Consider the following 229,128-nt stretch of genomic DNA (forward strand, 5'->3'; position numbering starts at 1 on the left):
CAGCCAGTGGGACCACATCAAGGCCGCGGTGTCCGAGGCGATCGTGGCGAACGGGGGCACGATCACCCACCACCACGCGGTCGGCCGCGACCACCGGCCCTGGTACGACCGCCAGCGCCCCGCTCCCTTCGCCGCCGCGCTCACCGCGGCCAAGTCCGCCCTCGACCCGGCCGGCGTCCTCAATCCGGGGGTTCTGCTGCCGTAGCCACGCCACCAGCGCCTCAAATGCCGCATATGTCGTCCCGCAGGGGAAACCCGGACGGGAGTCGATGACGTACGGGGTCGTTGACGACGCGCGGAGGGAGTGCGCAGTGAGTCAGGTCAGGACGACACGTTCCTCGGATCTTCCTCAGCCGTTGCGGATGCTCGGCTCCGGGCTGCGCCGCCTGCCCGGAGCGGGGCAGGTGGGCAGGGTCGCCGACGGGGCGCTGGATCGGATCGGAGCGGTATCGCCGCGCGGACGGCGGATCGCGGTGTACACCGGAGCCGGGGTGCTCGGCGTCGCCGGCGTGGTGGAGTGGCCCTTGGCCATCACCGGCGCGGCCGTCGCCTGGCTGACCCAGCCGCGCCCGCGCCAGGGCGAGGAAGAAGGGGCGGCGCGGGACAGCGACCGTCCTACGGCGGTCCGCTCCGGCGACGTCCGTACCGGAGCCGCCGACGCGATGGCGGAGCCCGAAGGTCCCGGCCCGGGCGCCAGGCTGGCCCCCTCCCACTTCCAGCACGACCACCCGGAGGCCGGCAGGCACGATCAACCCGCCAAGGTCGGCGACCCGGCCACGACGTCGGCGCTCAGGAAGGTGGCGGAGGCCTCACACCACGACGGGCCGTAGACAGCGAGGGGCGTCGCTGACCGTGGGTCCGTCAGCCAGGGGCCGCGGCTGACGGGGGCGTCCGTCAGCCAGGGGCGTGGCTGACGTGGGCGTCCGTCCGTCAGTAGTCGTTGCGACGCCGTAGCCCGAAGGGTCGGCCGTCCGGGTCGACGAGCCGTCGATGCAGCGGGGCGTAGAGCGTCATGGCCGTACGCGAAAGGCGCGGCCGGTGGTACGTGCGCAGCCGGCCGGGGGGCCTGGGGCCGCGGCGGCCGTTGTCGTGCCAGGCGTCCAGGGCGGCGGCGCCTGCCGCGAAGGCCTCGAAGGCCTTCAGGGGGTCGCAGAGCGGGTCGGATGCGGGCGGGGTCGAGGGAGGCGTCAGGTCCAGGTGCTCGCGCGAGAGTTCCAGGCGCAGGTCCCTGGCGAAGCGGCGGGCGCCGTCCCCGAGGCCGCCGGGGTCGCGGGGCTCGCGTGGGTCCGTGGACTCGTCCAGGACGGCGCAGGTGAGTTCGGAGTCGTGGGTCCAGGAGCGGAGGTTGATGTTGTCCGATCCGACCGATGCCCACACGTCGTCGATCACGCACACCTTGGCGTGCACGTACACCGGCGTCCCGGCGTGGTTCTCCAGCCCGTACACCGCCACGCGCCCGCCTCCGGCGCGGCGCAGTCTGTCCAGGGCCGTGATCCGGCCGATCAGGTTCATGGGCAGGGTGAGCCGGCCGTCCTGTTCGGGGACGGACGGGATGACCGCGATCAGGCGCAGGCCGGGGTGGGCGGACAGTGCCTCGGCGAAGGACTCGATCACGTGCGGGGACCACAGGTACTGGTCCTCCAGATAGATCAGGGCCCGCGCCCGCCGCAGCGCCTTGCGGTAGCCGCGCGCGATGCTCCGCTCCCCGTCGGGGGCGAAGTCGTAGCCGCGCAGGAGACGGTTGGGGTAGGTGCGCAGGACCTGGAGGGTGTGGGTGCCGCAGGGCGCGGGGTCGGGTGCCTGGGGTGGGAGCCGGTCGGCATGGGTGTCCTCGCCGTGGGCCAGCTCCCGCAGCCGGACGAACGGGCTGCGGGTGAGGGGCGCGGGGTCGTTCCAGCGCTCGCGGAACCCGGCCTCGATGTCGCCGACGGCCGGTCCGCGGATCGCGAGCTGGATGTCGTGCCACGGTGGGTGCGGTCCGTAGGCGGCGGCGATGGGCAGTGACTGCGAGTCGCCGCGGTGGGTGGCGTCGTCATGGCGGTTGTGGCACAGGTCGATCCCGCCGACGAAGGCGACGTCGAGCTCGGGGCGGTCGGGGTGGCGGAGTACGACGAGTTTCTGGTGGTGCGAGCCGCCGGGCCGTACCCGCATGTCGAGCAGACATTCCCCGCCACCCGCTTCGACCGCCTCGCCGAGATGGCGGTTCTCGGCCTCGCTGAACTGGAAACGGTCCAGGTGGGAGCGCCAGAGCAGCCCCTTGACGATCACCCGGCGCGCGGCCGCCTCGCCCAGGACGCGGCCGATCTCGGTGCCGGGGCCGTCGAGGCGTTCGTCGGGGTCGCCGCGCCAGTCGGTGAACAGGAGCAGGTCTCCCGCGCGCTGCGCCCGGATCGCGCCGAGGAGTGCCGGGAAGTACGTCGAGCCATGGATGAGGGGCCGCACCAGGTTCCCGTGCGACCAGGCGGTTCGATCCGGCCGGCGGCCGTCCAGCCGGGTGGCGCCGTTGCCGCGTTCGGCCGGGGTCAGCAGCCAGTCGGTGAGTTCCACGACTCCTCCAAACAACAGTCACGGGTAACCAGTCGGCGCCGCTTCACGCCGGCCGGGCCGCACGGCCGGGATCGCCGGCGCGTTATTCGGTTGCCTGTGGGCGAGCCTGCTGGATGCAATGTCCGGCATGATCACCCAGCTGCCCCGGCCCATCCAGATCGGCGCTCTCGTTCCGCTGACTCGCCCGGGCTGGGTCCAGGCGGGCCAACACCTGCTCGCCGGACTCGAACTGGCCGTCGGCGAGGTCAATGACGCGGGCGGGATCGGCGGACGACCGCTGGAGCTGGTGGTCCGGGACACCGCCGCCGACCCGCGGAAGGCCACGGCGGCCGTGGACGAGTTGGCCCGGGCGGGCGTGGCCGCCTTGGCCGGTGAGTACCACAGCGTCGTCGCTCGGGCCGCCGCCACCAGGGCGGACGCGCTCGGTCTGCCGTATCTCTGCTCGTCGGCGGTGCTCGACACCCTCACCCCGGAGCAGCGGACGGACTGGGTGGCGCGGCTCTCCCCGCCGCAGTCCCGCGGCTGGCGGATCTACGCGGACTTCCTCCTCGCGGCGGGCCACAGCCGCATCGCCGTGGCGACCCAGCCGAGCGTCTACTGGGCCGCCGGGATCGGCATCCTGCGGGACCACCTCGCTCGACGCGGCGGCACCGTCCTCGAACTCGACACGCGGACGCTCTCCCCCACGGCCCTGTGCGACGAACTCGTCGACAACCGTGCCACAGCCCTCCTGCTCCTGGTCGGCCACCCGGAACCGGCCGTGCCGATCGTCAAGTCCGTCCGCAGCGACCCGCGCCTCGCCGAGCTCCTGCTGGGTGCCCCGGCCGGGCAACCGGAGTTCGCGGAATGGGCGACCTTGCTGGGCGACGACGGCACCGGGATCCCGTTCCTGCGCTATCTGCCCGAGCGCCTCAGCCCGCTCGGTGCCCGCGTCGAGGCAGCCCTGCGCCAACGGCTCGCGGAAGCACCGTCCTTCGTCGCCTACGAGGGCTACGACACGATCGTCGTCCTCGCCGACGTGCTGCGCTCCCACGGCACGGACCGGGCACGTATCGCCGAGTCCTGGCCGCAGATCGCCGTCGAAGGCACCCGCGGGCCAATCCGCTTCTCGCGCACGCCGGGGATCAGCGTGTGGCAGTGGGTTCGGCCGCCGGTCCAGGTCGTCGACCGGGATCCGGCGGAACCCGGACGCTTTCGCATCCTGCACACCAGACCGATCGCGCTGTAACTTCCGCCGTCAGTATTACCTTCGCCCTTACTCATTGCAACGCGGCATTGCATTCACTTGCACCGTCATTGCATCAATTTCCACCCATCTACCTGCGGCTACTCCTATCCATCGATTGACGCAATCCTGAACGCAACGTAGCTTTCGGGAAGCGTCAAACACGTCATATCGTGAGACGAAGACGAGGATGAGGAACAGCCATGGGTGAATCCGTCCACACCGTCACGACCATGCCCGCGACACGTCAGCCCGGCTGCCCCTTCGACCCGCCGGCGGAGCTGCTCGACGCCCGTCGGCACGGCCCCATCAGCCGCTACACCCACCCCGGTGGCAAGCCCGGCTGGCTGATCACCGGATACGACCTCGTCAGGTCGGTCCTCGCGGACCCGCGGTTCAGCTCACGCAAGGAGCTCATGAACGTCGTCGACTTCGAGCTTCCGCCGGCGCCGCCCGGCGAGTTCCTGCTGATGGACGACCCACAGCACCGGCGCTATCGGAGGCCGCTGATGGGCAGGTTCACGGTACGGCGCATGCGAATGCTCAGCGAGCGCATCGAGCAGATCACCGCCGACTGTCTGGACGCCATGGAGGAGACCGGCCCGCCGACGGACCTGGTGACCGCGTTCGCGAAGCCCATCCCCACCATCGTGATCTGCGAGATCCTCGGCGTGCCGTACGAGGACCGCGGCTCCTTCCAGGAACAGATCGACACGTTCATGGGCGGGGAGACGAGCGACGAGGAGCTGATAGCGGCCTACACCGCGACCCAGGAGTACCTCGCGGAACTGGTGGCCGCCAAGCGCGCGAAGCCCACCGACGACGTGCTCAGCGAACTCACCGACAGCGATCTCACCGACGAGGAGCTGAGGGGGATCAGCCTGGTCCTGCTGGCGGCCGGGTTCGACACCACCGCGAACATGCTGTCCCTCGGCACCTTCGCGCTGCTGCAGCACCCGGAGCAACTCGCCGCGCTGCGTGCCGATCCCGCACTCACCGACGGGGCCGTGGAGGAGTTGCTGCGGTACCTGAGCGTCGCCAAGACGTTCATGCGGACGGCGCTGGAGGACGTCGAGGTGGGCGGCCAGACGATCAAGGCCGGCACGACGGTCGTCCTGTCGTACCACACCGCCAACCGCGACCCCGAACGCTTCGCCGACCCCCATGTCCTCGACCTCCGCAGGCAGCACGACGGGCACCTGGCCTTCAGCCACGGCATCCACCAGTGCCTGGGTCAGCAACTGGCCCGGGTCGAGATGCGCGTCGCGTTCCGCGCGCTGGTCGACCGCTTCCCCACGCTGCGGCTGGCCGTACCGGCCGAAGAGGTCGGGCTGCGCCCGGAGACCGCGGACATCTACGGCGTGAAGAGCCTTCCCGTCACGTGGGACAAGGGGCGGTCATGACGCCGCTGCGGCTGCGTGTCGACCGTGAGCGTTGCATCGGCGCCGGAATGTGCGCGCTGACCGCCCCCGAGGTCTTCGACCAGGACCTCGAGGACGGCCACGTACTCCTGCTGCACACCGAACCGCCCCGCGCCCAAACGACGGCCGCACGGATGGCCGCCGGGGCCTGCCCGTCCGGGGCGATCACCCTGCACGAGCCGGACCCGGACGCCGGCAGCTCCTAGCTCCCCGGGACGTCCTTCACGAACACGATGCCGTCACAGGCCGTCAAGCGGGCCGGGTCCAGCGGGGAGTAGCCGAACCAGGGCGACACGCGCGGCGCGGGCGGCGTGCCGCCGAGGGCGCGGGTCAGCCGCGTGACGTCGACGACGCAGCGGTCCTCCGGGTGCGCGTACAGGAGTCCTTCGAGCGTGTCCGGCGGCGGGGTGTCCACTCCCGAACTACGAGGAGGCCGGCATCCTTCCGGCCGCCGATGGCACGCACCACGGCTACCGCACCTACACCTCGCTGCACGGCGCGGCCCTGTCCGCGTTCCTCGCCCTGCTGCCCGGCCACGGCCACCGGACGGCGACGTCGATCATGCGGGCGGTGAACCAGGGCGCGCCCGACGAGGCGTTCCGTCTCATCGACGAGAGCCACGCCCAACTCCTCGACGACCGACGCCCTCTCCAAGCCGTGGAGAGGGCCCTGGGCGACCTGGAACCCATCGCGCCGCCGCCCGAACCCCGTCCCAGGTCCGAACCCGGCGGCACGTTCATCGGTCCGTTGGCACAGCGGCTCGGAATCCGGCCCGCGACGCTGCGCAAGTGGGAGCACGCCGGGCTGGTGCACCCGCGCCGCGACCCACGGACCGGGTACCGGGTACCGCGTACCGGGTGTACGACGAGGACGCCGTACGGGACGCCCGGCTGGTCCACCAACTCAGGCGGGGCGGCTACCTCCTGGAGCAGATCTCCCCGCTGATCGCCCAAGTACGGGCGGCCGACGGCCTGGAGCCCCTGGAGACCGCGCTGCGGGACTGGCACGGCCGTCTGTCCGCCCGGGGACGGGCCATGCTGACCGGGGCCGCGGAGTTGGAGGCGTACCTTCGCGAGCGCGTCAGGAGTGACGAGCGTGAGGCGCTTGGAGGCGACCGGTGAATGCGACGCAGCAGCCGAGGCTGATCTTGTTGTGCGGGCTCCCGGGTTCCGGGAAGACCACCCTGGCCCGACGTCTGGCCGAGGCCGTGCCCGCGGTACGTCTGTGTCCGGACGAGTGGATGGCGGATCTCGGTGTCGACCTGTTCGACGAGGGCACGCGGGACCGCCTTGAGCGGCGGTTCTGGCTGCACGCCCAGGAACTTTTGAGGCTCGGACAGCCCGTGATCCTGGAGTTCGGCTTCTGGGCACGTTCCGAGCGGGACGAGAAGCGTCTCGGGGCACGCGCCCTCGGCGTTCCCGTGGAACTGCACTACCTCTCGGCGCCGGTCGACGAACTGTGCCGCCGTCTCGAAGCCCGGAGCGCGACGGGTGGAAGCGGGACGGCCCCGGTCACCCGCGAGATGCTCAAGGAGTACGCGCAGCTCTTCGAAGCCCCCACCGATGACGAACTCGGCCTCTACGACGCACCGCCGCCTCCCGGTCGACGGAAGTGACCGGACGGAACACGACACGAGTGTGACGCAGGCCATCGGAAAAGGGTGACAGGGTGTTGTCGCGGGCGCCTGTGAGCATCGGCGGCATGACGATCACTGACGAGGACTGCCTCGCCGAAACCCTGGCGTTCAACGAGCAGTTCGCGGCCGCGGCCGCAGGCCGACCGGTCCGTGAAGGGCCGCCCGACGCCGCCCTGCTGGCATCCCTGCGGCGCAACCGGCTCGGCGGCGACACCCCACCGGAACTGCTGCCGCAGGGCCAGGACCGCGTGATCGAGGGCGGGGTGAAGGTGCGGGTCTTCGTACCGGACCAAGTCGACGGCGTGTACCTGCACTTCCACGGAGGCGGCTGGGCGTTCGGCTCCGCCGACGGGCAGGACGCGAGGCTGTGGCTGCTCGCCGAGCGGACACGGCTGGCCGTGGTAAGCGTCGCCTACCGTCTCGCGCCCGAACACCCCTTCCCCGCCGGGCCCGACGACTGTGAGGCGGCAGCCCGCTGGCTGGTGCGGCACGCCGCTGACGAGTTCGGCAGCGACCGGCTGCTGATCGGCGGGGAGTCGGCCGGCGCCCACCTCGCCGTCCTGACCCTGCTGCGCCTGCGTGACCGGCACGGCATCACCGGCGCGTTCCGGGCGGCCAACCTGCTCTTCGGCCCCTACGACCTGTCCATGACGCCGAGTCAGCGATCCTTCGGCTCCAGGCGGCTGCTGAGCGACACCGACTCGCTGCGGCGTACGTACGAGCTGTTCACACCGGGTATGGGGGCCGAGCAGCGCCGTGCGCCCGAGGTCTCGCCCCTGTTCGCCGACCTCGCCGGCCTGCCACCGGCCCGGATGGTCGTCGGGGCCGAGGATCCGCTGCTGGACGACTCGCTGTTCCTGGCCGCACGGTGGCAGGCGGCCGGCGCGCCGGTACGACTCGGTGTGGTCGCCGGCGCCATGCACGGCTTCACTCTCTTCCCGCTGACCGTCACCGAGCGGGAACTGCGCCGCGAGCAGGACTTTTTGTCCACCACGGGACGGTAGCGTCACCGGCATGAACCGCACTGCCCGGCTCTACGCACTGGTGGAGGAACTGCGCGCGGCGGCGCCTCGGCCGCTGACGGTCGCGGCGCTGGCCGCGCGCTTCGAGGTGAGTACGCGTACCGTGCAGCGCGACCTCCAGACGCTGATGGAGACCGGCGTCCCGGTCCGCACCACGCCCGGACGCGGCGGGGGCTGGTCGATCGACCCGGAGATGACCCTGCCCCCGATCCACCTCACCGCCGAGGAGGCCTCGGCGCTGGCCGTCGCCCTCGCGGCGGCCGACGCTTCCATCCCGTACGCCGGCGCGGCCCGTACGGCGGCCCAGAAGGTCACGGCCGCGATGACCGGGGCCGCCTCGGCGGCGGTACGGCAACTGGCCGCGCGGATCGTCTCCCTGCCCTCGCCGGCCGACTCCGGTGTGCGCGCCGCGGTGGAACAAGCCCTCACCACTCACACGGTCCTGCGGCTGTCCTACACCGATGCGGCGGGACGCCCGAGCGACCGCGCGGTGGAACCGGCCGGACTGCTCACCGCCGACGGCCGTTGGTACCTCATCGCCTGGTGCCGTACCCGGCAGGCCGGCCGGGGCTTCCGACTGGACCGCATCACGGCAGCGACTCCGACGGCCGAGCCTGCCGAGCCCCACGACCTGACCGACCTGCTCCGCGGTTCTGCCGCGGCCGAGGCAGTGCGGCCCACCACGTTGGCCGCACTCACACCCCGGCCCCGAGGGCCCAGGGCTCCGGTCAGCCCTGCTTGACGGCGGCCAGTGCGGCGGGCGCGAGTTCACCCTGCAAGGACTCGACGACCCGAACAGACTCCGCGTCAGCCTCCCCCTGCGCGTCCGACTCCCCCTGCGCGTCCGACTTCGCCTCCGCGTCCGACTCCGCCTCCGCGTCCTTCTTCGCCTCCGCGTCCTTCTTCGCCTCCGCGACGACCATCGCGGCCATCGGACCGGCGCCCAGCGCACCCCCGGCCAGGAAACCCACGCCCATGGCGACGACCATGATCACGTTGCCGACCCACACCATGGTGTCCACCGGCAGCGTGTACGCCCCCACGACCCGCACCACGCACTCCGTGAGCAGTACGACACCCCACACCAGCGAGAACAGCCGCTCGGCCCGCCGAAACCGCGCCGAACCGGCCTGCAGTCGCGCCCAGGCGGCCTCCCGGCCCGGGTCCCCCTTCACCACCCACGGCTTCATACCGGCCGTCATCATCGGCTTGCCGAGCACCACGGAAGCGATGATCCCGATCCCGATCGTGCTGCTGACCGCGCTGTCCTTGGCGATCATCAGACGCGGGTCGCCCGCCACGAAACTGAGCAGCAGGGACACGACGTTCACGACGAGGATCAGGGCGGCCAGCCCGTTGACCTCGCGTGCCTTCAGCACACCCCACCCGGTCCGCACGGCCGGGACGACGCTGCTCAGGGCGAGCGCCATCAGCGTGCTCGTCCCGAAGCCGTTCTTCAGGACGTAGTACGCCCCGAGAGGCACCGCGACATCGATGAGCAGCGGCGCGAAGTTCCGCAGTCCCTTCCGGCGGCCCGCGGCGCTCGCCCTGGTGGTCCCTGTGGTCCGCGTGGTCCCCGTGATCCCCGTTTTCGTCGTCATGCACCCAGCTTCGCGGCCACCGCCGGGTCACCGGTAGAAACGATCGTCCGGCCCTCGGCATGACAAATGTCAGCACCGCGCCACCACTTCGGTACCTGGCCGCCCCGCCGCTCAGGCGCCCGGTGTCTCCGGGGTCTCCGGTGGCTCGGCGGGGCTCGCGGCGGGTGGGTGGAAGAGGACGGCTCGGGCGACGGGCGGGGCGAACAGGGCGGTGACGGGTGCGGAGAGGGTCAGTACGGAGCGGAAGGCGCGCCCTACGACCGGGTCGCCGGGCGCACAGTCCTGCACGCGCTGGAGATACCAGTCGGCGGCGCGGTCCGCGGGCCCGCCGGCCACCGCGTTGCCGACCGCGCCCGGCATCTTGCGGTCCGCCCCGGCGGAGATGTCCCACGCCTGCCGGGACGCGGCGAGAACTGCCCGCTGCACGCGCCGCGTCGTGGGGGTCCGGCGCTGATCGGCCAGCGCGTCGCGCAGCGCGACCGCGCTCATCGCGGCGACGGCCATACCCTGGCCGTAGATCGGGTTGAAGGTGCACAGGGCGTCGCCGGTGGCGAGGAATCCGGCCGGGGAGCTCCCGGACAGGTCGTAGCGGCGGCGGACGTTGGCGGTACGCCGGTAGCCGAACGCCGGTGAGAGCGGCTCGGCTTCCTCCAGCCACCGGTGCAGGAGCGGGTGCGGCAGCCTCTTGGTGTACGTCACGAACTCGTCGTCGTCCGTGGGCGGTTCGTCGCCGCGCAGGCCGGAGACGATGACGAGATGGCTGCCGTCCTCCAGCGGCAGCGCGCCGCCGGCGTGGACCTGGTCGGGGCTCGGGTAGACGTAGTAGCCGGCGGTGTCGCCGCCGAGGACGCCGTCGCGGCCGCGGTAGACGCGTGAGGCGTAGGCGAGGCCCGTGTCGATGGTCTCCTCGTGCGGAACCCCGGCTCCGAGCGACCGGAGCCACCGCGGCGCCTTGGTGCCGCTGCCGGAGGCGTCGACGACCAGGTCGGCCTCCAGTTCCCGCTGTTCCCCGCGGGCGTCGCCGGAGCGGTCCCGCAGGACGACGCCCCGCACGCGTGCGGCGTCACCGAGGAGCCCCACGACCTCGGTCCCCTGCACCGTACTGATCACCGGGTTGGCCAGGACCCGGCGCCGTACCAGCTCCTCCAACTGCGCGCGGGAGCCGGTGTAGATGTGGGTCGTCGCGGGCAGCCTGCGGAACCAGCGGCCGTTCTGCCACAGCACCAGGCCCGTCGGCAGGCCCACATGCGGAGCTCCCGCCGCCCGCAGCTCCGCCAGGAAGCCCGGCAGCAGCGATTCCATGGCCTTCTGCCCGCCCTCCAGCAGGACATGTGGATGCCGGCCCTGCGGTACGCCGGGCCGCGGCCCCGCCCCGTCCGGGAACCGGTCGCGTTCCACGACGGTCACCCGGTCGGCGTGCCCGGCCAGCGCGTGCGCGGCGAGCATCCCCGCCAGGCTCCCGCCCACCACGACCGCGTGCCGCCCGCCCCCGCGTCCCACGCCCCAACCACCCGTTTTTCCGGCAGAGTTCACCGAGCCGCTCCCCTGTTTCGCCACGTCGCGAGAAGCCACCAGTATTCCGGACCGCGGCACGGGTTGACCGTGTTACAGCCGTTTTGCGCCAGCCCCTGTCAGCGCGGGTCCACGTCGGCCAGCAGCATGTGGTGGTCCGAGGACGCGCTGGGTCGCACGCGGTGCTCGAGCGGGGCGAAGCCGCGCAGGAAGACGTAGTCGAACTTGGTGTGCCAGTCGGTGGTCGTCTCGCAGTCGCCGGCCTGCGAGGGGCGGCACCGGGGGTCGACGTCCGTGGCCAGCGCCCACATCTTGGACAGCTCGGGGGCGTCCGGTACGGCGTTGAAGTCGCCGAGCACGATCGCGCGGTCGTGCCGGGCTACCTCGGCGGCGAGTACGCCGACCTGGCCGGCGCGGAACGCCTCTTGCCGTCGATGGGCGAGGTGTGTGTTGAAGACCCGGACGGACCGGCCGCCGACCGTGGTGGTGACGGCCATGTACCCGCGGTCCTCGGATCCGCCCTCGGGGTACTCCACGTTGACCCGGTCCTTCATCGGTGCCGCCGAGAGGATCGCCTGGCCGAAGCCCCCCGGGTTCCACGGCGCTCCCCCGCAACGGCCCCAACTCTGCAGAACCGACCCGTACTTGACGTGGTAGACCAGCCCGTGAAGGTTCTCCAGATAGTCCCGGATCATCTCGACGTCACGCACGCACGCTTCCTGCATGCCGATGACCTGCGGCGCGTAGGCGGCGATCTCCGCCGCCCGGTCGACGTTGCTCACCTCGCAGGGGTTGCAGATGTTCCACGTCATGACCCGGTTCGGTACGACGTCACGGGCGGCCTCGACGGGCTGCGATCCGGCGGAGGAGGCACCCAGGGGTGTGCTGGGGCCGACGAGCAGCATGCAGGCCGCGATCACGGCACCCACGAGCAACCACGCGCCCCGTCCGAGCACCATCGCCTCCTCGATGCGGGCGCTGTCCCGCCCCCCACCCTGAAGTGACGATAACCCACCCGCCCCGCCCGGCCGCGGGAGTTCGGACCTCGATCGGGCCTCGGCCGGACCTCCGGGGCGGGTAAGGGGGAACGGGCATCACTGCGGCCAGGGCCTGACGTGTGCGCTGGCCGCGCCGACCGCCGCTCGCGCCGCGCGTTCGACCAGCGAGATGCCGGCTTCCATCGACCTGTTGCCGCCGCTGAGGACGGATACCAGATAGCGGTGCCCGTGCACGGTGACCTGACCGACGCTGTTGATGATCCACAGGCCGGTCGTGCTCCGCTGCAGCCAGCCGTTCTTGAGAGCCCAGCGGGAGCCACGGGATCCGGCGGCGGACACTCCCCAGTCCTGGTCGTCGGTGATCGAGCCCATCAGGTGCCCGATGTAGGCACGGGACGCCTGGTCGAGCCCCCTGGGCGGGCGAACGGAGGCCACCGGCCCCCGCGCGAAGACGGCGCGCAGCAGCTTGACCTGGTCCGTGGCCGTGGTCCGGGTGAGACCCCATCCGATGCCGGAGCCGCCCCTTGTCGACGAAAGGCCCAGCCGTTCGTTCGCCGCGCCCAGGCCCTCCGCCTTGCCGATCGCGCGCCACAGGACGTCCGTCGCGTAATTGTCGCTCGTCCGGATCATCGCCTCGGCGTACTCGCGTTCGTCGACCGTCAGCTCCCGGCCCTCGTCCTGCGCCTGGAGCAGCAGCGTCGCGAGGATGCCCACCTTGATGATGCTCGCCGTCTCGAACGTCGCGCCCGTCCCGTACGACGCGATCTCCTGGTCGGCGCTGTCGAGGTCGAGCACCGCCACCGCCAGCCGCGTGTCACCGCGCGGCAGGACCGGCCTGAGCGCCCGCGAGAGAGTCGCTCCCCGCTTCTCGCGCGGCGGCGCCGCGAGCCCGGGGGCCGGGGCACCCGCCCGTGGCGGAGGTGCCGGCGTCTTGTGGGCCGTACCGACGGCGGAACAGCCGGCGAGTGCCACCACGACCGCGGTGGCGGCACAGGAGGCGGCGCGGCCCCTCAGCGAGGGTGCGCGCAGGCCGCGCGCCGTGTGTGTCCGGTTCTGTCCGTCGAACATGGCGGGGCGGCCTCGATGTTCCTGTGGAGAGGTCGGCAGGCAATCAGAAAATATGGCATCTCGGACGCGATGGTGATGATTGCCACCGGGACAGGCGTGTCGTGACCGGGCTGATCGGTTTTCGGCCTTACCTGTGCGGGAGCGTCCGGAGGCGTCCGAACGCGGCCGACGGGCGTTGAGCGGTCCGTCAATTCTCCTGGAGGACGGAGAGGACGTTCCCGGCGGGGTCGGTGAACCACGCGATGGCCGCGGGGCCGCCGTTGCCGACCCGGACGATGCCCTTCTCGTCGTGGTCGAATCCGGAGTAGCGCTCCAGGGCCACGCCGCGTCGCTCCAGTTCGCCGACTGCGGTCTCGATGTCGTCCACGGGGAAGTTGAGGATCGTGAACGTCGCCGGGGTGTGGTTCTCCTTGGGGTAGACGAAGACCAGTGCGCCGCTGCCGAGCTTGAGGGTCAGCATCCGCATGTCACCCTGCCCGGACTCCTCCACGTCGAGGCCGAGGGTCTCACCGTAGAAGCGGCGGGCGACGTCGAGGTCGTCGACCGAGAAGCCGCTGAACGCCTGCGAGTGTCCGAGCATGCCGTGTGTCTCCTTCGCGCGGGGTGGGCCGTCCTGGCCGTACTGGCGTCTCAGGGCACACCACGCGCGCCGGGGGCCGGATGCGCGCCGCGCGGATGGCGTCCGGATGGTCGTGCGTCCTTCACCCTCACGAAGCGCCCGCCCCGACTCCGGAAAGCACCGGCACCGGCACCCACACCGGCACCGGCCCGACATGCGCGGCGGTCCGGTTCGGTGGAGTCTGGGGATCATGGAGCGTAAGCGCGGGCGGCGGGCCGACGCGGCGTCCGACGTGGAGACCGTGCTCGACGACCTCTACACCACGCCGCCGCCCGGCTTCGTGGCCCGTCGCGAGGAGCTCGCCGTCGCGGCCCGGACGGCCGGCCGGGCGGAGGACTCCCGGCGGATCCGCGCCGCCCGCCGCCCCACGCTCGCGGCCTGGGCAGCGAACCTGCTGCTGCGCTCCCAGCCGGAGGAGAGCCGACGGTTCCTGGAGTTGGGGCAGGCGCTGCGCGACGCCTATCGCACACTGGACGCCGACGGGATCAAGGAGCTGTCCGAGCAGCGCCGCAGTGTCGTCTCCGCGCTGTCCCGGCAGGCCGCCGAACTGGCCCGCGCGGCCGGGCACCGTCTGTCGGACGCGGCGCGGCAGGACGTCGAATCCACCCTGCGGGCCGTGCTCACCGACGAGGACGCGGCCGACCAGTGGGCCACGGGCCGATTGGAGGGCGCCCTCACCCCGCCCTCCGACTTCCCCTCCCCCACCGGCACGACCACGGCGCCCGGTACCCCACGCAAGTCTCCCAAGCGCACGGCGGCACCGTCACGGTCGGCGTCGGCCACGCGGGCGAAGGACGACCTGGCCGACCGACGGCGGCGCAAGCGGCAGGAGGAACTCGCCCGGGCCCGCAAGGCTGCCGCGGACGCCGAGCGGCGTCTGCGCGATCGGCGAGCGGAGCAGGCGGACGCCGACGCCTCGTCGCGGCAGGCACGCGACCGGCACGACCAGGCCCGTGAGAAGACCGCGGCTGCCGAGCGACAACTGCGGCAGGCGCGCGAGGAGCTTGAGCGTGCCGCCCGGGGGCAGCAGAAGGCCGAGGACCGTCTTCAGGCCGCCGCTGACGCCCTGGCCCGGGCAGAGCAGGCGGCGCGAGAGGCGGCCGCAGAGGTTGAACGGCTCGCTACATCAGACGGATAGGACAGGACAGGACAGGCCGGGGACGGATGGTCCGGCCCACTGCGGCCCAGCCCAGCGCAGGCCAGCGCAGGCCAGCGCAGGCCACCGAGGGAAAACCCCGTGGAGTCGATGATCGTCGCCGTGCTAGCGTCCGCACGCCGGCCGCGGGACTTCGGTGCGACTTCCGGAACCTGCCTCTGAAGCAATGATTCGCAGCTCGTGCCTCCATTCCCCGGCCGGCTTCAGTCAGGGGGACACGGGAGTGGGCGGGGGCATGGAGACGTTCGGGGATCTCATCGCGGCCGATGACGTGCTGCTGTTCGTCAATGCCGCGATCACCGCGACCGGGCAGCGTGAGTTCCACTCCGACGCCGGTGCCCAGCGGCTCTCTCTCGACTTCCTGCACGCGTACATGCTGGGCAACTACCGCGACCTCTACGCCGGTGTGCTCGCGCTCGACATCAACGACCACAACGCCGCGCTGATCATCCGCCGGCTGCTGGAGTCGGCCGCCGAGGCCAGCGTGGAGCAGCGCCGAAGCGAGGGACGTCTGATCGCCGGGCGGCTGGCCCTGCTGCCGCCGCAGCGGGTCTACGGGCTCTTCGGCGCGCTGCGCCGGGCCGGGGTGAACAACCGCCGCACCCGCGCGCTGCTGCGCGACTGGCTGTCCGCCCGGCCCGACCTGGCGTTCGACGCGGTCAAGTACCGCAGCGGCCTGAAGGCGGCGCTGCGCCATACGCATCTGACGCCCGGCGACGGCGAGATCGGCACGTTCCTGTTCGCGCCGCTCAGCCGCGCCCACTACGACACCCCGATCCTGGAGACCTGGCGACGCGCCCACTTCGAGCAGGCGGCCCTCTACGAGCTTCCGTACACCGTGGCCGAGGGCTTCGCGGCAAAGCACGGCATCCCCCGCAAGGTGTTCCTGGAACGCATCGCGCCGCGGTTGACGCGTCGGGAGACGCTGCGGTTGCAGGAGGCCGCGCATGCTCAGGGCCCCGCGGCGGCGCGGGCGTTGCGAACGGACCTGTCCCGGATGCCGCTGACACGGCTGGCCGGATACGTGCTCTCGCTGCCCGCCGAGGAGCGCGTCGAGCGGCGCGAGGAACTGAACGGCGCGCTGCGCACCGCCGCCCACCGGGTCGCCGGCGTGCACCGCGGGACCTGGGGCCGGGTGACCGCCGTACTGGACGACAGCTTCTCGTCGTACGGTTCGGGTGTGAAGCGGCGCCGGCCGCTGACGGTGGCCCTGGCCTGCCACTATCTGCTCGGTGCGCTCGCCGGGGACTATCGCGGGCTGTGGACCTCCGGGCGCGACGACGCGTTGCTGGCGCACCCGGTGGGTCCGACTCCGCTGGGTGAGCGGATCCTCGACGGGCTGGAGACGGGCCCGGACCGGCTGGTCGTCGTCTCCGACGGCTGGGACAACGCTCCGCCCGGACTCGCCGCCGAGGTCCTGCGTGTCTGGCGCACCCGTCTCGACACCGCGCGCCGCACCAGCGTCGTCCACCTCAACCCGGTCTACGACGCCGCGGACTTCGACGTCCGTCGGCTGGCCGCGAGTGTGCCGACCGCGGGCATCCGCGACGCGGAGGACCTGCCCGCGCTCGTCGAGATCGCGCAGTTCGCCGAGGGGCGGACCGGTCTGGCCGAGCTGAAGGCCTACCTCGACGCGCGTGCGGACCGGCTCACCGAGGGGAGTTCCCGATGACGTCGTACGAACCGGACACGGACCCCTCCGCGGAGCCTTCCGGGCTGCTCGCCGGGCTTCGGACACGTCCCTCGCAGGTGTGGGGAGCCGTACGGCTGGTGCCGCTGGTCCGTGCCGAACCCGTCCACGACCTGCGGCTGCATCCGCGGATCCACGACGGGCCGGGCGTGGTCGACCTGGGCCGCCGCAAAGGCACCTACGTCTCCTACATCCCGCACAGCTTCGTCGCCGAGTGGACCGGCGACGGCTCCCCCGCCGCCGCCTACGGCACCCAGCTGACCGGTGACCGGCCGGAGCAGGAGGCGGTGGCGACCGTACGGCTGCACTTCCATCGCCGTATGGCGCGTCAGGAGGCCAAGCACCGGCTGCGTTTCCTGCCGCTGCACCTGGCGTTGGAGGGCTATCTCGCGCTGCACTTCGGCGGGCCCTCCCTCGCCTGGGAGGAGTGGTCGCGGCAGGCCGTGCGCCAAGGGCTGTCCCCACGGGTCGAGGCGGCCTTCCTGGGCACCGAGGTGCCCGGGCTGGCCGACGCGTTGAACGTCTTCGAGATCCACCCCGGTCAGTGCGGGGTGCTGGTCTATCTGGCCGACGCGCTCGCCGCGGCGTTCGTGGTGCCCCACCCGGAGGACTACCGCACGCTGCACCCCACCCTGGTGCGGGACCTGTACGGCGACCTGGTGTACCACTACGCGACGCTGATGCCGCCGGTGCCGGACTTCCGGGCCCGCATCACCGGCGCCGGCGTCCGGTCGCTCGCCGACCTGCGGGCGGCCGCGGTGCGGCAGACCGCGCAGTGGGCCGACTTCCACGACACCACCATGGCGGCAGGGCTGCTCGAACAGGGCTGCACCTGGGAGGAGGTGCGGCGGATGGGGCGATTCACGCTCTCCCGTTTTCTGCCGACGTTCCGCCCCAAGCAGGACAACCACATCGGTGAGGCGATCAGCGACGAGCAGGGGCGGATCGTCTACCTCAAGACCTTCCGGCTGTCCGAGAGCCAGGTCCGCCGCGGCTATCTGCTCAGCCATCTCGCCGCCCACGACTGGCACCTGGCCGACACCGCCGCCGCACTCGGCATGGAGAAGGCCCAGTTGTGCCATCGGCTGGAGAGCGCCGGGTTCGGTCATCTGCTGCGGCCGGACATGAGAGGCCGTCAGTAGCCAGGGATTGGCCTATACCAACGTCTTGACAGGGCGTTTCCGCCGCTCCTTAAATTCATGCAGTGAAATAAGGGTCCCCGACGGTCGAGCCCCAGGGCCTGCCCCTTCCACATCACTGTCATGCACAGGTCACGATCGCAGTCCGCCAGGCACTCCCCACTCCCCCACCCTCACCCCCACCCTCTTCGACGCCGGCACCGCCAACTCCCGGACCCTCGTGGAGATCGGCCCCCAGGGCGCCTCGGCGTCCCACGCGGCGAACCCGACCTCACTGCACGACGTGTACTTCCGCGTCGGCGGGGCCGCCGTGGGCAAGGCGACGACCAGCCTCGTCGTCAACAGCGACCATGTCATCGGCGACCACATGTGGATCTGGCGCGGTGACCACGGCAGCGGCATCGGCTGGAACACCAACACGGCCGACACCGGGCTCGTCGTCAACGGCGACGACGTGACCATGTACGGCCTGTTCGTCGAGCACTACCAGAAGCACCAGACGATCTGGAACGGCAACGGCGGGCGGACGTACTTCTACCAGAACGAGATGCCCTACGACCCACCGACCCAGGCCGCCTGGATGAACGGCTCCACCCAGGGATACGCCGCCTACAAGGTCTCGGACTCCGTCACCAGCCATCAGGCGTACGGGCTGGGCAGTTACTGCTTCTTCCACGCCAACCCGTCCGTCACAGCGGAGCACGCCTTCGAGATGCCGAACAGGCCCGAGGTCCGCTTCCGGAACATGGTGACCGTCTCGCTCGGCGGCACCGGGGCCATCCGGCACGTCATCAACGACCGCGGCGGCCCCTCCAACTCGTCCACCAACGTGGCCAACCTGGTGAGCTACCCGTGAGGCGGCTCGTAGCACGCCTGTTTCCTCGTCGACGGGCTCAAGTGGCTCGGCGGAGCTGCGCGATTCCGGCTTCGAAGGTGATCGGCGGCTCGAACCCCAGGTCGCGGCGGGCGGCTTCGACGCTGAACCAGTGCGGCTGCGTCAGCTCGGCGACGAGGAAGCGGCTGAGGGCGTGGGTGCGGGTGCGTCCGGTCAGCCGCAGGAGCGTCTCGCAGGTGGCCGCGGCGGCCTGGGCCAGCGGTGTCGGCACGGTGCACCAGGTGGCTCTCAGGCCCGCCGCGCGCAGGAAGTGGGCGGTGAGGTCGCGCAGGGGGCGGGGGTCGTCCTGGGTGATGAAGTAGGCGCGGCCTCCGACCGCGGGGCCGCCCTGCCGGAGTCGCTCCAGGGCGAGCAGGTGCGCGTGGGCGGCGGTGTGCAGGTGGGTGGTGTCGACGAGGTTGGCGCCGTCACCGGGCATCACCAGCCGGCCCGCGCGCACGGCCCGCGCCAGGGCCGGTGCGAAGTGCGGGTCGCCGTGGCCCCAGATGATGTGCGGGCGCAGCGAGACGGTGGCCAGACCGGGGCCGTTGGCGGCCAGGACGAGGGCTTCGGCCCGCGCCTTGGTACGGGGGTAGGCGGCCAGGTGCCGCTCGGGGTAGGGGCAGCTTTCGTCGGCGTGGCGCAGGCCGCCGGGCTGGAAGACGACGCTGGCGGTGGACGTGTGGACCAGGGTGCCGATCCCGTGGGCGCGGCACTGGGCGATGACGTTGCGGGTGCCCCGCACATTGGTGTTCCAGTACGGCGGGAGAGGGCCGCTGACGCCGGCGAGGGCGGCGTTGTGGACGACGGCGTCGCAGCCGGCGAGCGCGCGGGAGACGGCGGACGGATCGACCAGGTCTCCCTGGTGCTGCCGGACGCCGAGGCTCTCCAGGGCGGGGCTGCGGCGACGGCTGAGGGACGACACCGTGGTGCCCCGGGCGACGAGTTGCCGGCAGATCTCCCGCCCGAGGAAGCCACTCCCGCCGGTGACCAGGACCCTCATCGGGTGGGCCCCGGCAGATGCCTGGCGGCGGAGGCGGCGAGCCGGGTGCGGTCGATCTTGGAGTTGTGGCGGATGTCGGTGGGAAAGCGCGGGTGGAAGAGCACGGTGCCGATGCGGCGGCCGTGCGGGTGGTCGCCGAGGGCGGTGCGCAGCGCGTGCAGGATGGCGTCCCTGTCCGTACCGGGCATGGGCTCCACGCAGAGCACCGGCCGCTGCTGTCCTGCGGGGCCGATGCCGAGCAGGGCGGTGCGGCGGACTCCGGGGGCGGTGTCGGCGGCGGCCTCGACGTCCTCGGTGGTGAGGGTGCAGGCCTCGCCGGTCACGAGGTGCGCCGTGCGGCCGAGGTACCAGAGGCGGCCTTGGTCGTCGAGGCGTCCCAGATCGCCGGTGCGGTGCCACAGTCTGCCGTCGGCGACCGTCTTGGCTTTGGCGGTGGCGTCGGGGCGGGCGTGGTAGGCGGGGCTGACCACGGGCCCCGCGACGGCGATCTCGCCCAGTGCGGTGGCGTCGGCGTCAAGGATGCGCGCCTCGACCCCCGGCAGGGGGCGGCCCAGACAGGTCCCGGCGTGGCCCCGGGGCGGCCGGGTGCCGAGCTCGCGCAGGTCACCGGCCGCGAGGGCGGCGACGGGCAGGCACTCGGTGGCGCCGTACACACTGAGGATCTCCGCGTCGGGGGGCAGCACCTTGGCGAGGGCGTCGGCGAGGCGTGGGCGCAGGGACGCGCCGAAGGACAGGACGCGGCGTACGGACGGCAGGGTCAGGCCGTTACGGGCGCAGTGGCCGGCGATGAGGCGCAGGACGGCCGGTGAGGCGACGACGGTGGTGGCTCCGTGCTGGAGGAGCGGGCCGACGATGTGGCCGGGGGGTGTGCGGACCGGGGCGAGATGGTTGATCCGCGGGGCGACGGTGGGCAGGCCGAGCAGCGGGCCGAGCAGGGCCATCGGCAGAAAGCAGGAGAGGAGGACGTCGTCGGGTTCCGGCCGCAGGACTGTGGCCAGCGCGGTGAGTTGCCCGGCGATGGTGGCGTGCCGGTACTCGACGCCCTTGGGGCGGCCGGTGGAGCCGGAGGTGAAGGCGATCATCGCCAGGTCCTCGTCGTGCGGTACCGGCGCGGAGGGCGGTGGGCCGCTTCCGTCGGCGACCGGCAGCGGCAGGCTCCGGCCCAGGAACCGGTCCTGGCCGGGGACGCGGCCGCCGGTGACGAGGGCGGTGTGGAGGTGGCCGCGGCCCCAGCCCAGGGTTCTGCGCCCGACGTGGGCCAGGCGTTCCCCGATGAAGACGCCGGGGCCGATCTCGTCCAGGCAGCGGCGTACCTCGGCGCGGGGCTCGATCAGGGCGGGGACGGCACCGAGGAGGGCCAACCCTTGGACGGCGACGAAGAGTTCGTAGGCGTCGCGGGTCATGATCACGGCCTTGTCGCCGCGCCGCACCCCGGCCGCCCGGAGGCTTTCGGCGGTACGGCGGCAGCCGTCCAGGAGTTGGGCGGCCGTGATGGTCTGTGATGCGCGGGCGCCGGCGCAGCGGACGAGCGCGGGGGCCTCGGGGTGTTCGCGCAGCCGGGTCAGACGGGCGTGGATGCTGTCCTGGGCGGTGGTCATCGCTGTCCTCGCAGGAAGGCGCGGATGTCGACGCCGAGTTCGTCCCCGGCGTCCTCCATCGCGAGATGGCCGGCGTCCGGGTAGCGGTGGACTACGGCGTGCGGATGGCGTCGGGTCCACTCGGCGAGGACCCGCGGGGTGAAGACCGGGTCGCGCATGCCCCAGCCGATGAACATCGGGATCCGTCCCAGGTCGTCGGAGGCGGCCGACGGTTCGAGCAGCCGCCATGCCTCGTCCGTGTCGTCGCGGGGGATGGCGCGGACGAACTCCGTGATCGCCGCGCGGTTGGCGCGGCGCCGGTGAGGCAGCAGATAGGCGCGCCGTTCGGCGGGCGGCAACGGGTGGGTGACACCGACGCGGAGCGTGGCCCGGGCGAAGGCGTTGGTGGCGTGGACGGCGGCGGCGACGGGTCGGTGGTCCCTGATCCAGCGCAGGTAGAACGGCAGGCGGTAGCCGTCCGGCCAGGGAAAGGCGATGGTGTTGAGGACCACCAGGCGGGAGACGACGCCCGGGTTGCGCAGCAGCCAGGCGAAGCCGAGCGGGCCGCCCCAGTCGTGCACGGCGAAGGTCCAGCCCCGCGCCGGGACGCCCTCCCGGTCGACCAAGTGCCGGTAGAGGGCGTCCAGATGGTCGAGTTGGGCCTGGTAGCGGCCGGCCGGGTCCGGGGGCAGGGCGAGGTGCTGGGACAGGCCGAGGCCCGGCAGATCGGGGGCCAGGCAGCGCGCGTGCGGGGCGAGCGCGGGGAGCAGTTTGCGCCAGGCGTAGCTCCAGGTGGGGTTGCCGTGCAGGAACAGCAGGGGTTCGCCCGTGCCGACGTCCAGGTAGTGCTGGCCGGTCGCGGGGACGAGGCGCCAGTGGTCGCGGGCGGGGTAGCCGGGCAGCAGCTGCCCGAGGACGGACGAGTGCGGGGCGCCGGCCGGGCGCCGGCTCTCGGCGGTCACAGGCGGACCAGCGCCAGACCGAAGCTCATGCCGCTGGCCAGGCCGAGCATCGCCACGGTGTCGCCGGGTTCGACGCGGTCGGCCTCCCGCGCCCTGACGAGTTGCAGGGGCAGGGAGGCCGCGGCGCAGTTGCCGTGCTCGGCGACGGCGGGCATGCACCGGTCCGCGGGCAGGGACAGCTTGTCGACCATCTCCTGGTACTGGGGCATGCCGATCTGGTGGAAGGCGATGAACTGGCTGGAGCGAAGCGCCTCCAACTCCCTTTCCGCCGCCTGCTGGAGGAACGTCAGGCCTTCGACCGCGGTCGTGCGCAGCAGGTTGCCGTTGAGCCGTAGGGTCACGTGCTCGTCGTCGAGCGAACGCGGGTGCATGGATCCGCCGCCGCTCACGGTGCAGGCGTTCCAGGCGGTCGAGTCCGCCGCGAAGCGAAGGGAGAGCACCCCGGGGTCGCTGTCCCCGGCGGGCCCGGCGGTGAGCAGCAGGGCGGCGCCGGCGTCGGAGACGGTGTATCCGGGCATGGCCCGCATCAGGGCCTCGTGGTCGGGGACGTGCCAGCGGGTGACCATGGAGCCGACCTCGCCGCAGGCGATCAGCACGGTCCGGTAGCGGCGCGTCGCGATGAACGCTTCGGCGACCTCCATGGCGTTGAGGACGCTGTTGCAGGCGTTCTTCACGTCGAACACCGGGCAGGTGGCGCCCAGTTTGGCGGCCACGATGTGCGAGGTCGACGGTTCGATCATGTCCAGACTGGTGGCGGCGAACAGCAGCAGATCGACCTGGTCGATGGTCGTGCCGGCGTCGTCGAGCGCCTTGCGGGCGGCCGCGACAGCGAGGTCCGAGGCGCACACGCCCTCTTCGCATGCGTGGACGCCGCGTACGCCGGTGACGTCCTCCAGCATGCCGGGCGGCGGTACGTAGGGGCTTCCTGCGGCGGCGATGCCGGCCCGGATGTCCTCCATGGTCCGGTAGCGGGGCGGCAGATGGACGGCGACGGCTGTCAAGCGGGCACGCGGGGCTTCGAGCACCGCGCCAACGTAACGGCCGGTCACGCACCGTGACCCATAATTCACTCGTTTGCCTCCCACGACCCCACCAACGGGTGAAATCGGCCTTGGCCGGTGAACCATGAGGGCAGTGTCCTCCCGCTCGAACCGGCAAGCGGGGCGACAGGGGGCGGGGCATGGGCGTGGGACGGGACGACCGGTCGGTGGCGGTGGTGGGCGTCGGCTGCCGGCTGCCGGGCGGCATCACCGACCTGGACGGGCTGTGGGCGGCTCTGCGGGACGGGCGTGACCTCGTCGGGGAGATGCCGCAGGACCGGTTTCCCAGGAACCGGTTCGTCGACCCGGGGGCGGTGCGCCCGGGCCGCAGCTACACTGCCGCCGGCGGCTTCCTCGACGACATCGCGTCCTTCGACGCCGGGTACTTCGGCATCTCGCCCAAGGAGGCCGCGCACATCGATCCGCAGCAGCGGCTGCTGCTGGAGATGGCGGCCGAGGCGCTCGACGACGCGGCCGTCCCGGCCGAGAGCCTCGCCGGGTCCGACACCTGCGTGTTCGTGGGCGTCTCCGATCCGGCCTACGGCACCATCCTGTCGATCCTGGAGGACCACACCAGCCCGCACACCATGCCGGGCACCACCCTGTCCATCACGGCGAACCGCATCTCGTACGCCTTCGACCTGCGCGGCCCCAGCATGGCGGTGGACACGGCGTGTTCCTCGTCGCTGGTGGCCCTGGACCGCGCCTGCCGCACCCTGCGGGAGGGCACGAGCCGGGTGGCGCTGGCGGGCGGTGTCAACGTGCTCGTGAACCCGTTCTCGTACGCCGGTTTCTCCTACGCGGGGATGCTGTCGCGACGCGGCCGGTGCGCGGCCTTCTCCGCCGGCGCCGACGGATTCGTGCGGGCCGAGGGCGGTGCGGTGCTGGTGCTGAAGCGGCTGGCGGACGCGGTGGCCGACGGCGACCGGATCCACGCCGTCCTGGCCGGCACCGGCAGCAACTCCGACGGGCGTACGGCCGGTATGACGCTGCCCAGTTGGGAGGCCCAGGAGGCGCTGCTGCGGGCCGTTTGCGCGGAGTCCGGGGTCGGCCCGGACGACCTCGTCTACTTCGAGGCGCACGGCACCGGCACGCCGGTCGGTGACCCGGCCGAGGCCCGGGCCATCGGCCAGGCCCTCGGCGCGCGGCGCGGCGCGGGCCCGCTGCCCGTCGGGTCGGTGAAGTCCAACCTGGGACATCTGGAGCCCGCGGCGGGCATGGCGGGGCTGCTCAAGGCGATCCTGGTGCTCCGGCACAGGGTCGCGCCCGCCTCCCTGCACGCCCTGCCGCTCAACCCGGCGATCGACTTCGACGCCCTCGGCCTCGCGCCCACCGTCACCTCCGTGGAGTTGCCCCGGTCGGAACGGGCCGCGGTGGGCGTGAACTCCTTCGGCTTCGGCGGCACCAACGCTCACGCCGTCGTCGTACCGCCGCCTGCCGTGCCCCGGCCGGAGCACCCGGGAGCGGAGCCGGTCGGCAGGCCGGTGCCGGTGGTGGTGTCCGCGCGGTCGCCCAAGGCGCTGCGGCAGTTGAGCGTGCGGATGGCGAAGCGGTTGCGGGAGGCGGCGCCGGAGGAGTTCTACAACCTGGCCCGCACCAGCACGCTGCGGCGCAGCGCCCACCCGCACCGTGCCGCCGTGCTGGCCGCCGACGCGGGGCAGGCGGCCGGCCGGCTGGAGGGTCTGTTCGCCGATTCGCCGTCCCACGGTGCCGTGATCCGCAAGGCCGAGCGGGGCGCGGTGGCGTTCGTGTACTCCGGCAACGCCTCCCAGTGGCCCGGGATGGCCGCCGACCTGATGGCGGGCGAGGTGGTCTTCCGTGCCGCCGTCGAAGCGGCCGACGCCGCGCTGTCCCCTTGTCTGGGCTGGTCGGTGGCCAAGGAGCTGGAGCGTCCCGCCGCGGCCCGCTGGGCGCGTACGGAGATCGCGCAGCCGGTGCTGTTCGCCGTCCAGGTGGGGCTCACCGCCCTGTTGGAGTCCCGGGGCGTACGGCCGTGCGCGGTCGCCGGGCACAGTGTCGGGGAGGTGGCCGCCGCGTACGCGGCCGGGGCGCTGTCCTTGGAGCAGGCCTCGCTGGTGATCGCCCAGCGGAGCCGCGCGCAGGCCCGCACGGCGGGCCGGGGCCGGATGGCCGCCGTCGGTCTGCCCGAGGACGCCGCCCGTGCGGAACTTGCCTGTTTCGGCGGCGAGTTGGAGATCGCGGGGATCAACAGCGACCGGGACGTGACGGTGGCCGGCGACCCCGACGCCCTGGCCTCCCTCGGCGCCCAACTGACGGCCCGTGGCGTCTTCTTCCGCGAGCTGGATCTGGACTACGCCTTCCACAGCCGCACCATGGATCCCATCGAGGAACCGCTGCGCGCCTGCCTCGCCGGTCTGGCACCGGTCGAGGCACGGGTGCCGTTCGTCTCCACCGTCACGGGAACCCCGTTGAGCGGCCGGGAGTTGGACGCGGCGTACTGGTGGCGCAACGTGCGCGAGCCGGTCCGCTTCGGGCCGGCCATGGAGCGACTCGCGGCCGACGGCGTCGGCATCGTCGTCGAGATCGGCCCGCACCCCGTCCTGCGTGCCTACCTGCGCCGCACCGGTCTGACGTACGTGCCGACGCTGCACCGGGACGGGGACGGGCCGCGTGAGGCGACGGCCGCGGTCGCCGCCCTGCTCGCGGCCGGTGCCGACGTGGACTGGCGGACGCACTTCCCGCACCCCGGCCGGGTCGTCGACCTGCCCGCCTACCCGTGGCAGCGCGACCGGCACTGGCACGGCACCCCGCGGGATCTCCTCCTGCACACCAGCGGCAGCGGAGCACTGGACCACCCGCTGCTCGGCGAGCGGCTGCCCGCGCCCCATCCCCTGTGGCACGGCACCGTGGAGCCGCAGCTCGTGCCCTGGCTGGGCGATCACCGGATCGACGGCAGCGTGCTGATGCCGGCCGCCGCGTATGTGGAGATGGCGGTCACCGCAGGGTCGCGGGCACTGGGCCGGCCGGTGGAGGTGCGGCATCTGGACATCGCCCGCCCGTTCGCGCTCGGGTGGCCGGATCCGGCGGGCGCCGCGCTCCAGACCGCCGTCACCCCGGCCGACGGGGCGCTGACCATCAGCACGCGGGACACCCGCGACGACGAGGTCCAGCCGGTCCTGCGCGCCCGGGTACGCACCCGGCTGGGCGCCGCCCCCGGTCCGCTGGACATCGCCGCGGTCAAGGCCCGTTGCCCCCGCACGCTGACCGGCCCGGACCACTACGCGCACTGTCATCGCATCGGGCTGGAGTGCGGTCCGGCGTTCCAGCTCCTGCACAGCCTGGACGTCGGCGACGGCGAGCTGCTGGCGTGGTACCGGCTCGACCACCCGGTCGACGGCTACACGGTCCACCCCGTGCTGCTGGACGGGCCGTTGCAGGCCACCGTCGCGCTGGCCGAGCGGCCGACCCGGGAGGACGCCGGTTATCTGCCGTCGGCCTTCGGGGCGGTACGGGTGTGGCGCACCCCGGCGCCGGAGGGCGTCGTCCATCTGCGGCGGCGCGGTCGCAGCGCCAACGAGGTCTGCTGGGACATCACGTACGCCGATCTCGACGGCACCGTCACCGCCGAGATCGACAAGTGCCGTACCCGGCGCGCCCGATTCACCGACCACGCCCCGCTGACCGTCCAGCGCACCGTTCTGCGCGCCGCCCCGCACCCGTCGGTGCCCGCCCCGCCGTCCCCGCTGCCCGCTCCGGCCGAGTCGGCTCGCGGCGCACGCGCGCGGATCGTCGCCGCCCGCGCCGAGCTGGACGACAGCGGGCACGAGCAGTTCACGGCCGCGGTGGAACGGGCCGGCGCGCACTCCTGGGCGGCGGCCCTGCGCGGCCTGCTGCCCCGCCCGAGCGGGCTGTTCACCATGCCCGACCTGGTCGACAGCGGTCTCGCGCCCCGGCACCGCAGGCTGGTGCGGCTGATGCTGCCGCTGCTGGTCGAACAGGGGCTGGCCGAGGCCCACGGGGAGGGGTGGCGGCTGACCGATGTCACGGCAGACCCCGAGGCGTCGCTGCGTTCCCTGATGGAGGATCACCCCCGTTTCGGGCCGGTGGCGTTGCTGATCAACAGCCAGCTGCGGCATCTGCCCGACGTGTTGCGTGGCGGCCTCGACCCGCGTGACCTGCTGCCCGTCGGTGAGAACTTCCTCGAACAGCACCAGGAGACCGCGCCCGCCCACCGCTTCACCCACCGGGTGGTGCAGGCGCTGCTCGACCGGATCGTCCGGGACTGGCCCGCCGACCGACCGCTGCGCGTGCTGGAGGTCGGCGCGCACGGCACGGCCCTGACCGCCGCCGCGCTGCCGATGCTGCCGGCCGACCGCACCCACTACCTCTGTACGGCCCCCGCCAACTCGTCCTTCGCCCGCGCCCGGCACCGTTTCGCCGCCTGCCGGTTCATCGAGTACCGCACGCTCGACCTGGACGCCGATCCGGCCGTGCAGGGCTTTTCGCCGGGAGGCTTCGATCTGGTCCTCGCCGGGGACTCGCTGCATGCCGCGGCCGACCTCACCGCCGCCCTGGGACACGTCCGTTCGCTCCTCGCCCCCGGCGGCCGACTGCTGGCGACCGAGCGGCATCACGATCGGCTCGACGCGCTGTTGCTGGGCGGTCTGGAGTCCTGGTGGCGGCGCGGTGACCGGACCCTGCGCCCCGCCACCCGACTGCTCCCCCGTGACGCGTGGGTGCCCCTGCTGGAGCGCTGCGGATTCACCGACCCCTGGCGGACGGGGCCCGAGGACCACTCGGTCCTGGTGGCCGCCGCGCCCCGAGTCCCGGTGCCCGCACCCGCGCTCCCCGGCACGCCGCCGGGCGCGGCGTGGCTCGTCGCCACGGAGAGCGAGGCCGAGACCCCGACCGCCCGGGAACTCGCCGCGCTGCTGGGTCCGGCCACGGTCCTGCCCTCCCCCACCGATGCGGGCGCCTGGACGGCGGCCCTGCCGACCGACGCCGCGCCGCGCATCGTGCTGCTGCTGGCCGAGCCCGAGCCGCGGCAACTGGTGGCCCAGGCCGGCCGTCGCGCGGCCCTCCTGCGCGCCCTGGCCGCCGCCTGCCGGAGTCTGCCTGCCGACCGCGCCGCCCAGGTCTGGCTGGTCACCCGCCCCACCGGTCTGTTCCCCGCGCCGGAACGTCCCGCGCACCCCGAGGACGCGGCCGTCTGGGGCACGGCCCGCACCCTGGCCAACGAACAGCCCGATCTGGACCTGCGACGCGTCTCCCTCGACCGCACGGCGGACCCGGCCGGCGACGCCCGGCGACTGGCCGTGGAGTTGCTCACGGCATGCCGCACGCCGGACAAGAGCGACAGCGCGGGCGAGGGCGGCGGTGCGGGCCCGCGCTCGGGCGGCGGCAGCGTCGAGGGCGTGGTCGAGGACGAGGTCGTCCTCACCGGGGCCGGCCGCTTCACGCCCCTGCACGTCGAGCACCCGGCCGACGAGACTCCCGCCGTCCCCCTCGACGTTCCCTTCCTGCTGGAGGCCCGTGACCCCGGCCCCGCCCGGCGCCTGGTCTGGCGGGAGACGACGGTGCCGCGGCCCGGCCCGGGGGAAGTCGTCGTCCGGTTGCGTGCCGTGGCCCTGAACTACCGCGACCCGATGCGCGCCAACGGCCTGTTGCCGCCCGAAGCGGTCGAGGACAGTCCGCTCAGCCGCGGGCTGGGCACCGACGGTGCCGGCATCGTCAGCGCCGTCGGCCCCGGCGTACGCGACCTCGCCGTCGGCGACCGGGTCTGCGGTGTGATGCCCGCGGCCCTCGCCTCCCACGGCGTCACCTACGACTTCGGCCTGCTCAAGATCCCCGACGGGATGAGCTACGCCGAGGCGGCGACCTTCCCCGTCGCGTTCCTGACGGTCCACCACGCCCTGGTCGACCAGGCGCGGATGGCGCCCGGCGAGACGGTGCTCGTGCACGGCGGCGCCGGAGCCGTCGGCCTGGCCGCGCTGCAGTGCGCCCACGCCCGCGGGGCCCACGTCATCGCCACCGCCGGGACCGAGACCAAACGGAACCTGCTGCGCAGCCTCGGGGCCCGGCACGTACTCGACTCCCGCAGCCTGGACTTCGTCCCACGTGTCCTCGAACTCACCGAAGGCCGGGGCGTCGACATCGTCGTCAACTCCCTGAGCGGTGAGGCCATCGCCCACGGCCTCGACCTGCTGCGGCCCAACGGGCGGTTCGTCGAACTCGGCAAGCGGGACATCTTCCTCGACAACACACTGCCGCTGCGCCCGTTCGACCGCAGCCTGACCTTCATCGGCTTCAACCTCGACCACGTCCTGCTGGACCCCGACCGCTGCACCCGCCTCGTCGCCGACCTCGTGGCGCACATCGACCGCGGCGAGTACCGGCCGCTGCCGCACACGGTCTATCCGGCCGCCCGGGTGGAGGAGGCCTTCCAGGTCCTGCAGCACTCCCGGCACATCGGCAAGGTGGTCCTCTCCTTCGACGGCGTCGACCATGCCGACGAGAGCCCGCTGGACGAACCCGTTCTCGTCCAGCCCTCCTCGCCCGGGCCGGCCCTGGACGGCGACGGCACCTACCTGGTGACCGGCGGCCTGAGCGGGTTCGGTGCCGCGACCGCGCTCTGGCTGGCCGACCACGGCGCCCGGCACCTGGCGTTGGTCTCCCGTCGCGGCGGGGCCGCCCCCGAGACGCCGGCTCTCCTGAACGAGCTGGCCCGGCGCGGCGTACAGGCCACCGCGTACGCGGCCGACGTCACCGACGAGTCGGCGCTGCGCCGCGTCATCGAGGCGGTCGACGCCGGCGGACACCGGCTGCGGGGCGTCGTCCATGCCGCGATGCACCTCGACGACGCGCCGCTGTCCGAGCTCACCGACGACCGGTTCGCCGCCGTCCTGGCCCCCAAGGCGCACGGCGCGGCCCAACTGGACCGCCTCACCGCGGGCCACGACCTCGATCTGTTCCTCACGTACTCCTCGATCGCCGCCGCCGTCGGCAACATCGGCCAGGCCCCGTACGCGGCCGGCAACGTCTACCTGGAGGCCCAGGCCCGCGCCCGGCGCGCTCAGGGGCGTGCGGCCACCGCCCTCGCCTGGGGGCCGATCGGCGAGACCGGGTACGTCGCCCGGCACCACATCGGCGACGCCATGGCCGAGCGGGGCTTCCAGCCCCTCACGGTGGCCGAAGCCCTCACCACCGCCGAGGGCCTGCTCCACGACGGCTCACTCCGTGACGGCCGCCCCGGCCCGGTCACCGATGTCGCGGGCATCGGCCGGTACCGCTGGACCCGCGCCCGCCGTCTGCTGCCCGCCCTGGGCGCGGCCCGCTTCGGCGACCTGGTGCCGGCCGACGCCACACCCGGCCCCGAGGGCCGTGCGGACCGCTTGCGCGAACTGGCCGCGCTCACACCCGACGAGGCCCGGACGGCCATCACCCACACCCTGACCCGGCTGCTCGCCGCCGTGCTGCACGGCGACCCCGAGGAACTGGACCCCGCGCGGCCGGTGACCGACTTCGGCCTCGACTCGCTGCTGAGCACCGAGTTCCTGGTCCGTGCCGGGGAGCACTTCGACGTCCGTCTCGCCGCCGCCGAACTGATGACCGGCGAGCGCACCCTGAACCATTTCGCGCGGCTGGTGCACAGCAGGCTGGACCTTGGCTAGGCGCCGGAATCCCACACGTCCGGGCCGCCGCCGCGCCATTCGATCAGCCCGGTCAGGCGTACGTAGTCGGGGTCCGCGCCCTCGATCCCGGCCCGGCGCAGGAACTCGGCCACGTCCAGCAGGCCGTACGCCATCCCGAGGAACTGGTCGTCGACCCGCACGCGCCGCCCGCCGTCCACGGCGGGCGGGTAGACGACGACGGGCTGCGCACTGGCCATGGCACCAGGGTGCGGGGTGGGACGCTCCCCCGCATGTGGGATGCGGCATATGTCCCTTACGGTGGCTTCGGGATGAACGGCCTTCCTGAGTCGGACCCGGGGTCCGAGCGCCGCTCCTGGGCACCGCTGCTGGCGGTGTGCGCCGGGTACTTCATGGTGATCCTGGATGTGACGGTCATCAATGTCGCCGTGCCGGTGATCGGCCGCGAACTGTCGGCGTCGCTGACCGGGATCCAGTGGATCACCGACGGCTACACCCTGGTCTTCGCCGGGTTCCTGCTGACCGGTGGCGCGCTCGGCGACCGGCTGGGCAACCGTAGGGTCTTCTGCTCGGGCGTGGCCGTCTTCACCGTGGCCTCGGCCGCGTGCGCGCTCGCGCCGAACGCGCCCTTCCTGGTGGCGGCCCGGCTCGTGGAGGGGCTCGGTGCGGCGCTGATCGTGCCCGGCTCCCTGGCCCTGCTCCAACAGGCGTACCCGGGGGCGGCCGCACGGTCGCGGGCCTTCGGGCTGTGGGGGTCGATGGCGGGCATCGCGGCCTCCGCCGGGCCGCTGCTGGGCGGGCTCCTCGTCTCCACGGTGGGCTGGCGCTGGGTGTTCCTCGTCAACCTGCCCGTCGGCGCGGTCTGCCTGGCGCTGACGCTGCGGCACGTGGCCCGCTCGCCCCGGCGCGCCGACCGGGCCCTGGACTGGCCGGCGCAGTGCGCGGTGGTGGCGGCGGTGGCGCTGCTGACCGGGGCGCTCAACGAGGCCGGACGGCGCGGCTGGTCCGATCCGGTGGTGCTCGCCGGGGCGGGCCTGGCGGTGCTGGCCGCCGTGGCGTTCGCGGTGCGCGAGCGGCTGGCCCGCTCCCCGGTGCTTCCGCTGGGCCTGCTGCGCTCACGTGCGATGAGCGGCGGGGCCGTCATCGGCCTGCTGTTCAACTTCGGTTTCTACGGCATGGTGTTCACCGCGAGTCTGACCTTCCAGCACCACCGCGGGTTCAGCGCCCTCGGTACCGGGCTCGCGCTGTTCCCGGCGGTGGCGATGACCATGTTCGCCTCCGTGCTGTCCGGGCGGCTGAGCGGCCGCACCGGCGACCGTCCGCTGGTGGTCTGCGGCATGCTCCTGGCCGCCCTGGGACTGGCCGGCTGGGCCGCCGCGGGGGCCGACTCCGGCTACGCGCTGCTGGTGGCCCCGATGATGGCCGCGGGGTTCGGAACCTCCTTCGCCCTCACCGGCTCGACCGCCACCGTGATGGGTGCCGCGCCCCCGGCGTACTCGGGGGCCGCCTCGGCCCTGTTCAACACCACCCGCCAGCTCGGCAGCGCCACCGGCGTGGCACTCGGCGGCAGCCTGCTCGCCTCGGCCACCGACTTCGACACCGGGCTGCGCACCGCCATGGCCATCGGCGCGCTCGCCTACCTGAGCGCCGCGGTCCTCGCGTGGCGGTGCGTGCCGGGCAGGTCCGAAAGGGCGTAGGGCCGCGACGCGAGGCGTTCCGGCCGCTTCGGCCTGCTGCGGGTTCCGGCCCGGCCGTCAGTCCTCGGCGACGACCCGGATGGTGCTCAGGTACTTGTCCGCCGCGTCGGGCAGGTTCATCCCGGCCCGAACGCCGGTCGCCAGGTAGCGCAGGACGGGCTCGGTGAGGAGCTCGCCGGGGAGGATGGCGGGGATGCCGGGCGGATACGGCGTGATCATCTCGCCCGCGACCCGGCCCTCGGCCTTGTCCAGAGGTACGTCCGTGTGGTTGCCGAAGTAGGCGTCGCGGGGCAGCCGGACCTGTTCCATGCGCAGGTCGGCCGGGGCGGGCACGTCGACCCGGGGTGCGTCACGCAGTTCGTCGGCGTGGTCGGCCAGGTCCCGCAGGGCGGTGAGCAGACGGTCGGTGGTCCGGTCGTCGTCGGCGTGGGTGTGCTGGGCGCTGACGCGCCGGTGGTCGAAGAGGTGCATGTCGATGTGGTGGTGCTCGCGCAGCCAGTCGGCGGCCCGGTAGCCGGTGGTGCCCAGGGCGGCGATGTCCATCACGACCGGAAGCGGGTCGAACTCGGCGGCCCGTCCGGGACCGCAGAAGTCCGCCGCGTCGTTGACGTGGAACCCGTCGATCTCCTCGATCGCGGCGCGGGTGCGCGTGGCCAGGGAGAGGGCCCGGTCCATGAGTTCGGAGCCGTGCTGGACCATCTGCCGGCGCCACGCGTCGATGCCGGCGTACAGCAGGACGTTGGGGCTGGTGGTGCCGAGCAGGTCGGCGCGCGCGGCGAGTTCGGCGGGGTCCAGGAGGTCGCCCTGGAGGTGGAAGACGGAACCCTGTTCCAGTCCGCTGCCCATCTTGTGGACGCTGGTGACACAGACATCGGCGCCCGCGTCCATGGCCCACGACGGCAGCGCGTCGTGGAAGGGCAGGTGTGCTCCCCAGGCCTCGTCGACGATCAGGGGCTTGCCGCGGCGGTGGCAGACCTCGGCGATCGCGCTCAGGTCGGCCGCCGAGCCGTACGGGGTGGGGCTGGTGACGAGGGCGCCGTCGGCATCGGGATGCTCGGTGAACGCCTTGTCGTAGGCGGCGGCCGACGGAGGATGGGCGAGGTTGCGCTCCGCGTCCCACTCCGGTTCGACCCACGCCGGCCGTACGCCGGACAGGATGAGTCCGGCGACCACGGACTTGTGGGCGTCCCGCCCGACGAGCAGGCTGTGGCCCGGGCAGGTGACCGTGAGCATGGCCGCCTTCACGGACAGGGAGCTGCCACAGGTGGAGAAGAACGTGTGTTCGGCGTGCACGGCGTCCGCCATCAGTTCTTCGGCCCGCTCCAGCACCCGGCCCCGCAACAGGCGGTCGTCCAGACCTCCGTCGGCCAGCACGTCACCGAAATAGACGGCGTCGCCGAGGACGGCCCGAGCCCTGGGGTCCGCGCCGCGCGCCTGCTTGTGACCGGGCGGGCTGAAGCCCAGCTCGTCGGCGTCGTGGTAGCGGGCGAGGGCGTCCAGTACGGGCGCTTCATCATGGTTGGGACGCATGCTTGCGGAGTTCCCAGGGTCACCGCGCGCATGCCTCGCTCCGTCGGGACGCCGGATGGGCGACGTACCCCCCGATGCAGGCCAGAACCCCCGCCGCGGCGACCGACAGCGCCACGGCCAGGCCCGCCCGCAGCAACAGGGTGCCGACGGCCGCGCCGGCGAAGACCGCGACCAGGGCGGCGACGCGGTAGGGCTGGGAGGTGTCCGGGGTGCCGCCGCCCAGCGTCGACCTCCTGATCCAGGTGACGAGTGTGCCGGTCACCAGGGTGGTGTTCAGACCCGCCCCGAGCCGCCACATCGTCGCGCTGCGCACCCCCATGGCAAGCGCCGTCAGCGCGATCACGGCATAGTGCCGCGGCGCCAGGCCGCCCCGTACCGTCTCGAGGCCGATCGCCGTCAGCGCGGCGGCCGCGAGCAGGGTGGACGCGAGGGTGGCGGAGGCCAGCAGCCACCGGCGCGGGCGGTCGGCCGTGGCGACGCCGAGCCGGCTGCCGGCCACCGCTCCGACCGCGAACCCGGCCAGTGCCGTGAGCGAACCCAGCGGCGTCAGCCCCTCACCGCCGGCGACCGCGAAACCGAGGAAGAGGATGTTGCCCGTCATGAAGGCGGTGAAGACCTGCCCGAGGCCCAGGAAGGCCACCGCGTCCACGATCCCGGTGACCGCGGTCAGGACGATCAGCGCCTTCGGCAGCGGATCGGACCGAGCCGGCACAGGCACCGGTACGGACATACGCCCTCCCTTCCTCCGGCGGTCGACGCCGCGTCCACGGTCGCGCAGGACCCGGCCGACGGCCGTCACCCGGCGCCGGAGTCCCCGACATTCGCTCAGTCGGCCCGCCCGCCGTACCGCGGCGTCGAGGAGTAAGTCGAGTTCGCGGGCCACGGCCGTCAGGGCTCGGACGTCGTTCGGCGCGGGCGATGAGGATCGCCCTTCCAAGGTGCCGATCATGAACGTGCCCAAGGCTCCGGCCCGATCCTCGGACACGCGCCTGTCCACCGGCGCCCCGGCCACCGGCCCGGTCCGGTCCGGGCGGCGAACGCGTCGGCCGCGGAGCCGGCCGTGTCGTAGCCGTCGGTCCACTGGCGCACGAACAACCGGCTCATCGCCGAGGGCGCCTCGCCCCTGGCTCGACGTCCGCCACGCCCGGGACGGCGAGACGTTCGCCCGCGGCCATGGCGGCGAGGACATGGTGGCCGTACTGCACGCACTCGAAACCCGAACCGGCACGGCTGCCTCACCGCCGTACCGCCCCGCCCCGGACGGCCCGGCCCGGCAGGTGTAATGGGTCAGGCCGGGCCGACCGGGCCGTTGCCCTGGACCGCCTTCGTGGCCTCCTCCTGGGCGGGCGCCTCCGCCTGGCGCGGTACCGACAGGGTGCGGCGCCGGGTGATCCACGCGGCGGCCGGCTCGGTGAAGCGGGCGGTGAGGGGGCCGAGGACGACGAGGATCAGGACGTAGGCGGTGGCCAGCGGGCCGAGGGACGGCTCGATGCCGGCGGTGACGGCGAGGCCGGCGATGACGATGGAGAACTCGCCGCGGGCCACCAGTGTGCCGCCGGCGCGCCAGCGGCCCTTGACGCCCACTCCGGCGCGCTTGGCGGCCCAGTAGCCGGTGGCGATCTTCGTGGCGGCCGTGACGACGGCCAGCGCGAGGGCGGGCAGGAGCACGGGCGGGATGCTCGCGGGGTCGGTGTGCAGGCCGAAGAAGACGAAGAACACCGCGGCGAACAGGTCCCGAAGCGGGGCGAGAAGGTTGTGGGCTCCCTCGGCGACCTCGCCGGACAGGGCGATACCGACCAGGAACGCGCCCACCGCGGCCGACACCTGGAGCTGCTGGGCGATCCCGGCGACCAGCAGGGTCAGGCCGAGGACCACGAGCAGCAGCTTCTCGGGGTCGTCGCTGGAGACGAAGCGGGAGATGTGGCGTCCGTAGCGCACGGCCAGCAGCAGGACGAGGCCCGCCACGCCCAGGGCGATGGCCAGGGTGAGGCTGCCCGCCGCGAGCCCGGCGCCGGCGAGCAGGGCGGTGAGGATCGGCAGGTAGACGGCCATGGAGAGGTCTTCGAGGACCAGGATGCTGAGGATGACCGGGGTTTCGCGGTTGCCGAGCCGGCCGAGATCGCCGAGGACCTTGGCGATGACGCCGGAGGAGGAGATCCAGGTGACGCCGGCCAGGACGACGGCGGCGACCGGGCCCCAGCCCAGCAGCAGGGCCATCGCGGCGCCGGGCAGGGCGTTGAGCGCGGCGTCGACGAGACCGGCCGGGTACTGCGTCTTGAGGTTGGAGACGAGGTCGCTGGCCGTGTACTCCAGGCCGAGCATGAGGAGCAGCAGGATGACGCCGATCTCGGCGCCGATCGCGACGAACTCCTCGCTGGTGCCGAGCGGGAGCAGGCCGCCCTCGCCGAAGGCGAGCCCGGCCAGCAGGTAGAGGGGTATGGGGGAGAACTTCAGTCGGCCGGCCAGTCGGCCGAGGAGGCCCAGACCGAGGATGATCGCGCCGAACTCGATCAGGAAGATCGCGGAGGAGTGCATCGCTCAGTCCCGCCCGAGTATCTCGGCGGCCGCCTCCACACCCTCGCGGGTGCCGATCACGATCAGGATGTCACCGCCGGCCAGCCGGAAGTCCGGCGTCGGCGAGGGGATCGCCTGGGCCCGCCGGAGCACCGCGACGAGCGAGGCGCCGGTCTCGGTGCGCATCCGGGTGTCGCCCAGGACCCGTCCGTTCCAGTAGGAGGCCGCGGCCAGCTCTATGCGCTCCGCCACCAGTCCCAGGTCGGTCGTGGACAGCAGGTTCGGGCTGTGGTGGGAGGGGGTCAGCGCGTCGATCAGGGAGGCGGCCTCCGGCTCCGTGAGCCGCAGCGACTGGGCGCACGCGTCCGGGTCGTCGGGCCGGTACACGTTCACCGTCCGGGTTCCGTCCCGGTGCGCGATCACCGACAGATGGCGGTGTTCCCGCGTGGTGAGGTCGTACTGGACACCGATACCCGGCAAGGGTGTGGCGCTCATCCGCGGAGCAGGCACAACCCCTCCCTCCTTGTTCATCTCGTTGCGACGGTCGTGCGGTCGCACACGGCGGAACGGACCTGTCGGACCACCGCGGCGAAGGTCATCGTGCCAGGTGCGAACGGGCCCGGAACATGGGTGTCAGCACGGATGGACGGGCCGCGCCCCGAGCGGTCAGAGTGGTGCGGGGCAGTGGGCCCCGTCCCAGGTCGGGACCCGGTGCGGGCCGGTCGGCGACGGCAGGAGACAGTGGAGGTGAGGGTCACCGGGAAGGGAACGCGATCATGACGTTGTACTGGCGGATCTTCCTTCTCAACGCGGCGGTGTTCGTCGCCGCGGTCCTGCTGCTCCTCGGTCCCGTCACCGTCTCCACCCCGGTTCTCCTCGGCGAGGCGCTGGTCCTGCTCGCCGGGCTGGTGGTGATGCTGATCGCGAACGCCCTGCTGCTGAGGATCGGCCTCGCGCCGCTGGCCCGGCTGACCCGGGCCATGGCGACCGCCGATCTGCTCAGACCTGGCAGTCGTACGACCGTCACCGGCCCCGGCGAGATCGCCGGGCTCACCACGGCCTTCAACGCCATGCTGGTGGCCCGTTCCGCCTCCAGCCGGGCGAGTTCCGGCAGGGCCCTGTCCGCGCAGGAGGCCGAGCGTCAACGTCTCGCCCAGGAACTCCACGACGAGGTGGGTCAGACCCTCACCGCCGTACTGCTCCAGCTGAAGCACACGGCCGACCACGCCCCGGACGCGGTGCGCGCCGACCTCCGTCAGGCGCAGGAGACGACCCGGGCCGGCTTGGAGGAGATCCGGCGTATCGGCCGCCGTCTGCGCCCGGGTGTCCTGGAGGAGCTCGGTCTGCACAGCGCCCTGCGCGCGCTGACGACCGAGTTCACGAACTCCCGGCTCAGTGCGACGGCCCATATCGCGCCCGGCCTGCCACCGCTCGACCCGGCCACCGAACTCGTCCTCTACCGCATCGCCCAGGAAGGGCTCACCAACACCGCGCGCCACGCCGGCGCCACACGCGTAGAGGTCCGTCTGCGCCCGCTGCCGGACTCCCGGGTGGTCCTGCTGGTCCGCGACGACGGCCAGGGCATCGGTGGCGCACCCGAGGGGGCCGGCATCAGCGGTATGCGGGAGCGGGCTCTCCTCGTCGGAGCCGACCTCACCATCGGTCAGCTCCCGCGGGGCGGCACCGAGATACGGCTGGACGTGACCGGCGGTACGGCCGGCCACCGACCCCTGGAGATCGTGCGATGACCGCACCGGCCCGCATCCTGCTCGCCGACGATCACGCGCTCGTCCGCCGCGGCGTCCGCCTCATCCTCGACGCCGAACCGGACCTGACCGTGGTGGCCGAGGCGGCCGACGGCGCGGAGGCGCTTGCCAAGGTCCGGGACAGCGACGTCGACCTGGCCATCCTCGACATCGCCATGCCCCGCCTGACCGGTTTGCAGGCCGCCCGTGAGCTCGCCCGGGTCCGTCCCGGGCTGCGCACGCTGATGCTGACGATGTACGACAACGAGCAGTTCTTCTTCGAGGCGCTCAAGTCCGGCGCCTCCGGCTACGTCCCGAAGTCCGTCGCCGACCGTGACCTGGTCGAGGCCTGCCGGGCCGCCCTGCGGGACGAGCCGTTCATCTACCCCGGCGCCGAGTCCGCCCTGATCCGTACCTACCTCGACCGCGCCCGCACCGGCGCCCGGCTGCCCGCGCGCCCCATCACCGAACGTGAGGAGGAGATCCTCAAACTCGTCGCCGAGGGCCACTCCTCCAAGGAGATCGCCCGTCTCCTGGTGATCAGCGTCAAGACGGTCGAACGGCACCGCGCCAACCTGCTCCAGAAACTGGGCCTGCGCGACCGTCTGGAACTCACCCGGTACGCCATCCGCGTCGGTCTCATCGAGCCCTAGGGCATGGCCCCAGGCGGGACACTCCGGGCGGACCTGCCCGGCGCGTGCGACCGTGGCAGTACCGCCACTGCCGTCCAGGAGGCCGCGACATGGGCGAGACGATCAACGCTGACGGTGTCGAAGTCTGGGTCGAGCGCCGGGGCAAGGGGCCCGACGTCCTGCTCATCGCGGGGCTCGGCGACCCGGCCGAGGCCTGGCAGGCGCAACTCGACGGTCTGTCGGACCGCTACCGGCTGACCGCCTTCGACAACCGCGGCGCCGGGCGTACGCGTTCACCCAAGGAGTCCGTCACCGTGGCGCGGATGGCCGACGACGCCGCCGCGCTGCTGCGTGCGCTCGACGTCCCGGCCGCCCACGTCGCCGGATTCTCGGGCGGCAGCTTCATCGCCCAGGAACTGGCGCTCCGTCACCCCGACCTCGTCCGCAGCCTCGTATTGATGAGCACGGTGGCCCGCTCGGACGCCTACTTCCGTTCCATGACGGGCTTCTGGCGCTGGATGGTCGAGAGCGCGCCGAGCGAACGCGCCCTGCTCGAGGCGTTCCTTCCTCTGCGCCCTTCGCCACCCGGGCGGCCGTGCGGTGACACCCGAGGAACCGGAAGAGACACCGACACCGGCGAGCCGCCCCGACCAGCGGGCAGGTACGTGACGCCGGATCGTCGGCCGCCAGCAACGCCGTCGGTCAGGTGTCGTACGGCGCGTCGCCGGGCGCCGGTGCGGCGGAGCCCGTGGCGGCGGTGAGGCGGCGGTAGGCCGCGCGGGCGTGGAGCAGGCGGGCCAGGGCGGTGCCCACGAGGGCGGCGACGAGCAGGCAGGTCAGCCAGAAGGTGTCGCGGTGCGCCACCCAGGTGAGGATGCCGGCGGGCGGGATGGCGAAGCCGTTGAGGAAGAGCCAGCACAGCAGGGCGGTGCCGGGGGCCGCGGTGAAGCGGGCGCACAGGCCCAGCAGGGCGGCGAGCAGGGACAGCACGGCCAGGGCGAGGCCGGGACGGTCGGTGCCGACGACGGAGTTGAGCAGCGCGACCAGCACCAGCGCCCCGCCGCATGCCGCGGCCCACACCAGCGGGGTGGCCACGGGCCGTGGGACAGGTCTGGCACCGCTGCTGACGGACACCCACTCGATCATGCTGACGTTCCCTCCCCATCTCCCCGATGCGGACGGAGACGGGACTCCGGTCCCCCGGCATCGGTGCCGTGGATCCTGGCCCGCCCATTGTCCCAGGCTTCCCGCGACCGTCTTCCCCGCGGTCAACTCCGGGCGCTCGTTAGGGTGTCACCGAACGTCGACCGAGGAAACACCCGAACCAGTCAGGGGGACAGCCGTGGGGGTCACGCGTCTGAGCCGTACGCCGTTGCCGGGCATCGGGGTCCGTTACGACCTCACGACCCGCGAGCAGCGCCGCCTGTCGGTGGTCGCCCACCGGGACGGGGCGCGGACGCTGAACGCCTACCGGCAGGACGATCCGGACGCGTGCGCGCTGTCGGTGCGGATGACCGCGGGCGAGGCCGAGGCCCTCATCGACGCCCTGATGCCGGCGCACCACAGTCCGAACCTGCTGTCCACCACCGAACTGGGCCTGGTGGCCGAGCGGATCGAGCTGTCGTCGCTGTCGCACTGGAACGGGCGGGTCCTGGGCGACACCCGGATGCGGACCGAGACCGGCGTGTCCGTGGTGGCCGCACTACGGCGCGCCGAGGCGATCCCCTCCCCCGGGCCGGACTTCCGGCTGGCCGGCGGCGACATCCTGATCGTGATCGGCACCCGCGAGGGCGTGGACGCGGCCGCCGGCATCCTCGGCCGGGAGTGACGGGCCGCCGCGGAGCGCCGGTTGCCGTCGGCGCGTGGAACGGGTGAGGCGGCGGGCCAGGGGCTCGGTCCAGCGGGCGGCGAGCGGGCCGAGGACGACCAGGATCAGGACGTAGGCCGTGGCCAGCGGACCGATGCGGGGTTCGACGCCGACGGCGAGTCCGGCGATGACGATGGAGAACTCGCCCCGCGCCACCAGGGTGCCACCGGCCCGCCAGCGTCCCTTCGCGGAGATCCCGGCGCGGCGGGCGGCCCAGTAGCCGGTGGCGATCTTCGTGAGGGTGGTGACGGTCGCCAGGGCGAGGGCGGGCAGTAGCACGGGCGGGATGGCCGCGGGGTCGGTGTGCAGGCCGAAGAAGACGAAGAACACCGCGGCGAACAGGTCCCGCAGTGGCGTGAGGAGGTTGCCGGCCCCTTCGGCGACCTCGCCGGACAGGGCGATGCCAACCAGGAACGCCCCCACCGCCGCCGACACTTGGAGCTGCTGGGCGATGCCGGCGACGAGCAGAGTGAGGCCGAAGACGACCAGCAGCAGCATCTCGGCGCTGTCCGAGGAGACGGCACGGCTGATCAGGCGCCCGTGCCGCAGCGCCACGTACAGCACGGCGCCGACCGTGCCGAGGGCGATCAGCAGGGTCACCGCGCCGCCCGCGAGGCTCACCCCGGCCAGCAGGGCGGTGAGGATCGGCAGGTAGACGGCCATGGAGAGGTCCTCCAGGACCAGCACGCCGAGCACGACAGGCGTCTCCCGGTTGCCGAGCCGGCGCAGATCGCCGAGCACCTTGGCGATGACGCCGGACGACGAGATCCAGGTGACACCGGCGAGAGCCACGGCGGCGACCGGCCCCCAGCCCAGCAACAGGGCCATGGCGGCGCCGGGGGCGGCGTTGAGGACGAAGTCGACCGCGCCGGAGGGGTATTGGGTCTTGAGGGTGTCGACCAGTTCGGAGGCGCTGTACTCCAGGCCGAGCAGGAGCAGCAGCAGGATGACGCCGATCTCGGCTCCGGTGGCGACGAACTCCTCGCTGGCCTGGAGAGGGAGGATGCCGCCGTGGCCGAAGGCGAGTCCGGCGAGCAGGTACAGGGGTATGGGCGAGAAGCCCACCCGGCCGGCGAGGCGGCCCAGCAGCCCCAGGACGAGGATGATCGCCCCGAGTTCGATGAGCATGGCAGCGGTGTTGTGCACGGGCGTCGGACCTCCGTGATCGGGTTCGGCGGCGTCTGTGCCTGGTGCGGGTGCAGGCGGCCGGGCTGGAGCTCCGGACGGGCCGTTGGGTGCTGGTGCCGGTACGCGCGCCGTCCCCGGAACCGGTCGGATTCGTGGCGCCGCCCGGCGGGACGGGTGTCGAGGTTCGTGGCCCGGAACCGAGCGCGAGGACTCGGCGGCGGCGCGATGAGGTGGCGCCCCGGCGGCAGGGCGGGGCGGGGCGCTCGTCAGCGCGCGGAGCGCCTGGCCGGGTCGGTGGCGCTGTCGGTATCAGGGACGCCGTCGCGGGCGGCGTTCTCGACGCGGACCGGGACGTCGACGTGCACAGAGACGACTCTGCTCATCCCACGCCCCCCATCACGTCGGCCGGAATTCGGCGACGGCCACCCCAACGACTGGGCGAGCCCTCGCTCAACGGAGCGTAAGGGCTTGGTAAAAGATTCTAGCGCACCCCAACAGCCGATAATCGTACGGACGTTGATTCACCGGCCGGTCGAGGGCGTCAGAGGTACGGCGGAAGACGCCGCTCCGGCCGCGCGCGATGCGGGTCGAGCAACTGCACGGCGATACCGGCGAGGACCAGGCCGGTGGCGATGAGCAGGCCGTCGGGCAGCACGACTCCGGTGATCAGTACGGCCATGGCGGTCAGGAGCATCCACCACGCCCCGGTACGGCGGTACTCACGGGGCTGCGCCGGGCGCCCGGCGCGCAGGGCCTCGGCGAACCGGGGGTCGTCACGTGCGAGCCGTGCTTCGAGAGCGACCAGACGCTCGTCGTCGGGGTGGGACATGGCTCCTCCTTCCCGGAGACCGTCACCGTCCAGGGGCGGTTGAGAGACGGTGGGCTGCTGGGGCCATGGGTGGCTTCTCCGACGCCGGGCGTCGTGCACAAGGTCGGGCAGGCTGTCGGCTTACCACGCGTCTGCCGGTCGGGGGCGCCTCGCCGCTCCCGCCCACTCCCGCCACTGCGCCCACAAGTCATCCTTCCTGGCGGCGCACCCGCACAAACGCTCGACGAAGGACCTGCACGAACCCTGCCGACGGCACCCGTGGCTCCGTCACCCAGCCGAAGACGCGCTGAACGGCGGGCGCGCACAGTACGGTCATGACGGCCACGGCGAGCAGCGTGACGGTGATCTCGCCGACGGGCTGCCGGATCCAGGCGGGCTCGTACCAGTCCCCGTACTTGGCGGCCTGGGCGACGAAACCGTGCAGCAGGAAGCCGGACAGCGTGCCGGCGCCCAGCACGGTGAACCATGTCCGGCGCCCGGGCACCCAGGCGAGGAAGCAGGCGACCAGGGTGACGGAGCAGCCGAAGGCGGCCAGGGTCATCACGGGGCCGTACCAGGCCGGCGCGGCCAGTTCCTCGGCGCTCTCGCTGTGGAAGAACCAGGCGTAGTTCATCCACGAGACCGCCCAGTACGCGACGGCGAGGGCGCAGACGACGACCGGTACGGCCAGGACGCGCGCCGCGCGGCGGCGGACCAGCCGGAAGTGCTCCGGCCGCAGCAGCAGCCCCAGCACGAAGTACGGCAGGAACTGCAGGACCCGTTGCAGACCGAGGTCGTCGCCGATGGAGGGCGAGAGCGTGGCGAGCATGGCGACGGCGAGCGCGAGCGGCAGCGGCCACCTCACGAGCCGCCAGACCGGCGACGTCAGCCGCCAGATGAACAGGGCCGCCAGGAACCAGGTCAGGTACAGCGGGTCCAGCAGGCTGATCGGCCGGTCGGGGTCCTCGCTGGTCCACCGCGTGAAGAGGGTGTACGCCACCTCGAAGACCACATAGGGAACCGCCACCCGCTTCAGCAGGCGTCCGAGCCCCCGGCGGTGCGCCTCGAAGCCGCGCGAGAAGTAGCCCGAGATCACCGCGAACAACGGCATGTGGAAGGCGTACACGAGCATGTACAGCGCGGTGACGGTCCGGCTGCCGTCCCGCAGCGGCTCCCAGGCGTGGCCCGCCGCCACCAGCAGGATCGCCAGGTACTTGGCGTTGTCGAGAAACGGGTCCCGCTGCTCGGCCCGTCTCTCACCCGCCCCCGCGGACGACAGCGGCTGCTGCTGTCGTTCCGGTGCGCGTGTGACAGTGGTTACGGGTGTGGCGTCAGCGGACATCGCCAGCACCCTAAGCACATGTCCCGGTGCCGGTTCAACCGTGCCGATGACCAACGCACACGTATGAGCCACTCCGTGCGGGGCGCGCACGGAGTGGCTCGCCGGTCACGCGGTGGCCGGAGCGGGGCCGCCGACCAGTTCCGAGAGCACGTCCTCCATCGTCACGAACCCGATCACCTTGCCGCCCTCGCCCAGCACGCCCGCGAGATGGCTGCCCTCGGCGCGCAGGGCGGTGAGGGTGTCGTCGAGCGGGGTGTCGATACGGACCCGGGTCACCGGTCGCAGGGCGCCCGCCGGGAACGGCCGATCGCGGTCGGCGACGCCGAGGGTGTCCTTGATGTGCAGATAGCCGAGCAGGGCGCCCTCCTCACCGGTGACCGGGAAACGGGAGTAGCCCGCTTCGGCGGCCACGCGCTCCAGACCGGCCGGGGTGACGGTGTGGTCGACGGTGCGCATGCGCCGCGCCGGGACGAGGATCTCGCCCACCGGCCGGGTGCCGAGCTCCAGGGCGTCCCGCAGGCGCTCGCCGTCGGCCGGGGTCAGCAGCCCGGCCTCGCCGGACTCGACGACCATGCGCGCCAGCTGGTCGTCGGTGAAGACGGCCTCCACCTCGTCCTTCGGCTCGACGCGCAACAGCTTCAGCAGGGCGTTGGCGAAGGCGTTGATGCCGAACACGAAGGGCCGCAGGGCCCGGGTGAGCGCCACCAGGGGCGGGCCGAGCAGCAGGGCGCTGGTGACCGGGGCGGCGAGGGCGATGTTCTTCGGCACCATCTCGCCGATCAGCATGTGCAGATACGTCGCGACGGCCAGCGCGATCACGAACGCGACCGGGTGCACCAGGGCGTGCGGCAGGTTGACGGCCTCGAAGCCGGGCTCCAGCAGACGCGCGATGGCCGGTTCGGCGACCGCGCCGAGGACCAGCGAGGAGACGGTGATACCGAGTTGGGCGGTGGCCATCATCGCGGACAGGTGCTCCAGGGCCCACAGGGTCATCCTCGCCCGCTTGTCGCCCTCGCGGGCGCGGGGTTCGATCTGGCTGCGGCGCACGGAGACCAGGGCGAACTCGGCGCCGACGAAGAAGGCGTTGGTCAGCAGGGTCAGGGCGCCGATGGCGAGTTGCAGGGCGGTCATCGGGCGTCCTCCGCGGGTTCGGCGGACCGTGCGGGGGCCGGTTCGGTGATGCGGACGCGGTCGGCGCGGTGGTGGTCGACGTCGAGGACGTCGAGCTGCCAGCCGTCCAGGTCGAGCAGGTCGCCCTTGGCGGGGATGCGGGCCAGGCGGGTGGCGATCAGTCCGGCGACCGTCTCGTACGGGCCGTCCGGCGCGGCCAGTCCTATCGCGGCGAGTTCGTCGAGGCGTACGCCGCCGTCCGCCTCCCACACCGCGCGTCCGTCGTGGGTCGCCGGCGCGGGTTGCAGGTCGGGGGCCTCGACGGGGTCGTGCTCGTCGCGGACCTCGCCGACCACCTCCTCCACGATGTCCTCCATCGTGGCCACGCCCGCCGTGCCGCCGTACTCGTCGATGACGACGGCCATGGTGCGGGTGGCCCGCAGGCGCTCCAGCAGCCGGTCGGCGGTGAGGCTGTCCGGGACGAGGAGGGGTTCGGTGGCCAGGTCGGTGACCGGTGTGAGGAGCCGCCGCTCGGGGTCCAGGGCGAGGACGTCGCGGATGTGGACGGTGCCGATGACCTCGTCGAGGCTGTCGCGGTAGACGGGGAAGCGGGACAGGCCGGTGGCGTGGGTGAGGTTGGCCGCGTCGGCGGCCGTCGCGTGCGCTTCGAGCGCCTTGACGTCGACCCGGGGGGTCATCACGTTCTGTGCGGTCAGCTCGCTCAGGTGCAGGGCGCGGACGAACAGCTCGGCGGAGTCGGGCTCCAGGGCGCCTTGGGCCGCCGAGTGACGGGCGAGCGCGACGAGTTCCTCGGGGCTGCGGGCGGAGTCCAGTTCCTCGGCGGGCTCCAGGCCGAAGCGGCGTACGACACGGTTCGCGGTGTTGTTCAGATGGTGGATGAACGGGCCGAAGGCGGCCGTGAAGCCGCGCTGCGGGCCCGCCACGACCTTCGCGACCGCGAGCGGCCGGGAGATCGCCCAGTTCTTCGGCACCAGCTCTCCGATCACCATCAGCACGACGGTGGAGACGACCACGCCCAGCACGGTCGCCACGGACGAGGCGGCCCCGCCCAGGCCGAGCGCCCGGAGCGGGCCGCCGAGCAGGGCCGCGAGCGACGGTTCGGCGAGCATGCCGATCACCAGGGAGGTGACGGTGATGCCGAGCTGGGCTCCGGAGAGCTGGAAGGTCAGCCGGCGCACGGCCTTCAGCGCGCCCTCGGCGCCGCGCTCGCCGGCCTCTGCGGCACGCTCCAGCTCACCACGTTCGACGGTGGTCAGCGAGAACTCGGCCGCGACGAACACGGCGCAGGCCACAGTGAGCAGGAGGGCCAGCAGGAGCAGCAGGACCTCGGTCACCGTGCCACCCCCGTTCCCTCGTGCGCGTACGGCGGGCGGGGTGTGGCACGGCTGGTACTGGGAGGCTCACCCATCGCGGGCTCGTGTCTCCTTCTCGGTCGGACGGACATCTCGGTTCGGCAGGGCCTCTCGGTTCTGGACCGCGCAGGGCGCCGGCCCTCCGGCAGGCCCGACCACCCTATGCTTCTACTCGCTTGTAGAGAACGATCCGGCGCTCCCGGTTGTTCCCACGAATACACACGTACGCACGTGAAGGAGTGAACGCCACGATGGTGTTCAAACGACTGCTCGGCTCGCTCGGTGTGGGCGGCCCCACGGTGGACACGGTCCTCGACCCGGGCCCCGTCCGCCCCGGCGGTTCGCTCACCGGTCAGGTCCGACTCAGGGGCGGCGACGCCGACTTCGACATCGAGCAGATCACCCTGGAACTGGTGGCGCGGGTCGAGGCCGAGCACGAGGAGGGCGAGAGCGAGGGCGCCGTCACCTTCGAACGGTTCACGGTCGGCGGCGCTTTACGGCTCGCCGAGGGCGAGGAGCGCTCCGTCGCGTTCAGCGTGCCGCTGCCCTGGGAGACCCCGATCACTGAGCTGTACGGCCAGCCCTTGGGAGTCGTCCTCGGTGTGCGCACCGAGCTGTCCGTGGCCGGCGCGAAGGACAAGGGTGACCTCGACCCGCTGACCGTCGGTCCCCTGCCCGTCCAGGAGGCGGTCCTGGAGGCGCTCGGGCAGCTGGACTTCGGGTTCAGGTCCGCCGACCTGGAGTACGGCCGCATCGCGGGCACCGGGCAGCAGCTGCCCTTCTACCAGGAGATCGAGATCACCCCGTCACCCCGGTACGCGCACCAGGTGAACGAGATCGAGGTGACCTTCCTCGCGAACCCGGCCGGCGTGGAGGTGGTTCTGGAGGCCGACAAGCGCGGCGGCCTCCTCTCCCCCGGCCACGACACCCTCACCCGCTTCACCGTCGGCCACCACGACTCCCGCGACTGGAACGCGGAAGTCGACGGCTGGATCAGGCAGTTGACGGAGCAGCGGGCGGCCTACGGCTCTCAGGACGCGTACGGACACGCCCATGACGACCACCACCACGAGGGGCACGGCTCCGGCCCCGGCATGGGCGGCGCCGTCGCCGCGGGCGCGGCCGGGCTCGCGGTCGGTGTCGTCGGCGGCATGGTGGCGGCCGAGGTCGTGGACGAGGTCGGGGACTTCTTCGAGGGCGAGGAGGAGGACGAGGAGGGCTGAGCCGACACCTGGTAACTTCTACAGTGCTGTAGAAGTCAACGACGTATGGAGCCCTCATGGCCCTGTGGGACCGCATCAAGGAGTCCGCATCGACGATGCAGACCCAGCTGGTGGCGAAGAAGAACGACCTCAAGAGCGGCGCCTTCCGCGACGCGAGCATGGCGATGTGCGCGCTGGTCGCCGCGGCCGACGGCACCGTCGACCCCTCCGAGCGGCAGCGCGTGGCCCAACTGATCGCCACCAACGAGGTGTTGCAGAACTTCTCCGCCGACGATCTGCGCCGCCGGTTCGAGGAGAACCTGAACCGGCTCACCACCGACTTCGACTTCGGCAAGGTGAGCGTGCTGCAGGAGATCGCCAAGGCGAAGAAGAAGCCCGCCGAGGCGCGTGCCGTGATCCAGATCGGCATCGTCATCGGCGGCGCGGACGGCGACTTCGACAAGGACGAGCAGGCGGTGGTCCGCGAGGCGTGCTACGCGCTGGACCTGCCGCCGCACGAGTTCGACCTCTGATCGGCCGCCCTCCATACTCGGCCGAGCCTGTGCCGGGCGGACGCGACTCGCGTCCGCCCTGCGCGGTGGGTCAGCGGACGTCGTCGGGGTCGAGGTCTTTGCCGAGGACCAGGGTGACCACGCCCGCCGCGGCGTCCGACGCCGGCGTGGCCCGCACGCCGGGCAACCGGGCGGCCAGCGCCTCGGCCTGCTTCTCCAGGCCTGCCGGGTACGTCACCGTCGTCCTGTCGGTGTCCTGCGGGGCGTTGCCCGTGCCGGCGACGGTGACGCCTGCCCTGCCCAGCTTCTCGGCGACCGTGGCGGCCCGGCCCGAGACCCCTGTGCCGTTGAGGACCCGGACGCGCACGGAGGAGGCGTACACAGGGCTCTCCGCGTCGGCCTCCAGCCGCTTCTTGTCGATCTCCTTGTCCTTGGCCAGGGCGGTGAACAGGTCGGTGGCCTGCGGGTACTGCCAGACGACGTTGGCCCTGTCGGTGGGCACGTCGGCCTCGCGCGGGTAGTTGGGCACGGTGAGGAAGCTCAGCCGGTCGCTCGGAATGCCCTTGAGCTCGGAGGCGAGTGCGTACAGCGGTTTGATGCCGGCCAGGTCCGGGTCCGTGGTCAGGGACTTGGTGGCGGACCCCAGGAAGCCGTACAGCGCCTTGGGGTTGGTCAGTTTGTCCTGCGCCTTCTCGGCCAGGGCGTTCATGAACTCCTGCTGGCGTCCGATGCGTCCGATGTCGGAGTTGTCGCCGACGCCGTAGCGGACCCGTACGTAGCCGAGGGCCTTCTCGCCCTCGACGGTCTGGCAGCCGGCCTCCATGTCGAGGCGGGCCTTCTTGGAGCGGATGGCCTGCTCGGGGCAGACCTCGATGCCGTCCAGGGCGTCGACCATGCCCTTGAAGCCCTGGAAGTCGACGGACATGAAGTGGTCTATGCGCAGGCCCGTGTTGGCCTCGACCGTCTTGATGGAGCAGGCGGCGGCCCCGGCGACCTCACCGCTGCTGCCGCCGAGCGCGAACGCCTCGTTGATCTTGGCGTGGTGCAGTGTGGAGTCGCTCCCGTCGCCCTTGTCGCAGGCCGGTATCTCCACCCACGAGTCACGCGGGAACGACACGACCGCGGCCCACTTCCGGTTCGCGGGGACGTGCAGCACCATCAGCGTGTCCGACTGCATGGTGTCCAGGTCCTTGCCGTACTCGGCGTTGGCGCCGTCGCGGCTGTCCGAGCCGACGACCAGGATGTTCTTCGAGCCCGGACTGAGGTTCTCGGGGCGGTCGCCGCCGATCTTGTCGTCGACGTCGGCGGACCTGATGTTGTTGTCGAGGTCGTTGTAGACCCAGGCGCCCACCCCGGCGACACCGAGGACGACCACCGAGGTCACGCCTCCACCCCAGGCCAGGATCCGCCCCCGCCGCGTCAGCCTGGTCCGCCCCGCGCCACCACTCGACGTACGTCGCCGCCGCCCTGTTCCACTCATCCGCGCCCCCTCTGTAGATGTACGTCGTAGACATGCGTCCGTCGTTGTACGGCCGAAAGGCCCCGGCCCCCTCACCATCAACAGACGACGATCTTCGCAACATCCGTTGCCCGAACCGCAGGAATTTCTCGCGCCCGCGGTCCGCGCACCCCGCGCAGCGGCTCAGAGGGGCGTCGCCGCCCGCAGGATCAGGACCATCGTCACCGCCGAGTTCGCCGACGACATCGCCGAGACCGCCGTCCCCGCCGCCGCGCACCACGCCGCCAGACCCACCGAGGTGAACAGCGACGGCCAGCGCCGTGCCGACGGAGCGGGGCCGAGCAGGGCGGCCACGCGGCGGGGTACCGGCCCGGGCGCGGCGAAACCCGCGAGCGTCGCGACCGGAGTACCCCGCGACACCAGCGCCGCCTTGCCGATCGCGCACGCCACCGCCCTTCGGCTGCCGACGGCCCGGGCGGCCTCTTCGTCGGCCCATCGCTCGGTGGTGTACGACACGGCCGTGCGCAGCGGGCGCAGGAACGGGTTGGCCCGCGCGGCCAGTTGGACGGTGAGCAGGAAGCGGTGGTGCCGCGCGGTCAGATGGGCGCGCTCGTGCGCGAACAGCGCTCGGCGTTCGGCGGGTTCGAGGCCCTCCAGCAGGGCTGTGGTCACGACCACGCGGTCCCGGCGGCCACCTGGCAGCGCGTACGCGTACGGCACCTCGTCGGGGAGCACGGCGACGCCGGTCGCCGGCAGGCCGGCCAGCGCCCGGTGGGCCCGTCGGCGCACCCGGCCGTGCCGCCACAGGGTCCGCCCGCAGGCCGCGACCACCGCGCACAGCGCCGGAATCGCCGCCTTGCCGACGACCTCGTCGAACGGCACCGCGGCCCGCACCTCGGGGTCGGACCAGCCGTCGGGCAGCGGGTTCCCGGGCAGTTGGGCGGTGCCCACCACCATCACCAGCCCCAGGCACACCGTGCTGCACAGCGCCATCACCGCGGCCACCGCGGTGAGCAGCCGCGTCGCGGTGCGGGGATGCAGGTGCTGTTCGGCAAGGCGTGCGATCGGCCATGCCGTCAACGGCAGGACGAGCGGCAGAAAGACGAAGACCCCCATGTGGTGTCAGGCTTCCCCTTCGCTCCCGGACCCATCCAGCAGCTCACGCAGCAGCCGCTCGTCGTCCGGTCCGAGGCCGGTGACAAAGCTGGCCAGGACGGCCTCCCGGTCGCTCTCGCCGTCCAGCACCTTGCGCATCCTGTGCGCCGCGAGGCCCGCCTGGTCCGAGGCGGACGTCCACGCGAAGGACCGGCCCGCGCGCTCCCGGGTCACCGCGCCCTTGGCCAGCAGACGGGTCAGGATCGTGATCACCGTCGTATAGGCGAGGTCGCCGCCGAGGCGCTCCTGCACCCAGCCGGCCGTCGCCGGGCCGTCCGCCTCCCGCAGCGCCGACAGGACCAGCCCCTCCAGCTCGCCCTGTCCCCGGCGTCCGGAACGCTGCCGGTGATCCGTCATGCCCTGTCTCCCTCCGCTGACCTGTGTGTCATGTGCGATAAATCGAGCGGTACAGAGGCTATACGCCATTCTATCTACAGTGCTGTAGATTTCAGGGTGCCACTCACCAGAAGGACAGGACCCACATGTTCGGACTGAGCGAACTCGCGATCATCCTCCTCGTCGTCATAGCCGTCCTCTGCGCGAAGAAGCTGCCCGAACTGACGCGCTCGGCGGGCAAGTCGGCGCGCATCCTCAAGGCCGAGGCCCGGGCAATGAAGGACGAGGACGATCCGGCGGAGCCCCGGGTAATTCAGGGGGAGACCGTCAACCCGGACGACCCGAAGCCCCAGGGCACTCAGCAGCACCCACAGTGACCGGCGGAGCCCGCACCCCGGACTCTCCCACCCCGCATCCACGCCGTCCGGATTCGTCTCTTTGATCACCCGTTCCGTCGTTGAGGTGAAAAAGCAGGCGGAATGGGCGAGTTCACGGCCCCAGCCCTACCGTGATCATTGTGCCTTCCGAAGTGCGTGACCAGTCGCTGACCACCGGTTTCCCACTCCCGCCACGTTCCGCACCAGGGCTGACTTCCGCGATACCCGGCAGCGGTCACCGTTCGATGTGACCACCTGTTCGCTCGCTCACGCAGGGTTACGGAATTGGGGTGTGGGGATGGTGGGGGACTCGTCCGCCGCGGACGCGTTCGCGATCGTGGGACTGGGGTGCCGGCTGCCCGGCGGGATCGTGGATCTGGCCGGGTTGTGGGAGGCGCTGGAGGCCGGGCGCGATCTGGTCGGTGAGGTCCCTGCGGACCGGTTCGAGGCCGCGCGGTTCGTCGACACGGAGATGGCGAGGCCGGGGAAGTCGTACACCGCCCGAGGCGGGTTCCTGACGGACCTCGCGGAGTTCGACGCGGACTACTTCGGGATCTCGCCGCGGGAGGCGGCGCAGATGGACCCGCAGCACCGGCTGCTGCTGGAGACCGCCGTCGAGGCGCTGGACGACGCGGGGATCGAACCCGCGACACTGGCGGGCTCCGACACCTGCGTGTTCATCGGCATCTCGGACTTCTCCTACGCCGGGCTCCAGATGTCCAAGCCCCGGCGGATGAACGCCTACTCCATGGCGGGCGGCGCCCATTCGATCGCCGCGAACCGGCTGTCGCACTTCTTCGACCTGCGCGGGCCGAGCATGGTGATCGACACCGCCTGCTCGTCGTCGCTGGTGGCCGTGGAACGCGCCTGCCGGGAACTGGCGTCGGGCGGCAGCCGGGTGGCGCTCGCGGGCGGGGTCAACGTGCTGCTCAACCCGAACGGCTTCGTCGGGTTCAGCCAGGCGTCGATGCTGTCGAAGCGGGGCCGCTGCGCGGCGTTCTCGGCGGACGCGGACGGGTTCGTCAGGGCCGAGGGCGCGGGTGTGGTCGTACTGAAGCCGCTGCCCGACGCCGTGGCCGACGGGGACCGGATCCAGGGTGTGATCGCCGCGTCCGGCAGCAACTGCGACGGGCGCACGGCCGGGCTGTCCCTGCCGAGCGCGCGGGCGCAGGAGGAACTGCTGCGGCGGGTGTACGAGCGGGCGGGGATCGCGCCCGACGAGGTGGTGTACGTGGAGGCGCACGGCACCGGCACCCAGGCGGGCGATCCGGCCGAGTGCGCCGCGCTGGGCCGGGCGCTCGGCGTGGCGCGGACGGTGGGGCCGCTGCCGATCGGCTCGGTGAAGTCCAACGTGGGTCATCTGGAGCCGGCGTCGGGCATGGCGGGGCTGTTCAAGGCCCTCGCGGTGCTGCGGTACGGCACGATCCCCGCCTCCCTGCACCTGGAGCTGCTCAACCCCGGCATCGACTTCGCCGGGCTGGGGCTGGAGCCGGTCGAGCGGGCGCGTCCGCTTGCGGCCGCGGTGGGACGGCGGTTCGTGGGCGTCAACTCCTTCGGGTTCGGCGGGGCCAACGCCCATGTCGTCGTCGGCCCGGCGCCTGCCTCCGGGCCCCGGGCCCGGGTCGAGGCGGCGGCCGAATTGCCGGTGATCGCCTCCGGTCGCACCCCGCGGGCGGCCGAGGAGGCGGCCCGGCGGCTGGCCGTCCGGCTGACGACCGCCACGTCCGAGGATCCGTCGGAGTTCTACGACATCGCGGCCACCGCCGGCCTGCGCCGGGCCAGGCACCGTCACCGCAAGGTGGCGCTGGCCTCGACGGCACGCGAAGCCGCGCGGATCCTTTCCGGCGAACAGGTGACGGGCGAGGCCACGACAGGTGAGGCGGTCGAGCGCGGCCGGGTCGCGCTGGTCTTCGCGGGCAACGGCTCGCAGTGGGCCGGGATGGCCGCCGACCTGCTGGACGATCCGGTGTTCCGGGCCGAAGTGGACGCGGTCGACGCCGCGTGGGCGCCCCGGCTCGGCTGGTCGGTCGCCGCGGCGCTGCGACGGGCCGCGGACGAGTGGGGGCTGGAGGCCACCGAGGTGGCGCAGCCGCTGCTGTTCGCGGTGCAGGCCGGGATCACGGCGGTGCTGCGGGAGCGGGGCGTGCGGTGGGCGGTCGCGCTCGGGCACAGCGTCGGGGAGGTCGCGGCCGCGTACGCCGTCGGCGCGCTGACGCTTCAGGAGGCGGCCCGGGTGGTCGTGGAGCGCGGCCGGGCCCAGGCCGTGACGGCCGGTCAGGGCCGGATGGCCGCGGTCGGGATGTCGTCGGCCGAGGCGGAGAAGGTCCTGTCGGCGTACCCGCGCCTGGTCGTGGCCGCCGTGAACAGCGGCAGGGACGTGACGCTCGCCGGTCCGGTGGACCAACTCAAGGCGCTGGGCGACGAGTTGGCGGCCCGGGAGGTGTTCTTCCGGCTGATGGACCTCGACTACGCCTTCCACAGCCCGGTCATGGAACGGGTCCGGGCCCCACTGGCCGCCGGTCTCGACGGGTTGGAGCCGCGCGGCGACACCGACGCCCTGATCTCCACGGTCACCGGTGGCCCGGTACCCGACTCCGGCCTGGACGGCGACTACTGGTGGCGCAACGTCCGCGAGCCGGTCCGGTTCGCCGCCGCCGTCCGGCACGCCCTGGACACGGGCGTCGACGTGCTGCTGGAGGTCGGCCCGCATCCCGTGCTGCGGACGTATCTGCGCCGGATCGCCACCGGACCCGACCGGATCGCCGTCCTCGCCACCCTGCGCCGCGACATGACGGGGCCGGTCGCGCTGCGCCGGTCAATCGAGGCCCTGATCGCCGCCGGGGCGGAGACGGACTGGACACGCTGGTTCCCCCGTCCCGCCCGGGTGGCGGAGCTCCCCGCGTACCCGTGGCAGCGGGAACGGCACTGGAGCGGCACCCCGCAGCAGTGGGTCATCAGCAGCGGGACGGGACGGCTGGACCACCCCCTGCTGGGCGAGCGGCTGCCGACGGCCGAGCCCGCCTGGGAGGGGCCCGTCGAACCGGCGCTGGTGCCCTGGCTGGTCGACCACAAGGTGGCCGGATCCGTGCTGTTCCCCGCGACCGGGTACGTCGAGATGGCCCTGGCCGCCGGGCGACGGGTGCTGGACGGGCCGGTGGAGCTGACCTGGCTGGAGGTGAGCCGCCCGCTGGTGGTGCCGTGGAGCAGGGCCGGGGACGTCCGCATGCAGCTCGCGTTCTCGTCCGACGACGGCAGGGTCTCCGTCACCAGCACCGAGGCCGTGGACGGCGCCGAAGCCGACGGCACCCAGCCCCGGCCGCACGCCCGGTGCCGGGTCCGTGAGCTGATCGGCCGCGCGCCCGTGCGGGTCGACGCGGCCGGGGTGCGCGCCCGCTGCACGCGCCGGGTCGACATCGAGGCCCTGTACCGCGAACTGGCCGCGAGCGGCCTGGACTACGGTCCCGCGTTCCGGCAGCTCGTGCGGCTGCACCTCGGGAAGGCGGAGGTGCTGGCCGCCTACCGCCACACCACGGACACGTCCGGCACCGCCCCGTACGTGGCGCATCCGGCGCTGCTCGACGGTGCCCTCCAGGCGTGCGTGCCGCTCGCAGCCGCCCGCGCGGACGCCGGGGAGGCCTGGCTGCCGGCCTCGATCGGAGCCGTACGCGTGTGGCGGAGCCCGTCCCCGACCGGGCTGATCCATGTCCGTGACCGCACGCGCGGCGCCGTCGAACTCCGCTTCGACATCTGCGTCACCGACCCGGACGGCAGCGTCACCGTCGAACTGGACGGGGTGCGGATGCGGCGCCTGCCCGGCCCTGCCGACCGGGCGCCGAAGCGGTACGAGACCGTGTTGCGTGCCGCGCCGCGTCTCCGTCGGCCGGCCGCGCCCTCACCACTGCCCGGCAACCAGGACCTCGCCGACGCCGTCGCGGGCAGCGTCGACGCGGCGCGGGCCGACGCGCGTTCCGTACGGTCCGGCGACTTCCTGGTCCGGCTCAAGGAGGTCACCGCCCATGTGGCCGCGGCGGCCTTCGCGGACCTGCTGCCCGCAGGAGTGGCCGAGTTCACGCCCGCCGACCTGGTGCGAGAGGGCATGCTCCCCGGACACGACCGGTCGGCGCGGGCCCTGCTCCGGCTGATGACCCGGCACGGCCTGGCCGCCCTCGGCCAGGTTGGCAACTGGCGGTTGACCGGTACGGCCAGCCCGGCGCCCCTGCTGTGCCGGCTGCCGCTGGACTTCCCGGCCGCCAGTGCCGAAGTGCAGTTGGCGGTCCGCCAGTTGACGCATCTGCCGGACGTGCTGCGCGGCGCCCAGGACGCCCTGCATCTGCTCACCGACCAGGGCTCACGCGAGGCGCTGGAGCAGTTCTACGACCTCTCGCCGACCTGCCGGGGCCGTAACGGGATCCTCGCCGCGCTCATGGCGGAGGTCGTGCGGGCCTGGCCCGAGGACCGGCCGCTGCGGATCCTGGAGATCGGCGCGGGCACGGGCGGCACCACCGCCGCCCTGCTCCCGCTGCTGCCGCCGGAACGCGCCGTCTACCACTTCACCGACGTCTCAGCGGGCTTCTTCGCCCGCGCCCGGCACCGCTTCGGCGACCACCCCTTCGTCGACTACCGCCCGCTCGACCTGAACACCGACCCCGGCGAGCAGGGCTTCCCCGACGGCGCCTACGACCTGGTCGTCGCGGCCAACTCGCTGCACACCGCGGCCGATCTGCGCGCGGCCCTGCGCCGGGTGCGAGGGCTGTTGGCGCCCGGCGGCCGGCTGTTCGCCTTCGAGACGCACGACACGGACTATCTGCTGCCGTTCTTCGGCCTGCTGGACAGCTTCTTCAGTCAGGACGACGAGGAGCGGCCGGACTCACCCTTGCTGCTCCCGGAGCAGTGGTCCGAGGTGCTGAACGCGGGCGGCCTCACGGACGTCGTCTGCCTCGGTGCCGCCATCGAGTCGGCCGACGAGACCGCCTCGGTGCTGCTCGCCTCGGCACCCGTGTACCGGACCGCCCGGCCCGTGGTGGCCGGACCCGAGGACGGCACCCGGTGGATCGTGGCCACCGAGAGCGGACCGGAGACGGAGCCGGCCGAGCACCTCGCGGCACTGCTGACCGGCGGCGGAACGCGGTCCGTGCCGGTACTGCCCGCGCGGGTCGACGCGGCGGCCTGGACCTCGGTGCTCGCCGGGGACGGTGACCCGACGGTCGTGCTCATCCTCGGTGAGTCGCCCACCGACCCCGAGCCCGTGCTCGACCAGGCCGTGCGCCGTGCGGCCGTCCTGCGCTCGCTGGCCGCCGCCTGCCGGGACCTCCCCGAGGGCAGCCGACCCGCGCTGTGGCTGGTGACCCGGCCCAGCGGCGCGCTGCCCGCCCCCGAACGGGCCGCCCAACCGCAGGACGCCGCCGTCTGGGGCATGGCCCGCACCCTGGCCAACGAAAACCCGGGCCTGCGGGTGACCCGGCTGTCGCTGGAGCGCCTCGGCGACCCCGCGGCCGACGCGCACCGGCTGGCCCTCGAACTGCTGGAATCCGTCGCCCCGTCCGCCGACGACACCGGCGCGGCGGGACGTGAGGACGAGATCGTGCTCACCTCGGGCGGCCGATTCGTCCCCCGGGAACGAGAACTCCCCTGCGGTGAGCACACCGTGCCGAGCGGGGACGAGCCCTTCGCCCTGGAGATCGGCGCTCCCGGGCTGTCGTACGAGCCGGTCTGGACGCGGACCGGGCCCCTCGCCCCCGGGGTGGGCGAAGTGGTGATCGCGGTGCGCGCCGCCGCCCTCAACTACCGGGACATCATGCAGGCGACCGGGCTGCTGCCGCCGGAGGCCACCGAAGCCGGGCCCAGCGAGAAGGGTCCCGGGTTCGAATGCGCCGGGGTCGTCACGGCCGTGGGGGAAGGCGTGCACGGTCTGGCCGTCGGCGACCGGGTGTGCGCGGTCGTGCCGGGCTGTCTGGCCTCGCACACGGTGGCGCCCGCGTCAGCCGTGGTGCGGGTGCCCGACGGTCTCGGTCTCGCGGCGGCCGCGACGCTGCCGGTGGCCTTCCTGACGGTCCACTACGCGCTGCGCGACCTGGCCCGGCTGGCGGCCGGGGAGACGGTACTGGTGCACGGCGCCGCCGGCGGGGTCGGGCTGGCGGCGATCCAGTACGCCCGCCTGGTGGGTGCCACGGTGATCGCCACCGCGGGCACCCCGGCCAAGCGCGACCTCCTGCGGGCCCTGGGCGTCGCGCACGTACTGGACTCCCGCACCCTGGACTTCGCCGGTCAGGCGCTGCGGATCACCGGCGGGCGCGGGGTCGACGTGGTCGTCAACTCGCTGGCCGGGCAGGCCATCGACCGGGGCCTGGAGATCCTGCGGCCCGGCGGCCGGTTCGTGGAGCTCGGCAAGCGGGACATCTACGCCGACAAGCCGCTGCTCATGCGGCCGTTCAGCCGTAACATCGCGTTCTTCGGCGTCGACGTCACCGCTTTGCTGAACCACGAGGCCGGACTCGTGGCCGGACGGCGGCTGCTCGCCGAGATCGCCGTGCGGGTGGCGGACGGCCGCTACCGGCCGCTGCCGCACACGGTGTTCCCGGCGGCCCGGGTCAAGGAGGCGTTCGCGCTCCTTCAGCACTCGCGGCACGTCGGGAAGGTCGTCGTCAGCCTAGACCCGAAGGACGGCCCGGTTCCCGTCCGCACCCGGCCCGAGCCGCCCGCACTCGACCCCGACGGCAGCTACCTGGTCACGGGCGGGCTCAGCGGGTTCGGCGCCGCCACCGCCCGCCGGCTCGCCGAGCGCGGGGCCCGCCGTCTCGCCCTGGTCTCCCGGCGCGGTGCCGACGGTCCCGAAGCGGCCGCCGTGCTGGCCGACCTGGCCGAACAGGGTGTGACGGCCACGCCGTACGCCGCCGATGTCACCGACGCCGACGCGATGGCCGAGGTGATCGGCCGTGTCGACGCCACCGGGCATCCGCTCGCGGGAGTCGTCCACGCGGCGATGACTCTGGACGACGCGCCGCTCACCGAACTGACCGACGAACGGATCCGGGCGGTCCTGGCCCCCAAGGTGGCCGGCGCGGTGGTCCTCGACGCGCTGACCCGGGAGCGCGACCTGGGCCTGTTCTGGCTGTACTCCTCGTTCTCCGCGTCCGTCGGGAACATCAAGCAGTCCGCCTACGTGGGCGCAAACCTGTTCGCCGAAGCGCTGGCCCGACGACGGCACGGTGCCGGGCGGCCGACGCTCGCCGTCGCGTGGGGCGCCCTCGGGGACCACGGCCACATCGTCCGCGAGGGCCTGGCGCCGGCCATGGAGGCCCTCGGGACCGCGCCGGTCGGCTCCCGCGAGGCGCTGGACGCCCTGGAGACGCTGGCGTCGTGCGATGCCCCCGTCGCCGGTGTCGGCCGCTACGACTGGTCCCGGCTGCGCACCCTGCTGCCCACCCTGGCGGCACCCCGCTTCGCGGCCCTGCTGCCCGCCGACGGTGAACTCGGCCGACACTCCCGGCAGGACCTCGTGGCCGCCCTGGCCGGACTCGCCGCGGACGAGGCGCTCCACGCCGTAAGCGCCACACTCGCCGAACTGCTGGCCCGGATCCTCCAGACCGACGTCACCCGCCTGGATCCACGACAGCCGCTGCAGGACCACGGCGTCGACTCCCTGATGGCCGCCGAACTGCTCACCAGGCTGCGGCAACGCCTCGACGTCGAGATCCCGCCCATGGAACTCCTCCAGGGCGGCATCACCCTCACCGACCTCGCCCGCCATGTGCTGCTGCGCCTCGGCGTCCGCACCACCGACACCGCCAACGGCTGAAAGAGAGGCCTGCCATGGTGACCTGTCAGAAGACCGACGGCCCGGCGACGGACCGCGCCGACGGCATGCTCAGCTTCGGCCCGCTCGTCGGCGGCGCCACCGTCCCCGACCCCACCGACTGGGTCTACGCGATCCGCGCGAGCGCGCTCATCGACGATCCCGTCGGCGCCACCTGCTACCGCAACGCGCTCAACAGCGGGCGTATGACCCCTGACGCCCACCCCGAGACGATCCTGGGGCGCTGCGCCCTCGCCGGACCCGACCACCTCGACGCGGCGCTGCGCGCCGCACGGGACGCGGCCCGCGAGTGGGGCGGCAGCCCGCAGGACCGGCGCGCGACACTCGCCGAGGCGTTCCGCGCCAGGCTGCGGGAACACGCGGACACCCTGACGGGGCTGCTGGTGGACGAAGGGCATCCGGTGCGGCTGGCCCGCACGGAGGTCGCCGACCTCCTCACCTTCTTCGGCCCGGAGACCACCCAGTGGTGTCTGCGGCAGATGGAGAGCCGGCACACGGCCGAGGGCCGGTCGGTGGTGCTGCGCCGGGTGCCGGACGGTGTGGTGTGCGTGCAGCCGCCGCAGAACACCCCGGCGCTGGGTGTCGGTGCGGCGTTCCAGTCGGTGCTGGCCGGCAACGCGCTGGTGGTGCGGCTGTCCCGGCACGCGCCGATCGCCGCCATGTACCTGCTGGAACGGATCGCCGTGCCCGCGCTCGCCGAGGTCGGCGCACCGCCGGGCGTGCTGTCGGCGCTGTGCACCGACCCCTCCCAGGCGTTGGACGCGTGGCTGGCCAGCCCCCTGGTGGACGACGTGCTGTACTTCGGCGACTCGATCCGCGGCGAGCAGTTGGAGCGGGCGTGTCTCGCCGCGGGCAAGAAGCCGGTCCTGGAACTCGGCGGCAACGACATGGTCGTGGTCTGGCGGGACGCGCCGCTCGACCGGGCCGTGGCGGCGCTGATGGAGTCGTACCACGGCAGCGGCCAGATCTGCTGCGCGCCCAACGTCGCGCTGGTCCACCCGGAGATCGCCGACGAGCTCACCGACCGGCTGACCGAGCGGGTCAGGGCACTGCGACCCGGCTTCCCGGACGACCCCGGGGTGGTGCTGGCCGCCACACCCAACACCGCGGGGTACGACGCCACCCTCGCCGACGCCCGGCGGGCGGGCGCCCGGGTGCTGGCCGGCGGACGCCATCTGGACGTCCACGGCCACGACAGCGACGTCGCCGTCTTCGCGGAGCCGGCGCTGGTCCGGGTCGACGGGCTCGGCCGGGCGCGGGAGTTGCGCTCGGTGCGGTACGAGACGTTCTTCCCGCTGCTGACGCTGGCCGTACCCCACCCCGTCGGCGACGACGCCGAACTCCTCACCGAGATGGTGTCGTTCGTCGCCACCGGTACCTACGGACTGCGCAACTCCCTGTGGACGCGTTCCGAGGAGGTCATCGACCGGTTCGTCCGGGACGTCCGCTCCTGCGGGCAGCTGCGGGTGAACGACTCGCACCTCGCGGGCGTCCCGTTCCTGTCCAACCACGGCGGGCCGGGCCTGAGCGGCGACCGGTTCGGCGAGCTCAACTACCCGATGCTGCGCACCAGCCGCCTCCAGGGTGTGTCCGTCGCCCGGTCCGCGCCGCCTGCCGAGGCGGCCGTCCCGTACGTCCCGGCGCTGCCGCGGCCGAGGGTGGAGGCCGTCCGGGAGTACCCGCCGGGCTGGCCGCCCAAGGAGTTGCCCGGTGGGCTGCCGGCGCCGTTCACCGAGGCGTTCCACCACGACCCGTACCCGACGCTGCGCTGGCTGCGTGAGCACCGTCCGGTGAGCCGGGTGATCAGCCCGGACGGTCCGGGCTGGCTGCTGACCCGCTACGACGACGTGCGCGCCGCGCACACCGATCCGCGGGTGACGTGTGACAGCAAGCGTGTCCCGGCCGGTCTGATGTGGCTGCGGCACTGGCCGTCCGAGCTGCGGGAGCGGCTGTTCGTGCATCTGCTGGAGAGCGACGACCCGCGCCACGGCGAACTGCGGGCGGTCATGCGGCCGTTCTTCACGCCCGCCCGGCAGGAACAGTGGCGCACCCGGGTGCAGCGCATCGTCGACGCCCGGATCGACCGGATCGCGGACCGGGGCCGCGGTGACCTCATGGCCGCGGTGGCCTATCCGCTGGGCGGCAACGTCCTGTTCTCCGTCCTCGGCGCCACACCGCCCCAGATGAACCATCTGCGGGCGATGATCTGGCGTACCGCCGAGTGGAACAACGACGTCCCGTATGTCGCCGCGCTCGCCCACGAGGTCGACGGTTTCGTCCGGGCGGCCGTCGCCGAGAAGCGCCGCTCCCCCGGCGACGACCTGATCTCGCTGCTGGTCCGGGCCCGTGACCAGGACGGTCTGATCAGTGAGGACGAACTGCACGGCCAGGTCATGATGATGCTCGTGGCGGGCCAGGACCCCAGCATCAACAGCGTCGGCAACAGCCTGCACGCGCTGCTCGCCCACCCCGACCAGCTCGCCGCGCTCCGTGACGACCCCACCCTCATCGGGACGGGCATGAACGAACTGCTCCGCTACGAGAGCCCGTTGCCGTTCACGAGCTGGCGGGGCACGCTCGAACCCGTCGAGTTCGGCGAGGTGACCGTCCCCGCGGACGACTCCCTGTTCCTGTGCCTCGGCGCCGCCAACCGGGACCCCGCGCGCTTCCCCGACCCCGACCGCCTCGACCTGTACCGCACCGCGCCGGGCCACCTCGCGTTCGGCCACGGTGCCCACTACTGCCTGGGCGCCCATATCGGTCGTATGACGGCCGAGGCCGCCGTCACCACCGTGCTGCGCCGACTGCCCGGCCTGCGAGCGGACGGCACGCCGCGCTGGCGGCCCAGCATGTTCGAACGCGGGCTGAGCGTCCTGCCCGTCGCCTGGGACGTACCGCGCAAGGGAGCCGTCCGGTGAAGCGCTCCGAGATCCTGGACGAACTGAAGGGGATGCTCGCCGAGTTCGGGGACGTCGACCCCGAACTGGTCGACGAGCAGACCGCGTTCGTCGCGGACCTGGGCCTCGACTCGCTCGTCCTGGTGCGGCTGACCGTCGTCGCCGAGGAGAGGTTCGGGGTGCGTGTCCCCGACGAGGTCGCCTGGGAGCTGCACACGGTCGGCTCGGTGGTCTCGTACGTCGAGGAGGCCCTGTCCGGGCGGCTCGGGGCCGGCGGTGAGTGAACTCGTCCGGTTCCTGCGCGAGAAGGCCTGGATCCTCGGCGACACCCGCTGGTACGCGCGGGTGGACAGCGTGCGCGGCGAGCTCGTCGAGGTGGAACGCCTCGGCTACGCCCAGCTCGACGCCCGTGCCCGGGCGGTGGGAGCGTGGCTGGCCGACCGTACGCCGCCGGGAGCGCGCGTCATGCTGATGTACCCGGCGGGCCTGGAGTTCCTCGCGGTCTTCCTCGGCTGTCTGTATTCCGGGCGGGTGGCGGTCCCGGCTCCCCTCCCGGACACCGACCGTCGGGCCCTGGCGCGCGCCGCGGGCATCATCCGCGACGCGGAGGTCGGCCTGGTCCTGAGCGACGCCGCCCACCAGCCCGCCCTCGCCGCCTGGCTCGCCGGTCTCGACCCGGCGCCGCCGGCCGGGTGCCTGGCCACGGACGGCGCCGGGCTGCCGGACCCGGGCACCTGGTCGCCGGCCGCGCTGGAGCTGTCGGCGACCGCCTACGTCCAGTACACCTCCGGGTCGACCAGTGAGCCGCGCGGTGTGGTCATCACCCACGGGAACCTGTTGCACAACCTGCTGTCGATCAGGGAGCTGCTCACCCCCGCACCCGTCCTGGACGAACTCCGCCTCGATCCGTCGCCGACCGGTGCCGGATGGCTGCCGCACTACCACGACATGGGTCTGGTCGGCATGCTGCTCAGCCCGCTCGCGAGCTACGGCAATCTCGTGTTCTGCTCGCCGGTGTCCTTCGTCGCCCACCCGGATCTGTGGCTGCGGATGATCAGCGGGTACCGGGCCTTCTACACGTTCGCCCCGAATTTCGGGTACGACTGGCTGCTGAGGAGCCTCAAGAACACCCGGCTCACCGACCTCGACCCGGACCTGGACCTCGACTGCCTGCGGTTCGCGCTGAACGGCGCCGAGCCGGTCCGCGCGGAGGTCCTGAACGCGGTCGCACGCCGGCTCGCCCCGGTCGGCTTCGGCCCGGACATCTGGGCGCCCTGCTACGGCCTGGCCGAGGCGACGCTGATGGTGACCGGCACGCCGTGCGGCGCGGGGCCGACCGTGGGCCGTTTCGACCGGGGCGCGCTGGAGGCCGGTCAGGCCGTGCCCGCACCGGACGGCGTGGACCTCGTCGGCTGCGGTCGGCCTGTCGGCGCCGACGTCCGGATCGTCGACCCCGACACCGCGTATCCCCTCAAGGAGGGGCACATCGGTGAGATCTGGGTGTCCGGGGACAGCGTGGCCGACGGCTACCTCGGGGATCCGCAGGCGACCACCGGGCAGTTCGCGGCGATGACGGCCGACGGCGAGGGTCCCTTTCTGCGCACCGGGGACCTCGGCTTCTTCCAGGACGGCGAACTCTTCGTCACCGGCCGCGCCAAGGACCTGATCATCGCCAACGGCCGCAACATCCACCCCCAGGACATCGAGCGCGTCGGCGAGTCGGCCGACCCCGCCACCGGCCCCTGCGCCGCCTTCACCCTCCCCGACGCGTCGGGGCACGAGCACATCGTCCTGGTCCAGGAAGTCCGCCCGCTCCACCTCGACGGCCGCACGCCCGCCGCCCTCGCCGACCTCATCAGGCGGCGTCTGGCCCAGGAACTGCGCCTTGCCGTCCAGGTCGTGGTCGTCGGTCCGATGAGCGTGCCCCGGACCACGAGCGGCAAGATCCAGCGCTCCCGGACCCGGGACGAGCTGCGCGCGAGCCGCCTCGGCGCCCTGCACTGCGATCTGCCGCCCGGCCTGGTCACAGGGTCGCGCGCAGGTGGCTGACGGTGACGAAGTGGTAGCCGCGGGCGGTCAGCGTGCGCAGGATCCGCGGGATCGCGGCGACCGAGGTGGGGTGGATGTCGTGCATCAGGACGACGTCGTTGCGCCGGGCCTTGTCGATGACGGTCCGGGCGACCTTGTCGGCGTCGCGGTACTTCCAGTCCTCGGTGTCCACGTCCCACAGCACCGGTGAGAGGCGGGTGGCGCCCCGGACGGTGGCGTTGATGGCGCCGTAGGGCGGGCGGAAGAGGGTCGGGGTCCGGCCGGTGGTGGCGGCCTCGATGGCGGCGCTGGTGCGGTTGAGCTGGGAGGCGACCTGCTCGGGGGTGAGCTTGGTGAGGTCGGGGTGGCTGTAGGAGTGGTTGCCTATCTCCATGCCCGCACGCGATGCGGCGCGGACCAGGTCGGGGTGGGCGGCGACGTTCTGGCCGACGGTGAAGAAGGTGGCGCGTGCCTTGTACCGCGCCAGGTAGGTCAGCAGGGTCGAGGTCTCCGGCATCGCCGGCCCGTCGTCGAAGGTGAGCGCGATGCACTTGGCCTTCTTGCAGTCGGTGTCGTCGTCGCCGGAGGCGGTGTGGGTGGGCACCGACGGTTCGGGGACGTGCGAGGCGCCCAGGTCCAGTGAGCTGTCGGGCCGTACGGTCTGCCGCTGGGCGCGTTGCCCGAAACCGGACAGCCAGGGGGTGACCGTGGCGCGGGGAAGGGTCACCACGTAGGCCCCGGCGGCCGGGGCACCCACCTCGCCGCGGTCGAAGGCCACGCGCAGTGCGCCTTCGGTGGTGAAGGACATGTCGTGCAGGGCCGCGGCGCGGGCGGCCGGATCGGAGAACAGGCCGTCGAGGGAGGCGGCGTCCACGCCCTCGCGTCCGTCGAGCCGGTCCTTCAGCGCGTCGACGAAGGCGTCCCGGGAGCCCTCGGCGACGAGGTCGAGGGGCGTGGCGTAGGCACCCGTCTTGCCGTCGTACCAGTACGTCCTGGTCGACAGCCCGGACGCGGCGGCGCTGTGGTCCTGCGTGGTGAGCCGTACGCCGAGGACGTCGCCGGAGGCGACCAGGAACTGGTGGCTGATGTTGAGCTCACGGCTCTCCGCGCTGCCCGCGTCGCCCTCGCACGTCCCCGCGCGGAAGTCCGCCAGGCGCCGCTCCACCTCCTTCTTCATCACGGCGGTCATGGCCTCGGCACCCGGCACGCCCGGGTAGCTCGTCGCGAAGGGGCAGGAGCTCTGCTCGCTGCTGTCGTTGACGATCTCCAGGCCCTTGATCTTCGACGGGTCGACGCTGCCGCCGGGCGAGGGCGTGGCCGATCCGGGCCGCGCGTCACCGGACGCGGTGGCCGCGCCCGAGGGGCCGGACGCTCCCGGCGAGCAGGCCGCCGTGACGGAGAGGGCGGCGAGCAGGACGAGCGAGGGGAACAGGGGGTGAGTACGCATGGGACCAGAACCTGACTGAAGGGATGTCCGGGCGCCGCCGACGGGGCTCCACGGTCGTTCTGGTCATGGATCGTGCAGGTCAGAGCCATTTTTCAGCGACCCGCCAGGCCACCCTGAACAATCCGGCCCATGCCCGATCCGCCCCTGTTCGCGGCGGTTTCAGTCGTTTTGGCCGCACAGGTTCTCGTGGGGCGCGTCAGGTACGTACGTCCGCCACTGCGCCTCGGTCAGTCCGCCACGGGTGCGGGCGCAGATCGTGCGCACGGCCTGGTCCGGGTCGGGGGAAAGAGGCTGGAGCGGTACATGCGGGCCGGCGGCGTAGACCGTGCCGCCGGTTTGAGCGAAGGCGAGGGAGCGGATCGCGTCGCCGGACGTGGGCAGGTCCCCGCCGAGCAGCTGCTGCCCCGCGGTGTCCCACAGCCGCAGCGTTCCGTCGGCGCCGCCCACGGCCAGCGTGCCGCCGTCGGCGGAGAAGGCGAGCGCGCCCACCGCCTCGGGCGGCCCCTGGGAGACCGTGCCGGAGGTGCCGGTCAGCGCACCCGTGCGGTGCCGGAGGTCGCCGTCCCACAGGGTGACGTGGCCGGTGGCGTCGCCGACGGCGAGCCGGCTGCCGTCCCGGTTGAAGGCCAGCGCGGTGACCTCGCGGCCGTCGGCGAGCGCACGCCCGGTGACCTTGCCCGACCTCGGATCGGCGTACTGGTCGTCGGAGGCCACGAGCAGGCCGCCGTCCGGCCGCACGGCCGCCGTCCCGCCGGAGAGGCCGCGCAAGGTGGCCGTCCGTCGGTGGGCGCGGGTGTCCCAGAGCTCCGTCGCGTAGCCGTCGGCGGTGGCGCGGACGGCGGCCAGGGTACGGCCGCCGGGCCCCAGCGCGAGGGCGCTGACCGGGCGGTCGGCCGCTCTGGAGATGTCGAGGACCCTACGCACCTTGTGCGTCCGTACGTCCCACACGGTGACGCGCAGCCGCCGCGAGCCGTGCGCGGACGTGGTGTCGGCGACGGCCAGCGCGCGGCCGTCCGGGCTGAAGGCCGCCAGCGGAGTGTCCGCGTCGGACATGCCCGGCAGCGGGCCGAGGGAGGCGCGGGCGAGTACCGGGCCCATGCCGGTATCGCTGCTGACGCCCGCCGTCACGCCCGTGCCCGTGCCCGTGCCCGTGCGCGTTCTCGTGGAGCGCAGCTCGAAGCGGTAGGCGCTGCCGGACCGGGTGATGGTGGCCAGGGCGGAGCCGTCGGGACCAAGGACGCTCGTGTCGGACTCGGTGGTCTGCCAGCGCGGGGTGAGGCGGTCGGTCAGGTCGAGGGTGTGGACCGTGGCGCCGTCGAGGTACCGCAGGAGGCGCCGGTCGCCTCGGTCCCAGGTGAGTCCGTCGGTGTCGGCCGCGGTCAGCTGCCGGTGGAAGACACGGGTGCCGCCGGTGGCCAGCCGCCACACGGCGAGTTCGTGGCCGTCCGCCGTGGCCAGGAACTCCCCGTCCGGGGAGAGGGCGGCGTCGGTGAAGCCCGTGTCGGCGCCGCTGGTGAACTCGCCGAGGTCGCGTCCGTCCCGTACCTCCCAGACCTGGGCCGTCGTGTCGTGGACGGCGGCCAGCCGTGTGCCGTCCGCGCTGAACCTCAGCATGCGTGTGCCGCTGTCCGCGCCGGAGCCGGTGCCGCACACGGTCTTGTCCGCCTTGTCCCACTCCCCCGGCAGTCGCCTGCCGTCGACGGTGTCCCACAGTTGGGGCGGGCCGTCGGCGGGGCAGAGGGCGAGCAGGCGCCCTTCGGGGCCGACGGCCACGGTGGTGAGCGCGCGGTCGACGTGGGTGGTGAAGAGGACCTTGCCGTCGGCCGTCCGGTGCAGCCGGACCGCGCCGGGGCCGTTCACCGGGCCGGTGAGGTAGGCGCTCGCGTCGGGCGCGCTGCCCTGGAGCGACGCGTCGCCCAGCTCGGCGGCCGGTCGGCCGCGAGGTAGGTTCCAGAGTGTCTCGGCGCCGTCCGGTCCGATGACGTCGAGGAAACGGGAGCCGGGACCCGCGGAGATCGCCTCGGTGCCGCTCGGCAGGTGGTACGTGGCGGTGACCTTGTGGTCGGCGACGTTCCGGACGGTCACCTCGGTGCCGTCGACGCTGAGCAGGGTCCGGCCGCCGTCGGTGAGGAAGCGGCGGATGTCACGTCCGGCGTCGGGGTCGGTGAAGGCGTCGCGTTCCGGCTGGACCAGGGCGGCGAGCAGGGCCGAGCGGGACTCGGTGAGCGGGGCGGTGCGCCAGGCGGCCACGCCGAGCAGTGCGGCGGTGCGGGGGTCGGTGGAGCGCAGGCTGTCGGACACGGCTGCCAGCCGGCGGGCGGCGGCCTTGGCCGCCTCCTCCTGGCCGGCCCGGTCCCGCTGCCAGGCGACGAGGCCGGCGGTCAGGGCCAGGACGAGGAGCACGGTCAGGCCTACGGTCCGGGACCGCATCCGCCGTGCGGTGCGGGCCTCGGCCTCGCGCTCGGCGTCCCGGGCCGTCAGGGACGCGGTGAGGAAGGCCCGCTCCAGCCCGGTGAGATCGTCGTCCCGCTGCCGGGCGAGCAGTTCCTCGGCCCGGGCCAGGGACGTGCCCCGGTACAGCGCGCCGGGGTCGCGCTCCAGTTCCTCCCAGACGAGTGCCGCCTCGCCGAGCCGGCGCTGTGCGCGCAGCCGGTCCCGGCCCTCCTCGCCCGAACACCGCCGCGAACCGGTGCTCGCGCACCAGCTCCAGCAGTTCGCCGACCAGTGCCTCCCGGCCGAAGAACAGATGGCTGTCGTCCGGTTCGAAACGGGCCAGGCCCCGGTACGGCGGCGTCTCGTCCGGTGCGGGCGCCCGGACCTCGGCATCGGCCTCCCGCCAGCGCCGCTCCCATGCGTCGGGGTCGGCGTCCAGTGCCTCGGCGTACGCCCGCACCACTGCCCGGGTCGGCAGCTGTTCCCCGGCTGCCGCCTGGGACAGCGCGGTCGTCGAGTAGCCCGCTCGCTCGGCCATCTCCCGGTACGGGGGCGTCCCCGCCTTCTGCCGCAGGACCCGAAGATCGTGCGCGAGCCGCTGCACGGGACCGGCGTCCGGGTCCACCGGCTTCTCACGTCGTCCCACCGGAAGAACCTTTCAACCGCTTCAGGTCACGGACCAGGCGTTCAAGCTACGTTTTCGTCTCATGCCCGCGCAATCCTGCCCCTTTCGCCCGGCTGTGAGATGACGCACGGGCACTGCCGTGGACAGCTGTGCGGACGTACTGGCGGGGCAGCCGGCCTTGAGTTCGTTCTGGACGACGGCCGCGTCGTCCTCGGTGAGGCCCATGTCGAGGCCCATCACGTACTCGCGGGGCACCTTGTTGGACAGGGCGCGGGCGAAGGCGCGCAGGATCGCCTCCTTGTCGGGGGAGGCCGGGTCGGCGACGATGCCGGCCTTCGCGCCGCCGTAGAAGAGGTCGACGCCCGCCCGCTTCCAGGTCATGACGCGGGCCAGCCGGGCGATCTCGCCGACGGAGACGGTCGGGCTCATCCGGGTGCCGCCCTTGCCGACGCCCCGGGCGGTGTTGGGGAGGGTGCGCCGGAAGATCCCCCGGGGTCCTCTGCCCAGCAGTGGCGGCAGCCCGGACTTGGGGGTGTGGTTGGGGGACGTCGCTCGCTCCAGGGCGGGGGGTGCGGCGGCGCCGAGGGCCGCCGGCGTGGTGGGGGTCACCACTTGGCCTGAAACCATCCCGGGCGGCATGCGGCGGCCGGAAGACTCAGCAGCACGACGACTTCCGCCTCTGAGGCCAAGGGGGTCTGGCCCCCCGGGCGCCGCTCACCCCTCGCGCGCACCCGGGGGCGTCCGGTCCGCGCAGGCTCGCAGGACGTCGACCAGGGCGGCCACCGTCGGCCGGTCCTCGGCGAAGGAGCGGAACACGACCACGATGTGACGTTCCATCGTCTCCTGGAGCTCCAGGACGTCGAGGCGGGACGGGCGCAGCCGCAGCATCAGGTCCGTCACGACGCTGACACCGACGCCGGACTCGACCAGGGCGAGGGTGGCGGCCGTGTCGGTCACCTCGTGGAGGACCTGTGGTTCGAAGCCGGCTCGGCGGCAGGCGGTGAGCACGGCACGGCCGTAGTAGCTGCCGACGGACGGGAGGATCCAGCCCTGTTCGCCGGCGTCGGCGAGGGAGACGCGCCGCCGCCCCGGCATCGCCCCCGCGGGCACCGCGAGCGAGAAGCGCTCCCGGAACAGTTCCCGGACACGCAGCGACGGATCGCGCGGGATGGGCACGTCCGGGTAGTCGAGGCCGAGCGCCAGGTCGACGCCGCCGCCGACTACCGCGTCGTACACCTCGTCCACGTCCATGTCCCTGCTGCGCACGGTCACGCCCGGGTGCAGCTCGCGGATCCGCCGCAGGGCCGGCGGCAGGATCTCGGCGGCGGCGGTCGCGAAGAGCCCGATCCGCAGCGTCCCGGAGATCTCGTTGCGGGTGCGCTCCAGCGCCTCGACGGCCTCGGCCTCCGTGGTGAGGATGCGCTCGGCGTGCAGGGCCAGCGTCGTCCCGGCGTCGGTGAGTTCCACCCGGCGTCCGACCCTGCGCAGCAGCTGCATGCCGGTGGCCTTCTCCAGCGCCGCGATCTGCTGGGAGACCCCGCCGGGGGTGTATCCGAGGGCCTCCGCGACGGCGGTGATCGTGCCGCGCCGGGTCAGTTCCACCAGGGCACGCAGCTGCGCGCTCGTCCAGTCCATATAGGGACTCTAAAAGGTCTCCCGCAGTAACTGTTGATGGACGTCAATGTTTGGGTTGCTGCACGATGACGCACAGATAGCTGATCGGCATCCCTGTGTACCTCTGTCCTCACAGCTGCGAGGGAGTGGCCCGTTGTCGTCCTCCGCCCACCGTGCCGTCCCGTCCTCCGCCCATGTCGTGATCATCGGTGGTGGCGTGATGGGTACGAGCATCGCGTTCCACCTCGCCGAGGCGGGGGTGCGCGACATCGTCCTCGTCGAGCGCGGTGACCTCGGCTGCGGCAGTTCCGGCAAGCCGATCGGGGGCGTGCGCGCCCAGTTCTCGGACCCGCTCAACATCGAGTTGGGCAGCCGCAGCCTCCGTGCCTACGGGGACTTCCCGCACCGGCCGGGCGCCGACATCAGGCTCGACACCGTCGGCTATCTCTTCCTGCTCGACGACGAGGAGCAGGCGACGGCCTTCGAGGCCGGCGTGGCCCTCCAGAACGGCCTGGGCGTGCCGAGCCGCATGATCGGCGCCGACGAGGCCCACCGCCTGTGTCCCTACGTCAGCACCGACGGCCTGGTGGCCGCCGTCCACTCCCCCACCGACGGACACGCCCGCCCCGGCCTGGTCGTCCAGGGATACGCCCGGGCGGCCGCACGGGCCGGCGTCGTCCTCGCCACCCACACCACCGTCACCGGCCTCGACACGGCCGGGGAACGCGTCACCGGCGTGCACACCAGCCACGGACGCATCGCCTGCACCGCCGTGATCTGTGCGGCGGGTGCCTGGTCGGCGCGGATCGGCGCCATGGCCGGCGTCGACCTCCCCGTGCGGCCCGTGCGACGGCAACTGGCTTTCACCGAACCGCTCGCACCGCCCGTGCCGCGCATCCCGTTCACCATCGACTTCTCCTCCAGCGCCTACTTCCACAACAGTGACGACGGGCTGCTGTTCGGGCTGGCCGACCCCGGTCAGGAGGACGGCTTCGACACCACCTGGACCCCTCAGTGGCTGGAGCTGTTCCGCGCCGCCGCCCGCCGCCGCGCCCCGGCGCTGGCCGACATGCGGACGGTCGGCGGCTGGGCGGGCCTGTACGAGGTCACTCCGGACCACAACGCCCTGATCGGCCGCTCGGGCGCACTGCCCGACTTCCTTTACGCCACCGGGTTCTCCGGCCACGGCTTCCTCCAGGCGCCCGCGGTCGGCGAAGTCGTACGCGATCTCTACCTGGACCGCGAGCCGTTCACCGACATCTCCCCGCTCAGCGCCGACCGGTTCCACCACGGCGCCGAGGCCCGCCCCGAAGCCCACGTGGTGTGACCCCCGTAGAAAGGCCGACGCATGTCAACGATCAGTCAGTGGCAGCTGCGGGCCGCGTTCGCAGCGCGGCTGTCGCGGATGTACGGGCAGGAGGTGCCCGCCTACACCACGCTGGTGGACGTCTCGCGCGAGGTCAACGAGGACGTCCTGCGCGAGCGGGGCGCCGACGCCGAACGCCTGGGCTCCATCGGCCGGGTGACGGCCGAGCGGCACGGGGCCATCCGCGTCGGCACCCCGCGCGAGCTCCAGCAGGTCGCCCGTGTCTTCGGCGCCCTCGGCATGCGTCCGGTCGGCTTCTACGACCTGCGGGAGGCCGCCGCGAGCGCGGTGCCCGTCGTCTCCACCGCCTTCCGCCCGGTCGACGGCGAGGAGCTGGCCCGCAACCCCTTCCGGGTGTTCACCTCCATGCTCACCCCGGCCGACCCCCGCTTCTTCGACGCCGACCTGCGCGCACGCCTGGAGGCCTTCCTCGCCGCCCGCGAGCTGTTCCCGCCGGAGCTGCTGGCCCTGGCCGACCGGGCCGAGGCCGAGCGGGAACTGCCCGAGGACGACGCCGAGCGGTTCCTCCAACTGGCCGTCGGCGCCTTCGAGTTGTCGAGCGAACCGGTCGACCGGGCGTGGTACGGGACCCTGGAGCGGATCTCCGCCGTCGCCGCGGACATCGGCGGTGTCCGCAGCACCCACATCAACCACCTCACCCCGCGCGTCCTGGACATCGACGAGCTGTACCGCCGTATGACGCGGCGGGGCATCGAGATGATCGACACCATCCAGGGCCCGCCTGCCTGGAAGGGGCCCGACGTGCTGCTGCGGCAGACCTCCTTCCGGGCGCTGGCCGAGCCGCGCGCGATGCGTCTCGCGGACGGCAGCGTCGCCAGCGGCGCGCTGCGGGTGCGCTTCGGCGAGGTCGAGGCCCGCGGCATCGCCCTCACCCGCCAGGGCCGCGCCCTCTACGACCAGCTTCTGGGCCGTGTCGACGAGCAGGCGTCCCAGGGCCCCGCCGAGGCCCGCGGGGACATCGCGCGCGCCGTGTGGGAGCGGCGCATGCCGGGCAGCGAGGAGGAACTCGCCGCGCGGGGACTGGCGTACTTCACCTACCGGCTCGTGGCCGACCGGCCCCGTGACGGGAGCGGGCCGCCCGCCACGCTCGGCGAACTGGTGGCGCAGGGCTGGGTGCGGGCCGAGCCCGTCGTCTACGAGGACTTCCTGCCCCGCTCGGCCGCCGGGATCTTCCAGTCCAACCTCAGCGGCGAGGGCACCCGCGACAACGGCCGGGAAGGCACCGCCTACGACGCGGCCTGGCTGTCCGGCGCCGTCGGACGCGAGGTGCTGGACCCGTTCGCGCTCTACGCGAAGCAGCGCGACGCGTCCCTCACGGCCGTGAGCGATCGGCTCGGCCTCGCCCCCCTCACCCCCTGACCTGACAAGGAGCATCATGACCCGCCCCGCCCTGCCCACCACCGACGAGCTGCGCGCCCGCGCCCGCACGGCCCTGGACCGCATCGGAGCCGTCGTCCCCGAGGGCGGCGACTTCCAGGCCCGCACACCCCTCACCGGCGAGGACCTGTTCGGGCTGCCGACCGCCACCGAGGCCGACACCGACGAGGCGATCACGGCCAGTCGTGCCGCCTTCCTGACCTGGCGCACCACGCCCGCCCCGCGCCGCGGTGAACTCGTGCGCCGCCTGGGCGAGTTGCTGCGCGAGCACAAGGGCGACCTCGCGGACCTCGTCACCATCGAGGCGGGCAAGATCCGCTCCGAGGCGCTCGGCGAGATCCAGGAGATGATCGACATCTGCGAGTTCGCGGTCGGTCTGTCCCGTCAGCTGTACGGCCGTACGATCGCCTCCGAACGTCCCGGCCACCGCCTCGCCGAGACCTGGCATCCGCTCGGGGTGGTCGGCGTCATCTCGGCGTTCAACTTCCCGGCCGCCGTGTGGTCGTGGAACACCGCCGTCGCCCTCGTCTGCGGCGACACCGTGATCTGGAAGCCCTCCGAGCTCACGCCGCTGATCTCCCTGGCCTGCGACCACCTGCTGGCCCGGGCCGCCGACGAGGTCGGTGCGCCGCGTGACGTGCACCGGCTCCTGCTCGGCGACCGGGCGGTGGGCGAGAAGCTGGTCGACGATCCCCGCGTGGCCCTGGTCAGCGCCACCGGTTCGACGCACATGGGCCGCGAGGTCGGCCCCCGGGTCGCCGCGCGCTTCGGCCGCAGCCTGCTGGAACTCGGCGGCAACAACGCCGCGATCGTCGCCCCGTCCGCCGATCTGGACCTCGCCGTCCAGGGCATCGTCTTCGCCGCGGCCGGCACGGCGGGCCAGCGCTGCACCACCCTGCGCCGGCTCATCGTCCACCGCGACATCGCCGACACGCTCGTCGAGCGGCTGACCGCCGCCTACGGCAAGCTGCCGATCGGCAGCCCGTTCGACGAGACGACCCTGGTCGGCCCGCTCATCTCCGCCAAGGCCCTCGACGCCATGCGGGTCGCCGTCTCCCGCGTCCAGGCCGAGGGCGGCAAGGTCCTGGCGGGCGGCAACCGGCGACTGTCCGAGGCCGCGCCTTCCGCCGCCTACGTCGAGCCGGTCCTGATCCGTGTCGAGGCACAGACCGACGTCGTACGGGAGGAGACCTTCGCGCCCATCCTGTACGTCCTCACCTACGACACCCTGGAGGAGGCCATCGCCCTGCACAACGACGTCCCCCAGGGCCTGTCCTCCAGCATTTTCACCCGCGACCAGCAGGAAGCGGAGATCTTCCTCTCGTCCGCCGGCTCCGACTGCGGCATCGCCAACGTCAACATCGGCACCTCCGGAGCCGAGATCGGCGGCGCGTTCGGCGGCGAGAAGGACACCGGCGGCGGCCGCGAGTCCGGCTCGGACGCCTGGAAGGCCTATATGCGCTCGGCCACCAACACCGTCAACTACTCCAGCGAACTCGCCCTGGCTCAGGGGGTCAGCTTCCTCTGAGCGGGCAGCCGCGCCGGCCATCGGCACGCCGCCGCACCGCACCCGCCCGGCTCATATCCAGGTGTCGAACCACATCCGGGCGTACCAGTCGGCGTACGGGATCGTCTGCCCGGTGTAGACCGGGAAGAGGTAGATGAAGTTCCAGGCGATCAGCAGCACCAGCGCGCCCGCCGGCACCGCGCCCCACATGCGGCGTTTCTCGCTCGCCCCGCGCGGCCCCAGCAGCGCGCCGAGCATCATGGCCACGGCGAGGCAGAGGTACGGCACGAAGACGACCGCGTAGAAGGAGAAGATCGTGCGGTCCTGGTACAGGAACCAGGGCAGATAGCCGGCGCCGACCGCGCACAGGACGGCGCCGGCCCGCCAGTCGCGGCGCAGGGCCCAGCGGTAGAGGAGATACAGCAGCGCGCCGCACGCCGACCACCACAGAAGCGGTGTGCCCAGCGCGAGGATGGCCTGTGAGCAGTCGGCGGTCGCGCCGCAGCCGTCCCGCCCGGCCGGCACCGACTCGTAGTCGAACAGCACGGGGCGGCCGAGGACCAGCCAACTCCAGGGGTTGGACTCGTACTTGTGGAAGGAGTGCAGCCCGACGTTGAACTGGTAGACCCCGTACTCGTAGTGCCACAGGCTGCGCAGCGGCGCCGGGATCCACGACCAGGTGCCGCCGCGGCCGTCCGCCCAGTGGCGCGCGTAGCCGTTGTCGGACAGGAACCAGCCGGTCCACGTCATCAGATAGGTGACCGCGGCGACCGGCAGGACCGACAGCACCGACCGGCCGAGGTCCTTGCGCAGTACGGCGAGATACGGGCGCCGCGCCCCCGCCACGCGACGGGCGCCTACGTCCCACAGCAGGGTCAGGACCATGAAGAAGGCGAGGAAGTACAGGCCGTTCCACTTGGTGGCGGCCGCGAGGCCGAGGAAGAGGCCGGCGGCGAGCCGCCACGGGCGCAGTCCCGTCCCGGCCCGGTCGCCGGTGAGCGCGTCCGGGCGTGCGCGGCCGTCCTCGCCGACGGGCAGGGCCGCCGCGAGCCGCGCGCGTGCGTGGTCGCGGTCGATCAGCAGGGAGCCGAACGCCGCCAGCACGAAGAACATCACCACGAGGTCGAGCAGAGCGGTACGGCTCATCACATGGTGCAGACCGTCCACCGCCATCAGCGCGCCGGCCAGGCAGCCCAGCGCCGTCGAGCGGAACAGTCGGCGGCCTGTTCGGCACAGCATCAGCACGGACAGTGTGCCGAGGACGGCCGTCATGAAGCGCCAGCCGAACGGGGTGAGGCCGAACCCCCACTCGCCGAGCGCCATCACCCACTTCCCCATCGGCGGATGCGCGACGAAGGCCCCGGTGTCGGACAGCGGGATCACCTGCGGGTCCGCGAGTATCTGCGGGTCGGCGATCTTACGGTCCGGCCAGGTGCCCTCGTAGCCCAACCGCAGCAGGGACCAGGCGTCCTTGGCGTAGTAGGTCTCGTCGAAGACCAGGTTGCGGGGGCTTCCGAGGTGCCAGAAGCGCAGCGCTCCGGCGAAGAGGGCGACGAGTACGGGTCCCAGCCAACTCATCGCCTGTGCGGCCCGATGCGACCGCGTCGGCTCGGGAAAGGGCGCAGCGAGACGTTCGCGGGTGTCGGTGCGGGGGCCTCCGGCGTACCCGAACAGGCGTAGACGATCCCGCCAGTTGTCGGATGCCGTGGTCGGAGGGGTGCCGTCGAGGACGTGGGCACGCGACACGCTGCTACTCGTCATCGGACGACCTTAGTCGGACGGCCTCGAACGGACTGAGCCGAGGCAGGTGAGGCCCAGGAAACATCCCGTTCACACCAGTCGGCCCCCATGGAAACAACCGCTTTCTAACGTGGCGGCCCTGGGAGCTGAGTCGTATACAGGCCCCTCTGACGGCTCATGACGATCCGTCGACTCCTCCGTGCTGCCGACGACGCCAAGCGGGCTCCCACCCATCCCCCCACCACCCGAACCGAGCGCCACCGGGAGGCGTGACATGAGCACCACAGAGTCACGGTCGGCTGCGGCAGACCCGACACCATCCGCCGACCAGGCGGTCAAGGAGACTCTGGAGGACTACACCCTCCGTTTCGCGCCGCGCAGTTACCGCCGCTGGACCCCGATGGTGGTGGCGACGACCGCGCTCGGCGGCATCGCCTACATGGCCGACTTCTCCATCGGCGCCGGCATCGGCCTGGCCCACGGCACCGGCAACGCACTGCTCGCCATCGCCGTCGCCGCCGTCGTCATCTTCGTGACCGGCTTCCCGCTGGCGTACTACGGGGCCCGCTACAACATCGACCTGGACCTCATCACCCGCGGTTCCGGCTTCGGTTACTTCGGTTCGGTCCTCACCAGTGTCATCTTCGCCAGCTTCACCTTCATCTTCTTCGCCCTCGAAGGCTCGATCATGGCCCAGGGCCTGAAACTGGGGCTCGGACTGCCGCTGTGGCTCGGCTATCTGGTCTCCACGCTCATGGTGATCCCGCTGGTGATCTACGGCATGAAGGCGCTGAGCAAGCTCCAGGTGTGGACGACGCCGATCTGGCTGCTGCTGATGGTCGGCCCGCTGGTCTACCTGGTCGCCACCGACCCCGGCACCGTCGACCGCTTCCTCGCCTACGCCGGCACCGACGGCGAGGGCGGCGTCAACACCGCCGCCGTGCTGCTCGGCGCGGGCGTGTGTCTCTCCCTGATCGCGCAGATCGGCGAGCAGATCGACTACCTGCGCTTCATGCCGCCCAAGACCGAGGCGAACAAGCGCGCCTGGTGGACGGCCGTGGTGATGGCCGGGCCCGGCTGGGTGGTGCTGGGCGCGCTGAAGCAGGCCATCGGCGTGTTCCTCGCGGTCTACATCCTCGCCGAGGTCGGCCCCACCGCCGCACCGGAGCCGATCCAGCAGTTCAAGCACGCCTTCGACGCGATGATGCCGTCCTGGATCGTCCTCCCGCTGGCCGTGGCCCTGGTCGTGATCAGCCAGATCAAGATCAACGTGACGAACGCCTACTCCGGTTCCCTCGCCTGGACGAACTCCTTCACCCGGGTCACCGGACGCTATCCGGGCCGCATGGTCTTCGTCCTGGTCAACCTGGCCTTCGCGCTGGTGCTCATGGAGGCCGACATGTTCAGTTTCCTCAACAGCATCCTGGGCTTCTACTCGAACTGCGCCATCGCCTGGGTCGTCACCGTCGCCACCGACATCGGCGTCAACAAGTACCTGCTGAAGCTCTCCCCGCTCCAGCCCGAGTTCCGCCGGGGCATGCTCTACGCCGTCAACCCCGTGGGCGTGGTCGCCTTCGTCGCCGCCTCCGGCCTCTCCATCGCCATGTACTTCCACGCACTCGGCGACACCCTCCAGCCGTACTCCCCGGTCGCCGCCGCCCTCATCGCCTTCGTCCTCACCCCGCTGATGGCGGTCGTCACCAAGGGCAAGTACTACCTGCGCCGCACCGACGACGGCATCGACGAGCCGCTCCTGGACGAGGACGGCAACCCCAGTGCCGTCACCTACGACTGCCACGTGTGCCGGCAGCAGTTCGAGCGCCCCGACGTGGCCGCCTGCCCGACGCACGACGCCGTCGTCTGCTCCCTGTGCCTGAGCACGGACAAGGTCGGCGACCACGTGCTGCCGGCCGCGTCCACCGTCGCCTGACGGCGCTTCAACCCCGAGAGCACGGCGAAGGGCTCCCGCGAGCAGGTGCTTGCGGGAGCCCTTCGCAGTGTCACGTGCGGCGGCCGTGCCTCACTCGCCGCCCTCCAGGTCACCCTCCGTCTCCAGGTACACCTGGCGCAGCGCCTCCAGCACCGCCGGGTCCGGCTTCTCCCACATCCCGCGCGACTCCGCCTCCAGCAGCCGCTCGGCGATGCCGTGCAGGGCCCAGGGGTTGGCCTCCTGGAGGAACTCGCGGTTGGTCGGGTCCAGGACGTAGGTCTCCGTGAGCTTGTCGTACATCCAGTCGGCGATCACGCCGGTCGTGGCGTCGTAGCCGAACAAGTAGTCCACGGTCGCGGCGAGTTCGAAGGCGCCCTTGTAGCCGTGACGGCGCATCGCCTCGATCCACTTCGGGTTGACGACACGGGCGCGGAAGACGCGTGAGGTCTCCTCGACGAGCGTGCGGGTGCGGACCGTCTCGGGACGGGTGGAGTCGCCGATGTACGCCTCGGGGGCCGTGCCGCGCAGGGCGCGGACGGTGGCCACCATGCCGCCGTGGTACTGGAAGTAGTCGTCGGAGTCGGCGATGTCGTGCTCACGGGTGTCCGTGTTCTTGGCGGCGACCGCGATCCGCTTGTACGCCGTCTCCATCTCGTCGCGGGCCGGGCGGCCGTCGAGTTCACGGCCGTAGGCGTAGCCGCCCCAGACCGTGTAGACCTCGGCGAGGTCGGCGTCGGTGCGCCAGTCGCGGGAGTCGATGAGCTGGAGCAGTCCGGCGCCGTAGGTACCGGGGCGGGAGCCGAAGATACGGGTGGTCGCGCGGCGCTCGTCGCCGTGGGCCGCGAGGTCGGACTGGACGTGGGCGCGTACGTGGTTGGCCGCGGCGGGCTCCTCCAGCGAGGCGGCGAGCCGTACGGCGTCGTCCAGCAGCCCGATCGTGTGCGGGAAGGCGTCCCGGAAGAAGCCCGAGATCCGCAGCGTCACGTCGATACGCGGGCGCCCCAACTCCTCGTACGGGATGGCCTCCAGGCCCGTCACCCGGCGCGAGGCGTCGTCCCAGACCGGGCGGACGCCGAGCAGCGCGAGGGCCTCGGCGACGTCGTCACCGGCCGTGCGCATGGCGCTCGTCCCCCACAGCGACAGCCCGACGGACGTGGGCCATTCGCCGTTGTCCGTGCGGTAGCGCTCCAGCAGGGAGTCGGCAAGGGCCTGACCCGTCTCCCAGGCGAGGCGGGACGGGACGGCCTTCGGGTCGACGGAGTAGAAGTTACGGCCGGTCGGCAGGACGTTGACCAGGCCGCGCAGGGGGGAGCCGGAGGGCCCGGCGGGAACGAAGCCGCCGCCCAGGGCATGCAGGGCGTGGTCGATCTCCGCCGTGGTCGCGGCGAGGCGGGGGACGACCTCGCGGGCGGCGAACTCCAGGATGGCGGCGACCTGTTCACCGTGCTCGGTGGGTACGGCGGCCGGGTCCCAGCCCGCGTCGTCCATCGCCTGGACCAGGGCGCGGGCCTTCTCCTCCGCCTCGTCGGCCGTGGTGCGGGTCGCGGCGGACTCGTCCAGGCCGAGGGCCTCGCGCAGGCCGGGCAGGGCGGTGGTGCCGCCCCAGATCTGGCGGGCGCGGAGGATGGCGAGGACGAGGTTGACGCGGTCGGCGCCGGCCGGCGGGTTGCCCAGGACGTGCAGGCCGTCGCGGATCTGGGCGTCCTTGACCTCGCACAGCCAGCCGTCGACGTGCAGGAGGAAGTCGTCGAAGCCGTCGTCGTCGGGGCGGTCGGCCAGGCCGAGGTCGTGGTCGAGCTTGGCGGCCTGGATCAGGGTCCAGATCTGGGCGCGGATGGCCGGGAGCTTCGCCGGGTCCATGGAGGAGATCTGGGCGTACTCGTCGAGGAGTTGCTCCAGACGCGCGATGTCGCCATAGGAGTCGGCGCGGGCCATCGGCGGGACGAGGTGGTCGATGAGGGTGGCGTGGACGCGGCGCTTGGCCTGGGTGCCCTCGCCGGGGTCGTTGACCAGGAACGGGTAGATCAGGGGCAGGTCGCCGAGGGCCGCGTCGGGGCCGCAGGCGGCGGACAGGCCGGCGTTCTTGCCGGGCAGCCACTCCAGGTTGCCGTGCTTGCCGAGGTGGATCATCGCGTCGGCGCCGAAACCGCCGTCCTCGGTGCGGGCGGCGATCCAGCGGTAGGCGGCCAGGTAGTGGTGCGAGGGCGGGAGGTCCGGGTCGTGGTAGATCGCGATCGGGTTCTCGCCGAAGCCGCGCGGCGGCTGGATGAGGATCAGCAGGTTGCCGAAGCGCAGGGCGGCGAGGACGATGTCGCCCTCCTCGTTGCGGCTGCGGTCGACGAACATCTCGCCGGGCGCCGGACCCCAGTGCTCCTCGACGGCCGTCCGCAGCTCCTCCGGGAGCGTGGCGAACCAGCGCCGGTAGTCGGCCGCCGGGATCCGCACCGGGTTGCGGGCCAACTGCTCCTCGGTGAGCCACTCCTGGTCGTGGCCGCCGGCCTCGATGAGCGCGCGGATCAGCTCGTCGCCGTCGCCGGAGACCAGGCCGGGGATGTCGCTGTCGCCGAAGTCGTAGCCCTCGGCCTTGAGCCGCCTGAGCAGCGCGACGGCGCTGGCGGGGGTGTCGAGGCCGACCGCGTTGCCGATCCGGGAGTGCTTGGTCGGGTAGGCGGACAGGACCAGGGCCAGGCGCTTGTCGGCGGCCGGGATGTGCCGAAGTCGGGCGTGGCGCACGGCGATTCCGGCGACGCGCGCCGCGCGCTCGGGGTCGGCGACGTAGGCGGGCAGGCCGTCGGCGTCGATCTCCTTGAAGGAGAACGGCACGGTGATGAGCCGGCCGTCGAACTCGGGCACGGCGATCTGGCTGGCGGCGTCGAGCGGGGAGACGCCCTCGTCGTTCTCCTCCCAGGCGGACCGGGATCCGGTCAGGCACAGGGCCTGCAGGATCGGCACGTCGAGGGAGGTCAGGGCGCCCGCGTCCCAGGACTCGTCGTCGCCGCCGGCGGATGCCTCGGCGGGCTTGGTGCCGCCCGCGGCGAGGACGGTGGTGACGATGGCGTCGGCGGCGCGCAGTTCGTCGATGAGTCCGGGCTCGGGGGCCCGCAGGGAAGCGACGTACAGCGGCAGCGGCCGGCCGCCGGCCTCCTCGATCGCGTCGCACAGGGCGCCCACGAACGCCGTGTTGCCGCTCATGTGGTGGGCGCGGTAGTAGAGCACGGCGATCGTCGGGCCGTCGGTCCGGGACTCGCGCTCCAGCGGGCCCCAGCTCGGCGCGGCGGCCGGTGCGTCGAAGCCGTGGCCGGTCAGCAGGACCGTGTCCGACAGGAAGCGGGCGAGCTGCTCCAGGTTGGCGGGGCCGCCGTGGGCGAGGTAGGCGTGGGCCTCGGCGGCGATGCCGACGGGGACCGTCGAGGCGGCCATCAGCTGGGCGTCCGGGGCCTGTTCACCGGAGAGGACGACGACCGGGCGGCCGTCGGCGAGCAGCAGGTCGAGGCCCTCCTGCCAGGCGCGCAGACCACCGAGGAGGCGTACGACGACCAGGTCGACGCCGTCGAGGAGCGCGGGCAGGTCGTCGAGCGGGAGCCGGGCGGGGTTGGCGAAGCGGTACGAAACCGGGCCGTTCGCCGCGCGGGCGCTGAGCAGGTCGGTGTCGGACGTCGACAGGAGCAGGATCATGCGGCGTCGGCCTTCCTCGGGGTGTCCGCGCCCCGGGTGGTGTCTGACGGCGGGAGTTCCTGACTCACCCGACCCTGGCGGGGTGGGCTCACAGTGGCGGGACCGCGCCGGATTCGCACCGGCTTCCTCCCCTGTCGCCGTCGTGGCGGTGGCGGACCGGATGATCCACCGAGAAGCATAGTAAGGGGCACGGGAACAGCCGTCGGCATGCGGAGGCGGCGGCATACGGTCGCCGGGGCGGTCGGTATGCTCGCCGCCATGTCCACGCCCTCCATCCGACCGTCGTCCCAGGCCACAGGGGTCACACGGGACCGCGACGACGCATGCCCGGGCGCATTGAGGCTGCACACGGCGGACGACGGCGCACTCGCCCGGATCCGGATTCCCGGGGGCGTGCTTCAGGTCGCTCAGGCACGGGAACTCGGCCTGGCGGCGCTCGAACTGGGCGACGGGGAGCTGCATCTGACGTCGCGGGGCAACGTCCAGCTGCGCGGTCTGCCGACCGGCTGCGGCGGGGAGTTGGCGGGCCGGCTGGAGGCGGCCGGGCTGCTGCCGTCGTGGCGTCACGAGCGGGTGCGCAACGTGGTGGCCTCGCCCCTGTCGGGGCTGGACGGGCACGGATTCGCCGACGTACGGCCGTGGCTGCGGGCGTTGGACGAGCTGCTGTGCGCGAGCGAGGCGGCGGCCCGGCTGTCCGGGCGGTTCCTGTTCGCGCTCGACGACGGGCGCGGGGACGTGGCCGGGCTCGGTGCGGACGTGACGTTGCGGGCGGCGCCGGACGGGGCCGTGTGGCTGCGGATCGGAGCCGCCGGTTGCGTCGTGGTCCTCGCCGCCGAGGACGCGCCCCGGGCCGCGCTGCTGGCCGCCGAGGTGTTCCTGGAGGCGAGTGGCGGCCAGGTCTGGCGGGTGGCCGAACTCCCGGTGCCCGCCGATGAGTTGGCGCACGAGGTCGTACGACGGCTGGGAGCCGGAGACGCCTCGCCGGCCTGGCCGCCGGCGAGTGAGCCGTCCCCCTCCCCCGGCGTCGTCACCGGCCCCGACGGCACCACGAGCCTCTCCGTCCTCGCCCCGCTGGGCCGCCTCACCGCAGCGCAGTGGACCGGACTGACGACGGCCGCGTCCGGGGAGCTGCGGCTGACACCTTGGCGTGGAGTGATCCTTCCCACAGTGCGCTCCGACCGGCTTGTCGGCCTAGACTCCGTCGGTCTGATCACGGACCCGGCCTCTCCCTGGCTCGGCGTCGGTGCCTGCATCGGACGGCCCGGTTGCGCCAAGTCGCTGGCGGACATCCGTACGGACGCGGCCGCGTCGCTCACCGCGGGCGGCGGGCTGCCGGCGTACTGGTCCGGCTGCGAGCGCCGTTGCGGTCGTCCGCGCGGCGATCACGTGGACGTCGTCGCGGCCCCGGACGGCGGCTACCTGATCTCCGTCGTGGAAGGCGGCCGGGTTCGCGCCACGACGACGACCGACCATCCATCGAAGCTCGCCGCCGACCTGGCGGCGGCCCGCACGCATGACCTGTAGGAGCACGGTGTTCGAGTACGAGAAGGACGGTGCGGCGATCTACCGCCAGTCCTTTGCCACCATCCGCGCGGAGGCGGACCTCGCGGGCCTGCCCGCCGACGTCAGTCAGGTCGCGGTGCGGATGATCCACGCCTGCGGGATGGTCGACCTCGTGCGCGACCTCGTGTACTCGCCCGGGGTGGTGGCCCGTGCGCGGGAGGCCCTGCGGGCCGGTGCGCCCATTTTCACAGACGTGCAGATGGTGGCCAGCGGAGTGACCCGCAAGCGGCTGCCCGCCGACAACGAGGTGCTGTGCACCCTGTCCGACCCGGCCGTCCCCGAGCTGGCCGCGAAGATGGGCACCACGCGCAGCGCCGCCGCCATGGAGCTGTGGCGGGACCGGCTGGAGGGTTCGGTGGTCGCCGTCGGGAACGCGCCGACCTCGCTGTTCCGGCTCCTGGAGATGATCGAGGAGGGCGCCCCCCGCCCGGCCGCCGTCATAGGGGTGCCGGTGGGGTTCGTGGGGGCCGCCGAGTCGAAGGAGGCGCTCGCGGAGCATCCGTCGGGGCTTGAACACCTGATCGTCCGTGGCCGACGCGGGGGCAGCGCCATCGCCGCCGCCGCGCTCAACGCGATCGCTAGTGAGGAAGAGTGAGCGGGAAGCTGTACGGCGTCGGGCTGGGCCCCGGCGACCCGTCGTTGATGACCGTGCGCGCGGTGGAGGTCATCGCCGAGGCGGACGTGATCGCGTACCACAGCGCGCGGCACGGGCGGTCCATCGCCCGTTCGATCGCGGCGAGGCACATCCAGGAACGGCACATCGAGGAGCGGCTGGTCTACCCGGTCACCACCGAGACGACCGACCACCCCGGCGGCTACCAGGGCGCCATCGACGACTTCTACACCGAGGCCGCCGCCCGCCTCGCCGCGCACCTCGACGCCGGCCGGACGGTCGCCGTCCTCGCGGAGGGCGACCCGCTCTTCTACGGCTCCTACATGCACATGCACAAGCGGCTCGCGGACCGCTACGCCACCGAGGTCGTCCCCGGTGTCACCTCCGTGTCTGCCGCCGCCGCCCGTCTGGGCACGCCCCTCGCGGAGGGTGAGGAGGTGCTGACCATCCTGCCGGGCACCCTGCCCGAGGAGGAGCTGACCGCCCGGCTCGCCGCCACGGACGCGGCGGTGGTGATGAAGCTGGGCCGCACCTTCACCAAGGTCCGCGGCGCGCTGGAGAGTTCGGGCCGGCTGGGCGAGGCGCGGTACGTCGAGCGGGCCACGATGAGCGGCGAGCGGCTGGCCGAACTGGCCGACGTGGATCCGGAGTCGGTGCCGTACTTCGCGGTCGCCGTGCTGCCGAGCCAGGCCGACGCCGAGCCCGCCGCACGGGAACTGGGCGAGGTCGTCGTGGTCGGGACCGGCCCGGCCGGTCCGCTGTGGCTCACTCCCGAGACCCGGGGTGCGCTCGCCGCCGCCGACGACCTGGTCGGCTACACCACCTACCTGGACCGGGTGCCGGTGCGTCCCGGTCAGCTCCGGCACGGCTCGGACAACCGGGTCGAGGCCGAGCGGGCCGAGTTCGCGCTGCAACTGGCCCGGCGGGGGCGGCGGGTGGCCGTCGTCTCCGGGGGTGATCCGGGGATCTTCGCGATGGCCACGGCCGTCCTGGAGGTCGCCTCGCAGGAGGAGTACGCGGACATCCCGGTGCGGGTGCTGCCGGGGGTGACCGCCGCCAACGCGGCCGCCGCCCGCGCGGGCGCCCCGCTCGGACACGACTACGCCACCATCTCTCTCTCCGACCGGCTCAAGCCCTGGGAGGTCATCGCCGAACGGCTGCGGGCGGCGGCCTCGGCGGATCTGGTGCTGGCCCTGTACAACCCCGGTTCGCGCAGTCGGACCTGGCAGGTGGCCAAGGCCCGCGAGCTGCTCCTCGAACACCGGGCGCCGCAGACTCCGGTCGTGGTCGCGCGGGACGTCGGCGGGTCCGGGGAGCGGGTGCGGATCGTGCGGCTGGCCGAACTCGATCCGGCCGAGGTCGACATGCGTACGATCCTGCTGGTCGGTTCCTCGCAGACGCGGGTCGTACGGCGCGGGGACGGCGAGGACGTCGTCTGGACGCCGCGCCGCTACCCGGACGCGTGAGGCGGGGGCGCCTACTCGGCTCCCTGTTCGGCGGGGACGGCTCGCTGTTCGGCGGGGACGGCTCGCTGTTCGGCGGGGGTGCGCCCCTGGGCCATCCCCGCCGTCCACTTCTCCTCGATCCGGCCGACCTTCCACACCAGCAGGGCGAGGGCCCAGGTGGCGAAGAACAGGCCGACGACGACGTATCCGATGATGTTGAGGTCGAGCCCGGACACCCAGTCCCAGAAGACGCCGTGCAGGTGCGCCTTCTCGGCGAGCAGGCCCAGCAGTTCGACGGTGCCGATGACGAGGGCGACGGCGACGGACAGGCCGGTGACGGTGAGGTTGTAGTAGACCTTGCGGACCGGCTTGGAGAAGGCCCAGCCGTAGGCGAAGTTCATGAACGAGCCGTCGATGGTGTCCAGCAGCGACATGCCGGCCGCGAACAGGACGGGCAGGCAGAGGATCGCGTACCAGGGCAGGCCGGAGGCGGCGCCCGAGCCGGCGAGGACCAGCAGGGCGATCTCGGTGGCCGTGTCGAAGCCGAGGCCGAACAGCATGCCCAGGGGGTACATCTGCCAGGGCTTGGTGATCGACTTCATGACGCGGCCGAGGAGGCGGTTCATGAAGCCGCGGTTGTCGAGCTGTTCCTCCAGGGCGGCCTCGTCGAAGTGGCCGGAGCGCATCTGCCGGAACACCTTCCAGATACCGGCCATGATCACCAGGTTGATGATCGCGATGAGGTAGAGGAAGGCCCCGGAGACGGTGGTGCCGATCCAGCCGGTGATGTCGTGCAGTCGCGAGTCGTCGTCCGTGACCGGACCGGCGAGCGCCTTCACGCCCAGGGAGAGCAGGAGGGCGAGGACGAAGACGATGGTCGAGTGGCCGAGGGAGAACCAGAAGCCGACGGACAGCGGCCGCTGTCCCTCGCTCATCAGCTTGCGCGTGGTGTTGTCGATGGCGGCGATGTGGTCGGCGTCGAAGGCGTGCCGCATGCCGAGCGTGTACGCGGTGATACCGATGCCGATGCCGAACGACTTCTCGCCGAGGCTGTAGTGGTGCGGGGCGACGATCGCGACCAGCGTGAACCAGCCGATGACGTGCAGCGCCAGGATGAACCCGGCCATAGCGCCGAGGTTCGCCCATTCCCTGCGGGTCATCGAGGCGCGGATGCGGTGCCATCTGGTTGTTCGGTTCTTCTCAGCCACACCCTTGAGCCTGCTGCAAAGAGATTGCAGGTAAAAGCCACACGCGGCAAAGCTGAGGTCAGGTTTCAGCCAGCGCCCGGGAAAGACGGTGTGCCGGTGACCAGCCAGTGCAGCGCCTGCTGCGGCTCGGCCACGACCCGCACACCGCCTGGGACCGGCGGCCTGCGCACCACGACGACGGGCACCCCGGCCTCGCGTGCCGCTCGCAGCTTGGGAGCGGTGGCCGCTCCCCCGCTGTCCTTGGTGACGACCACGTCGACGCGGTGCCGCCGCAGCAGTTCGCGCTCCCCGTCGAGGGTGAACGGGCCGCGGTCGAGCAGCACCTCCATGCGCGGCGGGTGCGGGGGCTCGGGCGCGTCCACGGACCGTACGAGGAACCACAGGTCGGCGAGGTCCGCGAAGGCGGCCAGCCCCATGCGCCCGGTGGTCAGGAACACGCGTCGGCCGAGCCCGGGCAGCGACCGCGCCGCCTCCTCCAGCGAGTCGACCTCGTGCCAGTCGTCCCCCGCCACCGGGACCCAGCCGGGGCGCCGCAGCGCGAGCAGGGGAACATGGGCGGTGGCGGCGGCCCGCGCCGCGTTGAAACTGATCGTCCCGGCGAAAGGGTGCGTGGCGTCGATGAGCGCGTCCACCTCGTGCTCACGCAGCCACGAGGCCAGCCCGTCGGCGCCGCCGAAGCCGCCCACCCGCACCTCGCCGGGCGGCAGCCGGGGCGCGGTGACGCGTCCGGCCAGCGAGTTCGTCACCCGCAGGCCGGGTACGGCGTCGGCCGCCAGCAGTTCGGCGAGGCGACGGGCCTCGGTGGTCCCGCCCAGAATCAGTACGTGCACGAAGTCCGGTTCCCTTCCGAAGAGTGAGGCATGACGAGCGAGGCCAAGGGCGGCCGCGGCGCCCAACTCAAGCACACCGGTCTGCGGCACGGCTGGACGACCGGCGCCTGCGCGACAGCGGCGACGACGGCCGCGTACACCGCGCTGCTGACCGGGGACTTTCCCGACCCGGTGCCGATCACGCTGCCCAAGGGGCAGACGCCGTCCTTCGCCCTGGCGGCCGAGGAGCTGACGGACACGTACGCCATGGCGGGCATCGTGAAGGACGCGGGAGACGACCCGGACGTCACCCACGGCGCACTGGTCCGGGCGACGGTGCGCCTGCTGCCGGCCGGGGCCGGGGTCGTGTTCAAGGCCGGCCCCGGTGTGGGGACGGTCACCCGACCCGGACTGCCGCTGCCCGTGGGCGAACCGGCCGTCAACCCGGTGCCCCGGCAGATGATGCGCGACCACGTCGCCCTGGTCGCGCGGCGGTACGGCGGCAGCGGCGACGTGGAGGTCACCGTCTCCGTGGACCACGGCGAGGAGATCGCCCGCTCCACCTGGAACCCCCGTCTGGGCATCCTCGGCGGCCTCTCCATCCTCGGCACGACGGGCATCGTGGTGCCGTACTCCTGCTCGGCGTGGATCGACTCCATCCGGCGCGGCGTCGACGTGGCACGGGCGGCCGGGCGCACCCACGTGGCCGGCTGCACCGGGTCCACCTCGGAGAAGACGGTCGTCGCCGCGTACGACCTGCCCGAGGACGCCCTGCTCGACATGGGCGACTTCGCGGGCGCGGTCCTGAAGTACGTCCGCCGCCACCCCGTCGACCGCCTCACGATCTGCGGGGGTTTCGCCAAACTCTCCAAGCTGGCCGCCGGCCATCTGGACCTGCACTCCGCCCGCTCCCAGGTAGACAAGGGCTTCCTGGCCGACCTGGCCCGCCGCGGCGGCGCCGACGAGACCCTCGCCGCCGAGGTGGCGAACGCCAACACCGGCCTCGCCGCCCTCCAGCTGTGCTCGGCGGCCGACGTCCCCCTCGGCGACCTGGTCGCGATCACCGCCCGCGACGAGGCCCTCGCCGTACTGCGGGGCGCACCCGTCGCGGTCGACGTCATCTGCATCGACCGCGCTGGCACGATCGTCGGCCGCAGCCCGCTGGCCGGCCCCGCGACCACCCGCCCCTGAACACGACACCGACAACGCCCCAAGGAACGCGGGGAACCGCGCGACCAGCGAAGGGGCGCGGGGAACTGCGCGACCAGCCCCCACGCACCCGCAGACAAAAGACGGCACTTCACGGCACCGCAAGCGGCAGCGCCTAGTGCCGCTCCCGCTCCGGCGAGTACAGGTGGCTGTCCCGGAACTGCTTCGCGCCGAGCGTCCGGCCGACCATGATCACAGCCGTGCGCAGCACACCCGCCTCCTTCACCTGCCCGGCGATCTCGTCGAGGGTGCCCCGGAGGATCACCTCGTCAGGGCGGGAGGCGTAGGCGACGACGGCGGCGGGGCAGTCCGCGCCGTAGTGCGGGAGGAGCTCCTCCACCACGCGGTCGACGTACCGGGCGGCGAGGTGCAGGACGATGAGCGCGCCGCTGCGGCCGAGGGTGGCGAGGTCCTCCCCCTCGGGCATCGCGGTGGCGCGGTGCGCGATACGGGTGAGGATGACGGTCTGGCCGACCGTCGGCACGGTCAGTTCCCGCTTCAGGGCCGCCGCCGCCGCGGCGAAGGCGGGCACGCCGGGGACGACCTCGTACGGCACACCGGCCGCGTCCAGCCGCCGCATCTGCTCGGCGACCGCGCTGAACACGGACGGGTCGCCCGAGTGCAGCCGCGCCACGTCGTGCCCCGCTTCATGGGCCCGCACCAACTCGGCGGTGATCTCGTCGAGGTCGAGGTCGGCGGTGTCCACCAGCCGCGCGTCCGGCGGGCATTCGGCGAGCAGCTCGCGCGGCACCAGGCTGCCCGCGTACAAGCAGACCCGGCAGGCGGCGAGCGTACGGGCGCCACGCAGCGTGATCAGGTCTGCGGCACCGGGGCCGGCACCGATGAAGTACACGGTCATCTGTCTGCTCCTGGAAGGGGGTTGAGGGTGTGCTGCGCCTTCTCCACGGCCCACTGGGTCACCGGCATCGCCTGACGCCAGCCGGTGAAGCCGCCCACGGGAACGGCGTGTGCCACGGCGAGCCGCACCAGCTCGCCACCGTGGCGCCGGCGGGCGTCGGCGAGCAGCGCCTCCGACTCCAGCGTCACGGTGTTGGCGACGAGGCGTCCGCCCGCGGGCAGCGCCTCCCAGCAGGCGTCGAGGAGTCCGGGCGCGGTGAGGCCGCCGCCGATGAACACCGCGTCCGGCGTGGGCAGTTCGGCCAGAACGGCGGGCGCGGCACCAGAGACGACCCGCAGGCCGGGCACGCCGAGCCGGTCGGCGTTGCGGGTGATGCGCTCGGCTCGCACGGGGTCGCGTTCGACGGTGACGGCCCGGCACGAGGGGTGGGTGCGCATCCACTCGATCGCGATCGACCCGGACCCACCGCCGACGTCCCACAGCAGCTCACCGGGCGCGGGCGCGAGCACGCCCAGCGTGACGGCGCGGATGTGCCGCTTGGTGAGCTGGCCGTCGTGCTCGTAGGCGGCATCGGGCAGTCCGGGCACGGCACCGAGGCGAGGGGCGTCCGGGGCGCGGTGGCACTCGACGGCGACGAGGTTCAGCGGGTCGCCGGGCTCGTCGTGCCAGTCGTCGGCGGTGGTCGACGCGGTCGTACGTTCCTTCTCGGCGCCGAGTTGTTCCAAGACCCGCATCCGGCTGGGCCCGTAGCCGCGGTCCCGCAGCAGCGCGGCGATCTCGGCGGGGGTGGTGGCGTCGGCGCTGAGCACGAGCAGCCGTCGGCCCTCGTGCAGGGCGGCGGCGAGACGGGCGGCGGGGCGGCCGACCAGCGTGACGACCTCGACGTCCTCCAGCGGCCAGCCGAGGCGGGCGCAGGCGTGCGAGACGGAGGAGGGGTGCGGCAGGACGCGCACGGCAGCGGCGCCGAGGATCTCGGTGAGGGCGCGCCCGATGCCGTAGAACATGGGGTCGCCGCTGGCCAGTACGGCGATGCGGCGGCCGGCGTGGGCGGCGAGGAGGCCGGGGACCGCGGGCCGCAGCGGCGAGGGCCAGGCGACGCGTTCCCCGGCACACCCGGGCGGCAGCAGGTCCAGTTGGCGCGGGGCGCCGATGACGACCTCGGCGTCCAGCAACGCGGCGCGGGAGCCGTCCGGGACGCCTTCCCAACCGTCGGCTCCGATCCCGACGACGGTCACGGCGGCGGGTGGAGGTGCGGGGCGTGCGGGGGTCACTGCGCGGTACCTCGGGACTCGAATGGGCAACGGAGACGCACTCTACGGGGCGGTGGCCTGCGTGTCCTTCGTCGGGTACACATTCACGGCGATCTTATTGCACACTACTTGCAATAACTTTTTCAGCGCAGGAAGGGTGGCGATGGGTTCTCCGATCGTGCTCGGCATCGAGTCGTCCTGTGACGAGACCGGCGCCGGACTGGTCCAGGGCGGGCGGCTGCTGGGCCACGCGGTGGCGTCGAGCATGGCGGAACACGCCCGCTTCGGCGGAGTGGTGCCCGAGATCGCCTCCCGGGCGCATCTGCACGCGCTGCGCCCGGTGGTCCGGCAGGCGTTGGACGAGGCGGGTCTGACGCTGTCCGACATCGGCGCCGTCGCCGTCACCACCGGCCCGGGCCTGTCGGGTGCGCTCCAGGTGGGCCTGGCCGGGGCGAAGGGCATCGCCTACGCCCTGGACGTGCCGCTGTACGGCGTCCACCACCTGGCCGGCCATGTCGCCGCCGACACGCTCACCCACGGGCCGCTGCCCGACCCCTGCGTGGTGCTGATCGTCTCCGGCGGCCACACGTCCTTGCTGTTGGTCCGCGACCTGGCCCGCGACCCGATCCTCCACCTCGGCGACACCCTCGACGACGCGGCCGGGGAGTGCTTCGACAAGGTGGCGCGGGTCTTCGGACTGCCGTATCCCGGCGGTCCGGCCGTCGACCGGGCAGCGCGCGAGGGAGATCCGCGCGCTGTCCCCTTCCCTCGCCCGCTGACCGGCTCCCGCGACGAGCCGTACGCCTTCTCCTTCTCAGGACTGAAGGCCGCCGCCGCCCGTTGGGCCGAGGGCCACACGGACGGGAAGCTGCCCGTGGCCGACGGTGCGGCCTCGCTCCAGGAGGCGGTCGCCGACGTGCTGACCCGCAAGGCGGTCGCGGCCTGTGCCGAGTACGGCGTGGGAACGCTGGTGGTGGTCGGCGGGGTCGCCGCGAACTCGCGCGTGCGGTCGCTGGCGGAGGAGCGGTGCCGGGCGGCCGGGATCGAGCTGCGCGTGCCGCCGCTGCGGCTGTGCACGGACAACGGCGCGATGATCGCCGCCGTCGGCGACTTCCTGGTCCGGGCCGGCGCCGAACCCGCCCCGCTGGACGTGTCGATCGACCCGTCGGCACCCCTGGAGTTCGCGGCCCTGCACCCGGTCGCGACCGGCGCGAAGGCGGTAGCGGCCTGAGGGGCGGCGGCCTTCGCGTGCTGTGAGGTGCCGAACCGCGTCGCCTTGCTCGGCCCCGGCGCCCGGCACCCGGCACCCGTACCGTTCACCGGCCGCCCAGCCCGTGCAGGCGACAGGCGGCCTTCGCTGGAGGCCTAGGAGGCGCGCCGTTCATGGCGTGTGCGGGCCAGGTGGCAGGCTGCGCGCAGCAGTTCACGGACCGCCGCTTCCGTGCCGGGGCCCGGGTTGACCACGGCCAGCCAGCCGAGGGTCCCGTAGACGGGGTGCGCCATCAGGGTGTCGGTGGCGCCGGGGTCCGCCTCCGTGGCGCCGCGTTCGCGCGGTGCGTGGCCGGTCCACCGGATGAACTCCGCCTTCCCCGCGGCGATGTTCAGGCGGAAGGTGTCCGGCCGGTCCAGACGTGAGGCCTCGTCGCCGGGGTAGTTCTTGGTCACGATCGTCGCGAACGGCTGCGTCGTCGTCGGGACGACGCCGTCAGGTGCGTAGTAGAAGAACGTGTCGCCCCAGCTGATGTCGGGCGAGCCGTCGCCGGGTGCGGGCCTGAGGGTCAGAACGCCGTCGAGAGCGCCGACGAAGCTGATGATCTCGTCCATGGTCATGTGCTCTAGCGTTGCATTGAGGTGCTTGTGGAGAGTCTGAGCTCGGAGGGCGGGGTTTCTGGTTGCGAAGTCTCAAATCAGGTGATCTGCGCACCGGCGACGTCGCGCGGTCTGCCGGGTGCTCCGTGCAGCAGGTGCGCAATCTCGAGCGCGACGGCGTGCTGCCGCCGGCGGCACGCACGGCCAAGGGCTACCGGATCTACGGGGAGACGCATCTGCGGTCCGCGCTGGCCTACCGCGCGCTGGCGACGGGCACGGGGCCGACCGAGGCCAAGAAGATCCTGCGGGCCGTCCACCGGTCCCCGCTGCCGGAGGTCCTCGCCCTGCTCGACGCGGCGCACGCGCGGCTCGACGCGGAGCGCGCGGATCTGAGACGGGCCAAGGAGGCTGCCCGGGCCGTCTCCGGCGAACCGATCGAAGACGTACGGGAGTCGGACTCGATGAGCGTCTCCGAGCTCGCCGCGGCGCTCGGTGTCCGCCCCTCGGCATTGCGGCACTGGGACGCGGAGGGTGTCGTCGTCCCGGACCGCGACCCCGAGCGCGGGACCCGTCGGTACACACCGGCGCAGGTGCGGGATGCGCGGATCGTGCACCAACTGCGCAAGGCCGGTTACCGCATCGCACCCCTGCGGGCCCTCATGCCGGAGTTGCGCCGCGCCCGCCGCACGGAGGACCTCGACTCCGCGCTGGCCGCCAGGGACCTCGACATCACGGCCCGTTCCAAAGCCCTGCTCGACGGTGCGGCCGCGCTGAGCGCGCTGCTGTCCCCGCCGGGGTCGGCGACCTGAATGCGGGAAGTGACGTCGCAGGTCAGGGGCGTTGTCAGTGGGGGCAGGCAGGATGGTCTGCATGACAACACCAGTTGCGCAGATCGTGGACGCCGCCGGGTACGCGCAGGCGGTCGAGGACGTCGTGAAGGCGGCCGCCGCCTACTACACGGACGGCACCTCACCACTGGACGACGACACCTACGACCGGTTGGTGAGAGAGATCTCCGCCTGGGAGGCCGATCATCCCGATGAGGTGCTGCCCGACTCCCCGACGGGGAAGGTCGCCGGTGGCGCGGTCGAGGGCGACGTGCCGCACACGGCGGCGATGCTGAGCCTGGACAACGTCTTCTCGCCCGAGCAGTTCACGGCCTGGACGGCCTCGCTGGCCCGCCGCATCGGACACGAGGCACAGCGGTACAGCGTCGAGCCGAAACTCGACGGTCTGGCGATTGCGGCCCGCTACACGCGGGGGCGGCTGACGCGGCTGATCACACGGGGTGACGGGACGGCCGGGGAGGACGTCTCGCACACCATGGGCACCATCGAGGGCCTGCCCGACACGCTGGCCGAGCCGGTCGACGTGGAGGTGCGCGGCGAAGTCCTCATGACGAGCGCGCAGTTCGAGCACGCCAACGAGGTGCGCACCGCGCACGGCGGCCAGCCCTTCGCCAACCCCCGCAACGCGGCCGCGGGCACCCTGCGGGCGAAGGACCGCGCCTACACGGTCCCGATGACGTTCTTCGGCTACGGCCTGCTGCCGCTGCCCGAGACCGACGGGCCTCTGGCCGCACGGCTGGACGCGCTCGCGCACAGTGAGCTGATGGCCTTGGCGGCCGAGCTGGGCGTGAACACCACCGCCACCACCCCGGTGCCCGGCGTCACCGCGGCCACCACGGCCGACGTGCTGACCCGGGTGCAGGAGATCGCCGCGTCGCGCGCCGGGCTGCCGTTCGGGATCGACGGCATCGTCATCAAGGCCGACCACGCCGCCGACCAGAAGGCCGCCGGATCAGGATCGCGGGCCCCGCGCTGGGCCATCGCCTACAAACTCCCCGCCGTGGAGAAGATCACCCGCCTGCTGGACGTCGAGTGGAACGTGGGCCGCACCGGCATCATCGCCCCGCGCGCCGTGCTGGAGCCGGTCGAGATCGACGGCTCCACCATCACCTACGCCACACTCCACAACCCGGCCGACATCACCCGCCGTGACCTGCGGACGGGCGACCAGGTGATGGTGCACCGCGCCGGAGACGTCATCCCGCGCGTCGAGGCCCCGGTCGCCCATCTGCGCACCGGCGACGAGAAGCCGATCGTCTTCCCGCGGGTGTGCCCGCGCTGCGGCTCGGGCATCGACACCAGCCAGGAGCGCTGGCGGTGCGAGCAGGGCCGCAACTGCCACCTGGTCGCCTCCCTGTCGTACGCCGCGGGCCGCGACCAGCTCGACATCGAGGGCCTGGGCGCCACGCGGGTCGTGCAGCTCGTCGAGGCCGGCCTCGTCACCGACCTCGCCGACCTGTTCACCCTGACCCGCGACCAGTTGCTCGGGCTGGACCGGATGGGCGAGACCAGCACCGACAACCTGCTGGCCGCCCTGGCCACAGCGAGGACCCGGCCGCTGTCGCGCGTGCTGTGCGCCCTGGGGGTGCGCGGCACGGGACGGTCCATGTCCCGCCGCATAGCCCGGTACTTCGCCACCATGGACAACATCCGTGCCGCCGACACCGACCAGTTGCAGCAGGTCGAGGGCATCGGCGCCGAGAAGGCGCCCTCCATCGTCGCCGAACTGGCCGAACTCGCCGGGCTGATCGACAAACTCGCCGCGGCCGGGGTGAACATGACCGAACCCGGCGCCACGTTCCCGCCCGTGGAAGCCGTCACCGGCGCCGACACGGACACCGGCGCCGACGACGTCGCGAGTGGCACCCCGGCCGCCGGGCCGCTCGCCGGGATGACCGTCGTGGTCACCGGTGCCATGACCGGTCCGCTGGAGAGGCTCAGCCGCAACCAGGTGAACGAACTCGTCGAGCGGGCCGGCGGCCGCTCCTCCTCCAGTGTCTCCAGGAAGACCAGCCTGGTGGTCGCCGGAGAGGGGGCCGGATCCAAGCGCACCAAGGCCGAGGACCTCGGTATCCGCCTCGCCACGCCCGACGAGTTCGCTCTCCTCGTCGCCGACTTCCTGGACTGATCAGCAGGTGCGATTCACGTAGTGGGCGCCCTGGATCCGGTCCGCGGAGCCCAGCCAGGTCTTGCCTGGCCCGACACACCGCTCGTAGTCGGGCGCCTGGGCGACCCGCACCTGGATGACCACGCGGGAGCCGTCGGACGTGCAGTGGTTGTAGTAGGCGTCGGAGCTGGTCTCGTAGAAGCCGCAGGGGTCGGCCGCCGCGGGGCCCGCCTGGGCGGTCACCGCGCCGAGGGACGTCAGGACGAGGGCGGCGGAACCGAGAGCACCGGTCACCATACGACGAAGACTCAAGGGGAACTCCTTGTGCAGGGCAGGCGGTGGACCCCGAAGAGCCTGCTGCCTGCCGGTCAGTCGGATACCTGCACAAGGATCGCCATGCCGGTCGGCGTCGTTGATCGAACATCACGGCGTTCACCTGGCGAATCGTTCGGCCTGTCCCCGATCGGATGATCTTGCCTCGATTTGGAATCATGGGCATATGGAGGGGAATGCGGGATTCGGCTCGGCCGAGCCGTGCGATGCGCTCCAGGTGGCGTCGACGGCCCGGACAGCGGTGGCGTGGCTTCCGCCGCGTGAGCTCTGGCCGGTCATCCAGGACATCCGCTGGGAGCATGATCCGCAGGTGCGGCGGTGGCCGCCGCATGTGAACTTGCTGTTCGGGTTCGTACCGGAGGAGGAGTTCAGGCGGGCTGTGCCCCTGCTCTCCGCCGGGGCGGCGGCCGGCACACCGTTCACCGCGCGCCTGGCGGGTGTGCGGTATTTCCGCCACCGCCACTACGCGACGGTCTGGCTCGATCCGGCCGCGGCAGGTCAGGCACCGTGGGCCCGGCTCCAGCGGGAGCTACAGCTGCGGTTCCCCCTCTGCCTCGGACGCGGCGGCCGCTTCACCCCGCATCTGTCCCTCGGCCGCACCCACGACCCGAAAGGCCTGGCAGCCGCGTGTGCCGTCCGGCTCGGCACCCTGTCGGCGGCCGTCGAGGAGGTGGTGCTGCTCTCCCGCCGCGGCGAGGAGCCCATGACTCCCCGGGCAGTGATCACGCTGGGCACGGGCGAGGTCCGCCGGCCCGTGCGGTGAGAGAGGGAGGGCGTCGGTCACCTCACGGGGATCGCCAAGTACTGGTACTCCAGGAACTCCTCGATGCCGACCCGGCCGCCTTCCCTGCCCAGACCCGACTGTTTGACCCCGCCGAACGGGGCCGCCGGGTTGGAGACCAGTCCCGTGTTGAGGCCGACCATGCCCACCTCCAGGCGTTCGCCGACGCGCAGGGCGCGGTCGAGGCCCTCGGTGAAGACGTAGCCGACGAGCCCCCAGGGGGTGTCGTTGGCGCGGCGTACGACCTCGTCCTCGTCGTCGAAGGTGAGGATCGCGGCGACCGGGCCGAAGATCTCCGTGTCCATCAGCCGGCTCTCGGGGGCCACGCCCGTGAGGACGGTCGGCGGGTAGAAGCAGCCGGGGCCTTCCGGGGTACGGCCGCCGACGAGGACCTCGGCGCCGCGCTCCACCGCGTCGGCGACCAGTTCCTCCACCTTGGCCCGGCCGGCCGTGTCGATGAGGGGGCCGACGTCCACCCCGTCGCGGGTGCCGGGGCCCACGACGAGCCGTCCCATGCGCTCGGCGAGGCGCCGCCCGAACTCGCCCGCCACGGAGCGGTGCACGAAGAAGCGGTTCGCGGCCGTGCACGCCTCGCCCATGTTGCGCATCTTGGCGAGCATCGCGCCATCCACGGCCACGTCCAGGTCGGCGTCCTCGAAGACGATGAACGGCGCGTTGCCGCCCAGCTCAAGGGAGGTCCGTACGACGGTGTCCGCGCACTGGGCCAGGAGCAGCCGTCCGACCTGGGTGGAGCCGGTGAAGGACAGTTTGCGGATCTGCCCGCCCCGCAGGAGAGGTGCGCACACCTCGCCGGCGCGGGAGGTGGTGACGACGTTCAGGACACCGTCCGGCAGTCCGGCCTCCTTGAGGATCGCGGCGAGGGCCAGGCTGGAGAGCGGGGTCTGCGGGGCCGGCTTGAGGATCATCGTGCAGCCGGCGGCGACCGCCGGGCCGATCTTGCGGGTGCCCATGGCCAGCGGGAAGTTCCAGGGCGTGATGAGCAGGCAGGGACCGACCGGGCGGCGGGAGAGGAGCATGCGGTGGCGGCCGTCGGGCAGGGTGCCGTAGCCGCCGTCGACCCGGACGGCCTCCTCGGAGAACCAGCGGAAGAACTCGGCCGCGTACGCCACCTCGCCCCTGGCCTCGGCGAGTGGCTTGCCCATCTCTGACGTCATCAGGTGGGCGAGTTCGTCGGTGCGTTCGAGGATGATCTCGTGGGCCCGGCGCAGGATCTCGCTGCGCACCCGGGGTGCCGTACGGGCCCACGCCTGCTGGGCGCCGACGGCGGCCTCCTCCGCGAGGCGGGCGTCCTTGGGGCCGGCGTCGGCGACATGGCAGAGGATCTCGCCGGTCGCCGGGTCGTCCACGGGCATGGTGGCGCCGTCCGAGGCGTCCGCCCAGGCGCCGGCGATGAACAACTGCGTGGGGGTGTCGGTCATGACGTCTCTCCTGGTGGGTCGGCGGCGGGGTCGAGCGGTCACGCTCCGACTTCCACGGCGGTCGCCCAGGCCTCAAGGCCCTCGTCCACGGCCGTCTCGTCGATGACGAGTGCCGGGATCATCCGTACGACCTGGTTCCACGCACCGCACAGCAGCAGAAGCAGGCCCTGGTCGACGGCCGCGCGCTGGACACGGGCCGCGGTCTCCGGGTCGGGGCCGCCGTCCTCGGTGACGAACTCGCTGGCCAGCATCAGTCCGAGGCCCCGCACGTCGCCGATGCCGGGCGTGCGGTCGGCCACCGCCTCCAGGCCCCGGCGCAGCCGCTCGCCCATCGCCTCGGCGTTCTCGACGAGCTTCTCGTCGCGGACGACGTCGAGGGTCGCGCAGGCCGCCGCGCAGGCCACGGCGTTGGCGCCGTACGTGCCGCCCTGCGACCCGGGCCAGGCCTTGGTCATCAGCTCCTCGCAGGCCGCGATGCCGGACAGCGGGAAGCCGCTCGCCAGGCCCTTGGCGGTGACGAGGACGTCCGGGGTGACACCGAAGTGGTCGTGGCCCCAGAAGCGTCCGGTGCGGCCCACTCCGGTCTGCACCTCGTCCAGGATCAGCAGGAAGCCGTGCCGGTCCGCCCGTTCCCGCAGGCCCTCCATGAAGGCGCGGTTCGCGGGGACGTAGCCGCCCTCGCCCAGCACCGGTTCGACGATGATCGCGGCGGTGTCGGCGGGCGAGGAGACCGTCTGGAGCGTGTAGTCGAGCTCCCGCAACGCGAACCGGGTGGCGGTCTCCTCGTCCCAGCCGTAGCGGTAGGCCGTGGGGAAGGGGGTGACGACGACTCCGCTCATCAGGGGTGAGAAGCCCGAGCGGAACCGGGTGCCGGACGTGGTCATCGAGGCGGCGGCGACCGTACGGCCGTGGAAGCCGCCGTGGCAGACGACGACGTTCGGTCGGCCGGTGGCCTGCCGGGCAAGCCGCAGCGCGGCCTCGACCGCCTCGCTGCCGGAGTTCGTGAAGAACAGGCTGTCCAGACCGGTGGGCAGCACCTCGCCCAGCTTGTCGACGAGGCGCCGCAGCGGCTGGTGCATGACGGTCGTGTACTGGCCGTGGATCAGCGTGCCGACCTGCTCCTGGGCGGCCGCCACCACCCGGGGGTGGCAGTGGCCGGTGCTGGTGACGCCGATGCCGGCGGTGAAGTCCAGGTAGCGGCGGCCGTCCTCGCCGTAGAGGTGGACGCCCTCACCACGCGTTGCCACCACGGGCGTTGCCTGGCGAAGGTGCGGCGACAGTGCGGTCATGTTCGTCTCCCGGCGGTGACGTGAGGGACCTGGGCGGCCTGAGTACTCCGCGCGTTCTGGGTGTGGTGCGTGCTCGGCTCCGGCACTGCCGAGCATCGCGGCGGCTGCGGAGGGCGACAACGCCTGATGTGTCCGGTGCCGAGGCGGGGTTCGGACGTTCTGTCAGGCGTGAGTGCCCGTACCCGGCCTTCGTCGCCCCCTCCGCCTCACGGGACCGCCCCTTGCGCAGGTCAGCGGGGCTTGTCACAGTGACGAGCGGGCATCCAGGGAGACACCGTGACCGAGCAGCACCCCAAGGACGGGGACGGCACCGCATCCGGCCGTGCCCTCACCGTCGCCGACGTCCTGGCCCTGCCCGTCCTGGCCGCGGGACAGCCACGGGTCGTCACCGGCGCCGGCCATCTCGACCGGCCGGTGCGCTGGGTCCACATCACCGAGTTGACGGACCCGGCCTCCTTCCTCAAGGGCGGCGAACTCGTCCTGACCACCGGCATGCCGTTGCCCGAGGACGCGGCGGGAGTGCGCAGGTACGTCGACGAGCTCGCGGGCGTCGAAGCGGCGGCCCTGGTCATCGAACTCGTACGGCGCTACCACCGGCCGCCCGCCGCCCTCGTCCAGGCCTGCCGGGCCCGTGGCCTCCCCCTGGTCACGCTCGCCAGGGACGTCAACTTCCTGGAGGTCACCCAGGTCGTTCACGCGCTGATCCTCGGCAACCAGGCCGAGACGATACGCCGCGCCCAGCGGATCCACGAGGCGTTCACCGCGCTGACGCTGCGCGGCGCCGGGCCGGAGGACGTCATGCGGGCGGCGGCGGTGATGAGCGGCCGCACGGTCGTGCTGGAGAACCTGGTGCACCAGGCGCTGGTCTGTGAGCCGTCCGGCGGCACCGTGGAGGAGGCGCTCACCGACTGGGAGGCACGCTCCCGGGCGACCCCGGCGCGTGACCGGGCGGGTGTGTCCGGCCCGGAGGGCTGGCTGGCCGCGCCCGTCGAGTACCAGGGCGAACGCTGGGGGCGCGTGGTGATGCTGCCGCCCCGAACGCGAGAACCGGCCAGACAGGCACCGACTGGTGAAGACCCGGCCAGGCAGGAACCGGCTGGGCAGGAACCGGCGTTCGGGCCGGAGCACATCACCGTCCTGGAGCGCACGGCGATGGCCCTGACCGTCGCCCGCCTCATCCACGCCGCCCCCTGGGAGCGCGCCGCGCACCGCAACGCCCTGCGCGACCTGGTCGAGCAGCGCCACCACTCCCCCGCCGACTCCCGGGCACGCTGTGCCGCGCTGGGCCTGCCCACGCGGGACGCCGGCTTCGTCGCGGTGCTGGTGGACCTGCACGAGGAGGCCGAGGGCGCCGAGCCGGAGGCACGGCTGTCCCACGAGCTCGGCACGGCCGGTGTCGCCGCTCTCGTCGGCGACCTGGCGCCCGGTCGCGTCGGCGTCCTGCTGGCCCTGCGCACCCGCCAGCCTTGGCGCCCGGCCGCCGAACGCCTGAGTCGCGCCGCACTGGCCCTCGCCCCGCACGCCGTGGTGAGCGTCGGCTCTGAAGTCGCGGACCTCTCCGACGCCACCCGCTCCTTCCGTGCGGCGGCCCGCGTCGCCGAGGCCACCCCGCCCGGCGAACCGCTCCCCCCGGACCGTTCCTTCCACGAACTGTCCGACATCGGCCTGCGCCGCCTGCTGCACGCCCTGCGCGCGGACTCCCGGATCCAGGACTACGCGGAACGACAGCTCGGCCGCCTGGTCGAACACGACACCCGCCACGGCACCGACCTGCTGACCACGCTGCGCCACTACCTCGACGCCGCCGGAAACAAGACCACCACGGCCCGCCGGGGCAGCCTCTCCCGGGAAACCGTGTACCAACGCCTGCGCACCATCGAGCGACTCCTCGACCGCGACCTGGAGTCCGGCGCGCAGCGCACCGAACTCCACGTGGCGCTCACGGCCCTCGACGTCCTGCGCGCCCGCCCCGACCTGCCGTGACCGGTGACGCGGCCTCGGCGGCAGCCCCGCTCCCCGGCGTCCGCGTCAGTCCTCGGCCGGCATCACCCGGGTCACCTTGCCGTGGGTGTCGGCCTCCAAGTAGCCGGCACGGCTGTGGTCGTCGGTCAGGTAGACGGCCATACCGGCCGGGGTGTCGAAGATGTCGTCGGGCTGGCGCACCGTCAGGTAACGCAGTTCGGTGCACCAGATCCCTGGCCCGCCAGACCGTCCCCATCCCACGGCCGCCGAGGCGGGTCTCCAACTCGAAGCGCCCGTCGACGACTCGTCGCAAGGGGCCTCTGTCTGCCTCACTCATGGGCAGGCGCTTAATTGCCGCCGCCGACACCCTTCGTCCGTGGTGTGCCCTCGGCCGATGTGACCGCGATGGCGGTGGTGCGGCCGTCCGGAGCGATCCGGAGGACGGGGATCGCCTTGCCCTCGGGGGCGCCGTCGCTGCCGAGGCTGATCCAGCCGCTCGCGCCGGGCAGTGGCCCCTGGTTCCGCAGGCGGGACAGCGTCCGGTAGACGTCGGTGACGGTCGGGTTCGGTACGGCGGGGGTCTCACGGATCGCCCGGGCCGCGGTGAGCAGGGCGTCGTGCATCATGATGGCCCGGCCGTCCTCCAGGTCGCTGTGCGGGAAGGTGGCGTCGAACGTGCCATCCCGGAAGGGCGCGACGAGTTCCGGGGCGAAGGCGTCCGGCGTGACCTTCCACGCTCCGGGGTGGGCGAGACCGGTGTAGAGCAGGTCGAGCCCGCCCTTGCCGAGCGCGCGGGCCAGGTCGCGCGCGCCGAAGCCGTTGGTGTGCCGGACCATCATGGTGTCGTCGCCGGACATCACGGTGATCAGGTGGCTCCGGCAGGGGCGTGCGGCGAGGAACGTCAGCAGGTGCGGCAGCGTGGTGCCCCGCCCCGCGAAGTAGACGACGTCCGGCTTCACCTCGCACACGTCCCCGAGCGCGGCACGGAAGTCGGTCGGGCCGGGCCGTGAGGAGTCGAACAGGGCCGGTTCCGCGCGGACGAGGCGACGCGGCGGTATGCGGGCGCCGAACTGCTGGGCGAGGGTGCTGGTGTACTGGTCGCCGGGGGCGATGTCCTGCACGAAGAGGACGCGGGCGCGGGCGAGTGCACCGGTCGACAGATGGCGTACGGCGGCCGCGGCCTGGTCGGCGTTGGCGGGCGCGACCCGTGCCAGGCCCGGAACCGCGGCCCATGAGTCGGCGGTGAGGACCGAGCCGAAGGCGGGCAGGCCGCCGGCCGTCAGCTCCTCCACCATGTCCTGGCTGGCGGCGGTGCTGCCGCCGAGGCCGAGCGCCGCGACGATCCGCTGGGCGCGCCGGGCCGCGCGCACCTGCCCGACGGTGTGGTTGCGCTGTTGGGCGGTGCCTCCGGTCTGGCCGAAGAGCAGTCGGACCGCGGCGCCGCCGTCCGGGCCGGCCGGCTTCCGGTTGATCCTGAGCTGGGCGAAGTGGGCGCCTTCCAGATCGCGCCGTACCGCCTCCATCCCGGCGCTGCCGTCGAACTCCTCGGTGAGGGGCGTCAGATACACCATCGACACCCCCGGCCGGCCGCCGGACTCGGCCGCCGCCGCGGTGACACGCCGGTTCTCCGCGGCGATCCGCTCCAGCACGGGTGCGATGAGCCGGCTCGACGAGCGGCGCAGCAGACGGGGCGACGCGTCCGTGTCCAGCAGTCCGACACATCTGCGCATCCGGCCCTCGCCGATGGCGGTCAGTCCGTCGGCGCAGGGCAGGACCGCCGACGACGGGGACCGTGGCAGTTCGCCCGGCAGAAGCAGGGCCGCGACTGCGGCGAGCGCGACGATCGCTGTCCGGCCGGGCCGGCGGCGCCGTACTGGTGGGGTGCTGTCGGACTCGACGATGCCCTGCCCGGCGCGGGTCGCGAGGCGCAGTACCTCCTCCAGGCCCGGGCGCCGGGCCGGGTCCTTGGTCAGACAGCGGGCCACCAGGGCGCGTAGCTCGCCGGGGAGACCGGTGAGGTCCGGTTCCTGGTGGACGACGGCGAAGGCGACCGCGATCGGCTCCAGGCCCGCGGCGCCGGGGTCCTCGAACGGGCTGCGGCCGAGCGCCGCGTAGGCCAGTACGCCGCCGAGCGCGAACACGTCCGTCGCCGGGGAGACCGCCCGGGTCGCGGTCAGCTGTTCCGGCGCCATGAAGGCCGGGGTGCCCACCATGGCGCCGCTGCGGGTCAGCGCCCGGCTCTGGGTGACGGTGCGTGCGATGCCGAAGTCGATGACGCGTACGCCGTCGTCGGCGAGCAGGACGTTGGCGGGTTTCAGGTCCCGGTGCACGATGCCCTGCCGGTGGATGTCGCGCAGGGCCTCCGCCAACTGCCCGGCCAGGCGTACGACATCGGCGGTGGGCAGTGGGCCGCCTGAGCGCACCCGGGCGTCCAGTGCGTCGCCGACGACGTACTGCGTGGCCAGCCAGGGCGGGTCGCCGTCGGGGTCGGCGTCCACCACGGGCGCGGTGAAGGCGCCGCTCACTTTGCGGGCCGCGGCGACCTCGCGGCGGAACCGGGCCCGGAAGTGCGGCTCGTCGACGTACTCGGGCCGGATCACCTTCAGCGCGACCTGCCGCCCGCCGGCGCTGCGCGCCAGGTACACGACCCCCATACCGCCGGCGCCGAGGCGCCGTTCCACGGTGAACTCCCCGATCCGCCGCACCACGCCAACGTACCGGCGCCGACGGCCCCCGGATTCCCCCCTTTTCGATGTACGTCCGTGCTCGTCACACCTTCAGGTGAAGTGACGTGTATTCACCGGGCGGGACGGCCGAGTGGGCGTGCCGTCCGCCGGGGCGGTCCCGGCGGACGGTGCGGGAACACCGGTCAGCGGTTCGTTCCGACCATGGCCGGGACCGGTGCCGCGGTGGCGTCGAGGCTGCGCAGGATGTCCTCGACGCGTTGCTTGGCGTCGCCGAAGAGCATCTGGCTGTTCTCGCGGAAGAACAGCGGGTTCTGCACGCCCGCGTACCCGGTCGCCATGGAGCGTTTGAAGACGACGACCTGGGCGGCCTCCCACACGTGCAGGACCGGCATCCCGGCGATGGGGCTGGCCGGGTCCTCGGCGGCGGACGGGTTGACGGTGTCGTTGGCGCCGATGACCAGGACGACCGAGGTGGCGGCGAAGTCGTCGTTGATCTCGTCCATCTCCAGCACGAGGTCGTAGGGCACGTTGGCCTCGGCGAGCAGCACGTTCATGTGCCCGGGCAGCCGGCCGGCGACCGGGTGGATGCCGAAGCGCACGTCGACGCCGCGTTCACGCAGCTTGCGCGCCAACTCGGCGACGGGGTACTGGGCTTGGGCGACCGCCATGCCGTATCCCGGGGTGATGATCACCGAGGTGGCGTCCTGGAGGAGCTCGGCGGTCTCCGCCGCGCTGATCTCCCGGTGCTCCCCCTGGTCGGCTCCGTCGCTCGCCACCGCCGTCTCGCCGCCGAAGCCGCCCGCGATCACCGAGAGGAAGGAACGGTTCATCGCCTTGCACATGATGTACGACAGGTAGGCGCCGGAGGAGCCGACGAGCGCGCCGGTGACGATGAGCAGGTTGTTGGCGAGGAGGAAGCCGGAGGCGGCCGCCGCCCAGCCGGAGTAGCTGTTGAGCATCGAGACGACCACCGGCATGTCGCCGCCGCCGATGGAGGCGACCAGATGGGCGCCGAGGGCGAGTGCCACCACGGTGATCGCGATGAGCAGGCCCATGTGGGGGCGGGCGACGAACGCCGCGGTGAGGGCGACGAACGCGGCGAGCGCGCCCAGGTTGAGGACGTGCCTGCCGGGCAGCATGAGCGGCCGGGACTTGATCCGGGCCGACAGCTTCAGATAGGCGACGACGGAACCGGTGAAGGTGACGGCGCCGATGAACACGCCGACGAACACCTCGGCGTGGTGGATGCGCAGCAGCGAGCCGGTGATCTCCTGCCCGGTGTGGCCTCCGGCGTCGACGTCGAGGTAGCCGTTCCAGCCGACGAACGCGGCCGCGAGGCCGACGAGGCTGTGCATGATGGCGATCAGTTCCGGCATGCCGGTCATCTCGACGACCCGGGCACGCCACAGTCCGATGCCCGCGCCGACGGCCGTGGCGACGGCGATCAGCACCAGCCCGGTGACGCTGATGCTCCGCGAGGCGAGTGCGACGGTGGCGGCCAGGGCGATGACCATGCCGGCGATGCCCCAGACGACGCCCGAGCGGGAGGTCCGGTGCTGGGAGAGTCCGGCGAGGCTGAGGATGAACAGCAGCGCGGCGATGACGTATGCGGCCTCTGCGGCCGTGGCGGTGGTCATCCGGGATCAGCCCTTCGAGAACATGCCGAGCATGCGGCGGGTGACGGCGAATCCGCCGAAGACGTTGATGCTCGCCAGCAGGATCGCGGCGGACGACAGCACGGTCACCACGGTGTTCCCGTGCCCGATCTGCAGCAGCGCGCCGACCACGACGATCCCGGAGATCGCGTTGGTGACCGACATCAGCGGGGTGTGCAGCGCGTGGTGCACATGCCCGATGACGTAGAAGCCGATGACGATCGCCAGGACGAACACCGTGAAGTGGGCGATCAGTTGGGGCGGTGAGAAGGCGGTCACCAGGAAGAGCGCGAGCGCTCCGGCGCCGACGAGGGCGTACCCCGAGCGCGCCGAGCGGGCGGGCTTGGCCGCCGGGTCGGGTCCCGCGGCCGGTTCCGGTCCCTGGGCAGGGGCGGGGGCGGGCGCCGCGGACACCTGCACGGGTGGGGGCGGCCAGGTCTTCTCGCCGTCGCGGACCACGGTCATCGACCGCTGCACCACGTCCTCGAAGTCGAGGACCAGCCGGCCGTCCTTGCCCGGGGTGAGCAGCTTCATCAGGTTGACCAGGTTGGTGCCGTACAGCTGGGACGCCTGGGCGGGGAGCCGGCCGGGCAGGTCGGTGTAGCCGATGATCGTCACGTCGTTGTCGGTGACGACGGCCTTTCCGGCGACCGTTCCCTCGACGTTGCCACCCTGGGCGGCGGCCATGTCGACGATCACGCTGCCGGGTTTCATGCGCGCGACGTCCTGGGCGGTGATGAGCCTCGGTGCCGGTCTGCCGGGGACGAGCGCGGTGGTGACGATGATGTCGACGTCGGCCGCCTGCTCGGTGTACAGCCGCGCGGCGAGCCGGTTGTAGTCGTCCGAGGTGGCCTTGGCGTATCCGTCGCTGCTGACCTGCGACTCGGCCTGGTCGGGCCGCACCTGAAGGAACTCCGCGCCCAGGGAGCGCACTTGCTCGGCGACCTCGGGCCGGGGGTCGGTGGCGCGGACCACGGCGCCGAGGCTGTGGGCCGCGCCGATCGCCGCGAGTCCGGCCACTCCGGCGCCGGCCACGAGCACCTTGGCCGGCGGCACCTTGCCGGCGGCGGTGACCTGGCCGGTGAAGAAGCGGCCGAAGGCGTGCGCGGCCTCGACGACGGCCCGGTATCCGGCGATGTTCGCCATGGAGCTGAGGACGTCCAGGGACTGGGCGCGCGAGATCCGCGGTACGGCGTCCATGGCGAGCACGGTGATCGGCCGGCGTGCCAGTTCCTCGACCAGTTCCGGGTTGAGCGCGGGGCCGATGAGGGCGATCAGCGTCGTTCCGTCGCGCAGCCGGCCGGTCTCCTCGCTCGACGGGCCGTTGACCTTCAGCACGATCTCGGCCGGCCAGGGGTCGCCGAGCCGGGCGCCCGCCTCCTGGTAGGCCGCGTCCGAGAAGCGGGACAGTTCCCCCGCCCCCGGTTCCACGACCACGTGGTAGCCCAGCGCGACCAGCCGGGCCACGGTGGCAGGGGTCGCCGCCACCCTGGTCTCGCCCGCGGTGGACTCGGCGGGTATGCCGATCCGCTGGGCTTCCTGTTCCGGTTCCCGTTCCGATGGGGCCATCGTCTTCCTCTCCGATCGGTTCGCCTCCGCCGAAGGTCTGCCCCCTGTGGCCCTTCGGGAAGCCGCGTATCCGCCGCGATCAGAAAGGGCGGTCCGAGGCCCCGCCGCTACCGGAGGACCACCGTGCGCCTGCCCTGCACGAACACCCGGTCCTCGCAGTGCCATCGGACCGCCCGGGCCAGCGCGGCCGACTCCGCGTCACGGCCGATCGCGGCGAGGTCGTCGGGGGTGTGGCTGTGGTCGACGGCGATGACCTCCTGGGCGATGATCGGGCCTTCGTCGAGGTCGGCGGTGACGTAGTGGGCGGTCGCACCGACGAGTTTGACGCCGCGCTCGTGTGCCTGGTGGTAGGGCTTGGCCCCCTTGAAGCTCGGCAGGAACGAGTGGTGGATGTTGATCATCCGCCCGGCCAGCCGCCCGCACAGGTCGTCGGAGAGGACCTGCATGTAGCGCGCCAGGACGACCAGGTCGACGTCGAGGGAGTCGACGATCTCCATGAGCCGGGTCTCGGCCCGGGGTTTGGTCGCGGCGGTGACCGGCACGTGGAAGAAGGGGACGCCGTGCCAGGTGACCAGTTCCTCGTGGTCGCGGTGGTTGGAGACGACCGCGACCACGTCGATGGGCAGGTCGCCGCTGCGGGTGCGGAACAGCAGGTCGTTGAGGCAGTGGCCGTAGCGGGACACCATGACCAGCACCCGGCGCCGGGTGCTGACGGGTTCCAGTTGCCATCGCATCGCGAACGGGGCGGCCACGGCGGTGAAGTCGTCGCGCAGCGCCTGCGTGTCGTTCTCGCCGCCGGAGGCCGCGAAGTGCACCCGCATGAAGAAGTGGCCGTCGCGGCGGTCGCCGAACTGGTGGTTGTCGATGATGTCGCTGCCGTGGTCGAGCAGGAAGCGCGAGACGGCGTGGACGATACCGGGTGACTCGGGGCAGTCGAGGGTGAGGATGTGCTCGGTGTTCGGGGGCGTGCTCATCAGGGCACCTCCGGTCCGTGGTACTCGCTCATCGCGTCGACGAGCCAGCGCGCCAGGTGGTCGGCGAAGGAGGAGCGCGGGAACAGGCGGTACGTCGGGGTGTCGTCGACCTGCCAGAGCAGTACGGCGACGGGGCCCACCGTGGTCGACACGGCCCGGCCGGGGCCGAACGCCCGGGGGTGCAGGTCCAGCGGGCAGCCCTTCTCCAGGACCTGCCGGGCGGCCGGGCCGCTCAGCTCCAGCGTGGTGCGGTTCGCGGAGACGTCCACGACCGAGCCCGGGTCGCCGCCGAGGGCGTCCTTCAGCTCCGCGGTCACCTGGGATGCTTCGGCCCGGGACAGCACGAGCCACTCGTCCGGGCCCAGCCAGAGGGTCGTGTGGGGGCCGGCCGCGCCGGTGTGTCCGCACCGGCGCGGGAGCGGTGCGCCGAGGGCCTTCCCGATGCGGTCGGCCGTCTCGGACGCGGGGTCGACGCGCAGGTCGACCATGGTGAGGAACGGCCGCTCGACGAGCGTGACGCCGCGGGCGCCGGTGACCGCGGCGGCGCGCATCCGCTCTTCCAGGTGTGCCAACGGGCTCACTCGTCCGTCGATCGTCGGCTCAGCCATCGCGCTTGGTCCCTTCGGGGTCGTAGAGGACGAAGTCGGTCACCTCGACGGGCACGAGGGCCTCGCCCACCGGGGCGAGCAGGGTCTGGCCCTTCCTCGCCTGCCCGTCGGCGACGAGGGCGAGGGCGAAGGGGCGGCCGAGGGCCGGGCTGTGGTAGCTGGAGGTGACGTGGCCGAGCATCGGAACCGGCACCGTCGCCAGGTCGACGTCCGGGGCGACGAGTTGGGTGCCCTCGGGCAGCCGGGTCGTGCGGTCGCTCGGCAGCAGGCCGACCAGTTGCTTGCGGTCGGTGCGGGCGGTGTCGGCGCGGGAGAAGGACCGCTTGCCGATGAAGTCCTTCTGCTTGGACACCACCCAGGACATACCCGCGTCCTGCGGGGTGACGGTGCCGTCGGTGTCCTGGCCGACGATGATGTACCCCTTCTCGGCCCGCAGGACGTGCATCGTCTCGGTGCCGTACGGGGTGATGTCGTACGGCCGGCCGATCGCGTACACCTCCTCCCAGACCGTGCGGCCGTACCAGGCGGAGACGTTGATCTCGTAGGCGAGTTCGCCGGAGAAGGAGATCCGGCAGATCCGGGCCGGGATGCCGGAGGCCAGGGTGGTCTCGCGGAAGGCCATGAACGGGAAGGCCTCGGCGGACAGGTCGACGTCGGGGGCGAGGTGGGCGACGACCTCGCGCGACCTGGGTCCGACGACCGCGATCGTCGCCCACTGCTCGGTCACCGAGGTGCAGTGCACGTCGAGTTCGGGCCACTCGGTCTGCAGCCACTCCTCCAGCCAGTCCAGGACGCCCGCGGCGCCGCCGGTCGTGGTGGTCATGAAGTAGCGGTTGTCGTCGAGGCGCAGGGTCACGCCGTCGTCGAAGATCATGCCGTCGGGCTTGCACATCACGCCGTAGCGGGCCATGCCGGGCTTCAGCTTCTTGAAGGCGTTGGTGTAGATCCGGTTGAGGAACTCGCCCGCGTCCGCGCCCCAGATCTCGATCTTGCCGAGGGTGGAGGCGTCCATGAAGGCCACGCCCTCACGGGCCGCGCGGCACTCGCGGGCCACGGCGGCGTCCATGTCCTCGCCGGGCCGCGGGTAGTACCGGGGGCGCTTCCACTGGCCGACGTCCTCGAACTCGGCGCCCTGCTCGACATGCCAGCGGTGGATGGAGGTCGTGCGCTCCGGGTCGAACAGGTCGCCGCGCTCCCGGCCGGCGAGGGCGGCGAAGGCCACGGGGGCGTACGGCGCACGGTAGGCCGTGGTGCCGATCTCGCCCAGGGAACCGCCGAGGATCTCGGCGATCACGCCGATCGCGTTGACGCCGGACGTCTTGCCCTGGTCGTTCGCCGTGCCGAGCGAGGTATAGCGCTTGACGTGTTCGACTCCGCGCAGGCCGGCGCCGGTGGAGCGCAGTACGTCGGCGACGGTGACATCACGCTGCAGGTCGACGAAGTGGGTGTCCCAGGAGTCGCCGGGCACCAGCCACAGTGCCCGCACCGGCCCGTTCGCGCGCGGCTCCCCGTCGTAGGACGGCACGGGCACCGGGAACCCGGCCTCCGTCGCGGCCAGCGCCCCGGCCCGCGCCCCCTCGGCCGCGCAGCCGTCGAGGTCGTACGTCCCGCGCGCCGCGCCCACGACCTGCTGGTCCCGTACGACGCCGTCGGGCACGAACGCGACGAGTTCCTCGTCCCACCGCAGCCGTCCCTGCCGCTGGCTGTGCAGATGGACGACGGGGCTCCAGCCGCTGGAGACGGCGAGCAGGTCGCAGGCGAACGACTCGGTGGGGCCGTCCGCGTCGAGCGGCCGGACGGTGACCGCGGTGAGCCGGCCGTCGCCCGCGGTGTCGGTCACCGCGCTCCCGGTCAGCACCGGCACCCCGGTCGTGCGGGCGACCTCGGCGGCCCGCGGGGAGAGTTCGGGGCGTGCGTCGACGACGGCGGCGAGGTCGATCCCGGCGGTGTGCAGGGCGGCGACCGTGTCGTACGCGCTGTCGTTGGTCGTGCTCACCACGGCCCGTGAGCCGGGGGCCACGGCGTACCGTTCGAGGTAGGTGCGCACGGCACCGGCGAGCATCACGCCGGGCCGGTCGTTCCCGGCGAAGACCAGCGGGCGTTCATGGGCGCCGGTCGCCAGGATCACCTTGCGGGCGCGGATGTGCCACAGCCGCTGCCGGGAGACGCCGGCCGGGGCGTCCGCTCCGAGGTGGTCGGTGCGTCGTTGCAGCGCCAGCACGTAGTTGTCGTCGTACGACCCGAAGGCCGTGGTCCGGTGCAGTACGACGGTCTCCGGCGCGGCGTCGAGCACCGCGCGCAGTTCGGCGGCGCGTTCCCAGTCACCGGGTTCGGGCTGTTCGTCGACGAGGATCACCCGGGCGCCGGAGGCGGCGGCAGCGGCCGCGGCGGAGAGGCCCGCGGGCCCGGCGCCGACGACGAGGACGTCGGTGTGGGCGTACTTCTTGTCGTAGACGGCGGGGTCGGGGGTCGCGTCGAGCCGGCCCATCCCGGAGAGGGTGGTGGCGGACAGGCCGTCGTAGAGCTCCACGGTCGTGGCCGGGAGCATGCCCTCGGAGCACGAACCGTCGATCTGCACCAGGGCGTTGGGCTCCTCGACGCCCGCGGCGACGATGCCGCGCGGGCGGCCGCGGTAGAGCGACGGGGCGACCTCGACGACGCCGTTCGCCAGCATGGCGGAGGCGAGGGTGTCGCCGGGGTGTCCGGTCAGTTCCCGTCCGTCGACGGTGAACCGCAGCACGGTGGCGCGGTCGACGCGGCCGCCCCGCGGGAGCCGGAAGTGCTGGTCGGTCATCGGTTCCCTCCGGCCTGCGGCAGTTCGGGGCGTGGCTCGTCGAGCCGGTAGGAGGCGAGCACCTCGTGGGTGGCGGTGTCGCGCAGGACGTTGAACCAGCGGCGGCAGCCGATGCCGTGCATCCACCGTTCGGCGAAGGGGCCCTTGGGGTTGTCGCGGTAGAAGACGTACTCGGCCCACTGCTCGTCGGTGAGGTCCGCGGGCGTCTCGGGGTAGGGCACATGGGCCTGTCCGCCGTAGTGGTACTCGGTCTCGTCGCGAGGACCGCACCATGGGCAGGTGATCAGCAGCACGGTGTCCTCCTCAGTGGGCCACGGCGGCGGCGCCGTGTTCGTCGATCAACGCGCCCGTCCGGAAACGGTCGAGGGCGAAGGGGGCGTTCAGCGGATGCGGCGCACCCGTGGCGATGGTGTGCGCGAAGGTCCAGCCGGCGGCCGGGGTGGCCTTGAAACCGCCGGTCCCCCAGCCGCAGTTGACGTAGAGGTTCTCGACGGGGGTGGCCCCGATGATCGGGGAGGCGTCCGGGGTGACGTCGACGATGCCGCCCCAGGTCCGCAGAACATGGGCGCGGGCGAAGACCGGGAACAGCTCGACGGCGGCGGCCATCTGCTGCTCGATGACGTGGAAGGAGCCGCGCTGCCCGTAGCCGTTGTAGGAGTCGACGCCCGCGCCCATCACCAGTTCGCCCTTGTGGGCCTGGGAGACGTAGACGTGCACGTGGTTGGACATGACGACCGTCGGATGGACCGGCTCGTGCAGTTCGGAGACCAGCGCCTGCAGCGGGTGTGACTGCACCGGCAGCCGTACGCCCGCCCGCTCGGCGAGCACGCTGCTGTGCCCGGCGGCCGCGAGGCCGACCCGGCCGGCGTGGATGCGGCCGAGGTTGGTGTCGACGCCGACGACGCGGTCGCCGTCCTTGAGGAAGCCGGTGACCTCGCAGCCCTGGATCAGGTCGACGCCCAGCTCGTCGGCGCGGCGGGCCAGCGCCCAGGCGACGTGGTCGTGCTTGGCGATGCCGGCCCGGGGCTGGAAGGTGCCGCCGAGGACCGGGTAGCGGGTGCGGGGCGAGACGTTGAGGATGGGGCAGACCTTGGCGACCTCGTCCGGGTCGAGCCATTCGGCGTCGACTCCGTTGAGCTTGTTGGCGCCCACGCGGCGCATGCCCTCGCGCACGTCCTGCAGGGTGTGCGCGAGGTTGAGGACGCCGCGCTGGCTGAACAGGAAGTCGTAGTCCAGTTCCTCCGGGAGGCCCTCCCACAGCTTGAGCGCGTGTTCGTAGATGGCCGCGCTCTCGTCCCAGAGGTAGTTGGAGCGGATGATCGTGGTGTTGCGGGCCATGTTGCCGCCGGCCAGCCAGCCCTTCTCCAGGACGGCGACGTTGGTGATGCCGTGGTTCTTGGCGAGGTAGTAGGCGGTGGCGAGGCCGTGGCCGCCGGCGCCGACGATGACGACGTCGTACGAGGAGCGCGGCTCGGGGGTGCGCCAGAGGAAGTCCGGGTGTTCCGGCAGCGGTTCGGCGGTCATGCCGCGTCTCCGTTCAGGGGGGACAGGTGGGGGTAGAGCGGGAAGGCGGAGGCGAGTTTCTCGACCCGGCCGCGCAGTTCGTCGTCGGGCCGTTCGCCCTTCAGGGCCTCGGCGATGATGTCGGCGACCTCCCGGAACCCGGCCTCGCCGAAACCGCGGGTGGCCAGCGCCGGGGTCCCGATCCGCAGGCCGGAGGAGACCATCGGCGGACGCGGGTCGAACGGCACCGCGTTGCGGTTGACGGTGATGCCGATGCGGTGCAGCAGGTCCTCGGCCTGCTGTCCGTCGAGCGCGGAGTCGCGCAGGTCGACGAGGACGAGGTGTACCTCGGTGCCGCCGGTCAGCACGGTGATCCCGGCCTCGGCGACGTCGTCGGCCAGCAGCCGCCCGGCGAGGATGCGGGCGCCGTCCAGGGTGCGCTGCTGGCGCTCCCTGAACTCCTCCCCCGCCGCCACCTTGAAGGCGACCGCCTTCGCCGCGATGACATGCTCCAGCGGACCGCCCTGCTGGCCGGGGAAGACCGCCGAGTTGATCTTCTTGGCGAGGTCGGCGCGGCTGAGGATCACTCCGCCGCGGGGGCCGCCGAGGGTCTTGTGGGTGGTGGTCGTGACGACGTCGGCGTACGGCACCGGGTTCGGGTGGAGGCCCGCCGCGACCAGACCGGCGAAGTGCGCCATGTCCACCATCAGGTACGCGCCCACCGCGTCGGCGATCCGCCGGAACGCGGCGAAGTCGAGCCGTCGCGGGTAGGCCGACCAGCCGGCGACGATCATCTTCGGCCGGTGGGTGAGGGCGAGCTGTTCGACCTCGTCCATGTCGACGCGCAGGTCGGACTCGCGCACGTGGTACGGCACGACGTTGTACAGCTTGCCGCTGTAGTTGATGCGCATGCCGTGGGTGAGGTGGCCGCCGTGCGCGAGGTCGAGGCCGAGGATCGTGTCGCCGGGCTTGAGCAGCGCGAACATGGCGGCGGCGTTGGCCTGGGCGCCCGAGTGCGGCTGGACGTTCGCGGCCTCGGCGCCGAAGAGTTTTTTCACCCGGGCGATGGCCAACTGCTCGACGACGTCGACGTGTTCGCAGCCGCCGTAGTAGCGGCGGCCCGGGTAGCCCTCGGCGTACTTGTTGGTCAGCACCGAACCCTGGGCCTCCATGACGGCGGCCGGGGCGAAGTTCTCCGAGGCGATCATCTCCAGCGTGGACTGCTGGCGGTGCAGCTCGGCGGCCACCGCGGCGGCGACGTCCGGGTCGAGTTCGCTGAGCGGGAGGACGAGAGGGGAGGTGAGTGTGCTGGTCGACGGGCTGGTTGCCATGGGTGCACCATCCTGGGGGCCAACTAATGCGCAACTGATATATCAGACTCTGCGGTACGGTATGGGAGCTCGCCGGACAGGTCAAGGGGGCATTTCATGCAGCAGGTGGCGACCGCGCGCGGAGGCGGGGAACCGGGGCGCGGTGAACCGGGTGGCGGTGAACCGGGTGGCGAGGAGCTGTCCCTCGCCGAGCGCGCCTACCGCGCCATCCGCGACCGGCTCGTCATGCTCGACATCCGCCCCGGCGCGCCGATCAACGAGGAGCAGCTGGGCCAGTCCCTCGGCGTCGGACGCACGCCGGTGCGCGAGGCGCTCAAGCGGCTCCAGTACGAGCGGCTGATCACGACCTACCCCCGGCGCGGCACCTTCGCCACCGAGGTCAACATCACCGACCTGGCCCATATCTCCGAGGTGCGCCAGGAGTTGGAGCCCCTCGCGGCCGCCCAGGCCGCACGGCGCGCCACGGCCGCCGACCGGGCCACGCTCGCCGGCCTACGGCGGAAGCTGGAGGGCGTGGACCCCCGGCGGGACGACTCCACCGAGCTCATGCACCTGGACCTGCAGATCCACCGGGCCATCTACGCCGCCGCGCACAACCCGTATCTGGAGGACACGCTCGTCCGCCACGACAACCTGGCCACCCGCATCTGGTGCCTGTTCATCGACCGGCTGTCCGACATGGCCGGCCATGTCGGGGAGCACGGGCCGCTGATCGACGCGATCGTCGCCGGTGAGCCGGAGAAGGCGGCGCAGCTGGCCCGCAGCCATGTCGAGGACTTCGAGCAGGCGATCCGCGCGGCCATCTGACGCCGTACGGCACCGTGTTCGGCCGCGCCGTGCGATCCGGGTGCGCGGTGAGGTCTCAGTGGGCTGCGCCCCGCAGTTCCTCCCGGCCCAGGCGGGGCCTGCCCGCCAGCGTCGCCCACAGGTGCGGGGCGATGTCGTCCTCGGGCAGCTGGGCGATCATGTAGCGGACGCAGCGCTCGATCTTGACCCGCCACAGACGTGCCGCCTCGTTCCCGTCGGCGTCGCGCAGCGCGTCGAAGACGACGGCGTCCTCGTTGAGGATCGTGTCGAACGCCTGGCTGTAGTCCATGTCCAGGACGGCGACGAACATCCGCAGCCGGGCCGTGAGGCGTTCGAAGGTCTGCGCGGCCTGCGGGAGGTCGGCGGTGCGGGCGAGGGCGTCCTGGAACCGCAGGTCGACCTCGCGGATGCCCACGTGGTCCTTGGCTCGGGCGGCCGCGCGGACCTCCGCCAGCGCCGCCGACGCCGGAGCCAGGTGCTCGGGGCCCAGCATGGCGACGCGCCGGATGAGCAGCGCGCCGAGGCTGGCGCGCAGCGCGTAGAGGTCGAGGACGTCCTTGGCCGTGACGGCGGGGACGGCGGTCGCGCCGCCCGGGAGCAGATCGAGCATGCCCTCCTCGGCGAGCGTCCGCAGCCCGGCGCGGACGACCCGGCGGGAGAGCCCGAGGCGTGCCGCGAGCGGCGCCTCCCGGACCCGGTCGCCGGGTACGTGGCCCCCGGCGAGGACGGCTTCACGCAGTGCTCCGACAACGGGATCGGTGGTGACGGGGGCGCCGGGCGGGGCCTCGTCCTGGCTGGTCCCGGTGCCGGGGTCGTCGAGTGCGCGCCCGTCGACGCGGTGCGAGTCGTTGTCACGACCGCAGATGGCCGGGGTGTCGTACGACGGGCGCGGGGCGGCGACCCGGGTGAAGGGGGCCGCGGCGGAGGTCCAGGTGGTGGACCAGGTCAGCAGCGCGTCCCGGAGGCGGTGCGGGTCGGGTGCGGCCCCACGGGTGGCGTGCGTGTCCGCGGCGAGGAGGCGCCGTATCTCGTCCGTCCACTGCGCGGCGTCCGGGGCGTGGTGCAGGCGCAGCCGCGGCAGTCCCGCCCCGTCCGGGCTTTCGCACGCGACCGGCACGCCGTGCACCAGCAGGTGTACGGCCTCTCCCGGGCCGGCCGTCGACCTCACCTGCCGCAGGAACTCGCCCAGGTCGAGAGGGCCCTGCGTCCGCCCCTCGCCCCGCAGCCGTGCGAACGCGCAGGCCACGGCCAGCACCTGGGGTGCCTCCGGGTCGTGACCGAACAGGCGGCCCGTGCCGGTCGCCGCGCCGGCCCGGGCGGCGCGGCCCCGTCCGGTCCGGGCCGTCACCGCGAGCACGCACACCGGCGGGGCGATGAACAGGCCGACGACGTCCTCGGCGTGGTCCGGCAGCGACCAGGCCTGGCGGCGCGGCGGCGCCGTGGCGCGTGGTCCCGGCTGGACGCCGTAGGTGCGCCAGATCCGGTTCACCGTGCTCTGGCTCAGACCGGTCTCGGCCGCCATGGAACGCGTCGACCAGGCCTGTCTGGCGCCGGGCGGCGGGGTGAGGGTGCGCAGGAGAACGTGGGCGACGGTGTCGTCGTCGGCCGTGGGCGGCCGCCCGGGGCGGGGCCGCTCGTCCAGGCCGTCCAGCCGGTCGGCGAGGAAACGGGACCGCCAAGTGCCCACCATGTCGCGGGAGATGCCGAGGCGTGCGGCGACGGCGGTGCTGGTGGGCTCGTCGGCGCAGGCCAGCACGATCCGGGCGCGCAGGGCCCGGGCCTGTGCGCAGGTGCGGCTGCGGGTCCACGCGAGCAGCGTGGCCCGTTCTTCGTCGGTGAGCACGACGGTGGTGCGGGGGCGGCCGGCCATGGCGGGAACCGTAGCCGAATTTCTGACTCACCTGTAGCCCTCCGGCCGGTGCGGAACCGGGGGCATTGTTGGCCGCTCCCGGCCTTCACATACTTCGTTGCCATCCGGTGGCCACGCCGCCGGCGTCCCCCGGACACCGCGAGTTCGCCGCACCCGAGCCGATCACGTTCGTTCGCCGGGCGGCACCCGTGGCATCGGAAATCCGCACATCAACCCCGACCTGGCCTGGACCTACCCTCCCAGGGGCAAGTCCGGGATCCGCTCCCGGAGGCTGTGATGACCGCAAACGCAGGAAACAGACTGGATGACGCGCCCCTGTCGCGATTCCACAAGAAACTGGCGCTGTACTCCTCCGGAGGCCCGTTCCTCGACGGCTACGTCCTGAGCGTCATCGGCGTGGCCATGGTGCAGATCTCGCCGCAGCTGCGTCTGTCCGACTCCGCCGAGGGCCTCATAGGCGCCTCCGCGCTCATCGGCATCTTCCTCGGCGCGTTCGCGGGCGGCTGGCTGACCGACAGGTTCGGCCGGCAACTGCTGTACACCATCGACCTGATCGCCATCATCGTCTGTTCGGTCGCCCAGTTCTGGGCCACCGACCCGGTGTGGCTGTTCGTGCTGCGCCTGCTGATCGGCATGGCCGTCGGCGCGGACTATCCCATCGCGACCTCGCTGCTGGCCGAGTTCACTCCGCGCCGCTTCCGGGGGCCTCTGCTGGGCGGCCTGGTGGTGATGTGGTTCGTGGGCGCCGCCGTGGCGTACGTCGTCGGCGAGATCATGCTGTCGTCGCTCGGTGACGACGCCTGGCGGTGGATGCTCGCCAGCGCCACGCTGCCCGCCACGATCATCGTGCTGCTGCGGCACGGCACGCCCGAGTCCCCGCGCTGGCTGGCGAACAAGGGCCGCACCGAGGAGGCCGAGGCCGTCCTGAAGCAGGTCTACGGCCCGGACGTGACGATCGCCGACCTGCCGGACGAGACGGAGGAGCGGGAGAACGTCGACCTCAAGGCGATCCTGCGGTCCGGCTACGGCGGCCGGATGCTCTACATCTCCGTCTTCTGGACCTGTTCGATCGTGCCGCTCTTCGCCATCTACGCGTTCGGCCCGAAGATCCTGGACGCGCTTCAACTGGAGGGCGGGCTGGCCAACATCGGCGAGGCCATGATCACCGTCATGTTCCTCATCGGCTGTGTGGTCGCCCTGCTCGGCGTGAACAGGATGGGCCGACGTCCGCTGGTCATCCACAGCTTCCTCTGGTCGGGCCTCGCCCTGCTGCTGCTCGGCATCTTCCCCGACGCCCCCTCGGGCGTGATCATGACCCTGTTCGCCCTGTACGCGGTCATCATCGGCGGCACCCAGATCCTCCAGTGGATCTACCCGAACGAGCTGTTCCCGACCGAGGTGCGGGGCTCCGCCGTGGGTCTGGCGTCCTCCGCCAGCCGGATCGGCGCCGCCGTCGGCACCTACCTCGTCCCCATGGCGCTGACCGGCTGGGGCGTCGGCGGCACCATGCTCGCGGCCGCCGCCATCAGCCTCCTCGGTGCCGTCGTCTCCGTCCTGTGGGCGCCCGAGACCCGCGGCATGGCCCTGCACGAAGCCGCCGCGCTGACGCCGCGGCCCGCACAGGACAGGCCCTCGGGCCGTCCCGCGAGCGTCTGAGCGTCCGCCGCCGGGTCCCGCAACGGTGGGGACCCGGGCGGGCCGGCCCCGGTCACCGCAACGACCGGACCGTCCACCGAACTCCACCGAACTCCACCGAACTTCGCGCGGCACCCCCGTGCCGCCGACATCGCCGACTTCGAGGACATCTCCGACTTCGAGCGGCGCGTTCCTCACCCGTGAACCCGCAGGAGGGTACTGATGAAAGACGTAGTGATCGTGGGAGGCGGCATCGCGGGACTGGCCGCGGGCTGGCGACTGCGGCACTGGGACACGCTCCTGCTCGAGTCCGAGGGCCGGGTCGGCGGTCGTATCCGCTCGGAGCGGCGCGGACCATACTGGCTGAACTGGGGCGGGCACGTCTACGCCGGGGGCGACTCGGCGACGTCGTGGCTGCTGAACAACACCGGCGTCGACTCGGTGCCGGTGCCCGGCTCGCTGGCCGGACTGTCGATGAACGGCAAGCTGCTGCTCAAGGGCCGGGTGGAGAGCTACCCGTTCCGTATTCCGATGCCGATGCCGGCGCGGGTCGGCATGGTCAAGGCGGGCGCCAAGGTCGCGGTGCAGGTGGCCCGCTACGCCCGGATCGTGCGGCGGCGCAAGGGCGAGTCGGAGGCCCAACGCCAGCAGCGGATCTACGACTTCATGAACGACCGCTCCTTCAAGGACTTCATCGGCGACCTGCCCGAGGACGCCGAGGCCCTGTTCAAGCCCACGGTGACCCGGTCGGCGGCCGACATCGACCAGCTCTCGGCCGGTGCCGGCGTCGGCTACTTCAGCCTGGTATGGAACATCGGGGCCGGTCTCTCGCAGAGCATCGTCGGCGGCCCGTCCACCCTCACGGAGTCCATCGCGGTGGCCCTGGGGGACCGGGTGCGGCTGAACGCGACCGTCGACGAGATCGTCCAGAAGAACGGCTCGGTCGTCGTCCGTTACCGGGAGGACGGCGTCGAGAAGGAGGTCGAGGCGCGCTGCGTGGTGCTGGCGACCCCGGCGACCGTCAGCCACCGGATCGCCGTCGACCTGGACGCGGATGTCCGCGAGGCCCTGTCGAAGATCGTCTACGGCCCGTACGTCAGCGCGGCGTTCCTCAGTGCCGAGACCGGGCGCCAGGTCTGGGACGACGCGTACGGCATCGCCACGCCGAAGCGGTCCTTCAACGTCGCGCTGAACATGTCGAACGTCGTCCACGGTTACGAGCGGGACCGCCGGCCCGGCAGCAGCATCATGACGTTCTCGCCGGGCAGCCTGGCGCGCGAGCTGCTGGAGCACGACGACGACAAGATCCGCCGGATCTACCTGGACGACCTGGACCAGGTGCTGCCCGGCTTCGCCGACCACGTGGTCGAGGCCGAGGTGCAGCGCTGGCCAACGGGTGCGCCGTACTGCTTCCCCGGCCGCGGGAAGCTCCAGCAGACGCTGACCCGCCGCAGCGGCCGGGTGCTCCTGGCCGGTGACTACCTCGGCACTCTCTACACCGAGACCGCGATCCAGAGCGGCCTGTCCGCCGCCCATGAGGCGCGGAGCCTGCTGGCCACCGAACGGCAGACCGCGCACCGCGACCTGGCGCACGCCGCGCCGTAGTCCCGCTTCCGCTCCCCGCTTCCCGCTTCCCGCTTCCCGCTTCCCGCTTCCCCGTCACAGCTCCACAGCTTCACAGCTTCACGGCTTCACAGCTTCACGGCTTCACACCGTCACCCCTTCACGGCTTCACCTGAGGAGATCCGAGCATGTCGTCACAGCTGAGCGGTGTCCTGACCGCCCTGGCCACCCCGTTCGCGTCGGACGGGGAGATCGACGAGAAGACGCTGCGCCGCCTGGTCGACCGCAGCATCGACGGTGGGGTCGACGGCGTCGTCGCCTGCGGATCCACCGGCGAGTTCGCGGCGATGAGCGCGGCGGAACGCCGTCATCTGGTCGAGACCGTCATCGACCAGGCGGCCGGACGGGTGCCGGTCGTCGCGCAGACCGGTGCGCTGAGCACCAGGGAGGCGGTCGAACTGTCCCGGCACGCGCAGGCCGCCGGAGCCTCGGTGCTGATGGTGGTCGCCCCGTACTACGAGCCGCTCACCCTGGACGAGACGCTGCGCTATCTGCGGACGGTCGCCGACGCCGTGGACATCCCGATCATGCTCTACAACCTGCCCGGCGCCACCGGCGTCAACCTCACGCCGGACGTCGTCGGGCAGCTCGCCCGCGAGGTCGAGAACATCCGGTACATCAAGGACACCAGCGCCGACATGGCCCAGGCCGGGCAGCTGATCCACCGGCACGGCGACGTCATCTCCACGTTCATCGGCTGGGACAGCCTGCTGCTGACCTCGATCGCCGAGGGCGCCGCCGGCGTCATGGCCGGAACCGCGAACGTGATGCCGGCCGAACTCGTCTCCGTCCACCGGGCGTTGCGGGCCGGCGAACTCGACCGTGCGCGGGCCGAGTGGGCGCGGATCTACCCGCTGATGGACACCATCATGTCGGCGCCGTTCATCCCCGCGATCAAGTCCGCCCTGGAGGCCGTCGGCATCCCCGTCGGCGGCCCCCGCGAGCCGCTGCTCGGCCTCGACGCCGCGACCGCCGCCAGGATCTCCGCCCTGGTCGAGGAGCTTCCCCAGCTGTCGGCGGCACGGTGACGCGTTCCCGCCCGGCCCGTTCCGCCCTTCCCACCCGCTCAATCTCAGGGAGTCACTGACCATGACCACCGCCACCGGCCCCACGTCGGCAACGGTCCGGCGCGCCACGGACGCGCCGCCTCTGATCACTCCGGCCGACCTTCCTCCGGCCCGGCACTTCGTCGACGGCGAGTTCGTCGATGGCGAGTTCGTCGATGGCGAGTTCGTCGACGCGGCAGCCGAGCGTGTCATCGACGTCATCGATCCGAGCACGGAGAACGTCATCGCCCGGATCCCCGCGGGCACGGCCGGGGACGTCGACCGTGCGGTGGCCGCCGCCGTGGCGGCCAAGGGCGCGTGGGGACGGCTGGTTCCCAAGGCCCGCTCGGAGGTGCTGCACGCCATCGCCGACCGGGTGGCCGAGCACGCCGAGCCGCTGGCCCGGCTGGAGTCGGCGAACACCGGCAAGCCGCTCGCGGTGTCGCGGGACGACGTCGGCATGACCGTCGACACCTTCCGCTTCATGGCCGGCGCCGGGCGCGCGACGACCTCCATGGCGGCCGGCGACTACGCGGAGGACCATCTGTCGGTCATCCTGCGCGAACCGCTCGGGGTGATCGGCGTGGTCACGCCGTGGAACTACCCGCTGCTGATGGCGGCCTGGAAGATCGCCCCGATCCTCGCCGCCGGCAACACCCTGGTCCTCAAGCCGTCCGAGCAGACCCCGCTGACCACCCTGAAGTTCGCCGAGCTGGTCGCCGACCTGCTGCCGCCCGGCGTGCTGAACGTCGTCAACGGGTACGGCGCGGTCGCCGGGGCCCGGCTCGCCGAGCACCCGGACGTGAACATGATCGCCCTGACCGGTTCGGTCACGAGCGGTCGTGCCGTCGCCCGGGCTGCCGCCGAGAGCCTCAAGCGGGTCCACCTCGAACTCGGCGGCAAGGCCCCGGTGGTGATCTTCCCCGACGCCGACCTCGCGGCCGCCGCGTCGTCCCTGCGCGTCGCGAGCTTCTGGAACTCGGGCCAGGAGTGCGGGGCCGCCTGCCGCGTCCTCGTCCACGAGTCGGTCGCCGAGCGGTTCGTGGAGCAACTCGTCGGTGAGGTGGAGGCGTTGGTGGTCGGTGAGCCGACCTCCGGCGACGACGTGGAGGTCGGCCCCATGGTCTCCAAGGCCCACTTCGACCGGGTCACCGGCTACCTGGAGCGGGCCGGGAAGGAGGGCGTCCGCGTGGCGACCGGCGGCGGCGCCCTCGGCGGGCCCGGCTACTTCGTCGCCCCGACCGTGCTGGTCGACGTCCCCGAAGGAGCCGAGGTCGCCCGCGAGGAGATCTTCGGCCCGGTGGTCACCGTGGAGACGTTCACCGACGAGGAGGAGGCCGTGCGACGCGCCAACGACGTCCCGCTCGGCCTGTCGGCCTCCGTGTGGACCGAGAACGCGCGCCGCAGCCACGACATCGCCGGACGCCTCGACTTCGGCACCGTCTGGGTCAACTCCCATCTGGTGCTGGCCGGTGAGGTCCCCTGGGGCGGCTTCAAGGGCTCCGGCTACGGCCGGGACCTGTCGGTCTACGCCCTGGACGACTACTCGCGCACCAAGCACGTCATGCACAACCACGGGCGCTGATCGGGCCGGGCCGCCGGACGCGGGGCCCGCACCGGCGGCGCGGCCCTGATCGCCTATCTTGGCGCGTATGCAGTCCTACACGATCGGCCAGGCGGCGCGTCTGCTCGGAGTGAGCCCCGACACCGCACGGCGGTGGGCGGACGCCGGGCGCGTCGCCACCCACCGGGACGAGGGCGGACGCCGCCTCATCGACGGGAAGGACCTGGCCGCGTTCTCCGTGGAGCTCGCCAGGTCCGGTGAGGGCGAGGAGGACCTGTCGTACACGTCCGTCCGCAACGCCTTCCCCGGCATCGTCACCGCCGTGAAGCTCGGCGACGTCGCCGCCCAGGTCGAGATCCAGGCCGGCCCGCACCGGCTGGTCTCCCTGCTGACCCGGGAGGCCGTGGAGGAGCTGGGCCTGGAGGTCGGCGTGGAGGCCACCGCCCGGGTGAAGTCGACGAACGTGCACATCGACCGGGCCTGAGCGAAGCCAAGCCGAGCCGGGCTCGCCCGCCCCATTCCGCCCTGATCCGTACGAACGCACATGCCACCCGCCCACACCGACGTACCGGCTCATGCGATGCGACAGGAGACTTTCGCCTCGCATCTGCGGCATTATCATCGGCGCATGGCGTAAGTGGTCCGGCAGGGCCGCAAGTGAGTGTGTCCGTGAGGACCAGAGGGAGTGGACCCGTGATGACCCGTACCGCGCGCCGGAACCGCCGTATGTCGCAGATGGCCGGTGTGAGCGCCGCGGCGCTGCTGGCGCTGAGCGCCTGCTCGTCCGCCGGGTCGGACTCCTCGGCGAAGTCGGACTCCCCCGCGGGCAGCTCCTCCTCGGGCACGATCTCCGGTGACGTGACCGTGTTCGCGGCGGCCTCCCTGAAGGAGAGCTTCGAGACGCTGGGCAAGCAGTTCGAGAAGGAGCACCCGGGCACGAAGGTCACCTTCAGCTTCGGCGGCAGCGACTCGCTCGCCGCGAGCATCACCGGCGGGGCGCCGGCCGACGTGTTCGCCTCGGCCAGCCCCAAGACGATGAAGATCGTCACCGACGCCGGGGCCGCCTCCGGCACCCCCGCGACCTTCGTCCGCAACCAGCTGGAGATCGCCACCCTGCCGGGCAACCCCGACAAGGTCGACTCCCTGAAGGACCTCACGAACTCCGACCTGAAGGTCGTCCTCTGCGACAAGGAGGTGCCCTGCGGCGCCGCCGCCCAGAAGGCCCTCGACGCGAGCAAGCTGAAGCTCACGCCCGTCTCCTACGAGCAGGACGTCAAGGCCGCGCTCACGAAGGTGGAGCTGAAGGAGGCCGACGCGGCCGTCGTCTACAAGACCGATGTGCACGCGGCCGGTGACAAGGTGCAGGGCGTTAAGTTCCCCGAGTCCGCCGACGCCGTCAACGACTACCCGATCACCCTCCTCAAGGACACGCGGAACACCGAGGCCGCCAAGGCGTTCATCGCGCTCGTGCGGTCCGCCGAGGGCCAGAGGGTCCTGTCCGAGGCCGGGTTCCTCAAGCCGTGACCTCCACGAGCGACAGGACCGGCGCCGCGGCCGACACCCTCCGGGGCGGGCCGCGGCGCCGCCGCGTCCGTTCGGGCGTTCCGCTGCCCCTGCTGTTCCCCGCGCTGATCGGCCTGGCGTTCCTCGTCGTGCCGCTGATCGCCCTGCTCGTACGGACCCCGTGGCACAGTCTGCCCGAGCAGCTGACCAGCCCCGACGTGTGGCAGGCGCTCCAGCTGTCCCTGATCTGCGCCACGGCCGCCACCGCGGTGAGCCTGATCCTCGGCGTGCCCCTGGCCTGGCTGCTGGCCCGCGTGGAGTTCCCCGGCCGGGGTCTCCTACGGGCCCTCGTCACCCTCCCCCTGGTCCTGCCGCCGGTCGTCGGCGGTGTGGCGCTGCTGATGGCACTCGGCCGCAACGGCATCGTCGGGCAGTGGCTGGACTCGTGGTTCGGGATCACGCTGCCGTTCACCACGACGGGCGTCGTGATCGCGGAGGCGTTCGTCGCGATGCCGTTCCTCGTCATCAGCGTCGAGGGCACTCTGCGGGCCGCCGACCCGCGCTACGAGGAGGCCGCCACCACCCTGGGCGCGTCCCGCTTCACCGCGTTCCGCCGGGTCACGCTGCCGCTGATCGCCCCCGGTATCGCCGCCGGCGCCGTGCTGGCCTGGGCCCGGGCACTCGGCGAGTTCGGCGCGACGATCACCTTCGCGGGCAACTTCCCGGGCCGCACCCAGACGATGCCGCTGGCCGTGTACCTGGCCCTGCAGAGCGACCCGGAGGCCGCCATCGCCCTCAGCCTGGTCCTGCTGGCCGTGTCGATCGCGGTGCTGGCCGGGTTGCGCGACCGTTGGATGAGTGCCGGATGACCCGGCCCGCACGACCGGGAGCGACCACCGGATGACCGAGACCTACGACGTCCGCGCCGACACCACCCTGGAGGGGCTCGACGCCCGCCTCGTGGTGGACCGCGGCGCCTTCCGCCTCGACGTGGCGCTCACCGTCGCGCCGGGCGAGGTGGTCGCGCTGCTCGGCCCGAACGGCGCGGGCAAGACCACGGCCCTGCGGGCCCTCGCCGGGCTGACCCCGCTCACCGACGGCCATCTGCGGCTGGACGGTGCGGAGTTGGACCGTACGCCGCCCGAGTCCCGCCCGGTCGGTGTCGTCTTCCAGGACTATCTGCTCTTCCCGCACCTCACGGCCCTCGACAACGTGGCCTTCGGGCCGCGCTGCCAGGGCGCGGCCAAGGCGCAGGCGCGAGCGCGGGCAGCCGAGTGGCTGGACCGCCTGGGGCTCACGGACCACGCGGGCGCCAAGCCGCGCAAGCTGTCCGGCGGCCAGGCCCAGCGCGTCGCCCTCGCCCGCGCCCTGGCCACCCGCCCGCGTCTGCTGCTCCTCGACGAACCACTGGCGGCACTGGACGCCCGTACCCGTCTGGAGGTCCGCGCCCAACTCCGCCGCCACCTGGCCGAGTTCGAGGCGGTGGCCGTGCTCGTCACCCACGATCCGCTGGACGCCATGGTCCTGGCCGACCGCCTGGTCGTCGTGGAGCACGGACGGGTCGTGCAGCAGGGCAGCCCGGCGGACATCGCGCGCCATCCCCGTACGGACTACATCGCCCAGCTGGTCGGCCTGAACCTGTACCGGGGCGAGGCCGACGGCCACACGGTCCGGCTGGACGGCGGCCCCGCCATCACCACCACCGAGGACCTGTCCGGACCCGTCTACGTGGCGTTCCCGCCCGGCGCGGTCACCCTCCACCGGGACCGCCCGACCGGCTCCAGCGCCCGTAACCTCTGGCGCTGCGAAGTGGCCGGTCTGGAGACCCACGGCGACCAGATCCGGGCCGACCTCGCGGGCGAACTCCCCCTCGCCGCGGACCTGACCACGGTGGCCGCCGCAGAGCTCGATCTGCACCCGGGCGCCGAGGTCTGGGCGACGGTGAAGGCGACGCAGACGCACGCCTATCCGGTGTGAGACCGGGGCCGCCGGCCCGGGCTCCGATGCGTGCGTCACGACGGGCGCAGGTGCTGGATCGTGACACCGTGCTCCTCGGCCAGCCGCCCGGCGATCAACGAGCGGTGGCATGCCTCCGGGTCGCGCTCGACACAGAACAGCGCGGCGCTCCCGTCCCGCGACAGCGCCAACACGATCGGCGTGAGGTCGGCGCCGTCGAGGATCTCGGCGGTGTAGCGGCGGCTGTACTCGGCGGCGAGCTCGCGGCGCGTGCGCTTGCCGACCCCTTGGCGGTCGTCCTCGGCGTACTGGAGCCGGCGCAGTTCGGTGGTCGGGGCGAGCTCGGGGTGGTGCTCGTAGGCGATACCGGCCTGGGCGAGTGCCCGCTGCAACCGCAGTGAGTTCGCCCAGGCGTACTCGGGACCGCGCACCCCGCGGCGCTGACGTACGTCGAGCAGGAGACGGACGTCCGCGTGCCGCAGTTCGCGCAGGAAGGACTCGCGGTCGAAGCCGTAGACGCCGATCGTGACGATTCCCGAGCGGTGTGCTCGCGTCACGCGACGGCACTCCCCGCGAGCCCGAGCGGTGTTCGTTCCACCGCCGCATCAGCTCCCTTCGAGTCTTCGGCACTCAGGAGCCCTCCCTCACATCATGACACCCCGACCGCCCTCCCCCGGAGTGACTCCATGTGCCCGCTCCCGTACAGTCCGTGGCATCCGCAAAGGCCCCCGGTCGCGGCCAAGCCCAACGGCTCACCTGGAGAAGAGACATGGACACCGAAGCCGGTCCCGGCGCCCGCCCGCACGCTCCCGGCACGGGGCGGCCGGTTCCCGAAGCCGAGCCCGGGGTCGTGGAGCGATGGCGTTCGGGGGGAGGTGGTGAACTGGTCGAGCTGCTGGCGCGGGTGCGCGAAGAGGTCGGCGGCGTCGCCGCGTTCCGGCTGGGGCCGGCGCCCACCGTGCTCGTCACCGATCCGACGGCGGTCCAGCATGTGCTCGCCCGGTTCCCGGAGCGGTACGTCAAGCGCTCCCACCGGGCCCGGCTGCTGATCGGCGACGGGGTCATGGCGGCCACCGGTGCGGCGTGGAAGCGGCAACGCCGTTTGTTGCAGGGCCAGTTCACGGGCCCCGGGATGCGCCGCTACGAGCAGCGGATCACGGCGGCCGCCCGCACCACGGCCGAGCGCTGGGACGGATACGCCCGCACGGGCCAGGTTCTCGACGTCGGGCGGGAGATGCACCGCTTCGCCCTCGACGCCATCTGGCGTTCCCTGACCGGGTACCCCCTGGACGAGGAGACCGAGCGTGAACTGGCGGCGGTGGAAGCCGTGGCGGCGGCCGTACCGACCCTGCCCGCCGACGTCGCCGACGCCCGCGACGCCGTGGCCGCCGATCTCGCCCGGATCGACGCGGTCGCCCGGCGGGCGATCGAAGCGGCCCGCAGCGGTGTGGCCGGCCCGGACGGCCCCGGTCTGGTGCATGTCCTCACCGAGGCCGCCACCGAGCGTCCGGAGTACACCGACGGGCTGATCCGCGACGAGTTGGTCACGCTGCTCGCGGCCGGGCACGAGACGACCGCGACCACTCTGACCTGGCTCTGTCTGCTCCTCGACCGGCATCCCACCGCCCGCGAACACGCGCTCGCCGCCGGCGGCGAGGGTTCACCGGAGCGCCGCCAGGCGATCCAGGCGCTGATCCACGAGACGCTCCGCCTCTACCCGTCGGCCTGGATCCTGCCCCGCCACGCCGCCGAGGACGACACCCTCGCCGGGTACTCCGTCGAGGCCGGCACCGACATCCTCGTCTGCCCGTACCTCACGCACCGCGATCCCGGACTGTGGCCGGACCCCGAGCACTTCGACCCCCGGCGCTTCACCGCCCCGGACGGCCGGCCCGCGCACCCGGGTGCCTACTTCCCCTTCGGTATGGGTCCCCGCGCCTGCCTCGGTCTCCAGTTCGCGCTCCGCGAGTCGACCGTCCTGCTGGAACACCTGCTGCCGGTCCACGTCCCCGAGTTCGCCGCCACCCCCACGAAGGCGCAGTACGGCATCACGGTCCGCCCCGCCGGCCCGACGCCGGCGACCCTGGCCCCGCTGCCCGCCTGACCCGGCGGCGTAGTGCCACGCGCCTTGCTGGGGCGCGCCACGTCCGGTCTTCACCCATGCGAGGGCCAACGCCTCACCCGTTGTGGCAGGATCCGCTGTCATGCCGTCACTCTCCGCATGGCCGTCAAAGTCCTTGAGTCGTCTGCTGGTTGTCCTGCTCGCCGTGCTGCTGGCGCAGAGCGCCGGCGGTCCGGACGCCCTCTCGGCGCCTCCGGCCCAGGCGGCGTCCGCTGCGGCCGCGACGCCCGACCGGCCGCGCTACGACGTGACACTGCGCGGCAACGCGGACGGCTCCCGCTGGACGGGCCGGCAGCGTGTGTCGTTCCGCAACGCCTCCGACCGGCCGCTGCGTGAGGTGTACGTACGGCTGTGGGGCAACGGCGCGGACAGGTGCGGCGCGGCAGGTACACCGCCGCCCGTCAAGGTCTCCAAGGTCACCGGGGGCACAGCGGGCCGGCTCACCGTGAACTGCACGGCGCTGCGGATCACCCTGCCGAAGCCGGTCGCGCGGGGCGAGCGGGCCGCCGTCGCCTTCGATGTGTCCCTCACGGTGCCCGAACGCAACAGCCGCTTCGGCCGCGAGGGCGCCTTCCGCTTCCTGGGCAACGCCCTGCCCGTGCTCGCCGTGCACGACGCGGCCGGGTGGCACCTCGATCCGTATGTGCCGACCGGGGAGAGCTTCTACGCCCTGGCGAGCGACTTCCGGGTGGCGCTCGACCACCCCGCCGCCCTCGAGGTCCCGGCCACCGGCCGCACCTTGACCCGTCCCGCCGGGCCCGGCCGCAGCGTCACGTTCAGCGTCGCGCACCGGGTGAGGGACTTCGCCTGGGCCGCGGGCCCGTTCCGCACGGCCACCGAGACGACGCCCGGCGGTGTGCGGGTGAGGTCGTACTGGGCGCCGGACACGTCCGCGGCCGGGGTGCGGCTCACCCGTCAGGACGGCGCCGCCGCCGTCGACCGGTTCGGCGAGGAGTTCGGCCGCTACCCGTACGGCGAGATCGACCTCGTGATGACCAGCGGGTTCGGCGGCGGCATGGAGTACCCCGGCCTGGTCCTCCTCGGCACCACCGAGGAAGGCAGTGCGGTCGTCCACGAGGTCGCCCACCAGTGGTGGTACGGCATCGTCGGCAACGACGAGTACGGCGCTCCCTGGCTGGACGAGAGCTTCGCCCAGTACGCCAACGCGCGCTTCTACGGCTGGGACACCCGCGGCTGCTGGTCGGATGTCGAGTGGCCGAGCGACCGTACGACGCTGACCGGCTCCATGGCCTACTGGGCCGCGCACCCGGGCGAGTACCACTTGATCTACACGGCCGGTTCCTGCGCCCTCGCCGACCTGGAACGCGTTCTCGGCGCGGACACCATGGCCCGCCTCCTCAAGCGGTACGCCGAGGACCACTGGTACGGCGTCTCCACCACCGCCGCGTTCAAGCAGGCCGCGCAGTCCGTGACCGGCGAGGACCTCGGCCCGTTCTGGAAGCGGCACCGGATCCGGTGATACGGAAGAGGCCTTCCCGTCCGCTCAGCTACGCCCCGGCGCCGCCCGTCTCCACATGCCGGGCGGCCTTGCGCACCTGCTCCTCGACATCGCTGCGCGGCTCGCCCCGTTCCCTCGCGTACTGGACCATCGCGACCTGCGCCTCCCGGGCGAGATCACGCCAGGCCCGCAGGGCCGTGTTGTACGTCTCGGTCTGCCGCGCACTCCAGCCGCCGCGCTGGGTCGGGGACCCGTACATGCGCCGCAGATCCTCCACCCGCGTGTGCGCCTCTTCGGCGGCACGCTCCTTCTGCACCAGCTCTTCGAAGATAGTCGTCACACAAATGGAGCATAGGCGGGTAAATCACCCTTCGCGCGCGGAGACGTGAAGGGACCGGCTCCAGGGCGGCTCGGCGGCCCTCACCGGGTCCGCTCCTTCCACTCCCGGGCAGAGAGCGCGAGCAGCGCTTCCTGCTCCCGTCGGTCGGGCAACGGACCGTGGTCCCCAGTCACTTGGAGGGCGGAGGCGGCGGTGATGTGGCCTAGACGCAGGGCATCGGTCATGGTCCCGCCCCGCAGCAGGCCCGCGAGGAAACCGGCGGCGAAGGCGTCGCCGGCGCCGACGGGCTCCACGACCTCCGTACGAGGTGCCGGCACGGAGTGCACGCCCCCGTCGCTGAACGCGGTCGCGTCGTTCGCCCCGTCCTTGACGACGAGGACGCGGGGGCCCGGGAGCTGTGCCCGCACGTCCGCCGGCGTCAGGTGGTCGCCCCACAGGGCCTGCGCCTCGTCCAGGCCGACGAAGGCGATGTCGGCCAGGTCCGCCAGTTCCCGCAGCACGGTCGGGGCCGAGCCGTCCGGCCAGAGGGCGGCGCGGTGATTGACGTCGAAGCTCACCGCGTACGGGCGTGCGCCGGGCTCGGCGGTCAGCGCCCGGGTCACCAGGCGACGGCACGACTCGGACAGTGCGGGGGTGATGCCGGTCAGGTGCAGCAGCCCGGCCGCGCTCAAGGGCTCGCCGTCGAGCGCCTCGGGACCGAGTGCGGATGCGGCCGAGCCTCTCCTGTAGTAGTGCACGCTCGTCCCGGCCGGGCCCGGGTCCTTCACCAGCAGGCCGGTCGGACGGCCGGGGTCGGTGCGCACATGGGAGACGTCGACTCCGGCGGCGGCGACGTCGGCGCGGACGCGGTGTCCCAGGGGGTCGTCGCCGAGCGCGGAGAGCCAGGCGACGGGGACGCCGTGGTCGGCGAGGTACATGGCGACGTTCGACTCGGCGCCCGCCACCGACAGCCGCAGCCGGGCCGCGTTCACCAGAGGGCTCGGTGGGTCGGGGGCCAGGGCCGCCATGGTCTCGCCGATGCAGACGACCGGGCCCGGAGCGGGGCGCCAGGGGGCGGTCATGCCGGAGCTCCGACGGGCGCGGAGTGCCGGGTCGCGTCCAACCGGCACGCGGGCGTGGCGGTGCCCGGCACGTCCACGCCCGGGTGAACGGTGCGCAGGGGTACGCCCGGGGCGTCCGGCACCGACAGGAGCCGGCCGGTGAGGATGTCGACGAGGGCGACGCCGGAACCGGTCCGGCGGACGCCCTCGCCCGGTTCGAGGCGGCCGGAGCGGACCGGGCGCGGGCCGGCGGTCACGGCGTCGCCTCCGCCACGACCGTGCGGAACAGGCGGGCGCGTTCCCTGAGGGCGGTGACGCTGCCGCCGTCGGCGGCGTCGCCCACGAGGGGGGACTGCGAGTGGGGGCACCTCCCACGCCCTTAAGGCAGTGGGGGAGCGTGCCGGGCGCCGTGGGTGCTGTGCGGGACTTTCAAAACACCCCCTAGCACGGTGCGCAGTGCGGCGTCGGGGTCGTCGCCGCGCACGATCGCGACCAGGCGGTGGGTGGCCAGCGCGGCTTTCAGGTCCACGGACGGTGCTCCTTCGGTGCGGGTGGCTGTGGACGATGCGGTCCCGGTGGGCGAGGCCCGGCTCGATGACCATCTCCATGCGCTGGAGCAGCTCGTTGTGAGTGGCGGACAGCAGGGCGCGGTGGAAGGCGAGGTCGGCGGCCACGGCCTGCCCCGGGTCGCCGCCCCGCTCCCCCATCGCCTCCAACGCGGCGTCCAGGGCGGCCAGATCGGCGTCGGTGCGGCGCTCGGCGGCCAGGTGCACGGCGGTGGCGGCGCCGATGCCGGAGGCCGCGCCGGTGACGACGGCCGTGCGGCCAATGAAGCGGTCCATCGTGGGGTCGACTCCTTCGTGAGCGCCGTTCTCGGACGGGGGCAGGCCGTGCGGGCAACATATGCGGGTCACTGACGTGTCAGCACCACCAGGTCCGCATCATGATCGGCGTTCCAGGTGAACGGCAGCCCGTAGTGCAGCAGATGGGCTCCGCCGTACGTTGTTCCGGTGGCCCTGTCCCGGTAGCGCGCCGCCGGATCCAGCCCGCGCAGCCAGAGCCGGCCCTGCCAGGGCCCGGCGCCGTCGACGACCGCCGCCTGCTGGATCTCCACCGGGACGGCCCGCATGGGCGTTATTGGTATGGACCTGACACGCCGTCATGGCTATGCTCTGCCCGACCCTGAATGAGAGCGCTCTCAGATTGCGGTTGTTCCACCCCACCCTGTTGGAACGACGAAGGGCAACTCCCTTGAGACGCAAGAGCTTCAGACTCACGTACGCCGCTCTCGCCGGGCTTCTGGTGTTCGGCGGCTGGACCGCCGGCGGCACCGGATCGGCCGCGGCGAGCGACACCGACCGCGCCTCCGCGTCCGCCTCCGCCGGCCTGCTGCAGGCGATGCAGCGGGACCTCGGCCTGTCGAAACCGCGGGCCGAGGCACGGCTGGCGGCGGAGCGCACCGCCACGGCCCTCGCCCCGAAGGCACGCGAGGCGGCCGGATCGGCCTACGGCGGCGCGTGGTTCGACGCCCGGAGCGAGCGACTCACCGTGGCCGTCACCTCCGACGCCCCGCCCGCGACCGTACGGAAGCTCCGCGCCGGCGGCATGACCGTGCGCACGGTCACGCACAGCGCGCGCGAACTCGAAGCGGCCAAGGCGCGCATCGACCGACTCCCGGCGCCGTCGGGCGTGAGCAGCTGGCACGTCGATCCGGTGGCCAACTCGGTCGTCGTGAACGTCGTCGGCGACCGGCGGGCCGACAACGACGTCCGGCGCTTCGTCTCCGGCGCCCGAGCGGCCGGTCCCGTCACCGTGCGGACGGTCGCCGCGGCCCCGCGCACCTTCGCCGCCGGAACCGTCGGCGGCGACCCCTACTACACCGGCAACGTCCGCTGCTCCATAGGCTTCTCGGTGCACGGCGGCTTCATCACCGCCGGGCACTGCGGGGGTCAGGGGGCCGCGGTCAGGGGCTGGGACGGCACGCACGTCGGAACGTTCCAGGGCTCCTCGTTCCCGGGCAACGACTACGCCTGGGTGAGCGTCGGCAGCGGCTGGTGGACGGTGCCGGTGGTGCTCGGCTGGGGCACGGTCCCGGACCAGCTGGTGCGCGGCTCGGCCGAGGCACCCGTCGGCGCCTCCATATGCCGGTCCGGCTCCACGACGCACTGGCACTGCGGCACCGTGCTGGCCAAGAACGAGACGGTCAACTACAGCCAGGGCGCGGTGCACCAGATGACCAAGACCAGTGTCTGCGCCGAACCCGGCGACTCCGGGGGCTCCTTCATCAGCGGCGACCAGGCGCAAGGGGTCACCTCGGGCGGCTGGGGCAACTGCTCCGGCGGCGGCGAGACCTGGTTCCAGCCCGTCAACGAGATCCTCGGCCGTTACGGGCTGACCCTGCACACGGCCTGACCGTGCCGCCGCGCGTGGCCCGGCGGCCGTGCGGCAGGATGAGCACCATGAGCGTAGTCAAGATCAACGTACTGACCGTGCCCGCCGAGCAGCGCGAGACGCTGGAGAAGCGCTTCGCCTCGCGTGCGCACGCCGTGGAGAACTCCGACGGGTTCGAGTGGTTCGAACTCCTGCGTCCGGTCGAGGGCACCGACACCTACCTCGTGTACACGCGGTGGCGTGACGAGGAGTCGTTCCAGGCCTGGATGGAGGGTCCGATGAAGTCGGCCCACCAGGGCGGTGGCGAGGGCGCCGGCGAGCGTCCCAAGCCGGCGGCGAGCGGGTCCACCCTGTGGTCGTTCGAGGTCGTGCAGTCGGCGGGACCGAAGAGCGCCTAGTGGTGAGCGGCGGGGGCCCGTCCCCCGCCGCTCACTCGGCCCCGGTGCGACGCGACCGGGCGACGGCCGCCAGGACGAAGGTGACGCTGATCAGCAGGGACCAGGCGCCGAACTTCTCCACGCCGACGGGCTGCCAGCCGTGGAGCTGGTAGGGGTAGCGCCAGGCGCCGACATAGGTGGCGAGGTTCTCCGCGATCCAGAGGAAGAAGCCGATCAGGACGAACGACAGCGCCAGCGGCATCCGCCGGCGCACCCCGCGCACCGTGAAGCGCACGGACGAGCCCGCGGTGACGGCGAGGAGCAGTGCGGCCAGCAGCCAGCGCGCGTCGGGCAGCCAGTGGTGGCTGAAGAAGTTCACGTAGACGGCGGCGGCGACCACGGCCGTCGACCTCGGCCGGTACCGGACCAGCTCCAGGTCGAACAGGCGCCAGGCGCGGCAGACGTAGCTGCCGACAGCGGCGTACAGGAACCCGCCGTACAGCGGGACGCCCGCGAACTTCAGTACCGCCGGTTCCGGATAGCTCCACGAGCCGAGGGACACCTTCACCAGTTCGAAGGCCAGGCCGATCACATGGCAGACGGCGATGACGGCTATGTCCCGCCCGTTCTCCCAGCCGCGCATCCAGAACAGCAGCGTCAGCAGGACCCCGTAGACGACCAGCAGGTCGTAGCGGGCCACGGGCAGGCCGGGCAGCAGGGCGGAGGCCGCCACGCCGGACATGAGGGCGATGGCGAAGGCGCAGGACCGGGTCTGTGTCCACGCGAAGTCGAGCAGCTGGCGCACTGACGCCGCCAGGGGGCCTGGGATGCTTGCGGTGACCATGATCCCAAGGACGAGCCCGTGGCGCTCCCGGTTGCCTCCGGTGCCGGCCGTCGTCGGGAGGGTAAGGCCTGGGCCGCGGGTTCGGTACCTGACAAATATCAGGGTCCCGGTGACCTCGCCCTTGCCTACAGTTCCTTGCCTACAGTTCTTTGCGCCGGCCGGATGCCGGGCACGTGACCCGTCGGAACAGGGGGAATCCATCATGTCCACTCGTATCCTCGCCCGGGCGGCGCTCGTCGTCGCCGGTGCGCTGGCTCTGCTCGGCCCGCTCACCGCCCAGGCCGCGGTGGCGGCGGCCGACACGGACCGGGGTGAGGCCCGCGTCATGGCCGCGCCGTACGCCGTCGTGCCGTACGAGACGGTCAACGTCCGCTCGGGCCCCGCGCGTTCCTACGACAAGGTCGGCAGCGTGGCCGCGAACCAGCCGCGCGGCGCCTACTGCTGGGTGCGCGGCGAGACCATCCGCGACCACGGCTACACCAACAACGTGTGGGTCAAGCTCGTCGAGGGCTATGTGAGCGCCGTCTACCTCAAGGGCAACGAGTACGGCGACCTGCCCGCGACCGCGACCTGCTGAGCGGAAATCCCGTTGCGGCCGTGCCGCCCTCCCCGGACCCTGGGCACATGTGCTACGCCCTTCGTCCGGCCGGCCTCACCGACGCGGCCGCCATCACCGAACTGCTCAACGAGGTCGACCTGATCGAGATCGGCCGGCCCGAGACCGACCTGCACACCGTGGAAGCCGATCTGAAGCGCCCCGACGTCACGCTGGAGCGCGACTCGTGGCTGGCCTTCGACGGCGAACGGCTGGTGGCGTACGGCCTGTTGTGGGACGAGTCGGGCGGCGAGCGCGTCGACGTAGACCACTATGTGCTGCCCGACCACCAGCGGGCCGGCGAGCTCGTATTCGACGCGATCGAGGCCCGCGCCCTGGACAAGGCCCGTGCGAACGGCGCGTCCAGGGCGGTGGTGCATCTGCACCTCAACACGGAGCCCACGCTCGACACCCGGCTGATCGAGGAGCGCGGCTGGTCCGTCGTACGCCGTTATCACGTGCTGCGGCGTCCGCTGGACGCCGCCGAGGACCTCGTGCCCGCCGTTCCGCCGGGCATCCTGCTGCGGCCCTGCGCCGAGGAGGCGGACCGTGCGCGCGTCCACGCGCTGTACCAGTCGAGCTTCGCCGAGCACTTCGACTTCCAGCCGCGTACCTACGAGCAGTGGCTGCACGACGTCGACGCGGACCGGCTCGACTGGTCGCTGGTGTGGATCGCCGCCACGGCGGACCTGGGGGACGTCGGCTTCCTGCTCGCCCGCGACGACCGGGAGGCGATGGGATGGATCCGCAGCATCGGTGTGGTGCCTGAGGGGCGTGGGCTGGGCCTCGGTGGCCTGCTGCTGCGGCACGCCTTCGCGGCCTTCGCCGCACGCGGACGCGACACGGTGGGGCTCGGGGTGGACACCGCCAACGCCACGGGGGCTCCGGCCCTGTACGCCCGGCACGGGATGACGGTCCACTACGCCGTCGACACCTGGGAGACCGTCGTGAAGTGACCGGGGGAAGCCGGTGCTGCCGCGCCTGTGTAGTCTCCGTCGCTTCGGGTAGGCCCCCTTGCACTGATGGGGCCCAGGCCGGAGTCGACCGAGAGAGAAGTGTCGGGCCATGTGCCGCGAACCGGATCCCGAGATCCCCTGCGAGCTTCCCTCCGACGTCGTCGGTCGGCACGTCGTCGAGGCCGTGGAGAACCTGGTGACGCTCTGGTTCACGGCCGTCGAGGAGGTCCGGCCGCGCCTGCCGCCGCTCCAGCTACGCGCCTTGCGGGCGGTCAGCCGCCGGCCCGCGCTCAACCTCACCGCCCTGGCCGAGCAGCTGCACATCGCACTGCCCACCGCCAGCCGGCTCTGCGACCGCCTCGAAGCCGCCGGACTGCTCCGGCGCCGGGTACGCCCCGGCAACCGGCGCGAGGTGCACCTGGAGGTCACGGCCGAGGGACGGCGGTGTCTGGCGGACGTCGCCGAGCGGCTCTCCCTGCATCTGGCCGTCGCCTTCGACGACGTGCCTCCCGCGCGGCGCGCCCGGCTGGAACAGGTGCTGCGCGCCTTTCACGAGGGCGGTCCTGCCGCGGACCCGTAGCCGCCGTGCACATGGCACAGCAACAGGCATACGTCGTCGTCGTGTTCGGAGTCGTGCAGCAGCGGATGCAGGAGCCGGTCGGCGGACGCCTCAAGTTCCTGGGCGAGTTCGGTCGGCCGGAACCTGCCCAGTTCCTCGGCGAGGCGGTCGATGCCGGGGTCGATCCCCTGGGCGCGACGCTCCACCAGCCCGTCGGTGTAGAGCGCCAGCGTCGATCCGGGCGGGAGCGGCACCGTGTGGTCGCGGATCTCCTGCTTCAGCGGGATGCCCAGCATGGCGCCGGGCTTGTCATCCAGGGTGAGCACCTGGCCGTCGGGGGTGCGCAGCACCGGCGGCGGATGGCCGGCGGCGGCCCAGGTGAGGGTGGGGTCGTCGGGGTGGAAGCGCGCGATGACGGCGGTGGCGTAGAGGTCGAGGCGCAGGCGGTGCAGGAAGAGGTGCAGTCGGGTCAGGAGTTCGCCGGGGCTGCTGCCGTCGACGGCGTAGGCGCGCAGGGCGGTGCGCAGCTGGCTCATCATCACCGCGGCGTGCAGCCCGTGTCCGGTGACGTCCCCGATGACGGTGATCAGGCTGCCGTCGGGCTGACGGAAGGCGTCGTACCAGTCGCCGCCGACGTTCAGGCCGCGGGTGGCCGGGAGGTAGCGGGCGGCCAGGGTCAGGCCCGGTGTCGTGGGCAGTTCGGTGAGCAGGGCGCGTTGCAGGGTCTCGGCGATGTCCCGGTTGTGCTCGAAGCGTCGGGCGTTCTCCAGGGCGATGCTGGCCCGTCGGGTCAGTTCGATCAGCATGACGGCGTCGTCCGCGTCCCAGCGTTCGTCGGGCGGCGACAGGGTGAGGACGCCCTGCGAGGCCCGCCGGGAGAGCAGGGGGATGCACAGGAGGGGCCGGCCGGGGTCGATGGCCGAGGGCGGCTGGTCGTCGACGCCGGGCAGGCCGCCGGGGTGGTCGGCGGCGTACTGGGGCCGGCCGCGGCGGGCGGCGAGGACGGCAGCGGCCGGGTGCGGGCCGCCGCGCAGGGCGTCGTCCACGTCGTCGAACAGCCAGACGTCGACGCTGCGCGCGTATCTCGGCACCAGCAGGGCGGGCAGCAGCCGCACGATCGCCTCGTGGTTGAGGGAGGCCGTCAGCGCGGCGCTGGCATCGGCCAGGAAGGTCAGCCGCCCGCGGGCGTTCTCCGCCTCCTTGCGGGCCTGCTGTTCGGCGTCGAAGAGCTCGCGCTGGGCGCGCCCGGCGGCGTCCAGGTCGGCGTGCAGCGCCAGTACGCCCTGGTTGGTCTGGTGGAGTTCCTCGCGGTGGAAGGCGACCAGCCCTTCCTGTTCGTCGAGCCGGTCCAGCAGCAGGGCCGCGTCCTCGTCGGCGCCGAACAGGGCCTCGGCCAGCGTCGCCGGGTCGTCGGCCGCGGGCTCGGCGGCGGCGGGCTCGGCGGCGGCGAGGTGCGCGTCCTCGGCGCAGGGGACGCAGGCGCGCCACGGGGGTTGCCGGTCGTCCGGGCGGCGTTTCGCCGGAGCCACCTCGACGCCGAGGTCGCCACCCGCGGACGACAGGGTCGTCTCGGCGCGGACCCGCCATTCACCGCCCTTGGTCAGGCACTGTCGCAGCTGTGCGGTGAGCGCGGCCACCAGGCGGGTGCGTTCGACGGGCGGCACTCCGCACGCGGCGGCCAGCCGTGCCGTGGCGATACGGGCCCGCGCGGCGTCGGTGATGGTGCGGACGTACCAGGTGCGGGTCATGGCGTGCCGTCCGGTCGCCAGGGGCTCAGGACGGCGACGGCGGTGTCGTCGCGGACCGGCCGGGCGGGGCTGCTGGCGTCCCGCACGATCGTCGCGGCGATCACGGCGGGGTCGAGGGACGCCGGCGCGTCGGCCGCCGGGCCGGGACTCCAGCGGCTCGGCAGGCCGTCGCTGTGCAGGACGAGGAGGCAGTCGTCCGTCCAGCCCGCCTGTTGCTGCGGGAGGTGCGTGGGGAGGTGGGCGCCGACGATGCCGGGCCGGGAGACCAGCCCCTGCCAGCTGTCGCCGCGACGCAGCCGGGCGCCCACATTGCCGACTCCGGCGAACGACAACTGCCCGGCGCCGATGTCGAGTTGGGCCACGGAAACGGCCGCTCCCCGGGTGTCGCGCAGGGCGCTGTTCAGTCGCCGCAGCAGGTCCGCCGGTGACAGGTGGGGGGCCTGGCGCAGTTCCTCCACCGCGGCGGAGGAGGCGCGGGCGGCGAGGGGGCCGTGGCCCAGGCCGTCGGCCAGCAGCAGCGTCACGCGGTCGGCCGTCCGCACGCACACCCAGGCGTCGCCGGAGAACTCCCCGCCCGCGAGGGGGATGTTGACTCCGCCGGCCCGCACCGGGAGCGGCGCGGGACGCGGGCCCGTGGTGTCACGGGCCGGGCGGGAGGCGATCCTGGCCATGACGATCGTGCCCCGCCCGGGCGCGCTGTGCAGACCGAAGTCGTCGGCCGTACGCAGACAGGTGCCGAGACCGGCGCCCAGGGTGGCCGTGGTCGAGTACCCGTCGCGCAGGGCCACGGCGGTGTCGGGCATGCCGGGGCCGTGGTCGACGGCCACGATCTGCACGAGGGCGCCGCGCTCGTCGCCGTAGGCCGGAGCGCTCGGTCCGACGAGGTCGAGCAGTATCCGTCCGCCACCGGCGTGCTTGAGCAGATTGGTGGCGAGTTCGGTGGTCACGAGCTCGGCGGCGGCGACCCGGTCCTCGGCCAGCCCGGCCTGCCGGGCCGCGGCCCCGGCCGCCACCCGGGCGTCGCGCACCCGGGTCGAGTCGTGCACCGGCACCTCCCAGACGCGCGGCATCAGGGCGCCTCGCGCGGGCCGGGCGGCCGGGAGATCCATGACGTCACCGTAACGGTGGTGCCGCTGCCGCGGCGAGTGTCGACGGAGAAGTCGTGGACCAGGCGCCGGGCGCCGCCGAGCCCCATGCCCAGTCCCTCGCCGGAGGTGTAGCCGTCGGTCAGCGCCTGGTCGAGGTCCCCGATGCCGGGGCCCTCGTCGCTGAAGACGAGCCGCAGTCCCTTCACCCCGCCGCTGGTCACGGCCGTGCACTCCATCTGTCCCCCGCCGCCGTGGACGAGGGCGTTGCGGGCCAGTTCACTGGCCGCGGTGACGAGTTTGGTCTGCTCCACCAGACCGAACCCGAGTTGGGCGGTCATCTGCCGCACATGCTGCCGTACCCGCACCAGGTCGAGGTCCGAGTGGATCGGCAGGCAGGCGGAGACACTGCCGGTGCTGTGGGTCACGGGCGCTCCCCGCGGGCACGCCCGGCACGGGGCAGCACCGACACCTCGGCCCCGAGCAGCCGCAGGGCGTCCTCGGTGGTCAGAGCCGTCCGCAGGCCCGGCAGGGTCAGGCCCAGTTCCACCAGGGTGATGGCCACCGCCGGGCGCATCCCGGCGACCACGGTCTGGGCCGCCAGCAGCCGGGTCATGGCCGCGACGTCGCTGAGTACCCGGCCCATGAAGGAGTCGACGATCTCGACACCGGAGAGGTCGATGACCACCCCGCTGACCGTGCTGTCGGAGACGGTCTCACCGATGTCCTGCCGGAGCCGTTCCGCCGTGCTGTCGTACAGGTCGCCCTGGAGGGTGACCAGGAGGACCCCGCCCAGCCTGAGGACGGGCACGTGTCCTTCGTACGGGAAGGTGGCGGCACCTGTCACTGGGGCTCTCCGGCCGGGGCGGGGACGATGTGGGCGCCCTGCTGCTGGAGAGCGTAGGCGAGGGCGTCCGCGAGGCTGGCGCGGGTGAGCACCGAGCTGAGGTCGATGCCGAGGTGGACGATGGTCTGCGCGATGGCCGGCCGGATCCCGGAGACTATGCACTCCGCCCCCATCAGCCGCGCCGCCGCCACGGTCTTCATCAGATGCTGCGCGACCAGGGAGTCGACCGTCGGCACTCCGGTGATGTCCAGGATGGCGATGCGGGCGTGCTGCTCGACGACGGCGTCCAGGAGGGTCTCCATCACCACCTGGCTGCGGGCGCTGTCGAGGGTGCCGATCAGCGGTACGGCGACGATGCCTTCCCACAGCTTGATGACGGGGGTGGCGATCTCGAGCATTTCGAGGCGCTGGCGGTTGATGAGTTCCTGCCCGGCGCTCATCGCCGTCTCCATCATGACCAGGCGCAGGGTGCCCATCAGCACGGCCAGTGCCGTCGTGCACTTGCGCACGTGCTCGGCGGGCGCCGCGGAGAGCTCGTCGAGCAGCAGGTCGTTGACGGGCGGGCGCAGCGCGTCCATCTCGGCCGAGATCTGCGCGAGGGTCGCGCCGCTGCGGGCCCGGGAATGCGCCGTACGCGCCAACTGCTCGCGTACGACGGCGAACCCGTCCGCCTCCGCGTCCTCCAGGCGTCCCGCGGCGGCCACCGCGGCCAGGGCCTCCACCACGGCCCGGCCGGCCTCCACCGCCTCTTCCCTGGAGACGGTGAACACGGTGCGGAACAGCGCCGCGTCGGCCCAGCGCTGCGCGATCTGCTCCCGGCGCCCTCGCAGGAAGGTCCCGACCTCCTCCGTCGGATTGGTCTGCTCTTCTGCCGTTTGCTGCTCCGGCACGTACTTCCCTCCTCATACGGTGTGCGCCGCCCCGAGGGTACGGGGAGCGCCGGACGGTTCGGTCAGGGCGTCTACCGCGGCCCGAACCAGTCGAGACAGACCACGAGCGCGTCGTCGTCGGGCACGGGTGTGCCGCGGTGACCGGCCAGTTCTCTGAGCACGGCGCGGGGTACCTCCGCCGCGGGCAGCAGGCTGGTGGAGACGAGGGCGCGGGCCAGCGCGCGCTCCCCGTACTGCTCGCCGCCGGGCGCCGCGACCGCGTACACCCCGTCGCTGGCGAAGACGAGCCGGTCGCCGGGTTCGAGGTCCAGGTCGAGTTCCTGGGCGACGTAGTCCGTCTCCTCGAACATGCCCAGGGGCAGCTGCTCGTCGAGTGCGAAGGCGGTGACGGTACGGCCGCGCAGCCGCAGCATCTGCGGGGAGCCGGCGTCGACGACCTGGAGCCGGCCCGTGCGCAGGTCGAGGTCGAGCAGCAGCACGGACAGGTGGGCGTCGCCCCGGTAGTGGGCGTGGACGGCCTGGTCGGCGAGGGCGGCCTGGTCCGCGATGGACAGGCCGGCCCGCCGTGCGTTGCGCAGCGCGTTGATGCCCAGGTTGGTCAGGAGGGAGGCCTCGATGCCCTCGCCCATGCCGTTGGTGATGTAGAGCATCAGACGGTCGGCGTTCGCGGACCAGTCGAAGTTGTCGCCGAAGATCGCGTAGGCGGGTTCGAGCTGGGCGCCGAGCGCGTACTCGGCGCGGCTGCAGGAGCGGCCCGGCAGGAGTTGCCACTGCATCTCCGCGGCCAGGGTGAGCCGGTCGGTGCGGCGGGCCCGCAGGTACAGGTCGGTGTCCCGGTCGGCGACGACCACCTCGTGCCCGAGTACCTGGGCCACGTCGGCCAGTTCGTCCAGGCACTCCTCGGCCCGCTCGGCGGAGGGCATCGTGACGGCCAGGACGCCGAGCCGGTCGCCGCGTACGGTCACCGGCAGGTGCAGGCGGACCCGGCCGTCGGTCAGCTTCTCGACGAAGGGTTCCTGGGAGCCGAAGGCCCGTCCGGCCGGGCTGCCGTGCGCCGACACCGGTTCGGGCGGGCCGGCCGCCGGGTCGCCGGGCCGGCCGCTGCCGGTGCCGTGGCCGGCGGGGACGGGCTGGAGGGTGGCGAGGCCGTAGTCGGCCAGGAAGAGCTGGACGGTCGTCGCCGCGTACTCGTCGCACAGTACTTCGCGGACCGCGTCCACCAGTTGGTGCGGGGCGGCGGAGCGAAGTGCCCGCTCGGCTGCCACGAATCTGTTCACGATGTCGGATACGCCAATCTTGTCACGGTGACGGCGCTGGACCCGCGCTGCCGCGGACGCCGCCCATCGGTCCTTCTTGTCCGTATCTAGTGTTCTGCACGTATTGTCCTGAGCCGCGGGCTGACAGTGCCGGTGAAGCCTGGAAGAGTGGGGGCGTGACTTCCTCCTACTCGCATCCGCGGCCGGACGAGGTGGCGCGTGTGACGTCCGAGGCCGCCGAGTTGCTGGAGGTCCTGTGGGGCCGGGCCTCGACGGCGCCGGTGTCCGCCTCCCAGATCCGGGTGCTCTTCATCCTGGAGCACAGCGACGGCATCAACCTGCGCATGCTCGCCGAGACCCTCGGCTCCACACCGCCCTCGACCAGCCGGCTCTGCGACCGCCTCCAGGCGGTGGGCTTCGTCGAGCGGGCGCCCAGCGCCGCCAGCCGCCGGGAACTGCGCCTGCATCTGAGCCGCCGCGGACGGACCTTCCTGGCGGAGCTGCGCGCGCGGCGCGAAGCCGCGCTCCAGTCCGTGCTGGAGCAGATGCCCGTCACGAAGCGCACCGCTCTGCTGGAGGGACTGGAGGCCTTCTGCGCCGCGGCGTCCGCGGAGATCCACGAGGGCGACGAGGCCTCCGACGCGCGAGACGCACGAAGCGCGTGAAACCCGGCGAAGCGGTCCGTCCTCGTTGCTGACCGGCACGTTCCACACCCCTCCCGCGCTTGACTAGGTCACTCTGTTGCCTCATGGCCATAGTTGTCAAACGGCAACTGTCAGGGGCCGCGGGTGCACTCGTGCTCGCTGAACTGCCCTTCCGGGAAGCGTTCTTCACCCCTCCGTCGAGGACGAGGGCCCTGGACCCGGCTGGGAGTCCGCGGTGGCGAGCGCCTCTTCGGCACTCCCCACGATCGGGACGGTGATGCTGACACCGGTGAGATCCATGATCCGGCGGACGGCGGGCGTCGGGGAGATGACGTACACCCCTCCCGGAATCTCCCGCACCTCTTGATAGGCCCGCAGCACGATGTTCATGCCGGACGAGTCCATGAAGGGGACCCCGGCGATGTCGAGCAGGAAGTGCCGGCGGCCGTGGTGGAGCTGGTTGGCGAGGTGGTGCTGCAACTCGGTGGCCGTATCCATGTCCAGGTCGCCCTCGACCGTCAGCAGCACGGCGTCTTCCCGGGGCACTTCCACCTTGATCGACAGGGGATTCTGGGCAACGGACACAAGTACCTCCCACAGGCGTTGACGATCGGGACGGGTGCCCCGACGAACGGAATTGATGCATCGCGTCCTGCGCGAGCGGTGACCGCCCGTCGATGCGTTCGCCCGCCTACCCCCGAATGTCCGCAGCACACAGGGCTGGTGCGAGCAAGCGGTGTGCGTCACCTTTCTGGCTGTTTTTGCGTGCATCAGCCCGCTGAACGGTTTGGCGACCGGTCGAGCGGTCACGCGATGGGAGAGAAACATCACGCGATGTGGAGGAGAACGGACCTCGTGGCCCTCGCGCCGGAGTCCGCCTCCTCGCCTCTGTCAGTCAGGGAGCGAAGGGATGAGTGAGAAGTACCTGACCGGCCCCACCAGCGCCTCGACGGGCACGGGCCGTCCGCACGGCAGGCCGCGCAGTCCGGCCGAGGCCCGCGGAGCCGTACGCCGGATCCTGTCCGAACAGACGCGCGCCCAGGGCACCACCTGCGCCCCGGACACGCTCTCGGACGCACTGCTGGTGACGTCGGAACTGACGACCAACGCCATGCTGCACGGCGGCGGCATCACCGACTTCGACGTCGAGGTCGTCGGTCACAACCTGTACCTGTCCGTCAGCGACCGGGAACGCCGCCACCCGGTCACCCTCAGTCCGACCGACCCCCGCGGCCGCCACCGCTGCGGAGGCCGCGGCTGGCCGATCGTGTGCCGACTTTCCCGCACGGTACGGATCGCGGACCTGCCGACCGGGGGCAAGCGGGTCACTGCGGTGATTCCTCTGAGGGGGGTGGTGGGGTCTGGAGGAGTCTGTTGAGCCGGCCTGATGGGGGTGGTGGCGTGTGAGGGCAGTGCTGAGGGGCTCGGCTCTCAGGTGGACGGGGGTTGGACGGGCGGGAGTTGTGTGTGCGACGGGGGTAGGGCTGGGCGAGGCGGGATGTCGAGGGTCGACGGGCGGGCCAGGCGACTAGGACGGGAAGCGGACGAGGCACGACTCGGCGGAGCCAGGAGCCAGACAGGCCGGACAGCGGACAGGGCGGCAGGCCGAGAGGCTGGGCCGCGGCCAGCCAGTACACGCGCCGGTCGGTAGACGCAGGGGCCGAACTGCAGGCGGGGTGGCACGTACGCCGGCCGAGCCCCCCGGGTCCACGGTTCAACGGGACCACGACCCGGGCGGGGCAGCTGAACGAACAGCGCAGTACACGCGCCCGTGCACGGCACCCAGCCAGCATGGCCCCTTGTCTTCAGCCCCTTGCCTTCAAGTGCCTTCAACTCAACGGAGCGGGGCGGGCCGCCAGGCCACGGGCGCCGTGTCGGCGGCCGACGTTGCCACGGCCCGGCCCGCCCCGCTTGCAGGGCCCTCCGCCGGAGCGAACCCCTGATGACCCGTCAGGCGACTCCGGGCTCCAGCAGTCCGGCGCGCAGTTGCTTGATGATGCGGCTGATGAGGCGTGAGACGTGCATCTGGGAGACGCCGATCCGTTCGGCGATCTGCGCCTGGGTGAGTTCCTCGACGAAGCGCAGGTGGATGATCCGACGCTCACGTTCGCCGAGTTCGGCGATGAGAGGCGCCAACGAGTGGAAGTCCTCCACGAGTTCCAGGGAGGGATCCTCCTCACCGAGGAACGCGGCCAGTACGGACTCGCTGTTCTCGGAATCGGAGGTGACGGCCGCGTCCAGGGAGGCGGACTGGTAGCAGTTGGCGGCCTTGCGGGCCTCGATGACCTCCTCCTCCGACAGCGACATCAGCTCCGAGAGCTCACGGGTGGTCGGCGTACGGCCCAGTCGGGAACCGAGTTCCTCCGTCGCCTTGGCCAGCTCCGCACGCGCCTCCTGGAGCCGGCGCGGCACATGGACGGCCCAGCTCGTGTCGCGGAAGAAGCGCTTGATCTCGCCGACGATGTACGGCACCGCGAAGGTCGTGAACTCGACCTCCCGGGACACCTCGAAGCGGTCGATGGCCTTGATCAGCCCGATGGTCCCGACCTGGACGATGTCCTCGAGCGAGTCCCCGCGGGCGCGGAACCGCGACGCCGCGTACCGCACGAGCGACAGGTTCATCTCGATCAGCGTGTTGCGTACGTACTGGTAGTCGTGCGTGCCCTCGTCCAGCATGACCAGTCGGTCGAAGAACTGACGCGACAACTCGCGTGCGTCCCGCGGGCTCACCCTCGTCGGATCCTCGATCAGCGGCAGCGCCGCCCCGTCCGTCGTGACCGTCTCCTCTGCCGTGGCCGTTGCCTGCGCCACCGTCACGGCTGCCATGCCGCCCTCCCCATCACCGGAACCAGTTGTCCATCCCCGGGTGCCCGAACTCGCGCGTCTCATGCGTCTTCCGACAGCTTCCTTCGCCGAGAATCCGCACAACGGCGGGTTCTGGCGTGAAGCCACCGCTCTGGCGAAGTCCGGTTCGTGGACCGGGTCCGCTCCGAGGGGCCCCACTCGTTTGCGTACGGAGTTGCGGGGCATGCGGGATCTCGTGCTTCGGACCAGAGGCGCTCCGGTGCGACAGGTGTGACCACTCCAGGGCCGTTCCGCCCAGGCACCCGCACTCGCACCGTTTCCACGGAGATTCCCTGAGAAGGCCGTTCAGGAGCTGTTCCGCATGCTGGTTGAGACGTCCGCACACGGTTCCGACCTTTCCGCCCGTCCCCGCGTGTCGGGTGGCCGCGTCCACGACGACGCGCCCGACACCGCCGCCGACTTCGCCCGCCTCGCCGACCTGCCCGAGGGGCCGGAGCGAGACGCGGTGCGTGACGAGCTGGCCAAGGTGTGGCTGCCCATGGCCCACCGCATCGCCGGCCGATTCCGCAACCGCGGTGAGTCGCTGGAGGATCTGCGTCAGGTCGCGGCCCTCGGACTGGTGAAGGCGATAGACCGCTACGAACCCGGCCGCGGCGCCTTCGAGAGCTACGCCGTGCCCACCATCACCGGGGAGATCAAGCGCCACTTCCGCGACCGGATGTGGGCCCTCCGGGTCCCCCGTCGCGTTCAGGAGCTGCGCAACAAGGTACGGATCGCACGCCGCGACCTCACCGACAACTCCGGCGGCGCCAACCCGTCGGTCGCCGAGATCGCCGCCCACGCGGGGCTCACCGAGGACGAGGTCAACACCGGGCTGGAGGCCCTGGAGAGCTTCAGCACGCTGTCCCTCGACGCCGAGATGTCCTCCAGCGACGACGGGTTCAGCCTCGCCGACACGATCGGCGGCTGCGACGAGGCGTACGACGTCGTCGTCGACCGGGAGGCGGCGAAGGCAGGGCTGCGGCGCCTGCCCGAGCGCGAACGCGCCATTTTGTACATGCGCTTCTTCGAGGACATGACGCAGAGCCGCATCGCCGAGCAACTGGGCATCTCCCAGATGCACGTGTCCCGCCTCATCAGCCGGTGCTGCGCGAGGATCCGGGACGAGGCGCTCGACCAGGGGGCACATCAGGAACCGTGCTGCGACAACGACGGCGGCAGCGGTGGCAGTGGCGGTGTCGGTGGTGGCCACATGGCGTAGCGGAAGGCCGCGCGACGCCCGACATCCCGAGATCGCCTCACCCAGGAGCGCACACATGCTGATGCCCCATCCGACGATGCTGCGCAGACTCGTCGAGGAGTACGAGACCCTCATGGCCCAGCAGGGCGACACGCAGGACGGCCCGGCCCGGCGCGACCTGCGTGCGCAGGACCTGGCCTACACACTGTGCGTGTCGACCGGAACACGCGAGGTGGGAGGGGCCCTGGAGGCGGCCCGTCGGCTGCTCGCCGCCGCCGCGCACGACCCCGGTGGCACCTGTGGCGCACTCGCGCCCCATGATTCGGCCGCGCACGGGTAGGCGCAGCCCCAGGAAGCCGGACGGACGACGAGGAGCGGAGACGACAGCGTGCGAGGAATGGTGAAGTGACAGAAGCCGTGGCCCTCTTGGTGCGCGCCCGCGATGCTCAGGGAGTGATGAGCGTTTCGCGGGCGGCGCACGAGCGATCGTGAAGCCGACCGAGCGCCGTGCGGCCGGGGACCGCCGGACGGTGCGTCCCCGGTCGGTCCCGATCACCAGCGCGGCGACGGCACGCAGTTATGTGCGGTCGGTCGTGGAAGAGCACAGGCGTGTTCCGTCGGGCCCGGCGGGTGAGCGGGCCGTCATGGATCTGCTGCTCGTCGTGTCGGAGGCGGTCACCAACGCCATCCGGCACGGCGGCGGCCTCGCGGGGTTCGAGGTGGCCCTGCTGCCAGAGGGGGTGAGACTGAGCGTGCACGACTACAGCGACGCCGTCCCCTCCGCCGCGTACGGCCCCGGCACGCTCCCGCACTCCCACGAGGGCAGCGGATACGGATGGCCGCTGATCATCCGGCTGTCCCGCGAGATCCACATCGAGCGCCGCCGCGCGGGCGGCAAGACGGTCACCGTGCTGGTGCCGCTGACCTGAGTGTCCGCGCCCGAGCCCGCTCGGGCGGGGCGCGACTCACCAGGGGACGGCCCGCCGGGGCTGGAGCGTCACCAGGGCAGGAACGCGTGCACGTCCTTGCCGTCCTCCCGCACCACCACGCTCACCTGGTCGCACAGGGTGTGGATCAGATACCAGCCGATGCCGCCGCCACTGCCGGTGCCGGGGTGGAAGGGGCGTGGCGCGGGCGGCGTGGTGCTCGTGTCGCTGAGCGTCACATGGACCCCGTCGAACGCCTTGCGCAGCGTCAGGCCGAACGGCCCCGGGGCGTACTGGATCGCGTTGGCGGCGAGTTCGGTGACCACCAGCACGATGTCGTCCCGGTACTCGGGCGTCTGCGGCGGTGCGGCCCGCGCGAGCGTGGTCAGGTACTTCTCCGCGCTGAGGCGGGCTCTCGTCACATCACCGAATCCCCCGTCAAACCTGACCTCGCAGTCCTGTATCTCTTCGGAAGACGGTTTGCCGCCTCCACGCGATTCGGTCGCCATCACACCTTCTCGGGCCCGTCTGCCGTTGGCCGCGGTGACTCGTTCCGGTACTTCCAACGCTGCTGGTTCCCAGGCTGAGCGCGGCTACGCGTCCGGAATGGTAGGAGCCCACGGGACATCACGGAAGAGAGGGGCTGCTGGGGAGGCCGGCTCCCGGCTCGTCGCTCGTGGCACGGCGGCCCGCCCGGCTCAGCGTCGGGCGCCGCCTCGTCGGGCGTTGTTGTACAGGCGCAGCAGGTGCTTCGCGACCGCGCACGGGACCGCGTCCGCATGGCACTGCCGGCAGGTCCGCAGGTGGTGCTCGTAGTCGGCAAGCGCTTGCTGCAGGGCTTCGTCCGGAGCTGGCATCGATGTCCTCGGGGTTGTGCGACCAGGGGAGGCGGCGACCCGGCGGGCGCCGAGAGTGACCGCGACGGGGCACCCGAGAGAGAAGTTGATCATGTTACTTGTGGTACGGGGAAGTCGTGGCCGCGCCGCCACCGGCCGGAAAACCCTTGGACGCCACTTCGATCGGTACGGGACACTGCGTACTCGAACCGTGACTCCATGTAGCCGTCGGGGGTGGGATGGGAACGCCTGAAGCGCGCAGGGTCCTGCCGGGCAAACGCTCGGTGCTTCTCGCACTTCGTTACTACGGAAGGGAGTTGGCCCGTCTCCGATGGCTGACGGTACCGGCGATGCTCTTGTCGGCGGTGGGCAACATCGGGATCAACTACATCGCGCCGCTGATCGTCGCCAAGCTGGTCGGCGGCATCGCGAGCGACAAGGACGTCACCCTCGAATCGACCCTGCCGTATGTCCTCGGCTTCGTCGGGGTGCTGCTGCTCGCGGAAGCGCTGTGGCGCGTCGCCCTGCACTGTCTGAACCGTCTGGACGCCCTGGGCATCGAGCATCTGTACGTCATCGGGATGGACGAGCTGTTCGCCAAGGACGCCGCGTTCTTCCACGACAACTTCGCCGGGTCGCTCACCAAGCGCGTCCTGAGCTTCGCCTCCCGTTTCGAGCAGTTCGTCGACACGCTGACGTTCCAGATCGTGGGCAGTTTCGTGCCGCTGGTGTTCGGTGCGGTGGTGCTGTGGCGTTACGAGCCGCTGCTGGTCGTCGGACTCCTGACGATGATCGCGGTGACCGCGCTGTGCGTGGTGCCCCTGATCCGGCGCCGTCAGGCGCTCGTCGACCTGCGGGAGGAGGCCATCGCCCGGGTGTCCGGGCATGTCGCCGACAGCCTGATGAACATGGACACGGTGCGGGCGTTCGCCGCCGAGGGCCGCGAGGCCGCCGAGCACCGCTCCCGCGTCGCGGCGTCGCGCCGGCTCACGCTGCGGTCGTGGGACTACGGCAATCTGCGCATCGACACCCTGGTCGCGCCGATGTCGGTGCTGACCAACGCGCTGGGCCTGCTGCTCGCGGTCACGCTCGGCGGGGGCGCGCACGGCGTGGAGGCGATCGTGGTCGCGTTCACCTACTACACCAACGCGACGCGGATCATGTTCGAGTTCAACCAGATCTACCGTCGGCTGGAGAGCTCGATGACGGAGGCCGCGCAGTTCACCGAGCTGCTGCTGACGCCGCCGACCGTGCTCGATCCGCCGTCGCCGGAGCCGCTGCTCCCCGGTGCGGCCGACGTCCGCTTCGAGAAGGTGACCTTCGCCCACGCCGGTGGCCGGCCGCTGTTCCAGGGCCTGGAGCTGGACGTGCCCGACGGCGCGAAGATCGGCCTGGTCGGCCGGTCGGGCGGTGGCAAGACCACGCTCACCCGGCTGCTGCTGCGGATGACGGACATCGAGGGCGGGCGGATCCTGATCGGCGGTCAGGACATCAGCAGACTGCGCCAGGCGGACCTGCGCGGCCTGATGGCGTACGTGCCGCAGGACCCGGCGATGTTCCACCGCACGCTGCGGGACAACATCGCGTTCGCCCGGCCGGCCGCCACCGATGCGGAGATCCGCCGCGCGGCCGAGGCGGCCCATGTCACGGAGTTCGCCGACGCGCTGCCGGACGGCTTCGACACCATGGTGGGCGAACGCGGCGTCAAGCTGTCCGGCGGTCAGCGCCAGCGGGTCGCCCTCGCCCGGGCGATCCTGCGCGACGCGCCGATCCTGCTGCTCGACGAGGCGACCAGCGCCCTGGACTCCGAGAGCGAGATCCTGGTCCAGGAAGCGCTGTGGCGGCTCATGGACGGGCGGACGGCGCTGGTGGTGGCGCACCGGCTGAGCACGGTCGCCGGCATGGACCGGCTCGTCGTCCTCGACCGTGGACAGATCGTCGAGCAGGGCACACACGACGGGCTGCTGGCGATGGACGGCGCCTACGCCAAGCTGTGGAAGCACCAGTCGGGCGGCTTCCTCGACGACGCCCCCGCCCAGGCCGAGCTGCCCTGACCTCGGTGGGGCGTTCGCCCGCTGTTGTTTCAGGGCTAAGGTTTCTCCGGGGTTGCGCAGGGCCACGGAGCCCGCTTTTCACGACAGGACCGGCCGTGAAGGGACGACATGGCTCAGCGCAGGGCGAAGCAGCCGGACGCGGTGGCGCGGATCGTGGAGGACTGGGCGCGCGAGCGCCCCGGCCTGGACACCTCGCCGCTGGAGGTGCTCGCCCGGCTGCACCGTGCCTACCTCCAGTACCAGTCGCGGCTGACCGCGCAGATCGAGAAGCACGGGCTGTCCGTCGCCGGGTTCGACGTCCTCACCGCGCTGCGCCGCGCGGGCGCGCCCTACCGGCTCACCGCCGGACAGCTGGCCGCCTCGGGCCTGATCTCGTCGGCGGGGGTGACGCTGCGTCTCGACCGGCTGGAGAACGACGGGCTGCTCGTGCGCGAGCGCGACGCGGCCGACCGGCGTGTCGTCTACTCGCGGCTCACCCACGCCGGCCTGAGGAAGGTGGACGAGGTCTTCGCCGAGCACCTGGAGAACGAGCGCCGGATGCTCGGCGGGCTCTCCCTCACCGAACGGCGTCAACTGGCCCGGCTGCTGTCCGGGCTGGAGCACTCCATCGTCGAGTCCGACTCGGCGGCCGCGACCGGCTGACGCGGCGGGCTGACGAGCGGCCCGCCCGTCCGCCACCGCGTCAGCCGGTCGCGGCCGCGCCGGACTGCTCCGCCGCCTGGGCCTGGTAGAGCCGTCGCAGCCGGACCACGCCGAGGTCGTGCTGGTACAGGTTCCCCCGCTGGTCGGCGTCGGCGGGCATGGCCTCCAGCATCACGCGGTCCTGCTCCAGGACCTGCCAGTGGCGTTCCTCGATGAGGGTCCGGTAGAGGAAACGCCAGGTGTCGCGCTGCCAGTCGGCGACCCTGCGGTAGCGCCAGAAGAAGACGCCGGTGCGTCCGGCGTCCACCGGGCAGGCCATCCCGACGATGCCGAACGGGCCGCCCGGTCCGGCCGACGGCGGGTACGGGATGGACAGGTCCACCCAGTCGACGCCGGTCCGGCACAGCTCCACCCAGTCGAAGTTGACGCCGCCGCCGGCCCAGATCAGCGAGCGCCGCGAGGCGCGCAACAGGTCTTGAGCGGCGGCGAGTTCGACCGCGTCCGGGGACGGAGCCTCGGCGCCGGGCGCCGTGCCGTCCGTGTCCTGCTGTGCCGCGTACTGGAGGTCGATCGGCCACTCCACGCTCGCGGGTCCGCCGGGCACGGCCAGCACCGCCGAGGTCGCCTCGCGCAGGACGCGTCCGGCATCGCGGGCGGACGTGACGGTGGCCGCGTACCGACACCGCGCCGAGCATGCCGAGTTGGTCCTTGGTCTCGTGGATGAAGCCGCGTCCACCGCCCAGGTGGGCCGACTCGATCTGCCCGGTGACGTGCAGGACGGCCGTGCCGGACGCGAGCGCCTCGATCAGGGAGCCGGCCGCGTTGACGGCGGTGGCCTCGTGCCGGACGGGTACGAAACGCAGGTGCCGGTCGACGGCTTCCACGAGCGGCAGGTTGTGGACCGACACGATGCCGAAGACGGTGTCGATGCCGAGGGACTTCAGATGGGCTACGAGGAGTTCGCCCCCGTTGTCGTACTGCATGGGCAGGCTCCTCAGAGGATGCCGCGGCCGACTCCGCCGCAGACGTCGATGCTGGTTCCGGTGATGTACGAGGCGCGCGGGGAGAGCAGCGCGACGATCGCGTAGGCGACCTCCTCGGCGCGGCCGAGCCAGCCGAGTGCGACACCGCGGTCGGCGGCGAGTTCGGCCTGCCACTCCTCGTAGCCGAGGCCGCTGTCCGCGGCGGCGTGGCGGCGGGTCCACTGGCCGGTGTCGATCAGGCCGAGGCAGACGGAGTTGACCCGGATGCCCTGGGCGGCGAGTTCGACGGACAGGGACTTGGAGAGGTTGAGGATGCCGGCGCGTGCGGCGCTGGTGGTGATCAGGCGGGTCTCGGGTTGTCTATCGAGGACGGCGTTGACGTTGACGACCGCTGCCGTCTCCGAGGCCCGCAGGTGACTCCGTGCCGCCTTCAGCGGGTTGAGGACCCCGGCGAACTTCAGCTCCAGTTCGTCGCGCCAGTCCTCGGCGGTGGTGTCGTCGAGGCGTTTCATACGGGACTGTCCGGCGTTGTTGACCAGCCCGTCGAGGCCGCCGAAGTGCTGGGCCGCCGCCTGAGTGAAGTGCCGTACGGCGTCCGCGTCACGGACGTCGCAGGTGCCGGTGAACAGCCGGTCGGGTCCGGCGCCGAGGCGGGCGGCGGCCTTGGCGAGGCGTTCCGGGTCGCGTCCGCAGGCGGCGACGCGGGCGTCCTCGTCGAGCAGGGCGCGGACCGGGCTCCCGACCGCGGGCCAGCTGGCGGCTGCGGGCGTCGAGGTCGTCGGGGTGGACCTGTCGGACGGGATGGTCACGCTGGCCCGCGCCCATGTGCCGGGCGGGGTGTTCCACCGGGCGGACATCGCGCGGTCGAGTCCCGCGACTCGGACGTCCTGACCGGGGTGGAACGCCTGTGCGCACGGCTGCGCGCCGCCGCCTCCGGAGCCACACCGCTCGCCTTGGAGACACTGTGCGACGAGGCCCTCGGCATGCTCGGCCCGGGCGGCCGGGACGGCGACGTGGCGCTGCTCGCCGCCCGCTTCGAGGGTCTGCTGCCGGAGACCGTCGCGTACTGGTACATGGCGCCTCGCCCGCAGACCGCGGGCCAGGCCCGTCGGCTGACCCGCAGGACGCTCGGCCACTGGGGGCTCGACTCGCTCGTGGAGACCACCGAGCTCATGGTCAGCGAGGTGGTGGCCAACGCCGTACGGTTCGCGTCCCGGCCGATCACGCTGAGGCTGCTCTGCACGGACGTCCTGCGCTGCGAAGTGGGTGACGACTCCCCGGTGGTGCCGAGGATGCGGCACGCGCGGCTGAGCGACGAGGGCGGCCGGGGGCTGTTCCTGGTCGACCAGCTGGCCCGGCGGTGGGGCGCGACGAGGGTGAGCACGGGCAAGATCGTCTGGTTCGAGCAGCCCCTGCCCGGCCCACCCGGGGTCCGGTGAGTCAGCCGGCGCAGCAGTCCCCGTCGGCTGCCGTCCGGGCGGTCGTGTCGAGTCGGCAGAAGCAGGAGGCCTCGATCGGTACGTCCGCCAGCGCGGCGGCGAGACGCAGCTGCTGGGCCGGCATCCGCGCCTCCTCCGTCCGGCCCTGACGCATCAGGCATTCGTGCAGACCGTGCAGGGACCAGACGTTCCCGGGGTGCTGCAAGGGGCGCGGGAGGGTGCCGTCGAGGCCCAGGTCGGCCCGGTAGACCGCTTCCGCCTCCGCGAGGCGTCCCTGTTCGAGCAGGAGGGCGCCGTAGGCGTGCCGGGTGGGCTGCATCCAGCCCCACGGCTCGTCGTAGGGGAGGTTGTCGTCCAGGTCGATGGAGCGTTCCAGGGCGGCGAAGGCGGCGTCGTGGTCGCCCTTGCGGTACTCCAGTTCGCCGTCGAGCATCGCCGAGGCGATGGCGAGGATGTCGGCGCAGGTGTTGTTGAAGAGCATCCGGGTCTCGGGGACCCGGGCGACGGCCGCCTGGAAGAGCCGGCGTTCGGCCTCCGCCTCGGGGACGCGATGGGTGGCGGAGAGGGCGACGCCCCGGGCGTAGTGCAGCATCGCCGTCGTCACGCAGTACAGCTCGGGGGCGGCGGGCATCGGCAGGTCCAGGATGTCGTCCCAGCGGCCGAAGCGGATCAGGACGTGCACCCGCATGGCGAGGAACGCCTCCAGCCAGTCGGCCATGGGCGGGCTCGGCACCCGCAGCAGGTCCTCCGGGATGGACGCCTCCAGCTGCGCCGCCGTGTCGAGGGCGACCTGGCTCTGGCCGAGGAACATCGCGCCGTAGATCTTGAAGTGGTAGTTGTGCGAGCGGTACAGGGTGTAGAAGTTCATCGCCCCGGCCCGGGCGTGGTACTTCTCGTCGGCCGCGATGGCCGCGGTGTTGTCGGAGACCACCCTCCGGTAGTCGCCGCACAGCACCTCCAGGTGCGAGGGCATGTGCAGCAGGTGCCCGGCGTCCGGCACCAGGCCGCGCAGCCGGTCGGCGACGGCCAGGGCCGCCTCGGGTGTCGGGGACATCTCCATCAGGTGGATGTACATGTGCACCACGCCCATGTGCTCGCGTCCCGCGTCGCCGGCGAGGGCCCGGTCGAGGACGGCCTTGGCCTGCGAGGTGCGGGCGCCTTCGGCCGGTTCGCCCGTTCTCAGGTCCCACAGCTGCCAGGGCGTGAGGTTCATCAGGGCGTCGGCGTACAGGGTCGCGACGTCCGGGTCGTCCGGGGCGAGCTCGTAGACCGTGCGCATGCTGTCGGCGTAGGGGGCGTTCCAGACCGAGCAGTCCTCGACGGCCTTCGCCTGCGGGTAGCGGGCGCGCAGTGCGGCGATGAGGGCCTGTTCGACGGGGGTGGCGGCCGCCGCCTTCTCGTGCGCCAGCTCGACGGCCGCGTGGGTGCGGGCGACGGTGCGGACGAGGTCCTGTTCGTCGAAGAACTCCCACGGTTTGTTGTAGTTCGGGCCGAGGGCGTAGGCGATGCCCCAGTGGGCCATGGCGCAGTCCGGATCGGCTTGTGCGGCGGCCTCGAAGCAGGCGACGGCCTCCTCGTGGTGGAAGGCGTACGTCCATGTCAGACCGCGGTCGAACCAGAGCTGCGCCTGGGCGGAGGACGTGGTCACGGAGCGGGTGTAGGTGCCGAGGTCGTAGTACTCCATGGTCGGTCTCCTGCCTGTGCTGCGCCCGGCGGTCAGTTCCCGAGTCTTCCGGAGGGGCTCGGGTCTCGCACCGACAACGGGGCGGGCCCGTGCGCGGTTTCGGGCCGGGCGTCTCCGGCGCCGAGGAAAGGGACAGCGCCTCGCGCCCTGGGGCACTTTCCGGACCGTGGCCGCCGGCGCACGCCCCCGCGGCCGAGCGGCGTCGCTCCGCGCCCCCTGGGTACCCGGCCCACGGTGCGCCGACGGACCGGCCGGGTGGGCGGAGTGGGTCGCCCCAGGTGCGGGCGAGGGGGCTGGTGGCGCATTCTTGCTGTGTCGCGCGCGTGAAGGCGTACGGACGAGGTAGGGCCGATGACTGGGAGCGCCGAGGGCGCAGAGCGCATGCCCGGCAGGCTGGCGGCGCTGCTGATCGATGCCTCGGCGGAGGCGATCAGCGCGGCCGGTGGTCACGTCGGCGGGGTCTATCTGCGCTCCCGCACGCCCGGACTGCTGCGGCTGGCGGTCCTGGAGGGGCTGCCCGGGCCGCTGTTCCGGCCATGGTGGCGCGTGCACGTGGACCGGCCGTTCCCCGTGGCGGACTCCTATCGGCTCGGGGTGGAGGTCGTGCTGCCGAACGCCACGGAGGCGATGCGCCGCTATCCGCAGTACGCGGCCGGTCTGCCCTTCCCGTTCGGCTCCCTGTACGCCCCCGTCGCGGGCCGGTCGAGCGTCTACGGGGTGCTGACGGCGCTGCTGCCCTCGGCGGCGGACGCGACGGAGCTGCTGCCCGTGCGCGAGCGCATGGCGCGGCTCGCCGAGGAGCTCGGCACGGCCCTGGAGAAGCTGGGGGAGCAGGACCCCTCGGCGGTGACCTGGGAGGACGGGCCCCTGTGTGTCCGGCCGCCCGCCAGCCGCCCGCCCTCCGGGCACCTCGGACGGTTCGCCTGGGATCCGGTGAGCGGTCTCCTGACGGCGGACGAGCGCCTGAACGTCGAACTGGGTTCGCTCGCCGCGGAGGCCCACGGCACCGCGGAGGGGTTCGCGGACGCGGTCGCCCCGGGTGACGCGGAGCGGATCCTGGCGGCGCTGCGGGAAGCGGCCGGTGGCCGTCCGCCCGCCCTGCCACTGGTCGTGCGCGGCCCCGACGGCGCCCCCCGTCTGGTCGAGGTCTGGGGGCCGTACGACGACTCGGGCCTGCCCCGGGCGGCGACCGTACGGGGTGTCGTCCTCGACCCGGGGCCCGGCACGGTGGCGGACGCGGCGGCCGATCTGCTGCCGGACGGGGTGATGTGCCTGGACCGGCTCGGGACGGTCGTCTACGCGAATCCGCACGCGGCCCGGCTGCTGCGCCGGCCGCGCACCGAGCTGCTGGGCCGGCCCCTGTGGGAGGGCGTGCCGTGGCTCAACCAGCCCACCCTCGAGGACCATCTGCGCGGAGCGCTGCTGTCCCCGGACCCGGTGCACTTCCATGTCCGCAGACCGTCCGCCCATGGCCGTGAGGCCGCCGCCCACGCCATCGCGGGCGACTGGCTGGCCCTGTCCGTCTATCCCGGCCCGGACCTGCTGACCTGCACGATCCGGCTGGGCCACCGGGTGGCGGACAGCCCGTCCGACCTGCCCGACGCGCTCGGCGCGCCGGAGCCGGCCGGCGCTCCGTCGCTCAGCCCCCTGTACCGGCCCATCGTGCTCGCCATCGCCCTCACCGAGGCGGTCACCGCCCGTCAGGTGTCCGCCGTGGTGATGCGGGAGCTGCTGCCCGCGTTCGGCGGGCGTCGGCTGGCCATCTACCTGCTCCAGGAGCGGCATCTGTACCTGGCCTGGGAGACGGGCTTCCCCAAGGGGTTCCTCGCCCCGTTCGACGGTGTGGGGCTGGACGAGCGGCTGCCCGGGGTCGAGACGTTGACCAGCGGGCGCCCGCTGTTCTTCGACTCGATGGAGCAGCTCGCCGAGTCCTATCCGGGGATCGCGCTGGACGCCACGGAGGGGGCGCGTGCCTTCCTGCCGCTGATCGCCTCCGGGCGTCCCGTCGGCTCCTGCATCCTCGGCTTCGACCGGCCGCGCAGCTTCAGCACCGAGGAACGCACGGTGCTCACCGCCATGGCCGGGCTGATCGCGCACGCCATGGAGAAGGCACAGCGCTACGAGAGCGAGGCCGCGCTGGCCAGGGGATTGCAGCAGGCGCTGCTCCCGCGGCGGCTGTCGCAGCACCCGCTGATGGAGACCGCCGGACGCTATCTGCCCGGCACCCAGGGCATGGAGGTCGGCGGTGACTGGTACGACGTCGTCGCCGCCGGGGACGGGCTGGCTCTGGTGATCGGCGATGTGCAGGGGCACGGGGTGCAGGCGGCGGCCACCATGGGTCAGCTGCGCAGCGCGGTGCGGGCCTTCGCCCTCGGCGACCGGCCGCCCGACGAGGTCATGAGCGGCACCAACCACCTGCTCATCGACCTCGACGCCGGTCTGTTCGCGAGCTGCTGCTACATCCGTCTCGACCCCGCGACCGGCATCGCCCAGGCCGCCGTGGCCGGGCATCCGCCGCCGCTGCTGCGCAGCCCGGACGGCCGTACGCAGGTCGTCGACCTGCCCGGCGGGGTCGTGCTCGGCGTGGACCCGCAGGCCACGTATCCGGTGGCGGAGCTGCGGATGGAGCCGGGCGCCGTTCTGGCGCTGTACACGGACGGACTGGTGGAGCGGCCCGGGTTCGACATCGACGACGGGATCAGCGCGCTGCGGGTGGCGTTGGCCAAGGTCGGTGCGCCGGGTGCCCGGCCGGGCGGGCGCACGCTGGCGGGCGTCGCCGACCGGCTCACCGCGACCGCCCGGCACACGGCGGACCGCCCCGACGACATCGCGCTGCTGCTGGCCACCCGACGCGCCACCGCGCCGCACCGGAAGTGACCCGGCGGGCGGCCGGCATCCGGCGGCGTAACCCTGTTGCGGGGGCGGGAGTTGCCCGCATCCGGCGCTTCACACCTGTGGGGGATGTGTGGGGGACGCAGCAGTCCCTGCCACGGTCCGTTACGTCTCTCGCCTCCGGAGGCCCGGCAGTGTAGACATGGGCACATGGTCCGACTTTGGGGTCGCTCCGGGGCCCGGTCGGCCCGTCGTCCGAGCGGTGTGCGCACAGGGGAGGCGCCCGGCCGCGTCCGGGGGGTGGCCGCGGGTGTGCTGCCGCGCGAGGAGCAGCCCCCGGGACGGTTCCCCGGGGTGCGGGCGACGCTCGGCGGGCGCAGCGTCGCCGGTCAGGTGTTCGTGCTGCAAGTGGTGATCGTGCTGCTGCTGGTGGTCGCCGCGGTGGTGGCCCTGGTGCTGCAGGTGCGGTACGACACCACGGAGGAGGCCCGCAACCGTTCGGTGGCGGTCGCCGAGTCGTTCGCCAACGCTCCCGGCACCCGGGAGGCGCTGGACAGCCCCGATCCCACGGCCGTGCTGCAACCGCGGGCGGAGGCGGCGCGCGAGGCGACGGGCGTGGACTTCATCGTCGTCATGAACACCGACGGCATCCGCTACACCCACCCGAAGACGGACCGGATCGGGAAGAAGTTCGTCGGGAACCTGGAACCGGCCCTGCAGGGCCGGGTCGTGACCGAGCAGATCATCGGGACCATCGGGCCGCTGGTGCAGGCCGTGGTCCCGATCAAGGATCCCGACGGGAAGGTCGTCGGACTGGTGTCGGCCGGGATCACGACGGCGACGGTGGGAGGTACGGCGGACCGGCAGCTGCCGCTCGTCCTCACCGCGGCGGCGGTGGCGCTCGCCCTGGCCACGGCGGGCACGGCGCTGGTCAGCAGGCGGCTGCTGCGGCAGACCCACGGTCTCGGGCCGGACGAGATGACCCGGATGTACGAGCACCACGACGCCGTGCTGCACGCCGTCCGGGAGGGCGTGCTCATCGTCGGCACCGAGGGGCGGCTGCTGCTCGCCAACGACGAGGCGCACCGCCTGCTCGATCTGCCCGCGGACGCCGAGGGCCGCCGGGTGCTGCACCTCGGTCTCGCCCCCGACACCGCCGAACTGCTGGACTCCGGCCGGATGGCCACCGACGAGGTGCACCTGGTCAAGGACCGGCTGCTGGCGGTCAACCAGCGCCCCACCACGCTCCGGGGCCGCCCGTCCGGCAGCGTCGCCACGCTGCGCGACTCCACCGAGCTGCGGGCCCTGTCCGGCCGCGCCGAGGAGGCCCGCGAGCGTCTGAACATGCTGTACGACGCCGGTGTGGGCATCGGCACCAGCCTGGACGTCACCCGGACCGCCGAGGAACTCGCGGAGCTGGCGGTGCCACGGTTCGCGGACTTCGCCACCGTCGACCTCTTCGAGGCCGTGCTGGGCGGCGGGCAGCCGGAGGGCGTGACACGGCTGCGCCGCACGGCGTGCGGAGGGATACGCAAGGACGCGCCGCTGTACCCGGTGGGCGAGGAGATCCGGTTCGTGGACTCCTCGCCGCAGGCCCGCGCGCTGAAGGACGGGCAGGCCGTCATCGAGCCGCGGCTGGAGGAGGCGCCGGGCTGGCGTGCCCAGGACCTGGAGCGGTCGGCGCAGATCGTGGACTTCGGCATCCACTCGCTGGTCGCGGTGCCGCTCCGGGCGGGGTCCCTGGTGCTGGGTGTGGTGAGCTTCTGGCGGTCGCGAAAGGCCGAGCCGTTCGACTCCGACGAGGTGGCGCTCGCCGAGGAGCTGGTCGCCCGGGCCGCGGTGTCCATCGACAACGCCCGCCGGTACACGCGCGAGCACAGCATGGCGGTGACGCTTCAGCGCAGTCTGCTGCCGCGCAGCCTGCCCGAGCAGAACGCGCTCGACATCGCCTACCGGTATCTGCCGGCGCAGGCCGGTGTCGGCGGGGACTGGTTCGACGTGCTGCCGCTGTCCGGTGCGCGGGTCGCGCTGGTGGTGGGGGACGTCGTCGGCCACGGGCTGCACGCGGCGGCCACGATGGGCCGGCTGCGCACCGCGGTGCACAACTTCTCCGCCCTGGACCTGCCGCCCGACGAACTGCTCGCGCTCCTCGACGAGCTGGTCGCCCGGATCGACCAGGACGAGACGGAGGAGGAGGCCGACACCGCCCCGGTGACCGGCGCGACCTGTCTGTACGCGGTGTACGACCCGGTGTCCCAGCGGTGCACGATCGCCCGTGCCGGCCATCCGCCGCCGGCCCTGATCCAGCCGGACGGCTCGGTCGACTTCCCCGACGTGCCCGCCGGACCGCCGCTCGGTCTGGGCGGGCTGCCGTTCGAGACGGCCGAGCTGGAACTGGCCGAGGACAGCCGGCTGGTGCTCTACACGGACGGGCTGGTGGAGGACCGCGGACGGGACATCGACGAGGGTCTGGAACTGCTGCGCACCGCGCTGACCCGGGCCGGCCGGTCACCGGAGGAGACCTGCCAGGCGGTACTGGAGGCCCGGCAGCCGGGCCGGGCGAGCGACGACATCGCGCTGATCGTGGCGCGTACCCGGGCGCTCGGGACGGACCTGGTAGCCGAGTGGCAGGTGCCGTCCGATCCGGCGGCGGTCGGCCAGGTGCGCTCCGCCGTGACCCGGACCCTGCAGGCGTGGGACCTGGAGGAGCTGTCGTTCACCACGGAGCTCGTCCTGAGCGAGCTGGTCACCAACGCGATCCGGTACGGCGGTGAGCCGATCCGGGTGCGGATGCTGCGCGACCGCAGTCTGATCTGCGAGGTCTTCGACAGCAGCAGCACCTCGCCGCATCTGCGGTACGCGACCATGACGGACGAGGGCGGGCGCGGACTGTTCCTGGTCGCGCAGCTGGCCGACCGCTGGGGCACGCGCTATCTGCCCGCGGGCAAGGTGATCTGGGCGGAGCAGCCGCTGCCGTAGCCACGGCGGCTGTTTGTACATAGGTACGAACCTTTGACGCGACCGGTGCCCCTTGCGCTCCTTCTGGTAGGAAACTTTCCTATCAGTACCAGCAACGGCCAACTCCCCACCCCCCACCATCACTTGGAGCCGCCGTGAAGCACCCCTCACACCCCTCGCACACCTCGCGCCGCCGCGCCCTCCTCGCCCTGTTCGGGGCGTCGCTGGCGTCGGTCCCGCTCCTCAACTCCCCGCAGGCCGCCGCGCTGTGCTCCACCGCGGCGGGCCTCGACGACCCGGCGAAGAAGGAGATCGCCATGCAGCTGGTGTCGAGCGCGGAGAACTCCTCGCTCGACTGGAAGGCGCAGTACAAGTACATCGAGGACATCGGCGACGGCCGCGGCTACACGGCCGGGATCATCGGCTTCTGCTCCGGCACGGGCGACATGCTCGACCTGGTCGAGCTGTACGCCGAGCGCCGCCCCGGCAACGTCCTCGCCCCGTACCTGCCGGCCCTGCGCCGGGTGGACGGCACCGACTCGCACGACGGGCTCGACCCGGACTTCCCCCGCGACTGGGCCCGGGCGGCGCAGGACCGGGAGTTCCGGCGGGCGCAGAACGACGAACGGGACCGGGTGTACTTCAACCCGGCCGTACGGCAGGGCAAGACCGACGGGCTGCGTGTGCTCGGACAGTTCGCGTACTACGACGCCATCGTCATGCACGGCGACGGCGGCGACCCGACCAGCTTCCGCAACATCCGGGGGCGCGCCCTGAACCGGGCCCGGCCGCCGGCGCAGGGCGGCGACGAGGTGACCTATCTGCACGCCTTCCTGGACGCGCGGGTGTGGGCCATGAAGCAGGAGGAGGCCCACAGCGACACCAGCAGGGTCGACACCGCCCAGCGGGTCTTCCTGCGCGAGGGCAACCTCGACCTCGATCCGCCGCTCGACTGGAAGGTGTACGGGGACAGCTACCACATCGGCTGACGGACACCCGGGGTTGCCGTACCCCCGCGTGTACGGCGACCCCGGAACTACCCATAGAATTGATTTATGAGCTCATAGGTCGGACCCGCGTACCGACTTAGGTTTGCCTTAGTTTAGGCTTCCCGGCGAGATCGCTTGTCACCACTCGAAGGGACCCTGATCATGCCCCGCCCCCTGCGGGTAGCCATCGTCGGAGCCGGCCCCGCCGGGATCTACGCGGCCGACGCTCTGCTCAAGTCCGACGTGGCCGCCGAACCCGGTGTGTCCATCGACCTCTTCGAGCGCATGCCGGCGCCGTTCGGCCTGATCCGTTACGGCGTCGCGCCCGACCACCCCCGTATCAAGGGCATCATCACGGCCCTCCACCAGGTGCTCGACAAGCCGCAGATCCGCCTCTTCGGCAACATCGACTACCCGACCGACCTCAACCTGGACGACCTGCGCGCGTTCTACGACGCCGTGATCTTCTCGACCGGCGCGACGGCCGACCGGGCGCTGCCGATCCCTGGCATCGACCTCGACGGGTCGTACGGCGCCGCGGACTTCGTCTCCTGGTACGACGGCCACCCGGACGTGCCGCGCACCTGGCCGCTTCAGGCCGAGAAGGTCGCCGTCCTCGGCGTCGGCAACGTCGCGCTCGACGTGGCCCGGATCCTGGCCAAGACGGCGGACGAGCTGCTGCCGACGGAGATCCCGCCGAACGTCTACGACGGACTGAAGGCCAACAAGGCCCTTGAGGTCCACGTGTTCGGCCGCCGCGGCCCGGCGCAGGCGAAGTTCTCCCCGATGGAGCTGCGGGAGCTGGACCACTCCCCCAACATCGAGGTCATCGTCGACCCCGAGGACATCGACTACGACGAGGGCTCGATCGAGACCCGGCGGGGCAACAAGCAGGCCGACATGGTCGCCAAGACGCTGGAGAACTGGGCGATCCGCGACGTCGGCGACCGGCCGCACAAGCTCTTCCTGCACTTCTTCGAGTCGCCCTCGGAGATCCTCGGCGAGGACGGCAAGGTCGTCGGCCTGCGCACCGAGCGCACCGCCCTCGACGGCACCGGCAACGTCAAGGGCACCGGCGAGTTCAAGGACTGGGACGTCACCGCGATCTACCGCGCTGTCGGCTACCTCTCCGACAAACTCCCCAAGCTGCCCTGGGACATCGACTCGGGCACGGTCCCGGACGAGGGCGGCCGCGTCATACAGGAGAGCGGCGAGCACCTTCAGTCGACGTATGTCACCGGCTGGATCCGGCGCGGCCCGGTGGGTCTGATCGGGCACACCAAGGGCGACGCCAACGAGACGGTGGCCAACCTCCTGGACGACTTCGCGAACGGCCGTCTGCAGACGCCGGCCTCGCCCGAGCCGGAGGCCGTGGACGCCTTCCTCGCCGAGCGCGAGGTCCGCTTCACCACGTGGGAGGGCTGGTACAAGCTCGACGCCGCCGAGAAGGCGCTGGGCGAGCCGCAGGGCCGCGAGCGCGTGAAGCTCGTCGAGCGCGAGGACATGCTGCGGGAGAGCGGCGCGTGACTCGCGGGCGGTGACAAGCCGACGGAGAGGGCTGGGGGTTCGTCCCCCGGCCCTCTCCGGGTTTTCCCGGGCTTTTTTCCCGGGCTTTCCCGGCCTGCGCGGTGATCGCCGCCTGTTAACGTCCCCCGGTGTTCTCACTACTTGAGCCCCCCTTCTTCACCCGGCTGCGTGACGCGCGCCGGGTTCTCGTCGCCGGCGCGGGCGGCGGTTTCGACGTGTATGCCGGTGTGCCGCTGGCCCTCGCGCTGCGGGCGGCCGGCAAGGAGGTCCACCTGGCCAACCTGTCCTTCTCGGATCTGTACGGGCTGGATCTCGACGTGTGGGTGGACCACGACGTCGCGGCGATACGCCCGGACACCTCCATCCGCGGCGACTACTTCCCCGAACGGGCCCTCGCCGGCTGGCTCGCCCTCCAGGGCCTGCCCGACACGGTGTACGCCTTCCCCCTCACCGGCGTCCGGCCCCTCAAGGACGCCTACCGGACCCTCCTGCAGCACCTGGGCGGCGTGGACGCCATCGTGCTGGTGGACGGCGGCACCGACATCCTGATGCGCGGCGACGAACACGGGCTGGGCACACCGGAGGAGGACATGGCGAGCCTCGCCGCCGTGTCCGGACTCGACGAGGTCCCGGTACGGCTCGTGGCCTGCCTCGGCTTCGGCGTGGACTCCTACCACGGGGTCAACCACTCCCTCGTACTGGAGAACCTCGCCGCCCTGGAGCGCGAGGGCGGCTACCTCGGCACCTTCTCGCTGCCGCGCGACAGCCGCGAGGGCAGCCTGTTCCTCGACGCCGTCGAGCACGCCCAGCGGTGCACGCCGGACCACCCGAGCATCGTCCAGGGTTCCGTGGCGGCAGCCGTGCGCGGGGACTTCGGCGACGTCCGGTTCACCGAGCGCACCAAGGACAGCGAGCTGTTCATCAATCCGCTGATGGCCCTGTACTTCTGCGTCGACGCGCCCGCCCTCGCCCGGCGCAACCTCTATCTCGACCGGCTCGCGAACACCGCGCTGATGCGCCAGGTCAGCTCGGTCATCGCGGAGTTCCGTGACGAACTCCCGCGCCAGCGGGCACCGCGGGCGTACCCGCACTGACGCGCTTTTGTCTCACATTCCGGTGAAGTCGCCCCAGCCCGCTCGTGAGCCGCATACACTCCTGATCTTCACAGAAGCTCCATACAGGGGGGATGTTTCTCCATGCGCATACGCATCGTCGCCACAACCGCCGTCGCGGCCGGCACCCTCGCCGCGCTGTCCGCCGTGCCGGCCCAGGCCACCGAGTACTCGTCCGCGCTGAAGATCAAGGGCGTCCAGTACGACGCGCCCGGCCGCGACTCCAACAACTGCCGGACCGGCAACACCGACGAGGAGTACCTGACGATCAAGAACTACTCGTCCGGTACCACCGTCAACCTCAAGGGCTACGTGGTGAAGGACAAGGCCGGCAACCGGTTCAGGTTCACCGCCAACCACTACCTCCAGCCCGGCGACTACGTGAAGCTCCGGGGCGGCAACGGCACCGACTCCGACACGCACAACGTCGTCTACCGCGACAACTGCAACTTCATGTGGAACAACGACAAGGACTCGATCTACCTGTACAAGCCCTCGGGCGCCGGGGCGGATGCGCACTCCTACACCAAGAGCGGCAACGACCGGGACGGCAACGGCTACATCACGTACCACAACTGAGCCGGCTCGCGGCGATGAGCAGGACCCGCCCCGATGCGGATGGTGGGCGGGCCCTGCTCACCGGATCATTCTCATGACCGGGCGCGGCGCGGACCACGAGTGAGCGACGGCCGGCCGGTGCGGATCGCACACACCCCGTGTGCGCACCCCCCGCTCCCTCGGTATCCACCTGCGGCGACGATACTGGTACGCGTACGTGTGCCCCCGGCCAGCAGATGGACCCATGCCCAGCTCCTCCAGCACCCGCCCCACCGCCCCCGCCTCGGTGTGGTCGGCCCGTGGCCGCCACCTCGGGCCCGCCGCCGAAGACGTACTCCGGCCCGCTCTCCAGCAGCTCAAGAACAGCCGGACCATCGACGACCACATGGAACTGCCCGAGACCGAGGGCGCCCAGGCGTCGGCCTTCGAGGCACGCTGGCGTGTCGCGGGGTCGGTGACCGTGCGCGCCCGCCTGACCGTCGGGCGCGACTCCGGCGACGGGCAGGAGTGGACGCTGGTCGCCGAGGCCGAAGCCCCGTGGGATCCGCGCTGGCCGTCCCCCGCGGCCATGTTCTGGCCGCAGGGACCGGACGCCGGCTGGGACCACGAGGCGGTCACGGGCCTGCGCCTGACGGACATCAACCCCCTTCCGTCGGACGACAAGGCGGTACGGCGCATACTGCGGGACGCCGCGCGCGACGGCTGGTGCGTCCACGTCGTCGTCCACGAGGCCATGACCACCGACGAGCGCGGCCGGGTGCCCCTGGCCGGGATGCTGCCGCCGGGCCTGCGGCACCGGGTGGTCGAGCATCGCGCCGCGCCGAGCCAACTGCGCGTCGTGAACTGGGCGCTGCGGGAGTTCGGGGTGGAGGTGCCGCGCGGCGGGGCCGTGGTGCTGCCCGGGTCTCCGGTGCCGGACGGATACGACGCGGACGACTTCGCCGTACGCACCGTCTTCCTGGACGGCTCCGAGCCGGCCGAGCTCATCCATGCCGTGACCCGGTTCGCGGCGCTGCCGCGCCCGTTGCCGGACGGTGCCGAGGACGCCGTCACCGCGCTGCGCGAGGACTGGCGGCTGCTGACCCTGGAGGAGGAACTCGACCGGGAACGCAAGCTCGTGGCGATGTACGCCGAGGCGCTCGACGCGATGACGAAGTCCCGTGACCTGTACCGGGAGGCCGCCGAGCAGGCGCACGCGGCGCTGGCCGCCTACCGCGAGTCCGCCGACGCCGTACCCGAGCCCCGGCCCCAGTCGCCCGCCTCCCCCGCCGCGTCCCCGCTCCAGCAGCTGACGCGGACCTTCGAACGCCTCAAGGGCTCCGCCCGGACCCGCAGGCCAGAGGAGGGCAAGGCCGTCGAGGCGCAGCCGGAGGCTGCTGACCGTTAGCCCCGGGCGGTCCGGCGCGAGGCGGCACCGCGTGCCGTCGGAGTGGGCGTAGTGCGGCTGCGCCGGATCCGTGGGTGGGGCGTACTGCGTAGAGCGGGCGCGCATCGGCGCGTGGGTGGACGCCTCGGGCGCCCGCTCGAGCAGGTGACCGGGCCGGTTGCGCGTCTTCCGTCCTGACGAGTGATGGCGTGCGGCCGAGTGACGGCCGCCATGCAATGCACCCGCCGCAAGGGGGAATCCGACCGGCAGGTGCGCATCGGTGCGCGCCGTCGGCAGGAGGAGGGTCCGTGGGGTCGACCACCGAGGTGATCGTCGTCGCCGTGGTCCTGGCGGCCGTCGTGCTCGCCGTGGCCGTCCGGTTGCTGGTGCGGCTCGTGCGAACCCGGCGTGTCATGCGGCGCGCGGGTCTGCCGACCGGGCCGCGCTGGGTGTTCTGGGGTGCCGTCCTGTATTTCGTGCTGCCCGCAGATCTGGTGCCCGATCCGGTGTATCTGGACGACATCGGCGTGCTCTTGCTGGCACTGCGTACCCTGCGCCGCTCTCCCGAGGCGGGACCGCCGGACGCCGCTGGTTACAGAAAGTAAGGAAACCAATCACTCGTTCGATTCGTTTAAGTAAGAGGAAGCCCAGAAGCGTCGGTGGGGTGAGTGGCGCCGGTGGGTGACCAGGCTCGATCGGAGCAGCACCTGTGAGGGAGAGACGATGCAACCGTTCGCGCTCAACTATGCACGGCCGGCAGCGGAGTTGGAGGTCACCGCTGCGTACGTCTACGACTCCGGTCTGCAGTTGAACGTGCTGGGTGACGGGCGGATAGCCGCCCGTGATCACGCGCTCTTGCGGGAGTTGGGAACCACGACGTCCACGGCGGGCTCGAAGACCCACTTCGACGACTGAACGCAGGTCGCCGACGATGACCGTCTTGATTGTGACCAACGAAGAGGACGTGACGGCGGACATGGTGGTCGTGCACCTGAACGCGTCCGGCGTCCCGGTGGTCCGGCTCGATCCCGCCGACCTGACCGGCGGGGTCGCCCTGTCGGGCGAGTTCGTGCACGGATCCTTCCGCGGCCATCTGTCGTCCGCGGGGCGCCTGGTGAGCATCAACGGGCTGCGGTCGATATGGATGCGCCGGCCGGGAGCGGCGGCGGCGCGCGCGGCCGCGCCGTCGGCCTGGCTGACGGAGGAGGCGGGGCAGGCGCTGTACGGCATGCTGCGCGGCTGTGACGTTCGCTGGATGAACCACCCCGACGCCGCCCGACGGGCGCGCTACAAACCGTGGCAGCTGCGGCTGGCCCAGCGCTGCGGCCTGCCCGTGCCGGCCACGTTGATCACGACGTTCCCGCAGGCCGCCCGCGAGTTCGCCGCGCGCTACCCGGATCTGGTGGTCAAGCCCGTCTCCGGCTCCCACCCGCAGGATCCGCCGCTCGCCGTGCCGACCAGCAGGGTGGCCCCGGACGCGGACTTCTCCGCCGTCGCCTTCGGGCCCACCCTGCTGCAACGCCGGGTCGCCAAGCGGGCCGATGTCCGGCTGACCGTGGTGGGCGAGGCGTTGCTGGCCGCCGCGAAGGTGGCCGACGCCGAGGCCGAGGTGGACGTCCGCTTCGCCGCCTCGGACGCGCCGTGGCAGCCCGTCGAGGTCGCGCCGCGTGTCGCCGAGACGGTCCAGGCCTATATGCGCGAGGCCGAACTCGCCTACGGAGCCTTCGACTTCGTCGAGGACGCCGACGGCACGTGGTGGTTCCTGGAGTGCAACCAGTCGGGGCAGTTCGGGTTCATCGAGGTGGACACGGGCCAGCCGATATCGCTGAGCATCGCCGAGTGGCTCGCCCGGCCCGCCTCGGGTGAGCAGCCGCACGCCAACGGCGCGAGCGCGAAGGTTCCCTGACGGGGCTCAGTGCTGCTGCGGCCCGGGCGGCAGGGCGCTGCGCTGCCAGGTCGGGGCCGGTTGCGTCGGTCGTCCGGGGGCCGGCGCGGGGCCGCCGGGCGGCAGCAGCGACTGCCCGGACTGGAGCAACGGCTGCATGGCGAACTCGACTTCCCTGCTGACACGTTCGGCCTCCCTGCGCACCTGGAGGGGGATGTCGCCGCGCTCCGCGATGAGCCGGTCGTAAATGGGGGAATCCTGGAACACCCGTCAACGCGCCTTTCATGTCGTGGCCCCGTGTGCATTTGGGCACGGCTGTCGAGTCTAGGCGCCGACGCACACTGAAGTACGAATTCTGCCAGAGCGCTTGACGGCCGCCGCACGGGCACTACGGCATCGTCGAGGCACCCGCACGGCAGTCGCCTCAGGCACCCGTCGTCGAGCCGGGCCGGACGATCATCAGGACGGTGACGGTCGCCCACAGCAGGTTGAAGATGCCGGTGAACATGGCGAGTCGCACCGTGGTCGCGTGCTCGACGGGCTTCTCGACGTCCAGTCGCTCCAGGAGTTCCTCCTGGCGGGGCAGGACGAAGGCGATCAGGACGCCGGCGGCCGCGGCGGTGAGGGCGACGGACGTGATGAGCCAGCCGCTGCCGAGCACGCCCATCGCCAGCGCGGTGGCCAGGCCGAGGACGGGGACCGAGACCCCGATGGTGGCGTAGACGCGGCAGATGCGGTGCAGCAGCCGGACGGTGCCCACCGCCACTGCCCCGTCCCTCGCCGGGACCCGGCGCGCGGCCGGCGGGAACATGCTGGCCGCGACGGTGACGGGGCCGACGGCGACGATGGCGGCCAGGACGTGAAGGGTGAGGAGGATCTTGGTCACCCGCCCCACGCTAGGCACGTCACGAGTGATCGAACAGAGGCTGAAATGACAGCATCCAACGGGTTCCCGCCAACCCTCCTGACAGCTGTTTGCGGCACGCCCGCGTCCCCACCCCCATATGGCCTGTCCTTATATCACTGGCGGGATCCCGCCTAGGGTGTCCCCCATGCACACGGTGGCGATCCTGGTTCTCGACAACGTGGTGCCGTTCGACATGGCGGCTCCCTTCCAGATGTTCGGCTGGACCCGGCTGCCGGACGGCCGTCGTCCCTACCGGGTGCGCCTGTGCGCCGAGTCGCCGGAGGTGCCCACGGATGGCTTCGCCCTGCGGATCGACCGGGGCCTGGACGGGCTGGCGGACGCGGACACGATCATCGTGCCGGGCTGCGACGACACCGGGCCGCCCTCACCCCGGGTGGTGGCGGCCCTGCAGCAGGCGGCGCGGGCCGGTACACGGATCGCCTCCGTCTGCGTGGGCGCCTTCGTCCTGGCCGAGGCCGGACTGCTCGACGGGCTGCGCGCCACCACCCACTGGATGGCCACCGCCGACCTGGCGCGGCGCTTCCCGGACGTCCACGTCGAGCCGGACGTGCTGTACGTCGACAACGGACGGATCCTCACCTCGGCCGGAGCAGCCGCGGGACTGGACATGTGCCTGCACATGATCCGGCGGGACCTGGGCTCGGCGGTGGCCGCGCACACCGCGCGCATGTCCGTCGTACCGCTGGAACGGGAGGGCGGGCAGGCGCAGTTCATCGTGCACGAGCGGCCGCCCGTGCCGCGCGGTTCGACGCTCGAACCCCTGCTGGAGTGGATCGAGGACAATCTGGCCGGGGAGATCACCCTGGGGGCGATGGCGGGGCGGTCGGGGATGAGCGAGCGCACCTTCAGCCGCCGGTTCCGTGAGCAGACCGGCACCACTCCCCTCCAGTGGCTGCTGCGGGCGCGGGTGCGGCGGGCGCAGTATCTGCTGGAGAACAGCGACCACCCGATCGAACGGATCGCACGGCAGGCCGGGTTCGGGTCACCGACGGCGTTCCGTGAGCGCTTCCGCCGGGTGGTGGGCACCACGCCGCACGCTTATCGCGCCGCGTTCCAGGGGAAGACGGGCGCGTCAGTCACGGTGGGATAAATCACCCGAGTCCACACGGGCTGTTAGCAGTTGGACAAGGGGTATCGATCCTCCCCAAGGACGGTGTACACCCATGAACTGCTCCAGCCGTTTCCTCTGCGCCCTCTACATCGCCACGAGTGCGGGGCTCGCCTGGACCACGGTCCTCGAAGTCCGCTACGGCCCCGCCTGGGCCGCGTGCCTGTTCGCCGCCGCCAGTCTCGTGCCGGTGATCGCCGTCGTACGGGAGACGGTGATCGGTGAACAGCGGCGCTGGCTGCTGGAGTTGGCGGCGCGGGCCGGGCGCGGGGGTGATGCCGCCGAGGCGATCGTCCGTGCGGAGCTCGACTCCGCGTGCTGCGAACGCTGGTGGACGAGCCTCGGCAGCGAGCACGACGTGACCTGCCGGCACGGCATGCCCCGCAGCAGCAGCGCCGCGTGAGCGTCACCGCACGGACCGGCCGGCGGTGAGCTGGTCGCCTCCGATGCCGGTGACGACGAGGGCGTTGACATGGAACAGCGGCAGCGCGGCGAACACGACCGAGTCCTCGTCGAGTACGGAGTTGGCCGCGATCATCCAGGCGTCGGCGACCTCGTTGGCGTGCGTGTGGGCGGCGAGTCCGGGGGCTCCCGTGGTGCGACTGCGGCGACTGGCCCACCACCGGGGGCAGTTCGTCCGTGCCGGCGACGACGCGGATCCGCAGGCCGCTCGGGTCGAGCAGGTCCACGGCCGACCCGCCGAGCGGCTGGGGCAGCGGGTGCGCCCGGGTGCCGGTGGCGTCGGCCAGCCGCAGCAGGTCGCCGGTCCCGGCGGCGCGGAAGGCGGGGCCGAGAAACCGTGACGTGCGGCCCCGGCGGATGATCACGCATGGTGCGCCGGCCTGGGTGCCCCGCAGGTGCAGCTCACGGCCGTCCCGGTACGACGTCACGAAGCCGAACGCCTGGGCGAAGGCCTCGGCGCGGTCCAGGTCGGGCTTGAAGAACTCCAGCCACGCGATGTCGTGGACCTTGATCACCGGGTTCGTCGCCCGGCCCGGATGCTCACCCCGTAGTGCGCCCTGCTCGGAGTGCAGGTCGTTGTGCGTGCCACCCACGGTCACCACCTCCTGAAGAAATGTTCACTTCCGAATCTGACGTCAGTCAATAGAACTGAAGCAATCTTCAGGAAACAAGTCGAGCCGACTAGAGTGCGGGGTGCAGGCGAGGCGAGGTACGGGTCGTGAGGGAGGATGGCGGGATGACCGAGCGGACCGCACCGAGGCGAGTCGACCGACGCAGGGCGCGCACGCGCACCGCACTGGTGGGCGCGGCCCAGCGTCTGCTGGCCGAAGGGCGGACCGACGTCCCCATCCTGGAGATCACCGAGCTCGCCGACATCGGGGTGGGCTCGTTCTACAACCACTTCGACAGCAAGGAGGCGCTCTTCCGCGCGGCGGTCGAGGACGCGCTGGAGTGGTGGGGCAACCTCATGGACCGTCTCACCGGGGACATCGACGACCCGGCGGTGGCGTACGCCCAGAGCTTCCGGATGACTGGCCGGCTGCACCGCCGCCACCCCGAGCTGAGCCGCGTCCTGCTGAGCCAGGGGCCCGAACTGGCCCACTCCGACCAGGGTCTGGCGCCCCGCGCGTCCCACGACATCCGCACCGCCGTGGACGCCGGGCGGTTCGAGGTCGAGGACCTGGACCTGGCCCTCACGATGACGGCGGCCGCCGCGCTGGCGCTCGGCTGGCTGCTGCACGCCCAGCCGGACCGCGACGACGCGACCTCCTCGGACCTGGTCGCCGTCAGTCTGCTGCGGCAGTTCGGCATCCCCGCCGACGAAGCCGCGCGGATCTGCGCGATGGAGCTGCCGGACCTCGATGTCGTGGACACCATGGTCGGCTGAGCGCCGCCGCGGTGAGGGGTACCGCTGCTGCTGTAGGGGGTGCTCCAATTAGAGTGGATGCTTCAGAAAGCCGATCGTTCCCAGCTGGGCCGACGGCGCTTTCCGACCGGAGAGACACGAGGCACCCATGACCAGGGCACAGGCGCCGCGCCGGAAGCGGGCGAACGGGGTGGAGTCACGCCAGCGCATCCTCGACGCCGCCGTGGAGATCGCCGGTGAGCGCGGTTACGACGGCACGTCGATCGCGGCCGTCAGCGCCAAGTGCGGGCTGCCCGCCAGCTCCATCTACTGGCACTTCAAGGACAAGGACGACCTGATCGCCGCGGTCATCGAGCGCAGCTTCGAGACCTGGCTCACGGCCGTCGAACTGCCGGGTGACGAGGTCGGTACGCCCCTGGAGCGGGTCACCGCCATGGCCGCCAACGTGGCGAAGTCGCTCGTCGACGCCCCCGACTTCCTCCGCCTCGGCCTCATGCTCGCCCTGGAGCGGCGCCCCACCGAGCCACGGGGCCGCACGGTGTTCCTCCAGGTCCGCGAGATCACCCACCAGAAGATCGCCGAAGTGCTGACGACCCTCTTCCCCGGCCTGGACGAGGCCGCCGTGCACACCCTCACCACCTACGCCGTCGCCGGCGCCGACGGCCTGTTCGTGCACCGCGAGGTGGGCGGCGAATCCGTCGACCTCGTGGCGTTGTTCGAGCTGCACGCGCAGCTGGTCCATGACGCGGCGGCCCGCATGGCGGCAAGCCGGTAAGGCCTGCCGCCGTACGGCACGCGGGCGTGGGGCTACGCCGTGGCCCCGCCCGGCGGCGGCGTGAAGGCGTCCGCGTGCTCGGCGGCCCACTGGGCGAAGGTGCGGGCCGGGCGGCCGGTGACCTTCTCCACGGTGTCGACGACCGTACGGCCCACCTCCGGGGTGTCGCCGTACGCCTGCAGCAGGAAGCCGATCACGTCCTCAGGGTGACCGGCCGCCCGCCACTGGGCGACGGCCTGTTCCTCGGTCAGCTCGACCAGGGCGATCTCCCGGCCGCCGGCCGCGGCGAGGGCGGCCACCTTGTCGTTGACGGTGAGCAGTTCGGGTCCGGTGATCACGTACTCCTGGCCGCCGTGCCCCTCCTCGGTGAGCGCGACCGCGGCGACCGCCCCGATGTCGCCCTCGTGGACCATCGCGCTCAGCCGCGAGACGAACGGCTCGCGGACCTCGCCCGCGGCCACGATGCCCTCGGCCCACTCCAGGGCGTTGCCCATGAACTCGACCGGCATGAGGACGGTCCAGTCCACGCCGTCGTCCGCCCGCACGGCGTCCTCCAGCGGGGACGGGCCGCCGCCGTGCAGCACGGTGACCCGCCGCACACCGGCCGCGCGGGCCGCTTCCAGGATGCGCGGGCCGGTCTCCAGCGGGGCGAAGTAGGCCCCGCCGAAGGTGATCAGATGGAGCCCGGTCACGCCGTGGAGGGCCGGGATCAGGGTCGCGGGGTCGGTCAGGTCGCCCTGGACGACCTCGACACCGGCCGGAAAGTCGGCCCTCGCGGCGTCGCGGGTGAGCGCGCGGACCGCGTGGCCGCGGGCGAGGAGTTCGGCGACGACCTGGCGGCCGACGGTTCCGGTGGCACCGGTGACGAGGATCTTCTGCGTCTGAGTCAACGTCTGGGTCATGGAACGACCGTAAGGAGACTTGCGGTCAGCTTCTGTCCGCAAGCGTCCGCCTCACCTCACCTCGCCTCACTTCACCTCGACCGAGAGGTCGTTGTCGACGGTGAAGTAGGGACGCACGACGCCACCGCCGACCACCGCCGCCGGATAGACGAAGACCTCCTTGCGGTCCGCCACGTCGTCCAGGAGACGGCCGATCCGGATCGGAGTCGCTCCCGCACCGGGCGAGGCCTGGACGCTCAGGTCCCAGACCCGGTCGCGGGTGCCGCCGTCGCCGACCAGGTCCGCGTAGTCCACGACGAAGGAGAAGGCCCGCCCGTCGCCCTCGCCGCGCGGCTCCACCATCCGTACGGTGCCGTCACCGCCCCGCAAGCGCAGTCGTACGGCGGCTCCCTCCGCGAGCGGGGTGCCGTGCAGCCGGGCCCGGACGGTCATCGAGCGGTCGGTGACGTCGATGCCCTCGACCTCGGCGTGAGCGGTGCGCAGCCAGGCCCGCACCGCGAGGTAGCCGTCCTTGGTGACGTACGGGACGCGCACCGCCACCGGTGCGGGCCGGTCACGGGTGTGGCCGTCGACGAGGGCCCGCAGGTCCCGCAGGCCGGGGCGCAGACGTTGTCGGGGCGCGTCGGGTTCGGGCAGGAGGTAGACGTCCCAGCGGCCCTCGGCGAGAGCGGGCCGCCGTTCCAGGACGGCGAGGAGGCGGCCGTCGTGGGCGGGTTCCAGGTCGAGCGGGTGGACGGTCTTCTCCGGTTGGCCCTTCTTGGGGCGCAGCCGCAGCAGCAACCGGGGCGAGCCGCCGTTGTCGGCCGCTGTCGGCGGAAGGGCGAAGACGATCCGGCCGTCCGCGTCCGCCGTGCAGTCGACGCGCAGGTGCGTGCCCCGCGTCGTGTCGGGTTTCGTGTCGGGTCTCGTGTTCAACGCCGTCCCCTCCGTACGGTGCGCAGCGCGCCGGAGGCCGCGGCGTAGGCGGCGTCGCGTGCGGCGAAGCCCTGGCTGACCAGGGCGCGTTGTATTCGGCCGCCTTCCGGGGGTGCGACCGGTCGTCCCGTACCGCGCGCCGACCTCGCCTCGTCGATCAGCCGCTCGGCCTGCTCCACGACGGGGACGGGGGCGAACCGTCGGGCGTTCGCCATGGCCGTACGGCCCATCCGCCGGCGCCGTTCGTCGTCGCGGACGAGGTCGAGGAGGGCGGCGCCCAGGGCGCCGGGGTCCCCGACCGGTACCAGTCGGCCGTCGACGCCGTCCTCGATGATCTCGCCGGGGCCGTAGGGGCAGTCGGTGCTCACCACGGGCAGGCCGCAGCGCATGGCCTCGACGATGGTCATGCCGAACGGCTCGAAGTTGGAGGCGCACGCGGCGATCGAGCCCTTGACCCACTCGGCCTCCATGGGGGCCGCCGCGCCCATCAGCAGGGCGTGGTCGGACAGGCCCAGGCGCTGGATGAGCTGGCGCAGCCGGGTCTGTTCCTCCCCCTTGCCGTAGATGCGCAATTGCCAGTCCGGGTGGGCGGCGGCGACCGGGGCGAACGCCTCGATCAGCAGGTCGTAGCGCTTCACCGGGACCAGACGGCCGGCCGCGACGACCACCTTCGCGGTGCCGTCCGCCGCGGGCAGCACCGGATCGGGCACGCTGTTCGGCAGGGCCTCCACCCGGACCCCGGGCAGCCGCATCTTGCGCCGGTAGGCGGCGGCGTCCGCCTCGGTGACGGTGGTGAGCACGTCGAGCCGGCGGTAGGCACGGCGCAGCGTGGTGCGCAGACGGGGCGGATGGTTGTCGAGGGTGAGGTGCTCCTGCCCGACCCGGACGACGTGCTCCGGGCCCTGGAGCGCGAGGTGCACGTTGAGCCCGGGGCGGGTGCCGATGACAACGTCGGCGTCGGTCGCCGCCAGGCACTCGCCGATCCGCCGGTCGGTCAACTCGCTGTACTGCCGGTAGCGGTACTCGGCGACAGGGAACACTTTCGCCGCTCTGAGATGCAAGGGGTGTTCCTTCTCGTGCCGCAGGTCGACCAGCGGCCGTAAGGACACTCTCGGGTCCAGGGCGAAGTTCGGGTGTTCGCGGTGCCGCAGCACCGAGACGATCTCCACTTCGTGCCGCTCGGCCAGGGCCTGTGCCAGGTTGAAGGTGGTGGTGATCGTGCCTCCGATCCCGTAGGCGTTGTGCAGCAGGAAAGAGATCTTCATGGCGGGCTAGACCACGGCAACCCCCTTTTAGTTGCCTGTTGTTATATCTCTGTTGTCTCGCAGGTCACGCCCCGTTCGGCGGGCCCGCGACGAGACGGACCAGCACGACGGCGGGCGTGCGCGGCAGCGACACCCGCAGCGCGTCCCCGTCCCAGACCGCCGAACCGGCCGCCGCACCCGACGCCGGCGACGGGTACAGGATCTCCGCACGGACCTCACGGCCCGCCAAGTGCCCTATGGGCAGCCGCAGTTCCCGCTCGCCGCCGCGTCGCCAGACCGTGAGGTACGACGTACGGTCGTCGGACGACCGCATCCCGAGCGCCAGCCACTCGTCCGTCCAGCCGGGCAGCCCGAGCGGCCAGAACGGCACGGCGCGCGCCAGGTCCGGGCGGATCGTCCTGTACGTGGTCACCGCGTCCCGCACGAAGCCGAGTTGACGCTGCGACATCCGGTCGAGATGACCTGACAGATGGATCCGCCCGAGGAGGGCCCCGCCGAGGGTGAAGGCGATCAGGTCGTCGTCGAAGTCTGGCTGCGGGTAGGCCCAGACGGCGCCCTGCTCGGGCGGTACGGCGGTCGGCGCCGCGGCGGCGATGGGCGGGTAGCGCAGGGGGTCCTGCTGGTCGCTGGTGGACTGGAGCTGGGTGACGGCGAGGGTGGCCCCGTCCATCCGCATGCCGCCCGAGGCGCAGTTCTCGATCACCAGGTGGGGATGGCGGTCGAGTACCTCGGAGAGCCAGTCCAGGTAGGCGTGGGCGTGGCCGAGCAGCCCGGCGCCCGGCGCGAGGTCCCCGGGGGCGAGGGTGCCGGGGTCGATCACGATGTTGTAGTCCAGCTTGAGGTAGCCCACGCCCCAGTCGCCGACGATGCGGTCCACCGCCTTGTCGAGGTGTGCGCGGGCGGCCGGATGGCGCAGGTCGAGCTGGTGGCGGCCCTGTTCGGTGAGGCGTACGCCGTCGCGCTGGAAGAAGGCGTCCGGCGGAAGGGCCGCGGCGACCGGACTGCGCACGCCGACGACCTCCGGCTCCAGCCACAGTCCGGGCACCATGCCGCGCTCCCGGATCCGGTCCAGGACCGCCCGGATTCCGCCGTCGGGGAAGCGCCGCGCCGAGGGCAGCCACGCGCCGACGGTGTCCCACCAGTCGCCGTCCGCGGAGTCGTCGTACCAGCCGGCGTCCACACAGAAGTACTCCGCGCCCGCCTGAGCCGCCGCGTCGATCAGCGGGAACAGCTTCTCGGTGGTCGGGTCGCCCATGAGCGTGTTCATGTAGTCGTTGAAGACGACCGGGAGTGCGGTGTGGTCCGGGTGCGGGCGGCGCACGGCGCGACGGTACGCGGTCAGCGCGCCCACGGCCTGGTCGAACCCGGCGCCGAGCGACAGGACCCCCGGCACGGTGGTGAACTCCTCGCCCGGCGCGAGCCGGACCCGCCACTGGTGCTCCGCGTCCGTCGGGCCGTTCAACGCCAGACAGGTGCCGCCCTCGCTCTCCCCCAGGTCCCAGCGCCAGCCGGCCGGGGACTCGATCTGCCACAGCCACGTCCGGCCGCTCCCTCGCTCCGTCAGCGCCCCCATCGCCAGATGACCGTCGGTGGGCCAGCTGCCGCGTCCGGCGAGCACGAGGGCGGCCCGGCTGTCGTGCTGATGGGCGCCGACGTTGATGTCGGCGACGGTGTCGCGCAGCGGCTCGCTGTACCAACGGCACTCCGCGAGCCAGTCGTTGCGGGCCCGGCGCACGTCGAGCGCTTCCGGTGCGGGCAGGCCGCCGAGGAGCAGGCTGGTGACGGACTGCACGACGAGCGGCTCCCGGCCGTCGTTGCGGAGCCGGACGCGGGAGCGCAGCACCGGCAGGCCGGCGGGGGACGCCAGCTCGACGAACGCGGTCAACCCGGTGTCCGGGTCGTGGAGTTCGAGGGTCAGCCACTCTTGATCGCCACGCCGTCCACTGAGCCGGTCCCGGTACTTCAGGCGCGCGCCGAAGGCCGTGCCGGTGAAGCGCGGGCCCGACCAGGCACTGCCGTGTCCGAAGGCCGTGAGCTCGACGAGGGGGAGAGCGGACTCCGCAGGGACGGGCTCGGCGTCACCGAGCCGGACCAGCCGCAGGGTCTCGTCGGACGCTGTGGCGAACTCGGTGTCCAGGGCCGTATGGCCCCAAGTGAAGGTGCTCTGCGTGCCGTTGAGTTCCGCGTCGGCCGTACCGGTCAAGGTGCTCCCCTTCGTGAATCCCTCGTTACGGTCTCTTGACGGTCCCCATGTGACCGGTCACAATCCTGGCATGAATGTGACCGGTCACACAAGGCGCCCGGCGAGCATCAGGGACGTCGCGACCGCCGCCGGCGTCTCGTACCAGACCGTCTCCCGGGTGATCAACGACCATCCCAGCGTCAAGCCGACCACCCGGGAGCGCGTCCTCGCCGCCATCGACGAGCTGGGCTTCCGGCGCAGCGCCACCGCGCTCGCCCTGGCCAGCGGACGCAGCCGGGCCGTGACCGTGCTGACCGCGAACACCACGCACTACGGCTACGCCTCGATCCTCCAGGGCATCGAGGAGGCCGCCCGCGCCGAGTCCTACGCGGTCGGGATCGGTGTGCTGGAGTCGGCGGACGAGGCGGCCGTCGCCGCCGAGGTGCGGCGGGCGGCGGACGCGGGCGGCGGACTGATCGTGATCGCGTACGACCCGGCCGGGGTGAAGGCGCTCGGTGCCGTGCCCGCCGAACTGCCGGTCGTCGGCGTGGTCGAGACCCCGGCGAGCACGCCCGACCCCGGCCGGCCCTGGGTGTGGACCGACGACCGCGAGGCCGCCTACCAGGCGACCCGCCATCTGCTGTCCCTGGGCCACGAGACCGTGCACTACGTCGCCATCCCCTCCAGCACCCGGCGCACCAGCGCCCGTACCAGCGGCTGGCGGCAGGCGCTTCGGGAGGCCGGAGCTCCCGAACCCCGGCCGGTGCAGGGCAGTTGGGGTCCGGCGGAGGGGCATGCGGCGGGCCGCAGGCTCGCGCGGGACCCGGCCGTCTCGGCGATCCTGTGCGGCAACGACGACCTCGCGCTCGGGGTGCTGCGGGCCCTGCACGAGGCGGGGCGTTCCGTCCCCGGCGAGGTGAGCGTGGCCGGGTTCGACGACGCGCCGCACTCCGCGTATCTGACGCCGTCCCTGACGACCGTACGGCTGGATTTCACCGGGCTCGGGCGGGCCGCGTTCGCCCTGCTGCACGGGGTGCTGGAGGAGGCCGCGCGGATCGCCCCGCATCCCGTCTCCGTGCCGGAGCTGGTGGTGCGGGAGAGCTCGGGGCGGCCACCTGCCACCGGATGAACGCGCCGCCGCGGTCTCTCGACTCGCCGCCCGGCGCCACGACTTGCCGCCCCCCCTACAACTTGCCGCCCCCCCTACAACTTGCCGCAGACCCCCACGACTTGCCGCACCCCCGCTCGGACATACCGCACGATCCCTGACCGCGTCGCACGGTCCGCCCCGCGCCGGACGGCCCCCCGAACGCCTCGCACGAGAACCGCTGTTCTGAGTCCTGCTTCCTGAACCACCCGTTCGCGAAAGGCACGAGATGAAGACAAGAGCTCTCCCCGCCCTGGCACTGATATGTGCCCTCGGCCTCGCCGCCACCGCGTGCAGCGACCCCACGGCCGGCGGCTCCGGTGACTCCGGCGCGGACGGGAAGCGGACGGCCGTCGACCCGACCGCCCGGCTGGACGGCGTGAAGCTGACGATGTGGACCGCGCAGAACACGGTCAACGCCCCGAAGCAGGTCATCGACGCCTTCGAGAAGGCGACCGGCGCGAAGGTGGAGACCCAGGCGATCCCGGACCTGTACGAGCAGAACGTGCCCACCAAGCTGGCCTCGGGCGACCGTCCGGACCTGATGTTCTGGCAGCCGTCCATCTCCACGCTGCCGTTCGTCCAGCCGCAGCAGAACCTCCTGACCCTGGACGGCGAGCCGTGGGAGGACAGGCTCGGCGACACCGAGAAGTCGCTCGGCGTGATCGACGGCAAGCGGTACGCGGCGATCGTCACCAGCCCGGCCATGCTCGGCGTCTACTACAACAAGGACGTCTTCAGGCGGGCCGGGCTCTCCGAGAAGGACTTCCCGAAGTCGTACGACGAACTGCTCGCCCTCGCTCACAAGGTCGTCGACAAGACGGACGCGGCCGCCTTCTACGAGGCCGGCGGCGACAAGTGGCCGCTTCAGTGGCAGATGCAGGTCCAGCTCACCGACCTCGACCAGCGGTGGTGGGACGGGCTCAACAAGAACCAGGAGAAGTGGACCGACCCGGTCGTCGTCGGCGCGGTCAAGAAGTACAAGGAGAAGCTGCTCGACGCCGGGCTCGCCCAGAAGAACTACCGGACCGGCACCTTCACCGGACAGGCCGACGCGCTGTGGAAGGGCGAGGCCGGCATGGTCCTCAACGTCACCTCCTTCCAGAGCCAGTTGCAGGCCAAGTACTCCACCGCCGAGATCGACGAGAAGATCGGCTGGTTCCCGGTCGCCAACTCGGCCGCCACCGGCATGTACTCGCCGGACCAGACCAACGGTGTGGTCGCGTTCAGGACGGGGGACGACAAGCGGCAGAACGCGGCCCGGCAGTTCCTCGCCTTCTGGCTCGGCCCGGACTACGCCGACTACATCAAGGCGATGAAGATCCCGTCCGTGCAGCCGTCCGTGCCCACCCCCGACGGGCTGCCGCAGACGTCCAAGGCGCAGGTCGCGGCCCTGCCCACCGCCATCGGCGTCTTCCAGGCCAAGGCGATCGTCGCCCCGGACACCCACCTCTACCTCGCCGACATGATCTTCGGCAAGAAGGACCCGCGGCAGGTCGCCCAGGCGATCCAGGACCAGTTCGCGCAGGTGGCCAAGGCCCAGGGCGCATCCGGGTTCTGACGATGACTCATACAGCCGTACGAGCCGAGCCCAGGTCGGCGGCGGGCCCGCCGAGGAAGGTGGGGCGGCTGCCGCGCGCCGCCGTGCACCATCCCTGGTGGTTCGCGCTTCCCGCGATCGTCGTCTTCGCGGGCTTCTTCCTGGTGCCGAACCTGCTGAACTTCTACTACCCGTTCACCGACTGGTCCTCGTACCACGCGGACATCGCCTTCACCGGCCTGGACAACTTCAGGACGATCGCCGACGACGGCTCGCTGCTGCGCGCGATCCGGACGACCCTGCTGTACGCCCTGCTGGCGGCGCTGTTCCAGAACGGCTTCGGCCTGGGGCTCGCACTGCTGCTGGAGGCCGACAGCCGCTTCAACCGGTTCTTCCGCGCGGTGTTCTTCCTGCCGGTGCTGATCTCGGCGCTCGCCACCGGTTACGTCTTCCAGGCGCTGCTCAACCAGGACGGCGCGGTCAACTCCGTGCTCGGGACGGACGTTCCGTGGCTGGGCTCGACGACCTGGACGCTGATCGTGGTCACGCTCATCCACGGCTGGAAGTGGATGGGCCTGTCCATGCTGATCTATCTGGCCGGGCTCAAGGGCATTCCGGGCGACATGCTCGAAGCGGCGCGGATGGACGGTGCCGGGCCCTGGCGGACGTTCTGGTCGGTGCGCTGGCCGATGCTCGCGCCGGCCGTCACCTTCAACGTGACCACGGCGCTGATCGGTTCGATGAACACCTTCGACATCGTGCAGGCCACGACCGGCGGCGGACCGGCTGCCTCCACCGAGGTCTTCAACATCTACATGTTCCGGATCTTCGGACAGGGCCTGTACGCCCAGGCCTCCGCGATGAGCCTCGTCCTCTTCCTGGTCGTGGTCGCGGTGGCGATTCCGCTGGTCGTCGGGTTGCGGCGAAGGGAGCAGCTGCTGTGAACCCGTCCGTCGCGTGGCGCTACGGCCGCCCCGCCCTGGTGCTGCTGCTCGCCGGCCTGGCCGTCGGCGTACCGCTGTGGCTGGTCGCCGTCACCTCCGCCAAGCCGCAGGCGGAGGCCATCAGGCCCAACCTCGACCTGCCGCGCCACTGGCAGCCCGCCGACAACTACGCCGACGCCGTCAGCCAGGGCGAGATGCTGCGCGGTTTCTTCAACTCCCTGCTGGTCGTGCTGCCTTCGGTCGTTCTCGTCCTGCTCCTCGGGGCGGGCGCCGCCTGGGTCTTCGCGCGCCGCAAGTCGAAGCTGGTGTCGGCGGCGTACGCGCTCTGCATCAGCGGACTGCTGCTGCCGCCCGCCGTCATCACCATCGTGATGGAGCTGCGGCAGCTGGGCCTGTCGAACACGCGCCCAGGCATGATCGCCGTCTACACCGGCATGTACCTGTCGACGTCGATCTTCTTCATGACCGGCTTCATCCGTGCCATACCGCTGGAGCTTGAGGAGGCGGCCCGGATGGACGGGGCGAGGCCGTCGCGGATCTTCTGGCGGATCGTCCTGCCGCTGCTGCGCCCGGTGATCGCCACCGCGACGATCATGGTGATGCTCTACGCCTGGAGCGACGTCTTCTACGCCTTCTTCGTCCTGGGCGGCGGCGAGCGGGCCACGCTCCCGCTGAACCTCTACCAGGTCGCCAGCGCCCAGCTCTACCTCGACAACTGGCACCTCGTCTTCGCGTACGTCGTGGTGATGAGCCTGCCCATGGTCGCCGTGTTCCTCGTCGGCCAGCGAAAGATCGTGTCCGGAATCACCAGTGGAGCCGTCAAGTGACCGGAGGTCCAGCCAAGTGATCACCCCCGCCCGCACACGAACCCTCGACCGACTCCGTACCCGACCCCGTACGAGATTCCGTACGAGATTCCGTACGGGATTCCGTGCCAGAACCGCCTTGATATCAGCCGCACTTGGAGCAGCCACCATGGCAGCCACTCTCCCCGCCGCGGGCCCCGCGGCCGCTGCCGACCCGCAGCGCCTCACCGTCGACCTGTCCGCCTCCGAGGGGCCGGTGATGCTCGGCGCCAACGGCGCGCTGTACGGGCTCAGCGACGACGGGGTACCCAGTGACGCCGCGCTGGCGCCCCTGAAGGTCACCAGCGTCTCGCAGAAGCCGGAGGGCGGCGCCCAGCACCCCAACGGCGACGCGCTCACCGTCTCGAAGTCGTTCTTCCGCAACGGCGGCGGCGAGATCAACGTGATGATGCAGGACATCTACGCCAAGTGGCCGTACGAAGACCTCGGCATCGACGACTACCTCCCCAAGGTCGACAAGATCGCCAAGGAGGTGGCGGCGGACCCGAACAGCGAGCGGTTCGTCTACATCCCGTTCAACGAGCCCGACCAGATCTGGTACAAGCTGGGCGTCGCCGACCAGGCCCAGTACGAGGCCAACCGGGACCGGTTCTTCAAGGACTGGAAGACGGTGTACCAGCGCATCCGCGCGATCGACCCGGACGCGAGGATCGCGGGCCCGAACGAGGCCGCCTACCACTCCCGGCTGCTGAAGGACTTCCTCGCCTTCGCCAAGCGGGAGAACGTCCTGCCGCAGGTGATGACCTGGCACGAGCTGGGCTCCGGCTCGCTGCGCGACTTCCAGGCGCACTACGACGACTACCGGGCGCTCGAACGCGAGGCGGGCATCGCCCCGCTGAAGATCAACATCGACGAGTACGCCAACCGCCGCGACCTCTCCGTACCGGGCCAGCTCGTGCAGTGGGTCTCCATGTTCGAGCGGAACAAGGTGTACGCGAACATGGCGTACTGGGACGCGGCCGGCAACCTCAGCGGTCAGGTCGTGCGCTCCAACATCCCCAACGGCGGCTGGTGGCTGTTCCGCTGGTACGCCGGGATGACCGGTGACACCGTCAAGGTGACCCCTGCGCAGCCGAACACCATCGACACCCTGCAGGGCCTGGCCTCCCTGGACACGGGCCGGCGCCAGGCGCAGGTGCTGCTCGGCGGTTCGGCGGGCGACTCCGACGTCGTCGTCCGCAACGTGCCCCGTTCCGTCTTCGGCCGCACGGTCACCGCGACCGTCGCCGAGGCCGCCTGGTCCGGCTACGAGGGGCAGCACGCGACGCCTCAGGTCCTCGCACGTACGAAGGTGAAGGTGGCGGACGACGGTTCGGTGACCGTCCCGCTGCGCGGCATGCGGAAGATGTCCGCCTACCGGGTCGTCCTGACGCCCGGCGGCACGGGCAGCCCCTCCCCCGTCTCCGTCCCCTGGTCGGCGTCGTACGAGGCCGAGTCGGCCGCGATCACCGACGGCAAGGTCTACACCCGGGGCACGGTCGAGAACGCCAACGGCTACGCGGCCTCCGGCACGAAGGACGTCGGCTCGCTCAACCAGGCCACCAGCAAGGTCGACTTCACGGTCACGGTGCCGCGCGACGGGGCGTACGACCTGGCGATCCTGTACGGCAACCAGTCCGGCGGCCCGGCCACGCAGAAGCTGTCGGTCGACGGCGCCGAGGCGGCCACGGTCACCTACCCCTCCACGGAGAACTGGACCTACCGCGCCAAGCGGGACGTCACCGTCCGGCTCCAGGCCGGCACCCATGTGCTGACGCTGGCCAAGGGCGACGCCGAGGTCACCCTCGACCGCATCGACCTGACGGCCCGCGCGGGAGCGCCCTCGGCGTCGTACGAGGCCACGCTGGCGGACGTCAGCGGCAGTCCGTCGTACGACTACTCCTCCTCGGTGGGAGTCGGCACGGGCGCCCTGGTGCTGCGCTCCGGCGACAAGGCGGTCTTCGACGTGTACGCCCCGCGCGACGGCTACTTCACGGTGGTGCCGCGGGCGACGGAGACGGTGAAGCTCGCCCTGCACGGGGAGACGGTGACGGCGGCGCCGGGCCGGCCGCTGCGGCTGTACCTCGTGGCGGGCAACAACCGCGTCACGGCGACCGCCCAGCACTCAGCCGTCCGCTCGCTGGACGTCTCGGGCAGCGGTTCGGCCTCCGGCACCCTCTCCTACGAGGGCAGGGCGGCCGTCCTCAAGGGCGGGGCCGAGCTCGTCGAATCCGCCCACGCCTCGGCCGGCTCCTACATCGGCAAGCTCGGCAACAGCCCCGACAGCACCGCCGAGTTCACCGTTCGGGCGCCCAGCTCCGGCCGCTATCTGCTGGTGGTCCACTACGCGCACAACGACCGGCGGGACAACGGCCACGCCTACAACACGGACATCATGTCCCGCACCGCGGACATCACCGTGGGGAACGCGGCGCCGGTGAAGGTCACGTTCAAGAACACCTGGAGCTCGGACGACTACTGGACGGTGGGTGTCCCCGTCGACCTGAGGCAGGGTTCCAACAAGGTGACGTTCGGCAACGCGACGGCCTGGGCGCCGGACATCGACCGGATCGAGCTGGGCCGGGTGATCGACCGGCCGTAGCCGCCTGTTCCGCCCGCTCCGTCGCAAGGTGGAGCGGGCGGAACACGTGCGTCAGGCGACCTGCCCGCTGTGCAGGGCCGTGTACGCCCCGTTCCGGCGCAGGAGTTCGTCGTGGGTGCCGATCTCCTGGATCCGCCCGTCGCCCATCACCACGATCCGGTCCGCGCCGCGCACGGTGGACAGCCGGTGTGCCACCACGAAGGTGGTACGGCCGTGCAGGAGGCGGGCGAGGGCCTGCTGGACCAGCGCCTCGGACCGGGTGTCCAGGGCCGAGGTCGCCTCGTCGAGGACGAGCACCCTGGGGTCCCGGATCAGCGCCCGCGCGATGGCGAGCCGCTGCCGCTGTCCGCCGGACAGCCGTGCCCCGCGCTCGCCGACCAAGGTGTCGAGGCCCTGCGGGAGCCGGTCGACGAACTCCAGCGCGTTGGCGTCGCGCAGCGCCGCGCGCACCGTCTCCTCGTCGGCGTCGTCCATGCCGTAGGCGACGTTCTCGCGGATGGTGCCGTCGAACAGGATCGACTCCTGCGGCACGACCGAGACGAAGCGGCGGTAGGTGCGCAGGTCGAGGGTGCTCATGTCGGTGCCGTCGAGTTCCAGGCGGCCGGAGGTCGGGCGGATGAACCCGATGACGAGGTTCAGCACGGTGGACTTGCCGGCACCGGACGCGCCGACGAGGGCGATGGTCTCCCCCGGGGTGACGGAGAGGCTGAAGTCCCGTACGGCGAGGTGGCCGTTCTCCTCGTACGCGAACCCGACGTTGTCGAAGGTCACCGCGCCGCGCAGCGAGGTGACCTCGGACTTGCCCTCGTTGTCCTCCAGCTCGGGCTCCTGGAGCACCTCGCCGACGGAACGGACCGACTCCAGGCCCTTGGTGATGACCGGGGCCAGGCCCGCCAACGTGGTCGTGGAGTTGGTGAGGGTGGTCAGGAAGGCGCTCAGCATGACGACGTCACCGGCGGTCACGCCCCACACTCCGTAGTACGAGATCAGCGCCGCGCCGGCGAGGACGAGCACGCCGACGACGTTCAGTACGACCCAGGCGAGCGAGCCGAAGCGGCCGTTGACGAGGTCGAGGCGCATGCCGGAGGTCAGCAGCCGGTGCAGGGTGCCGTCCATGCGGCGCAGCGCCTTGCCCTCCAGTCCGTGGGCGCGGGTCACCGGGATGAGGCGGGTCATCTCCGTCACCCGGGAGGACAGGGTCTCCACCTCGTGGCGGAAGTGCTCGTTGTGGGTGCGCAGACGGGCCCGGAGGCGGGCGACGACGAGTGCGGCGGCGGGCACGACGACGAGGAAGACGGGCACGAACTGCGGTGTGCGGATCGCGATGATGACGAGGCCGCCGACGAGCACGGTGCCCGCGCCGAGCCCCGTCTCCGCGGTCTGCTGCACCATCTGCTCGACGGTCTCCACATCGCGCACGACCTTGGCCTGGAGCACGCCGGCGCTGACGCGCGAGTGGTAGCCGATGGAAAGCTGCTGCATACGGGTGCACAGCGCGGAGCGCAGCCCGGTGCCCATCCGGCGCACGCTGCCGTACAGCAGGCGGACGTACAGCACGTGCAGGGGGTAGTTGACCAGCAGGATGAGCATGATGACGCCGGTGCTCAGCCAGAGCCTGCTGATCGGCTGGTGCTGGACGACGGTGTCGATGATGGACGCGGTGATCAGCGGCAGCAGCCAGACCGGGCTGTGCTTGACGGTGAACACGCCGACCGCGGCCGCGAGGCGGTGGCGGTCGGCGCGGAAGAGGTAGGCGAGGGTGCGTACGGGGTGTTCGCCGCGGTAGCGGTGGTCGAGCGGTCTCTCGTGTGACGACGCCATCGGCGTTGTCCTTCCCAGGGTTCCGGATGAGATGCAGACACCTGCATGGCAAGCGCTTTCCTACCTCGTCCCCGAGGGGAGTACAAGCGCATTCCGGAACGGATCCCGGGGGGTGGTGATTCAGTGACGACGCCGCTGAATCTCTGTGTCTCTGTGGCTGAGACCGGCCGCCCGACCGCTTGCATGGCCTCCTGGTCGGTGTGAAACGCTCACCCTCGGCCGACGGGCTGAACGACGTCCGGCGATCGTCGGCACAGCTCGGCACGCTCGGTACAGCTCGGCACAGTGAGAGGCGGCGGCATGCGCATCGGACTGCTCGGTACCGGCCCGTGGGCTCGGATGGCTCATGCTCCCGCCCTGAGCCGGCACGGCGGACTGGACTTCGTGGGCGTGTGGGGCCGCCGTACGGCCCCCACCAAGGAGTTGGCCGACAACTACGGCGTGCGCGCCTACGACGAGGTCGACGCGTTGCTCGCCGACGTGGACGCGGTGGCCGTGGCGCTGCCTCCTGCCGTCCAGGCCGACTTGGCGGTGCGGGCCGCGCGGGCGGGCCGCCATCTGCTGCTCGACAAGCCGCTCGCGCCGACGGTGGAGCAGGCCCGGGCGGTCGCCGGGGCCGTCGAGGAGGCCGGTGTGGCCTCGGTCGTCTTCTTCACCGCCCGTTTCCAGCCGGAGACCGAGGCGTGGATCAACGAACAGGCCGCGGTGGAGGGCTGGTTCACGGGGCGGGCGGAGTGGCTCGGCGCGGTGTTCAGCGAGGACGCCAACCCGTTCGCCACGCCGTGGCGGCGGGAGAAGGGCGCCCTGTGGGACGTGGGTCCGCACGCGCTGTCGGTGCTGCTGCCGATCCTGGGCGACGCGAGGCGCGTGACGGCGGCCGCGTCCGGCCCCGGCGACACGGTCCACCTGGTCCTCGACCACCTCGGCGGCGCGTCGAGCACCCTGGCCCTCAGCCTCACGGCACCGCCCGCCGCTGCGGGGGCCGCGGTGGAGCTGCGGGGCTCGGCCGGGGTGACGCAGCTGCCTCAGAGCACCGACAGCGCGGTGTCCGCCCTGGCCCGGGCCGCGGACGCCCTGCTGGCGGCCTCCCGTACAGGTCGGCCGCATGCGTGCGACGCGGCGTTCGGTCTGCGGGTCACCGAGATTCTGGCGACGGCCGAAGCGCTGTTGGACGGCGGCGCCTGACGCGGGCCTGGGTCGGGCCTGGGTGGGGCCTGGGTGGGGCCTCGTTGGGGCCTGGTTGGGGCGGACCTGCCCCGGTCCTAGAGGTTTGGGGCGGACCTGCCCCGCTCCTAGAGGTTGTAGCCGCCCGACACCTCGATGTTCTGCGCGGTGACCCAGCGGCTCTCGTCGGAGACCAGGCTGGCGATCATCGCGCCGATGTCGTCGGGTTCCCCGACCCTGCCGAGCGCGGTTTTCGCGGCTAGGGCCGGGATCACCTCGGGGAACCGGGTGAAGGCGTCGCCGCCGAGCCGGGTGCGGGTCGCGCCGGGTGAGACGGCGTTGACGCGGATGCCGCGCGGGCTGAACTCCTTGGCCATGTACCGGGTCAGCACGTCCAGGCCGCCCTTCATCGACGCGTAGGCCGAGTAGCCGGGCTCGGCTCCGGTCGTCGTCGAGTTGCTGCTGGTGTTGACGATCGCCCCGCCGTCGGCCATCAGCGGCAGCAGCTTCTGCGTCAGGAAGTAAGGCCCCTTGAGCAGGACCCGCGTGAGCTTGTCGAACGTCCCTTCGGTCATGTCCTCGATCAGCGCGGAGTGCGCGAAACCGGCGTTGTTCACCAGGTGGTCGAAGGTGTCGCGCTGCCAGGTGTCGCGCAGCACACCGGCCACGGTGTCGCGGAAGTCCGTGAAGGTGCCACTCTCGCCGACGTCCAGCGGCAGTGCGACGGCCGTACCGCCCTCCTTCTCGATGGCAGCGACGGTGTCCTTCGCTCCTTGAGGGTTGCTGCTGTAGGTCAGGATGACCCCGGTCCCGCGCTGGGCGATCTCGATCGCGGCGCTCTGTCCGATGCCGGAGCTGGCTCCGGTGACGATGGCGACCTTCATGACGTCCCTCCCAGGAACAGTCGGCGGTGGAGGAGCGCTGTGATGCCATTCAACCGATCTGACCTGCGGAAACGTTAGAACGATGCTCGCTCGTGCTTGCACGATCCTCTCGGGCTGGGGAGCCTTCGCCCGCGTTGGTGCTGCAATGGAGGCATGCACCTGGAAGAGCTCCGGACGTTGCTGGCCCGGCATGCCCGGCCCGACTGGACCACCGCCGTCGAAGGCGTCCTCATCTCCAGGGTCGACCGCCCGGACCCACCGGCGCCGTCCATGTCGGGCACGGTGCTGGCGGTCATCGCCCAGGGCGCCAAACGGCTCGCCCTGGGCGACCGGGTCTACGAGTACGGCCCCGGGCAGATCACACCGCCGACCAGCTTGCCACCCGCCACTGACAGACGGCCCGGCCCGCAGTCGGGCCGGGTCGTCTCCACGACCTACTGGCTACGCCGACTTCGGCGCGCGGAAGTTGATGCGCTCGCTCACGACGGGGAAGCCCGCCTTGGCGAAGTTCGCGGCCATGGGGAAGTTGCCCTGGTCCGTGGCGCCGCTGATGAACTCCGCGCCCTGCTCGGCGAGGAGGTGGGTGCACTCGGCCAGGAGGTCGTAGGCGTAGCCGTGGCCGCGCTGTTCCGGGACGACTCCGATGAAGCCGATGGTCGGGCCGGAGGGGTTGTGGGCCGGGATGTGGATGCCGGCCAGGTCGCCCTCCGGCGTGTGCGCGACCTGCCACCACTCGCGTGGCGAGGGGCACCAGTGGAAGAAGTCCAGCTCCTCCTGGGCGGCTTGGTCGAGGCCGCCCTCCTCGATGGCCCGCAGGGCGTGGGCGTCCAGGGTGGCGGAGTGGACGCGGCGCAGCGCGTCGAAGAAGACCGCGTCGTCGGGTTCGGGGCTGAAGCGCAGGCGTCCGGGGCGTTCGGGCAGGCCGAGTTCCGGGGTCCAGCGGTAGAGGAAGCGTTCCACCAGGATTTCGTAGCCGGCCGCGCGGGCGGCGTTGAAGCGGGCGTCGGCGGCGGCCTTCAGGCCGGGTTCGTCCCGCCAGCCGCCGGGCAGGTTGATCTCGAGTTCGACCTGCCAGGGGGCGGAGCGCAGGAGTTCGGCGCCGGCCTCCTCCTCGCCCTCGGCCACGTCGAACCAGTTGATGTTGACGGGCTCGGAGTCGTCGGGGCCGCCCCACCAGGCGCCGCGAGCGACGACCGTGCCGTCGCGCAGGGCGACGCGCTTCCAGTCGGGGCGGAACCGGGTCCGGCGGTGGCCCGCACGGGCGCCGAGCGGGTCGGGGTGGGCGTCGAAGAGATGGGCGTCGCTCGGGGAGAGCACGCGGATGACCGGATCGGTCACGGATTCCTCCGGGATGAGGGCTGTGAGGAGCGCTCCCGGTCAGATCTGACGCGACACGCCGGGGCAACGGGAAGAGGAGCGCTGGACTGGGGTGAACCGCACGGCACTCGCCTCCTTCCGTCCGTCTCAGGGCGTGGAGCCACACCGTACGCGATCTTCGTCAGAGGCGTCCACGGGTTTTTCGCAGGTCCTGAGCGGGTTCCTGTGGATGTCAGAGAGCGCTCTCAAGAGCCGGAGTGACTTAAGCGGCCTTAGGGGAGGGTTAAGCCGTCGCGGTCATTCCGTGCCCCTTCAAGTTCCCGCAGCTGAAGGGAGTTTGGACTTGGTGCAGACCCATTGGCCCCTACGGAGGTGGTGCGTACCATCGGGGCCCATCGGTGGCTGTGACGCCGGGTTCGAGAGCGCTCTCAGAGCCGTGATCGGCGTCACCGCCGCTGCTGCCCAGTCCCCCCACACACCAAGTACTCGGGAGACCCCACATGCACATGACTTCCCGCCATCAGCGCCAGCTCGGTCGACGCAGGCTCCTCCTCGCCCTCGGCGGCACGGCGGTGGCCGTTCCCGCCGCGGCCGCCGTGGCCCCGTACGCCCTCGCGGGCACGCCCGAGGACGGCGACACCCGTGCCGCGGCGGCGGCCGCGCTGCCGCTGACGATCGTCAACGACAGCGGTTCCTTCGGCAACGCGAACGTCCACGTCTACATCGTCGGCAACCAGGACGGCCGCCAGGTACGCGTCACGCCCGACGGCACCCTCGCGCCGATCGCCCTGTCGGACAACGGACCCGACGGCTTCACCGACTACGCGATCAGCCTGGCCGGCAGTGGCGAGACCCGGCTGTCGCTGCCGCAGATGTCCGGCCGGATCTATGTGTCGCTCGGCGAGAAGCTCAGGTTCAAGGCCGTCACCGACGGCAACGGCAACGCCGCCCTCCAGTACCCGGCGGGCTGGGTGACGTCGGACCCCAACTACCCGGTGCTGCACGATTGTGCCGAGTTCACGTACAACGCGGCCGGCATGTTCTGCAACACCACCATGGTCGACATGTTCAGCGTGCCGCTGAGCATCCGGCTGACCGGCGCCAAGGACCAGACCGCGGGCAGGCTGCGGGCCGGTGGGCGGGCGGCCGCGTTCGCGGCGGTCCGGCAGGTCGCGGAGTTCGCGCGGCTCGTCGTGGACGACACGCGCGTGATCGCCCCGGGACACGGCCTGGACGCGGGACTGTTCGCCAAGGACTACTTCGCGCCGTACATCGACGAGGTGTGGAGCACGTACACCGGGCGGGACCTGAGCGTCACCACCAACGCGGGGACGTTCACCGGGCGGGTGCGCGGTGAGCGGTTCACCTTCGACGGGCCCGCGCAGGTGTCCTTCGCCAAGCCGTCGACCCGGGACGTGCTGTTCTGCGACGGGAATCTCGCCGCCCCCAACGACGGCACGACCGGCCCCGTCGCCGCGATCCTCGGCGCCGGCTTCAACCGTTCGACGCTGATCGGCCATCCCGCCCAGCCGACGACCGACGCCGCCACCTTCTACCGGACCGGCCTGACCAACCACTACGCCAAGGCCATGCACGCGGCCACCGAGGACGGCAAGGCGTACGGCTTCGCCTTCGACGACGTGGCCGACTTCGCCTCGTACATCCAGGACACGGCACCCACGGGGATCCGGCTGACGCTCACGCCGTTCGAGAACTGACCCCGCACGCTTCGAGGCCTGGGACGGGCGGTTTCGCCGCGGGCCGGAGAGGTACTCCGGGTGTCCAGGGGCCGGCAGGTGTTCAGCGGGCTTTCGGCGCCTCCGGATGCAGGGTCCGCTCCGGCGTTGAATGGTGTTAACAGACCCGATGACCGCACCGGGCCCGAAGGAAGTCACCCGGATCCGAGGAGCAGAGATGATGCCGACGTCCCAGCCCGAAGCGTCCGGGCCGTCCGGGGATCGCGTGACCCCGGACGACCTGCTCCACGCCCGCACCGGCACCGATGTGTCGCCCGAGGACATAGTGCTTGCCTCAGGCAAGGACCTCACCCCCCGCAATCTGGAATGGGCCAAGCGCAAGCTGGCGGACGAGGGCCCCTCCGCCCTCGACAAGCTGCTGCCCTAGCCCAGCCCGGCCTCACCGTCCGGAATCCGCGCGAGTCGACCCCGGGTGCGTGTCGGCACCCGGGGCGGCCGTCTGCGCGTCCAGGCACAGCACCGGCACCCGCTGTACGAGGTTGTTGGCGAAGCCTCCGCGGTTCCACCGCGGCTCCAGGGGCTGCGTCCGGCCCTCGGCGTCGGTCGCCCGGGCGCTCAGCACGTACTCGCCGGGCAGCGCCGTCCAGCTGTGCCGCCACCGGCGCCACGCCCACCGGTGCCCGCCGTCCGGATCCAGCCCGGCCTCCTGCCAGGAGCGCCCCGCGTCGGTGCTGACCTCGACACGCGTCACCGGAGCCCCTCCTGACCAGGCGCGTCCCTCCAGGGGCACCGGGCCGGGCCGGACCACCCGGGTCCGGGACATGAAGTCGGGGAAGCCCGGCGGGACGAGCAGGGCGCGGGGGGCGATGCGGGTGACCGGCTCGCCCTCGTCCTCGGGCTCCTGGCGCAGCCGGTACGCCACGGCCTGCTGGAACCCCCGGAACGGCTCCTCGGCGACGGCGATGTCGCGCAGCCACTTCACGTGCGCCATGCCGTACCAGCCGGGCACGACCAGCCGGAGCGGCCGGCCGTGCTGCGGGGGCAGCGGGGCGCCGTTCATCGCGTACGCCACCAGCACCTCGGGGTCGTCGCCTGTGGCCACTTCCACGGGGAGCGCGCGCCGGTAGTCCTGCTGGACACCGCGTTCGACCCCGTGGTCGGCGCCGGTGAAGACGACGTCGACCGCGTCCGTTCCGACTCCGGCCTCGGCGAGCAGCAGCCGTAGCGGTACGCCCGTCCACTCGGCGGTCCCGACGGCCTCGACGAGCCAGGGCTGGCTGACCGGCCGGGGCGTCAGCAGGGCCCGGCCGTTGCCCGCGCACTCCAGCGTGACCCTGGTGGTGACCTGCGGGAACGCCCTCAGGTCGGCCAGGTCGAGACGGAGCGGTCGGCGGACGTGGCCGCCGAGGGTCAGGCGCCAGGGGGTGTCGTCGGGGACGTACGGGATGTCGTAGTGGGTCAGGACGTAGTGCAGTCCGGGCGGGGTGAGGTCGTGGCGCAGGGCTTCGAGCGGCAGGCCGTGGTTGCGGGTCGCGAGCGCCAGTTCGTCCCGGCCGATGCCCTCGTCCGGGGCGGCCAGCCGGGCCGGTGCGCTCGTGTCGAGGAGTCGATGCCGATGCCCCATACCAGCATTATCGACCCATATGCACGGCACCGCGCCGGGCCGTCGCGACCTCCTCGACGACAGGCACAACTTCCGCTCGCGCTGCGGCACTTCACCCGGGCGATGGTTGCCGGCTCACCCTTTCGGAAGGGGGCGCGCGGCTGTCAGACTCCTGAAGGTGCCCGACTTCGACATGCTCGTCATCGGATCCGGTCCGGGTGGCCAGAAGGCCGCCATCGCCGCGGCCAAGCTGGGCCGCCGGGTCGCCGTCGTCGACCGCCCCGACATGGTGGGCGGCGTCTCCATCCACACCGGGACCATCCCCTCCAAGACCCTGCGCGAGGCGGTGCTGTACCTGACCGGCCTCACCCAGCGCGATCTGTACGGGCAGAGCTACCGGCTCAAGGAGGACATCACCGTCGCCGACCTGACCGCCCGCACCCAGCACGTGGTCGGCCGTGAGGTGGACGTCATCCGCAGCCAGCTCTCCCGCAACCACGTCAACCTGTACGCCGGGACGGGCCGCTTCGTCGATCCGCACACGGTCGCGTTGCGCGAGGTCACCGGCCATGAGCGGCTTCTGACCGCCGAGCACGTCGTCATCGCCACCGGCACCCGGCCCGCGCGGCCCGGCAGTGTTGAGTTCGACGGGCGGACGATCATCGACTCCGACACCGTCCTGGCGCTGGACCGGGTGCCGCGCTCCATGGTCATCGTCGGTGCCGGGGTCATCGGCATGGAGTACGCCTCGATGTTCGCCGCGCTCGGCAGCAGGATCACCGTGGTCGAGAAGCGCGCCGGGATGCTCGACATGTGCGACGTCGAGGTGATCGAGTCGCTCAAGTACCACCTGCGGGACCTCGCCGTGACGTTCCGCTTCGGGGAGACGGTCGCGGCGGTCGAACAGCACCCCCGGAGCACGCTGACCATCCTGGAGAGCGGCAAGAAGATCCCGGCCGAGGCGGTGATGTACTCGGCGGGCCGGCAGGGGCTCACCGACGAGCTGGACCTGGACCGGGCCGGGCTCACGGCGGACGCGCGCGGGCGGATCACGGTCGACGAGCACTACCGCACCGAGGTACCGCACATCTACGCCGTCGGCGACGTCATCGGCTTCCCGGCGCTGGCCGCGACGTCGATGGAGCAGGGCCGGGCGGCGGCGTACCACGCCTTCGGGGAGCCCGTCGGCCGGATGCACAACCTCCAGCCGATCGGCATCTACACCATCCCGGAGATCAGTTTCGTGGGCCGGACCGAGGACCAGCTCACCGAGGACCGGGTGCCCTTCGAGGTGGGCATCTCCCGCTATCGCGAGCTGGCCCGCGGGCAGATCATCGGTGACTCGCACGGCATGCTGAAGCTGCTGGTCTCGCCGCAGGACCGCACGCTGCTCGGGGTGCACTGCTTCGGTACGGGGGCGACGGAGCTCATCCACATCGGGCAGTCGGTGATGGGGTGCGGCGGAACGGTCGACTATCTGGTCGACGCCGTCTTCAACTACCCGACGCTGGCGGAGTCCTACAAGGTCGCGGCGCTCGACGCCACGAACAGGCTGCGGCAGATCGACCGGCTGGGAGACTGAAAGGGGCGAAGCCCCCTTTCAGGGGCGCGGGGCTGTATCGATGTGCGGCTCCGCCGCGTGGGCGCGACCAGCCACACACGGCCGGCACCCGCCAGACGGGAGCAACCCCTACGGCGCCCCGCGCTCCGGCGACTCCACCACATGCACAGCCGCCTCCTCCGCACCGGCCGCCCCGCCATCGACACCGACATCGGAGGCGACCTCATCCTTCGTGGTGTCGGAATGAGCGCCCTCGTCGGGGGCGACCAGGCGACCCGCCCGCTCCGCGCCCGCCTGGGGATCGACGGGCTCGCCCTCGCCGCCCGGCAGGTCGCCGACGTCGTCGCCGGCGGGCTCGGTCACGTCGGGGACCTCCTGCGCCAGCCGTTCGTCGAGGGTCTCGCCGGCGTGCTGTTCGGCGGCCGTGGTGCCGTGCTTGGTCACGCCGAGCGGCTTCTCCGGCGGGGAGTAGCCCTCGTCGAGGGTGTCGTCGTAGGTCCGCTCGTCCACGGCGTCCTGAAGGTCGAGCGGTGCCGCGTCCTGCTGTTCCTCGTTGCTTCCGGTGGGCTGGTACGCGTCGTCGGCCATCGGCTCTGCGGGCGTGTGTTCGGTGCCCATGACTGCCTCCCTCGCTCGCGCGGTCGGCTGATTGCGGTGCTGCATGTCCTGAACCGCGTTTCCCGTTGCGCGTGGTCCAACCCCGCAAGATCGCACGGCTCTTGAAGCATCAAAGGGTGTGGCTATCATCACCTGCACACACGGTGTGACTGCACGGCAACGCAACGGCGTACAGTGTCCGCCACCCGTTCCGCTCCGCCGCCCCTGACCCGAGGTCATCCCTCCCCGGTTTCGTGGCGTTGTTTCACCCCCCACCCCCCTTACGTCGTCGGGCCCGTCCGCCCGCACGTCGTGCAAGACGGAAAGCAGCGCATCCATGAGCAACAACAGGGGCAGAGGGCTGCAGGCCAACGCCCTCGGTACGTTCGACACGGTGGTGATGGCGGTCGCGGGCAGCGCCCCCGCGTACTCGATCGCCGCGACCACGGCGGTGCTCGTCTCGGCGGTCGGACTGGCCAGTCCGGCCGCGTTGCTGTACTGCGCGATACCGATGCTGGGCATCGCGCTGGCCTTCAGCTACCTCAGCCGGATCGACGTGAACGCGGGCGCCAGTTACTCCTGGGTGGGACGTACGCTGCATCCCTTTCTGGGGTTCATCAGCGGCTGGGCGCTGGTGATCTCGGCGACCATCTTCATGGTGGCGGGTTCACTGCCGGCCGGGTCGATGACGCTGGCCCTCTTCGACGAGGAACTCGCCGACAGCACCGCGCTGTCGACGCTGGTCGGCGCCGGCTGGTTCCTGATCATGCTGGCGGTGGTGCTGGGCGGCGCGCGGCTCACGGTGCGGGCGCAGCTGGTGATGTCCGGTGTGGAGCTGGCGATACTGGCCCTGTTCGCCGTCCTCGCCCTTCTCCACGCCGACAACGCCCGGGCGTTCGACTGGTCCTGGCTCGGCTTCGGGCACTTCGACGGGGTGTCGGGGTTCGCGTCGGGGGCGCTGATCGCGGCGTTCTACTACTGGGGCTGGGACGTGACCAGCAACCTCAGTGAGGAGACCCGCAACAGCCGTCGTACGACCGGCCTCGCGGGGCTCATCGGGGTGGGCATCGTGTTCCTCCTCTTCGAGGTGTTCACGATCGCGGTGAACGTCATCCTGTCCGCGCGGCAGATCCAGGACAACGACGCCAACGTGCTGGCCGTGCTCGGCGAGGAGGTCTGGCCGGGCTGGGGCGGCAAGTTGCTGGTCGTGGCGGTGATGCTGTCCACGATCGCCACCCTGGAGACCACGCTCATCCAGGTCACGCGTTCGCTGTTCGCGATGGGCCGGGACCGTACGATGCCGTCCGCGCTGGGCCGGGTGCACCGCCGTTGGAACACGCCCTGGGTGGCCGTCGCGGTGGTCGGAGTGGTGGCGCTGGCGATGTTCATCGCCTCCAACCTCCTGGGCACGGTGGGCGACATCCTCTCCGACGCCATCTCGGCGATGGGGCTCCAGATCGCCGTGTACTACGGGCTGACGGGGCTCGCGGTGGTCGTCGCCTACCGCAGGATGCTGCTGAAGTCGGTGGGCAACTTCGTGTTCGGCGGCCTGTGGCCGTTGTTCGGGGCCCTGTTCATGTTCTGGATCTTCGTCGAGTCGCTGGGCGAGCTGAGCGCCTCCGCCATCGCGATCGGCGTGGGCGGTCTCGCGGCCGGGCTGATCCCGATGCTCTGGTACTGGCGGCAGGGCAGCGACTACTACCGGCCGGCCAAGCTGGACGCCGCGCGAACCGTGGAGGCGGACTACGTGCCGGCCGGTGCGGGCGGCAGCGACTCCCTTGTCCACGAGGGTCTTCCCACCGACTTCTGAGGGAGTCCTCGATGGCGAAAGACCGCTTCGCTCCCGACTTCGACCCCGACTGCGGTGACGCCGCGCTGACCCGCGCCCGGCAGGACATCGTCATCGGCCGCTGGCAGGGGCTGCGGGAGCTGCTGCGGGTCACCGGTCCGAACTGGCTGGCCCGCGGCCACCGGACCCGGCTGCTCGCCCAGGCCTGTGCGAGCAGTTCGACGTCGGAGTCGTGGCTGGCCGCCGAGCCGCACAGCGCCGACGCGCTGGTGCTGCGGGCGGCGACGGAGACGGCCCGGGCGTTCAACCTGGCGATCACCGCGGGCCGGGGTGTACCGATCGACCGGCAGCGCATCGACAGCGCGGTGCTGTCGTGCCTCGGGGCCGCCGACGCCTACCCGGACGACCCGACCCCGTGGATCTCGCTGATCTCCGTCGCCCGGCTGTATCCGTCGGGCGTACGGCGACAGGAACTGGCCCGCTGGTGGGACGAGTTGCACCAGCGCGACCCGTACAGCGTCGAGGGACATCTCCAGGTGCTGCACTACTACTCGGCGCGCTGGCACGGCACCCACGGTCTGATGTACGACTTCGCCCGCGACGCGGCCGGGGTAGCACCGTCCGGCTGTCCGCTGCCGGTGCTCGTGCAGTACGCGCGGGTCGAGGAGTTCCGCTACGCGCTGGACGCGGCCAGGGGCCGGCACGCCTCGATGGGGCTGGGGCAGCACTGGAGCAATGACGGCGCCGTCAGCGACGTCCGCCGCACCTGGGAGCGCTGGATCACCGGCCGTACGGACGACGGCTTCGCCCCCGGCGAGCTGCGCGACGTCAACCACCTGGCGCACGCGGCCTGTTACGCGGGGGCCCACGACATCGCCGCGGCGCTGTTCCGGATGCTGGAACGCCGGGCCACACGGGCTCCGTGGGCCTACACCGGCGATCCGGACAAGCAGTTCATCAGGTGGCGCAAGGAGGTGGGGGTGCGCGGCTGATCACGGCATGGCGTTCGGCCCGTCCGGCCGGCCGAGGCGCTGTGCGACCATCTCGCGGCTCAGTTCCCCGGTCTCCGACTCGGGCAGCCGCTCGAATCCGTCCTCGGTGATGACCGAAACGGTCGGGAAGATACGGCGGTTGAGGTCCGGTCCGCCGGTCGCCGAGTCGTCGTCGGCCGCGTCGTACAGCGCGTGCAGCGCGGCCAGCGCCGCCTCGTGCCGGGACATCCCCGCGCGGAACAGCTTCTTGAGGGCGCCGCGGGCGTACGGCGAGCCGGAACCCTCGGCGTGGAAGTCGTACTTCTCGTAGGGTCCGCCGGTGATCTCGAAGTCGAAGATGCGTCCGCGTGCGCCCTCGGGTGCCTTGGCGTCGTAGCCGGCGAGGAGCGGTACGACGGCGAGGCCCTGCATGGCCTGGCCGAGGTTCTGGCGGATCATGCCGGCCAAACGGTTCGCCTTCGCCTTGAGGGTCATCGGGATGCCCTCGATCTTCTCGAAGTGCTTCAGCTCGACCTGGTACAGCTTCACCATGTCCAGCGCTAGTCCGACGGTGCCCGCGAAGGCGACGGCGGTGTAGTCGTCCGCGGGGTGGACCTTCTCCAGGTCGCGCTGGGCGATGAGGTTGCCCATGGTGGCCCTGCGGTCGCCGGCGATCAGTACGCCGTCGCGGTAGGTGAGGGCCAGGACCGTGGTGCCGTGCGGGAAGCGGTCGGGGGCCGCGCGGACGCCGTCGGGAAAGGGGCGGCGCATGGGCAGCAGGCCCGGCCGGTGTGCCGTCAGGAACTCGGTGAAGGACGAGGATCCCGGAGTGAGGAACTCCTCCCCCAACCGCCCGTCGTGCTCACTGCTCGTCATGGCGCTCCCCCTCCTGCGTCCGGCCGACAACCGGACTCCTACCTGAACCGGGCGACCGGGAAACGCCTTTCACGCTCACAGCGCCCCGCGCCGGACGAGGATCCCGAGCACGACCAGTCCGGGAGCCAGCGGCAGCCACACCGTCAGCAGCCGGTAGCCGAGCACGGCGGAGGCGGCGCCCGTGGCCGGTGCGCCGGCCGTGGTGAGCGCGAACACCAGGACGGCGTCGAGGGAGCCGAGGCCTCCCGGGGTGGGCAGCAGGGCGGCCGCGGTGCTCGCGGCGAGGTAGAGCAGGGCGACCCGGGCCGGCGGCAGGGGCAGGGCGACCGCCCGGGTGACGGCGATCAGCACGGCGCAGTGCAGCGTCACGAAGGCCAGCGATCCGCCCCACAGGGCGGCGGCCCGGGCGGGTCGCGCGTGGAGGGCTCCGACATACGTCCGTACGGCCATCAGAGCCCGTCGGCACCAGACCCGCAGCGGGCCGGTGACCAGCACGATCGCGCCGGCGGCCAGCGCGCACGAGGCGAGCAGGAAGCCCCCGCCGATCTGCGGGACGTGCAGGATTCCGGGGCAGGCGGCGAAGAGTACGGCGAGCAGGGCGCCGCGTACGAGCGCGCCGGCCGTGCCCTTGACCACGACCGCGGTGGCGGCGTCGGCGATCGGTATGCCGCAGCGCATGAGGAAGCGCAGGTTCACCGTGCCGGCGCCGAGACCCACGGGCAGCACGTGGTTGGCGGCGGAGCCGGCGAACTGCCCGGCCACGAGCCGCCCGGGTGACAGACGGCAGGGCACCGCGCCCTGTTGGGCGAGCGCCGAGCAGGGCCAGGTGGCGAGGGTGGCCAGGGCGGCCGCGAGCAGCCAGCCCCGGTCGGCGACGGTGAGCCGCACCGCGCCCGTCTCCAGCACCGGCCAGTGCCGCCGGGCCAGGCAGAGCACGGCTGTCAGGACGACGAGGGTGAGCGCGGCATGCCAGTACGCGCGTCGGCGCCGGGGTGCGTCGAGGAGGTGCTCCGACGTCATTGCGGTCCGCCCGCGCCCGGCGCCGGGGCGACGCGGACCTCCAGGCCGTCGAGGCGGTGGAGTTCCCAGTCGCGGGCGTACCGGGGCGGTGTGGCGCCGGGATCGCTGAGGGCGCCGACCGGGATCCGGCGGGCGGTGCGCAGGATGTCGGCCTTGGTGGTGTTGGCGTTGTGGCCGCTGACCGCCCCGGAGTCACAGCCGGTGTAGTAGCCGACCGGGATGGCCTCGTGCCCGGTCAGCAGGCAGGGCGGGCGCACGCCGAGGCGGTGGAGGGCGGCGGCGGAGCGGGACCAGGCCTCGCGGCCCGCGGTGGTGCGGTCCACGGTGCGGTCCAGGACGACGTACTGCACGGCCAGGTGTCCGGCCAGGCCGAGCGCGATCACGGCGGCCGGCACCGGGCGCCAGCGGCCGTTCGGCCTGGTGGCCAGGTGGAGCAGCGCGTCCGCGACGGGGATGGAAAGCAGCGCGTAGGCGGGCAGAAGGAAGCGGGGCGCCGCGTATCCGATCATGAACAGGTACGGGAAGGCGGCCGTGGCGGCGCAGGCCAGGGTGACCAGGGTGCGGGTGGTGCGGCCGGCGAGGACCGCGACCGCCAGTCCGCAGACGGCGAGCAGCGGGAGCATGAACCACCAGGCGTAGACGACCGGGGTGGGCATCTCCCCGTCGCAGGGCCGGCACAGGGCGTTGCCGACCAGGCTGCGCAGTTGGTCGTCGACGGCGAAGTTCCAGCCCAAATCGCCCTGGATGCGGGAGGCCTGGTTCAGCCGCTCGCGCAGTCCGCCGTAGCTGACGAACGCCTCGACGACCCACTGGAGGCCACCGGCCACCAGGCCCGCGGCGAGGACGCCCGCGAGCCGCCAGTGCCGTACCGCCACCGCGAGCACGAGCAGCGGCAGTGCCACCCAGACGGCGTCGGTGGGCCGCATCCAGGCCATGAGCGCGGCGCCCGCCAGGACACCCCACAGGGCCCGTCGGTCGAAGCGGTCCACGCGCGCCCGCAGGAAGCAGGCGACGCAGACCAGGGCGCCGAAGGCGACCCACAGGTTGGGCATGGCCTGCGGGCCGTAGAAGAGGGTCACCCACAGGGTGGCGAAGAGGGCTGCCGCGCCGGCCAGGACGCGTGGCGGGAACAGTCCGCGCCAGGCGCGCAGGGCCAGGTACAGGCCGAGTCCGGACAGGACGGCGAGGTAGACGCGCAGCAGCGGTGTGGAGGACGACCAGGAGGCGACGGGCCACACCAGCAGCGGGACGCCACGCGCGCGTGGTGCGCTGAAGAACGCGGCCGGAGCGTCGCCGCCGACCTGGCTCACGTACACGACCTCGTCCCAGCCGAGGCCGATCGAAGGCCCTACGAGCAGGAGTTGGGCGAGCGTGAAGGCGCCGGCCACCGCCGCGAGCTGGCCCCGGCCGGGTGCCTGCCACGACGACCGTCCGGACAGGAACGCCTCGTCGCGCCGGCCCATGCTCACGACCATGGGCTTCGTGCCGTGCGCCATCGTCCGCCCCTCCCGGGAACCAGGAAACCGATGAAAAGATCGAAAACACGGACAAGCTAACCCGCATGGGACAGGCGTGCAGTGTGATGTTCGGCCAGGTGCCTGAGCGGGGGGGGTGACACACTCTGGTGTGTGGCCCTGACCTTCGACGATCTCCTCGCCCGCGCCCGGTCCCTCCCCCGCGACGGCCGTCGTGCCGTCCTCGGTGTCGCCGGCAGCCCCGGCGCGGGCAAGACGACGCTCGCCGAGCATCTGGTGCGGGAGCTGAACGGTCGCGGGGACCCTTGGGTCGCGCATGTGCCCATGGACGGCTTCCATCTGGCCGACGTCGAGCTGGACCGGCTCGGACGCCGGGACCGCAAGGGCGCGCCGGACACCTTCGACGCGGCGGGGTACGCGGCGCTGCTGCGGCGTCTGCGCGAGGAGGCCGACGGCGACATCGTGTACGCGCCCGGTTTCGAGCGGGTGCTGGAGCAGCCGATCGCCGGGGCCGTTCCGGTGGAGCCGGCCGCCCGGCTGGTGGTGACCGAGGGGAACTACCTGTTGCTGGACACGGGGGCGTGGGCCCGGGTGCGGCCGCAGCTGGACGAGGTGTGGTTCTGCGAGGCCGACGAGGCGGAGCGGGTCCGTCGCCTGATCGCCCGTCACGAGGAGTTCGGCAAGGCGCGCGACCAGGCGGTGGCCTGGGTGCTGGGCTCCGACCAGCGCAACGCCGACCTGGTCGCCGCGACCCGGGACCGGGCCGACCTGGTGGTGCCGGCCACGGCCCTGCTGAGCAGAGAGCGCCTATGACGCCTTGAGCGCGAGCTCCGGCTCCCCGTGTGCGTCGCCCGCCGTCTCGCCGAGCACGGCGGTGAAGGCCTCGGTGCGGACCTTCAGCCGCGCACCGTCGCGTTCGACGGTCAGTGCGCCGAACGGCCCCAACTCCCCGTAGCGTACGGCGAAGACGTGCAGGTCCTCCGGGCCGCCGGGGGCCGGTTCGGCCTCCAGTGCCGTCGAGCCGACCAGGTGCAGCCAGCCCTCGTCGGGGTTGCCGTAGCCGCGCGGGTCGGCCGCCAGGGCGAAGGCCGCCTCCTCCTGGGTCCGGTCCGCGCGGGCGTCGAAGTGGTCCACGCCGTCCGACTCGGGGTGCGTCAGCCGCAGTGCGCCGGCCGACGTGACCTCGCCCTGCGCCGTCCTGCGCACACGGTCGCCGTCGTCGGCGGCGTAAGGCAGCCCGGCGAGCAGGTACGGCGTGCCGGGGAGCCGTTCCACCGCGACGGTCAGCCACAGGCGGGTGCCGTCGGTGACGTACAGGGACCGCACATGGCGCAGGACGTGGTCGCGGCCGACGACCGGCTTGGTGACCAGCTTGGCCGTCAGGCCGTCGGCGCGGACGTCCCGGACGCGTACCTCGCCCATCGGGCGGCAGAACAGGAAGCCGTCCGTCACCGGGCCGAAGCCGTGCTGCCGGTTCACCGCCGCCGGGAGGTAGTACGTGCCGGCCGCCTCGACCAGCGACGGGGTCATACGGTCGTCGAAGGCCACCGAGACCGTGCCCGCCCGCAGTTGGTGGCGGGCCGGGAGCGGCGAGGGGCTCCGGTGCCAGCGGGTGGTGTCCTGGGTCTGCCAGACGAGCATCCAGGCGAAGTGACCGTCGACCCCGCCGTCCGCCTTGACCGCGTGCCGGCCCCACCGGGAGTCGCCCCGGTAGCGGCCGAGGTCGGACCCGATGCGCCGGCTGAAGTAGCGCAGGCCCAGGACCGACTCGAAGCCGCTGTGCTGCTCGCTGTAGCGGGGGCCGCCGTTGTCGAAGCCGCCGACGGTGAGCCGGGCGTCGATGTAGCGGGCGAGCGCGTCGCCGTCCTCGGCGAAGATCCGCTCGCCGCTGACCCGGTAAGCCTGGGCGAGGAAGGACAGGGAGATCGGGCCGTAGTTGTTGTCGTAGGCACCGCCGTGCTCGGGCGGCAGCAGCGCGCCCCGGTCCGCGACGCGGTGGGCGCGGATCTTGTCGGCGTACAGGGCGAGGGCCCGCGCACGCACCTGCTCGCCCTTGCCCGGCGGGAGGTGGCGGGCCAGCATCAGCCCGCCGACGACGCAGCCGATGGCCTGGTTGCCGGCCTCCTGCGGGTTGAAGAAGGTCGCCTCGGTCAGCCAGCGCCAGTAGCCGTGCGCGACGTCGAGCAGTTCGGTGCGCTGCTCGCCCTCGACGAGTCCTTCCGCCAGGTCCAGGACGTTGACGGCCTGCAGGAGCGCCCACACGGTGCTCGGCCAGTCGCCGATGGGGTGGGCGCCGGGGGCGAGGGTGTAGCGGGCGTACGGCAGGGCCGAGTGACGGGCCCGCAGGTTCGGGTAGCCGGGGTTGTCCTCGGTGTAGACCCGCTCGCGCAGATGGAAGGCGAGGCTGCGGCGCACCGCCTCCGGCAGCCGCGGGTCCCGGCCGCGCTGCCAGGCGAGGGCGAGGAGTGAGGTGATGCCGAGGGAGGTGTCGCCGATGTCGTCGACGCAGTCCGGGTGCTCCAGGTTGCCCTCCGGCGTGAGCCGGGCCAGGGCCTGCTCGACGACGTCGGCGAGGACCGCGTCGTACGCCTCCGGGGTGTCGGGGAGGTCGTGCAGCGGGCCGAGTTGGCGAGGGAGGTGCACGGGAATCAGTCCTTCATGCCTGGGACGGTCGAGGCGCGCAGTGTGAGGGTCAGTGTCTGCGGTCCGTGCCCACCGAGGTAGACGCGATTGCCGGTCGTCGCGTCGGTGCCGCCGGCCACGGTGTAGTCCTGGCCCGGGTCGTAGCGCAGGACGTCGGTCCGGTCCGGCCCGGCGAGCGGCTCGCCCGTCTCGACGGCGGCCTCCACCCGGATCTCGTCGTCGCCGACGCGGTAGGTCATCGGCCCGGTCGTCAGGCACCAGCGTCCGTCGCCGAGCGGTACGGCGCCCTGCGGCTCGCCGCCCGGCCGGAAGGTCAGTTCGAGGGCCCAGGACACCGGGGGGCCGCTGATGTCGATCCGCAGGTCGGCTCCGTCCTCGCGCAGGTCGACCTCGACCCTGGTCGTGTGGGAGACCTCGTCCTGAGGGCGGTCCGGGAAGGCCATGGACGCGGAGAAGCGGCCCTCGTCCACCAGGCGGTAGGCGCCGTCGTCGCGCCGGTGGTCCTTCGGGAGCGGCTGGTAGTAGGCGGTGGTGAGGCTCTGGGTGAGCCGGTAGCGGTGGTCGGCGAGCCGTTCCATGTCGGCGGCGCGGAACGGGCCCAGGTCGAAGAAGCCGCGCGAGAGGCGGACCGCGTCGAGGACGGCGTCCCCGGCGAACAGGCGCAGGAAGGTGGGGTTGCAGGCGAGACCCGAGCGGATGCGCCGGTGCTCGGGCACGTCGGAGCCGCCGTACACCACGGTGTGCGCGGTGGCCGAGGCGTGGTGCGCGAGGCGTGCGGTGCTGAGGTACCGCTCGCGCGGGAGCCTCTCCGCGTGCGGGGACGGCAGTTCGCGGCTCAGGTCCGGGGTGAGGAGGGTCTGGGCGAGCAGGTCGGGGTCGTCGATGCCGGCGGCGGCCGCCAGCCGTGCCGCCCGGGCGAAGTCGCCCCGGCCGGTGCGGATCGCGAGGAGCCGGTAGTGCGGCAGGTAGGGCCACAGGGCGAACGAGAGCTTCTGGTCCTGTCGGCGCGAGTGGAGGGTCTCCACCGTGCCGTCCGGTCGGATCAGGTCCAGGGTGGTGGCGAGGTTGCGTTCGACGGCGGCCGACAGGTCGGTCCGGCCGAGCGCCTCGGCCAGCAGGAGCAGCGCGGGGTTGGTCACGATGGACGCGTAGACGGCGCTGCGTTCCGAGTACAGGCCCTCCGCGTCGATGTCGACGCCCTCGGCGAGCCACTCCTCGACGCGGTCGAGGAGCCGGTCGTCGGGGAAGGAACGGTGCAGCCGGGCGAGGGCCGCGCTCAGCTCCCAGCGGTGGTTCGGGGTGTGCACGCCACCGGTCAGGAGACTGGCGGTGGCGGCGCCGGCGATCTCGGCGAGCCCGGCCGTCGCCTCGGCCAGCTCCGGTCCCGCGTCGGCGGCGAGGACATACGCGTCGCACACGTCGTTGACGGTGAACGCGGAGTCCGGCGGTGACTGGACGTTGTCGCCGCCCGCGAAGAGGCCGGAGCGCGTCTGCACGGCCCGCAGGGCGCGCAGGTGGGTCAGCGCGGCGGCGACCGCCTGTCCGCTGCCGTGCAGTGCCGAGTCCGGGGAACGGTATGCCGCGATCAGGGTTTTCACCCGCCGCGCCAGACCGCGGTGCGGCACACCGGCGGGTTCCTCGTCGGGGGCAGCCGCCAGCGGGGCGGCCGTCCGGTCGGCGGCACGGGCCGCCGACCGGACGAACTCGTGGTCGAGCGGGGTGGGCAAGATCAGTCCTTCAGGCCGGCGTTGATGTCGGCGTTCATGACGTACTTCTGGAACACCAGGAAGACGATGATCAGCGGGATCATGGAGATGACCGATCCGCCCAGCAGCACCGACCAGTTGATGTTCTGCGCGCCGACGAGGCTCTGGATGCCGATCTGCACGGTGAACTTGTCGGGGTCGTTGAGCATCAGCAGCGGCCAGATGTAGTCGTTCCAGCGCCACTGGAACGACAGGATGGCGAGCGTCAGCATGATGGGCCGGGAGACCGGCACCATGATCCTCAGGAAGATCGACAGCTCTTTCGCGCCGTCGATGCGGGCGGCCTCGATGAGCTCGTCGGGGACCGTCAGGAAGAACTGGCGGAACATGAAGCAGCCGGTCGCGGTAAGCACGGCCGGGAGGATGATGCCGGCGAGCGAGTTGTACAGGCCGAGGTCACGGACCACGAGGAACTGCGGGGCGAGCATGACCTCGGACGGCAGCATCGTGGTGGCCAGGATGCCGACGAAGAAGACCTTGAGCCATTTGTTGTCGTACTTGGCCAGCGCGTACCCGGTGCAGCAGCTGACTCCCACCGTGAGGATCGTCGCGATCACACACACGATGGTCGTGTTGATGAAGTACTGGGAGAAGTTGGCGCTCTCCCACGCCGCCTTGTAACCCGACACGGTGGGGTTGTGCGGGAACAGCGTCAGCGGAAGGGAGAACAGGTCTCCCGCCGGTTTGAAGGAGCTGAGGACGAACCACAGCACCGGCACCCCGTAGAGGGCCGCCAGGACCCACAGCAGTGTCGTCGGGGCCACCGCGCGCCGAAGCCCACCGGTGGCCGAGCCGCTGGACCGCTTCCTGCGGGAGGCCCGTCCGGGCCCGGCGTCGACCTTGCGTGGCATGTCTGTGGTTGTCATCGGTTCTCCACCCGCCGGTTGACCATCATCTGGACGATCGCGACGACCATCAGGATGAGCATGAGCACGAACGACGCGGCGCTCGCGTAGCCGATCTGGCCCGCTTTGAATCCGGTCTGGTAGATGTACTGCACAAGCAGGTTGTTCGACGTTCCGGGCCCGCCGTTGTTGAGGGAGGCGAACAGCGGATACTCCTTCATCCCGTGGATGGTGTTGAGCAGGATGACGATGAAGGAAGTGGGCGCGATGCTCGGCAGCGTGATGCTGAAGAACTGGCGCCACGGACCGGCGCCGTCGAGCGCGGCCGCCTCGTAGTACGACGTCGGTACGTTCTTGATCGCCGCGATGAACAGCAGCATGGAGAAGCCCGTCCAGGCCCAGGACGCCGCCACCACGACCACCAGCAGCGACAGGTCCGCGTTCGACTGCCACGGAACGGCGCTTCCGCCGGCCTTCTCGATGAGGTAGTTGACCAGTCCGAAGTTCTCACCGAACAGCCACCGCCACAGGACGCCCACGACGATGGGCGACAGCAGCCACGGGATGAAGAAGAAGATGCGGGCGACCGAGACGCCCTTGGCGTGCTTGTTCACCAGCACGTTGGCGATGAGCAGCGAGAACACGAAGTTCAGCGGGACGAAGAGCACGGTGTACAGCAGCGTCCGGCTCAGCGCGTCGAAGAAGGCGGAGTCCCCGAACAGGTTGTGGTAGTTGTCCAGTCCGACGAACTGGAACGCCCCCACACCCGTGTAGTTCGTGAAGGAGTAGACGAGCCCGATCACCGCCGGCCAGAGGAAGAACAGCGCGAAGAGCACGACGTTGGCCGCGATGAGGACAAGCGGCGCAAGGGTGTACTTACTGCGTCTCCTGGGCGGGCTCACGGACACGTCCGAGGCGCGTTTGGTCATCTTCCTGACTCCGTGCTGGTGGAATGGGTTTCGGTGGGCTCAGGGCCATGAGCCCGGCATCACATGGGCCGCAGGCCGGGCGGCGGGGTCGGGACACCGCCGCCCGGGCCTGCCGGCCTACGGTCAGCCGCCGACCTGCTGGTTGTAGCCGTCCACGATGTTCTGCAGGGCCTTGTCGGCCGACTGCTGGCCGTTGATCGCCTTGCCGAGCTCCGTCTTGGTGGGGTCCTCGGTGAGGCTCTTGCCCTTCAGCACCCAGTTCGTCTGCGCGCTGTTGAAGTAGCCGGAGATCGGGTCGTACAGCGGGATCGACTCGTTGTACAGCTTGAACGCCGCCTGCGCCGCCTCCGACTTGAAGGGGTACTTCGGGTTCAGACCGCTCTCGACCGGCAGGAACCCGGACGCCTCGCACAGCGCCTGGTAGTGGGCCGGCTCGTACAGCCAGGTCAGGAACTTCGTCGCGGCGGTGGCCGCGTCGGCGTTGTTGTTGAAGCCCACCGTCATGCCGCCGCTGTTGACGTCGCTGGCCTGCACGGGCTGGGCGGGAGTCGGGACGCTCGCCCACTCGAACTTCTTGATGCTCTCCGCGAAGGCGGGGACCTGCCACACGCCGGACCAGTAGGCGACCACGTCACCGCTCTGGAACATGGCCGACGGGTCGGCGCCGCTCGTCCACACCGACTTCGGCATGGTCTTGTCGTCGTTCCATCCGACGAAGGTCTTCACGGCCTTCTTGGTCGCCCCGTCCACCGAGAACTTGCCGGCGTCGTCGGCGTGGACGTACTTGCCGCCCATCTCGTACACCATGGCGCGCAGCCGCGACGGCGACTGGTCGAAGGTCAGGGAGTACTTGGCGTCGGTCTTCTCGCGGACCTTGTTCGCCGCCTTGATGAACTCGGTCCAGGTCCAGGTCTTCTGCGGCGAGGTCGGGAAGGAGACGCCGGCCTTCTCGAAGAGCGACTTGTTGATGAACATGCCGGACGCGGTGACGTCCGAGGGGATGGACAGCACCTTCCCGGAGGAGTCCTTGGCGATGAAGTTGGCGTTGATCTTGTTGCTCTTGTTGTTGGCGATGTCGCTGAGGTCGATCAGCTTGTTCGACCAGATCGGGTCCAGCTTCGGCACGGCCGCCACGTCGGGCAGGGAGTTCGCCTGCGCGGCGTTGTGCAGCTTCGCGTCGTAGCCGTCGTAGGGGATGTTGACGAGCTTGACGTTGACGCCGGTTTCCTTCTTGTACTGCGCCACCATCTTCTTCCAGCCCGCGTCCTGGCCCGGAACGGTGGAGATCCAGAACGTCAGCGACTTGGAGGTGCCGCCGGAGTCGGAGCCCGACCCGCAGGCCGAGAGCAGCAGGGCACCTGCCGTGGCCACGGCAGCGAGGGGGACCAGGCGGCCTATGCCGCCGCGGCCGAGTCGGCGGGAGCGCCGCACACCCACAGTGGTCATCTTCGATCCCTTTTCGTGGTAGGGGACGGAGCACGGCGCCGACGAAGGCGGCACTGGTGCATTTTGCAGGAAAAGTCACTTTCCGGGGGGCACGGCCTCGCCCGGCCGCGTCATCCACGCGGGGCGAGATCCCCGGCCGTCTGGCCGTCACCGCACGGGCACGCCCTCGTGCGGTTGCCGTACGTCGAGTACGGGCGGGACACTTGCCCCAAGCCGACGTCCCGGCCGACTTAGAAAGCGCTTGTCCGGACATTGGCAGACCGGATCCGAAACCGTCAATCCTTCATCCGTGCCGCGTCGGTCACGTTTTGGACTCCTCTGGCGACCGCGAGCCGGGCGGCACCCACGACGGTACCCAGATCACCGACCTGGCTGCTGACCACTTCGGTGGGCCAGCTCAGCCGCTCCAGCTCGGCCCGCACACCCGGCAGGAGCTGCGGAAACGCGCCGGTGCTGCCGCCCAGGACGAGCAGCCCGGGGTCGAGTACGGCGGTCACGGCGGCGGCCAGCCGGCCCACGTCCACGGCGTGCCGGTCGACGATCGAACGGGCCACGGCGCTGCCCTCTCCGGCCAGCGAGAACAGCCGGTCGGCGGTACGGGGGCACGAACCGTCGGAGGCCGGCCAGGCCTCGGCGGTTCGGCGCAGCAGGGAGCGGGCGCCGATGTACTCCTCCAGGGCCTCGTGGCGGGGCTCCAGGCCGTCGTCCCAGGGGTAGGGCAGCCGGGCGAGCTCTCCGGCCGCCCCGTTGGCCCCGGCCAGCACCTGGCCGCCTACGACGATGCCGAGACCGATACCGACGCCGATCCGCAGGTAGCCGAAGGTGTGCCGGCCGCGTGCCGCGCCCTCGTGCAGTTCGGCGAGCGCGGCGCAGTTGACGTTGTTCTCGAGGTGGACGGGGACTCCGGGCGGCAGCGCGACGGTCACCGCGTCGAAGACGGGCCCCGCCTTGGCGGTCGCCGGGCGCATGCCGGAGCCCTCCTCGACCCTGGCCGTGACGTCACCGACGGCCACGACGATGCTGCGGAGCGGGGCGTCGGCGGGCAGCGCGCTGAGCGCTTCGCGCACCACGTCGGCGGCCTCGGCCCGGGGGCCGGTGGCCTCGGCCAGCAGGGTGCCGTCCAGGCCGCAGCCGCGGACCCGGGTGAGCGCGGGGCCGAGGTCGATGGCGAGCACGGCGCCCGCGGCCGGGCCGAGGCGGTATACGGCCGCGTTGCGGCCCGTGCCGCTGGAGGCGGTGCCGGAGTGGGCGGCCAGGCGGACGCCCTCCAGTTCGGCGACGGCGGCGGAGACCGTCGGTTTGGACAGCCGCGCAAGGCTGGCGAGCTGCGGCCGGGTCGCGGTGCCGGCCTGGGCCAGCACGGCGAACACGTGGCTCGCGCTCTCGGTCAGACGGGGGGCTCTTTCCACGTCGTTCTCCACAGTTCCCCCAGGTGACAGGCTGCTCTCCCGGGCCGATCGGCTCGGCGGAAGGCGGCGATGGGTTGCCCTGGCGGCGCACGTCCACGCACCGGGCGAAAGGCCCGGGCAGCCGACTGCGCGACGCCTATTGACAGGCACTGTACTTCGTTAGTTAACTTCCTAACGAACGTCACGGTACTCGCCTGCCGTGGTCCGTCCAGAGGCCCGTCCCGGGGCTTCCCTAGCTTTTGAACTGTCTTGCCCTCCAGCACGGTTCGCCCGCCGTCGCAGCACACAGCGCACCGACGAAAGAGAATCCGTGCAGGTCACCCCTTTGTCCAGCCCCCTGACAGTCGGCATCGACGTCGGCGGCACCAAGACGCACCTACGCGCCCGCGCGGGGGACACCCTGGTCGCCGATCACGTCCGCGTGAGCAGCGGCTGGCGGCCGCACGACCCCGTGGCCGCCGCAGGCTGGCTGGCCGCGCTGGTCGCCGACGCCCTGCCGGCGGGCGTACGTCCGTCCGCGCTCGCCGTGGGCGGGCACGCGTGCGAGACGCCTCGCCAGTGCACACAGATCCGTACCGCGCTCCAACTCCACTTCGACGCGCCTGCGTTGGTGGTGGGAGACGCCGAACTCCTCGTTCCCGCCGCCGGGTTGGACAAGGGGGTCGGCCTGGTCGCCGGCACCGGGTCCGTCGCGGTCGGCCGCCTGGCCGACGGCACGTCCGTCCAGGTCGGCGGCTGGGGCGCGGTCCTCGGCGACGAGGGCGGTGCGGCGGGCCTCGTCCGCGAGGCGGCCCGGGCCGTCTGGACGGCGCACGACCTCGGCGAGGAGCCCGACGCACTGGCGCACGGGCTCCTCGACGCGTTCGGGGTCAGTGAAGTGCCCGGACTGGGCGCGGCCATGGAAGGCGCCCGCAGCGCCTCGGCGGAGTGGGGCCGGCACGCGCCGGTGGTGTTCGCGGCCGCCGAGGCCGGTTCGTCGCTCGCCCGTGCCGTGATCGACGAGGGCGGCCGTTCGCTGGCGGCGCTGGTCGGGCAACTTGCCGCGCGCGGGGTCCCGGTGGACGACATCGTCGTCGCCGGCAGCACGATTCTCGCCCAGCCCGGCCTCTACGACGCGTTCGTCTCCGGTCTGGCCGACCGTGCGCCCGGGGCCCGGCCGCAGCACCTTCGGGTGCCCCCGGTCGACGGCGCCTTGGCACTCGCTCGTTCACTTGTGTGACACCTGCCGGACGCCGGGCCATCCCGAGTCCGACACAACTCGCCCGTAGATCTTCGCTCGTAAGACTCGATCCCCCGCACCTCGTGCACCCCAGGTGCGTCTCATGGGCGTTCTCGTACGCCAGACAGTCGAGTCGATCACTTCGATCTCCTTCCCGGCCGTACGGCCGAAGAACTCGAGAGAGGCACACATGCCGTCATCCGCCGGCCACGCCACCCCGTCCCTGAACAGAAGGCGCTTTCTGACGGCCTCCGTCGGCGGCGGGGCGGCACTGGTGGCCGTTCCCGCCCTCGCCGGCTGGCTGCCCGCCGCGGACGCCAAGGCGGCCGTGAACGCCGCCGCGTTCGTCGACGACTACAAGACGAACGTCGTGGCGAACCAGACGCCCGAGACCAACGCGGTCGTCCGGATCCTCGGCGGTTTCGCGAAGGTGTGGAAGACGGGTGGCGCCTGGAACACCGGCGCACCGCTCGCGCCCGACGTGCTGCGCGCCAACATGCGCTACTGCGCCCGGATCACCGCCGTGCGCACGGACGCTCAGGCGAAGGAATCGTTCATCATCGACCGTCAGCACCAGAGCTACTCGGTGATCGCCGGGCTCGGTCCGCTGGCCGACCTGTACAAGTCGGGCGCCAAGGCGGTCACCTCGATCACCAGCGCGCCGGACGGCACTCCGGCCGGGAAGATCAGCGACACCCTGCCGGCCGACGCGCCCGCGGGTTCCGCGATCGGTGCCGGCTCGTACGACTCCGACCTCGGCCAGGTGGCCAGGCTGGTCGACACCGTGCGGGGCCCGTTCGCGTCCGGCAACCCGGCCAAGTTCGCCTTCCAGTACCCGCGTCCGTGGCGGATGAACGAGGACAGCGAGGTCGTCGACACCGGCAAGAAGGACGAGTTCGGCTTCCCCGTCTACGACTCGAAGGTGGTCGTCGCCCCGCAGCTGCTGCGCCAGCGCGGCGAGAACGCGGCCGAGGACGGCGGCTTCCCCAGCGGCCACACCAACGCCCTGCACCTGGCGGCCCTGGCGTACGCCTACGCCGTACCGGAGCGCTTCCAGGAGCTGGTGACCCGCGCCTTCGAGCTCAGCCACACCCGCATCGTGGCGGGCATGCACTCCACGGTCGACGTCCTCGGCGGCCGCGTCATGGCCACCGCGCTGGCCGCCGCCGCGCTCGCCGACCCGGCCAACGCGGAACTCAAGGCCGCCGCCCGGGCGCAGGCGCTCGCCTACTTCAAGGAGCGGACCGGCACGACGGCCGACACGCTGTACGCCTACGCCCACTCGGCCGACGCCGACCGCGACCCGTACGCCGACCGCGACGCCAACGCCCGCACCGTCAAGCCCAAGCTGACCTATGTGCTGACCCGGCGCGGCCGTGACGAGTCCCTGACCGTGCCGAAGGGCGCCGAGGTGCTGCTGGAGACGCGCCAGCCGTATCTGAGCGCGGCCCAGCGCCGTGAGGTGCTGCGCACGACCGCGCTGCCCGCCGGGTACGTCCTGCTGGACGGCTTCGAGCAGTGGGGGCGGCTCGACCTGTTCACGGCGGCGGACGGTTACGGCGCCTTCGACTCCGACGTGACCGTCACGCTCGACGCGGCGGCCGGGGGCTTCGGCGCGGCCGACGTGTGGCGCAACGACATCCGCGGCGAGGGCGGCCTGACCAAGCGCGGCACCGGCGCGCTCACGCTGACCGGGCACAACCGGTACCACGGCGGCACGGTCGTCGAGGCGGGCACGCTGGTCGCCGGGTCCGCCAACGCTCTCGGGCAGGGCGACGTGCGGGTCGAGGGCGGCCTGCTCCGCGCGGACAAGGTGCTGCGGGTGCGCGGCTCCTACATCCAGGAGGGCGAGACGACCCTGGAGTTGCCGCTGCGCAAGAACCACGGTCCGGCGCTCGAGGTGTCCGGTCGGGTGGTGCTGGGCCGGGGCAGCGTGCTGTCGCTGCGCCTCGACACCGAGCGGCCGCCGGCCGTGGGGACGACCGTTCCTGTCGTCGAGGCGCAGCGGCTGCGGGGGCAGTTCGACCGGATCGAGCTGAACTCGGACACGCTGCGAGCCGTACCCGTCTACACGGCAGACGGTCTGTCGGTACGACTCCTGAGGCGGTAACTCCGTCCCCGGCGGGGGGCTGGTGCAGAGTAGGCCCATGGGCCGGCTCCGGATCAGCTCCCGCCGCCGCGGGGCCGACGGCCCCGCGGAGCGGATGATGGCGCTCGAAAGGCACCCGGCCACGGCCCCCGGACAACCGTCGGCCCCGGCGTCACGGGCGCTTCCGGACGCACCCGACACCACCGATGCGCCCGACGCGCAGCCCTCGGGGTCGGCCCGGAGGCGCCGGCTGGTGCCGCTCCTCGTGGTCGTGCTGCTGGGCCAGATGGCCGTCGCGATGGTGACGGCCGCCGTCCAGCAGACTCCGACGATCGACGAACCCGTGTATGTGGGCGCGGCGGCCGAGTACGTGTACGAGCACCGTCTGGTCCACAACCCCGAGCATCCGCCGCTGGGCAAGCTGGTCATCGGGACCGGCGTAGCGCTGGCCGATCCGCAGGTCGATCACTCGTTCACCGGCGATCAGGGCCGACTGGGCCGGCATCTGCTGTACGAGTCCGGCAACGACCCCTGGCGGCTGATGCTGTTCGCCCGGCTCCCTGTGATCGTCCTGACCCTTTCGTTCGGGTTGATCGTGTTCGCCTTCGCCCGTGAACTGGCAGGTGCGACGGGCGGGTTGGTGGCGCTCAGCCTGTACGCCTTCTCCCCCGACGTCATCGCCCATGGCTCGCTGGCCACCCTGGACGTTCCGGCGGCCGGGTTCGTTTTGGCGTCGGTCTGGCTGCTGTGGCGAGCCCGTCACCGGCCGCGGTGGTGCGTACCGCTCGTCGGAGTGGCGCTCGGCGCGGCCCTGGCGACGAAGATGAGCGCGCTGCCCGTGGTCCCGGTGGTGGCGGCCCTGGCGGCCTGGTCGGTGTGGTGCGCGAGGGCGTCCGCCGAGGCCACCGGGCCCATCGAGCCGCGCCGCAGGACTCTCGTACGGGCGGTCGCGGGCGCCGGCGTCGTCGTGCTGGTCGCCATCGGCGTCGTATGGGGCACGTATCTGGTGGTGGACCCACGGCTGCGGTGGGTGCCGCAGCAGCACGTGCCGGTCGTGCACGGGCTGCGGGGACTCGTGGTGGAGCTGCTGCCGTTGCCGGAGGCGTACCGGGACGGGATGCGGATCCAGTTCGGCTTCGAGAACCACCCGTGGCAGGGCTTCCTGTTCGGCCGGCTCTACACGGGCTCACTCTGGTACTACCTGCCGGCCGCGCTGCTGGTGAAGACACCGCTCGGCACGCTCGTCCTGTGGGCGGCGGGCTCGGTGACGCTGGTGGCCGTGCGGCGGCTGCGGCCGGCCGCGCCCTGGCTGCTGGTGCCCGCCGCGGTGCTGCTCGCCTCGGCCATGCTCGGGTCGCGGGACTTCGGCACGCGGTACGCGGTCTTCGTGCCGATGTTCCTGGCGGTGGCCGCGGGGTGTGTGGTCGCGGTGCGGTGGCGGTGGGCGCCTCTCGCGGTGGGGGCCCCGGTCGCGGTGGGGGCGCTGGTGCTGTTCGTCGCGGTCAGTTCGCTGCGGACGTACCCGTACTACCTGCCGTACTCCAACGAGGCGTTCGGCGGTCCGGCGAAGACGCGGCTGCGGCTGCACGACTCGAACGTGGACTGGGGTCAGGATTTGGGCCGGCTCGCGAACCGGCTGCGCGAGCGGTATCCGGGCGAGCGGATCTGGCTCGTCTACAAGGGCAGCGGTGTGCCGTCCTTCTACGGTATCCGCGCCGCCGATCCGCGCAGGGCGCCCGCGAGTGAAGTGCGCGGGCTGCTCGTCGTGTCGGACTCCGCGGCGGCCAAGGCGACCGGTCGGCTGGCCGAATTGATCGACAGCGGTCGTCCGATCGACACGGTCGGCCATTCGATCACCATCTATCGACGATGAGCACAGCGCTCGCACCTCTCGCACCAACCCTGGTCAGCACGGTGTGTGAGCTATGTTGAAGCACTGTGGAAGACAAAGGAGGCGCCCTGCCATCGCCGCAGCAGGCGCGCGCGCAGGCATCCGCGATCACTTCGGGCAAGACCGCTCCGGAAGCGGAGGCGTCCCCGACTTCCCAGCTCAGGACACTCTTCGACCAGCCCCGCCTGTCCCCCGGACAGCGGCGCATCGCGCAGTACCTGATCGAGCACATCACCGAAGCGGCGTTCCTTTCCATCACCGACCTCGCGGAGCGGGTCGGCGTCAGCCAGCCCTCGGTGACGCGTTTCGCCGGAGCGGTGGGCTTCAGCGGTTACCCGGCGCTACGGGAGAAGCTCCAGGCAATCGCCCTGGGCAGCCTCGCCGGGGGCCCCGCGGCGGCGGAGGAGAACGGCGCCAACGAACTCCAGTCCGCCGTGGACGCCGAGATCGAGAACCTGGAGAACCTGCGGCGCGACTTCGCCGACCCCGACCAGGTGATCGCCATCGGCCGCAAACTGTCGCAGTCGACCCCGCTGACCATCCTCGGGCTGCGCATCTCGGCCTCCCTCGCCGAGTACTTCGCCTACGCGGCACGCCGTATCCACCCCGATGTGCGGCTGGTGACCCGCGGCGGCAGCGTCGCCTACGACGCGCTGCTCCAGTCGCGCGAGGCAGGCGGCACCTGGGTGCTGGCGTTCTCGATGCCCCGGCACGCTCAGGAGACCCTCACCGCCGTACGGGTCGCGCGCAGCGCCGGTCTGAAGGTCGCCCTGGTCACCGACCTGGCGCTCGGGCCGGTGGCGGACACCGCCGACGTCGTCTTCGCCACCGGTACCGGCTCCCGGCTGGTCTTCGACTCCTACGCCGCGCCCGGCGTGATGGCCGCCGCGCTGCTGCAGGCCATGACCGACGCCGACCCGGAGCGCACCCAGGCGCGGCTCGAGGACTACGAGCACATCTCCGACCAGCACCAGTTCTTCCTCCGGGACTGATCCCGCCGGAACCGGCCGCCGAACCGCCACAGAACGGTGTCTTTCCATTCAAATCACGCATGAATGTTTTCATGCGCCTTGAAAAGCGGACGGCATATATAAATACTTCACACGCACCATCCGCCCGCCGAAAGCAGCCGGTCCGCTCATGCGCACCTCACCCCATCCGTCGTGCACATGTCGGCTGGCCCCGGCGGGCTCCTCAACGAACAGCGGCCGCCGTCTCCTACCCGCGTCGGCGCTCGCGCTGTTCGGTCGGGCATCGCCTGCGCGAGCGCCCGTGGCGGCGGCCCCGGTCATCCCCTAGGCCGGGGCCGCCCCGACTCCGTCGGACACCCCAGACGACGCCGCACACCCGGAAGCGATGACCATGACCCTGACGACGACGCGCATCAGCCCGGACTGGCCGTGCCAGGTCAAGACCCCCGGTTCCTATGACTGGGAACGTTCGGCGGCCAAGTGGCTGCGTGAGCTGGTGCCGGCCCGCTACGCCAGCTATCCGGCGCTGATCCGGCACCCCGTGCTGCTCGCCCGCCATGCGCAGATCCAGGTCCAGAACGAGATCCGGGTCGCGCGCACGGCACTTCAGACCGCGCGGGCCGACCTTCCGGCCCTCGGCATGCCGGAGTCGGTCATCGAGCTCACCATCAAGATGTACGCGGCGGAGGTCATGCAGTTGCAGCACATCGCCCGCAGCGTGCGCGCGGTGTCCCAGGCGCTGGTCGACCGGCGCTGACCGGCCGTCACCGGGCGTCGCCGTCGGAACCGGGCCTCAGGACGCGCCGGCCGTCGCCGCACAGGTGACCTCCGCCGAGGGCGCACCGGACTCCGAGGTGTCGGCGATGAACCCGAACGTCACGCTCGCGCCGGGCGCCAGCCTGCCGTTCCACGAGGCGTTGGCGACGGTGGCGGTGCCGTCCCCCGTCGTGGTGAGGGTGCCGTCCCAGACCTGGGTGAGGCGGGCGCCGTCGTCCGGTACGACCGTCGCGGTCCAGCCGGAGACGGAGGCAGCGGGCGCGTTGGTGACGGTCACCTCGCCCTGGTAGCCACCCTGCCAGCTGTTGACGGTCCGGAAGGACGCGGTGCAGGCGGAAGAATCCCCGGGGCCACCGGAGTCACCCGAGTCACCCGAGTCACCCGAGTCACCCGAGTCACCCGAGCCGTCGACTCCGGGTCCACCACCGGGCGCGTTCGGGGCCGGCTCGGCCGACGCCGAGACCCTCCCGGTCGGATCCGCACCCCCGGCTCCGGCCGCCGCCGCGTCGTCGCCACGCCCGGAGAGCAGGAGCGCCCCGCCGAAGCCGACGACCGCCGCAGCCGTGACGGCGACCGCGACGGCCGCCCGGCGGAATCCGGGGCCGCCGGACGCGACAGGGCGGGGGCGGGCGCCGCTGCCGGGCGGTGCGATCCTCGTCTCCTCGGCGACGGGCGGGAGTTCCTGCGTCGCGTCCTCGGTTCCGGGCAGTGACGGGGGCACGGCCACGGCCTCGTAGCCGTTCCTGTCCCGCTCCAACTCCTTGAAGAGTTCCGCGAGGGCGTCGGTGCGGCGTGGGCGCAGAACGCGGATCGGTTCCAGGGCCGGGCCTTCGTCGGACTGCTCGGGGTCGGGCCGTGTGGGCACGCCGATCTCCTTCCGTCCCGTCTTCACGGGATTCACCATTCCCCGGGAAGTGATACGGGATTGCCGTCCCACCGGTTCAGCGAAGCGCCCGCTCGCCACGCTGGACGACACCGTCGTCTGCCTCGGCGCCGGCATCAGGTGCACCGACGGCACGGCGTTGGAGACGACGGTCGAGAACCGCAACCTCGGGCCGACGGGCGGCGCTTTGTTCGTCGTGGACGGCACCACCCGGCCTGCCGCCTACCCCTGGTCGGCGACGCTCACGGGCGCCACCTGGGCGCGCATCGGCGGCCACGGCGGCTATGTGTTCCCCGGCGGAGCGACCGTCAAGGCGCTGCGGGACGCGCGGGACGGCCGGTGGAGCGACATGGACAAGGGCGGCTCCACGACGGTACTGAACCGTGGTACCTGACGATGTACGTCGGCCACGGCACGAACCCGACGGACGCTTTCTACGCCTGTCTGCTCGCTCGGCTTCACCGGCGTCAACTTCTGGTTCGGCGGCATGGTCGGACCGCTCGTCGCGCGCAGTCCGTGCTGCGTGATGATCAGTGAGAAGTCGGACGGTACGGCGGTGATCTGCGTCAGCGATCCGATGCGGATGCGGACGGGCCTGACGCTGGGCGCCATGCAGAAGATCACCGTCTGTTGGGGTGAGCGTGCGGCCGACGGTGGCTCCGGTCGGGCTCAGGCCTCCGTGGCCAGGAAACGGTGCAGGGACGCCTTCATCGCGGCGACGAAGGCGTCTCTTCCCGTCTCGTCCAGGGCGTCCAGCGACAGATACGGGTTGAGGTCCTCCAACTCGACCAGCAGCAGCTCGCCGCCCGGCGCGCGGCAGGCGTCGACGCGTTGGATGCCGTGCCCGAGGTCGTTCCACTCCACGAAGCGCCGGGCGAACTCCAGGTCGCCGTCGGTGGGTTCGTACCGCTCCAGCTGCCAGCGCCGGTCGGTGTGGGGCGCGTACAGGGCGTATTGGAAGTCGTCGTCGACGAAGTAGAAGGACACCTCGTACGCGAAGTCGACGCAGGGCTGGATCAGGACGTCCCCGCCGGCCGGCTCGCGCACTCCGTCCGCCGGAACGATCCGCAGCCCTATGGAGTCGGCGCCGATCTTGGGCTTGACGACATACCGGTCGGCCTCGGGCAGGAGGTGCAGGTCGTCGGCGCTGTCCACGGTGGGGATGACCGGGTGTCCGGCCGCGGTCAGGTCGAGCAGGTACTGCTTGCCCGCCATGTCGGCCTTGCCGGTGAGCGGGTTGTAGACGCGCGTCCCCTCGGCGAGTGCCCGGCGGCGGAAGTCGTCGTACGCGTCCTGGTACTCAAGGACGGGACCGCTGTTGCGGACGACGACCGCGTCGAAGGCGGTCATGAGCGCGGCCGCGTCCCGGGGGTGGCACAGGGCGAGGTCGAAGTCGTCGCGCAGTCGGGAGGTGAGGAAGATGTCCTCGTCGCAGTAGCGCCGCCCGCGCGCCGGGTAGGCCAGGTCGGTGACGTACAGGACGCGGGGTCGGGCGGGCGGCATACGGGGCTCCTCGGCTGCGGCGGCAGCCGATCGTATGCGGACCGCCGCGCACCGAACAAATGTCGGGGAATCCGAGACGCATGTCGGGTAGACCGAGGTCACAGCCCCGCCGAAACAGCTCCGGCCTGCCGATCCCCCCCCCAGGCCACGGCGCACGGTACGCCGGGGACCGGGCTTGAGGGGCGCGTACGACGGGACGGCGAGGACACGGCAACCCCGAGGGGCCGGGCGGCGGCGAGGCAGGGGTCGGCGAACGGCTTGGTGCGGGGTGTCTCGCCCTCGGCGACCGTCGTGCGGAACCGGTCGGCGCCCAGCGTCTTCAGTACGGCGTACATGACCGGCCTCGACGACGCCGACAAGGAGCGCCGCCGGAATACCCGACTCCCTTAGCAGGTCGAGGAGTTCGAGAGCGCCGGCGAGCGGCACGGTCTCGCGCTGGACGGCCGCCGGGAAGCGGGCTTCAGGTCGGTGGCGAGGGTGTGGGCGTCGCCGCCGGTCAGGGGCTGGAGGCGGGTGGCGGCCTTGGGGGCCGAGCGGCCGAGGACGTCGAACAGCTCGCCGGTGCCGATCCGGGGCACGGCCTCACGGACTCCGCGCGACCACAGCGACTCGATGTCGACGAGCGTGCCGTCCATGTCGAGGAGTACGGCGTGCGGGGCGGCGGCTAAGGGGCGGCCGTCCAGCGTCCAGTGCCGGTCGGCGTGTGGCCGAGGGCGGCGAACTCCTGGGCCGCGACGTCGGCGTGCCGCAGCGGACGCGGTGCCGGGCCTGATGCCGGGGCCCGCCGCGGCCGGCCATGCGGTGCGCTCCTCGGGCGTACGGCCGCCGTGGCCGCCCGCGTCGACACGGCGTTGGTCGGTGACGACGAGGAAGGTCCACTGCTCGTCGGCGTACGAGGGCCGGGAGCGTACGGCGGCGAGCGGGCGTCCGAGGCGGGCGTCGGCGCGGCGGATCGAGGCCTCGTAGGTCTCGCCGCAGCCCAGGACGTGCGCGGTCTCGTCGGGTGCGCCGAGGTGGACGAACGACGCCACGGCGTCGTCGGCGGGGTCGGGGCCGGGGCCGGGGCCGGGGCCGGGGTCGGGGTCGGGGTCGGGGTCGGGGTCGGCCAGCGTGCGGACCGCCGCGTCGGTGATCCGGTCGTCGCAGTGTTCCCAGGCTTCGGGGGTGTCGGCCGCCGGCCCACCGCACAGAACAGCACAGCACTCAGTACCCCCTGAGCAGCGCACTGAGTGCCATCACCTGCGCTCTGGTGCTACGTTCCGTTCATGAGCTCCAGCAGTGCGGCGCCGGGTCGCGGCGAGAAGGCGGAGGCCGTGGCGGCGAAGCCCCCGATGCGGGAGGCGCTGGTCGCCGCGGCCTTCCAGCTGTTCCTGGAGCGGGGCTACGAGCAGACGACGGTCGACGACATCGTGACGCTCGCCGGTGTCGGACGGCGCTCCTTCTTCCGTTACTTCCCGTCCAAGGAGGACGTGGTCTTCCCGGACCACGAGCGGTGCCTGGCCGACATGACGGCGTTCCTCGCCGCGAGCGGCGAGGCGGGGCAGGAGCCGGGACAGGGGCAGGAGCCCGAGCCGGTGCGCCGGGTGTGCGACGCGGCCCGGCTGGTGCTGCGCATGTACGCGGAGAATCCGACCTTCTCGGTGCAGCGCTACCGGCTCACCAAGCAGGTGCCGGGACTGCGCGCCTACGAGCTGTCGGTCGTGTGGCGGTACGAGCGCGCCCTCGCCGAGTACCTGCGCCGGCGCTTCAGCGGCCGACGTGACGGGACGCTCCAGGCGGATGTGATCGCCGCCGCCGTGGTCGCGGCCCACAACAACGCGCTGCGCTCCTGGCTGCGCTCGGACGGCCAGGGCGATGCGAGCGCCGAGGTGGACCACGCCCTCGGGTACGTGCAGTCCGCCTTCGGCGCCGCCTCTCCCCCGCGCCCCGCCGACGTACCCGCCGACGAGCCGGCCGAGGACGTGGTGGTCGTGGTGTCCCGGCGCGGCGCACCGCTGTGGCGGGTCGTGCAGGAGATCGAGACGACCCTCGGTCGCGACTGACCCGATCCTCCGCGCGTCTTCAGGGACCGACTCGCCCCTCCCCTCCCCCATATTCAGGGTACGCAGTGCCTTTACGAGTGGCACTGAGTGCCATACGCTGAGGCCGTGCACGGTGGCACGGCGAACCGGGCACGTCCGTGCACGGGTGACCCGCGCACGTGGGATTCCGGCCCAGCGCAGGGAGTTGACCAGCGTGTACCACCACTCAGGAAGCGTTGCTCGTCAGACCGCCGGTTCCGCGGTCGGCGTCCTCGACCCCGCGGCGTCCGCGACCGCCGACCGGGAGGCCATCCATTTCCAGCGGTGCACCTGGTGCGGCACGGCCATGTACCACCGGCTGCTGTGTCCGGTCTGTCAGGGCAGTGAGCTGCGGACGGAGCGCAGCGAGGGTGTGGGGACCGTCCGGCACTCCACGATCGTGCACCGCAACACCCCCGCCGCGCGCAATGTGTCCCTCGTCGAGATGGCCGAGGGCTTCGTCGTGCGCGGCCGGGTCATGGGCCCGCCCATCGGCATCCACAGCGGGGACCGGGTCCGGCTGTCCACGGCCAAGGACCCGGTCCGCGGCGAGCCGGTGTTCCAGCTGGTCGACGAGCCCTACCGCGCCTGGACCTGAGCTAGCCCCGGGATCAGTTCCCGTACGCCGACGGGCCGCCCCGTCCCGAAGCACTGATTGGCGGCGAGCCCGACCGCCAGGGCCAGCGCGCCGTCGCGTTCGGTGGCCGTGGGATGCGGCGCGGTACGGGCTGCCGTCCCCGCGTCGGCCGGCCGCGCGGGATCGACGGGGCCGAACAGGGCGTCGAGCATGCGCGGGTCTCCCCCGCCGTGGGCCTCGTGGGCGGTCACGAGCGGAACCTCCACGGGAGGCCGCCACAGCGCGCGCAGGGTGAGCCGTGCGCCGCCCGCGTGTTCCGCGGCCGTGTCCCCGTGCAGCGCCCCGCTGTTCGACGCGATCCGGATCCGGGGCGGCTGCCAGCGGCTCTCCTCCACCTCGAGTTCCAGGCGGCCGGCGCTGCCGTTGAACATGACCCGGTAGCCCTCCCACGGTGAGTACGCGGTGAGGTGGTACGTCATGGTCGCGCCCCGCGCGTAGCGCACGAGGACGGCCATGTCGTCCTCGATGGTGACGGGCCCGTCGAAGACGTTGCGGTCGCGGACGTACCCGTTGTCCGGTTCGGCGTCGAGGTAGAGGGCGCGCAGGGTGTCGTCGGCGGCCAGGTCCAGGGCGAAGGGGTCGTCGGCGGCCTCGTCGGCGCCGTGGGCGCGGTCGTAGTCCCGGCGCAGCCCGTGGCGTTCGCCCGCCGCACGGCCGTAGAAGCCGAGCCGTCCGTAACCGAAGACGTCCCTCGGCTCGTCGGCGAGCCACCAGTTGACCAGGTCGAAGTGGTGGCCCGACTTGTGCACCATCAGGCCGCCGCTGCGCTCCTTCTCGCGGTGCCAGCGGCGGAAGTAGTCGGCGCCGTGGCGTACGTCGAGCAGCCACTCGAAGTGGACGGAGAGGACCTCGCCGATCGCGCCGTCGGCGAGCAGCGCGCGGACCGTCTCGTGCACCGGGTTGAAGCGGTAGTTGAAGGCGACGGTGAGGGAGTTCCCGGTGCCGCGGACGGTGTCGAGGATGCGGGCGCAGCGGTCCGCGTCGACGGTCATCGGCTTCTCCGTGACCACGCGGCAGCCCGCTTGCAGGGCGGGGACGATGTAGCGGTCGTGCTCGGCGTCGACGGTGGTGACGACCACCTCGTCGATGTCCTCCTTGGCGAGCATCTCGGTGAAGCGGTCCGGTTCCCACCGGGTGGCGGTGGGTTCGCTGTGGTCGGCCAGCAGCCGGTTGTGGAAGGCCATGCGGGCGGGGCTGGGGTCGCACAGGGCGGCGACGCGGTGGCCGGGGCGTTCGGCGAGGGCCCGGGTGAAGGTCTGGGCGCGGTGGCCGGTGCCGACAATGGCGGCGCGGTGCTGGGGAGTTCGGCTCATTGTGGTGGCCTTTCCCGTCGTGGGCCCGCCCAGTCCTGCGCGCGCGGGGCGGACCTCGCTCTTCCCTCCTTGCACAGGCAACGCACAAGTCCCGCCTGCCGTCCTCCCCTGGTGAGGGGCCCGGGGCCGTCCCGGTGCTGACGGAAGGAGGGGCACGTGATCCGTGCCCGGCGAATATGGGGAACCGCCCTGGCGGTGCTCACGGTGGTGGGGGTGTCGCCAGGGTGGGCTCAGGCTCAACAGGCGTATGGTTTAAGGCCGTTGGCGAAGACGGTCGGCGACGGTGACGGACTGCCGGCCAACTGGAGCATCACCGGCGAGGGAGCCGCGCGGAAGCTGGCGTGGCGGTCCGACGAACGCGTCCCGATGGGGGACGCCCGGGTCGAGTTCTACGCCGGTGACCGGCTGCTCGGCCGTCCGGCGCCGGCGAAGGACGGGCGGACGTTCCGGCTCGGTCTCGACGGTCTCGCGCTGGACGCCCCGCAGGACCTGCAAGTGCGGGCGGCGGGGCGCCGGTTGGACGCGCCCGGGTCGACGTCCGGCGGCTCGCGCTCGGCGGTGACCGTCCCGCGGCGGCTGCCGGCCAACCCGGTCGACCCCGGCAAGCCGGGCGCGTACGGCACCGTCACGGGCGAGTACGGCCTCGCCCCGGTGCGGCTGCCCGGGTTCGCCGAGCCGGTGGAGATGAAGGCCGTGGTGGTGGCGCCCAAGGGTGCTCAGGGCCGCCGTCCGCTCGCGCTGTTCCTCCACGGACGCCACTCCACCTGCTACAGCCCGCAGGGCGAGACCGGCGGCGAGTGGCCCTGCGCCGCCGGCACCAAGCCCATACCGAGCCACCGGGGCTATCTGCGCGACCAGCGGCTTCTGGCGTCCCAGGGCTATGTGACCGTGTCGATCTCCGCCAACGGAATCAACGGCCAGGACTGGAGCGCCGAGGACGGCGGCGCGCAGGCCCGTTCCTCGCTCGTACGGCAGCATCTCGCCCGCTGGGCCGGCTGGTCCGCCCATCCGGGCACGGCACCGGCGGCGGTACGCAAGGCGCCCCGGGCCAATCTGTCCCGGGTGCTGCTGGTGGGGCACTCGCGGGGCGGGGAGGGCGTGAACCGGGCGGCGATGGACAGCCTCTACCCGCCGCCCGCGTCGCAGGACGGGTATCGGGGCCCGGTGCGCTGGCACATTCGCGGCACCGTGCTCATCGGCCCGACGGTCTTCGGTCAGAACCCGGTGCCGGACGTGCCGTCGATGACGATCCTGCCGGGCTGTGACGGCGATGTCTCCGACCTGCAGGGCGAGGTGTACGTCGACGGAACCCGGCAGGTCAGCCGTGGTGCCGCGCTGCACAGCGCCGTGTACATGGTGGGCGCCAACCACAACTACTTCAACACCGAGTGGACGCCGGGGCAGGCCGTGGCGCCCGCCGACGACGACTTCTGGCACGACGAGGAGGAGCCCGACCCGGTCTGCTCCCCCGGCACCCGCACCCGGCTGACCGCCGACCAGCAGCACCGGGCCGGTGCCACCTACATCGCGGCGGCGGCGCGGCTGTTCGTCGCCGGGGACGACCGGGTCCGCCCGCTGCTCGACGGCTCGGGCCGGCGCGCGCCCTCGGCCGATCCCGCGCGTGTCCTCACCCATGCGGTGGGCGCGCGGCGCGGCGCCGGTTTCCTGCCGGACGGCAAGGTCACCGTGAGCGGGGGCCGGCTGTGCTCGGCGGTGCATCCGTCGTCGGCCGCCGCCTGTCTGGGCTCCGAGACGACCGGTATGTCACCGCACTTCGCGCGCTGGGAGACCGACCGCGAGCCGGGTCGCCGAGCGGTCGCCCTGCGCTGGTCCACGGCGGGCTCTCCGGTACGGGTACGTCCTGAACGGCCGCTGTCCCTGACGGGTGCCAAGGCGCTGGCGCTGCGGGTCATCGTGCCTCCGAACAGCACCGGAACGCGCCTGGACGTCTCCGTCACCGACACCGCAGGACGGCGCCGGACGCTGGGCCGCGCCGAAGTCGACGGGCTGCCGGGGACGGGCCGGACCGCGTCGTACTGGGCGCGCGAGGTGCGGGTGCCGATCGGCACCGACGACGCGGCCGCGGTCGACCTGCGGCACGTGAAGTCGCTGGAGTTGACGCCGCGCACCGGGGCCGGGCGGGCCTGGCTGATGGACGCCTGGGCCTGGCGGCCGGGGACCGCGCCGGTGCGGGAGGCTCCGCTGGCCCGCGTCGACGTGGGCCGGCTGACCGTCAAGGAAGGGGACGCGGGCGAGCGGACGTACCGGGTGCCGGTCCAGGTGTCCGGGCGGGGCGGCGGCCAGGTACGGCTGTTCGTCACCGACCCGGCCACGGACGAGGTCACGGACCGGCTGGTGACGGTACGGCCCGGTGCTCACGGCATCGACGTGCCGGTGAAGGTCCAGGGCAACACCCGCTACGGCGACGACCTCGCGCACAACGTCTTCGTGAAGGCGGTCCGCACCAGCGTGGTCGGCTCGCACCTCGGCGGTGTGACCGCGGAGAACGACGACCCGGTCCCCTCGATCGGCGTCACCCCGGTCGCGGACCGGGTGGCCGAGGGGAAGGCGCTGAAGTGGCGGGTGACCCTCTCCGCCGCGGCCGATGTCGAAGTAGGCGGCATGCTCGCCGTGGTTCCGGTCACGCAGGGCCGGGAGCTGTCCAGCAAGGACGTCGCCCCGGACTGGCTCCAGGACTCCTCCGGTGCCTCGCCGGATCCCGAGCGGCCGCTGTCCGAGGTGGAGGGGCTGTCTCTGTGGGTGTCCGTCCCGGCGGGGCGGACGAGCGCGGAGGTGACCGTGCCGACGATCGAGGACGCGGTGGCCGAGCCGGCCGAGTCGGTGCGTCTGCGGTTGGCCGACGACTCCGGTGAGCCGGTGCCGGGTGCGCCGGCGGTGACGGGCACGGTGGTCGACGCGTCGTGAGACCCACCTCGCGGGCGGGTCTCCGGCTGCCGGATACCCGTCCGCGAGGGCACGTTCGCGTCAGTGCGCTCCCTGATCCGGGGAAATCGTGTCGTCGTCCTCCATCAGCTCCAGGTCCGGCGGAACGAGCGTCGTGCACTCCACCAGGCCCCGCAGCAGGTTGTGCAGCAGCCGGTTGTCGCCGGGGCGGCCCTGCGACCTGTCGTGCAGCAGGGGGTAGCGGAAGCCGGTGCGGTCCAGCCGACGGCGTACGTTGCGATCCTTCGGTCAGCAGGCCGGCTTCATTCCTCCCGGCGGCAGCTTCTTGCCGTTCTCGCGGGCCACGCTGCACCTCACGTGGCGGAAGCCGGCGTCCCACTCCTCGTCCGTGGAGGACCAGCCCCACATCTCGTGCCCCTTGCCACGAGCCCAGTCGACGCCGTACCTCTCCTCGCACAGCCTTCCCGTGTCGACGCTGTCGGAGGAGCC

Annotated in this window: 187 protein-coding genes, 13 pseudogenes and 1 riboswitch (1 of these 201 cut by a window edge); of the genes and pseudogenes, 101 read left to right on the forward strand and 99 right to left on the reverse strand. The window is 72.3% G+C overall.

Annotated features, from left to right (window positions below; all coding sequences use genetic code 11):
- Both AQJ67_RS19765 and AQJ67_RS19770 read left to right on the forward strand, forming a co-directional pair.
- Positions 1-205, forward strand: partial view of an FAD-binding oxidoreductase gene (locus AQJ67_RS19765; protein WP_062720313.1) — the 3' portion only. It extends 1,385 nt beyond the left edge of the window; the window shows 205 of its 1,590 coding nt (coding positions 1,386-1,590); its start codon lies off the left edge, out of view; its stop codon occupies positions 203-205.
- Between the two features lie 106 nt (positions 206-311).
- On the forward strand, positions 312-830 hold the full coding sequence (locus tag AQJ67_RS19770; protein ID WP_062720314.1) for a hypothetical protein: 519 nt from the start codon (positions 312-314) through the stop codon (positions 828-830).
- Positions 831-930: 100 nt separating this feature from the next.
- On the opposite strand, the gene AQJ67_RS19775 is transcribed toward AQJ67_RS19770, so the two are convergent.
- Entirely contained in the window at positions 931-2,547 is a 1,617-nt protein-coding gene (locus AQJ67_RS19775; protein WP_062720315.1) for a phospholipase D family protein, read from the reverse strand.
- 127 nt (positions 2,548-2,674) lie between these two features.
- Here AQJ67_RS19775 and AQJ67_RS19780 point away from each other — a divergent pair, with 127 nt between their 5' ends.
- The 3 genes from AQJ67_RS19780 to AQJ67_RS19790 all read left to right on the forward strand — a co-directional run bounded on the left by AQJ67_RS19780 (position 2,675) and on the right by AQJ67_RS19790 (position 5,399).
- Positions 2,675-3,775: an ABC transporter substrate-binding protein gene (locus AQJ67_RS19780; protein ID WP_244190525.1), complete on the forward strand. Its 1,101-nt coding sequence runs from the start codon at positions 2,675-2,677 to the stop codon at positions 3,773-3,775.
- Positions 3,776-3,975: 200 nt separating this feature from the next.
- Positions 3,976-5,175, forward strand: a complete 1,200-nt coding sequence (locus AQJ67_RS19785) for a cytochrome P450 (RefSeq protein WP_062720317.1) — start codon at positions 3,976-3,978, stop codon at positions 5,173-5,175.
- Complete coding sequence (locus tag AQJ67_RS19790) at positions 5,172-5,399, forward strand: ferredoxin (protein WP_208615006.1); 228 nt, start codon at positions 5,172-5,174, stop codon at positions 5,397-5,399. Before AQJ67_RS19785 ends, AQJ67_RS19790 begins: the two co-directional genes overlap by 4 nt.
- On the opposite strand, the pseudogene AQJ67_RS19795 reads toward AQJ67_RS19790, so the two are convergent.
- A pseudogene (locus AQJ67_RS19795) lies at positions 5,396-5,620 on the reverse strand (erythromycin esterase family protein); the annotation flags it as partial. The gene AQJ67_RS19790 and the pseudogene AQJ67_RS19795 overlap by 4 nt on opposite strands.
- 11 nt (positions 5,621-5,631) lie before the next feature.
- Between AQJ67_RS19795 and AQJ67_RS19800 the strand changes: the two are divergent.
- The 4 genes and pseudogenes from AQJ67_RS19800 (at position 5,632) to AQJ67_RS19815 (ending at position 8,593) form a co-directional block, all read left to right on the forward strand.
- Positions 5,632-6,314: pseudogene (locus AQJ67_RS19800) on the forward strand (TioE family transcriptional regulator).
- Positions 6,311-6,808, forward strand: coding sequence for a P-loop nucleotide/nucleoside kinase family protein (locus tag AQJ67_RS19805; protein ID WP_062720319.1), 498 nt, complete (start codon positions 6,311-6,313; stop codon positions 6,806-6,808). Before AQJ67_RS19800 ends, AQJ67_RS19805 begins: the two are co-directional and overlap by 4 nt.
- 86 nt (positions 6,809-6,894) lie before the next feature.
- Positions 6,895-7,833: an alpha/beta hydrolase gene (locus AQJ67_RS19810; RefSeq protein WP_062720563.1), complete on the forward strand. Its 939-nt coding sequence runs from the start codon at positions 6,895-6,897 to the stop codon at positions 7,831-7,833.
- 10 nt (positions 7,834-7,843) lie between these two features.
- Positions 7,844-8,593 carry a helix-turn-helix transcriptional regulator gene (locus AQJ67_RS19815; RefSeq protein WP_062720320.1) on the forward strand — a complete coding sequence of 250 codons (750 nt, stop codon included), beginning with the start codon at positions 7,844-7,846 and terminating at the stop codon, positions 8,591-8,593.
- Here the strand turns inward: AQJ67_RS19815 and AQJ67_RS19820 are convergent.
- The 5 genes from AQJ67_RS19820 to AQJ67_RS19840 all read right to left on the reverse strand — a co-directional run bounded on the left by AQJ67_RS19820 (position 8,580) and on the right by AQJ67_RS19840 (position 13,610).
- Positions 8,580-9,452 carry a VC0807 family protein gene (locus tag AQJ67_RS19820; RefSeq protein WP_244190526.1) on the reverse strand — a complete coding sequence of 291 codons (873 nt, stop codon included), beginning with the start codon at positions 9,450-9,452 and terminating at the stop codon, positions 8,580-8,582. The two genes, AQJ67_RS19815 and AQJ67_RS19820, sit on opposite strands and share 14 nt — an antisense overlap.
- A 111-nt stretch (positions 9,453-9,563) precedes the next feature.
- Positions 9,564-10,952, reverse strand: a complete 1,389-nt coding sequence (locus AQJ67_RS19825) for an FAD-dependent oxidoreductase (RefSeq protein ID WP_425264168.1) — start codon at positions 10,950-10,952, stop codon at positions 9,564-9,566.
- 131 nt (positions 10,953-11,083) lie between these two features.
- A complete protein-coding gene (locus AQJ67_RS19830) occupies positions 11,084-11,923 on the reverse strand; it encodes an endonuclease/exonuclease/phosphatase family protein (RefSeq protein ID WP_062720321.1) in 840 nt (279 codons plus the stop codon).
- Between the two features lie 135 nt (positions 11,924-12,058).
- A complete protein-coding gene (locus tag AQJ67_RS19835; RefSeq protein ID WP_079056052.1) occupies positions 12,059-13,030 on the reverse strand; it encodes a serine hydrolase in 972 nt (323 codons plus the stop codon).
- A gap of 187 nt (positions 13,031-13,217) precedes the next feature.
- Positions 13,218-13,610, reverse strand: coding sequence for a VOC family protein (locus AQJ67_RS19840; protein ID WP_062720322.1), 393 nt, complete (start codon positions 13,608-13,610; stop codon positions 13,218-13,220).
- Positions 13,611-13,839: 229 nt separating this feature from the next.
- On the opposite strand from AQJ67_RS19840, the gene AQJ67_RS19845 reads away from it, so the two are divergent.
- The 4 genes and pseudogenes from AQJ67_RS19845 to AQJ67_RS19860 all read left to right on the forward strand — a co-directional run.
- A complete protein-coding gene (locus AQJ67_RS19845) occupies positions 13,840-14,787 on the forward strand; it encodes a hypothetical protein (protein ID WP_062720323.1) in 948 nt (315 codons plus the stop codon).
- 253 nt (positions 14,788-15,040) lie between these two features.
- The gene (locus tag AQJ67_RS19850) at positions 15,041-16,477 is read left to right on the forward strand and encodes a hypothetical protein (protein WP_062720324.1); all 1,437 of its coding nucleotides are present in this window, start codon (positions 15,041-15,043) and stop codon (positions 16,475-16,477) included.
- A complete protein-coding gene (locus AQJ67_RS19855; protein ID WP_062720325.1) occupies positions 16,474-17,637 on the forward strand; it encodes an ARPP-2 domain-containing protein in 1,164 nt (387 codons plus the stop codon). Before AQJ67_RS19850 ends, AQJ67_RS19855 begins: the two co-directional genes overlap by 4 nt.
- A 181-nt stretch (positions 17,638-17,818) precedes the next feature.
- A pseudogene (locus tag AQJ67_RS19860) lies at positions 17,819-18,490 on the forward strand (coagulation factor 5/8 type domain-containing protein); the annotation flags it as partial.
- 37 nt (positions 18,491-18,527) lie between these two features.
- Here the strand turns inward: AQJ67_RS19860 and AQJ67_RS19865 are convergent.
- From AQJ67_RS19865 to AQJ67_RS19880, 4 genes are read right to left on the reverse strand one after another with little or no spacing between them, the layout of a single operon-like run.
- Positions 18,528-19,511, reverse strand: coding sequence for an NAD-dependent epimerase/dehydratase family protein (locus AQJ67_RS19865; RefSeq protein ID WP_062720326.1), 984 nt, complete (start codon positions 19,509-19,511; stop codon positions 18,528-18,530).
- Positions 19,508-21,109 (reverse strand): AMP-binding protein, encoded by a 1,602-nt coding sequence (locus AQJ67_RS19870; protein ID WP_062720327.1) that lies wholly within the window; start codon positions 21,107-21,109, stop codon positions 19,508-19,510. Before AQJ67_RS19870 ends, AQJ67_RS19865 begins: the two co-directional genes overlap by 4 nt.
- Positions 21,106-22,050 carry an alpha/beta fold hydrolase gene (locus AQJ67_RS19875; protein WP_062720328.1) on the reverse strand — a complete coding sequence of 315 codons (945 nt, stop codon included), beginning with the start codon at positions 22,048-22,050 and terminating at the stop codon, positions 21,106-21,108. The genes AQJ67_RS19870 and AQJ67_RS19875 overlap by 4 nt, the downstream gene beginning before the upstream one ends.
- On the reverse strand, positions 22,047-23,075 hold the full coding sequence (locus tag AQJ67_RS19880) for a 3-oxoacyl-ACP synthase III family protein (RefSeq protein WP_062720565.1): 1,029 nt from the start codon (positions 23,073-23,075) through the stop codon (positions 22,047-22,049). The genes AQJ67_RS19875 and AQJ67_RS19880 overlap by 4 nt, the downstream gene beginning before the upstream one ends.
- Positions 23,076-23,230: 155 nt before the next feature.
- Between AQJ67_RS19880 and AQJ67_RS19885 the strand changes: the two genes are divergently transcribed.
- A complete protein-coding gene (locus tag AQJ67_RS19885) occupies positions 23,231-30,721 on the forward strand; it encodes a type I polyketide synthase (RefSeq protein WP_063807344.1) in 7,491 nt (2,496 codons plus the stop codon).
- On the opposite strand, the gene AQJ67_RS19890 is transcribed toward AQJ67_RS19885, so the two are convergent.
- Positions 30,718-30,939: a hypothetical protein gene (locus tag AQJ67_RS19890; RefSeq protein WP_062720329.1), complete on the reverse strand. Its 222-nt coding sequence runs from the start codon at positions 30,937-30,939 to the stop codon at positions 30,718-30,720. The two genes, AQJ67_RS19885 and AQJ67_RS19890, sit on opposite strands and share 4 nt — an antisense overlap.
- Before the next feature lie 72 nt (positions 30,940-31,011).
- On the opposite strand from AQJ67_RS19890, the gene AQJ67_RS19895 reads away from it, so the two are divergent.
- Positions 31,012-32,397, forward strand: coding sequence for an MFS transporter (locus AQJ67_RS19895; RefSeq protein ID WP_062720330.1), 1,386 nt, complete (start codon positions 31,012-31,014; stop codon positions 32,395-32,397).
- Between the two features lie 57 nt (positions 32,398-32,454).
- On the opposite strand, the gene AQJ67_RS19900 is transcribed toward AQJ67_RS19895, so the two are convergent.
- Both AQJ67_RS19900 and AQJ67_RS19905 read right to left on the reverse strand, forming a co-directional pair.
- Entirely contained in the window at positions 32,455-33,927 is a 1,473-nt protein-coding gene (locus AQJ67_RS19900; protein ID WP_062720331.1) for an aminotransferase class I/II-fold pyridoxal phosphate-dependent enzyme, read from the reverse strand.
- A gap of 19 nt (positions 33,928-33,946) precedes the next feature.
- Positions 33,947-34,657, reverse strand: coding sequence for a YoaK family protein (locus AQJ67_RS19905; RefSeq protein ID WP_063807346.1), 711 nt, complete (start codon positions 34,655-34,657; stop codon positions 33,947-33,949).
- Positions 34,658-35,017: 360 nt separating this feature from the next.
- Between AQJ67_RS19905 and AQJ67_RS49435 the strand changes: the two are divergent.
- Positions 35,018-35,210, forward strand: a pseudogene (locus AQJ67_RS49435) (NAD(P)-dependent oxidoreductase); the annotation flags it as partial.
- A 4-nt stretch (positions 35,211-35,214) separates the two neighbouring features.
- Here the strand turns inward: AQJ67_RS49435 and AQJ67_RS19910 are convergent.
- Both AQJ67_RS19910 and AQJ67_RS19915 read right to left on the reverse strand, forming a co-directional pair.
- Complete coding sequence (locus AQJ67_RS19910) at positions 35,215-36,462, reverse strand: cation:proton antiporter (protein ID WP_062720333.1); 1,248 nt, start codon at positions 36,460-36,462, stop codon at positions 35,215-35,217.
- 3 nt (positions 36,463-36,465) lie between these two features.
- On the reverse strand, positions 36,466-36,951 hold the full coding sequence (locus tag AQJ67_RS19915) for a cation:proton antiporter regulatory subunit (protein ID WP_107122933.1): 486 nt from the start codon (positions 36,949-36,951) through the stop codon (positions 36,466-36,468).
- Between the two features lie 266 nt (positions 36,952-37,217).
- On the opposite strand from AQJ67_RS19915, the gene AQJ67_RS19920 reads away from it, so the two are divergent.
- From AQJ67_RS19920 to AQJ67_RS19930, 3 genes are all read left to right on the forward strand, one after another.
- The gene (locus tag AQJ67_RS19920; protein WP_062720335.1) at positions 37,218-38,189 is read left to right on the forward strand and encodes a HAMP domain-containing sensor histidine kinase; all 972 of its coding nucleotides are present in this window, start codon (positions 37,218-37,220) and stop codon (positions 38,187-38,189) included.
- A complete protein-coding gene (locus tag AQJ67_RS19925) occupies positions 38,186-38,839 on the forward strand; it encodes a response regulator (protein ID WP_062720336.1) in 654 nt (217 codons plus the stop codon). Before AQJ67_RS19920 ends, AQJ67_RS19925 begins: the two co-directional genes overlap by 4 nt.
- Positions 38,840-38,928: 89 nt before the next feature.
- Positions 38,929-39,579 (forward strand): alpha/beta fold hydrolase, encoded by a 651-nt coding sequence (locus AQJ67_RS19930; RefSeq protein WP_244190527.1) that lies wholly within the window; start codon positions 38,929-38,931, stop codon positions 39,577-39,579.
- On the opposite strand, the gene AQJ67_RS19935 is transcribed toward AQJ67_RS19930, so the two are convergent.
- Positions 39,521-39,964: a hypothetical protein gene (locus AQJ67_RS19935; protein ID WP_062720337.1), complete on the reverse strand. Its 444-nt coding sequence runs from the start codon at positions 39,962-39,964 to the stop codon at positions 39,521-39,523. The genes AQJ67_RS19930 and AQJ67_RS19935 overlap by 59 nt on opposite strands.
- On the opposite strand from AQJ67_RS19935, the pseudogene AQJ67_RS50965 reads away from it, so the two are divergent.
- Positions 39,963-40,574 (forward strand): annotated as a pseudogene (locus AQJ67_RS50965) (cation:proton antiporter regulatory subunit); the annotation flags it as partial. The gene AQJ67_RS19935 and the pseudogene AQJ67_RS50965 sit on opposite strands and share 2 nt — an antisense overlap.
- On the opposite strand, the gene AQJ67_RS19945 reads toward AQJ67_RS50965, so the two are convergent.
- The 5 genes from AQJ67_RS19945 to AQJ67_RS19965 all read right to left on the reverse strand — a co-directional run bounded on the left by AQJ67_RS19945 (position 40,521) and on the right by AQJ67_RS19965 (position 46,428).
- Positions 40,521-41,831, reverse strand: coding sequence for a cation:proton antiporter (locus tag AQJ67_RS19945; protein WP_341846161.1), 1,311 nt, complete (start codon positions 41,829-41,831; stop codon positions 40,521-40,523). The pseudogene AQJ67_RS50965 and the gene AQJ67_RS19945 overlap by 54 nt on opposite strands.
- Positions 41,832-42,354: 523 nt before the next feature.
- Entirely contained in the window at positions 42,355-42,642 is a 288-nt protein-coding gene (locus AQJ67_RS19950) for a DUF3040 domain-containing protein (RefSeq protein ID WP_062720339.1), read from the reverse strand.
- Between the two features lie 187 nt (positions 42,643-42,829).
- Complete coding sequence (locus AQJ67_RS19955) at positions 42,830-43,963, reverse strand: acyltransferase family protein (protein WP_079056076.1); 1,134 nt, start codon at positions 43,961-43,963, stop codon at positions 42,830-42,832.
- 105 nt (positions 43,964-44,068) lie between these two features.
- A complete protein-coding gene (locus tag AQJ67_RS19960; RefSeq protein WP_062720340.1) occupies positions 44,069-45,094 on the reverse strand; it encodes a hemolysin family protein in 1,026 nt (341 codons plus the stop codon).
- On the reverse strand, positions 45,091-46,428 hold the full coding sequence (locus AQJ67_RS19965) for a hemolysin family protein (protein ID WP_062720341.1): 1,338 nt from the start codon (positions 46,426-46,428) through the stop codon (positions 45,091-45,093). The genes AQJ67_RS19960 and AQJ67_RS19965 overlap by 4 nt, the downstream gene beginning before the upstream one ends.
- 269 nt (positions 46,429-46,697) lie before the next feature.
- Here AQJ67_RS19965 and AQJ67_RS19970 point away from each other — a divergent pair, with 269 nt between their 5' ends.
- Complete coding sequence (locus AQJ67_RS19970) at positions 46,698-47,669, forward strand: sporulation protein (protein WP_062720567.1); 972 nt, start codon at positions 46,698-46,700, stop codon at positions 47,667-47,669.
- A gap of 56 nt (positions 47,670-47,725) precedes the next feature.
- A complete protein-coding gene (locus tag AQJ67_RS19975; protein ID WP_062720342.1) occupies positions 47,726-48,181 on the forward strand; it encodes a tellurite resistance TerB family protein in 456 nt (151 codons plus the stop codon).
- 70 nt (positions 48,182-48,251) lie between these two features.
- On the opposite strand, the gene AQJ67_RS19980 is transcribed toward AQJ67_RS19975, so the two are convergent.
- From AQJ67_RS19980 to AQJ67_RS19990, 3 genes are all read right to left on the reverse strand, one after another.
- Positions 48,252-49,640 carry an LCP family protein gene (locus AQJ67_RS19980; RefSeq protein WP_208615007.1) on the reverse strand — a complete coding sequence of 463 codons (1,389 nt, stop codon included), beginning with the start codon at positions 49,638-49,640 and terminating at the stop codon, positions 48,252-48,254.
- A 162-nt stretch (positions 49,641-49,802) separates the two neighbouring features.
- Entirely contained in the window at positions 49,803-50,735 is a 933-nt protein-coding gene (locus AQJ67_RS19985) for a M56 family metallopeptidase (RefSeq protein ID WP_062720343.1), read from the reverse strand.
- A gap of 6 nt (positions 50,736-50,741) precedes the next feature.
- Positions 50,742-51,131: a BlaI/MecI/CopY family transcriptional regulator gene (locus tag AQJ67_RS19990; RefSeq protein WP_062720344.1), complete on the reverse strand. Its 390-nt coding sequence runs from the start codon at positions 51,129-51,131 to the stop codon at positions 50,742-50,744.
- Positions 51,132-51,256: 125 nt separating this feature from the next.
- Here AQJ67_RS19990 and AQJ67_RS19995 point away from each other — a divergent pair, with 125 nt between their 5' ends.
- The 5 genes from AQJ67_RS19995 (at position 51,257) to AQJ67_RS20015 (ending at position 64,246) form a co-directional block, all read left to right on the forward strand.
- Entirely contained in the window at positions 51,257-51,487 is a 231-nt protein-coding gene (locus AQJ67_RS19995) for a twin-arginine translocase TatA/TatE family subunit (RefSeq protein WP_062720345.1), read from the forward strand.
- 298 nt (positions 51,488-51,785) lie between these two features.
- Positions 51,786-59,282 (forward strand): type I polyketide synthase, encoded by a 7,497-nt coding sequence (locus AQJ67_RS20000; RefSeq protein ID WP_062720346.1) that lies wholly within the window; start codon positions 51,786-51,788, stop codon positions 59,280-59,282.
- 14 nt (positions 59,283-59,296) lie between these two features.
- Positions 59,297-62,218 (forward strand): aldehyde dehydrogenase family protein, encoded by a 2,922-nt coding sequence (locus tag AQJ67_RS20005; protein WP_062720347.1) that lies wholly within the window; start codon positions 59,297-59,299, stop codon positions 62,216-62,218.
- Positions 62,215-62,481, forward strand: coding sequence for an acyl carrier protein (locus AQJ67_RS20010; RefSeq protein ID WP_062720348.1), 267 nt, complete (start codon positions 62,215-62,217; stop codon positions 62,479-62,481). The genes AQJ67_RS20005 and AQJ67_RS20010 overlap by 4 nt, the downstream gene beginning before the upstream one ends.
- Positions 62,474-64,246 (forward strand): fatty acyl-AMP ligase, encoded by a 1,773-nt coding sequence (locus tag AQJ67_RS20015; protein WP_062720349.1) that lies wholly within the window; start codon positions 62,474-62,476, stop codon positions 64,244-64,246. The genes AQJ67_RS20010 and AQJ67_RS20015 overlap by 8 nt, the downstream gene beginning before the upstream one ends.
- Here the strand turns inward: AQJ67_RS20015 and AQJ67_RS48625 are convergent.
- From AQJ67_RS48625 to AQJ67_RS20035, 5 genes and pseudogenes are all read right to left on the reverse strand, one after another.
- A complete protein-coding gene (locus tag AQJ67_RS48625; RefSeq protein ID WP_208615008.1) occupies positions 64,221-65,672 on the reverse strand; it encodes a polysaccharide deacetylase family protein in 1,452 nt (483 codons plus the stop codon). The two genes, AQJ67_RS20015 and AQJ67_RS48625, sit on opposite strands and share 26 nt — an antisense overlap.
- A gap of 159 nt (positions 65,673-65,831) precedes the next feature.
- Positions 65,832-67,286, reverse strand: a complete 1,455-nt coding sequence (locus AQJ67_RS50725; protein ID WP_425264170.1) for a WD40 repeat domain-containing protein — start codon at positions 67,284-67,286, stop codon at positions 65,832-65,834.
- Positions 67,287-67,815: 529 nt separating this feature from the next.
- Positions 67,816-68,751: a helix-turn-helix domain-containing protein gene (locus tag AQJ67_RS50730; RefSeq protein WP_159058801.1), complete on the reverse strand. Its 936-nt coding sequence runs from the start codon at positions 68,749-68,751 to the stop codon at positions 67,816-67,818.
- A 159-nt stretch (positions 68,752-68,910) separates the two neighbouring features.
- Positions 68,911-69,249: pseudogene (locus tag AQJ67_RS20030) on the reverse strand (Glu/Leu/Phe/Val dehydrogenase dimerization domain-containing protein); the annotation flags it as partial.
- 195 nt (positions 69,250-69,444) lie between these two features.
- Positions 69,445-70,365 (reverse strand): LysR family transcriptional regulator, encoded by a 921-nt coding sequence (locus tag AQJ67_RS20035; protein WP_062720352.1) that lies wholly within the window; start codon positions 70,363-70,365, stop codon positions 69,445-69,447.
- Positions 70,366-70,498: 133 nt separating this feature from the next.
- Between AQJ67_RS20035 and AQJ67_RS20040 the strand changes: the two genes are divergently transcribed.
- Genes AQJ67_RS20040 through amaB form a run of 3 tightly spaced genes read left to right on the forward strand, consistent with a single transcriptional unit; the run spans position 70,499 to position 74,636 of the window.
- Positions 70,499-71,671 carry an NAD(P)/FAD-dependent oxidoreductase gene (locus AQJ67_RS20040; RefSeq protein WP_062720353.1) on the forward strand — a complete coding sequence of 391 codons (1,173 nt, stop codon included), beginning with the start codon at positions 70,499-70,501 and terminating at the stop codon, positions 71,669-71,671.
- Between the two features lie 21 nt (positions 71,672-71,692).
- Entirely contained in the window at positions 71,693-73,090 is a 1,398-nt protein-coding gene (gene hglS / locus AQJ67_RS20045) for a 2-oxoadipate dioxygenase/decarboxylase (protein WP_062720354.1), read from the forward strand.
- A gap of 16 nt (positions 73,091-73,106) precedes the next feature.
- The gene (amaB, locus tag AQJ67_RS20050) at positions 73,107-74,636 is read left to right on the forward strand and encodes an L-piperidine-6-carboxylate dehydrogenase (protein ID WP_062720355.1); all 1,530 of its coding nucleotides are present in this window, start codon (positions 73,107-73,109) and stop codon (positions 74,634-74,636) included.
- A 51-nt stretch (positions 74,637-74,687) separates the two neighbouring features.
- Here the strand turns inward: amaB and AQJ67_RS20055 are convergent, their stop codons facing one another.
- On the reverse strand, positions 74,688-76,376 hold the full coding sequence (locus AQJ67_RS20055; RefSeq protein WP_208615009.1) for a dolichyl-phosphate-mannose--protein mannosyltransferase: 1,689 nt from the start codon (positions 76,374-76,376) through the stop codon (positions 74,688-74,690).
- A 253-nt stretch (positions 76,377-76,629) separates the two neighbouring features.
- Here AQJ67_RS20055 and AQJ67_RS20060 point away from each other — a divergent pair, with 253 nt between their 5' ends.
- A complete protein-coding gene (locus AQJ67_RS20060) occupies positions 76,630-78,285 on the forward strand; it encodes a purine-cytosine permease family protein (protein WP_062720356.1) in 1,656 nt (551 codons plus the stop codon).
- 90 nt (positions 78,286-78,375) lie between these two features.
- On the opposite strand, the gene cobN is transcribed toward AQJ67_RS20060, so the two are convergent.
- On the reverse strand, positions 78,376-81,960 hold the full coding sequence (gene cobN / locus AQJ67_RS20065) for a cobaltochelatase subunit CobN (protein ID WP_062720357.1): 3,585 nt from the start codon (positions 81,958-81,960) through the stop codon (positions 78,376-78,378).
- 34 nt (positions 81,961-81,994) lie between these two features.
- Positions 81,995-82,145: riboswitch (cobalamin riboswitch) on the reverse strand.
- A gap of 61 nt (positions 82,146-82,206) precedes the next feature.
- Here cobN and cobG point away from each other — a divergent pair.
- From cobG to AQJ67_RS20080, 3 genes are read left to right on the forward strand one after another with little or no spacing between them, the layout of a single operon-like run.
- Positions 82,207-83,484 carry a precorrin-3B synthase gene (gene cobG, locus AQJ67_RS20070; RefSeq protein ID WP_062720358.1) on the forward strand — a complete coding sequence of 426 codons (1,278 nt, stop codon included), beginning with the start codon at positions 82,207-82,209 and terminating at the stop codon, positions 83,482-83,484.
- 7 nt (positions 83,485-83,491) lie between these two features.
- Entirely contained in the window at positions 83,492-84,118 is a 627-nt protein-coding gene (locus AQJ67_RS20075; RefSeq protein WP_062720359.1) for a precorrin-8X methylmutase, read from the forward strand.
- Positions 84,115-85,602: a precorrin-2 C(20)-methyltransferase gene (locus AQJ67_RS20080; protein WP_062720360.1), complete on the forward strand. Its 1,488-nt coding sequence runs from the start codon at positions 84,115-84,117 to the stop codon at positions 85,600-85,602. Before AQJ67_RS20075 ends, AQJ67_RS20080 begins: the two co-directional genes overlap by 4 nt.
- Positions 85,603-85,613: 11 nt before the next feature.
- Here AQJ67_RS20080 and nicT read toward each other — a convergent pair whose 3' ends face one another.
- Both nicT and AQJ67_RS20090 read right to left on the reverse strand, forming a co-directional pair.
- Positions 85,614-86,741, reverse strand: coding sequence for a Nickel transporter NicT (nicT, locus tag AQJ67_RS20085; RefSeq protein ID WP_079056055.1), 1,128 nt, complete (start codon positions 86,739-86,741; stop codon positions 85,614-85,616).
- Between the two features lie 113 nt (positions 86,742-86,854).
- On the reverse strand, positions 86,855-87,619 hold the full coding sequence (locus AQJ67_RS20090; RefSeq protein WP_062720572.1) for a cobalt-precorrin-6A reductase: 765 nt from the start codon (positions 87,617-87,619) through the stop codon (positions 86,855-86,857).
- Positions 87,620-87,649: 30 nt separating this feature from the next.
- Between AQJ67_RS20090 and AQJ67_RS20095 the strand changes: the two genes are divergently transcribed.
- A complete protein-coding gene (locus AQJ67_RS20095) occupies positions 87,650-88,789 on the forward strand; it encodes a cobalt-precorrin-5B (C(1))-methyltransferase (protein ID WP_062720361.1) in 1,140 nt (379 codons plus the stop codon).
- 133 nt (positions 88,790-88,922) lie between these two features.
- On the opposite strand, the gene cobM is transcribed toward AQJ67_RS20095, so the two are convergent.
- The gene (gene cobM / locus AQJ67_RS20100) at positions 88,923-89,666 is read right to left on the reverse strand and encodes a precorrin-4 C(11)-methyltransferase (RefSeq protein ID WP_062720362.1); all 744 of its coding nucleotides are present in this window, start codon (positions 89,664-89,666) and stop codon (positions 88,923-88,925) included.
- Positions 89,663-90,937, reverse strand: coding sequence for a bifunctional cobalt-precorrin-7 (C(5))-methyltransferase/cobalt-precorrin-6B (C(15))-methyltransferase (locus tag AQJ67_RS20105; RefSeq protein ID WP_062720363.1), 1,275 nt, complete (start codon positions 90,935-90,937; stop codon positions 89,663-89,665). Before AQJ67_RS20105 ends, cobM begins: the two co-directional genes overlap by 4 nt.
- Before the next feature lie 142 nt (positions 90,938-91,079).
- On the opposite strand from AQJ67_RS20105, the gene tsaD reads away from it, so the two are divergent.
- Entirely contained in the window at positions 91,080-92,147 is a 1,068-nt protein-coding gene (gene tsaD, locus AQJ67_RS20110; protein ID WP_062720364.1) for a tRNA (adenosine(37)-N6)-threonylcarbamoyltransferase complex transferase subunit TsaD, read from the forward strand.
- 134 nt (positions 92,148-92,281) lie between these two features.
- Here the strand turns inward: tsaD and AQJ67_RS20115 are convergent, their stop codons facing one another.
- Positions 92,282-92,746 (reverse strand): DUF6194 family protein, encoded by a 465-nt coding sequence (locus AQJ67_RS20115; protein WP_062720365.1) that lies wholly within the window; start codon positions 92,744-92,746, stop codon positions 92,282-92,284.
- Between the two features lie 62 nt (positions 92,747-92,808).
- On the opposite strand from AQJ67_RS20115, the gene AQJ67_RS20120 reads away from it, so the two are divergent.
- Both AQJ67_RS20120 and ligA read left to right on the forward strand, forming a co-directional pair.
- Positions 92,809-93,534 carry a MerR family transcriptional regulator gene (locus tag AQJ67_RS20120; RefSeq protein WP_079056056.1) on the forward strand — a complete coding sequence of 242 codons (726 nt, stop codon included), beginning with the start codon at positions 92,809-92,811 and terminating at the stop codon, positions 93,532-93,534.
- A gap of 61 nt (positions 93,535-93,595) precedes the next feature.
- Positions 93,596-95,701 carry an NAD-dependent DNA ligase LigA gene (gene ligA, locus AQJ67_RS20125; RefSeq protein WP_062720366.1) on the forward strand — a complete coding sequence of 702 codons (2,106 nt, stop codon included), beginning with the start codon at positions 93,596-93,598 and terminating at the stop codon, positions 95,699-95,701.
- Here the strand turns inward: ligA and AQJ67_RS20130 are convergent, their stop codons facing one another.
- The gene (locus AQJ67_RS20130; protein ID WP_208615016.1) at positions 95,702-95,974 is read right to left on the reverse strand and encodes a DUF6355 family natural product biosynthesis protein; all 273 of its coding nucleotides are present in this window, start codon (positions 95,972-95,974) and stop codon (positions 95,702-95,704) included. It abuts the gene before it with no gap.
- Between the two features lie 205 nt (positions 95,975-96,179).
- Here AQJ67_RS20130 and AQJ67_RS20135 point away from each other — a divergent pair, with 205 nt between their 5' ends.
- On the forward strand, positions 96,180-96,776 hold the full coding sequence (locus tag AQJ67_RS20135; RefSeq protein WP_062720368.1) for a 2'-5' RNA ligase family protein: 597 nt from the start codon (positions 96,180-96,182) through the stop codon (positions 96,774-96,776).
- Positions 96,777-96,793: 17 nt separating this feature from the next.
- Here AQJ67_RS20135 and AQJ67_RS20140 read toward each other — a convergent pair whose 3' ends face one another.
- Both AQJ67_RS20140 and AQJ67_RS20145 read right to left on the reverse strand, forming a co-directional pair.
- A complete protein-coding gene (locus tag AQJ67_RS20140; RefSeq protein ID WP_062720369.1) occupies positions 96,794-98,233 on the reverse strand; it encodes an NAD-dependent succinate-semialdehyde dehydrogenase in 1,440 nt (479 codons plus the stop codon).
- A 38-nt stretch (positions 98,234-98,271) separates the two neighbouring features.
- Positions 98,272-99,522 carry an aspartate aminotransferase family protein gene (locus AQJ67_RS20145; RefSeq protein ID WP_062720370.1) on the reverse strand — a complete coding sequence of 417 codons (1,251 nt, stop codon included), beginning with the start codon at positions 99,520-99,522 and terminating at the stop codon, positions 98,272-98,274.
- A gap of 276 nt (positions 99,523-99,798) precedes the next feature.
- Here AQJ67_RS20145 and AQJ67_RS20150 point away from each other — a divergent pair, with 276 nt between their 5' ends.
- A complete protein-coding gene (locus AQJ67_RS20150; RefSeq protein WP_107122936.1) occupies positions 99,799-101,505 on the forward strand; it encodes a PucR family transcriptional regulator in 1,707 nt (568 codons plus the stop codon).
- A gap of 45 nt (positions 101,506-101,550) precedes the next feature.
- Here AQJ67_RS20150 and AQJ67_RS50215 read toward each other — a convergent pair whose 3' ends face one another.
- The 10 genes from AQJ67_RS50215 to glyA all read right to left on the reverse strand — a co-directional run bounded on the left by AQJ67_RS50215 (position 101,551) and on the right by glyA (position 114,605).
- Positions 101,551-101,685 (reverse strand): hypothetical protein, encoded by a 135-nt coding sequence (locus tag AQJ67_RS50215; RefSeq protein ID WP_279616896.1) that lies wholly within the window; start codon positions 101,683-101,685, stop codon positions 101,551-101,553.
- Between the two features lie 146 nt (positions 101,686-101,831).
- Positions 101,832-104,189, reverse strand: coding sequence for a serine/threonine-protein kinase (locus tag AQJ67_RS46855; RefSeq protein WP_244190530.1), 2,358 nt, complete (start codon positions 104,187-104,189; stop codon positions 101,832-101,834).
- A gap of 164 nt (positions 104,190-104,353) precedes the next feature.
- A complete protein-coding gene (gene pntB / locus AQJ67_RS20160; protein WP_062720373.1) occupies positions 104,354-105,808 on the reverse strand; it encodes a Re/Si-specific NAD(P)(+) transhydrogenase subunit beta in 1,455 nt (484 codons plus the stop codon).
- A gap of 6 nt (positions 105,809-105,814) precedes the next feature.
- Positions 105,815-107,395 carry a Re/Si-specific NAD(P)(+) transhydrogenase subunit alpha gene (locus AQJ67_RS20165; RefSeq protein WP_062720374.1) on the reverse strand — a complete coding sequence of 527 codons (1,581 nt, stop codon included), beginning with the start codon at positions 107,393-107,395 and terminating at the stop codon, positions 105,815-105,817.
- A gap of 107 nt (positions 107,396-107,502) precedes the next feature.
- The gene (purU, locus tag AQJ67_RS20170) at positions 107,503-108,369 is read right to left on the reverse strand and encodes a formyltetrahydrofolate deformylase (protein WP_062720375.1); all 867 of its coding nucleotides are present in this window, start codon (positions 108,367-108,369) and stop codon (positions 107,503-107,505) included.
- A complete protein-coding gene (locus AQJ67_RS20175) occupies positions 108,369-108,977 on the reverse strand; it encodes a sarcosine oxidase subunit gamma (protein ID WP_062720376.1) in 609 nt (202 codons plus the stop codon). Before AQJ67_RS20175 ends, purU begins: the two co-directional genes overlap by 1 nt.
- A complete protein-coding gene (locus AQJ67_RS20180) occupies positions 108,970-111,771 on the reverse strand; it encodes a sarcosine oxidase subunit alpha family protein (protein WP_062720377.1) in 2,802 nt (933 codons plus the stop codon). Before AQJ67_RS20180 ends, AQJ67_RS20175 begins: the two co-directional genes overlap by 8 nt.
- Positions 111,768-112,064, reverse strand: a complete 297-nt coding sequence (locus AQJ67_RS20185) for a sarcosine oxidase subunit delta (RefSeq protein ID WP_062720378.1) — start codon at positions 112,062-112,064, stop codon at positions 111,768-111,770. The genes AQJ67_RS20180 and AQJ67_RS20185 overlap by 4 nt, the downstream gene beginning before the upstream one ends.
- 10 nt (positions 112,065-112,074) lie before the next feature.
- Entirely contained in the window at positions 112,075-113,295 is a 1,221-nt protein-coding gene (locus tag AQJ67_RS20190) for a sarcosine oxidase subunit beta family protein (protein ID WP_062720379.1), read from the reverse strand.
- Complete coding sequence (glyA, locus tag AQJ67_RS20195; protein WP_062720380.1) at positions 113,292-114,605, reverse strand: serine hydroxymethyltransferase; 1,314 nt, start codon at positions 114,603-114,605, stop codon at positions 113,292-113,294. The genes AQJ67_RS20190 and glyA overlap by 4 nt, the downstream gene beginning before the upstream one ends.
- Before the next feature lie 96 nt (positions 114,606-114,701).
- Between glyA and AQJ67_RS20200 the strand changes: the two genes are divergently transcribed.
- The gene (locus AQJ67_RS20200; RefSeq protein WP_079056058.1) at positions 114,702-115,412 is read left to right on the forward strand and encodes a GntR family transcriptional regulator; all 711 of its coding nucleotides are present in this window, start codon (positions 114,702-114,704) and stop codon (positions 115,410-115,412) included.
- Positions 115,413-115,467: 55 nt separating this feature from the next.
- On the opposite strand, the gene AQJ67_RS20205 is transcribed toward AQJ67_RS20200, so the two are convergent.
- Positions 115,468-117,282, reverse strand: coding sequence for a helix-turn-helix domain-containing protein (locus AQJ67_RS20205; RefSeq protein WP_062720381.1), 1,815 nt, complete (start codon positions 117,280-117,282; stop codon positions 115,468-115,470).
- A gap of 276 nt (positions 117,283-117,558) precedes the next feature.
- Here AQJ67_RS20205 and AQJ67_RS20210 point away from each other — a divergent pair, with 276 nt between their 5' ends.
- The 8 genes from AQJ67_RS20210 (at position 117,559) to AQJ67_RS20245 (ending at position 126,630) form a co-directional block, all read left to right on the forward strand.
- Positions 117,559-118,938, forward strand: a complete 1,380-nt coding sequence (locus AQJ67_RS20210; protein ID WP_062720382.1) for an MFS transporter — start codon at positions 117,559-117,561, stop codon at positions 118,936-118,938.
- A gap of 201 nt (positions 118,939-119,139) precedes the next feature.
- The gene (locus AQJ67_RS20215) at positions 119,140-120,522 is read left to right on the forward strand and encodes a flavin monoamine oxidase family protein (protein WP_062720383.1); all 1,383 of its coding nucleotides are present in this window, start codon (positions 119,140-119,142) and stop codon (positions 120,520-120,522) included.
- 146 nt (positions 120,523-120,668) lie between these two features.
- Positions 120,669-121,568, forward strand: coding sequence for a 4-hydroxy-tetrahydrodipicolinate synthase (gene dapA / locus AQJ67_RS20220; RefSeq protein ID WP_062720384.1), 900 nt, complete (start codon positions 120,669-120,671; stop codon positions 121,566-121,568).
- A 61-nt stretch (positions 121,569-121,629) separates the two neighbouring features.
- Positions 121,630-123,171 carry an aldehyde dehydrogenase family protein gene (locus tag AQJ67_RS20225; RefSeq protein WP_079056059.1) on the forward strand — a complete coding sequence of 514 codons (1,542 nt, stop codon included), beginning with the start codon at positions 121,630-121,632 and terminating at the stop codon, positions 123,169-123,171.
- A gap of 67 nt (positions 123,172-123,238) precedes the next feature.
- Positions 123,239-123,634, forward strand: a complete 396-nt coding sequence (locus AQJ67_RS20230) for a TOBE domain-containing protein (protein WP_062720385.1) — start codon at positions 123,239-123,241, stop codon at positions 123,632-123,634.
- 212 nt (positions 123,635-123,846) lie between these two features.
- Positions 123,847-124,674 (forward strand): molybdate ABC transporter substrate-binding protein, encoded by an 828-nt coding sequence (gene modA, locus AQJ67_RS20235; protein ID WP_062720386.1) that lies wholly within the window; start codon positions 123,847-123,849, stop codon positions 124,672-124,674.
- On the forward strand, positions 124,671-125,522 hold the full coding sequence (gene modB / locus AQJ67_RS20240) for a molybdate ABC transporter permease subunit (RefSeq protein WP_062720387.1): 852 nt from the start codon (positions 124,671-124,673) through the stop codon (positions 125,520-125,522). The genes modA and modB overlap by 4 nt, the downstream gene beginning before the upstream one ends.
- A 31-nt stretch (positions 125,523-125,553) precedes the next feature.
- Complete coding sequence (locus AQJ67_RS20245) at positions 125,554-126,630, forward strand: ABC transporter ATP-binding protein (protein WP_062720576.1); 1,077 nt, start codon at positions 125,554-125,556, stop codon at positions 126,628-126,630.
- A 35-nt stretch (positions 126,631-126,665) separates the two neighbouring features.
- Here AQJ67_RS20245 and AQJ67_RS20250 read toward each other — a convergent pair whose 3' ends face one another.
- Positions 126,666-127,166, reverse strand: coding sequence for a DUF488 domain-containing protein (locus AQJ67_RS20250; protein ID WP_244190531.1), 501 nt, complete (start codon positions 127,164-127,166; stop codon positions 126,666-126,668).
- 212 nt (positions 127,167-127,378) lie between these two features.
- On the opposite strand from AQJ67_RS20250, the gene AQJ67_RS20255 reads away from it, so the two are divergent.
- Together AQJ67_RS20255 and AQJ67_RS20260 are read left to right on the forward strand one after the other, a co-directional pair.
- Complete coding sequence (locus tag AQJ67_RS20255) at positions 127,379-128,713, forward strand: cytochrome P450 (RefSeq protein WP_062720388.1); 1,335 nt, start codon at positions 127,379-127,381, stop codon at positions 128,711-128,713.
- A 100-nt stretch (positions 128,714-128,813) separates the two neighbouring features.
- Positions 128,814-130,211 (forward strand): M1 family metallopeptidase, encoded by a 1,398-nt coding sequence (locus AQJ67_RS20260; RefSeq protein ID WP_062720389.1) that lies wholly within the window; start codon positions 128,814-128,816, stop codon positions 130,209-130,211.
- 28 nt (positions 130,212-130,239) lie between these two features.
- Here AQJ67_RS20260 and AQJ67_RS20265 read toward each other — a convergent pair whose 3' ends face one another.
- The 6 genes and pseudogenes from AQJ67_RS20265 to AQJ67_RS20285 form a co-directional block, all read right to left on the reverse strand.
- A complete protein-coding gene (locus AQJ67_RS20265) occupies positions 130,240-130,530 on the reverse strand; it encodes a hypothetical protein (protein WP_062720390.1) in 291 nt (96 codons plus the stop codon).
- A gap of 80 nt (positions 130,531-130,610) precedes the next feature.
- Positions 130,611-131,591 carry a sugar kinase gene (locus AQJ67_RS20270; protein WP_062720391.1) on the reverse strand — a complete coding sequence of 327 codons (981 nt, stop codon included), beginning with the start codon at positions 131,589-131,591 and terminating at the stop codon, positions 130,611-130,613.
- Entirely contained in the window at positions 131,588-131,827 is a 240-nt protein-coding gene (locus tag AQJ67_RS48290; RefSeq protein WP_062720392.1) for a hypothetical protein, read from the reverse strand. The genes AQJ67_RS20270 and AQJ67_RS48290 overlap by 4 nt, the downstream gene beginning before the upstream one ends.
- Before the next feature lie 122 nt (positions 131,828-131,949).
- Positions 131,950-132,099: a hypothetical protein gene (locus tag AQJ67_RS49440; protein WP_244190542.1), complete on the reverse strand. Its 150-nt coding sequence runs from the start codon at positions 132,097-132,099 to the stop codon at positions 131,950-131,952.
- Positions 132,080-132,346, reverse strand: a pseudogene (locus AQJ67_RS45355) (FCD domain-containing protein); the annotation flags it as partial. The gene AQJ67_RS49440 and the pseudogene AQJ67_RS45355, both read right to left, overlap by 20 nt.
- 134 nt (positions 132,347-132,480) lie before the next feature.
- A pseudogene (locus AQJ67_RS20285) lies at positions 132,481-132,660 on the reverse strand (GH36 C-terminal domain-containing protein); the annotation flags it as partial.
- A gap of 161 nt (positions 132,661-132,821) precedes the next feature.
- Here AQJ67_RS20285 and AQJ67_RS20290 point away from each other — a divergent pair.
- Both AQJ67_RS20290 and AQJ67_RS20295 read left to right on the forward strand, forming a co-directional pair.
- Positions 132,822-133,982 (forward strand): S1 family peptidase, encoded by a 1,161-nt coding sequence (locus AQJ67_RS20290; RefSeq protein WP_062720395.1) that lies wholly within the window; start codon positions 132,822-132,824, stop codon positions 133,980-133,982.
- A gap of 47 nt (positions 133,983-134,029) precedes the next feature.
- Positions 134,030-134,359: an antibiotic biosynthesis monooxygenase family protein gene (locus AQJ67_RS20295; protein ID WP_062720396.1), complete on the forward strand. Its 330-nt coding sequence runs from the start codon at positions 134,030-134,032 to the stop codon at positions 134,357-134,359.
- A gap of 31 nt (positions 134,360-134,390) precedes the next feature.
- Here AQJ67_RS20295 and AQJ67_RS20300 read toward each other — a convergent pair whose 3' ends face one another.
- Positions 134,391-135,182 (reverse strand): DUF817 domain-containing protein, encoded by a 792-nt coding sequence (locus tag AQJ67_RS20300; protein WP_208615010.1) that lies wholly within the window; start codon positions 135,180-135,182, stop codon positions 134,391-134,393.
- A 202-nt stretch (positions 135,183-135,384) separates the two neighbouring features.
- Here AQJ67_RS20300 and AQJ67_RS20305 point away from each other — a divergent pair, with 202 nt between their 5' ends.
- From AQJ67_RS20305 to AQJ67_RS20315, 3 genes are all read left to right on the forward strand, one after another.
- Positions 135,385-135,759 (forward strand): SH3 domain-containing protein, encoded by a 375-nt coding sequence (locus tag AQJ67_RS20305; protein WP_062720397.1) that lies wholly within the window; start codon positions 135,385-135,387, stop codon positions 135,757-135,759.
- 47 nt (positions 135,760-135,806) lie between these two features.
- A complete protein-coding gene (locus AQJ67_RS20310) occupies positions 135,807-136,733 on the forward strand; it encodes a GNAT family N-acetyltransferase (protein ID WP_062720398.1) in 927 nt (308 codons plus the stop codon).
- A 109-nt stretch (positions 136,734-136,842) separates the two neighbouring features.
- The gene (locus AQJ67_RS20315; protein ID WP_062720399.1) at positions 136,843-137,313 is read left to right on the forward strand and encodes a MarR family winged helix-turn-helix transcriptional regulator; all 471 of its coding nucleotides are present in this window, start codon (positions 136,843-136,845) and stop codon (positions 137,311-137,313) included.
- Here the strand turns inward: AQJ67_RS20315 and AQJ67_RS20320 are convergent.
- The 6 genes from AQJ67_RS20320 to AQJ67_RS20345 form a co-directional block, all read right to left on the reverse strand.
- Entirely contained in the window at positions 137,283-139,040 is a 1,758-nt protein-coding gene (locus AQJ67_RS20320; protein WP_062720400.1) for a PP2C family protein-serine/threonine phosphatase, read from the reverse strand. The genes AQJ67_RS20315 and AQJ67_RS20320 overlap by 31 nt on opposite strands.
- Positions 139,037-140,110, reverse strand: coding sequence for an ATP-binding SpoIIE family protein phosphatase (locus AQJ67_RS20325; RefSeq protein ID WP_062720579.1), 1,074 nt, complete (start codon positions 140,108-140,110; stop codon positions 139,037-139,039). Before AQJ67_RS20325 ends, AQJ67_RS20320 begins: the two co-directional genes overlap by 4 nt.
- A complete protein-coding gene (locus tag AQJ67_RS20330) occupies positions 140,110-140,553 on the reverse strand; it encodes an anti-sigma regulatory factor (RefSeq protein ID WP_062720401.1) in 444 nt (147 codons plus the stop codon). The genes AQJ67_RS20325 and AQJ67_RS20330 overlap by 1 nt, the downstream gene beginning before the upstream one ends.
- A complete protein-coding gene (locus AQJ67_RS20335) occupies positions 140,550-140,972 on the reverse strand; it encodes an STAS domain-containing protein (RefSeq protein WP_062720402.1) in 423 nt (140 codons plus the stop codon). Before AQJ67_RS20335 ends, AQJ67_RS20330 begins: the two co-directional genes overlap by 4 nt.
- On the reverse strand, positions 140,969-141,862 hold the full coding sequence (locus AQJ67_RS20340) for an STAS domain-containing protein (protein WP_062720403.1): 894 nt from the start codon (positions 141,860-141,862) through the stop codon (positions 140,969-140,971). The genes AQJ67_RS20335 and AQJ67_RS20340 overlap by 4 nt, the downstream gene beginning before the upstream one ends.
- A gap of 71 nt (positions 141,863-141,933) precedes the next feature.
- Positions 141,934-143,139: a PP2C family protein-serine/threonine phosphatase gene (locus AQJ67_RS20345; RefSeq protein ID WP_062720404.1), complete on the reverse strand. Its 1,206-nt coding sequence runs from the start codon at positions 143,137-143,139 to the stop codon at positions 141,934-141,936.
- 155 nt (positions 143,140-143,294) lie between these two features.
- Here AQJ67_RS20345 and AQJ67_RS20350 point away from each other — a divergent pair, with 155 nt between their 5' ends.
- Positions 143,295-143,783 carry a MarR family winged helix-turn-helix transcriptional regulator gene (locus AQJ67_RS20350; RefSeq protein WP_208615011.1) on the forward strand — a complete coding sequence of 163 codons (489 nt, stop codon included), beginning with the start codon at positions 143,295-143,297 and terminating at the stop codon, positions 143,781-143,783.
- Between the two features lie 165 nt (positions 143,784-143,948).
- Here the strand turns inward: AQJ67_RS20350 and AQJ67_RS20355 are convergent, their stop codons facing one another.
- Entirely contained in the window at positions 143,949-144,347 is a 399-nt protein-coding gene (locus AQJ67_RS20355; RefSeq protein WP_062720405.1) for an STAS domain-containing protein, read from the reverse strand.
- 325 nt (positions 144,348-144,672) lie between these two features.
- On the opposite strand from AQJ67_RS20355, the gene AQJ67_RS20360 reads away from it, so the two are divergent.
- Complete coding sequence (locus tag AQJ67_RS20360) at positions 144,673-145,140, forward strand: ATP-binding protein (RefSeq protein WP_062720406.1); 468 nt, start codon at positions 144,673-144,675, stop codon at positions 145,138-145,140.
- Positions 145,141-145,712: 572 nt separating this feature from the next.
- Here the strand turns inward: AQJ67_RS20360 and AQJ67_RS20365 are convergent.
- Entirely contained in the window at positions 145,713-146,588 is an 876-nt protein-coding gene (locus tag AQJ67_RS20365; RefSeq protein ID WP_062720407.1) for an RNA polymerase sigma factor SigF, read from the reverse strand.
- A 340-nt stretch (positions 146,589-146,928) separates the two neighbouring features.
- On the opposite strand from AQJ67_RS20365, the gene AQJ67_RS20370 reads away from it, so the two are divergent.
- From AQJ67_RS20370 to AQJ67_RS20380, 3 genes are all read left to right on the forward strand, one after another.
- Positions 146,929-147,828: a SigB/SigF/SigG family RNA polymerase sigma factor gene (locus AQJ67_RS20370; RefSeq protein ID WP_062720408.1), complete on the forward strand. Its 900-nt coding sequence runs from the start codon at positions 146,929-146,931 to the stop codon at positions 147,826-147,828.
- A gap of 55 nt (positions 147,829-147,883) precedes the next feature.
- Complete coding sequence (locus AQJ67_RS20375) at positions 147,884-148,147, forward strand: DUF5133 domain-containing protein (RefSeq protein WP_062720409.1); 264 nt, start codon at positions 147,884-147,886, stop codon at positions 148,145-148,147.
- Between the two features lie 148 nt (positions 148,148-148,295).
- Positions 148,296-148,736, forward strand: a complete 441-nt coding sequence (locus AQJ67_RS20380; RefSeq protein ID WP_079056060.1) for an ATP-binding protein — start codon at positions 148,296-148,298, stop codon at positions 148,734-148,736.
- 68 nt (positions 148,737-148,804) lie between these two features.
- On the opposite strand, the gene AQJ67_RS20385 is transcribed toward AQJ67_RS20380, so the two are convergent.
- Both AQJ67_RS20385 and AQJ67_RS48295 read right to left on the reverse strand, forming a co-directional pair.
- Positions 148,805-149,242 carry an ATP-binding protein gene (locus AQJ67_RS20385; RefSeq protein ID WP_062720410.1) on the reverse strand — a complete coding sequence of 146 codons (438 nt, stop codon included), beginning with the start codon at positions 149,240-149,242 and terminating at the stop codon, positions 148,805-148,807.
- Positions 149,243-149,431: 189 nt separating this feature from the next.
- Positions 149,432-149,590 carry a hypothetical protein gene (locus tag AQJ67_RS48295; protein WP_167366209.1) on the reverse strand — a complete coding sequence of 53 codons (159 nt, stop codon included), beginning with the start codon at positions 149,588-149,590 and terminating at the stop codon, positions 149,432-149,434.
- A 218-nt stretch (positions 149,591-149,808) separates the two neighbouring features.
- Here AQJ67_RS48295 and AQJ67_RS20390 point away from each other — a divergent pair, with 218 nt between their 5' ends.
- Positions 149,809-151,623: an ABC transporter ATP-binding protein gene (locus AQJ67_RS20390; RefSeq protein WP_079056061.1), complete on the forward strand. Its 1,815-nt coding sequence runs from the start codon at positions 149,809-149,811 to the stop codon at positions 151,621-151,623.
- Positions 151,624-151,731: 108 nt separating this feature from the next.
- Positions 151,732-152,265: a MarR family winged helix-turn-helix transcriptional regulator gene (locus AQJ67_RS20395; protein ID WP_062720412.1), complete on the forward strand. Its 534-nt coding sequence runs from the start codon at positions 151,732-151,734 to the stop codon at positions 152,263-152,265.
- Between the two features lie 40 nt (positions 152,266-152,305).
- Here AQJ67_RS20395 and AQJ67_RS48300 read toward each other — a convergent pair.
- The 3 genes and pseudogenes from AQJ67_RS48300 to AQJ67_RS20410 all read right to left on the reverse strand — a co-directional run.
- Positions 152,306-152,695 (reverse strand): annotated as a pseudogene (locus AQJ67_RS48300) (3-phenylpropionate dioxygenase); the annotation flags it as partial.
- A pseudogene (locus AQJ67_RS48630) lies at positions 152,687-153,248 on the reverse strand (thiamine pyrophosphate-binding protein); the annotation flags it as partial. The pseudogenes AQJ67_RS48300 and AQJ67_RS48630, both read right to left, overlap by 9 nt.
- A gap of 11 nt (positions 153,249-153,259) precedes the next feature.
- Positions 153,260-154,105 carry an SDR family oxidoreductase gene (locus tag AQJ67_RS20410; RefSeq protein WP_079056078.1) on the reverse strand — a complete coding sequence of 282 codons (846 nt, stop codon included), beginning with the start codon at positions 154,103-154,105 and terminating at the stop codon, positions 153,260-153,262.
- A gap of 6 nt (positions 154,106-154,111) precedes the next feature.
- Here AQJ67_RS20410 and AQJ67_RS20415 point away from each other — a divergent pair.
- Positions 154,112-154,687, forward strand: a pseudogene (locus AQJ67_RS20415) (ATP-binding protein); the annotation flags it as partial.
- 1 nt (position 154,688) lies between these two features.
- Here AQJ67_RS20415 and AQJ67_RS20420 read toward each other — a convergent pair.
- On the reverse strand, positions 154,689-156,371 hold the full coding sequence (locus AQJ67_RS20420) for a hypothetical protein (protein ID WP_062720415.1): 1,683 nt from the start codon (positions 156,369-156,371) through the stop codon (positions 154,689-154,691).
- Between the two features lie 351 nt (positions 156,372-156,722).
- Between AQJ67_RS20420 and AQJ67_RS20425 the strand changes: the two genes are divergently transcribed.
- From AQJ67_RS20425 to tgmB, 10 genes are all read left to right on the forward strand, one after another.
- Positions 156,723-159,248: a SpoIIE family protein phosphatase gene (locus AQJ67_RS20425; RefSeq protein WP_062720416.1), complete on the forward strand. Its 2,526-nt coding sequence runs from the start codon at positions 156,723-156,725 to the stop codon at positions 159,246-159,248.
- A gap of 165 nt (positions 159,249-159,413) precedes the next feature.
- On the forward strand, positions 159,414-162,182 hold the full coding sequence (locus AQJ67_RS20430; RefSeq protein WP_079056062.1) for a SpoIIE family protein phosphatase: 2,769 nt from the start codon (positions 159,414-159,416) through the stop codon (positions 162,180-162,182).
- Between the two features lie 134 nt (positions 162,183-162,316).
- The gene (locus tag AQJ67_RS20435) at positions 162,317-163,150 is read left to right on the forward strand and encodes a chitosanase (protein WP_062720417.1); all 834 of its coding nucleotides are present in this window, start codon (positions 162,317-162,319) and stop codon (positions 163,148-163,150) included.
- A gap of 162 nt (positions 163,151-163,312) precedes the next feature.
- Positions 163,313-164,677: an FAD-dependent oxidoreductase gene (locus tag AQJ67_RS20440; RefSeq protein ID WP_062720418.1), complete on the forward strand. Its 1,365-nt coding sequence runs from the start codon at positions 163,313-163,315 to the stop codon at positions 164,675-164,677.
- 128 nt (positions 164,678-164,805) lie between these two features.
- Positions 164,806-165,771: a DUF1152 domain-containing protein gene (locus tag AQJ67_RS20445; protein ID WP_062720419.1), complete on the forward strand. Its 966-nt coding sequence runs from the start codon at positions 164,806-164,808 to the stop codon at positions 165,769-165,771.
- A gap of 102 nt (positions 165,772-165,873) precedes the next feature.
- Complete coding sequence (locus tag AQJ67_RS20450) at positions 165,874-166,368, forward strand: lamin tail domain-containing protein (protein ID WP_062720420.1); 495 nt, start codon at positions 165,874-165,876, stop codon at positions 166,366-166,368.
- A gap of 223 nt (positions 166,369-166,591) precedes the next feature.
- Positions 166,592-167,734 (forward strand): hypothetical protein, encoded by a 1,143-nt coding sequence (locus AQJ67_RS20455; protein ID WP_062720421.1) that lies wholly within the window; start codon positions 166,592-166,594, stop codon positions 167,732-167,734.
- A gap of 287 nt (positions 167,735-168,021) precedes the next feature.
- Entirely contained in the window at positions 168,022-168,318 is a 297-nt protein-coding gene (locus AQJ67_RS20460; protein ID WP_062720422.1) for a DUF1232 domain-containing protein, read from the forward strand.
- Positions 168,319-168,436: 118 nt separating this feature from the next.
- Positions 168,437-168,628, forward strand: coding sequence for a putative ATP-grasp-modified RiPP (gene tgmA / locus AQJ67_RS20465; RefSeq protein ID WP_062720423.1), 192 nt, complete (start codon positions 168,437-168,439; stop codon positions 168,626-168,628).
- A gap of 16 nt (positions 168,629-168,644) precedes the next feature.
- Positions 168,645-169,619 carry an ATP-grasp ribosomal peptide maturase gene (tgmB, locus tag AQJ67_RS20470; RefSeq protein ID WP_062720424.1) on the forward strand — a complete coding sequence of 325 codons (975 nt, stop codon included), beginning with the start codon at positions 168,645-168,647 and terminating at the stop codon, positions 169,617-169,619.
- Between the two features lie 6 nt (positions 169,620-169,625).
- Here tgmB and AQJ67_RS20475 read toward each other — a convergent pair whose 3' ends face one another.
- Both AQJ67_RS20475 and AQJ67_RS20480 read right to left on the reverse strand, forming a co-directional pair.
- Complete coding sequence (locus AQJ67_RS20475; RefSeq protein ID WP_062720425.1) at positions 169,626-169,865, reverse strand: hypothetical protein; 240 nt, start codon at positions 169,863-169,865, stop codon at positions 169,626-169,628.
- Between the two features lie 157 nt (positions 169,866-170,022).
- Entirely contained in the window at positions 170,023-170,484 is a 462-nt protein-coding gene (locus tag AQJ67_RS20480; protein WP_062720584.1) for a DUF2269 family protein, read from the reverse strand.
- 166 nt (positions 170,485-170,650) lie between these two features.
- Here AQJ67_RS20480 and AQJ67_RS20485 point away from each other — a divergent pair, with 166 nt between their 5' ends.
- A complete protein-coding gene (locus AQJ67_RS20485) occupies positions 170,651-171,616 on the forward strand; it encodes a GlxA family transcriptional regulator (protein ID WP_062720426.1) in 966 nt (321 codons plus the stop codon).
- A gap of 73 nt (positions 171,617-171,689) precedes the next feature.
- Positions 171,690-172,037, forward strand: a complete 348-nt coding sequence (locus AQJ67_RS20490) for a hypothetical protein (protein WP_062720427.1) — start codon at positions 171,690-171,692, stop codon at positions 172,035-172,037.
- Between the two features lie 3 nt (positions 172,038-172,040).
- Here the strand turns inward: AQJ67_RS20490 and AQJ67_RS50220 are convergent, their stop codons facing one another.
- Positions 172,041-172,172, reverse strand: a complete 132-nt coding sequence (locus AQJ67_RS50220) for a hypothetical protein (protein ID WP_279616894.1) — start codon at positions 172,170-172,172, stop codon at positions 172,041-172,043.
- Between AQJ67_RS50220 and AQJ67_RS50735 the strand changes: the two genes are divergently transcribed.
- The 3 genes from AQJ67_RS50735 to AQJ67_RS20505 all read left to right on the forward strand — a co-directional run bounded on the left by AQJ67_RS50735 (position 172,159) and on the right by AQJ67_RS20505 (position 174,237).
- Positions 172,159-172,437 carry a hypothetical protein gene (locus AQJ67_RS50735; protein WP_159058802.1) on the forward strand — a complete coding sequence of 93 codons (279 nt, stop codon included), beginning with the start codon at positions 172,159-172,161 and terminating at the stop codon, positions 172,435-172,437. The genes AQJ67_RS50220 and AQJ67_RS50735 overlap by 14 nt on opposite strands.
- 395 nt (positions 172,438-172,832) lie before the next feature.
- On the forward strand, positions 172,833-173,483 hold the full coding sequence (locus AQJ67_RS20500) for a TetR/AcrR family transcriptional regulator (RefSeq protein ID WP_062720429.1): 651 nt from the start codon (positions 172,833-172,835) through the stop codon (positions 173,481-173,483).
- A gap of 127 nt (positions 173,484-173,610) precedes the next feature.
- On the forward strand, positions 173,611-174,237 hold the full coding sequence (locus AQJ67_RS20505; protein ID WP_062720430.1) for a TetR/AcrR family transcriptional regulator: 627 nt from the start codon (positions 173,611-173,613) through the stop codon (positions 174,235-174,237).
- A 32-nt stretch (positions 174,238-174,269) separates the two neighbouring features.
- Here the strand turns inward: AQJ67_RS20505 and AQJ67_RS20510 are convergent, their stop codons facing one another.
- The 4 genes from AQJ67_RS20510 to AQJ67_RS20525 all read right to left on the reverse strand — a co-directional run bounded on the left by AQJ67_RS20510 (position 174,270) and on the right by AQJ67_RS20525 (position 179,522).
- The gene (locus AQJ67_RS20510) at positions 174,270-175,139 is read right to left on the reverse strand and encodes an SDR family oxidoreductase (protein WP_425264169.1); all 870 of its coding nucleotides are present in this window, start codon (positions 175,137-175,139) and stop codon (positions 174,270-174,272) included.
- Between the two features lie 66 nt (positions 175,140-175,205).
- Complete coding sequence (locus AQJ67_RS20515) at positions 175,206-176,054, reverse strand: transferase (RefSeq protein WP_244190532.1); 849 nt, start codon at positions 176,052-176,054, stop codon at positions 175,206-175,208.
- Complete coding sequence (locus AQJ67_RS20520) at positions 176,051-177,319, reverse strand: glycosyltransferase family 4 protein (RefSeq protein ID WP_062720431.1); 1,269 nt, start codon at positions 177,317-177,319, stop codon at positions 176,051-176,053. Before AQJ67_RS20520 ends, AQJ67_RS20515 begins: the two co-directional genes overlap by 4 nt.
- A gap of 64 nt (positions 177,320-177,383) precedes the next feature.
- A complete protein-coding gene (locus tag AQJ67_RS20525; protein WP_062720432.1) occupies positions 177,384-179,522 on the reverse strand; it encodes a glycoside hydrolase family 36 protein in 2,139 nt (712 codons plus the stop codon).
- A gap of 70 nt (positions 179,523-179,592) precedes the next feature.
- On the opposite strand from AQJ67_RS20525, the gene AQJ67_RS20530 reads away from it, so the two are divergent.
- The 5 genes from AQJ67_RS20530 to AQJ67_RS20550 all read left to right on the forward strand — a co-directional run bounded on the left by AQJ67_RS20530 (position 179,593) and on the right by AQJ67_RS20550 (position 186,579).
- A complete protein-coding gene (locus AQJ67_RS20530; RefSeq protein WP_062720433.1) occupies positions 179,593-180,630 on the forward strand; it encodes a LacI family DNA-binding transcriptional regulator in 1,038 nt (345 codons plus the stop codon).
- Between the two features lie 247 nt (positions 180,631-180,877).
- Positions 180,878-182,209 carry an ABC transporter substrate-binding protein gene (locus tag AQJ67_RS20535; RefSeq protein WP_062720434.1) on the forward strand — a complete coding sequence of 444 codons (1,332 nt, stop codon included), beginning with the start codon at positions 180,878-180,880 and terminating at the stop codon, positions 182,207-182,209.
- 2 nt (positions 182,210-182,211) lie between these two features.
- Positions 182,212-183,132 (forward strand): carbohydrate ABC transporter permease, encoded by a 921-nt coding sequence (locus AQJ67_RS20540; protein WP_062720435.1) that lies wholly within the window; start codon positions 182,212-182,214, stop codon positions 183,130-183,132.
- On the forward strand, positions 183,129-183,959 hold the full coding sequence (locus AQJ67_RS20545) for a carbohydrate ABC transporter permease (protein WP_062720436.1): 831 nt from the start codon (positions 183,129-183,131) through the stop codon (positions 183,957-183,959). The genes AQJ67_RS20540 and AQJ67_RS20545 overlap by 4 nt, the downstream gene beginning before the upstream one ends.
- 148 nt (positions 183,960-184,107) lie before the next feature.
- A complete protein-coding gene (locus AQJ67_RS20550; protein WP_062720437.1) occupies positions 184,108-186,579 on the forward strand; it encodes a CBM35 domain-containing protein in 2,472 nt (823 codons plus the stop codon).
- Positions 186,580-186,630: 51 nt separating this feature from the next.
- Here AQJ67_RS20550 and AQJ67_RS20555 read toward each other — a convergent pair whose 3' ends face one another.
- On the reverse strand, positions 186,631-188,400 hold the full coding sequence (locus AQJ67_RS20555) for an ABC transporter ATP-binding protein (RefSeq protein WP_062720438.1): 1,770 nt from the start codon (positions 188,398-188,400) through the stop codon (positions 186,631-186,633).
- 300 nt (positions 188,401-188,700) lie between these two features.
- Here AQJ67_RS20555 and AQJ67_RS20560 point away from each other — a divergent pair, with 300 nt between their 5' ends.
- Positions 188,701-189,585 carry a Gfo/Idh/MocA family protein gene (locus AQJ67_RS20560; protein WP_062720439.1) on the forward strand — a complete coding sequence of 295 codons (885 nt, stop codon included), beginning with the start codon at positions 188,701-188,703 and terminating at the stop codon, positions 189,583-189,585.
- A gap of 107 nt (positions 189,586-189,692) precedes the next feature.
- On the opposite strand, the gene AQJ67_RS20565 is transcribed toward AQJ67_RS20560, so the two are convergent.
- Positions 189,693-190,448, reverse strand: a complete 756-nt coding sequence (locus AQJ67_RS20565) for an SDR family NAD(P)-dependent oxidoreductase (protein ID WP_062720440.1) — start codon at positions 190,446-190,448, stop codon at positions 189,693-189,695.
- 153 nt (positions 190,449-190,601) lie between these two features.
- Between AQJ67_RS20565 and AQJ67_RS45370 the strand changes: the two are divergent.
- Positions 190,602-190,805: pseudogene (locus AQJ67_RS45370) on the forward strand (AraC family transcriptional regulator N-terminal domain-containing protein); the annotation flags it as partial.
- An 84-nt stretch (positions 190,806-190,889) separates the two neighbouring features.
- Here the strand turns inward: AQJ67_RS45370 and AQJ67_RS20570 are convergent.
- Positions 190,890-191,786, reverse strand: a complete 897-nt coding sequence (locus AQJ67_RS20570; RefSeq protein WP_062720441.1) for a GNAT family N-acetyltransferase — start codon at positions 191,784-191,786, stop codon at positions 190,890-190,892.
- 485 nt (positions 191,787-192,271) lie between these two features.
- Here AQJ67_RS20570 and AQJ67_RS20575 point away from each other — a divergent pair, with 485 nt between their 5' ends.
- On the forward strand, positions 192,272-193,483 hold the full coding sequence (locus AQJ67_RS20575) for a beta-1,3-glucanase family protein (RefSeq protein WP_062720587.1): 1,212 nt from the start codon (positions 192,272-192,274) through the stop codon (positions 193,481-193,483).
- A 199-nt stretch (positions 193,484-193,682) separates the two neighbouring features.
- Entirely contained in the window at positions 193,683-193,889 is a 207-nt protein-coding gene (locus AQJ67_RS20580; protein ID WP_062720588.1) for a hypothetical protein, read from the forward strand.
- Positions 193,890-193,901: 12 nt separating this feature from the next.
- Here AQJ67_RS20580 and AQJ67_RS20585 read toward each other — a convergent pair whose 3' ends face one another.
- A complete protein-coding gene (locus tag AQJ67_RS20585) occupies positions 193,902-195,086 on the reverse strand; it encodes a sulfite oxidase (RefSeq protein WP_062720442.1) in 1,185 nt (394 codons plus the stop codon).
- A gap of 157 nt (positions 195,087-195,243) precedes the next feature.
- Between AQJ67_RS20585 and sthA the strand changes: the two genes are divergently transcribed.
- The gene (gene sthA, locus AQJ67_RS20590; protein ID WP_062720443.1) at positions 195,244-196,647 is read left to right on the forward strand and encodes a Si-specific NAD(P)(+) transhydrogenase; all 1,404 of its coding nucleotides are present in this window, start codon (positions 195,244-195,246) and stop codon (positions 196,645-196,647) included.
- 108 nt (positions 196,648-196,755) lie between these two features.
- On the opposite strand, the gene AQJ67_RS20595 is transcribed toward sthA, so the two are convergent.
- Positions 196,756-197,244 (reverse strand): DUF5709 domain-containing protein, encoded by a 489-nt coding sequence (locus AQJ67_RS20595; RefSeq protein ID WP_062720444.1) that lies wholly within the window; start codon positions 197,242-197,244, stop codon positions 196,756-196,758.
- Positions 197,245-197,560: 316 nt separating this feature from the next.
- Here AQJ67_RS20595 and AQJ67_RS20600 point away from each other — a divergent pair, with 316 nt between their 5' ends.
- Both AQJ67_RS20600 and AQJ67_RS20605 read left to right on the forward strand, forming a co-directional pair.
- Complete coding sequence (locus tag AQJ67_RS20600) at positions 197,561-199,033, forward strand: APC family permease (protein WP_062720445.1); 1,473 nt, start codon at positions 197,561-197,563, stop codon at positions 199,031-199,033.
- Positions 199,034-199,044: 11 nt separating this feature from the next.
- A complete protein-coding gene (locus AQJ67_RS20605) occupies positions 199,045-200,004 on the forward strand; it encodes a hypothetical protein (RefSeq protein ID WP_062720446.1) in 960 nt (319 codons plus the stop codon).
- Here the strand turns inward: AQJ67_RS20605 and prcB are convergent, their stop codons facing one another.
- From prcB to AQJ67_RS20620, 3 genes are all read right to left on the reverse strand, one after another.
- Positions 200,005-200,859 (reverse strand): proteasome subunit beta, encoded by an 855-nt coding sequence (prcB, locus tag AQJ67_RS20610; RefSeq protein ID WP_062720447.1) that lies wholly within the window; start codon positions 200,857-200,859, stop codon positions 200,005-200,007.
- Positions 200,860-200,934: 75 nt separating this feature from the next.
- Positions 200,935-201,879 (reverse strand): lysylphosphatidylglycerol synthase transmembrane domain-containing protein, encoded by a 945-nt coding sequence (locus tag AQJ67_RS20615; protein WP_062720448.1) that lies wholly within the window; start codon positions 201,877-201,879, stop codon positions 200,935-200,937.
- Entirely contained in the window at positions 201,876-203,375 is a 1,500-nt protein-coding gene (locus AQJ67_RS20620; RefSeq protein ID WP_079056063.1) for a glycosyltransferase family protein, read from the reverse strand. The genes AQJ67_RS20615 and AQJ67_RS20620 overlap by 4 nt, the downstream gene beginning before the upstream one ends.
- Positions 203,376-203,507: 132 nt before the next feature.
- Between AQJ67_RS20620 and AQJ67_RS20625 the strand changes: the two genes are divergently transcribed.
- Positions 203,508-204,167 (forward strand): nucleoside/nucleotide kinase family protein, encoded by a 660-nt coding sequence (locus AQJ67_RS20625; RefSeq protein ID WP_062720449.1) that lies wholly within the window; start codon positions 203,508-203,510, stop codon positions 204,165-204,167.
- Here AQJ67_RS20625 and AQJ67_RS20630 read toward each other — a convergent pair.
- The 6 genes from AQJ67_RS20630 to AQJ67_RS20655 all read right to left on the reverse strand — a co-directional run bounded on the left by AQJ67_RS20630 (position 204,162) and on the right by AQJ67_RS20655 (position 212,392).
- Positions 204,162-205,997 carry a hypothetical protein gene (locus AQJ67_RS20630; protein ID WP_062720450.1) on the reverse strand — a complete coding sequence of 612 codons (1,836 nt, stop codon included), beginning with the start codon at positions 205,995-205,997 and terminating at the stop codon, positions 204,162-204,164. The genes AQJ67_RS20625 and AQJ67_RS20630 overlap by 6 nt on opposite strands.
- 5 nt (positions 205,998-206,002) lie before the next feature.
- The gene (locus AQJ67_RS20635; RefSeq protein ID WP_062720451.1) at positions 206,003-207,724 is read right to left on the reverse strand and encodes a hypothetical protein; all 1,722 of its coding nucleotides are present in this window, start codon (positions 207,722-207,724) and stop codon (positions 206,003-206,005) included.
- Between the two features lie 2 nt (positions 207,725-207,726).
- Positions 207,727-208,629, reverse strand: coding sequence for a carbohydrate ABC transporter permease (locus AQJ67_RS20640; RefSeq protein WP_062720452.1), 903 nt, complete (start codon positions 208,627-208,629; stop codon positions 207,727-207,729).
- Positions 208,626-209,537, reverse strand: a complete 912-nt coding sequence (locus tag AQJ67_RS20645) for a carbohydrate ABC transporter permease (protein ID WP_062720453.1) — start codon at positions 209,535-209,537, stop codon at positions 208,626-208,628. The genes AQJ67_RS20640 and AQJ67_RS20645 overlap by 4 nt, the downstream gene beginning before the upstream one ends.
- A 123-nt stretch (positions 209,538-209,660) precedes the next feature.
- Positions 209,661-210,983, reverse strand: a complete 1,323-nt coding sequence (locus AQJ67_RS20650; RefSeq protein ID WP_062720454.1) for an extracellular solute-binding protein — start codon at positions 210,981-210,983, stop codon at positions 209,661-209,663.
- A gap of 275 nt (positions 210,984-211,258) precedes the next feature.
- A complete protein-coding gene (locus tag AQJ67_RS20655; RefSeq protein ID WP_244190533.1) occupies positions 211,259-212,392 on the reverse strand; it encodes an ROK family protein in 1,134 nt (377 codons plus the stop codon).
- Positions 212,393-212,702: 310 nt separating this feature from the next.
- Here AQJ67_RS20655 and AQJ67_RS20660 point away from each other — a divergent pair, with 310 nt between their 5' ends.
- The 5 genes from AQJ67_RS20660 (at position 212,703) to AQJ67_RS20680 (ending at position 219,319) form a co-directional block, all read left to right on the forward strand.
- Complete coding sequence (locus AQJ67_RS20660; RefSeq protein WP_062720456.1) at positions 212,703-213,611, forward strand: N-acetylglucosamine kinase; 909 nt, start codon at positions 212,703-212,705, stop codon at positions 213,609-213,611.
- A 190-nt stretch (positions 213,612-213,801) separates the two neighbouring features.
- Positions 213,802-215,721 carry a phosphatase PAP2 family protein gene (locus AQJ67_RS20665; RefSeq protein WP_062720590.1) on the forward strand — a complete coding sequence of 640 codons (1,920 nt, stop codon included), beginning with the start codon at positions 213,802-213,804 and terminating at the stop codon, positions 215,719-215,721.
- Between the two features lie 265 nt (positions 215,722-215,986).
- Positions 215,987-217,573 (forward strand): phospholipid carrier-dependent glycosyltransferase, encoded by a 1,587-nt coding sequence (locus tag AQJ67_RS20670; RefSeq protein ID WP_062720591.1) that lies wholly within the window; start codon positions 215,987-215,989, stop codon positions 217,571-217,573.
- An 86-nt stretch (positions 217,574-217,659) separates the two neighbouring features.
- Positions 217,660-218,583, forward strand: a complete 924-nt coding sequence (locus tag AQJ67_RS20675) for a MurR/RpiR family transcriptional regulator (RefSeq protein ID WP_062720592.1) — start codon at positions 217,660-217,662, stop codon at positions 218,581-218,583.
- A 364-nt stretch (positions 218,584-218,947) separates the two neighbouring features.
- Positions 218,948-219,319 (forward strand): hypothetical protein, encoded by a 372-nt coding sequence (locus AQJ67_RS20680; RefSeq protein ID WP_062720457.1) that lies wholly within the window; start codon positions 218,948-218,950, stop codon positions 219,317-219,319.
- A gap of 36 nt (positions 219,320-219,355) precedes the next feature.
- Here the strand turns inward: AQJ67_RS20680 and AQJ67_RS20685 are convergent, their stop codons facing one another.
- Complete coding sequence (locus AQJ67_RS20685; protein WP_341846162.1) at positions 219,356-220,204, reverse strand: cellulose binding domain-containing protein; 849 nt, start codon at positions 220,202-220,204, stop codon at positions 219,356-219,358.
- A 79-nt stretch (positions 220,205-220,283) separates the two neighbouring features.
- Between AQJ67_RS20685 and AQJ67_RS46860 the strand changes: the two are divergent.
- Positions 220,284-220,826: pseudogene (locus AQJ67_RS46860) on the forward strand (polysaccharide lyase family 8 super-sandwich domain-containing protein); the annotation flags it as partial.
- Positions 220,827-220,891: 65 nt separating this feature from the next.
- Here the strand turns inward: AQJ67_RS46860 and AQJ67_RS20695 are convergent.
- The 3 genes from AQJ67_RS20695 to AQJ67_RS48645 form a co-directional block, all read right to left on the reverse strand.
- Positions 220,892-221,725: an ATP-grasp domain-containing protein gene (locus AQJ67_RS20695; protein WP_062720459.1), complete on the reverse strand. Its 834-nt coding sequence runs from the start codon at positions 221,723-221,725 to the stop codon at positions 220,892-220,894.
- Between the two features lie 98 nt (positions 221,726-221,823).
- Positions 221,824-222,060, reverse strand: a complete 237-nt coding sequence (locus AQJ67_RS48640; protein ID WP_062720460.1) for a hypothetical protein — start codon at positions 222,058-222,060, stop codon at positions 221,824-221,826.
- A gap of 51 nt (positions 222,061-222,111) precedes the next feature.
- A complete protein-coding gene (locus AQJ67_RS48645; protein WP_062720461.1) occupies positions 222,112-222,951 on the reverse strand; it encodes an HAD family hydrolase in 840 nt (279 codons plus the stop codon).
- A 39-nt stretch (positions 222,952-222,990) separates the two neighbouring features.
- Here AQJ67_RS48645 and AQJ67_RS20710 point away from each other — a divergent pair, with 39 nt between their 5' ends.
- A complete protein-coding gene (locus AQJ67_RS20710) occupies positions 222,991-223,767 on the forward strand; it encodes a TetR family transcriptional regulator (RefSeq protein WP_062720462.1) in 777 nt (258 codons plus the stop codon).
- A 193-nt stretch (positions 223,768-223,960) separates the two neighbouring features.
- Positions 223,961-224,383, forward strand: a complete 423-nt coding sequence (locus AQJ67_RS20715; RefSeq protein ID WP_062720463.1) for a Zn-ribbon domain-containing OB-fold protein — start codon at positions 223,961-223,963, stop codon at positions 224,381-224,383.
- Here AQJ67_RS20715 and AQJ67_RS20720 read toward each other — a convergent pair.
- On the reverse strand, positions 224,365-225,735 hold the full coding sequence (locus tag AQJ67_RS20720; protein WP_062720464.1) for a Gfo/Idh/MocA family protein: 1,371 nt from the start codon (positions 225,733-225,735) through the stop codon (positions 224,365-224,367). The two genes, AQJ67_RS20715 and AQJ67_RS20720, sit on opposite strands and share 19 nt — an antisense overlap.
- Before the next feature lie 156 nt (positions 225,736-225,891).
- On the opposite strand from AQJ67_RS20720, the gene AQJ67_RS20725 reads away from it, so the two are divergent.
- The gene (locus tag AQJ67_RS20725; protein ID WP_062720465.1) at positions 225,892-228,660 is read left to right on the forward strand and encodes a hypothetical protein; all 2,769 of its coding nucleotides are present in this window, start codon (positions 225,892-225,894) and stop codon (positions 228,658-228,660) included.
- Positions 228,661-229,128 lie beyond the last annotated feature (468 nt).

Source organism: Streptomyces caeruleatus (assembly GCF_001514235.1).
Lineage (GTDB): Bacteria > Actinomycetota > Actinomycetes > Streptomycetales > Streptomycetaceae > Streptomyces > Streptomyces caeruleatus.

Bases quoted from the DNA above. Each gene is read 5' to 3' on its own strand.
- AQJ67_RS19780 (WP_244190525.1), top strand. From the start codon at position 2,675: ATGATCACCCAGCTGCCCCGGCCCATCCAGATCGGCGCTCTCGTTCCG.
- AQJ67_RS19785 (WP_062720317.1), top strand. From the start codon at position 3,976: ATGGGTGAATCCGTCCACACCGTCACGACCATGCCCGCGACACGTCAG.
- AQJ67_RS19790 (WP_208615006.1), top strand. From the start codon at position 5,172: ATGACGCCGCTGCGGCTGCGTGTCGACCGTGAGCGTTGCATCGGCGCC.
- AQJ67_RS19810 (WP_062720563.1), top strand. From the start codon at position 6,895: ATGACGATCACTGACGAGGACTGCCTCGCCGAAACCCTGGCGTTCAAC.
- AQJ67_RS19815 (WP_062720320.1), top strand. From the start codon at position 7,844: ATGAACCGCACTGCCCGGCTCTACGCACTGGTGGAGGAACTGCGCGCG.
- AQJ67_RS19820 (WP_244190526.1), bottom strand. From the start codon at position 9,452: ATGACGACGAAAACGGGGATCACGGGGACCACGCGGACCACAGGGACC.
- AQJ67_RS19830 (WP_062720321.1), bottom strand. From the start codon at position 11,923: ATGGTGCTCGGACGGGGCGCGTGGTTGCTCGTGGGTGCCGTGATCGCG.
- AQJ67_RS19835 (WP_079056052.1), bottom strand. From the start codon at position 13,030: ATGTTCGACGGACAGAACCGGACACACACGGCGCGCGGCCTGCGCGCA.
- AQJ67_RS19840 (WP_062720322.1), bottom strand. From the start codon at position 13,610: ATGCTCGGACACTCGCAGGCGTTCAGCGGCTTCTCGGTCGACGACCTC.
- AQJ67_RS19845 (WP_062720323.1), top strand. From the start codon at position 13,840: ATGGAGCGTAAGCGCGGGCGGCGGGCCGACGCGGCGTCCGACGTGGAG.
- AQJ67_RS19850 (WP_062720324.1), top strand. From the start codon at position 15,041: ATGGAGACGTTCGGGGATCTCATCGCGGCCGATGACGTGCTGCTGTTC.
- AQJ67_RS19855 (WP_062720325.1), top strand. From the start codon at position 16,474: ATGACGTCGTACGAACCGGACACGGACCCCTCCGCGGAGCCTTCCGGG.
- AQJ67_RS19865 (WP_062720326.1), bottom strand. From the start codon at position 19,511: ATGAGGGTCCTGGTCACCGGCGGGAGTGGCTTCCTCGGGCGGGAGATC.
- AQJ67_RS19870 (WP_062720327.1), bottom strand. From the start codon at position 21,109: ATGACCACCGCCCAGGACAGCATCCACGCCCGTCTGACCCGGCTGCGC.
- AQJ67_RS19885 (WP_063807344.1), top strand. From the start codon at position 23,231: ATGGGCGTGGGACGGGACGACCGGTCGGTGGCGGTGGTGGGCGTCGGC.
- AQJ67_RS19890 (WP_062720329.1), bottom strand. From the start codon at position 30,939: ATGGCCAGTGCGCAGCCCGTCGTCGTCTACCCGCCCGCCGTGGACGGC.
- AQJ67_RS19895 (WP_062720330.1), top strand. From the start codon at position 31,012: ATGAACGGCCTTCCTGAGTCGGACCCGGGGTCCGAGCGCCGCTCCTGG.
- AQJ67_RS19900 (WP_062720331.1), bottom strand. From the start codon at position 33,927: ATGCGTCCCAACCATGATGAAGCGCCCGTACTGGACGCCCTCGCCCGC.
- AQJ67_RS19905 (WP_063807346.1), bottom strand. From the start codon at position 34,657: ATGTCCGTACCGGTGCCTGTGCCGGCTCGGTCCGATCCGCTGCCGAAG.
- AQJ67_RS19910 (WP_062720333.1), bottom strand. From the start codon at position 36,462: ATGCACTCCTCCGCGATCTTCCTGATCGAGTTCGGCGCGATCATCCTC.
- AQJ67_RS19920 (WP_062720335.1), top strand. From the start codon at position 37,218: ATGACGTTGTACTGGCGGATCTTCCTTCTCAACGCGGCGGTGTTCGTC.
- AQJ67_RS19925 (WP_062720336.1), top strand. From the start codon at position 38,186: ATGACCGCACCGGCCCGCATCCTGCTCGCCGACGATCACGCGCTCGTC.
- AQJ67_RS19930 (WP_244190527.1), top strand. From the start codon at position 38,929: ATGGGCGAGACGATCAACGCTGACGGTGTCGAAGTCTGGGTCGAGCGC.
- AQJ67_RS19935 (WP_062720337.1), bottom strand. From the start codon at position 39,964: ATGATCGAGTGGGTGTCCGTCAGCAGCGGTGCCAGACCTGTCCCACGG.
- AQJ67_RS19950 (WP_062720339.1), bottom strand. From the start codon at position 42,642: ATGTCCCACCCCGACGACGAGCGTCTGGTCGCTCTCGAAGCACGGCTC.
- AQJ67_RS19955 (WP_079056076.1), bottom strand. From the start codon at position 43,963: ATGTCCGCTGACGCCACACCCGTAACCACTGTCACACGCGCACCGGAA.
- AQJ67_RS19960 (WP_062720340.1), bottom strand. From the start codon at position 45,094: ATGACCGCCCTGCAACTCGCCATCGGCGCCCTGACCCTGCTGACCAAC.
- AQJ67_RS19970 (WP_062720567.1), top strand. From the start codon at position 46,698: ATGGTGTTCAAACGACTGCTCGGCTCGCTCGGTGTGGGCGGCCCCACG.
- AQJ67_RS19975 (WP_062720342.1), top strand. From the start codon at position 47,726: ATGGCCCTGTGGGACCGCATCAAGGAGTCCGCATCGACGATGCAGACC.
- AQJ67_RS19980 (WP_208615007.1), bottom strand. From the start codon at position 49,640: ATGAGTGGAACAGGGCGGCGGCGACGTACGTCGAGTGGTGGCGCGGGG.
- AQJ67_RS19985 (WP_062720343.1), bottom strand. From the start codon at position 50,735: ATGGGGGTCTTCGTCTTTCTGCCGCTCGTCCTGCCGTTGACGGCATGG.
- AQJ67_RS19990 (WP_062720344.1), bottom strand. From the start codon at position 51,131: ATGACGGATCACCGGCAGCGTTCCGGACGCCGGGGACAGGGCGAGCTG.
- AQJ67_RS19995 (WP_062720345.1), top strand. From the start codon at position 51,257: ATGTTCGGACTGAGCGAACTCGCGATCATCCTCCTCGTCGTCATAGCC.
- AQJ67_RS20000 (WP_062720346.1), top strand. From the start codon at position 51,786: ATGGTGGGGGACTCGTCCGCCGCGGACGCGTTCGCGATCGTGGGACTG.
- AQJ67_RS20005 (WP_062720347.1), top strand. From the start codon at position 59,297: ATGGTGACCTGTCAGAAGACCGACGGCCCGGCGACGGACCGCGCCGAC.
- AQJ67_RS48625 (WP_208615008.1), bottom strand. From the start codon at position 65,672: ATGCGTACTCACCCCCTGTTCCCCTCGCTCGTCCTGCTCGCCGCCCTC.
- AQJ67_RS50725 (WP_425264170.1), bottom strand. From the start codon at position 67,286: ATGCTGAGGTTCAGCGCGGACGGCACACGGCTGGCCGCCGTCCACGAC.
- AQJ67_RS20035 (WP_062720352.1), bottom strand. From the start codon at position 70,365: ATGGACTGGACGAGCGCGCAGCTGCGTGCCCTGGTGGAACTGACCCGG.
- hglS (WP_062720354.1), top strand. From the start codon at position 71,693: ATGTCAACGATCAGTCAGTGGCAGCTGCGGGCCGCGTTCGCAGCGCGG.
- amaB (WP_062720355.1), top strand. From the start codon at position 73,107: ATGACCCGCCCCGCCCTGCCCACCACCGACGAGCTGCGCGCCCGCGCC.
- AQJ67_RS20055 (WP_208615009.1), bottom strand. From the start codon at position 76,376: ATGACGAGTAGCAGCGTGTCGCGTGCCCACGTCCTCGACGGCACCCCT.
- AQJ67_RS20060 (WP_062720356.1), top strand. From the start codon at position 76,630: ATGAGCACCACAGAGTCACGGTCGGCTGCGGCAGACCCGACACCATCC.
- cobN (WP_062720357.1), bottom strand. From the start codon at position 81,960: ATGATCCTGCTCCTGTCGACGTCCGACACCGACCTGCTCAGCGCCCGC.
- cobG (WP_062720358.1), top strand. From the start codon at position 82,207: ATGCTCGCCGCCATGTCCACGCCCTCCATCCGACCGTCGTCCCAGGCC.
- nicT (WP_079056055.1), bottom strand. From the start codon at position 86,741: ATGACCCGCAGGGAATGGGCGAACCTCGGCGCTATGGCCGGGTTCATC.
- AQJ67_RS20095 (WP_062720361.1), top strand. From the start codon at position 87,650: ATGACGAGCGAGGCCAAGGGCGGCCGCGGCGCCCAACTCAAGCACACC.
- cobM (WP_062720362.1), bottom strand. From the start codon at position 89,666: ATGACCGTGTACTTCATCGGTGCCGGCCCCGGTGCCGCAGACCTGATC.
- tsaD (WP_062720364.1), top strand. From the start codon at position 91,080: ATGGGTTCTCCGATCGTGCTCGGCATCGAGTCGTCCTGTGACGAGACC.
- AQJ67_RS20115 (WP_062720365.1), bottom strand. From the start codon at position 92,746: ATGACCATGGACGAGATCATCAGCTTCGTCGGCGCTCTCGACGGCGTT.
- ligA (WP_062720366.1), top strand. From the start codon at position 93,596: ATGACAACACCAGTTGCGCAGATCGTGGACGCCGCCGGGTACGCGCAG.
- AQJ67_RS20135 (WP_062720368.1), top strand. From the start codon at position 96,180: ATGGAGGGGAATGCGGGATTCGGCTCGGCCGAGCCGTGCGATGCGCTC.
- AQJ67_RS20140 (WP_062720369.1), bottom strand. From the start codon at position 98,233: ATGACCGACACCCCCACGCAGTTGTTCATCGCCGGCGCCTGGGCGGAC.
- AQJ67_RS20145 (WP_062720370.1), bottom strand. From the start codon at position 99,522: ATGACCGCACTGTCGCCGCACCTTCGCCAGGCAACGCCCGTGGTGGCA.
- pntB (WP_062720373.1), bottom strand. From the start codon at position 105,808: ATGACCACCGCCACGGCCGCAGAGGCCGCATACGTCATCGCCGCGCTG.
- AQJ67_RS20165 (WP_062720374.1), bottom strand. From the start codon at position 107,395: ATGGCCCCATCGGAACGGGAACCGGAACAGGAAGCCCAGCGGATCGGC.
- purU (WP_062720375.1), bottom strand. From the start codon at position 108,369: ATGAGCACGCCCCCGAACACCGAGCACATCCTCACCCTCGACTGCCCC.
- AQJ67_RS20175 (WP_062720376.1), bottom strand. From the start codon at position 108,977: ATGGCTGAGCCGACGATCGACGGACGAGTGAGCCCGTTGGCACACCTG.
- AQJ67_RS20180 (WP_062720377.1), bottom strand. From the start codon at position 111,771: ATGACCGACCAGCACTTCCGGCTCCCGCGGGGCGGCCGCGTCGACCGC.
- AQJ67_RS20190 (WP_062720379.1), bottom strand. From the start codon at position 113,295: ATGACCGCCGAACCGCTGCCGGAACACCCGGACTTCCTCTGGCGCACC.
- glyA (WP_062720380.1), bottom strand. From the start codon at position 114,605: ATGGCAACCAGCCCGTCGACCAGCACACTCACCTCCCCTCTCGTCCTC.
- AQJ67_RS20200 (WP_079056058.1), top strand. From the start codon at position 114,702: ATGCAGCAGGTGGCGACCGCGCGCGGAGGCGGGGAACCGGGGCGCGGT.
- AQJ67_RS20205 (WP_062720381.1), bottom strand. From the start codon at position 117,282: ATGGCCGGCCGCCCCCGCACCACCGTCGTGCTCACCGACGAAGAACGG.
- AQJ67_RS20210 (WP_062720382.1), top strand. From the start codon at position 117,559: ATGACCGCAAACGCAGGAAACAGACTGGATGACGCGCCCCTGTCGCGA.
- AQJ67_RS20215 (WP_062720383.1), top strand. From the start codon at position 119,140: ATGAAAGACGTAGTGATCGTGGGAGGCGGCATCGCGGGACTGGCCGCG.
- dapA (WP_062720384.1), top strand. From the start codon at position 120,669: ATGTCGTCACAGCTGAGCGGTGTCCTGACCGCCCTGGCCACCCCGTTC.
- AQJ67_RS20225 (WP_079056059.1), top strand. From the start codon at position 121,630: ATGACCACCGCCACCGGCCCCACGTCGGCAACGGTCCGGCGCGCCACG.
- AQJ67_RS20230 (WP_062720385.1), top strand. From the start codon at position 123,239: ATGCAGTCCTACACGATCGGCCAGGCGGCGCGTCTGCTCGGAGTGAGC.
- modA (WP_062720386.1), top strand. From the start codon at position 123,847: ATGACCCGTACCGCGCGCCGGAACCGCCGTATGTCGCAGATGGCCGGT.
- AQJ67_RS20245 (WP_062720576.1), top strand. From the start codon at position 125,554: ATGACCGAGACCTACGACGTCCGCGCCGACACCACCCTGGAGGGGCTC.
- AQJ67_RS20255 (WP_062720388.1), top strand. From the start codon at position 127,379: ATGGACACCGAAGCCGGTCCCGGCGCCCGCCCGCACGCTCCCGGCACG.
- AQJ67_RS20260 (WP_062720389.1), top strand. From the start codon at position 128,814: ATGCCGTCACTCTCCGCATGGCCGTCAAAGTCCTTGAGTCGTCTGCTG.
- AQJ67_RS20270 (WP_062720391.1), bottom strand. From the start codon at position 131,591: ATGACCGCCCCCTGGCGCCCCGCTCCGGGCCCGGTCGTCTGCATCGGC.
- AQJ67_RS20295 (WP_062720396.1), top strand. From the start codon at position 134,030: ATGAGCGTAGTCAAGATCAACGTACTGACCGTGCCCGCCGAGCAGCGC.
- AQJ67_RS20300 (WP_208615010.1), bottom strand. From the start codon at position 135,182: ATGGTCACCGCAAGCATCCCAGGCCCCCTGGCGGCGTCAGTGCGCCAG.
- AQJ67_RS20305 (WP_062720397.1), top strand. From the start codon at position 135,385: ATGTCCACTCGTATCCTCGCCCGGGCGGCGCTCGTCGTCGCCGGTGCG.
- AQJ67_RS20310 (WP_062720398.1), top strand. From the start codon at position 135,807: ATGTGCTACGCCCTTCGTCCGGCCGGCCTCACCGACGCGGCCGCCATC.
- AQJ67_RS20315 (WP_062720399.1), top strand. From the start codon at position 136,843: ATGTGCCGCGAACCGGATCCCGAGATCCCCTGCGAGCTTCCCTCCGAC.
- AQJ67_RS20320 (WP_062720400.1), bottom strand. From the start codon at position 139,040: ATGACCCGCACCTGGTACGTCCGCACCATCACCGACGCCGCGCGGGCC.
- AQJ67_RS20325 (WP_062720579.1), bottom strand. From the start codon at position 140,110: ATGCCGCGCGTCTGGGAGGTGCCGGTGCACGACTCGACCCGGGTGCGC.
- AQJ67_RS20360 (WP_062720406.1), top strand. From the start codon at position 144,673: ATGAGTGAGAAGTACCTGACCGGCCCCACCAGCGCCTCGACGGGCACG.
- AQJ67_RS20365 (WP_062720407.1), bottom strand. From the start codon at position 146,588: ATGGCAGCCGTGACGGTGGCGCAGGCAACGGCCACGGCAGAGGAGACG.
- AQJ67_RS20370 (WP_062720408.1), top strand. From the start codon at position 146,929: ATGCTGGTTGAGACGTCCGCACACGGTTCCGACCTTTCCGCCCGTCCC.
- AQJ67_RS20375 (WP_062720409.1), top strand. From the start codon at position 147,884: ATGCTGATGCCCCATCCGACGATGCTGCGCAGACTCGTCGAGGAGTAC.
- AQJ67_RS20385 (WP_062720410.1), bottom strand. From the start codon at position 149,242: ATGGCGACCGAATCGCGTGGAGGCGGCAAACCGTCTTCCGAAGAGATA.
- AQJ67_RS48295 (WP_167366209.1), bottom strand. From the start codon at position 149,590: ATGCCAGCTCCGGACGAAGCCCTGCAGCAAGCGCTTGCCGACTACGAG.
- AQJ67_RS20390 (WP_079056061.1), top strand. From the start codon at position 149,809: ATGGGAACGCCTGAAGCGCGCAGGGTCCTGCCGGGCAAACGCTCGGTG.
- AQJ67_RS20395 (WP_062720412.1), top strand. From the start codon at position 151,732: ATGGCTCAGCGCAGGGCGAAGCAGCCGGACGCGGTGGCGCGGATCGTG.
- AQJ67_RS20410 (WP_079056078.1), bottom strand. From the start codon at position 154,105: ATGTCCGCCCGGTGGAACACCCCGCCCGGCACATGGGCGCGGGCCAGC.
- AQJ67_RS20420 (WP_062720415.1), bottom strand. From the start codon at position 156,371: ATGGAGTACTACGACCTCGGCACCTACACCCGCTCCGTGACCACGTCC.
- AQJ67_RS20425 (WP_062720416.1), top strand. From the start codon at position 156,723: ATGACTGGGAGCGCCGAGGGCGCAGAGCGCATGCCCGGCAGGCTGGCG.
- AQJ67_RS20430 (WP_079056062.1), top strand. From the start codon at position 159,414: ATGGTCCGACTTTGGGGTCGCTCCGGGGCCCGGTCGGCCCGTCGTCCG.
- AQJ67_RS20440 (WP_062720418.1), top strand. From the start codon at position 163,313: ATGCCCCGCCCCCTGCGGGTAGCCATCGTCGGAGCCGGCCCCGCCGGG.
- AQJ67_RS20450 (WP_062720420.1), top strand. From the start codon at position 165,874: ATGCGCATACGCATCGTCGCCACAACCGCCGTCGCGGCCGGCACCCTC.
- AQJ67_RS20455 (WP_062720421.1), top strand. From the start codon at position 166,592: ATGCCCAGCTCCTCCAGCACCCGCCCCACCGCCCCCGCCTCGGTGTGG.
- tgmA (WP_062720423.1), top strand. From the start codon at position 168,437: ATGCAACCGTTCGCGCTCAACTATGCACGGCCGGCAGCGGAGTTGGAG.
- tgmB (WP_062720424.1), top strand. From the start codon at position 168,645: ATGACCGTCTTGATTGTGACCAACGAAGAGGACGTGACGGCGGACATG.
- AQJ67_RS20485 (WP_062720426.1), top strand. From the start codon at position 170,651: ATGCACACGGTGGCGATCCTGGTTCTCGACAACGTGGTGCCGTTCGAC.
- AQJ67_RS20490 (WP_062720427.1), top strand. From the start codon at position 171,690: ATGAACTGCTCCAGCCGTTTCCTCTGCGCCCTCTACATCGCCACGAGT.
- AQJ67_RS50220 (WP_279616894.1), bottom strand. From the start codon at position 172,172: ATGATCGCGGCCAACTCCGTACTCGACGAGGACTCGGTCGTGTTCGCC.
- AQJ67_RS20500 (WP_062720429.1), top strand. From the start codon at position 172,833: ATGACCGAGCGGACCGCACCGAGGCGAGTCGACCGACGCAGGGCGCGC.
- AQJ67_RS20505 (WP_062720430.1), top strand. From the start codon at position 173,611: ATGACCAGGGCACAGGCGCCGCGCCGGAAGCGGGCGAACGGGGTGGAG.
- AQJ67_RS20510 (WP_425264169.1), bottom strand. From the start codon at position 175,139: ATGACCCAGACGTTGACTCAGACGCAGAAGATCCTCGTCACCGGTGCC.
- AQJ67_RS20520 (WP_062720431.1), bottom strand. From the start codon at position 177,319: ATGAAGATCTCTTTCCTGCTGCACAACGCCTACGGGATCGGAGGCACG.
- AQJ67_RS20530 (WP_062720433.1), top strand. From the start codon at position 179,593: ATGAATGTGACCGGTCACACAAGGCGCCCGGCGAGCATCAGGGACGTC.
- AQJ67_RS20535 (WP_062720434.1), top strand. From the start codon at position 180,878: ATGAAGACAAGAGCTCTCCCCGCCCTGGCACTGATATGTGCCCTCGGC.
- AQJ67_RS20540 (WP_062720435.1), top strand. From the start codon at position 182,212: ATGACTCATACAGCCGTACGAGCCGAGCCCAGGTCGGCGGCGGGCCCG.
- AQJ67_RS20550 (WP_062720437.1), top strand. From the start codon at position 184,108: ATGGCAGCCACTCTCCCCGCCGCGGGCCCCGCGGCCGCTGCCGACCCG.
- AQJ67_RS20555 (WP_062720438.1), bottom strand. From the start codon at position 188,400: ATGGCGTCGTCACACGAGAGACCGCTCGACCACCGCTACCGCGGCGAA.
- AQJ67_RS20560 (WP_062720439.1), top strand. From the start codon at position 188,701: ATGCGCATCGGACTGCTCGGTACCGGCCCGTGGGCTCGGATGGCTCAT.
- AQJ67_RS20565 (WP_062720440.1), bottom strand. From the start codon at position 190,448: ATGAAGGTCGCCATCGTCACCGGAGCCAGCTCCGGCATCGGACAGAGC.
- AQJ67_RS20575 (WP_062720587.1), top strand. From the start codon at position 192,272: ATGACTTCCCGCCATCAGCGCCAGCTCGGTCGACGCAGGCTCCTCCTC.
- AQJ67_RS20580 (WP_062720588.1), top strand. From the start codon at position 193,683: ATGCCGACGTCCCAGCCCGAAGCGTCCGGGCCGTCCGGGGATCGCGTG.
- AQJ67_RS20585 (WP_062720442.1), bottom strand. From the start codon at position 195,086: ATGGGGCATCGGCATCGACTCCTCGACACGAGCGCACCGGCCCGGCTG.
- AQJ67_RS20595 (WP_062720444.1), bottom strand. From the start codon at position 197,244: ATGGGCACCGAACACACGCCCGCAGAGCCGATGGCCGACGACGCGTAC.
- AQJ67_RS20600 (WP_062720445.1), top strand. From the start codon at position 197,561: ATGAGCAACAACAGGGGCAGAGGGCTGCAGGCCAACGCCCTCGGTACG.
- AQJ67_RS20605 (WP_062720446.1), top strand. From the start codon at position 199,045: ATGGCGAAAGACCGCTTCGCTCCCGACTTCGACCCCGACTGCGGTGAC.
- prcB (WP_062720447.1), bottom strand. From the start codon at position 200,859: ATGACGAGCAGTGAGCACGACGGGCGGTTGGGGGAGGAGTTCCTCACT.
- AQJ67_RS20615 (WP_062720448.1), bottom strand. From the start codon at position 201,879: ATGACGTCGGAGCACCTCCTCGACGCACCCCGGCGCCGACGCGCGTAC.
- AQJ67_RS20620 (WP_079056063.1), bottom strand. From the start codon at position 203,375: ATGGCGCACGGCACGAAGCCCATGGTCGTGAGCATGGGCCGGCGCGAC.
- AQJ67_RS20640 (WP_062720452.1), bottom strand. From the start codon at position 208,629: ATGACAACCACAGACATGCCACGCAAGGTCGACGCCGGGCCCGGACGG.
- AQJ67_RS20645 (WP_062720453.1), bottom strand. From the start codon at position 209,537: ATGACCAAACGCGCCTCGGACGTGTCCGTGAGCCCGCCCAGGAGACGC.
- AQJ67_RS20650 (WP_062720454.1), bottom strand. From the start codon at position 210,983: ATGACCACTGTGGGTGTGCGGCGCTCCCGCCGACTCGGCCGCGGCGGC.
- AQJ67_RS20665 (WP_062720590.1), top strand. From the start codon at position 213,802: ATGCCGTCATCCGCCGGCCACGCCACCCCGTCCCTGAACAGAAGGCGC.
- AQJ67_RS20670 (WP_062720591.1), top strand. From the start codon at position 215,987: ATGGCCGTCGCGATGGTGACGGCCGCCGTCCAGCAGACTCCGACGATC.
- AQJ67_RS20680 (WP_062720457.1), top strand. From the start codon at position 218,948: ATGACCATGACCCTGACGACGACGCGCATCAGCCCGGACTGGCCGTGC.
- AQJ67_RS20695 (WP_062720459.1), bottom strand. From the start codon at position 221,725: ATGCCGCCCGCCCGACCCCGCGTCCTGTACGTCACCGACCTGGCCTAC.
- AQJ67_RS48640 (WP_062720460.1), bottom strand. From the start codon at position 222,060: ATGTACGCCGTACTGAAGACGCTGGGCGCCGACCGGTTCCGCACGACG.
- AQJ67_RS20710 (WP_062720462.1), top strand. From the start codon at position 222,991: ATGAGCTCCAGCAGTGCGGCGCCGGGTCGCGGCGAGAAGGCGGAGGCC.
- AQJ67_RS20720 (WP_062720464.1), bottom strand. From the start codon at position 225,735: ATGAGCCGAACTCCCCAGCACCGCGCCGCCATTGTCGGCACCGGCCAC.